Annotated in this window: 230 protein-coding genes, 1 tRNA gene and 6 pseudogenes (1 of these 237 only partly in view); 137 read left to right on the forward strand and 100 right to left on the reverse strand. The window is 70.2% G+C overall.

Translation table 11 applies throughout. The features are described from left to right. Positions 1-168: 168 nt before the first annotated feature. Positions 169-2,820: an ATP-binding protein gene (locus IE140_RS21350; RefSeq protein WP_150197495.1), complete on the forward strand. Its 2,652-nt coding sequence runs from the start codon at positions 169-171 to the stop codon at positions 2,818-2,820. 50 nt (positions 2,821-2,870) lie between these two features. Further along, a tRNA-Pro gene (locus tag IE140_RS21355) sits at positions 2,871-2,944 on the forward strand. Positions 2,945-3,055: 111 nt separating this feature from the next. Here IE140_RS21355 and IE140_RS36090 read toward each other — a convergent pair. The 10 genes and pseudogenes from IE140_RS36090 to IE140_RS21400 form a co-directional block, all read right to left on the reverse strand. After that, positions 3,056-4,171, reverse strand: a complete 1,116-nt coding sequence (locus tag IE140_RS36090; protein WP_229826861.1) for an ATP-binding protein — start codon at positions 4,169-4,171, stop codon at positions 3,056-3,058. Beyond that, a complete protein-coding gene (locus IE140_RS21360) occupies positions 4,084-6,465 on the reverse strand; it encodes an ATP-binding protein (protein WP_229826862.1) in 2,382 nt (793 codons plus the stop codon). The genes IE140_RS36090 and IE140_RS21360 overlap by 88 nt, the downstream gene beginning before the upstream one ends. A 105-nt stretch (positions 6,466-6,570) precedes the next feature. After that, complete coding sequence (locus IE140_RS21365) at positions 6,571-9,462, reverse strand: PQQ-binding-like beta-propeller repeat protein (protein ID WP_150197494.1); 2,892 nt, start codon at positions 9,460-9,462, stop codon at positions 6,571-6,573. Continuing rightward, positions 9,462-12,013 (reverse strand): annotated as a pseudogene (locus IE140_RS21370) (S8 family serine peptidase). Before IE140_RS21370 ends, IE140_RS21365 begins: the two are co-directional and overlap by 1 nt. A 168-nt stretch (positions 12,014-12,181) precedes the next feature. After that, the gene (locus IE140_RS21375) at positions 12,182-12,586 is read right to left on the reverse strand and encodes an SHOCT domain-containing protein (RefSeq protein WP_150197493.1); all 405 of its coding nucleotides are present in this window, start codon (positions 12,584-12,586) and stop codon (positions 12,182-12,184) included. Between the two features lie 34 nt (positions 12,587-12,620). Further along, positions 12,621-13,130 (reverse strand): nucleotide triphosphate diphosphatase NUDT15, encoded by a 510-nt coding sequence (locus IE140_RS21380; RefSeq protein WP_189460628.1) that lies wholly within the window; start codon positions 13,128-13,130, stop codon positions 12,621-12,623. Positions 13,131-13,227: 97 nt separating this feature from the next. After that, positions 13,228-14,127, reverse strand: coding sequence for an NAD(+)/NADH kinase (locus IE140_RS21385; protein WP_150196821.1), 900 nt, complete (start codon positions 14,125-14,127; stop codon positions 13,228-13,230). Continuing rightward, positions 14,124-15,137 (reverse strand): SPFH domain-containing protein, encoded by a 1,014-nt coding sequence (locus tag IE140_RS21390; RefSeq protein ID WP_150196822.1) that lies wholly within the window; start codon positions 15,135-15,137, stop codon positions 14,124-14,126. The genes IE140_RS21385 and IE140_RS21390 overlap by 4 nt, the downstream gene beginning before the upstream one ends. A gap of 68 nt (positions 15,138-15,205) precedes the next feature. Then, positions 15,206-15,988 (reverse strand): SDR family oxidoreductase, encoded by a 783-nt coding sequence (locus IE140_RS21395; RefSeq protein ID WP_150196823.1) that lies wholly within the window; start codon positions 15,986-15,988, stop codon positions 15,206-15,208. A 189-nt stretch (positions 15,989-16,177) separates the two neighbouring features. Further along, positions 16,178-16,807: a TetR/AcrR family transcriptional regulator gene (locus tag IE140_RS21400; RefSeq protein WP_093437343.1), complete on the reverse strand. Its 630-nt coding sequence runs from the start codon at positions 16,805-16,807 to the stop codon at positions 16,178-16,180. Positions 16,808-16,969: 162 nt separating this feature from the next. On the opposite strand from IE140_RS21400, the gene IE140_RS21405 reads away from it, so the two are divergent. Both IE140_RS21405 and IE140_RS21410 read left to right on the forward strand, forming a co-directional pair. Beyond that, on the forward strand, positions 16,970-17,857 hold the full coding sequence (locus IE140_RS21405; RefSeq protein ID WP_150196824.1) for a phosphatase PAP2 family protein: 888 nt from the start codon (positions 16,970-16,972) through the stop codon (positions 17,855-17,857). Further along, complete coding sequence (locus tag IE140_RS21410) at positions 17,854-18,831, forward strand: DMT family protein (RefSeq protein ID WP_150196825.1); 978 nt, start codon at positions 17,854-17,856, stop codon at positions 18,829-18,831. The genes IE140_RS21405 and IE140_RS21410 overlap by 4 nt, the downstream gene beginning before the upstream one ends. Before the next feature lie 71 nt (positions 18,832-18,902). Here the strand turns inward: IE140_RS21410 and IE140_RS21415 are convergent, their stop codons facing one another. Beyond that, complete coding sequence (locus tag IE140_RS21415; protein WP_093437337.1) at positions 18,903-19,436, reverse strand: PadR family transcriptional regulator; 534 nt, start codon at positions 19,434-19,436, stop codon at positions 18,903-18,905. Positions 19,437-19,483: 47 nt separating this feature from the next. Further along, positions 19,484-21,499, reverse strand: coding sequence for an NADPH-dependent 2,4-dienoyl-CoA reductase (locus IE140_RS21420; RefSeq protein WP_150196826.1), 2,016 nt, complete (start codon positions 21,497-21,499; stop codon positions 19,484-19,486). Positions 21,500-21,725: 226 nt separating this feature from the next. On the opposite strand from IE140_RS21420, the gene IE140_RS21425 reads away from it, so the two are divergent. Further along, positions 21,726-22,253: a DoxX family protein gene (locus IE140_RS21425; RefSeq protein WP_032762552.1), complete on the forward strand. Its 528-nt coding sequence runs from the start codon at positions 21,726-21,728 to the stop codon at positions 22,251-22,253. Next, on the forward strand, positions 22,253-22,864 hold the full coding sequence (locus IE140_RS36530; protein ID WP_189460630.1) for a DUF7144 family membrane protein: 612 nt from the start codon (positions 22,253-22,255) through the stop codon (positions 22,862-22,864). The genes IE140_RS21425 and IE140_RS36530 overlap by 1 nt, the downstream gene beginning before the upstream one ends. 17 nt (positions 22,865-22,881) lie before the next feature. On the opposite strand, the gene IE140_RS21435 is transcribed toward IE140_RS36530, so the two are convergent. The 3 genes from IE140_RS21435 to IE140_RS21445 all read right to left on the reverse strand — a co-directional run bounded on the left by IE140_RS21435 (position 22,882) and on the right by IE140_RS21445 (position 26,234). Then, positions 22,882-24,969 carry an MMPL family transporter gene (locus IE140_RS21435; RefSeq protein ID WP_150196827.1) on the reverse strand — a complete coding sequence of 696 codons (2,088 nt, stop codon included), beginning with the start codon at positions 24,967-24,969 and terminating at the stop codon, positions 22,882-22,884. A gap of 141 nt (positions 24,970-25,110) precedes the next feature. After that, positions 25,111-25,611 carry a MarR family winged helix-turn-helix transcriptional regulator gene (locus IE140_RS21440; RefSeq protein ID WP_032762547.1) on the reverse strand — a complete coding sequence of 167 codons (501 nt, stop codon included), beginning with the start codon at positions 25,609-25,611 and terminating at the stop codon, positions 25,111-25,113. 44 nt (positions 25,612-25,655) lie between these two features. Further along, positions 25,656-26,234, reverse strand: a complete 579-nt coding sequence (locus IE140_RS21445) for a fasciclin domain-containing protein (protein ID WP_032762546.1) — start codon at positions 26,232-26,234, stop codon at positions 25,656-25,658. 250 nt (positions 26,235-26,484) lie between these two features. Between IE140_RS21445 and IE140_RS21450 the strand changes: the two genes are divergently transcribed. Next, the gene (locus tag IE140_RS21450) at positions 26,485-27,327 is read left to right on the forward strand and encodes a DUF1206 domain-containing protein (RefSeq protein ID WP_150196828.1); all 843 of its coding nucleotides are present in this window, start codon (positions 26,485-26,487) and stop codon (positions 27,325-27,327) included. Here IE140_RS21450 and IE140_RS21455 read toward each other — a convergent pair. Continuing rightward, on the reverse strand, positions 27,312-27,854 hold the full coding sequence (locus IE140_RS21455) for a DUF4383 domain-containing protein (protein ID WP_093437329.1): 543 nt from the start codon (positions 27,852-27,854) through the stop codon (positions 27,312-27,314). The two genes, IE140_RS21450 and IE140_RS21455, sit on opposite strands and share 16 nt — an antisense overlap. Before the next feature lie 142 nt (positions 27,855-27,996). Between IE140_RS21455 and IE140_RS21460 the strand changes: the two genes are divergently transcribed. After that, complete coding sequence (locus IE140_RS21460; protein ID WP_150196829.1) at positions 27,997-28,950, forward strand: MerR family transcriptional regulator; 954 nt, start codon at positions 27,997-27,999, stop codon at positions 28,948-28,950. Positions 28,951-28,988: 38 nt separating this feature from the next. On the opposite strand, the pseudogene IE140_RS21465 reads toward IE140_RS21460, so the two are convergent. Further along, positions 28,989-29,183 (reverse strand): annotated as a pseudogene (locus tag IE140_RS21465) (cysteine desulfurase-like protein); the annotation flags it as partial. Between the two features lie 442 nt (positions 29,184-29,625). Here IE140_RS21465 and IE140_RS21470 point away from each other — a divergent pair. The 6 genes from IE140_RS21470 (at position 29,626) to IE140_RS21495 (ending at position 45,756) form a co-directional block, all read left to right on the forward strand. Then, positions 29,626-30,567, forward strand: coding sequence for a sterol desaturase family protein (locus IE140_RS21470; RefSeq protein WP_150196830.1), 942 nt, complete (start codon positions 29,626-29,628; stop codon positions 30,565-30,567). A 59-nt stretch (positions 30,568-30,626) separates the two neighbouring features. Then, on the forward strand, positions 30,627-40,031 hold the full coding sequence (locus tag IE140_RS21475; RefSeq protein ID WP_189460633.1) for a non-ribosomal peptide synthetase/type I polyketide synthase: 9,405 nt from the start codon (positions 30,627-30,629) through the stop codon (positions 40,029-40,031). Beyond that, positions 40,021-41,736 (forward strand): phytoene desaturase family protein, encoded by a 1,716-nt coding sequence (locus IE140_RS21480; RefSeq protein ID WP_150193116.1) that lies wholly within the window; start codon positions 40,021-40,023, stop codon positions 41,734-41,736. Before IE140_RS21475 ends, IE140_RS21480 begins: the two co-directional genes overlap by 11 nt. Further along, a complete protein-coding gene (locus IE140_RS21485) occupies positions 41,733-43,454 on the forward strand; it encodes a phytoene desaturase family protein (protein WP_150193115.1) in 1,722 nt (573 codons plus the stop codon). Before IE140_RS21480 ends, IE140_RS21485 begins: the two co-directional genes overlap by 4 nt. Further along, entirely contained in the window at positions 43,451-44,506 is a 1,056-nt protein-coding gene (locus tag IE140_RS21490; protein WP_150193114.1) for an MDR family NADP-dependent oxidoreductase, read from the forward strand. The genes IE140_RS21485 and IE140_RS21490 overlap by 4 nt, the downstream gene beginning before the upstream one ends. Positions 44,507-44,604: 98 nt before the next feature. Then, entirely contained in the window at positions 44,605-45,756 is a 1,152-nt protein-coding gene (locus tag IE140_RS21495) for a cytochrome P450 (protein ID WP_373296189.1), read from the forward strand. A 23-nt stretch (positions 45,757-45,779) separates the two neighbouring features. On the opposite strand, the gene manD is transcribed toward IE140_RS21495, so the two are convergent. The 5 genes and pseudogenes from manD to IE140_RS21520 all read right to left on the reverse strand — a co-directional run bounded on the left by manD (position 45,780) and on the right by IE140_RS21520 (position 50,475). Further along, positions 45,780-46,994, reverse strand: a complete 1,215-nt coding sequence (gene manD / locus IE140_RS21500) for a D-mannonate dehydratase ManD (RefSeq protein ID WP_150193112.1) — start codon at positions 46,992-46,994, stop codon at positions 45,780-45,782. 36 nt (positions 46,995-47,030) lie between these two features. Next, a pseudogene (locus IE140_RS21505) lies at positions 47,031-47,144 on the reverse strand (carbohydrate ABC transporter permease); the annotation flags it as partial. Between the two features lie 240 nt (positions 47,145-47,384). Continuing rightward, the gene (locus IE140_RS21510) at positions 47,385-48,179 is read right to left on the reverse strand and encodes a FadR/GntR family transcriptional regulator (RefSeq protein WP_150193111.1); all 795 of its coding nucleotides are present in this window, start codon (positions 48,177-48,179) and stop codon (positions 47,385-47,387) included. Between the two features lie 86 nt (positions 48,180-48,265). Continuing rightward, complete coding sequence (locus IE140_RS21515) at positions 48,266-49,450, reverse strand: spore photoproduct lyase family protein (protein ID WP_150193110.1); 1,185 nt, start codon at positions 49,448-49,450, stop codon at positions 48,266-48,268. A gap of 152 nt (positions 49,451-49,602) precedes the next feature. After that, positions 49,603-50,475 (reverse strand): glycoside hydrolase family 19 protein, encoded by an 873-nt coding sequence (locus IE140_RS21520; RefSeq protein WP_088573627.1) that lies wholly within the window; start codon positions 50,473-50,475, stop codon positions 49,603-49,605. Positions 50,476-50,727: 252 nt separating this feature from the next. Between IE140_RS21520 and IE140_RS21525 the strand changes: the two genes are divergently transcribed. Further along, complete coding sequence (locus tag IE140_RS21525) at positions 50,728-51,192, forward strand: DUF6389 family protein (RefSeq protein ID WP_229826865.1); 465 nt, start codon at positions 50,728-50,730, stop codon at positions 51,190-51,192. Between the two features lie 184 nt (positions 51,193-51,376). On the opposite strand, the gene IE140_RS21530 is transcribed toward IE140_RS21525, so the two are convergent. After that, the gene (locus IE140_RS21530) at positions 51,377-52,129 is read right to left on the reverse strand and encodes a DUF899 domain-containing protein (protein ID WP_150193108.1); all 753 of its coding nucleotides are present in this window, start codon (positions 52,127-52,129) and stop codon (positions 51,377-51,379) included. A gap of 656 nt (positions 52,130-52,785) precedes the next feature. On the opposite strand from IE140_RS21530, the gene IE140_RS21535 reads away from it, so the two are divergent. Together IE140_RS21535 and IE140_RS21540 are read left to right on the forward strand one after the other, a co-directional pair. Continuing rightward, complete coding sequence (locus IE140_RS21535; RefSeq protein ID WP_107403323.1) at positions 52,786-53,898, forward strand: tyrosine-type recombinase/integrase; 1,113 nt, start codon at positions 52,786-52,788, stop codon at positions 53,896-53,898. Between the two features lie 493 nt (positions 53,899-54,391). Further along, positions 54,392-54,694: a hypothetical protein gene (locus tag IE140_RS21540; RefSeq protein WP_032786015.1), complete on the forward strand. Its 303-nt coding sequence runs from the start codon at positions 54,392-54,394 to the stop codon at positions 54,692-54,694. 37 nt (positions 54,695-54,731) lie between these two features. On the opposite strand, the gene IE140_RS21545 is transcribed toward IE140_RS21540, so the two are convergent. The 5 genes from IE140_RS21545 to IE140_RS21560 form a co-directional block, all read right to left on the reverse strand. Further along, a complete protein-coding gene (locus IE140_RS21545) occupies positions 54,732-56,474 on the reverse strand; it encodes an ABC-three component system protein (RefSeq protein WP_225681980.1) in 1,743 nt (580 codons plus the stop codon). Next, the gene (locus tag IE140_RS36635; protein ID WP_351451198.1) at positions 56,464-56,757 is read right to left on the reverse strand and encodes an ABC-three component system middle component 6; all 294 of its coding nucleotides are present in this window, start codon (positions 56,755-56,757) and stop codon (positions 56,464-56,466) included. Before IE140_RS36635 ends, IE140_RS21545 begins: the two co-directional genes overlap by 11 nt. Beyond that, on the reverse strand, positions 56,727-57,662 hold the full coding sequence (locus IE140_RS21550; protein ID WP_050513191.1) for an ABC-three component system protein: 936 nt from the start codon (positions 57,660-57,662) through the stop codon (positions 56,727-56,729). Before IE140_RS21550 ends, IE140_RS36635 begins: the two co-directional genes overlap by 31 nt. A 224-nt stretch (positions 57,663-57,886) precedes the next feature. Continuing rightward, entirely contained in the window at positions 57,887-58,531 is a 645-nt protein-coding gene (locus IE140_RS21555; protein ID WP_032786018.1) for a methyltransferase family protein, read from the reverse strand. 260 nt (positions 58,532-58,791) lie between these two features. Next, a complete protein-coding gene (locus tag IE140_RS21560) occupies positions 58,792-59,127 on the reverse strand; it encodes an ArsR/SmtB family transcription factor (protein WP_032786019.1) in 336 nt (111 codons plus the stop codon). Positions 59,128-59,758: 631 nt separating this feature from the next. On the opposite strand from IE140_RS21560, the gene IE140_RS21565 reads away from it, so the two are divergent. Continuing rightward, positions 59,759-60,406 (forward strand): thioredoxin-like domain-containing protein, encoded by a 648-nt coding sequence (locus IE140_RS21565; protein ID WP_032786022.1) that lies wholly within the window; start codon positions 59,759-59,761, stop codon positions 60,404-60,406. Further along, positions 60,403-61,041 (forward strand): DUF305 domain-containing protein, encoded by a 639-nt coding sequence (locus IE140_RS21570; RefSeq protein ID WP_032786023.1) that lies wholly within the window; start codon positions 60,403-60,405, stop codon positions 61,039-61,041. Before IE140_RS21565 ends, IE140_RS21570 begins: the two co-directional genes overlap by 4 nt. 65 nt (positions 61,042-61,106) lie before the next feature. Here the strand turns inward: IE140_RS21570 and IE140_RS21575 are convergent, their stop codons facing one another. Next, positions 61,107-62,015, reverse strand: coding sequence for a cation diffusion facilitator family transporter (locus IE140_RS21575; protein WP_032786024.1), 909 nt, complete (start codon positions 62,013-62,015; stop codon positions 61,107-61,109). Between the two features lie 521 nt (positions 62,016-62,536). Here IE140_RS21575 and IE140_RS21580 point away from each other — a divergent pair. From IE140_RS21580 to IE140_RS21610, 7 genes are all read left to right on the forward strand, one after another. Then, positions 62,537-63,199 (forward strand): hypothetical protein, encoded by a 663-nt coding sequence (locus IE140_RS21580; protein WP_032786025.1) that lies wholly within the window; start codon positions 62,537-62,539, stop codon positions 63,197-63,199. Between the two features lie 92 nt (positions 63,200-63,291). Then, positions 63,292-63,894, forward strand: a complete 603-nt coding sequence (locus IE140_RS21585) for a copper resistance CopC family protein (protein WP_050513192.1) — start codon at positions 63,292-63,294, stop codon at positions 63,892-63,894. Continuing rightward, positions 63,884-65,929, forward strand: coding sequence for a bifunctional copper resistance protein CopD/cytochrome c oxidase assembly protein (locus IE140_RS21590; protein WP_032786027.1), 2,046 nt, complete (start codon positions 63,884-63,886; stop codon positions 65,927-65,929). Before IE140_RS21585 ends, IE140_RS21590 begins: the two co-directional genes overlap by 11 nt. Beyond that, positions 65,926-66,594: a DsbA family protein gene (locus IE140_RS21595; protein ID WP_070202056.1), complete on the forward strand. Its 669-nt coding sequence runs from the start codon at positions 65,926-65,928 to the stop codon at positions 66,592-66,594. The genes IE140_RS21590 and IE140_RS21595 overlap by 4 nt, the downstream gene beginning before the upstream one ends. Positions 66,595-66,607: 13 nt before the next feature. Continuing rightward, complete coding sequence (locus tag IE140_RS21600) at positions 66,608-67,132, forward strand: carbonic anhydrase (RefSeq protein WP_032786030.1); 525 nt, start codon at positions 66,608-66,610, stop codon at positions 67,130-67,132. A 41-nt stretch (positions 67,133-67,173) separates the two neighbouring features. Beyond that, complete coding sequence (locus IE140_RS21605) at positions 67,174-67,656, forward strand: DUF3093 domain-containing protein (RefSeq protein WP_032786548.1); 483 nt, start codon at positions 67,174-67,176, stop codon at positions 67,654-67,656. Between the two features lie 145 nt (positions 67,657-67,801). After that, positions 67,802-68,521 (forward strand): DUF1775 domain-containing protein, encoded by a 720-nt coding sequence (locus tag IE140_RS21610; protein ID WP_032786032.1) that lies wholly within the window; start codon positions 67,802-67,804, stop codon positions 68,519-68,521. A gap of 87 nt (positions 68,522-68,608) precedes the next feature. Here the strand turns inward: IE140_RS21610 and IE140_RS21615 are convergent, their stop codons facing one another. The 4 genes from IE140_RS21615 to IE140_RS21630 form a co-directional block, all read right to left on the reverse strand. After that, positions 68,609-70,084, reverse strand: coding sequence for a SulP family inorganic anion transporter (locus IE140_RS21615; protein ID WP_032786033.1), 1,476 nt, complete (start codon positions 70,082-70,084; stop codon positions 68,609-68,611). A 77-nt stretch (positions 70,085-70,161) separates the two neighbouring features. Then, complete coding sequence (locus IE140_RS21620; RefSeq protein WP_032786034.1) at positions 70,162-70,770, reverse strand: carbonic anhydrase; 609 nt, start codon at positions 70,768-70,770, stop codon at positions 70,162-70,164. 153 nt (positions 70,771-70,923) lie between these two features. Further along, complete coding sequence (locus IE140_RS21625) at positions 70,924-71,301, reverse strand: hypothetical protein (protein ID WP_141760795.1); 378 nt, start codon at positions 71,299-71,301, stop codon at positions 70,924-70,926. A gap of 374 nt (positions 71,302-71,675) precedes the next feature. After that, complete coding sequence (locus IE140_RS21630) at positions 71,676-72,098, reverse strand: hypothetical protein (RefSeq protein WP_032786036.1); 423 nt, start codon at positions 72,096-72,098, stop codon at positions 71,676-71,678. Positions 72,099-72,333: 235 nt separating this feature from the next. Here IE140_RS21630 and IE140_RS21635 point away from each other — a divergent pair, with 235 nt between their 5' ends. The 11 genes from IE140_RS21635 to cutA all read left to right on the forward strand — a co-directional run bounded on the left by IE140_RS21635 (position 72,334) and on the right by cutA (position 85,053). Next, on the forward strand, positions 72,334-72,774 hold the full coding sequence (locus IE140_RS21635) for a hypothetical protein (RefSeq protein ID WP_141760796.1): 441 nt from the start codon (positions 72,334-72,336) through the stop codon (positions 72,772-72,774). A gap of 118 nt (positions 72,775-72,892) precedes the next feature. After that, a complete protein-coding gene (locus IE140_RS21640; protein ID WP_032786038.1) occupies positions 72,893-74,029 on the forward strand; it encodes a PLP-dependent cysteine synthase family protein in 1,137 nt (378 codons plus the stop codon). After that, a complete protein-coding gene (locus IE140_RS21645) occupies positions 74,026-75,282 on the forward strand; it encodes an MDR family MFS transporter (RefSeq protein ID WP_032786040.1) in 1,257 nt (418 codons plus the stop codon). Before IE140_RS21640 ends, IE140_RS21645 begins: the two co-directional genes overlap by 4 nt. A 596-nt stretch (positions 75,283-75,878) precedes the next feature. Next, positions 75,879-76,448 carry a TlpA family protein disulfide reductase gene (locus IE140_RS21650; RefSeq protein WP_225681978.1) on the forward strand — a complete coding sequence of 190 codons (570 nt, stop codon included), beginning with the start codon at positions 75,879-75,881 and terminating at the stop codon, positions 76,446-76,448. 3 nt (positions 76,449-76,451) lie between these two features. Continuing rightward, a complete protein-coding gene (locus IE140_RS21655; protein WP_032786042.1) occupies positions 76,452-77,204 on the forward strand; it encodes a cytochrome c biogenesis CcdA family protein in 753 nt (250 codons plus the stop codon). A 384-nt stretch (positions 77,205-77,588) separates the two neighbouring features. Then, the gene (resB, locus tag IE140_RS21660; protein ID WP_078863024.1) at positions 77,589-79,325 is read left to right on the forward strand and encodes a cytochrome c biogenesis protein ResB; all 1,737 of its coding nucleotides are present in this window, start codon (positions 77,589-77,591) and stop codon (positions 79,323-79,325) included. Further along, positions 79,322-80,416, forward strand: a complete 1,095-nt coding sequence (gene ccsB, locus IE140_RS21665; RefSeq protein ID WP_032786044.1) for a c-type cytochrome biogenesis protein CcsB — start codon at positions 79,322-79,324, stop codon at positions 80,414-80,416. Before resB ends, ccsB begins: the two co-directional genes overlap by 4 nt. 108 nt (positions 80,417-80,524) lie before the next feature. Then, complete coding sequence (locus IE140_RS21670) at positions 80,525-81,001, forward strand: signal peptidase II (protein WP_225681977.1); 477 nt, start codon at positions 80,525-80,527, stop codon at positions 80,999-81,001. A 914-nt stretch (positions 81,002-81,915) separates the two neighbouring features. Continuing rightward, on the forward strand, positions 81,916-82,290 hold the full coding sequence (locus IE140_RS21675) for an ArsR/SmtB family transcription factor (protein ID WP_032786047.1): 375 nt from the start codon (positions 81,916-81,918) through the stop codon (positions 82,288-82,290). A 26-nt stretch (positions 82,291-82,316) separates the two neighbouring features. Continuing rightward, positions 82,317-84,581, forward strand: a complete 2,265-nt coding sequence (locus IE140_RS21680) for a heavy metal translocating P-type ATPase (protein WP_050513194.1) — start codon at positions 82,317-82,319, stop codon at positions 84,579-84,581. Between the two features lie 130 nt (positions 84,582-84,711). Further along, on the forward strand, positions 84,712-85,053 hold the full coding sequence (cutA, locus tag IE140_RS21685) for a divalent-cation tolerance protein CutA (RefSeq protein WP_032786049.1): 342 nt from the start codon (positions 84,712-84,714) through the stop codon (positions 85,051-85,053). 36 nt (positions 85,054-85,089) lie between these two features. Here the strand turns inward: cutA and IE140_RS21690 are convergent, their stop codons facing one another. After that, complete coding sequence (locus tag IE140_RS21690) at positions 85,090-86,337, reverse strand: helix-turn-helix domain-containing protein (RefSeq protein ID WP_032786050.1); 1,248 nt, start codon at positions 86,335-86,337, stop codon at positions 85,090-85,092. A 240-nt stretch (positions 86,338-86,577) separates the two neighbouring features. On the opposite strand from IE140_RS21690, the gene IE140_RS21695 reads away from it, so the two are divergent. From IE140_RS21695 to IE140_RS21780, 17 genes are all read left to right on the forward strand, one after another. Beyond that, positions 86,578-86,985 (forward strand): ATP-binding protein, encoded by a 408-nt coding sequence (locus IE140_RS21695; protein WP_225683538.1) that lies wholly within the window; start codon positions 86,578-86,580, stop codon positions 86,983-86,985. Then, positions 86,943-87,563: a hypothetical protein gene (locus IE140_RS21700; RefSeq protein ID WP_032786052.1), complete on the forward strand. Its 621-nt coding sequence runs from the start codon at positions 86,943-86,945 to the stop codon at positions 87,561-87,563. Before IE140_RS21695 ends, IE140_RS21700 begins: the two co-directional genes overlap by 43 nt. 480 nt (positions 87,564-88,043) lie before the next feature. Then, complete coding sequence (locus IE140_RS21705; protein WP_032786053.1) at positions 88,044-88,526, forward strand: DUF6082 family protein; 483 nt, start codon at positions 88,044-88,046, stop codon at positions 88,524-88,526. A gap of 31 nt (positions 88,527-88,557) precedes the next feature. Then, on the forward strand, positions 88,558-89,250 hold the full coding sequence (locus IE140_RS21710; protein ID WP_032786055.1) for an HAD family hydrolase: 693 nt from the start codon (positions 88,558-88,560) through the stop codon (positions 89,248-89,250). Next, positions 89,247-91,094, forward strand: coding sequence for a CDP-glycerol glycerophosphotransferase family protein (locus tag IE140_RS21715; RefSeq protein WP_032786056.1), 1,848 nt, complete (start codon positions 89,247-89,249; stop codon positions 91,092-91,094). The genes IE140_RS21710 and IE140_RS21715 overlap by 4 nt, the downstream gene beginning before the upstream one ends. Continuing rightward, complete coding sequence (locus IE140_RS21720; protein ID WP_032786058.1) at positions 91,091-92,041, forward strand: thymidylate synthase; 951 nt, start codon at positions 91,091-91,093, stop codon at positions 92,039-92,041. Before IE140_RS21715 ends, IE140_RS21720 begins: the two co-directional genes overlap by 4 nt. Positions 92,042-92,049: 8 nt before the next feature. Continuing rightward, positions 92,050-93,768 carry a carbamoyltransferase family protein gene (locus tag IE140_RS21725; protein WP_032786059.1) on the forward strand — a complete coding sequence of 573 codons (1,719 nt, stop codon included), beginning with the start codon at positions 92,050-92,052 and terminating at the stop codon, positions 93,766-93,768. After that, positions 93,765-94,817, forward strand: coding sequence for a glycosyltransferase family protein (locus IE140_RS21730; RefSeq protein ID WP_189460635.1), 1,053 nt, complete (start codon positions 93,765-93,767; stop codon positions 94,815-94,817). Before IE140_RS21725 ends, IE140_RS21730 begins: the two co-directional genes overlap by 4 nt. Positions 94,818-94,913: 96 nt before the next feature. Further along, on the forward strand, positions 94,914-95,423 hold the full coding sequence (locus IE140_RS21735; protein WP_032786063.1) for a P-loop NTPase family protein: 510 nt from the start codon (positions 94,914-94,916) through the stop codon (positions 95,421-95,423). 31 nt (positions 95,424-95,454) lie between these two features. Next, positions 95,455-96,306, forward strand: a complete 852-nt coding sequence (locus tag IE140_RS21740) for a class I SAM-dependent methyltransferase (protein WP_032786064.1) — start codon at positions 95,455-95,457, stop codon at positions 96,304-96,306. Next, positions 96,303-97,061 (forward strand): phosphotransferase, encoded by a 759-nt coding sequence (locus IE140_RS21745; RefSeq protein ID WP_032786065.1) that lies wholly within the window; start codon positions 96,303-96,305, stop codon positions 97,059-97,061. The genes IE140_RS21740 and IE140_RS21745 overlap by 4 nt, the downstream gene beginning before the upstream one ends. Continuing rightward, positions 97,058-97,714, forward strand: coding sequence for a histidine phosphatase family protein (locus IE140_RS21750; RefSeq protein ID WP_032786066.1), 657 nt, complete (start codon positions 97,058-97,060; stop codon positions 97,712-97,714). The genes IE140_RS21745 and IE140_RS21750 overlap by 4 nt, the downstream gene beginning before the upstream one ends. Further along, positions 97,711-98,547, forward strand: coding sequence for an aminoglycoside phosphotransferase/kinase family protein (locus IE140_RS21755; protein ID WP_032786067.1), 837 nt, complete (start codon positions 97,711-97,713; stop codon positions 98,545-98,547). Before IE140_RS21750 ends, IE140_RS21755 begins: the two co-directional genes overlap by 4 nt. A 35-nt stretch (positions 98,548-98,582) precedes the next feature. Beyond that, complete coding sequence (locus IE140_RS21760; protein WP_225681974.1) at positions 98,583-99,581, forward strand: NAD-dependent epimerase/dehydratase family protein; 999 nt, start codon at positions 98,583-98,585, stop codon at positions 99,579-99,581. 31 nt (positions 99,582-99,612) lie between these two features. Next, positions 99,613-100,734 carry an adenosylhomocysteinase gene (locus IE140_RS21765; RefSeq protein WP_032786070.1) on the forward strand — a complete coding sequence of 374 codons (1,122 nt, stop codon included), beginning with the start codon at positions 99,613-99,615 and terminating at the stop codon, positions 100,732-100,734. 5 nt (positions 100,735-100,739) lie between these two features. Continuing rightward, a complete protein-coding gene (gene kdsB / locus IE140_RS36105; RefSeq protein ID WP_225681973.1) occupies positions 100,740-102,176 on the forward strand; it encodes a 3-deoxy-manno-octulosonate cytidylyltransferase in 1,437 nt (478 codons plus the stop codon). A gap of 600 nt (positions 102,177-102,776) precedes the next feature. Further along, entirely contained in the window at positions 102,777-105,956 is a 3,180-nt protein-coding gene (locus IE140_RS21780; RefSeq protein WP_050513195.1) for a Tn3 family transposase, read from the forward strand. A gap of 14 nt (positions 105,957-105,970) precedes the next feature. Here IE140_RS21780 and IE140_RS21785 read toward each other — a convergent pair whose 3' ends face one another. Both IE140_RS21785 and IE140_RS21790 read right to left on the reverse strand, forming a co-directional pair. Then, positions 105,971-106,567 (reverse strand): methyltransferase family protein, encoded by a 597-nt coding sequence (locus tag IE140_RS21785; protein WP_189460637.1) that lies wholly within the window; start codon positions 106,565-106,567, stop codon positions 105,971-105,973. A 5-nt stretch (positions 106,568-106,572) separates the two neighbouring features. Then, a complete protein-coding gene (locus tag IE140_RS21790) occupies positions 106,573-107,244 on the reverse strand; it encodes a class I SAM-dependent methyltransferase (protein WP_225681972.1) in 672 nt (223 codons plus the stop codon). A 6-nt stretch (positions 107,245-107,250) separates the two neighbouring features. Between IE140_RS21790 and IE140_RS21795 the strand changes: the two genes are divergently transcribed. Genes IE140_RS21795 through IE140_RS21805 form a run of 3 tightly spaced genes read left to right on the forward strand, consistent with a single transcriptional unit; the run spans position 107,251 to position 108,847 of the window. After that, positions 107,251-107,646, forward strand: coding sequence for an ArsR/SmtB family transcription factor (locus IE140_RS21795; RefSeq protein WP_032786071.1), 396 nt, complete (start codon positions 107,251-107,253; stop codon positions 107,644-107,646). Next, complete coding sequence (locus IE140_RS21800) at positions 107,643-108,347, forward strand: cation diffusion facilitator family transporter (RefSeq protein WP_032786072.1); 705 nt, start codon at positions 107,643-107,645, stop codon at positions 108,345-108,347. Before IE140_RS21795 ends, IE140_RS21800 begins: the two co-directional genes overlap by 4 nt. Continuing rightward, complete coding sequence (locus IE140_RS21805; RefSeq protein WP_050513196.1) at positions 108,344-108,847, forward strand: signal peptidase II; 504 nt, start codon at positions 108,344-108,346, stop codon at positions 108,845-108,847. The genes IE140_RS21800 and IE140_RS21805 overlap by 4 nt, the downstream gene beginning before the upstream one ends. A 19-nt stretch (positions 108,848-108,866) precedes the next feature. On the opposite strand, the gene IE140_RS21810 is transcribed toward IE140_RS21805, so the two are convergent. After that, positions 108,867-109,868, reverse strand: a complete 1,002-nt coding sequence (locus tag IE140_RS21810; protein ID WP_225681971.1) for an alkylmercury lyase family protein — start codon at positions 109,866-109,868, stop codon at positions 108,867-108,869. A gap of 61 nt (positions 109,869-109,929) precedes the next feature. On the opposite strand from IE140_RS21810, the gene IE140_RS21815 reads away from it, so the two are divergent. The 5 genes from IE140_RS21815 (at position 109,930) to IE140_RS21835 (ending at position 115,142) form a co-directional block, all read left to right on the forward strand. Further along, a complete protein-coding gene (locus IE140_RS21815) occupies positions 109,930-110,334 on the forward strand; it encodes a heavy metal-responsive transcriptional regulator (protein WP_032786074.1) in 405 nt (134 codons plus the stop codon). Positions 110,335-110,484: 150 nt separating this feature from the next. Then, positions 110,485-111,570 carry a recombinase family protein gene (locus IE140_RS21820; protein WP_032786075.1) on the forward strand — a complete coding sequence of 362 codons (1,086 nt, stop codon included), beginning with the start codon at positions 110,485-110,487 and terminating at the stop codon, positions 111,568-111,570. A 666-nt stretch (positions 111,571-112,236) separates the two neighbouring features. Further along, on the forward strand, positions 112,237-112,809 hold the full coding sequence (locus tag IE140_RS21825; RefSeq protein WP_032786077.1) for a hypothetical protein: 573 nt from the start codon (positions 112,237-112,239) through the stop codon (positions 112,807-112,809). Between the two features lie 3 nt (positions 112,810-112,812). Beyond that, positions 112,813-113,961, forward strand: coding sequence for an MAB_1171c family putative transporter (locus IE140_RS21830; protein WP_032786078.1), 1,149 nt, complete (start codon positions 112,813-112,815; stop codon positions 113,959-113,961). Then, positions 113,955-115,142, forward strand: coding sequence for an amidohydrolase family protein (locus tag IE140_RS21835; protein WP_032786079.1), 1,188 nt, complete (start codon positions 113,955-113,957; stop codon positions 115,140-115,142). The genes IE140_RS21830 and IE140_RS21835 overlap by 7 nt, the downstream gene beginning before the upstream one ends. A 56-nt stretch (positions 115,143-115,198) precedes the next feature. Here IE140_RS21835 and IE140_RS21840 read toward each other — a convergent pair whose 3' ends face one another. Beyond that, complete coding sequence (locus tag IE140_RS21840) at positions 115,199-116,092, reverse strand: helix-turn-helix transcriptional regulator (RefSeq protein WP_032786080.1); 894 nt, start codon at positions 116,090-116,092, stop codon at positions 115,199-115,201. A gap of 389 nt (positions 116,093-116,481) precedes the next feature. On the opposite strand from IE140_RS21840, the gene IE140_RS21845 reads away from it, so the two are divergent. The 9 genes from IE140_RS21845 to IE140_RS21885 all read left to right on the forward strand — a co-directional run bounded on the left by IE140_RS21845 (position 116,482) and on the right by IE140_RS21885 (position 123,544). Next, on the forward strand, positions 116,482-116,808 hold the full coding sequence (locus IE140_RS21845; protein ID WP_032786081.1) for a hypothetical protein: 327 nt from the start codon (positions 116,482-116,484) through the stop codon (positions 116,806-116,808). Position 116,809: 1 nt separating this feature from the next. Further along, a complete protein-coding gene (locus tag IE140_RS21850; RefSeq protein ID WP_032786082.1) occupies positions 116,810-117,829 on the forward strand; it encodes a hypothetical protein in 1,020 nt (339 codons plus the stop codon). Then, the gene (locus tag IE140_RS21855; protein ID WP_032786083.1) at positions 117,829-118,536 is read left to right on the forward strand and encodes an ATP-binding protein; all 708 of its coding nucleotides are present in this window, start codon (positions 117,829-117,831) and stop codon (positions 118,534-118,536) included. The genes IE140_RS21850 and IE140_RS21855 overlap by 1 nt, the downstream gene beginning before the upstream one ends. Before the next feature lie 119 nt (positions 118,537-118,655). Continuing rightward, entirely contained in the window at positions 118,656-119,222 is a 567-nt protein-coding gene (locus IE140_RS21860; RefSeq protein ID WP_032786084.1) for a WhiB family transcriptional regulator, read from the forward strand. Further along, entirely contained in the window at positions 119,219-120,280 is a 1,062-nt protein-coding gene (locus IE140_RS21865) for a DUF2637 domain-containing protein (protein WP_032786085.1), read from the forward strand. Before IE140_RS21860 ends, IE140_RS21865 begins: the two co-directional genes overlap by 4 nt. Before the next feature lie 106 nt (positions 120,281-120,386). Beyond that, positions 120,387-120,611 (forward strand): hypothetical protein, encoded by a 225-nt coding sequence (locus tag IE140_RS21870; protein ID WP_030804596.1) that lies wholly within the window; start codon positions 120,387-120,389, stop codon positions 120,609-120,611. Next, a complete protein-coding gene (locus tag IE140_RS21875) occupies positions 120,608-121,261 on the forward strand; it encodes a plasmid mobilization protein (RefSeq protein WP_032786087.1) in 654 nt (217 codons plus the stop codon). The genes IE140_RS21870 and IE140_RS21875 overlap by 4 nt, the downstream gene beginning before the upstream one ends. After that, positions 121,261-123,033 carry a relaxase/mobilization nuclease domain-containing protein gene (locus tag IE140_RS21880; RefSeq protein WP_032786088.1) on the forward strand — a complete coding sequence of 591 codons (1,773 nt, stop codon included), beginning with the start codon at positions 121,261-121,263 and terminating at the stop codon, positions 123,031-123,033. The genes IE140_RS21875 and IE140_RS21880 overlap by 1 nt, the downstream gene beginning before the upstream one ends. Before the next feature lie 106 nt (positions 123,034-123,139). Further along, positions 123,140-123,544, forward strand: coding sequence for a hypothetical protein (locus IE140_RS21885; RefSeq protein ID WP_032786090.1), 405 nt, complete (start codon positions 123,140-123,142; stop codon positions 123,542-123,544). Between the two features lie 324 nt (positions 123,545-123,868). Here IE140_RS21885 and IE140_RS21890 read toward each other — a convergent pair whose 3' ends face one another. The 6 genes from IE140_RS21890 to IE140_RS21915 all read right to left on the reverse strand — a co-directional run bounded on the left by IE140_RS21890 (position 123,869) and on the right by IE140_RS21915 (position 126,296). Further along, complete coding sequence (locus IE140_RS21890; protein WP_032786093.1) at positions 123,869-124,192, reverse strand: hypothetical protein; 324 nt, start codon at positions 124,190-124,192, stop codon at positions 123,869-123,871. Positions 124,193-124,435: 243 nt separating this feature from the next. Then, complete coding sequence (locus IE140_RS21895; RefSeq protein ID WP_032786094.1) at positions 124,436-124,765, reverse strand: hypothetical protein; 330 nt, start codon at positions 124,763-124,765, stop codon at positions 124,436-124,438. A gap of 89 nt (positions 124,766-124,854) precedes the next feature. Then, positions 124,855-125,067, reverse strand: a complete 213-nt coding sequence (locus IE140_RS21900; protein ID WP_032786095.1) for a hypothetical protein — start codon at positions 125,065-125,067, stop codon at positions 124,855-124,857. After that, on the reverse strand, positions 125,052-125,339 hold the full coding sequence (locus tag IE140_RS21905; protein ID WP_032786097.1) for a hypothetical protein: 288 nt from the start codon (positions 125,337-125,339) through the stop codon (positions 125,052-125,054). Before IE140_RS21905 ends, IE140_RS21900 begins: the two co-directional genes overlap by 16 nt. A gap of 132 nt (positions 125,340-125,471) precedes the next feature. Then, complete coding sequence (locus IE140_RS21910; RefSeq protein ID WP_225681970.1) at positions 125,472-125,816, reverse strand: winged helix-turn-helix domain-containing protein; 345 nt, start codon at positions 125,814-125,816, stop codon at positions 125,472-125,474. Between the two features lie 132 nt (positions 125,817-125,948). Beyond that, positions 125,949-126,296, reverse strand: a complete 348-nt coding sequence (locus IE140_RS21915; RefSeq protein WP_032786101.1) for an SPDY domain-containing protein — start codon at positions 126,294-126,296, stop codon at positions 125,949-125,951. Between the two features lie 215 nt (positions 126,297-126,511). Here IE140_RS21915 and IE140_RS21920 point away from each other — a divergent pair, with 215 nt between their 5' ends. Further along, complete coding sequence (locus IE140_RS21920; RefSeq protein ID WP_032786103.1) at positions 126,512-126,802, forward strand: hypothetical protein; 291 nt, start codon at positions 126,512-126,514, stop codon at positions 126,800-126,802. Positions 126,803-126,806: 4 nt separating this feature from the next. On the opposite strand, the gene IE140_RS21925 is transcribed toward IE140_RS21920, so the two are convergent. From IE140_RS21925 to IE140_RS22050, 27 genes and pseudogenes are all read right to left on the reverse strand, one after another. Further along, positions 126,807-127,298 carry a hypothetical protein gene (locus IE140_RS21925; protein WP_032786105.1) on the reverse strand — a complete coding sequence of 164 codons (492 nt, stop codon included), beginning with the start codon at positions 127,296-127,298 and terminating at the stop codon, positions 126,807-126,809. A gap of 59 nt (positions 127,299-127,357) precedes the next feature. Next, positions 127,358-128,302: an SPDY domain-containing protein gene (locus IE140_RS21930; protein ID WP_032786107.1), complete on the reverse strand. Its 945-nt coding sequence runs from the start codon at positions 128,300-128,302 to the stop codon at positions 127,358-127,360. A gap of 124 nt (positions 128,303-128,426) precedes the next feature. Further along, complete coding sequence (locus IE140_RS21935) at positions 128,427-129,266, reverse strand: winged helix-turn-helix transcriptional regulator (RefSeq protein WP_050513197.1); 840 nt, start codon at positions 129,264-129,266, stop codon at positions 128,427-128,429. A gap of 23 nt (positions 129,267-129,289) precedes the next feature. Beyond that, the gene (locus IE140_RS21940; RefSeq protein WP_050513198.1) at positions 129,290-130,114 is read right to left on the reverse strand and encodes a hypothetical protein; all 825 of its coding nucleotides are present in this window, start codon (positions 130,112-130,114) and stop codon (positions 129,290-129,292) included. Continuing rightward, on the reverse strand, positions 130,111-130,779 hold the full coding sequence (locus IE140_RS21945) for a hypothetical protein (RefSeq protein WP_032786109.1): 669 nt from the start codon (positions 130,777-130,779) through the stop codon (positions 130,111-130,113). The genes IE140_RS21940 and IE140_RS21945 overlap by 4 nt, the downstream gene beginning before the upstream one ends. Further along, positions 130,776-131,246: a hypothetical protein gene (locus tag IE140_RS21950; protein ID WP_032786111.1), complete on the reverse strand. Its 471-nt coding sequence runs from the start codon at positions 131,244-131,246 to the stop codon at positions 130,776-130,778. Before IE140_RS21950 ends, IE140_RS21945 begins: the two co-directional genes overlap by 4 nt. Then, positions 131,243-132,010: a hypothetical protein gene (locus IE140_RS21955; protein WP_032786113.1), complete on the reverse strand. Its 768-nt coding sequence runs from the start codon at positions 132,008-132,010 to the stop codon at positions 131,243-131,245. Before IE140_RS21955 ends, IE140_RS21950 begins: the two co-directional genes overlap by 4 nt. Further along, positions 132,007-132,606, reverse strand: coding sequence for a DUF4913 domain-containing protein (locus IE140_RS21960; RefSeq protein ID WP_032786572.1), 600 nt, complete (start codon positions 132,604-132,606; stop codon positions 132,007-132,009). The genes IE140_RS21955 and IE140_RS21960 overlap by 4 nt, the downstream gene beginning before the upstream one ends. Positions 132,607-132,699: 93 nt before the next feature. Next, a complete protein-coding gene (locus IE140_RS36110) occupies positions 132,700-132,930 on the reverse strand; it encodes a hypothetical protein (RefSeq protein WP_225683537.1) in 231 nt (76 codons plus the stop codon). 438 nt (positions 132,931-133,368) lie between these two features. After that, positions 133,369-133,596, reverse strand: a pseudogene (locus IE140_RS36115) (DNA cytosine methyltransferase); the annotation flags it as partial. 121 nt (positions 133,597-133,717) lie between these two features. Beyond that, positions 133,718-133,900: pseudogene (locus IE140_RS36120) on the reverse strand (DNA cytosine methyltransferase); the annotation flags it as partial. A 1-nt stretch (position 133,901) separates the two neighbouring features. Beyond that, positions 133,902-134,483 carry a hypothetical protein gene (locus tag IE140_RS21970; RefSeq protein ID WP_032786115.1) on the reverse strand — a complete coding sequence of 194 codons (582 nt, stop codon included), beginning with the start codon at positions 134,481-134,483 and terminating at the stop codon, positions 133,902-133,904. Positions 134,484-134,521: 38 nt separating this feature from the next. Next, positions 134,522-135,691 (reverse strand): DnaB-like helicase N-terminal domain-containing protein, encoded by a 1,170-nt coding sequence (locus IE140_RS21975; RefSeq protein WP_032786117.1) that lies wholly within the window; start codon positions 135,689-135,691, stop codon positions 134,522-134,524. Further along, positions 135,688-135,945 carry a hypothetical protein gene (locus IE140_RS21980; protein ID WP_229826866.1) on the reverse strand — a complete coding sequence of 86 codons (258 nt, stop codon included), beginning with the start codon at positions 135,943-135,945 and terminating at the stop codon, positions 135,688-135,690. Before IE140_RS21980 ends, IE140_RS21975 begins: the two co-directional genes overlap by 4 nt. A gap of 227 nt (positions 135,946-136,172) precedes the next feature. After that, positions 136,173-137,958 (reverse strand): annotated as a pseudogene (locus IE140_RS21985) (type IV secretory system conjugative DNA transfer family protein). A 187-nt stretch (positions 137,959-138,145) separates the two neighbouring features. Beyond that, the gene (locus IE140_RS36125; RefSeq protein ID WP_225681968.1) at positions 138,146-139,417 is read right to left on the reverse strand and encodes a hypothetical protein; all 1,272 of its coding nucleotides are present in this window, start codon (positions 139,415-139,417) and stop codon (positions 138,146-138,148) included. 204 nt (positions 139,418-139,621) lie between these two features. Further along, positions 139,622-140,119, reverse strand: coding sequence for a hypothetical protein (locus IE140_RS21995; RefSeq protein ID WP_032786124.1), 498 nt, complete (start codon positions 140,117-140,119; stop codon positions 139,622-139,624). A gap of 26 nt (positions 140,120-140,145) precedes the next feature. Continuing rightward, complete coding sequence (locus tag IE140_RS22000; RefSeq protein WP_032786125.1) at positions 140,146-140,913, reverse strand: hypothetical protein; 768 nt, start codon at positions 140,911-140,913, stop codon at positions 140,146-140,148. 94 nt (positions 140,914-141,007) lie between these two features. After that, positions 141,008-142,159, reverse strand: a complete 1,152-nt coding sequence (locus tag IE140_RS36130; protein ID WP_225681967.1) for a hypothetical protein — start codon at positions 142,157-142,159, stop codon at positions 141,008-141,010. A gap of 133 nt (positions 142,160-142,292) precedes the next feature. After that, on the reverse strand, positions 142,293-142,925 hold the full coding sequence (locus tag IE140_RS22015) for a hypothetical protein (protein WP_032786127.1): 633 nt from the start codon (positions 142,923-142,925) through the stop codon (positions 142,293-142,295). Positions 142,926-143,263: 338 nt separating this feature from the next. Further along, positions 143,264-144,769 (reverse strand): putative type IV secretion/conjugal transfer ATPase, encoded by a 1,506-nt coding sequence (locus tag IE140_RS22020; RefSeq protein ID WP_032786128.1) that lies wholly within the window; start codon positions 144,767-144,769, stop codon positions 143,264-143,266. A gap of 25 nt (positions 144,770-144,794) precedes the next feature. Next, a complete protein-coding gene (locus IE140_RS22025; protein ID WP_032786129.1) occupies positions 144,795-145,247 on the reverse strand; it encodes a DUF6238 family protein in 453 nt (150 codons plus the stop codon). A gap of 37 nt (positions 145,248-145,284) precedes the next feature. Then, on the reverse strand, positions 145,285-146,757 hold the full coding sequence (locus tag IE140_RS22030) for an SCO6880 family protein (protein ID WP_032786130.1): 1,473 nt from the start codon (positions 146,755-146,757) through the stop codon (positions 145,285-145,287). A 144-nt stretch (positions 146,758-146,901) separates the two neighbouring features. After that, entirely contained in the window at positions 146,902-148,284 is a 1,383-nt protein-coding gene (locus tag IE140_RS22035) for an SCO6881 family protein (protein ID WP_032786131.1), read from the reverse strand. Between the two features lie 27 nt (positions 148,285-148,311). Next, positions 148,312-148,998, reverse strand: a complete 687-nt coding sequence (locus tag IE140_RS22040; RefSeq protein ID WP_050513200.1) for a hypothetical protein — start codon at positions 148,996-148,998, stop codon at positions 148,312-148,314. Then, positions 148,998-149,306 carry a DUF6112 family protein gene (locus tag IE140_RS22045; RefSeq protein ID WP_032786133.1) on the reverse strand — a complete coding sequence of 103 codons (309 nt, stop codon included), beginning with the start codon at positions 149,304-149,306 and terminating at the stop codon, positions 148,998-149,000. Before IE140_RS22045 ends, IE140_RS22040 begins: the two co-directional genes overlap by 1 nt. Positions 149,307-149,396: 90 nt before the next feature. After that, positions 149,397-150,524, reverse strand: a complete 1,128-nt coding sequence (locus IE140_RS22050; protein WP_032786134.1) for a C40 family peptidase — start codon at positions 150,522-150,524, stop codon at positions 149,397-149,399. A gap of 579 nt (positions 150,525-151,103) precedes the next feature. On the opposite strand from IE140_RS22050, the gene IE140_RS22055 reads away from it, so the two are divergent. After that, positions 151,104-151,850: a DNA-methyltransferase gene (locus IE140_RS22055; protein WP_032786135.1), complete on the forward strand. Its 747-nt coding sequence runs from the start codon at positions 151,104-151,106 to the stop codon at positions 151,848-151,850. A gap of 97 nt (positions 151,851-151,947) precedes the next feature. On the opposite strand, the gene IE140_RS22060 is transcribed toward IE140_RS22055, so the two are convergent. Then, positions 151,948-152,883 (reverse strand): DUF5655 domain-containing protein, encoded by a 936-nt coding sequence (locus IE140_RS22060; protein WP_032786577.1) that lies wholly within the window; start codon positions 152,881-152,883, stop codon positions 151,948-151,950. A 372-nt stretch (positions 152,884-153,255) separates the two neighbouring features. Between IE140_RS22060 and IE140_RS22065 the strand changes: the two genes are divergently transcribed. The 5 genes from IE140_RS22065 (at position 153,256) to IE140_RS22085 (ending at position 157,049) form a co-directional block, all read left to right on the forward strand. After that, positions 153,256-153,924: a DsbA family protein gene (locus IE140_RS22065; RefSeq protein WP_032786578.1), complete on the forward strand. Its 669-nt coding sequence runs from the start codon at positions 153,256-153,258 to the stop codon at positions 153,922-153,924. After that, a complete protein-coding gene (locus IE140_RS22070) occupies positions 153,921-154,574 on the forward strand; it encodes a vitamin K epoxide reductase family protein (RefSeq protein ID WP_078863030.1) in 654 nt (217 codons plus the stop codon). Before IE140_RS22065 ends, IE140_RS22070 begins: the two co-directional genes overlap by 4 nt. A gap of 73 nt (positions 154,575-154,647) precedes the next feature. After that, positions 154,648-155,145: a TlpA disulfide reductase family protein gene (locus IE140_RS22075; RefSeq protein ID WP_373296190.1), complete on the forward strand. Its 498-nt coding sequence runs from the start codon at positions 154,648-154,650 to the stop codon at positions 155,143-155,145. 4 nt (positions 155,146-155,149) lie between these two features. Continuing rightward, complete coding sequence (locus IE140_RS22080) at positions 155,150-155,863, forward strand: cytochrome c biogenesis CcdA family protein (protein WP_078863031.1); 714 nt, start codon at positions 155,150-155,152, stop codon at positions 155,861-155,863. A 148-nt stretch (positions 155,864-156,011) separates the two neighbouring features. Next, positions 156,012-157,049, forward strand: coding sequence for a C40 family peptidase (locus IE140_RS22085; RefSeq protein ID WP_032786583.1), 1,038 nt, complete (start codon positions 156,012-156,014; stop codon positions 157,047-157,049). A 72-nt stretch (positions 157,050-157,121) separates the two neighbouring features. On the opposite strand, the gene IE140_RS22090 is transcribed toward IE140_RS22085, so the two are convergent. The 3 genes from IE140_RS22090 to IE140_RS22100 all read right to left on the reverse strand — a co-directional run bounded on the left by IE140_RS22090 (position 157,122) and on the right by IE140_RS22100 (position 159,354). After that, the gene (locus IE140_RS22090) at positions 157,122-158,021 is read right to left on the reverse strand and encodes a M56 family metallopeptidase (protein WP_032786136.1); all 900 of its coding nucleotides are present in this window, start codon (positions 158,019-158,021) and stop codon (positions 157,122-157,124) included. Continuing rightward, positions 158,018-158,383, reverse strand: a complete 366-nt coding sequence (locus IE140_RS22095; RefSeq protein WP_032786585.1) for a BlaI/MecI/CopY family transcriptional regulator — start codon at positions 158,381-158,383, stop codon at positions 158,018-158,020. Before IE140_RS22095 ends, IE140_RS22090 begins: the two co-directional genes overlap by 4 nt. 719 nt (positions 158,384-159,102) lie before the next feature. Beyond that, positions 159,103-159,354, reverse strand: a complete 252-nt coding sequence (locus tag IE140_RS22100) for a helix-turn-helix domain-containing protein (protein WP_032786137.1) — start codon at positions 159,352-159,354, stop codon at positions 159,103-159,105. A gap of 495 nt (positions 159,355-159,849) precedes the next feature. Between IE140_RS22100 and panD the strand changes: the two genes are divergently transcribed. Both panD and IE140_RS22110 read left to right on the forward strand, forming a co-directional pair. Next, complete coding sequence (gene panD, locus IE140_RS22105; RefSeq protein ID WP_150193511.1) at positions 159,850-160,278, forward strand: aspartate 1-decarboxylase; 429 nt, start codon at positions 159,850-159,852, stop codon at positions 160,276-160,278. A 38-nt stretch (positions 160,279-160,316) separates the two neighbouring features. Beyond that, a complete protein-coding gene (locus IE140_RS22110; RefSeq protein ID WP_150193512.1) occupies positions 160,317-160,670 on the forward strand; it encodes a GNAT family N-acetyltransferase in 354 nt (117 codons plus the stop codon). Between the two features lie 52 nt (positions 160,671-160,722). Here IE140_RS22110 and IE140_RS22115 read toward each other — a convergent pair whose 3' ends face one another. From IE140_RS22115 to IE140_RS22140, 6 genes are all read right to left on the reverse strand, one after another. After that, a complete protein-coding gene (locus tag IE140_RS22115; protein ID WP_150193513.1) occupies positions 160,723-161,493 on the reverse strand; it encodes a PIG-L family deacetylase in 771 nt (256 codons plus the stop codon). 527 nt (positions 161,494-162,020) lie between these two features. Then, complete coding sequence (locus tag IE140_RS22120; protein WP_150197461.1) at positions 162,021-163,385, reverse strand: type III PLP-dependent enzyme domain-containing protein; 1,365 nt, start codon at positions 163,383-163,385, stop codon at positions 162,021-162,023. 58 nt (positions 163,386-163,443) lie between these two features. Continuing rightward, on the reverse strand, positions 163,444-164,241 hold the full coding sequence (locus tag IE140_RS22125; RefSeq protein WP_032774535.1) for a family 1 encapsulin nanocompartment shell protein: 798 nt from the start codon (positions 164,239-164,241) through the stop codon (positions 163,444-163,446). Beyond that, positions 164,241-165,341: a Dyp-type peroxidase gene (locus IE140_RS22130; RefSeq protein WP_150197459.1), complete on the reverse strand. Its 1,101-nt coding sequence runs from the start codon at positions 165,339-165,341 to the stop codon at positions 164,241-164,243. The genes IE140_RS22125 and IE140_RS22130 overlap by 1 nt, the downstream gene beginning before the upstream one ends. A gap of 253 nt (positions 165,342-165,594) precedes the next feature. After that, the gene (gnd, locus tag IE140_RS22135) at positions 165,595-167,037 is read right to left on the reverse strand and encodes an NADP-dependent phosphogluconate dehydrogenase (RefSeq protein WP_150197457.1); all 1,443 of its coding nucleotides are present in this window, start codon (positions 167,035-167,037) and stop codon (positions 165,595-165,597) included. Between the two features lie 151 nt (positions 167,038-167,188). Continuing rightward, positions 167,189-167,731 (reverse strand): DUF5709 domain-containing protein, encoded by a 543-nt coding sequence (locus tag IE140_RS22140; protein ID WP_150197455.1) that lies wholly within the window; start codon positions 167,729-167,731, stop codon positions 167,189-167,191. 231 nt (positions 167,732-167,962) lie between these two features. Between IE140_RS22140 and IE140_RS22145 the strand changes: the two genes are divergently transcribed. Then, complete coding sequence (locus IE140_RS22145) at positions 167,963-168,949, forward strand: DUF8017 domain-containing protein (RefSeq protein WP_093437286.1); 987 nt, start codon at positions 167,963-167,965, stop codon at positions 168,947-168,949. A gap of 45 nt (positions 168,950-168,994) precedes the next feature. Then, positions 168,995-170,587, forward strand: a complete 1,593-nt coding sequence (locus IE140_RS22150; protein WP_150197453.1) for a carboxylesterase/lipase family protein — start codon at positions 168,995-168,997, stop codon at positions 170,585-170,587. A gap of 26 nt (positions 170,588-170,613) precedes the next feature. Here the strand turns inward: IE140_RS22150 and IE140_RS22155 are convergent, their stop codons facing one another. Then, positions 170,614-171,432, reverse strand: a complete 819-nt coding sequence (locus IE140_RS22155; protein WP_150197450.1) for an ABC transporter ATP-binding protein — start codon at positions 171,430-171,432, stop codon at positions 170,614-170,616. A gap of 146 nt (positions 171,433-171,578) precedes the next feature. Further along, on the reverse strand, positions 171,579-171,962 hold the full coding sequence (locus IE140_RS22160; protein ID WP_150197448.1) for a hypothetical protein: 384 nt from the start codon (positions 171,960-171,962) through the stop codon (positions 171,579-171,581). A 94-nt stretch (positions 171,963-172,056) separates the two neighbouring features. Between IE140_RS22160 and sigJ the strand changes: the two genes are divergently transcribed. Then, positions 172,057-173,004: an RNA polymerase sigma factor SigJ gene (sigJ, locus tag IE140_RS22165; RefSeq protein ID WP_150197446.1), complete on the forward strand. Its 948-nt coding sequence runs from the start codon at positions 172,057-172,059 to the stop codon at positions 173,002-173,004. 27 nt (positions 173,005-173,031) lie between these two features. Here the strand turns inward: sigJ and IE140_RS22170 are convergent, their stop codons facing one another. Together IE140_RS22170 and IE140_RS22175 are read right to left on the reverse strand one after the other, a co-directional pair. Further along, positions 173,032-173,691, reverse strand: a complete 660-nt coding sequence (locus IE140_RS22170; protein ID WP_150197444.1) for an MSMEG_1061 family FMN-dependent PPOX-type flavoprotein — start codon at positions 173,689-173,691, stop codon at positions 173,032-173,034. A gap of 69 nt (positions 173,692-173,760) precedes the next feature. Further along, positions 173,761-174,801 (reverse strand): SCO7460 family lipoprotein, encoded by a 1,041-nt coding sequence (locus IE140_RS22175; protein WP_150197442.1) that lies wholly within the window; start codon positions 174,799-174,801, stop codon positions 173,761-173,763. A 300-nt stretch (positions 174,802-175,101) separates the two neighbouring features. Between IE140_RS22175 and IE140_RS22180 the strand changes: the two genes are divergently transcribed. From IE140_RS22180 to IE140_RS22200, 5 genes are all read left to right on the forward strand, one after another. Further along, entirely contained in the window at positions 175,102-176,244 is a 1,143-nt protein-coding gene (locus tag IE140_RS22180) for a S1 family peptidase (protein ID WP_189460640.1), read from the forward strand. Positions 176,245-176,570: 326 nt separating this feature from the next. Further along, on the forward strand, positions 176,571-177,692 hold the full coding sequence (locus tag IE140_RS22185) for a DUF1996 domain-containing protein (protein ID WP_150198694.1): 1,122 nt from the start codon (positions 176,571-176,573) through the stop codon (positions 177,690-177,692). Between the two features lie 122 nt (positions 177,693-177,814). Beyond that, complete coding sequence (locus tag IE140_RS22190; RefSeq protein WP_150198391.1) at positions 177,815-179,581, forward strand: discoidin domain-containing protein; 1,767 nt, start codon at positions 177,815-177,817, stop codon at positions 179,579-179,581. 138 nt (positions 179,582-179,719) lie between these two features. Then, positions 179,720-180,481, forward strand: coding sequence for an isocitrate lyase/PEP mutase family protein (locus IE140_RS22195; protein WP_150198389.1), 762 nt, complete (start codon positions 179,720-179,722; stop codon positions 180,479-180,481). 147 nt (positions 180,482-180,628) lie between these two features. Beyond that, positions 180,629-181,084 (forward strand): hypothetical protein, encoded by a 456-nt coding sequence (locus IE140_RS22200; RefSeq protein ID WP_150198387.1) that lies wholly within the window; start codon positions 180,629-180,631, stop codon positions 181,082-181,084. 56 nt (positions 181,085-181,140) lie between these two features. Here the strand turns inward: IE140_RS22200 and IE140_RS22205 are convergent, their stop codons facing one another. The 5 genes from IE140_RS22205 to IE140_RS22225 form a co-directional block, all read right to left on the reverse strand. Then, positions 181,141-182,028 (reverse strand): hypothetical protein, encoded by an 888-nt coding sequence (locus IE140_RS22205; protein ID WP_229826867.1) that lies wholly within the window; start codon positions 182,026-182,028, stop codon positions 181,141-181,143. A 177-nt stretch (positions 182,029-182,205) separates the two neighbouring features. Then, complete coding sequence (locus tag IE140_RS22210; RefSeq protein ID WP_373296185.1) at positions 182,206-182,715, reverse strand: family 1 glycosylhydrolase; 510 nt, start codon at positions 182,713-182,715, stop codon at positions 182,206-182,208. A 26-nt stretch (positions 182,716-182,741) separates the two neighbouring features. Then, positions 182,742-184,136: a tyrosine-type recombinase/integrase gene (locus IE140_RS22215; protein WP_150193252.1), complete on the reverse strand. Its 1,395-nt coding sequence runs from the start codon at positions 184,134-184,136 to the stop codon at positions 182,742-182,744. 20 nt (positions 184,137-184,156) lie between these two features. Next, a complete protein-coding gene (locus IE140_RS22220) occupies positions 184,157-184,600 on the reverse strand; it encodes a hypothetical protein (protein ID WP_150193251.1) in 444 nt (147 codons plus the stop codon). A gap of 156 nt (positions 184,601-184,756) precedes the next feature. Beyond that, positions 184,757-185,185, reverse strand: coding sequence for a hypothetical protein (locus tag IE140_RS22225; RefSeq protein ID WP_150193250.1), 429 nt, complete (start codon positions 185,183-185,185; stop codon positions 184,757-184,759). Positions 185,186-185,722: 537 nt separating this feature from the next. Between IE140_RS22225 and IE140_RS22230 the strand changes: the two genes are divergently transcribed. The 20 genes from IE140_RS22230 to IE140_RS22325 all read left to right on the forward strand — a co-directional run bounded on the left by IE140_RS22230 (position 185,723) and on the right by IE140_RS22325 (position 196,055). Next, positions 185,723-186,037, forward strand: coding sequence for a helix-turn-helix transcriptional regulator (locus IE140_RS22230; protein ID WP_167533427.1), 315 nt, complete (start codon positions 185,723-185,725; stop codon positions 186,035-186,037). 87 nt (positions 186,038-186,124) lie between these two features. Next, complete coding sequence (locus IE140_RS22235; protein ID WP_150193248.1) at positions 186,125-186,577, forward strand: hypothetical protein; 453 nt, start codon at positions 186,125-186,127, stop codon at positions 186,575-186,577. Beyond that, positions 186,574-187,119: a hypothetical protein gene (locus IE140_RS22240; RefSeq protein ID WP_150193247.1), complete on the forward strand. Its 546-nt coding sequence runs from the start codon at positions 186,574-186,576 to the stop codon at positions 187,117-187,119. The genes IE140_RS22235 and IE140_RS22240 overlap by 4 nt, the downstream gene beginning before the upstream one ends. Continuing rightward, the gene (locus IE140_RS22245) at positions 187,116-187,361 is read left to right on the forward strand and encodes a hypothetical protein (protein WP_150193246.1); all 246 of its coding nucleotides are present in this window, start codon (positions 187,116-187,118) and stop codon (positions 187,359-187,361) included. Before IE140_RS22240 ends, IE140_RS22245 begins: the two co-directional genes overlap by 4 nt. A 17-nt stretch (positions 187,362-187,378) precedes the next feature. After that, on the forward strand, positions 187,379-187,657 hold the full coding sequence (locus IE140_RS22250; protein WP_150193245.1) for a hypothetical protein: 279 nt from the start codon (positions 187,379-187,381) through the stop codon (positions 187,655-187,657). Further along, on the forward strand, positions 187,654-188,058 hold the full coding sequence (locus IE140_RS22255; RefSeq protein WP_150193244.1) for a phiSA1p31-related protein: 405 nt from the start codon (positions 187,654-187,656) through the stop codon (positions 188,056-188,058). Before IE140_RS22250 ends, IE140_RS22255 begins: the two co-directional genes overlap by 4 nt. After that, on the forward strand, positions 188,051-188,524 hold the full coding sequence (locus IE140_RS22260) for a coiled-coil domain-containing protein (protein WP_150193243.1): 474 nt from the start codon (positions 188,051-188,053) through the stop codon (positions 188,522-188,524). Before IE140_RS22255 ends, IE140_RS22260 begins: the two co-directional genes overlap by 8 nt. Positions 188,525-188,535: 11 nt before the next feature. Then, positions 188,536-188,811 carry a hypothetical protein gene (locus tag IE140_RS22265; RefSeq protein ID WP_150193242.1) on the forward strand — a complete coding sequence of 92 codons (276 nt, stop codon included), beginning with the start codon at positions 188,536-188,538 and terminating at the stop codon, positions 188,809-188,811. Between the two features lie 79 nt (positions 188,812-188,890). Beyond that, a complete protein-coding gene (locus IE140_RS22270) occupies positions 188,891-189,361 on the forward strand; it encodes a hypothetical protein (RefSeq protein WP_150193241.1) in 471 nt (156 codons plus the stop codon). Between the two features lie 107 nt (positions 189,362-189,468). Continuing rightward, positions 189,469-189,825, forward strand: a complete 357-nt coding sequence (locus tag IE140_RS22275) for a hypothetical protein (RefSeq protein WP_150193240.1) — start codon at positions 189,469-189,471, stop codon at positions 189,823-189,825. Positions 189,826-189,923: 98 nt separating this feature from the next. Next, positions 189,924-190,202 (forward strand): hypothetical protein, encoded by a 279-nt coding sequence (locus tag IE140_RS22280; RefSeq protein WP_167533426.1) that lies wholly within the window; start codon positions 189,924-189,926, stop codon positions 190,200-190,202. Then, positions 190,199-191,068, forward strand: a complete 870-nt coding sequence (locus IE140_RS22285) for a PD-(D/E)XK nuclease-like domain-containing protein (protein ID WP_167533425.1) — start codon at positions 190,199-190,201, stop codon at positions 191,066-191,068. The genes IE140_RS22280 and IE140_RS22285 overlap by 4 nt, the downstream gene beginning before the upstream one ends. Then, on the forward strand, positions 191,065-191,868 hold the full coding sequence (locus tag IE140_RS22290) for a hypothetical protein (protein WP_150193238.1): 804 nt from the start codon (positions 191,065-191,067) through the stop codon (positions 191,866-191,868). The genes IE140_RS22285 and IE140_RS22290 overlap by 4 nt, the downstream gene beginning before the upstream one ends. 69 nt (positions 191,869-191,937) lie before the next feature. Further along, a complete protein-coding gene (locus IE140_RS22295) occupies positions 191,938-192,579 on the forward strand; it encodes a hypothetical protein (protein WP_150193237.1) in 642 nt (213 codons plus the stop codon). 70 nt (positions 192,580-192,649) lie between these two features. Continuing rightward, positions 192,650-193,045, forward strand: a complete 396-nt coding sequence (locus tag IE140_RS22300) for an ASCH domain-containing protein (RefSeq protein WP_150193236.1) — start codon at positions 192,650-192,652, stop codon at positions 193,043-193,045. Next, positions 193,042-193,746, forward strand: a complete 705-nt coding sequence (locus IE140_RS22305) for an exonuclease domain-containing protein (protein ID WP_150193235.1) — start codon at positions 193,042-193,044, stop codon at positions 193,744-193,746. Before IE140_RS22300 ends, IE140_RS22305 begins: the two co-directional genes overlap by 4 nt. Then, entirely contained in the window at positions 193,743-194,069 is a 327-nt protein-coding gene (locus tag IE140_RS22310; protein WP_150193234.1) for a hypothetical protein, read from the forward strand. The genes IE140_RS22305 and IE140_RS22310 overlap by 4 nt, the downstream gene beginning before the upstream one ends. Then, positions 194,066-194,404 (forward strand): hypothetical protein, encoded by a 339-nt coding sequence (locus tag IE140_RS22315; RefSeq protein ID WP_150193233.1) that lies wholly within the window; start codon positions 194,066-194,068, stop codon positions 194,402-194,404. The genes IE140_RS22310 and IE140_RS22315 overlap by 4 nt, the downstream gene beginning before the upstream one ends. Then, positions 194,401-195,261: a hypothetical protein gene (locus IE140_RS22320; protein ID WP_150193232.1), complete on the forward strand. Its 861-nt coding sequence runs from the start codon at positions 194,401-194,403 to the stop codon at positions 195,259-195,261. The genes IE140_RS22315 and IE140_RS22320 overlap by 4 nt, the downstream gene beginning before the upstream one ends. Next, on the forward strand, positions 195,258-196,055 hold the full coding sequence (locus tag IE140_RS22325) for a hypothetical protein (protein WP_150193231.1): 798 nt from the start codon (positions 195,258-195,260) through the stop codon (positions 196,053-196,055). Before IE140_RS22320 ends, IE140_RS22325 begins: the two co-directional genes overlap by 4 nt. An 80-nt stretch (positions 196,056-196,135) precedes the next feature. Here the strand turns inward: IE140_RS22325 and IE140_RS22330 are convergent, their stop codons facing one another. Then, positions 196,136-196,516, reverse strand: a complete 381-nt coding sequence (locus IE140_RS22330; RefSeq protein ID WP_150193230.1) for a hypothetical protein — start codon at positions 196,514-196,516, stop codon at positions 196,136-196,138. A 185-nt stretch (positions 196,517-196,701) separates the two neighbouring features. Between IE140_RS22330 and IE140_RS22335 the strand changes: the two genes are divergently transcribed. The 9 genes from IE140_RS22335 (at position 196,702) to IE140_RS22375 (ending at position 204,518) form a co-directional block, all read left to right on the forward strand. Further along, positions 196,702-199,413 carry a DNA cytosine methyltransferase gene (locus tag IE140_RS22335; protein ID WP_229826868.1) on the forward strand — a complete coding sequence of 904 codons (2,712 nt, stop codon included), beginning with the start codon at positions 196,702-196,704 and terminating at the stop codon, positions 199,411-199,413. A 100-nt stretch (positions 199,414-199,513) separates the two neighbouring features. After that, on the forward strand, positions 199,514-200,371 hold the full coding sequence (locus tag IE140_RS22340; protein ID WP_150196520.1) for a hypothetical protein: 858 nt from the start codon (positions 199,514-199,516) through the stop codon (positions 200,369-200,371). Positions 200,372-200,373: 2 nt separating this feature from the next. Continuing rightward, complete coding sequence (locus IE140_RS22345; RefSeq protein ID WP_150196519.1) at positions 200,374-201,093, forward strand: ATP-binding protein; 720 nt, start codon at positions 200,374-200,376, stop codon at positions 201,091-201,093. Further along, complete coding sequence (locus IE140_RS22350; protein ID WP_150196518.1) at positions 201,090-201,383, forward strand: hypothetical protein; 294 nt, start codon at positions 201,090-201,092, stop codon at positions 201,381-201,383. Before IE140_RS22345 ends, IE140_RS22350 begins: the two co-directional genes overlap by 4 nt. After that, entirely contained in the window at positions 201,380-201,718 is a 339-nt protein-coding gene (locus IE140_RS22355) for a hypothetical protein (RefSeq protein WP_150196517.1), read from the forward strand. The genes IE140_RS22350 and IE140_RS22355 overlap by 4 nt, the downstream gene beginning before the upstream one ends. Then, positions 201,715-202,035, forward strand: a complete 321-nt coding sequence (locus IE140_RS22360) for a zinc finger domain-containing protein (protein WP_229826869.1) — start codon at positions 201,715-201,717, stop codon at positions 202,033-202,035. Before IE140_RS22355 ends, IE140_RS22360 begins: the two co-directional genes overlap by 4 nt. Continuing rightward, the gene (locus IE140_RS22365; RefSeq protein ID WP_167533533.1) at positions 202,032-202,352 is read left to right on the forward strand and encodes a leucine zipper domain-containing protein; all 321 of its coding nucleotides are present in this window, start codon (positions 202,032-202,034) and stop codon (positions 202,350-202,352) included. The genes IE140_RS22360 and IE140_RS22365 overlap by 4 nt, the downstream gene beginning before the upstream one ends. A 418-nt stretch (positions 202,353-202,770) precedes the next feature. Further along, entirely contained in the window at positions 202,771-203,577 is an 807-nt protein-coding gene (locus tag IE140_RS22370) for a DNA-methyltransferase (RefSeq protein WP_167533532.1), read from the forward strand. 77 nt (positions 203,578-203,654) lie between these two features. Then, entirely contained in the window at positions 203,655-204,518 is an 864-nt protein-coding gene (locus tag IE140_RS22375) for a hypothetical protein (RefSeq protein ID WP_150196513.1), read from the forward strand. A gap of 2 nt (positions 204,519-204,520) precedes the next feature. Here the strand turns inward: IE140_RS22375 and IE140_RS22380 are convergent, their stop codons facing one another. Next, positions 204,521-204,685, reverse strand: coding sequence for a toxin-antitoxin system HicB family antitoxin (locus IE140_RS22380; RefSeq protein ID WP_167533531.1), 165 nt, complete (start codon positions 204,683-204,685; stop codon positions 204,521-204,523). 45 nt (positions 204,686-204,730) lie between these two features. Here IE140_RS22380 and IE140_RS22385 point away from each other — a divergent pair, with 45 nt between their 5' ends. The 9 genes from IE140_RS22385 to IE140_RS22425 all read left to right on the forward strand — a co-directional run bounded on the left by IE140_RS22385 (position 204,731) and on the right by IE140_RS22425 (position 208,654). Further along, positions 204,731-205,888 (forward strand): RNA-guided endonuclease InsQ/TnpB family protein, encoded by a 1,158-nt coding sequence (locus IE140_RS22385; RefSeq protein WP_150196512.1) that lies wholly within the window; start codon positions 204,731-204,733, stop codon positions 205,886-205,888. A 121-nt stretch (positions 205,889-206,009) separates the two neighbouring features. Then, the gene (locus IE140_RS22390) at positions 206,010-206,219 is read left to right on the forward strand and encodes a hypothetical protein (protein WP_150196511.1); all 210 of its coding nucleotides are present in this window, start codon (positions 206,010-206,012) and stop codon (positions 206,217-206,219) included. A 26-nt stretch (positions 206,220-206,245) separates the two neighbouring features. Then, complete coding sequence (locus IE140_RS22395) at positions 206,246-206,500, forward strand: DUF6197 family protein (RefSeq protein WP_150196510.1); 255 nt, start codon at positions 206,246-206,248, stop codon at positions 206,498-206,500. A 62-nt stretch (positions 206,501-206,562) separates the two neighbouring features. After that, entirely contained in the window at positions 206,563-206,718 is a 156-nt protein-coding gene (locus IE140_RS22400) for a hypothetical protein (RefSeq protein WP_167533530.1), read from the forward strand. Beyond that, a complete protein-coding gene (locus tag IE140_RS22405) occupies positions 206,715-207,029 on the forward strand; it encodes a hypothetical protein (RefSeq protein ID WP_150196509.1) in 315 nt (104 codons plus the stop codon). The genes IE140_RS22400 and IE140_RS22405 overlap by 4 nt, the downstream gene beginning before the upstream one ends. Further along, positions 207,026-207,502: a hypothetical protein gene (locus IE140_RS22410; protein ID WP_150196508.1), complete on the forward strand. Its 477-nt coding sequence runs from the start codon at positions 207,026-207,028 to the stop codon at positions 207,500-207,502. The genes IE140_RS22405 and IE140_RS22410 overlap by 4 nt, the downstream gene beginning before the upstream one ends. Positions 207,503-207,651: 149 nt before the next feature. Next, the gene (locus IE140_RS22415; protein WP_167533529.1) at positions 207,652-207,816 is read left to right on the forward strand and encodes a hypothetical protein; all 165 of its coding nucleotides are present in this window, start codon (positions 207,652-207,654) and stop codon (positions 207,814-207,816) included. Beyond that, complete coding sequence (locus IE140_RS22420; protein ID WP_150196507.1) at positions 207,813-208,145, forward strand: LuxR C-terminal-related transcriptional regulator; 333 nt, start codon at positions 207,813-207,815, stop codon at positions 208,143-208,145. The genes IE140_RS22415 and IE140_RS22420 overlap by 4 nt, the downstream gene beginning before the upstream one ends. Then, entirely contained in the window at positions 208,142-208,654 is a 513-nt protein-coding gene (locus tag IE140_RS22425; RefSeq protein ID WP_150196506.1) for a hypothetical protein, read from the forward strand. Before IE140_RS22420 ends, IE140_RS22425 begins: the two co-directional genes overlap by 4 nt. Before the next feature lie 257 nt (positions 208,655-208,911). On the opposite strand, the gene IE140_RS36135 is transcribed toward IE140_RS22425, so the two are convergent. Both IE140_RS36135 and IE140_RS22435 read right to left on the reverse strand, forming a co-directional pair. Then, positions 208,912-209,625, reverse strand: coding sequence for a hypothetical protein (locus tag IE140_RS36135; protein WP_229826870.1), 714 nt, complete (start codon positions 209,623-209,625; stop codon positions 208,912-208,914). A gap of 27 nt (positions 209,626-209,652) precedes the next feature. Beyond that, a complete protein-coding gene (locus tag IE140_RS22435; protein WP_150196505.1) occupies positions 209,653-210,186 on the reverse strand; it encodes a helix-turn-helix domain-containing protein in 534 nt (177 codons plus the stop codon). Positions 210,187-210,342: 156 nt separating this feature from the next. Between IE140_RS22435 and IE140_RS22440 the strand changes: the two genes are divergently transcribed. Beyond that, positions 210,343-210,597: a hypothetical protein gene (locus tag IE140_RS22440; RefSeq protein ID WP_150196504.1), complete on the forward strand. Its 255-nt coding sequence runs from the start codon at positions 210,343-210,345 to the stop codon at positions 210,595-210,597. A 54-nt stretch (positions 210,598-210,651) separates the two neighbouring features. Here the strand turns inward: IE140_RS22440 and IE140_RS22445 are convergent, their stop codons facing one another. Both IE140_RS22445 and IE140_RS36640 read right to left on the reverse strand, forming a co-directional pair. After that, on the reverse strand, positions 210,652-211,821 hold the full coding sequence (locus tag IE140_RS22445) for a hypothetical protein (RefSeq protein ID WP_150196503.1): 1,170 nt from the start codon (positions 211,819-211,821) through the stop codon (positions 210,652-210,654). Between the two features lie 144 nt (positions 211,822-211,965). Next, complete coding sequence (locus IE140_RS36640) at positions 211,966-212,358, reverse strand: DUF6907 domain-containing protein (protein ID WP_373296186.1); 393 nt, start codon at positions 212,356-212,358, stop codon at positions 211,966-211,968. A 205-nt stretch (positions 212,359-212,563) separates the two neighbouring features. On the opposite strand from IE140_RS36640, the gene IE140_RS22455 reads away from it, so the two are divergent. Continuing rightward, positions 212,564-212,941 carry a helix-turn-helix transcriptional regulator gene (locus IE140_RS22455; RefSeq protein ID WP_150196501.1) on the forward strand — a complete coding sequence of 126 codons (378 nt, stop codon included), beginning with the start codon at positions 212,564-212,566 and terminating at the stop codon, positions 212,939-212,941. Positions 212,942-212,989: 48 nt separating this feature from the next. Here the strand turns inward: IE140_RS22455 and IE140_RS22460 are convergent, their stop codons facing one another. From IE140_RS22460 to IE140_RS22475, 4 genes are all read right to left on the reverse strand, one after another. After that, the gene (locus IE140_RS22460) at positions 212,990-213,544 is read right to left on the reverse strand and encodes a hypothetical protein (RefSeq protein WP_150196500.1); all 555 of its coding nucleotides are present in this window, start codon (positions 213,542-213,544) and stop codon (positions 212,990-212,992) included. 6 nt (positions 213,545-213,550) lie between these two features. After that, positions 213,551-213,961, reverse strand: a complete 411-nt coding sequence (locus IE140_RS22465) for an NUDIX hydrolase (protein ID WP_150196499.1) — start codon at positions 213,959-213,961, stop codon at positions 213,551-213,553. Next, a complete protein-coding gene (locus IE140_RS22470) occupies positions 213,958-214,539 on the reverse strand; it encodes an NUDIX hydrolase (protein WP_150196522.1) in 582 nt (193 codons plus the stop codon). Before IE140_RS22470 ends, IE140_RS22465 begins: the two co-directional genes overlap by 4 nt. 209 nt (positions 214,540-214,748) lie before the next feature. Then, on the reverse strand, positions 214,749-214,991 hold the full coding sequence (locus IE140_RS22475; RefSeq protein WP_150196498.1) for a hypothetical protein: 243 nt from the start codon (positions 214,989-214,991) through the stop codon (positions 214,749-214,751). Between the two features lie 236 nt (positions 214,992-215,227). Here IE140_RS22475 and IE140_RS22480 point away from each other — a divergent pair, with 236 nt between their 5' ends. The 9 genes from IE140_RS22480 to IE140_RS22520 form a co-directional block, all read left to right on the forward strand. Further along, positions 215,228-215,407 (forward strand): hypothetical protein, encoded by a 180-nt coding sequence (locus IE140_RS22480; RefSeq protein WP_150196497.1) that lies wholly within the window; start codon positions 215,228-215,230, stop codon positions 215,405-215,407. Further along, on the forward strand, positions 215,407-215,601 hold the full coding sequence (locus IE140_RS22485) for a hypothetical protein (RefSeq protein ID WP_150196496.1): 195 nt from the start codon (positions 215,407-215,409) through the stop codon (positions 215,599-215,601). Before IE140_RS22480 ends, IE140_RS22485 begins: the two co-directional genes overlap by 1 nt. 187 nt (positions 215,602-215,788) lie before the next feature. Beyond that, positions 215,789-216,100 (forward strand): hypothetical protein, encoded by a 312-nt coding sequence (locus IE140_RS22490; protein ID WP_150196495.1) that lies wholly within the window; start codon positions 215,789-215,791, stop codon positions 216,098-216,100. A 94-nt stretch (positions 216,101-216,194) separates the two neighbouring features. Further along, the gene (locus tag IE140_RS22495; RefSeq protein ID WP_229826871.1) at positions 216,195-216,443 is read left to right on the forward strand and encodes a hypothetical protein; all 249 of its coding nucleotides are present in this window, start codon (positions 216,195-216,197) and stop codon (positions 216,441-216,443) included. A 100-nt stretch (positions 216,444-216,543) separates the two neighbouring features. Then, positions 216,544-216,738: a hypothetical protein gene (locus IE140_RS22500; protein WP_150196494.1), complete on the forward strand. Its 195-nt coding sequence runs from the start codon at positions 216,544-216,546 to the stop codon at positions 216,736-216,738. 18 nt (positions 216,739-216,756) lie between these two features. Further along, on the forward strand, positions 216,757-217,068 hold the full coding sequence (locus IE140_RS22505; RefSeq protein WP_150196493.1) for a hypothetical protein: 312 nt from the start codon (positions 216,757-216,759) through the stop codon (positions 217,066-217,068). 33 nt (positions 217,069-217,101) lie between these two features. After that, positions 217,102-217,323, forward strand: a complete 222-nt coding sequence (locus IE140_RS22510) for a hypothetical protein (protein ID WP_150196492.1) — start codon at positions 217,102-217,104, stop codon at positions 217,321-217,323. Positions 217,324-217,367: 44 nt separating this feature from the next. Further along, complete coding sequence (locus tag IE140_RS22515) at positions 217,368-218,756, forward strand: hypothetical protein (RefSeq protein ID WP_150196491.1); 1,389 nt, start codon at positions 217,368-217,370, stop codon at positions 218,754-218,756. Beyond that, positions 218,753-220,449 carry the 5' portion of an FtsK/SpoIIIE domain-containing protein gene (locus tag IE140_RS22520; RefSeq protein WP_150196490.1) on the forward strand. Its footprint extends 514 nt past the window's final position, so the window shows 1,697 of its 2,211 coding nt (coding positions 1-1,697); its start codon is at positions 218,753-218,755; the stop codon falls past the right edge of the window. Before IE140_RS22515 ends, IE140_RS22520 begins: the two co-directional genes overlap by 4 nt.

Raw genomic sequence — 220,449 nt, forward strand, 5'->3', positions numbered from 1 at the left:
TCACCGGCAGGAACGGCCGGAGCCGTTCCCACTCCGCGTCTGACAGATCCCCGCGTTCACCCCGCCCCATGTTCGCAACAACGAGCGGATCAAACGACGGTCACATGATCGGCCGGACGGCTCCTAGGCTCGAACGTCGAGAAGACTGCCTCTGTGGGAAGGGTGGGCATGAAGCCGTCCCGGCCGTTGTACGAACGTGAACCGGAACTCGCCGCCGCTGCCGAGGCGGTGGACGCCCTGTGCGGGGCGCAGGCCGTCGGCGGGCTCCTGGTCTTCAGCGGAGAGGCAGGGCTCGGCAAGACGGCGCTGCTCGCCGAGATCCAGGCGATGGCCGCCGACCGCTGCACCGTGTGGTCCGCCCGTGGAGGCGAGACCGTCACCTCCGTGCCGTTCCATGTGGTGCGGCAGTTGCTGCAGCCCGCCCTCGACCGGTTCCCGCCCGACGAGACCCGGGCCCTGTTCGGCGACTGGTACGAGATCACCGCCCCGGCCCTGGGGCTTGCCGAGCCGAGCGGTCCGCAGCCCGATCCGCAGGGTGTGCGCGACGGTCTCGACTTCGTCGTCGGCCGGCTCGCATCCCGGCTCAGCCACCGGCCGTTGCTCCTCATCGTGGACGACGCCCACTGGGCGGACGGCGAATCCCTCGCCTGGCTGGCCTCGTTCACCGCCCGCCTCGGCGAACTGCCGGTCCTGGTCGTGCAGGCCCACCGCCCGCAGGAGCTGGCCGAACGCGACGCCAACTACATCGCCGACCGGGAGGCCGAACGAGGGGGCAGCCAGGGCACGGTGACCCGGGTCGCCCTGCGGGCCCTTACCCCGGACGCCACCGCCGTCCTGGTCCGCGCGGGCCTCGGCGACCACGCCGACGACCCGTTCTGCCGCGAGGTGTGGGCCGTCACCGGAGGCAATCCGTACGAGGCGGTCGAGCTCGTCGCCAAGGTCCAGGACCGCGAACTGCCGCCGGTGGAGGAATCGGCGGGCGAACTGCGCGAACTCGGCGCGTCCGCACGGGGCAGCGGGCTCGTCGCCCGGCTGGAGCGGCTCGGCACGAACGCCAACCGGTTCGCCTGGGCCGCCGCTGTCCTCGGCACCGACATCTCCCAGGAACTGGCCGCCACCCTCGCCGGAATGAGCTCGGCGGAGGCCGCCGACTGCACGGCCCGGCTGCGCGACGCCCGTATCGTCAGCGGCTTCGACCCGCTGGAGTTCGTCCACCCGCTGATCGCGACCGCCGTCTACCGCTCGATCCCGCCGGCCACCCGCACCGCCATGCACGGGCGGGCCGCCTGGGCGATCACCCGGGCCGGTCTCGGCGCCGCCGCGGCCTCCCGGCACCTGCTGGAGGTTCACCCGGACGACGACCAGGAACTCGTCGCGCAACTGCGGGAAGCCGCCGGCCAGCATCTCGCCGTCGGTGCGCCCGAAGCGGCCCGACGCTGTCTGGAGCGGGCCCTGGAGGAGCCGCCCCGCCCCAAGGACCGGGCCGTCCTCCTCTACGAACTGGGCTGCGCGACACTGCTGAGCTCCCCGCCCACCACGGTCCAGCACCTGCGCGCCGCCCTCGACATGCCGGGGCTCGACGACGGGCTGCGGGTCGACGCCACCTTCCGGCTCGCCGCCGCGCTCGCCCACAACAACCAGCTCAAGGACGCCCCGTTGTCGCTGGCCGCCGAGGCCGCGCGCACCGCGCCCGGCCCCGGGCTGATGCGCCTGCAGGCGGCGCACTTCATGTGGGAGGGCATGCAGGCCACCGAGGACGACGGGCCGGCCCGCTCCCGGCGCCTCACCCGCAACGCCGACCACCTCAAGGGCCGTGACAACTCCGAACGGGCCCTGCTCACCCTGCGGGCCTTCGACGCCATGCTGCGCGGTGAGAACGCCCAGCTCATCGTCGACCTCTGCGAACGCGCCCTGGTCGACGGCAGCCCCGCCCGGGGCCTCGGCTGGACCGATTCCGAGTGGGGCTTCGAGCTCCCCACGATGGTCGGCATCACCTACACCTTCGTCGACCAGCTGGACCGTGCCGAGAGTCTCTTCGGCGAAGCGGTCCGGGCCTTCGAGATCTCCGGCTGGAGCGGTGCGCACCTGGCGTTCGCCCACACGCTGCTCGGCATGGTCCACCGGCGTCGCGGCCGTCTCGCCGAGGCCGAGGGCTTCCTGCGCGAGGGCCTCCGGCTCGCCGACCGTGTCGGCTCCGGACTTCCCGTGCACTGGGACGCGGCCTGCCTGCTCATCGACACCCTGCTGGCCCGGGGCCGTACCGACGAGGCCCGCAGGATCGCCGACCGGTACGACTTCGGCCCGCCCTACCCCAGCGCCATGGTGCTGCCCGACGGACCGTGTGTGCGGGGCCGCCTGCTGCTGGCCGAGGGCCGGAAGAAGGAGGCGATCGCCGAGCTCGAAGCGGCGGGCGCCGCCCTGGAGCCGCGCGAACGGTTCAACGGCATCTGGGCTCCCTGGGCCGGTGACCTGGCACGCGCCCTGGCCGAGGACGACCCGGCCCGCGCGGCGCACCTCGCCGCCCGCAACCGGGTCCACGCCGAACGCTTCGGCACGCCCACCGCCCTCGGTGAGGCCCTGCGCTGCGTCGCCCTCTTCGCACCCCCGGAGCGCTCCGCGCAACTGCTCGCCGAGGCGGTGGGCCACCTGGAGAAGTCCTCCTCCGCCTACGAGCACGCCCTCGCCCGGGTCGACTACGGCATCGCGATCGGATCGCACCGGGAGCTGGCCCGCGCCCAGAAGCAGGCCATGGCCTGCGGAGCCGAAGGGCTCGCCGCCCGCGCCCAACAGGCACGCGCGTCGATACGGTCCTCGGAGTGAGGTAATGTTTGTCCTGCGCGGCCACCCGGGACAACCGGGAGGAAACGCGGCGGGACGTGGCGCAGCTTGGTAGCGCACTTGACTGGGGGTCAAGGGGTCGCAGGTTCAAATCCTGTCGTCCCGACTGGAGACAGTCGCAGGTCAGAGGCCGTTCCGGAGAAATCCGGAACGGCCTCTGACCGTTGTGCGTCCGGCGGCCTGCCCGGCCTCCGGAAGCGGTCCGGCTGACCGTGCGTCAGCCGCTGCTCGTTGCCGCCGCCTCGTCCATGAGACGCCGTGCCGTGGCCGCATAGCGCAGGCCCGCCGGATAGGGCAGCGCCCGGGCCAGTTCCTCGGCGCGGGCCAGGGACTCCCGCGCGGCCCCGCCCGCCGCCTCGTCTTCCGGAAGCCGGGACAGGGCCACGGCGAGGGCGAGGCCCGCCTCCGCCTCGGTGATGCGCTCGCCCGTACGCCCGGCCCGTACCGCCTCCGCATACGCCAGATCCCGTGCCGGTCCGGCGCTCCCCGTCAGGATCTCCGCCCACGCCACCAGCACCGGGGCTTCGTCCGCGCGGCCCTCGACGACCCGGAGCACCTCGTGCGGACGGCCGGTGCGCAGGGCCAGTTCGGCGCGGGCGGTGCGTATCTCGTGGCCCGCCTGCCGGTCCACGAGCCCGGCGACGGAACTCTCGGCACGGTCGAGGAGGAGCCCCGCCTCGGAGGGCCTCCCGGTGCGCATCCGCACCGTGGCGAGCGCCGCCAGGGTGTACGGCAGACACCAGACGTCGTCCTGCTCGGCGCCCGTCACCGCCGCCTCGGCGAGTGTGCGGGCCTCGTCGAACTCTTCGAGCAGCAGGTGCAGCTCGGCCAGGTTCGACCGTTCGAAGGCGGCGGCGGTCGGAGCGCCGGACCGCTCGGCGAGGTCGAGGGCCCGCCGCCCGATGGCGACGGCCTCCCGCAGCTGTCCACCGCGCCGCGCGTTCTCCCGCAACGTCGACAGCACCGAGCCCAGCAGGGTCGGGTCCCCGTACGCCTCGGCCGGGGCGAGGGCCAGGTCGGCCGCCCGCCGCGCCTCGTCCAGCCGGCCGCTCAGGCCCAGGTTGGCGGCCTGCAGACCGTAGGAGCGGGCCAGCAGACCCTGCCCCGGCTTTCCCGGCACGCGCCCCGCGGCGGCCATCGCCTGCCGGGCGGCCACGTGCCCCTCCTCGTACCTCCCCTGGACCCGGCAGATCACGGACAGCGCAAGGAAGTGGCCGGCGGCCGGCTCCGGTGCGGTGTCCGCGGTCACCGGATGCTCGCGCAGCACCCGGCGCCCGGCTTCCGGGCCGCCCGTACGCCCCAGGGTGTCGGCCAGGGCCGAAGCGGCGAGCACGATGTGCTCGTGGTCGTCGCGGCGGACGAACTCCTCCAGGGCGAGCCGCAGGACCTCGGCCGCCCGGCCGAAGTCCCCATGCGGCGCAGCACCTCACTGTGCGCGACGCGTGCCCGGGCCGCGTCCACGTCGAGCCGCGCCACCAGATCCCGGTAGTAGCGGTCGGCGGTGTCGTTGGCGTAGAGAGCCGCGGCCCGGGCCGCGGCCCTGCGCAGATAGTCGGCGGCGCGCGGATCGTCGGCACGGGTGAAGTGCGAGGCGAGGGTGTCGACGGCGTCCGGGCGGCGGCGCAGCACCGCCTGGGCGAAGGCACCGTGCAACTGCCTGCGACGGAGCACGGAGAGCTGTCCGTAACAGGTCACACGGACCAGGGGATGGCGGAAGATCAGCCCCGGCTCGTGCCGCCCTGCCACGACGATCTCCCGCTCCTCGATGAGCGAGGCGCCGATGGCCCGCTCCAGCGCGTCGGTCGCGGCACCGTCCGGGACCGGCGGGTGCAGCCCGTGCGCGGCCACGTCGAGCAGTTCGGACAGTGCCGTCTCGGGCCCGGCCACCGACAGTGCCTCGACGACGCGCCGCGTGTCCCGGTCCAGGCGGCCCAGCCGCTCCGCCACCAGCTGCCGGACCCCGTCCGGCGCCACCGCACCGCGATCGCCGTCGGCCAGACCGTGGGCGAGCTCGACGGCGAACAGCGGGTTGCCGAGGGAGAGTTCCCAGACGCGGTTCAGCCGCTCGTCGCGGCCGGCCCCGGAGAAGGCTCCTCCGGGCGCTCCCGGCACGGGTGAGCCGGCCGACAGGTCCACCGTGTCGCGCACCACCGCCAGGCAGGCCTCCTGGCCCAGGCGCCGCACCTCCTCCCGCGAGGCGAGTCCCTGGCGCAGCAGCGACCGGAGCCCGCTCCGCCGGGGGTCGCCGTCGGGCAGCTCCTCTTCGCGGTACGTCAGCAGGAACCTCGGCCCGCCCGTCTGCGCCGCCCTCCGGGCCAGGTGACTCAACAGCTGGAACGATCCCTCGTCCGCCGCGTGCAGATCGTCCAGGACGATCAGCACGGGCCGCGCCGAGGCCAGTCCGTCCAGCAGACCGGCCGTGGCGCGGAACAACCGGTCCCGCTCCTCCTCGGGGCTCCGCTCCGCGTCGGCACGCACCCGGCCCAGCGCGGGAAGGAACGCTGCCAGCTCCGGGTACTCGCTCCCCACCCGCGCCCGCTGTGCCGTGTCGTGTTCGGCCAGCCACCCGTCTAGCGCCTCCGCGAACACCCCGTACGGCGTGTGCCCCTCGGCGTCGTGCCCCGCCCCCCACAGCACGGCCGTACCGGCGGAGGCGGCCCGCCGCGCCACCTCGCCCACCAGCCGGGTCTTGCCCACCCCGGCCTCGCCGGTCAGCAGTCTGACCGCGGGCCCGTCCGCCGTGAGCAGCCGGTCGAGCAGCTCCTCGCGACCCCGCAGCGGCGTCGCGGCCGGGATGCGCAGCGGGGCCGGCAGCGACGGTACGTACGGGGCGGGTGCGGGCGCCGCCGCCAGCGCCGCGCGGTGCAGGCGCTCCGTCTCCGGGCCCGGCCGCACCCCCAGTTCCGCCTCCAGCGCCGCCCGGCACAGGTGGTACTGCCGCACCGCGCGCCGCCGCAGCCCCTGCCGGGTGTACACGTCGATGAGGAGGCGGTGTGCCGCCTCCTCGGCGGGACCGGTCCCGAGGACCTGCTCGGCGAAGGCCGCTGCCTCCGGGAGCCTGTCCGCCCCCAGGTTTGCCGCAGCGAGCCCCAGCAGCAGTTTCTCCTTCAGCGCGGCGAGCTGTGCCCGCCGCGTCTCCGCCCAGCTCGCATACCGGTCCTCCGGCAGCAGCTCACCGGTGAACCGCGCGAGGGCGTCCGCCATCTCCCGCTCGCCGCCGTGCTCCAGGGCGGCCCGTGCCGCATCCTCCGCTTCGTCCGCGTCGATCCACACGGCCGCCGGGTCGAGGAACAACAGGGCGCCGTCCGCGATCAGATAGGACGACGCGGCGCGCGGCGCGAGTTCGGGCTCCAGCGCCCTCCGTGCGGCGTGCAGCGCTACGCGCAGACTGCCCTGGGCGGCCTGCGGCCCGGCGTCGGGCCAGCAGAGGTCCATGACCTGTTCCCGGTGGAGCCGGTGTCCGGGGACGACGGCGAGCAGCCGCACCAGGGTCTGCGCGGTCAGCCGGGACCACCGGTGGGGGAGCGCGGGCCCGCTGTCACGGGTCGCCCGGAAACCGCCGAGAAGGTGCAGACGCAGACGCGGGGCGGTCGTGCCCGGGCTGTGTGTCGTGTGCCGCGCGTTCATGGGAGCGTCACTGTATCCGAGCGCGCGGACGGCCTCCCGGGCGCTTGCCCAGGAGGCCGTCCTGCCGTCCGTCAGACCTTCTCGCTGGTCAGGACATGTCTGTCGTCAGGCCTTGTCGATGCTCAGCGTGATCGCCGCGCGGATCGCCGTGTAGGGATTCGACACCTCCGTGCCGATCAGCTCGGCGGTGAGGTCGGCCCCGTAGTCGTCGAAGGCGAGCAGGACGATCTCGTCCTTCCCGTCCCCGTCGAGGTCGGCGACCAGATGCTCGCGCGCACCGTTCGCGCCGAAGCCGGTGTCGGCGCTCGGGTAGTCCACCCCGCTCGTCAGCACCGCCGGGTCGTAGAGGTTCACGAACTGGGTGCCGCTGCGGACCAGGACGCGGGCACCGTCCGGGCCCGTGGCGAACGAGCCGCTACGGACCTCGGCCAGCGCGCGAGGCGTGCGGTTCACGCCGTCGGAGGCGTAGGTACGCAGCGAGGCGAGGCTGTTCTCCACCAGTCCCTCGGGTCCGGTAGTCCAGTTCGCGAGCGTCGCGAAGCCGCCCGCCTTGGCCTCGTGCAGCAGCTTGCCGGTGCGGCCGTCGCGGATCTGGACCATGTTGGTCAGCTGGTTCGGCGGCAGCTGCTCGGAGTTGCCGCGCACGACGTAGGTGAAGACCACCGCGTGCCCGTCGGCGTAGGGGATGCCGGGCGAGGCGAAGGTGCCGGCCCGCATCGGGATCCCGAGCACGGAACCCTGGCTGGTCTCGGGCGCCTTCGGCGTGAACGACCAGACGGCCGATCCGTTCTTGCCCTTCAGCGCGACCGCGCCGACGACGGCGGACGCGTTCACGTCGGCGCCGCGGGTCTGGTACTGCGCGTAGACCTTGCCGTCGGCCGCGGACAGATCGGCGAACGCCGGGGTGCCGGTCTCCTCCGGGACCGCGTACTGCCACTTCAGGGAGCCGTCGCCCTCGTACGCGCGGACCTTGTCGGTCGCCAGGGCCACCTCCGCGACCCCGTCGCCGTCGAGGTCGGACGCGACGACGTTACGTACGTACTCGCCGGGGCCGCCGTCGATGACGGTGAGCACCGTGCCGGTGCGGGCGTCCACGATCGCGGCGGCCGTGCTCGCGGCCACGATCAGTTCGTCGCGCCCGTCGCCTGTGGTGTCGGCCGTGATGACCTGGACCACCCGGCCGGGCAGCGTCGCCGACCACAGCCGCTTGGGCTTGCCCGCCACCATCGACGGACCGTCGTAGGCGAACAGACCGTTGGAGGCGCCGCCGAGGACGACGTCGTTCTTCTTGTCGCCGTTGACGTCGGTGGCCGCGGCGGTGAACGGGGCGCCCTCCAGCGGCTGGACGCTCTTCTGCTTGCCGTTGCCGAGGTCGTAGACGCGTACGTTCTGGGCGGTGTCGACCGTGCGCACGCGCCAGGCCCCGCCCTTCTGGAAGGGCTCCACGTCCATCATCGAGCCGACGATGCCGCGCTTCTCCCACTTCACGGCGCCCTTGGCACCGGACAGCACCGCGAGCCGGGCGTAGTGCTTCGACGCCCTGTTCCCAGCGGTGCCGGAGCCCGCGGTGTCCATGTAGGAGGCGACGATCCTGCCGTTCACCGCTCGCAGACCCCAGGCGGCGCCGACATCGCCGCTGTCCCCGGTCCGCTTGACGGTACGGGTCCACAGCGGACTCGCGTCGTCGCCGTCCAGCGCACGGACGCTGTTGCTGTTCATCCCGAAGGTGTCGTCGAGCGTGGACTCGCTGACCGTGTACTCCGGCTTCGCGTCGCCCTGGATGTCGCCGATCTCCAGCGCCAGCGGGAGCGCGTTGATCCGCTCGGTGAGGCCGGTGCGGGCGCCCTTGGCCGGGGTGTACGAGGCGATCTCGTACTTCACGCCCTCGGCGGCGTCCGACTGCTCCAGCGCCACGATCCGGCCACGTGCGGCGTCCAGGCTCAGCTGGCGTACGTAGAGGCGGCCGGACTTCGCCCATGTGACGCTGCCGTCCTTGGTGTCGATCACCAGGGTGTGGCCGCTGGGCGTCAGATCGGCGCTCTCCCGGCGCTCCTGGTTCCAGGAGGCGGCGAGCAGCCCGCCGCCGATCGGTTCGAGCGAGCCCCACTGGACCCCGGTGTACACGCCGGGGTCGTACGTCCATGTCTTCGCCGGCGTCAGCTTGCCTTCGGCGTAGCGGAAGCGGATGCCGTTCAGCGTGGTCCTGGAGCCGGCCGGGGAGTTCATGTTGTAGTACGCCGAGTCGGCGACGACGAGGGTCTTGCCGAGCAGTTTGATGTTGTACGCGGCGGCGTACAGCTTCGACCACAGCGTCTTTCCGGTGGCCCCGTCGAGGACCGTGACGAAGGTGCCGTTGGGCAGCGGTGAGCCGGGCGAGGTGAAGGGCCGGTAGGGGAGGACGCCGACCCTGGCGGTGAAGACGATGTCGTCGACACCGTCGCCGGTCAGATCGCCGGTGGTGACACCGTCGTCGGTGCTCGGGCCGAACGGGCTGACCGCGTTGAAGCCCATGGCGACGGCGGGGGGATACGGTTCCGCGCCGCCCCGGGTCGGCGTGATCTGCCAGTCCTTGTCGAGGGACGTCGAGTCGCGGGCCCACCGCTGCTTGCCATTGGCGCCGATGCGCTGGATGGGACTGAGCGCGTTGACGGAGAAGTAGTCGCCACTGGTGCCGCCGACCGGGAAGGTGGCGGCCATGCCCTGGGCGCTCTCGACACCGGACTTCCGGGTCAGCTTCCAGGCGGGGCCGGCGGCGGTGGCCTCGACCGACTGCCGCGCGTCGGGGCCTTTCCTGTCTTGGCTCCCGTCCCCGGCCGCGCCCCCGTCGCCGTGGACGTCGGGCATGATCCGGCGGGCCATCGCGTCCGCCTGGCTGTCGGTGAGGGTCAGCGGTCCGTCGGCGTCGTCGGCGTGGACCGCCGGGGAGGCGCTCATCGCGAGACCGGAGGCGATCAGTACGGAGGCCAGGCGCAGGCCCCGGCGTCGGATGTCTCTCATCAGGCGTCCTTCGGGGTGAAGTGGAGGGCGGTTGTGTCGCTCAGGACGGCCTCGTCGAAGGAGTGGCCGAGACCGTCGGTGCCGGCCTGGTTCTCGATGCCGGTGGTCGCCGAGCCGCCGCGCTGGAGCACGCTGCTGCCGGCGCCGCGGTACTGCAGGGTGATCGCACCGGTGGCCTCGTCGAAGACGGCCTGGAAGGAGATCCGCACCGAGGGCTCGGCGGCGAAGGACGCCTTGTCCCAGACGATCGCGAACTTCCGGGATCCGGCCTTGCCGGTGACGGCGGTCCTGACGCTGGAGCGCTTGTCGAGGACCAGGTCGTCCCAGAAGGCGGCGACGACGCCGTTGGGCCGGGCGTCGGCGGGCAGCGCGGTGTTGGCGTAGTCGCCCAGGCGTGGCTGGACGAAGTTGATCAGGCCGTTGGTGGTGACGGAGGCGCTGGTGTAGGTCACGCCGTAGAAGCGCACGGGGAACGGCAGGTAGACGGTCGTGGCGTCCTCGTCGCCGGTCAGGCCGGTGCCCGTGGAGCCCTTGATCCAGGAAGAGGTGACGGGAGCGCAGGAGTACGTGCCGCCCGCGTCGGTGCGGTTCGGTAGCTTCACCTCCGTGGCCTCCGCGCCGTCCACGTCCAGCGTGCCGCTGTACTTTCCGTTGCACAGGACCGGTGCGGCGGGGGTGACGCGCAGCGTGTACGCGCCTTCGGCGACCTTCGGCAGGGAGAACCTGCCCTTCGCGTCCGTGGTGGCTCCCTCGACCGGGGTGCCGGGCAGGGAGACGGCGGCCTTCGCGAGCGGCTTCCCGGTGACGTCGAGGACGGTGCCGGTCACCGCGTGTGCGGCGACGGGGGTCAGGGCGACATCCTGCGTCACGGGCTCGCCCGTGATCAGCTCGACGCCGGAGACCGTGCCGGTCCCGTAGCCGTAGCCGCTGAGGGAGAAGGTGTACGTTCCCGGGGGCAGCGACAGCCGGTAGGAGCCGTCGGCGCCCGTGGTCACCGCGCGGGTCGCGGCGCCGGTCGTGGCCCGGACCGTGACACCCGGCAGCGCGGCGCCCGTCGCCTCGTCGGTGACCTTGCCGGACACGTCGACCGCGGTGTGCGGGGCCTTGCCGAGGGAGGCGAGGATGTCGAGCTTGCCCTCGCCCCACACGTTGTTCCGTCCGGGTGTGCCGCCGCAGTGGGTGTCGTCGACGTCGGTCGCGCCCTCGTCGAGCAGGGCGCGGGTACCGGCTATGTCACCGATGAGCGAGGGGGCGGCCGACCACAGCAGGGCCACGGCGCCGGCTACGTGCGGGGTCGCCATCGACGTGCCGTTGAGCGCCTTGTACGCCGAACCGGGCCAGGTGGGGCGGACGTCGACGCCCGGCGCCGAGATGTTCGGCTTCGCCGAGCCGTCGACCGGGGAGGGTCCGAACCCGGAGAACCCGGCGATCCGGCCGTCGGCGTCGTACGCGCCGACGCCGTAGGCGGGCGCCTGTGCGCCGGGGGCCTCGGTGGTGCCGCAGGTCCTGCCGTCCCCCTTGTTGCCGGCCGCGAACGCCTCGAAGATGCCCGCGGAGTTCCACGCTTCGACGATGTCCTGGTAGAACGTCGTCGCGCCGCCGCCCCAGGAGTTGTTGACGATGTTCGGCGCCAGGTCAGGACGCGGGTTCCGGCCGGCGCGGTCGGTCGGCGCGAGGATCCACTGACCGGCCTTGAGCAGGGACTCGTCCGAGCACGAGGACGTCTCGCAGCCCTTGGCGGTGATCCAGGTGGCGTTCGGGGCGACACCGACGCCGCCCCGGCCCGCCATGGTGCCCATCGTGTGGGTGCCGTGGCCGTTGTTGTCGCAGGGGGTGCCGCCCGTACCGCACTGGCCGGTCGGGTCGTACCAGTTGTAGTCGTGCGTGAAGCCGCCGTCGCCGTTGTTGCCGCGGTAGTTCGTGACGAGGTCCGGGTGGTCGTACTGGACGCCGGAGTCGATGTTGGCGATGACGACGCCCTCACCGCGGTCGTCGTAGTCCTTCCAGACCTGGTCGGCCTTGATGTCCTTGATGCCCCACTCGGGGGTGGCGTCGGCGTCGGTCCCCTCGGCAGTGGCGGCTTCGGCGGGCAGGGCCTCCACGTCGTCGAGCGTGTAGTGCTGCTCCTTGACGATCCGGGCGACGTCGGAGCGCCCGGCGAGCTCCTCGACGAGGGCTCGTCGCCGGTCACCTTCACGGCGTTGGCGATCCAGAAGTTCTGGTGGCCCACCTTCCTCCTGTCGAGGAAGGAGTTCAGGGCACGCTGGCTGCTGTCCGCCTCGGCCCGCAGCTCCGTGAACGCCGACTTCGTCCTGGCCGCGTGCGCGCGCTTGCCCCGGGCGGCGGACAGATCGGCCCTGTCCTTGAGGACGACGAAGAAGGAGGCCTCGCCGCCCCCGTCCACGGCGTCCAGCAGAGCGGCGTCGACACGGACCGAGGGGCCCGTGCCGGCAGCGGCGGGCGGTGGACCGATCAGCAGGCCCGCGGCGGTGAGCGCTGCGGCCGCCGCCCATGCGGCGGCTCTGCGCCGGGGCGATCGAGACAGGTGCATCGGGATGCTCCTCCAGAGACGTACGGGGGAGTCCGGACGCTAGGAGGGCACCGTTACTCGGGCATTACAAGCCCAAGAAAGGGGGCCGGGGGTGTCGGCGACGTGCGCCGACACCCCCGGCCTTGTGTCGCAGGGGAAGAGGAGGGGAGGGGAGGCCGGAGCCCGGCCTCAGGCGAGCAGCTTCGCCTTCGCCCGCTCGTACTCCTCGGGGCTGAGTGCGCCCTTGTCCTTGAGCTCGGCCAGTTTCGCCAGGTCCTTCACGTGGTCGCTGCCGCCCGAGCCGCCCTCCGTGCCGGCGGCCCGGCGGACGTAGTCACGGAACGCGGCCTCGGAGTCCTTCGCCAACTTCTCGTCGCGCTCGTGCATGCTGCGTCCGCGGACGATGAGGTAGATCAGTACGCCCACATAGGGCAGCAGGATGACGAGGACCAGCCAGCCCGCCTTGGCCCAGCCGTTCAGCGAGTGGTCCCGGAAGAGGTCCGTGATGACCTTGAACAGCAGGAAGAACCACATGACCCACAGGAACAGGTACAGCATGGTCAGGAAGAGGTTCAGCAGCGGGTAATCGTCCATGGGGCCTACTCCGATCGCACGGATGGTCCCTTATTCATACAGTTGGTCCGATTGGTCCGCATCCGGTGATCCGCAGCATGTGTGCGGGCGGGTGAGTGATACCCAGCTCCGGTCGCCAGGCCGCCAGGATCTGCGCCGACGGATCGAACAGCGGGGCGGGAAGCTCCTCGGGCGCGGTCCACCGCCAGGCGCTGATCAGATGCGGCTCGGTCACCTCGGGATCACCGGAGGTGAGCCGCACGACGGCCGCCATGCTGATGCGGTTGATCCCGCCGATCACGTCGTGGACCATCGCGATGATCTCCACGGACGCCTCGTCGACCACCAGGCCCGTCTCCTCGCGCAGCTCCCGGACGGCCGCCGCGGGGATCGACTCGTGCGTCGCGTCGACCTTCCCGCCCGGCAGCTCCCACGTACCGCTGTGATGCCGGCCCAGCAGAATGCGCCCCTGGCCGTCCTCGACGATCACCCCGACTCCGAGGGCCGCCTGGGCCGTGGGCGGGCGGGTGTTGCGGGCGGGCGCGGTGACGGGGTCGGCCGACATGGTGCTGGTTCTCCGCTCTCCGGTGCGTGTTCGTGTGCGGTACGCGTACGGGGGACGCGTGCGGACCACCGTAGCGAAGCCGCCGCGGCGGGCACGCTCAGATCACCAGGCGCAGCGATCTCTCCGCGATGCCCAGCCGTACGCTCTGACCCCAGGTCAGCTCCAGCGCGTCGGACTCCATCCCGTCGCCGAAGACCACGATCCGGTCCGACTCCACGGTGAGGCGCAGCCCCTGCCCCCGCCCCAGTTCGCCCGCCACCCGCGACGTCCCGGTCGCCGGGGACGGCCAGGCCTCGCGGACGAACCACAGGAGGCGCGCGTCGCACGGTGCGGGCAGCGGCAGCGCGCTGCCGCGCTCCAGCCACAGCGAGCGGAGCCAGCCGGTGGCGCCCGTGCCGGTGCCGACCAGCACCCCGGAGGATGCCTGGGCCTCGCCGGGGGCGCTCTCGCCGTCGGCGCCCAGGCGGTAGCGGGCCGTCTGGTGGCCGGGCGGCCCGAGGTAGATCTCGTTGAGGGCGAGGAGGCGCTGCGTGTCGTCGGCGACGGCCTCGACCATGGTCAGCTCCTCCGCCTTGCCGGCGGAGGCGGTCGCGGCGCGCAGCAGGGCCGCCGTGTCGGCATGGCGGTGGCGGACCAGGACGCCCGGGTTGTGCCCGGGGGCGGTGTCGATGCCCACCACCGGCTGACCGGACAGATACTTCGCGGTGTTGGCGACCAGACCGTCCTGGCCGACCACGACCACCACGTCCTCCGGGGCGAACAGGAAGCGGTCCAGGTCCGCCCGCTCCACCCGGGAGCTGCGCCAGGTGAGCGGCACCGCCGCCGCCACCTCGCGCAGCGCCTGCCGGGTGTCCTCGTGGCGGCGGGCCACCTCGTCGATCGAGCGGCCCCGGCTGGACAGGAAGAACGCGGCCTGCCCGTGCGTCCCGTGCCGCGCGAGCAGCTCCTCGTACTCCGTCCGCCGGTGGACGATCACCGCCCGGGGCGCCAGGCTCACGCTCCCGCCCCGCCTTCCGGACGGCCGAGCCTGGCGAGCAGCCCGGTGAGGACGTCGGGGGAGAGGGTGAGGCTCTCGATGCGCGGCAGGTTCTCCGCGAGCCGGGTCGCCGCGAGGGCGTGCAGTATGGCCGGGTCGACCTCGCCGTGCACCCGCAGCCAGGCGGCCTGCGCCTCGGCCCGGGCCCCGCCCGTCTCGCGGGCCGCCTCGGCCTCCGCCCGGGCCAGGCGCACCTTGCGGGCCGCCTCCGCCTCGGTCCGTACGCCGTCGGCGGCGGCCTTCTCCTCGGCCTCGCGGCGGGCGTTCGTGCCGCGCTGGTCGACCAACTCCTCCTCGCGCCGGGCCAGTTCGATCTGGCTGGCCAGCTCGTTCTCGGCGATGGCGCGTTCGCGCTCGACGGCCACGGCCCGCCGTTCGTAGGTGGCCCGGTCCGCCTCCTGCTGGATCTGCTCGCGGGCCGGGGTGCGCAGGGCGCGCTCGACCTCGGCCTCGGGGCGGATCGCGACGACGCGCACGGCCACCACGTCGATGCCGGTGGCCGGGAGGCGGGGCTCGGCGGCGAGGCCGGTGGCGACCCGTTCGCGTACGGAGGCGACGCCGTCGACCAGGGTTGCGGCCAGTGGAGTGCGGGCCAGGACGTCCAGGGTGTGCTGCTGCGCGGTCTCGGTGAGGAGGGTGGCGATCTGCTCCAGGGGCGCGCCGCGCCAGCTGCCGGTGTCCGGGTCGACGGAGAAGTCGAGCCGGTTCGCCGCCTCGGCCGGATCGCTGATCCGGTAGGTGACGGTGGCCTGCACGGTGACGTCCTGGAAGTCGGCCGTACGGGCGTGGAACGCCATGGCCAGCTCCCGGTCGTCGACCGGCACTTCGGAGAGCGCCGCCGACAGCGACCGGTACCAGAAGCTGAGCCCCTGGCCGTCGTGGGCGAGCTTGCCGCGCTTGTGGTGGCGGATGTGGGCGGTGGGCGCGGAGCGCAGGTGGCGCCAGCCGAAGCGCCGGGTGATGTCGGCCATGATGGGGACCCCCTTGATTTCGTCATAACGACGATAAGGGGTGGATGTTATTAGAGTCAAGATGACTATTAAGGGGATCCGGGGTGGCGGGCGACCGTGTACCTGGCCGGGATCTCGCCGCCCCCGTGTACGGCGAGGTCTGCGCCGTTGACGTACCTGGAGAGGTCGCACGCCAGCCAGAGGCAGGCCCGTGCCACATCGTCCGGCTCCGCCAGTCGCCCCATCGGGACGACGCCCGCCACCGCGTCCCCGCCGTCCTCTCCGTACAGTGCGGCCGCGTTCTCGGTCCGGACGAGGCCCGCAGTGATGTGGTTGACCCTGACCCGTGGTGCCCATTCCAGGGCCAGCGCCCGGGTCAGCCCGAGCAGGCCCGCCTTGGCGGCGGAGTAGGCGGCGGTGCCCGGCTGCGGAGCGTGGGCGGAGACGCTGCCGATGTTGATCACGCTTCCGCCGCCCGGCTGCTCCCGCATCGCCAGGTTCGCCGCCTGAGCCGTGTAGAAGGGGGCGAGGAGGTTGAGCGCGACCACCTTCTCCACGAAGCGCGGCGAGACCGTCGCTGCCTCCGCGTCCGGGGAGCCGCCGGCGTTGTTCACCAGCACGTCGAGCCGCCCGAACCGCTCGGCGGTCGCCTCGACGACATCCGTCGCCGCCTCCGGGTCCCGCAGGTCCGCCGCCCGGAACGCGACCTCGCGCCCGCCCGTCGACGGCAGGTCGGCCGGTGTCGAGCGCCCGCAGACCATGACGTCCGCACCGCTCGCCAGGAAGGCTCTCGCGATCGCGGCCCCCAGGCCCCTGGTGCCGCCGGTGACGAGTACGGCCCGGCCGGTGAAGTGGAGCTGGTCGTCGTCCATGGTCGGCCTCCCTGAGCGGAATCTACCAAGCGCTTGTTAGGTGCGATAGAGGGGGTGTGGGTGCGTATACACGGGCGGCCGGTGACCTCCGAGAGGTCACCGGCCGGCCGGGCGGTGCGCCGCCCCCGTCCCCACGGTGCGGCGCGGGTGGACCGTCCCCATCCGCAGGGACGGGCGGTCCACGTCTTGTCAGGACTCCGGCGCTCCCGCCCTGAGTCCGAGGCCCGGGAGGATCGCCCGCTCCACGAACCGGGTCAGATACGCGGCGTCGGCGTAACGCCCTTCCAGCAGCGGCCGGGCGCGCAGTACGCCGAGCAGCTGGGCCGCCACGAAGTCGGCCGCCGGGAGGTCCGCCGCGATCTCGCCGCGCTCCTGACCCCGCCGGACCATCGCGTCGATCGCCGCGACCTCCGGCAGGATCAGCGCCTCACGCAGCGCGCACAGCAGCTCCGGGCTCTGCAGCGCGGCATGGCTGAGGGCGTGCATCAGTGGGGTGTCGCTCCCCGAGGCCTCGCCGATCGCCCGCGCGGCCTCCAGCAGATCCCCGGCCAGCGTCCCGGTGTCGATCTTCGGGAGTCGCATCCGCCGGGTGCCGTGCAGCGCGGCCACCACCAGCTCCGGCTTGGAACCCCACTGCCGGTAGAGCGTCGACTTCCCGCACCGGGTGCGCGAGGCGACACCCTCCATCGTCAGCGACTCGTAACCGCTCTCCCGCAACAGTTCCAGCACCGCCGCGTACAGCTCCTGCGCTCGCTCCGGTGTGATCTTCGACCGGGGCGAGGAGAGGGCTGACTCCGGTACGGAATCGGGCGACGGCATGGGCTCTACCTCCAGCGGCGGTGCGGTGAGGCTCTCGATACGCCAGTGTACCGATACGCGCGTGTACCGATACGCCAACGTATCGGTACACTGGCGTATCGATACGGCGTGGATCGATGGAACCGGGCCGTCCGCTACCGCTTCGCATCCAAGGGGGCACGGGTGAGACTCGCCCGCACCGAGCCCACGGACCAGGAGCCGGACATACGTGCCCGACCGCCCCTCGTCCGCGAGTTCCTTCTCGTGGCCGGACTCTTCCTGGCCTACAAATTCGGCCGTCAGGCCGCCAACGGCCATGTCGAGGAGGCGTTCCGCAACGCGGGGAGCGTCTGGGACCTCGAACGTGCCCTGCACCTCCCCGGCGAGGGCGCCGTCCAGGGGCTCCTGCTGCACAGCCAGCCCCTGATCCACGCGGCGAACACCTACTACGCCGCCGTGCACTTCCCGGCCGCGGCCCTCTTCCTGGTCTGGCTCTACTGGCGGCGCCCCGCCCACTACGTCCGGTCGCGCCGCGTGCTCGCAGCGCTCACCGCCGCCGCCCTGGGGCTGCACCTGCTGTTCCCACTGGCGCCGCCCCGGATGCTCCCGGCCGCCGGACTCGTCGACACCGGTCAGGTCTACGGGCCGACGGTGTACGGGCAGACGCCCGCGACCGACACGATGGCCAACCAGTTCGCCGCGATGCCCTCGCTGCACGTCGGCTGGGCCGTGATGGTCGCCGTCGGACTGATCGCCGCCACCCGCTCCCGGTGGCGGCGGCTGTGGCTGCTGCACCCGGCGATCACCCTGTTCGTCGTCGTGGGCACGGCGAACCACTACTGGCTCGACGCGATCGTCGTCGTGGCGCTGCTCGCCGTCGCGCTCGCCGCGTTCCGGCTGCCGCTGTCCGCCCGGACCGTTCCTGCGCGGCTGCCGGGTGGGCCCGTCCCGGCCTCGCCGCCGAACCCCGTGCCCGCTGGGGCGACCGACGTACGGTCCGTCGCGCAGGGCACCCCGGAGGGCACCCGGGAACCCGCCCCGGAGCTCACCCCGAGCGGGGTCGGCCGATGAACGCCACCCTGCTCGCCGTCGCGCTCTCCCTCGTCTCCGCCGGCGCCTACGCTGCCGCCGCAGTCGCCCAGTCCCGGCTCGCCGGTCGTACCGACCCCGGCACCGGGGTCCTGCGCATGCTGGGCCGGGGCGCCTGGTGGTCGGCGGTCGGCCTCAACGCCACGGGCGCGCTGCTGCACGTGGCCGCGCTCAACTACGGCCCGCTCACCCTGGTCCAGCCCCTGGGGGCGCTCACCCTCGTCGTCGCCGTCCCGCTCGGGGCGCGCGCCGCCGGCCGCCGGGTCGGCCGCGTCGAGTGGCGGGGCACCGCGCTGACCCTGCTCGGCCTCGGCGCGCTGCTCGGAGCCGCCGGCGGCTCCGCCCCGCACGAGACGCTCACCCTCCCCGAGGCCCTCGGTGTGGGTGCGGCCACCATGGCGGTTGTCGCCGGGCTCAGCAGGCCCGGGGCCCGCCCCGGACTGCGGCACGCGGCGGCGTCCGGGATCACCTCCGGGGTTGCCTCGGCGCTCACCCAGACCCTCACGGTCGCCGTCACCGACCACTCCGGCGGCCCGCTGTTCAGCTGGCGGCTGCTGACGGTGGCGCTGCTCGTCTCCGCCTTCGCGATGGGCGGCCTGCTGCTGTCCCAGACCGCGTACCGGGGCGGGCTCGGCGCACCGCTCGCCGTGGTCACCCTCGCCAACCCGGTCGCCGCCGCCGCGATCGGCCTGGCCCTGCTCGGTGAGCGCCTCCAGGGCGGGCCGGTCAGCCTGGTGCTCGCCCTGCTCGGTACGGCGGCTGCCGTGCGCGGCGTGATCCTCCTCAGCCGGGCCCAGGCGCGGAACGCGGACCCGGGTGGCGTGGCCGAGGGGGCCGTGCTCGTGGATCGGGTGCCTGTGGATCCGGTGCCCTCGCGGGTCGTGATCGGGAGCCCTCGCCCCGCGGTCGTCCCGGAACCCGTGGCCGTACGGGCGGGCGGCGCGCCGCACCCGTGACGCCGGGCGTCACCCGTAACACCGGGCCGTACGTGTGACGCTGTGCGCCGCACCCGTGACGCTCCCTGCGGTCAGGCGGTGTCCAGGTCCGCGATCGCCCGGGTCAGCCAGCCGATCCAGAACGTCTCCAGGTCGATGCCGCCCCGCAGCACCAGATGCCGCAGCCGCCCCTCGTCCGTCGTCGGCGGCGGGGTGAAGTCCCGCCCCTCGATCTCCTCGTACTCCGCCAACTGGTTTTCGTGCAGCGCGAGGTGGCGGCGCAGCTCCGCGCCCATGCCCCTCGTGCCGACGACCGCGGCCGCCCGCATCCGCAGCAGCAGCGGATCGCGGACGGGGCGCGGGTCCTCGGGGAGCGCCACCCAGGCCGCCAGCTCCTCGCGGCCCGCGGGCAGCACCTCGTACTCCTTCTTCTGCCCGCGGGCCGGCACCGCCGTGGGCAGCGCCCTGATCCGTCCGGCCTGCTCCAGTCTGCCCAGCTCGCGATAGATCTGCTGGTGGGTCGACGACCAGAAGTAGCCGATCGACCGGTCGAACCTGCGGGTCAGTTCCAGACCCGAGGACGGCTTCTCCAGCAGGGCGGTGAGAATCGCGTGCGGCAGTGACATGACGTGCATCCTAAGGACGAGGGCTCGCAGGGCCGCAGGGCGAGCGCTCACAGCGCCGCGGCCAGCTCCGTGCCCTGGCGGATGGCCCGCTTCGCGTCCAGCTCGGCCGCCACGTCCGCGCCGCCGATCAGATGCACCGGGACGGCGCCCGCGCTCAGCTCCTCGTACAGCTCGCGGCGCGGCTCCTGCCCCGCGCACAGCACGACCGTGTCGACCGGCAGCACCCGCCGCTCACCGTCGACAGTGAGGTGGAGGCCCTCGTCGTCGATGAGGTCGTAGGAGGCTCCCGCGATCATCTCGACGCCCCGGTGGCGCAGTTCGGTGCGGTGGATCCAGCCGGTCGTCTTGCCCAGGCCCGCACCCACCTTGGTCGTCCTGCGCTGGACCAGGTGGACCGTGCGCGGCGACTCGGGGCGCTCGGGGGCGCGCAGCCCGCCCCGGTCCTCGTACGCCGTATCCACGCCCCACTGCCGGAAGAAGGTGTCGGCGTCCAGGCTCGCCGCGGCGCCGCCGTCGGTCAGGAACTCCGCGACGTCGAAGCCGATGCCGCCCGCGCCGACGATCGCGACCCGGTCGCCGACCGGCGCCCCGTCGCGCAGCACGTCGAGGTAGCTCACGACGTTGGGGTGGTCCGTGCCGGGGATCGCGGGCGTACGCGGCTCGACGCCGGTGGCGAGGACGATCTCGTCGAAGCCGTCCAGGCTCCCGGTGTCGGCCCGGGTGGACAACCGCACCTCGACGTCCAGCTCCGCCAGCCGGGTACGGAAGTAGCGCAGCGTCTCGTTGAACTCCTCCTTGCCCGGCACCTGGCGGGCCACGTTGAGCTGGCCGCCGATCTCGTCGGCCGTGTCGAACAGCGTGACCCTGTGTCCCCGCTCGGCCGCCGTCACCGAGCAGGCGAGTCCCGCCGGACCGGCGCCGACCACGGCGACGCGTTTACGGGTCCGGGTCGGGCTGAGCACCAGCTCCGTCTCGTGGCAGGCGCGCGGGTTGACCAGGCAGGAGGTGATCTTGAGGCTGAAGATGTGGTCCAGGCAGGCCTGGTTGCAGCCGATGCACGTGTTGATCGCGTCCGCCCGCCCGGCCGCCGCCTTCGCGACGAACTCCGGGTCGGCCAGGAACGGCCGGGCCATCGAGACCATGTCCGCGCGGCCGGAGGCGAGGATCTCCTCGGCGACCTCGGGGGTGTTGATGCGGTTGCTCGTCACCAGCGGTACGGAGACCGCGCCGCGCACCTTCTCGGTCACCCAGCTGAACGCGCCGCGGGGAACGGAGGTGGCGATGGTCGGGATGCGCGCCTCGTGCCAGCCGATGCCGGTGTTGATGATCGTGGCGCCCGCCGCCTCGATGGCCTTCGCGAGCGTCACGACCTCGTCCAGCGTCGAGCCGCCCGGCACCAGGTCCAGCATGGAGAGCCGGTAGATCAGGATGAAGTCGTCGCCGACCCGCTCACGGACCCGGCGCACGATCTCGACGGGCAGGCGCATGCGGTTCTCGTAGCTGCCGCCCCAGCGGTCGGTACGGTGATTCGTCGCGGAGACGATGAACTCGTTGATCAGATAGCCCTCGGAGCCCATGATCTCGACGCCGTCGTACCCGGCGAACCGTGCCAGCTCCGCCGCCCGGACGAACTCCTCGATGGTCTCCTCGACCTGCTCGTCGGTGAGGGCGTTCGGGACGAACCCGCTGATCGGGGCCTGGATCGCGCTCGGGGCCACGAGGTCGGGGTGGTGCGCGTACCGGCCGAAGTGCAGGATCTGCATCGCGATCCGGCCACCCGCCGCGTGCACCGCCGAGGTGATCTCCCGGTGCTGCTCCGCCTCCGCCTCGTCTGTCATCTTGGCCCCGCCGGGGAAGGAGCAGGCCCGCTCGCTGGGGGCGATGCCGCCGGTGACCATCAGGCCGACGCCGCCCCGGGCGCGCTCGGCGTAGAAGGCCGCCATCCGCTCGAAACCGCGCTCGGCCTCTTCCAGGCCGATGTGCATCGATCCCATCAGCACCCGGTTGGGAAGGGTGGTGAACCCGAGGTCCAGCGGGCTCAGCAGGGTCCGGTAGGGGCTCATCGGGATCTCCTCCGCAGGGGGCGTCGCGTCAGTTGTAGACCACCTCGAACCGGTTATGCAACAAGTTGCATAATGATCTGTGTCGCAGGAGGCGCCGTGCGGCGTCCGGCCCGCGCCCCGTTCGGCGTAGTCGGCCGCGCCCGCCGAACACCCGCCGACGAGAGTGGGATCCGTACCGGAACCCCCTCGTCAACCCCATCGCCAACCCCTCGCCCCGGGAGTCCTCATGGTCTGCTTCAACCGGCGTGATCTCGGTCTGCTCGCCCTGCGCGTCGGCACCGGCGCGGTGCTCGCCGCCCACGGCAGCCAGAAGCTGGCCGGCTGGTTCGGCGGCGGAGGCATCCAGGGCACCACGGCGGCGATGGAGGCGATGGGGTTCCATCCGCCCAAGCACAGCGCCGTGGCCGCCGGACTCGGCGAGGCGGGCGGCGGTGTGCTGCTGGCGCTGGGCCTCGCCACTCCGGCGGCGGGCGCGGCGGCGGCCGGGGCGATGGCCGGTGCGGTGGCCGTGCACGCACCGGCCGGCTTCTTCGCCCAGGGCGGTGGCTACGAGTACCCGGCGTTCCTCGGGTTCACCGCCGCGGCCATCGGTCTGGCCGGCCCCGGGCGCTACTCCGTGGACCACGCCACCTGCCATGTCTTCGACCGCCCCTGGATGGTCGCGCTGGCCTTCGCCGGCAGCGCGGCCGCGGCCGCCGCGGTGGTCGGCAGGCGGGCGAAGGGGCAGGCGGATCAGCAGCAGGAGACGTCCTGATGAGCAGCGAGGACCCGTCCCGGGCCCCTGGCCCGTCCCGGGCCCCTGGCCCGTCCCGGGCCCATGACCCGTCCCGGGCCGCGGACCCCACCGACCCCACCGACCCGGCCGGCTTCGGGCAGGGGCCCCGGCCGGGGCCAGGTCAGGGCGAGACGCCGTGGCAGCGCGGCGACGGTCCGGCCGGGCGCGCTCCCGCGCCCGACCCGGACAGCCTCTGGGTGACCGGCGGCGTGCTCTTCGCCGGGATCCTGATGCTCTGCCAGGGCGTCGTCGCGGCCCTGGAGGGCATCGCGGCCCTGGCCGACGGGGACGTCTACGGCGATGTCGGCGAGTATGCCTACCGGATCAGCCTCACCGGCTGGGGGTGGATCCACCTGGTGCTCGGCGCCTGTGTCGCCGTCGCCGGGGCGGGAGTGCTCAAGGGGGCGAGCTGGGCACGGGTGACCGGCATCGTCTTCGCCTCCCTGAACCTCTTCGCGCACTTCCTCTTCCTGCCGTACGCGCCCCTCTGGTCGGTGATCGTCATCGCCCTGGACATCTTCGTGATCTGGGCGCTCGCCGCCTACCGGGACCCGGGCTGGGTGCCCGGGGACGCACTGCGGCGCCCTTGAGACCCCTTCTCGGGTTCTCAGGACCTCTCGCGGCTCAGCGCCCCCGGCCACCACGCCTTCGGCCCGATGTCCCGCACCAGCGCCGGGACGAGGAGCGACCGGACGACCAGCGTGTCCAGCAGGACACCGAAGGCCACGATGAACGCGATCTGGAGCAGGAACGCCAGCGGGATCACCCCCAGCGCCGCGAAGGTGGCCGCCAGGACGACGCCCGCCGAGGTGATGACCCCGCCGGTCGTGGTCAGCCCGCGCAGAACGCCCTCCCGGGTGCCGTGGCGCAGCGACTCCTCCCGGACCCGGGACATGAGGAAGATGTTGTAGTCGACGCCGAGGGCGACCAGGAACACGAATCCGTACAGCGGAACCGACGAATCCGTACCGCTGAAGCCGAACACATGGGTGAAGACCAGCGAGGAGATGCCCAGCGTGGCCAGGAAGTTCAGCGCCACCGTCGCCACGAGCAGCACCGGCATCAGCAGCGACCGCAGCAGGAAGACCAGGATCACCAGGATGATCGCCAGTACCACCGGCACGATCAGCGTGCGGTCGTCCTCGGCCGTCCGCTGGGTGTCGTACTGCTGCGCGGTGTAGCCGCCGACCAGGGCGTCCGATCCGGGCACCGCGTGGACCGCGGTGCGCAGCGCGGCCACCGCCTCCTTGGCCCCGTCGCTGTCCGCCGCGTCCTCGAGGGTCGCGTCGATACGGACCTTGCCGTCGACGACGAGGGGTTCGCCGCCCGGCCGGCCGCTCGCGCTCACCGGTGCGGCGGAGGCGACCCCGTCGGTGCGCTCGGCGGCCTCGGTCACCTCGGACAGACGGTCCGAAGAGGCGATGATCACCGCCGGATTGCCCGAGCCGCCGGGGAAGTGCTCGCTCAGTGTCTGCTGGGCCGCCACGGACGGCGCGTCGTTGACGAAGATCTCGTCCAGCGGCACGCCCTTGGAGGTGAGTGTCGGGGCGAACGCGGCACAGGCGATCAGGGCCGCCAGGGTGATCGCCCAGACCTTGCGGGGCGCCCGGTCGACGAGCGCCGCGACCTTGTGCCAGATTCCGTGGCCGCCGGTCACCTTGTCGTCGGCGGGCTTCGGCTTCGCCGGCCAGTAGGCGGTCCGGCCCAGGAGGACCAGTGCGGCGGGCAGGAAGGTGAGCGCGCTCAGGACCGAGCAGACGATACCGATCGCACCCACGGGGCCGAGGGCCCGGTTGTTGGTGAGGTCGCTCAGCAGCAGCGCGAGCAGACCGGCCGCGACGGTCGCGGCGCTCGCCGTGATCGGACCGAAGGACTCGCGCAGCGCGACGCGCATCGCGGCGAACCGGTCGCCGTGGACGGCGAGTTCCTCCCGGAACCGGGCGGTGAGCAGCAGCGCGTAGTCCGTCGCCGCGCCGATCACCAGGATCGACAGGATGCCCTGCACCTGACCGTCCACCCGCACGATGTCGTGGTCGGCGAGGACGTAGACGATCGCACAGGACAGGCCCAGGGCGAAGACCGCGCCGAGGATGATGACGAAGGGCAGCAGCACACTGCGGTAGACCAGCAGCAGGATGACCAGCACCGTGATCAGGGCGACCCCGAGCAGCAGCCCGTCGATGCCCGCGAAGGCGTCGGACAGATCCGCCTGGCTGGCGGCCGGCCCCGCCAGCCGGACCGTCGTACCGGACACCGACGCGCCGGCCTTGTCGACCTCCTCCAGCACCGCCGGCAGCTCGTCCCCGAGGTCCGGGCTCAGCTGCACGATGCCCTGGAGCGCGAGGCCGTCCTTCGAGGGCAGCGCGGGGGAGGGCGTTCCGACGACCCCGTCGCTCCCGGCGAGCGAGGCGAGGGCTCCGGTGGCGGCCTCGCGCTGTCCGTCGTCGACCGGGGCGTCCTTCTCCGCCGAGGTCCAGACGAGGATCACCGGCAGGGTCTCGTTCTGCTGGAACGCCTTCTGGGCGTCGATGACTTGCGTGGACTCGGCGTTCTGGGGCAGGAAGGCGGCCTGGTCGTTGGTGGCGACCTCGCCGAGCTTTCCGGCGTACGGTCCGAGCCCGCCGCCGATGCCGAGCCAGGCGATCAGCAGGACGACGGGGACCAGCCAGCGGACCGACCGTGCAGGGGTGGGCATGTCTCTCCCGAGGGGTGGAGATATCTCGTCGATGAACAATCTCAATCGTTGAAATACATTACGGGACTCGTCCCGGTGATCCGTACGGGGGTGGCCTTCGGCCGGCCCCTCCCCGCGGGACGGACCGGGCTCGGGGCAAGCTCAGCGACGCGTCGGGGGTACCTCGGCCAGTTCCTCGTTCATCGCGGCGAGGAAATGCAGCACGGTCGTCAGTTCGTCCTCGCTGAAGCGCGCCCTGGCCCGTGCCGTGGCCTCGGCGAGCGGCATGAAGTAGTCACGGGCGACGGTCCGGGCGCTCGGCTCGTAGTACACGTGCACCACCCGGCGGTCGGCGCTCTCCCGCGCCCTGCGGATGTGCCCGGCCCGCTCCAGCCGGTCCAGGCAGGCGGTGACCGCACCGGAGGTGAGCCCCAGATGCTCCCGCAGCGCCCCCGGCGTCAGGGGCGAGGGGGCGTCGAGGATGGCACCGAGCGCGCTCACGTCCGTGGGGTGCAGTTGCTGGTTCACCGCGAAGCCGTGGGTCATCCGGTTGATCTCGCCGTTCATCCGGCGCAGCTCGACCGCGAAGGCCTGAAGGTCTGCGAGCGGCGCCTCGGATTCCGAGGCGCCGCTCCGGGTCGGTCGGTCGTCGGCGTGTCTCACGCCCTCAGCGTATAGAACCCCCGCTCAGGGGCCACGCGGTGTTCCTAGGACGGCGGCATCAGCACCGTGTCGACGAGGTTCACCGTGGCGTTGGCCGTCGGCACGTCGCCACAGACGATCTTCGAGGAGTCGTTCACCGTGAACTCGGTGCCGGAGCCCTTCGTGGTGAGGTCGCTCCCCTCCAGCGTCTTGAAGGTGCCGTCCTCCATCTGCTGCGTGGTGACCTTCTCGCCCACCACGTGGTACGTCAGCACCTTGGTGAGCTGGTCCTTGTCGTTGAGGAGCGCCTCCAGATCGGCCTGCGGGATCTTCTCGAACGCGGCGTTGGTCGGCGCGAACACCGTGATGTTCTCCGCGTTGTTCAGGGTGTCGACCAGGTCGGCCTGCTTCACCGCGTCGACGAGAGTGGAGAGTTCGGGGTTGTTGGACGCGGCGGTGGCCACCGGGTCCTTCGCCATGCCTTCCAGGCTGCCCGCGCCCTCCTTCGGTACGGAGGCGCAGGCGGGGCCGTACGGGTCGGCGGGGGCCTCGGCCTGGGCCTGCGGGGCGAAGAACGCCAGAGAGGCGGGAAAGGCGAGGGCCGCGGCGGCCGCCGCGGTGCGCTGCAGACGGGTGGTCGTCATGATGTCTCCTCCGGCGATCGAGGGGGCTTCTCCATCGCCCCACGGGTCTTCTCCGTCATCCCACGCTGACGCGCTTCCGTCCGCTCCGCCTGCCGCATCGATTCTGCGTCGAAACGGACGGTGAATCTGCGTCGAATCGGACTCCCGGGTCTCACCGGATCGGCCGGGGATCGTCACGTCGTCGGTCCAAGACCTTCACCGTGTCGGACCTGCACTGCATTGATCCGCCGCACGGGGGCAACCGGGTGACATGAATAGCCGTTCAGTATCAGCGCAGGGACGTGGCCAGGCACGGCGTGCCGCGAACAGCGACGCCATGGAAGCGGCGGGCCGCGCCGGTTTCGTCGCCCGCGGAGTGATCTACGTTCTCGTGGGCTTCCTCGCCCTGCGGATCGCGTTCCCCGGAGGCGACAAGAAGCAGGCCGACCGGGGCGGCGCGGTCGCGGAGATAGCCGAGAAGCCTTTCGGGACGGTTCTGCTGTGGGTACTGGGCACAGCCGTGGCGGGCATGGCGCTGTGGCGCCTGTCCGAAGCGCTGTTCGGCGGCGCCGGACCCGACGAGCACAGGCCGGGCAAGCGGGCCATGGCGGCGGGCCGTGCGGTCTTCTACGCCTTCGTCGCCTACTCCGTGCTGTCCTTCGCCGCCGGGGACTCCGGCAGTGGCGGCGGTTCGTCCGACCAGCAGTCGCAGGACATCACCGCCAAGGCACTCGGCTGGCCGGGCGGTCAGTGGATCGTCGGGATCGGCGGCGCCGTGGTGGCCGGTGCGGGCCTCTGGATCGCGGTCCGGGCCCTCCTGCGCAAGTACCACAAGCACCTGAAGCTGTCGCAGATGTCCCGCCGGGTCCGCCGGGCCGTGGACGTCACGGGGGTGTTCGGCGGAGCGGCGCGCGGCAGCGTCTTCGCCGCGGCGGGGGCGTTCGCCATCGCCGCCGCCATCGAGCACGAGCCCGACAAGTCCAAGGGGATGGACGACACCCTGCGCTCTTTCGCCGACACCCCGGCCGGCCCGTGGCTGCTGGTGCTCATCGCCCTCGGACTGGTCGCCTTCGGCGTGTTCTCCTGGTTCAACGCCCGCTACCGCAAGGTCTGAGCGGATCCGTCCCGCAGCGGGCCGCCCGCCGTCGCCCTTCTGCGGGCGGCGGCTTCGGCCGCCGCCTGCTCGGGGTGGCGGCGACGCCAGTACGGGTTGTCGTGCGGCAGGCCGCCGGTCACCCGCCCGTACATCCCGAACGTGAGGATCAGCAGCCCCATCAGGAAGCTGAAGATGACGTTCGCCATGCTGAAGTCCAGGATGTTCGCGGACCGGTCGAGGATGAACAGGTGGACGAAGCCGCTGAGCAGGAAGAGTGAGCCGACGGTCATGTTCACCGTGGAGGCGACATTGCCGCCCACCGCCGCCCCGGTGATCAGGACCGCACCCACGAGCAGCGAGATCAGACTGAGGAGCCCGTTGGACGAGAGTCCGGCGATGCTGCTGCCGTCGGTGTCGAAGAAGCTCAGCTGATTCGCGAAGCCGAGAGACCCGAACACCACGAGGATCACCCCGCAGAGGCCCGCACCGATCCGGTACACCGACGCCAGCCGGTGATCGACGGGGAGTTCGTCGCTCAGTTTCATGACCGTCTCCTGTGTCTCGTGTCGCTTCCCGTGCCGCTCTTCTTCTCGCTCCTGTCCCGGTCGCTCCTGTCCCCGGGTCTCAGCGAACCGCCCGAGGGCCCGCCGGACAACATGCGTCGTTTTTGCGTCGTATGGTGGATTTATGGACCTCACAGGCGACCTGCTTGCGGAAGCCCCGGCCGACGGAGGTCTGACCACCGGTGCGGTGGCCCGCCTCCTGGGCGTCGCACCGACGACGCTGCGCTCGTGGGACCGCCGCTACGGCATCGGCCCGGCCGCACGGCAGGACGGCCGGCACCGCCGCTGGACCGGGGCGGACATCGCCGCTCTGCGGCACATGTGCGCCCTGACGAGTTCGGGCCTGCCACCGGCCGAGGCGGCCCGCACCGTCCTGGCCGGGGCGGCCGGCTCCCCGGAAACACCCCGGCCGGCGCACGCTTCCCGGGCTTCCGGGCCGCTTCCGGTCGGCCGGGCCCGCCAGGAGTGCCGCGGTCTGGCCCGGGCCGCCGTCCGGCTGGACGCGCCGGCCCTGGACGAGCTGCTCACGGCGGTGCTCGACCGCTACGGACTCCCGGCCGCCTGGGACGAGGTGATGATGCCGGTGCTGCACGCGGTGGGCCGTAAGTGGGAGACGGAGGGGGAGCGGTACATCGAGGTCGAGCACCTGTTGTCGTGGCACGTCTCCGGCGCACTGCGCGGGGTCGCGGCCGGACGGGCCCCCGCTCCCGGAGCGGGCCTCGCCCTGCTGGCCTGCGCGCCCGGCGAGACCCATACGCTCGCCCTGGAGGCGCTCGCCGCGACCCTCGCCCAACAGGGCCTGCCGGTACGCATGTTCGGCGCCGCCGTGCCCGCCGGGGCCCTGGAGGACGCGGTCCGGCGCACCGGCCCCGCCGCGGTCGTGCTCTGGGCGCAGTCCCGGAGGACGGCGAGCCCCGCGCTCGTGGCCCGGCTGGACGCGATCGAGTGGGGCGTACGGGGTGCGCGCAGACGTCCCGTCGTCTGCGTGGCCGGACCGGGCTGGGCGGGGCGACAGCCGCCGGGGGCCCGGCATTTGTCCGGGCTGGGCGACGCGGTGGACACCTTGGGGACGCTCTGACGGCTGTCGGTAGCCCAGGAAGTCCGCCGGCCCCGTCACAGGGGCCGCTCCACATCGTCCGCGTCGTTGTGCGCGGACAGCCCGACGCGCAGGCCGCCGCTCTCGCCGAGCCCCAGGCGCCGGGAGGCCTCCAGGGCGTGGAACGATCCGCCGGGCGCGTGCACCCCGGAGCGGGCGAGGGGGCGGTGGGCGTCCGCCGCGCCCCGGCCCTCGAAGGTCAGCAGCAGGGCGGGGAGCACGCGGAGAGGCCGCTCGCGCGCGGGCGCACGGCTCCCGGCTCCGATGCACGCCCGGGCGTGGGAATTCTCCCCCCAGTGCATCGGAATGCGCCGTCGCCCGGCATCGCGATGATCCTACGAAGTAATTTCTCCGAAACGTGAGCTCGCTCGGTTGTGCGATCCTTTCCGTATCGTATTCCGTGTAAAAGGTGTCGGTCGATTTCTCCGGGTCGGGCGTGATTAAAGCCGCGGGATCGGGAAATAGATGATCTGGGCTGATGGGGTCGGGGGCATCAGTTCACGCCACGGCCGAATTCCATCGGAGCCGGGTGTCTGAAAGACATCAGCGCGGGGCCCTGGTCGCCCCGGAGTTCATCGAGACTCTCAGTACGGTCTGGCCTGCGCTGATGCGGAAAATTGGTCTCTCCCGGTTGCGTTCCCTTGTGGGGGGTCACGTATGGACGAGCGCGAGCGCGCCGCCGATGGCGAAATTCATTCGGCCGACTATTCGGTTCCCGGGAAGGGGACGACAGGAAATTCGGTATCCCGCATTCTCTGTGTCGTCGCCTACCCCGTTCTCCTCCTCGCGGTCGTGTGCGTCGCGGCGTTCGCATTGCGCCTGCGATGGGATCCGGCGTGGGTCAGTCCGATTTTCCTGATCGGGGTGATCGCCTACTTGGCTCTCCTGGAACGGCTGATTCCTTACGACCGGAACTGGCACCCCGAAAAGGCCGAATGGCGCTGGTACGGCATCTACTTCCTGCTCACCATGGCCGGAAGCGGACTGGCGCAACTGCTGGTCGCCCTGGCCGTCGGGCTGGTCTCGCCCGAGGATCCGGCCCACCACCTCTGGGCCGAGATCCCGGGCGCCATCCTCACCGGATCGCTGGTGAGCTACGCGGTGCACCGGCTGGGCCACCGGAACGCTCTGCTCTGGCGACTGCACGGCGTGCACCACGTGCCGGAGAAGGTCAACGTCGCCAACAACGGTGTGAACCATGTGCTGGACATCGTCCTGGCGCAGGGTCTCGTCCAACTGGCCCTGGCCGTCGTCGGCTTCTCCCGCCCCGCCGTGCTGGTGGCCGGACTTTTCGTCGCCGCGCAGGGCTACTTCGTCCACGCCAACATCGACGTACGCATCGGTCCGCTCAACCATCTGCTGGCCGGCCCCGAGCAGCACCGTCTGCACCACAGCACCGATCTGTCCGAAGCCGGTCACTACGGCTCCGACCTGTCGTGCTGGGACCACCTCTTCGGCAGTTTCACCTGGCGCCCCGGCCGCGAACCCACCGCCGTCGGCCTCCAGGATCCCGCCTCCTTCCCCGCGACCGGCGAGATCCTCGCCGCCCTCCTGCACCCCTGGCGGCGCAGACCCGCACCGCGCCCCGGCCCGGAGTGACCGGCACCGCTGCCCCGTGCTTCACCACGACTCACCGCACCACGACTTGAGGAGTTCGAATGGCCGACGCGAACAGCCGGGCGTTACGCGACAAGGTGGCGATCATCGGGATGGGCTGCCGCCTGCCCGGGGGCGCCTCGGACCACCGCACGTTCTGGCGGAACCTGGTGGCGGGCAAGGACTGCATCACCCCCACCCCGCCCGACCGGTACGACGTCCGCACCCTCGGCAGCCGGTTCCGCGACAAACCCGGGCGCCTCGTCGGCGGCCGCGGCGGATACATCGACGGCTTCGACGAGTTCGACCCCGCGTTCTTCGGTATCAGCCCCCGCGAGGCCGACCACATGGACCCGCAGCAGCGCAAGCTGCTCGAAGTGGCCTGGGAGGCACTGGAGGACGGCGGTCAGCGCCCCGCCGACCTCGCGGGAAGCGACGTCGCCGTGTACGTCGGCGCGTTCACCCTGGACTACAAGATCCTGCAATTCGCCGACCTGGGCTTCACCTCGCTGGCCGCCCACACCGCGACCGGGACCATGATGACGATGGTCTCCAACCGCATCTCGTACTGCTTCGACTTCCGCGGCCCGAGCCTGTCCGTCGACACCGCGTGCAGCTCCTCCCTGGTCGCCGTCCACCTCGCGTGCCAGGCGCTGCACAACGGTGAGACCGACCTCGCGCTGGCCGGCGGCACCCTGCTGCACATGGCCCCGCAGTACACCGTCGCCGAGACGAAGGGCGGGTTCCTGTCGCCCGGAGGCCGCTCCCGTACGTTCGACGCCGCCGCCGACGGCTACGTACGGGCCGAAGGCGTCGGGCTGGTCGCCCTGAAACGGCTGGACGACGCCGTACGGGACGGGGACCGGATCCACGCGGTGATCCTGGCCAGCGGCGTCAACCAGGACGGCCACACCAACGGCATCACCGTGCCCAACCCCGACGCCCAGGTCGACCTCATCCGCCGGGTCTGCGCCGAGGCGGGCATCACCCCCGGCGACCTCCAGTACATGGAGGCGCACGGCACCTCGACCCCCGTCGGCGACCCGATCGAGGCGAACGCCCTGGCCCGCGCGCTCGCCGTCGGACGGGCCCCGGGCGCCCGCGCCTACGTCGGCTCGGTCAAGACGAACATCGGCCACACCGAATCCGCCGCCGGAATCGCCGGGCTGATCAAGACCGTGCTGAGCATCGAGCACCGCACCATCCCGCCCCACATCAACCTGGAGAACCTCAACCCCGCCATCGACCCGGCGACCCTGCCGTACGAGATCCCCACCCGGCCCACCGACTGGCCCGCCCACGAAGGGCCCGCCCGCGCCGGGGTGAACTCCTTCGGCTTCGGCGGCACCAACGCCCATGTCGTCCTGGAGGAGGCGCCGCCGCCGACTCCGCCGGACCGGCCGAACGACGTTGCCGCCGGGCGGCGCTGGAGCATCCTCCCGCTCAGCGCCCGCCGCCCGGACGCCCTGGCGGAGATGGCCGCCGGGATCCGGGCCGAGCTGGCGGGCGACAACGGCCCGGCCGTGGCCCTCGACGACCTCGGCCACACCCTGGCCCACCGCCGCCAGCACCTGCCCGAGCGGCTGGCCGTCGTCCACTCCTCCCGCGCCTCCCTGGACGAGGCCCTGGCCGCCCACGAGCGCGGCGAGCCGCACCCCCGGGTCGTCCACGGCCGCGCCCGGGACGCCGCCGACCGCCGACTGGTCTGGGTCTTCACCGGCATGGGCCCCCAGTGGTGGGGCATGGGCCGCCAACTCCTCGAAGAGGAACCGGTTTTCCGGGACGCCGTCACCGCATGCGACCGCGCGCTGCGGGAGTTCGCCGACTGGTCCCTCGTCGAGGAGCTCACCGCCGGGGAATCCGTCTCCCGGATGAACGATACCTGGCTCGCCCAGCCCGCGAACTTCGCCGTGCAGGTCGGGCTGGCCGCCCTGTGGCGGTCCCACGGGGTGCGCCCCGACGCCGTGGTCGGCCACAGCACCGGCGAGATCGCCGCATTCCACGCGGCGGGCGTCTACTCCCTGCGGGACGCGGCCAGGATCGCCGTCCACCGCAGCCGTCTCCAGCAGACCCTGGCCGGCACGGGCACCATGCTCGCCGTCAGCCTCTCCGAGGACGAGGCCGAGCGCCGGGTGCGCCCCTACAGCGACCGGGTGTCCGTCGCCGCCGTCAACAGCCCCACCGCGATCACCCTCGCCGGGGACGAGGCGGCGCTCACCCTGCTGGCCGAAGAGCTGCGGGCCGAGCAGCAGTTCGCCAAGTTCCTCACCGTCGAAGTGCCGTACCACAGCGTCGGTATGGAACGCATCAAGGACGAACTGCTCGCTGAACTCGCACCGTTGGAGCCACGCGCGGCCCAGGTGCCGCTGTATCTCACGGGTGTCGAAGGAACCGCCCGCGGCGAGGAACTCGACGCCGCCTACTGGTGGAAGAACGTCCGCGACCGGGTCCGCTTCCGGTCGGCGATCGACCGCGTCGCCGACGACGGCCACCGCGTCTTCCTGGAGATCGGCCCGCACCCCGTCCTCGGCCACGCGATCCGCGAATGCCTCGACGCGGGCGGGAGGTCCGCGCTCACCCTCCCCTCGATCCGCCGCAAGGAGGACGAGACCGAGCGCTTCGCCGCCTCTCTCGGCACGCTCCACACCCTCGGCGTTCCCATCGACTGGGACCTGCTCCAGCCCACCGGCCGCCCCGTCACCCTGCCCCGCCACCCCTTCCGCCGCGACCGCCACTGGACCGAGCCCCGCCCGGTCGCCCAGGTCCGGCTCGGCCACCGTGACCACCCGCTCCTCGGCCGCCGCACCGACGCCACCGAACCCACTTGGCAGGCCCGCCTGGACACCGAGAACCTGCCCTACCTCGCCGGCCACCGCATCCAGGACACCGTGGTCTTCCCCGCCGCCGGCTACCTGGAGATGGCCGCCCAGGCCGTCCTGCGCCTCACCGGCTCCACGACCGCCGTCCTCGCCGACATCGATCTGCGCAAGGCGCTCTTCCTGCCCGACGGCGAGGACCGCACCGTGGAGGTGTCGCTCTCCCTGGAGGACGCCGCCTTCACCATCGCCTCCCCGACCGGGGATGACGGCGAACGGGCCGTCCACGCGAGCGGCATCGTCCGCACCGGCCAGCGCCGCCGCACCGCCGCACCGCTCGACGCCGCCGCGATCCGGGCCCGAGCCCGCCGCCACCTCGCGGGACCCGACTGCTACACCGCGCTGGCCGCCCTCGGCTACCACTACGGCCCCGCGTTCCAGGCCGTCGAGGAGGTCTGGATCGGCGCCGACGAGGTCCTCGCCCGGATCCGTCCGCCCCGGGCGCTCGACGACGACGCCGCCGGCCACCACCTCCACCCCGTCCTGCTCGACGCCTGCTTCCAGACTCTCCCGCTGATCCCGGCGAACCCCGAGGCCCCCGCCCCGGCCGGCGGGATCAGGCTGCCGCTCTCCCTGGACGAGGTCGCCCTCGAACCCGTCGGCGACCAGCCGTTCTGGGCCCACGCGACCCTGTTGCCCGCCGACTCGGACACCACCCTCGGCAACATCGCCCTGTACGCCGACGACGGCACCCCCCTCGGCCGTATCGAAGGGTTCCGCGCCGCCGACGTCGAGAAGGCCGCCACCGCCGTCGCCCGCACCACGATCGACTCCTGGCTCGCCGAACCCGTCTGGACCGACTGCCCACCGCTGCCGGCCGAGGACATCGGAACCCCGCCCCGGGACGTGAGCTGGCTGCTCCTCGCCGACACCGGAGGCCTCGCTGACGCCTTCGCGGCCCTGGCCGAGACCCGGGGCGAACGCTGCCGCCTGGTGCGCCGGGACACCGCCTACACCGCCTCCGCCGACGGCCGCACCTACACCGTCGACCCCGCATCCGACGCCGACCTACGACGCCTGTTCGCCGACCTCGACCGCGACGGCGGCCCCTTCCGGGGAACCGTCCTGCACCTGTGGAACCTCGACACCCCCGCCCTCGCCGCCTGCGACCGGACCGCTCTCCGTGACCACACCGGCGCGGGCGCGTACTCCCTGATCGTGCTGGCCCGGCTGCTGTCCGCCCGGGGCGGGGGAGGCCGCCTGCACATCGTCACCCGGGGCGCCCAGCCCGCCCTGCCCGGCGAAGCCCCGGAACCCCTCGGGGCACCCGCCTGGGGCATCGGACGCGTCCTGCGCCACCAGGAGCTGACCGACCACCCCGGCAAACTCATCGACCTCGATCCTCGCCGACACCCCGGCCCCGACGGCGACCGGGCCGAGGCCGAGGCACTCCTGGCCGAAGCGCTCAGCGACGACGAAGCGGAGATCGCCCTGCGCGACGGTGGCCGCCGCACCGGCCGCCTCCGCCCCGCCGAGAGCCTCACCCGGCCCCTGCCGCCGCGCCTGCGGGCCGACGGCAGCTACCTGGTCACCGGCGCGTTCGGCGCGCTCGGCCGACTGCTGTGCCGCACCCTCGTACGCCGGGGAGCCCGCCGGATCGTGCTGGTCGGGCGCACCCCCGTACCGCCCCGGGAGAAGTGGGCCGGAACCGACCCCGCCACCGCCGAGGGCCGGGCCGTGGCCCTGCTCCGCGAGCTGGAGACGCTCGGCGCGCACCCGGTCCCGGCGACGTTCGACATCACCGACGAGGACGCCCTGACCGGCTGGCTCGACGCCCACCGGCGCAGCGGAGCACCGCCCGTACGCGGGGTGTTCCATCTCGCCGGCCAGGTCCGTGACACGCTCGTCGCCGATCTCGACCGGGCCGCCTTCGACGCCGTCCATGACCCCAAGACCGTCGGCGCCCACCTCCTGCACCGGCACCTGAGGGACGAACCCCTCGAACACTTCGTGCTGTTCGCCTCGATCGCCTCCCTGCTGACCACGGCGGGCCAGACCAACTACGCAGCGGGGAACGCCTTCCTGGACGCCCTCGCCCACCACCGCCGCGCCCAGGGCCTGCCCGCGCTCAGCCTGGACTGGGGTCCGTGGGCCACCGGAATGATCGAGGAACTCGGCCTGGCGGAGCACTACTTGCACAGCCGCGGCATGAGCTCGCTCTCCCCGGAAGCGGGCATGGCCGTTCTGGAGCGCGTCATCGGCCAGGACCACGCCCAGCTCGTCGTCGCCACCGTCGTCGACTGGCCCGTCTTCCTCGCCTGGTACCCATCTCCACCGCCGCTGGTCGCCGACCTCGCGGCAGCCGCCGCCCCACCCACGGACACCTCCGGCAACGGGTTCCTCGACACCTTCCGTACCGCCGGGGAGGATGCCCGACGCGCGCTGGTCACCGAGCGGTTCGCCGTCCTGGCCGCCACCGTGCTGCGCACCGGCGCCGACCGCATCGACCCCGCCACCGGCCTCGGCGAACTCGGCCTCGACTCGCTCCTCGCCATGGAGCTACGGGCCCGGATCCACGCCGAACTCGGCGTCGCCCTACCGGTGGTCGCCCTGCTCAGCGGCGCCCCGGCCGGGGAGCTCGCCGACCGGCTCCACGACGGACTCACGGCTCTGGCTTCTGCGGCGGACCCTGAACGGGCGGATGGCGCGGTCCGGCTCCACACCGACGAACGGCGGTACCCGCTGACCCAGAACCAGAAGGCGCTCTGGTTCCTCAAGCACCTCAACCCCGACGGTTACGCGTACAACATCGGCGGGGCCGTCGAGGTGAACGTCGCCCTCGAACCCGACCTGATGTTCGAGGCCGTACGCCGGCTCATCGCCCGCCACCCCGCGCTGCGCACCAACTTCCTTCTGGTGGACGGGCAGGCCGTGCAGCAGGTCTCCGAGGACGCCAGGACCGACCTCGCCCTCTTCGACGTCCGGGGCGAGGACTGGGAGACCATCCACGCCACGATCGTCGAGGAGTACCGCAAGCCCTACGACCTCGCCCACGATCCGCTGATCCGCTTCCGCCTCTTCAAGCGAGGGCCGGACCGCTGGATCATCATGAAGGCCGTCCACCACATCGTCTCCGATGCCATCTCCACCTTCACGTTCATCGAGGAACTCCTCGCCGTCTACGAGGCGTTGCGCCGCAACCAGGAGCACCGGCTCCCGCCGGTCGAGGCCCGCTACCTCGACTTCCTCAACCAGCAGAACGCCTTCCTGGCCGGGCCCGACGCCGCGGGCATGCTCGACTACTGGCGGTCCCATCTGCCGGCCGAGGTCCCGCTCCTGGACCTCCCCGTCGACAAACCCCGCCCGGCGGTCCAGACCCACAACGGGGCCTCGGAGTTCTTCGTCCTGGACGACGCGCTCAGCGCTCGCGTCCACGCCCTGGCCCGGACGCACGGTGTCACCCCGTTCATGGTGCTGCTCAGCGCCTACTACCTCCTGCTGCACCGCTACTCCGGGCAGGACCACATCGTCGTCGGCAGCCCGGTGACCGGCCGCACCCGGCAGGACTTCGCGTCCGTCTACGGCTACTTCGTCAACCCGCTGCCCCTGCACGCCGACCTGTCCGACGACCCGACCGTCGCCGAACTGCTGCAACAGGTCCGCCGCACCGTGCTCGGCGGCCTGGACAACCAGGAGTACCCCTTCGTCCTCCTCGTCGAGGAGCTGGGCCTCCAGCACGACCCCAGCCGCTCCGCCGTCTTCCAGGCGATGTTCATCCTCCTCACCCACAAGGTGGCCACCGAGCAGTACGGATACCGCCTGGAGTACATCGAACTACCGGAGGAGGAGGGGCAGTTCGACATAACGCTGTCCGCCTACGAGGACGAGGCGGAGGGCCGGTTCCACTGCGTCTTCAAATACAACACCGACCTCTTCCTCCCCGAGACCATGCGCCGTATGGCCGCCCACTACACCCGCCTCCTCGACCGGATGACCCGCGCCCCGGGCGACCGGCCCGCCTCCCGGCTGGCGATGCTCGGCGACCGGGAGCGGGAGCGGCTCGTGGGGGAGTGGAGCCGCCCGGCCCTGCCGTACGCCGGCCACCGCGACGACGACCCGTTCACTCCGGTCCACGTGCTGATCGCCCGCACCGCCGCCGAACACCCCGAGGCCGTCGCCGTCTCCACGCCCTCCCCGCACGGTGGGGCACACCGGCTGACCTACGCGGAGCTGGAGCGGCGTGCCGCCGACACCGCGGCCCGGCTGCGTACGCTCGGGATCGGCGAAGGCTCGGCGGTCGTGCTGTGCCTGGACAAGTCGCCCGAGCTGATCGTCGCCCTGCTCGCCGTGCTCAAGGCCGGCGCCGCCTACCTTCCGATCCGGCCCGACCAGCCCGCCGACCGGCTCGCCCACCTCGTGTCGGCCACCGGAGCGGAGCTCGTCCTCGTCGCCGACGACGCCGGGCCCGGGGCCACCGGTACGACCGGCGCGACCGCGACCGACGCGGCGCTGACCGTCCCGACGCTCACCCTCGCCGCCCTCGCACGCACCGAACCGCACCCGGACGGGCCGGCGGCCCAGGTCGCCCCGGACTCGCCCGCGTACGTCATCACCACCTCCGGCTCGACCGGCCGCCCCAAGGCCGTCCGCGTCAGCCACCGCAACCTCGCCTCCGCCCACGCCGCATGGCGGCAGGCGTACCGGCTGGACACCGACGTGACGACCCACCTCCAGATGGCCGAACCGTCCTTCGACGTGTTCACCGGCGACCTGGTCCGCGCGCTGTGCTCGGGCGGCACGCTCGTCCTGGCCGACCGCGACCTCCTCTTCGACACCACCCGCCTCTACCGCACGATGCGCCAGGAGCGCGTCGACTGCGCCGAGTTCGTCCCCGCCGTCATCCGCGGACTGATGGACCACTGCGCGCGGGAAGGGCTGCGGCTGGACTTCCTGCGGCTGCTGGTGGTCGGCTCGGACGCCTGGAGCGTCGGGGAGTACCGCAGACTGGCCGAGCTGTGCGGACCCGGCACCCGCCTCGTCAACTCCTACGGCCTGACCGAAGCCACCATCGACAGCGCGTACTTCGAAGGGCCCGTCGACGACCTGGAACCCGGCGCGATGGTCCCGATCGGCCGCCCCCTCCCCAACAGCACGCTCCACATCCTCGACGCCCACGGCGAACCCGTCCCGCCCGGCGTGCCCGGCGAACTCTGGATCGGCGGCCAGGGCGTCGCCCTCGGCTACGCCGGAGACCCCGAGCAGACCGGTGAACGCTTCGTCACCCGGACGCTCTCCGGGGCCGGCGACGCTCGCCCCGAACGGCTCTACCGAACCGGCGACATCGCCCGCTGGGACGCGCACGGACGGGTCCATCTGCTCGGCCGGACCGACGGACAGATCAAACTGCGCGGCCACCGCATCGAGATCGGCGAGATCGAGGCCCACCTTGCCCAGTGGCCCCCGCTCGCCCGGGCCGTCGTCGCCGTACGCACCGACACCGGGGGAGACGCGGCCCTGTGCGCCTACTGCGTACCGGAGGCAGGAGCGGCCCTGGACGTCCGGGCCCTGCGCCGCCATCTCGCCCGCTCGCTGCCCTCGTACATGATCCCGTCCCACTTCACCGAGCTGCCCGCCCTGCCGCTCACCGCCAACGGCAAGGTCGACACGGCCGCCCTGCCCGCCCCGCGGGCCGAGGCCGGCGACCGGCCGTACGAGGAGCCGGTGACGCTGTACGAGGTGAGCGTCGCCCGGCACTGGAAGACGCTCCTGGGGCGCGAACAGATCGGCCTGGGCGACGACTTCTTCGAACTCGGTGGCAGCTCGATCAAGCTCATCGAACTCCTCCACCATCTGCGCACCGAGTTCGGCGTCGGCGTCCCCGTCAGCAGGCTCTATCAGGTGACCACGCTCCACGGGATGGCCGCCACGGTGCAGGACGTCCTGCTCGGGGCGAGCGCCGACGAGCTGCCCAGCCTGACCTTCAACGCCGGACAGCACCCCGCCCTCTTCTGCTTCCCGCCCGCAGGCGGCCACGGGCTGGTCTACCGGGGCCTGGCCGCCCAGCTCCCCGACCACCGCGTCATCGGCTTCAACTACCTCCCCGGCGACGACAAGGTCGCCCGGTACGCCGACCTGATCGAGGCCGACCGCCCCGAAGCGCCCTACGTCCTCCTCGGCTACTCCCTCGGCGGCAACCTCGCCTTCGAGACCGCCAAGGAGCTGGAGCGGCGCGGCCGACGCGTCGACCACGTCGTCATCCTCGACTCCCGCCGCATCCTCACCGCCTATGAACCGGACGCATCCGGAATCGCCGCGTTCGAGGCCGAACTCGCGGACCACGTACGCAAACACACCGGATCCGACGCCGTCACCCGTGAAACCCTCGCCCACGCCGCCGAGTACCTCGCGTTCTGCGGTCGCACACCCAACACCGGCACGGTCGCCGCGACGGTCACCGTCATCACCGACGAGGAGAAGGCCGCCCTCTACGCCGCCGGGGAGCACGGGACCTGGCACGGCAGCTCCACCGGTGCCACCGCAGTCCTGCGCGGCTCCGGGGTCCACGCCGACATGCTCGACGCCAAACACCTGGCCCGCAACGCCCGGATGGTGCGCTCGGTCATCGCCGGGGAGGCGCCCCATGACCGATGACGACACGGCAGAGGCCGCCGAATCCGCCCCGGCCGACCTCTCCGACTGGACCACCAGGGAACGCACCCCCGGCACCCCGCCCCGCGTCATCGTCGTCGGCGCTGGCGTGGCCGGCCTCTCCACCGGATGCTACGCGCAGATGAGCGGCGCCAGGACCCGCGTCTTCGAGAAGCACGTGCTGCCCGGCGGCTGCTGCACCGCCTGGTCGCGGGACGGCTACCTCTTCGACTACTGCATCGAATGGCTCATCGGCACCGCCCCGGGCAACGACGCGCACCGGGTATGGGCCGAACTCGGGGCGCTGGACGGAAAGTCCGTCACCAACTTCGAGCTGTTCAACAAGGTCGAGGACGAGCACGGCCGGTCGGTGACGTTCTACAACGACCCCGACCGGCTCGAGGCCCATCTCCTGGACGTCTCACCCGCCGACGCCCCGCTCATCCGGGCCTTCACCCGGGATCTGCGCCGGTTCGTCGACATCGAGCTGTACCCGTTCCTGACCGCGCCCGCCCTGCGGACCGTACGGGAACGGGCACAGACCCTGCGCACCGTGCTCCCGGCCTTCCGGCTGTTCTGGCGGAACGCGGCGACCCCGATGCACGTGTTCGCCGACCGGTTCCAGGACCCGCTGCTCCGCAAGGCGTTCCGCAACATCTTCTTCCAGGACCCGGGAGGCTTTCCGCTGCTGCCGTACCTCTTCAACATGGCCGCCGCCCACCACGGCAACGCGGGCTTCCCCCAAGGAGGGTCGCTCGGCCTCGCCCGCTCGATCGAGGAGCGCTACCGGAACCTCGGCGGCACGATCACCTACCGGGCCCGCACCGAACGGATCCTGGTCGAGAACGACCGGGCGATCGGCATCGAACTACGCGGCGGAAGGCGGTACTTCGCCGAGCACGTGGTCTCCGCCTGCGACGGACACACCACCGTCTACGGGCTGCTGGGCGGCCGGTACACCGGCCCCCGCATCGACAAGCTCTACACCGACCTCCTCCACCGGCCCGGCACGCTCTTCCCCGCCGTCGTCTCCGCCTTCGTCGGCCTGCGCGGCGACCTGGACCCCGACGAGGCGCACAGCACCACCCACCTCCTCGGCCCGGACGACGCGGGCCACCTCCCCGGCGCGCTGCAGGACAGCCTCGTCGTCCAGGCCCGCTCCCGCTACTCGGGCGGCTTCGCACCCCCCGGCTGCTCCGTCCTGCACTGCACCTACTTCAGCGACTACGCCCACTGGAAGGACCTGCGCACCAGGAACCGCAAGGAATACCGCCGCCGCAAACGCGAAGTCGCCGACTTCGTACGGGACTTCCTGGAGCGCCGCACCCCCGGAATCGCCGACCGCATCGAGATCGTCGAGGTCGCCACCCCCGCCACGACCCACCGCTACACCGGCAACCTGGGCGGCTCCATCCTCGCCTGGAAAGCGTTCTCCGACGCCGACGACGTCGCCGCGCGGCTCGTCGGCAAGGACCGGATGCGGCTGCCCGGACTCAGCGGCTTCTCCATGGCCGGCCAGTGGGTCGGCATGGGCGGCCTGATCCGCGCAGCCTCCACAGGCCGCTTCGCCGTCCAGTACCTCTGCCGCGAACTGGGCCTGGAATTCCGGGCCTGGGAGAGCAAGGGCGACGAACCCTGGCACCCCGGAAAGCTGGGACACCTGCCCCAGCTCGACCGGTGGTCGGCACGGGAGAGCGAGGGCTCATGAACGCAACCCGCAAGCAGACCCGGCCGGCCACCACGCGCCCCCGCGAGACGATGATCATCATCGGGGCCGGGCTCGGCGGCCTCTCCACCGGCTGCTACGCCCAGATGAACGGCTACCGCACCCGCGTCCTGGAGATGCACGAGATCCCCGGTGGCTGCTGCACCGCCTGGGAGCGCGGCGGCTTCACCCTGGATGCCTGCGTCAGCTGGCTCCTCGGCAGCGGCCCCGGCAACGAGATGCACCGGATCTGGCTGGAGCTCGGCGCCCTCCAGGGCAAGGAGATCCGCCACTTCGACGTCTTCAACATCGTGCGCGGCACCGACGGGAGGGCCGTCCACTTCTACTCCGACCCGGACCGCCTCGAAGCCCACCTCATCGCCCTCTCACCGGCCGACGCCCGCCTCGTACGGAAGTTCTGCGGTCAACTCCGCAGCTTCCGCAAGGCGTTGGCCGTCTACCCCTTCCTCAAGCCCGTCGGCTTGATGGGGCGGCGGGAGCGCTGGCGGATGCTCGCCTCGTTCCTGCCGTACTTCAACGCCGTACGCACCACGATCACCGTCCTGATGACCGACTTCTCCGCGAAGTTCAAGGACCCCCTCCTGCGGGAGGCCTTCAACTTCATCCTGTACGAGAAGCACCCGGCCTTCCCCGTCCTCCCGTTCCACTTCCAGCTCGCCTCGCACGCCAACCTCTCCGCCGGCGTCCCCGAAGGCGGCTCCCTCGGTCTCGCCGAGTCGATCGAGGCCCGCTACCGACGGCTCGGCGGCGAGGTCTCGTACAACACGAAGGTCGACTCCGTGATCGTCGAGGACGACCGTGCGGTCGGCGTCCGGCTCAGCGACGGCGGCGAACTCCGCGCCGACATCGTCGTCTCGGCCTGCGACGGCTACACCACCACGATGAAGTTCCTGAAGGGCGCCTACCTGGGCGAGGACTACCGCAAGCTCTACACCGAGACCATCCACGAACCCGGCATGGTCTTCCCCGGCTACTTCACCCTCTTCCTCGGCCTCTCCCGCCCCTTCCCCGACGGCGACCCCTGCACGACGCACCTGATCGACGAGACCCTGGCGGCCGAGCTGACCGGCATCCGGCACCCCAGCATCAACGTCCAGTTCCGCAGCCGCCATTACCCCGAACTGTCCCCGGACGGCACCACCGTCGTCTACGCCACCTACTTCTGCGACATCGCCCCCTGGCGCGCCCTGGACGAGGGGCCCGAACAGGTCACCCGCACCCGCGGCGGCCAGGAACTGCACACCCTGCCCGTCCGCCACGGGCGCGGCTACTACGCGGCGAAACGGCGGGCCCGCGAGGCACTCGTCGGCTTCCTGGAACAGCGCCACCCCGGCCTGCGGGACGCGATCGTCGTCCGGGACGTCTCCAGCCCCCTCACCCAGGTCCGCTACACCGGCAACTACGACGGGACCGTGCTCGGCTGGCAGCCGTTCGTGGAGAGCGGGGAGAAGCTCGAAGAGCTGGTCAAGAAGCACGGCCCCGGCCTCCCCGGGCTGCGCGACTTCTACCAGTCCGGGGTCTGGGCCACCACCGGCGGCCTCATCCGGGCCGCCGCCGCCGGACGCCACGTCATGCAGTTCGTCTGCCGCGACGACGGCAAGCCCTTCACCGCGTCGGTCGACCTCACCGCACCCCCACCGACCCACCGGGTCATCCCCGTGCACGTCCGCCCCACCGCACCGACGGAGAGGAAGTCATGAAGATCGCGAAATGGGTGGTCCGCGAGCACATGGAGGGCGTCCCCGACGTGGACCGCGTCTACGCCAAGGTCGTGGAGAACATCGACGTCGCACTGGCCCCCGACGAGATGCTGTTGCGCACCCTGTACGTGTCCGTCGACCCCTACCTCCAGGGCATCACCCTCGACACCCCCATCGGCCGGCACATGGGGGCCGACTCGATCATGGAGGTGGTGGAGGCAGGACCGCGCGCCGCCCACCGCGTCGGCGATCTCGTCCAGGGCTTCGGCGGCTGGCGTACGCATGTGATCTCGACCGGCGTCCCCGAACTCTGGCAGACCGGCACGTTCCCCATGGTCTTCCCGGCGTACCGGAGACTCGACCCCCGGTGGTACGACGACGCCCTGCCGCTGTCGACCGCCCTCAGCGTGATGGGCGGCCCGGGCATGACCGCGTGGGGGACCCTCTCCAAGTACATGACGATCAGCCCCGGCGAGACGCTCGTGGTCAGCGGCGCCTCCGGTGCGGTGGGCGCCCTCGTCGGCCAGCTCGCCGCGCTCGCCGGAGCCCGGGTGATCGGCACCACCTCGTCCCCGGAGAAGGCGGACTACCTCACCGGGCTCGGGTTCGACGCGGTGATCGTCTACCGCCACGGGGACGGCGCGGACACCGTGCGCGAGGCGCTGGCCCGGGCGGCCCCCGACGGCGTCGACCGGTACTTCGACAACCTCGGGGGCACGGTCACCGACGCGGTGTTCCCCATGCTCAACATCGGCAGCCAGGTGGCGGTGTGCTGGCAGTGGGCTACCCAGGTCGGCAACGAGGACACCGGCCCCCGGCTCCTGCCCCACCTGATGTTCCCGCGCGCCACCGTCCGCGGGATCTTCTCCCTGGAGTGGTTCACCGAACGCAACTGGCAGGACCTCCACACCGAGCTGGGCGGCCGGGTCCGGCGCGGCGAGGTCTTCTGCGACCACACCCTGCACCACGGCTTCGACTCCATCCCCGGCGCCTACGCCAGCCTCTACAGCGACCGGGCTGCCAACCGCGGCAAGGTCCTCGTCGAACTCTGAGCGCATGGCCCCCTTCTCGCCAACGGCTCCAACGCCCCGTCCCAGGAGGCACATTGCCCACCAGCGACCCCGCGGTGCCGGCCCCGTCACCGGAGCCGATGCACCGCCTGCGCTTCGAGGAACCCGGGCCGCCCTGTCCCACCGAGCTTCCGGGCGGCACGCCCGCGTGGCGGGTCAGCCGGTACGCGGACGTCCGCCAGGTGCTGTCCGACCCGCGTTTCGGCCGGGCGCAGCTGTACGCCCCCGACGCCCCGGCCCTCTCCGACGTGCCGGACCTCGTCAACGACCCCGACCTGATGTTCAACCAGGACGGCCCGGACCATCTTCGGCTGCGCCGCACCCTGCGGCGGGCGTTCACCCCGAGGGCGGTCGCCCGCTGGCGGCCCTGGATCGCCGCGATCGTCGAGGAACTCCTCGACCGGCTGGAGGCGAAGCCGCAACCGGCGGACGTGGTGGCGGAGTTCGCCGTCCCGCTGCCGGTGGCGGTGATCAGCCGGCTGATGGGGCTCGACGAGTCCGCGTGGGACCGGCTGCGGCACTGGAGCGAACACGCATTCTCCGACGGCACCCACGAGAGCGGACAAGTGGTGGCGGCCCGCGAGGAGTTCAGCGCGTTCGGCGCAGACCTCCTGATGGAGCGGCGCCGGGCCCCGGGCGAGGACCTGGTCAGTGGTCTCGTCGCGGCGGCCGACGAGGAAGAGGGCATCCCCGAGGCACAGTTGGTGACGCTGGTGTGCGGGCTGGTCGTCGGCGGCCACGACAGCACGATGACCATGCTCGGCAACGCGCTGCTCTACCTCTTGGGGGAACGCCGTGACACCTGGCCCCGTCTCGGGGCCGACGAGGAGGCCGCGGGACGTCTGGCGGACCGGCTCGTCCACCTCGTCCCGCTGGGCGACGACCGGGGCAGCACCCGGCACGCCGCCACGGACATCGAGGTCGGCGGGGTGACGATCCCGGCCGGGGCGATCGTGCTCGCCGACTGCGGCACGGCCAACCGCGACCCGGAGGTCTTCCCGCCCGCCACGCTCCACGACCTGTTCGCCCCGCTGGAGGCCCCCACGCTCTCCTTCGGCGCCGGCCCCCACTACTGCCTCGGCGCCTGGCTGGCCCGCACGGAACTCCAGCTCGCCCTGCACCGCCTGGCCGCCCGTTTCCCGGATCTGCGCCTGGCCGCCCCGGCGGACACGATCGTGTGGCGGACCGGGACGACCTCGCGCAGCCCCCGGTCCCTGCGTGTCAGGTGGTAGGCGCGCCCGTGGCGCAGGGGGCGTCACCAGTCGTGCACGGTCCCGTCGTGGAGCCGGTTCACCGGCAGATACGCGGCCGCGTACGGGTGGGCGGCGGCCAGTTCCTCGTCCAGTTCCACCCCGATGCCGGGCGCGTCGCCCGGGTGCAGGTGGCCGTCGGAGAAGGTGTAGGCGTGCCGGAACACATCGTCGGTCAGCGCGGTGTGGCCGGAGTACTCCTGGATGCCGAAGTTGTGCACGGCCAGGTCGAGATGGACGGCTGCGGCCATCCCGACCGGAGAGATGTCCTCCGGGCCGTGGATCGCGCTCTTGATCTGGTACTGCGCCGCGAAGTCGAAGAGCTTGCGCAGCGGGGTGACGCCGCCGAAGTGGGTCACCGCCGAGCGGACGTAGTCGATCAACTGCTCGGTGACCAGGGTCTGGTAGTCGTACACCGTGTTGAAGACCTCGCCCACGGCCAGCGGCGTCGTCGTGGACCGGCGGACCAGGCGCAGCGCCTCCTGGTTCTCGGCCGGGGTGCAGTCCTCCAGCCAGAACGGCCGGTAGGGCTCAAGGTCCTTGCCGAGCCGGGCGGCCTGGACCGGGGTGAGCCGGTGGTGGGAGTCGTGCAGCAGCGGCAGCTCGGCCCCGAACTCCGCGCGTACCGCCTCGAACACGGTCGGCACATGGCGCAGGTACGCCGCCGTGTCCCAGTCCTCAACCAGGGGGCGGGCCTGCTGGTGGAGGACCGGCGCACCGGTGTCGTCGGTGTCCGAGACCCCGTACACGGCCTTGAGCCCGGGGACGCCGGACTGGATGCGGACGGCCGGATAGCCCTCGGCGAGCCGGGCCCGTACGGAGTCGAGCAGCTCGGGTATGTCCCGCCCGTTGGCGTGACCGTACGTCCCGATGCGCTCCCGGCTCGCGCCGCCCAGCAGTTGGTACAGCGGCAGCCCGGCGGCCTTCGCCTTGATGTCCCACAGCGCCACGTCGACGGCGGCGATGGCGGCCATGGTCACCGGGCCGCGCCGCCAGTACGCACCCCGGTACAGCGACTGCCAGGTGTCCTCGACGCGATGCGGGTCGAGCCCGATGAGCAGCGGGGTGACATGGTCGGTGAGGTAGCTGACGACGGCCAGTTCCCGCCCGTTGAGGGTCGCGTCGCCGAGACCGGTGAGCCCTTCGTCGGTCGTCAGCTTCAGGGTGACGAAGTTGCGGCCGGGGCTGGTGACGACGACCTCGGCGTCGACGATCTTCATGCGTGTGCTCTTTCCGCAGGTGGGGGAGTGAAGGTTTCAGCCCTTGGAGGCGCCGGACGTCAGTCCGGCCACCAGGTACTTCCGCCCGAGGAGGGCGGCCAGGACCACGGGCACGGTGATGAGGGCCGCGGCGGCCATCAGACCGCCCCAGCCGCAACGGCGCGCCGGCTCAGGAGCCGGCTGCTCGTGGACATCCTCGTCCTCGTTTCTCTGCGTACGTGTCACATGCCGACCCATGGGGAAACCGGGCTGCTCCGACCTGGTCCAACTGGTAGGACCAGTTGGACTGTGCGGGACCGTAACAGCAGGGAGACCTCCCCGACCAGACCCTGAGGTCAAGTTCCCATGGACCGGACGGGAGGATTCCGTCCTCGGCCGATGAGACGGGGGCTACCGGCCCGAGGAGGCCCGGTGGCTCTCGGTCTGCCCCAGCAGCGTCTCGATGTGGTTGCGCGCCATGGTGTCGACCTGTACGTCGAGATCGGCCCCGTACGTCCGCAGGCCGAGCATCAGGTGCTCCCGCATGCGCGCGCACGCGAGGTCCACGTCCCGCGCCTCGATCGCCTCGAAGATCTCCGGGTGGTGCGGTACGCCCGGCTCCCCGATCGACGGGTCGGAGTTCGAGCGGAGCATCATCTCGAACATCATCCCGCCGATCGACGACAGCATGATCCTCAGCACCGGATTCTTGCCGGCCACCGCGATGGCGTCGTGGAACTCCATGTCCGCCTGGGCCTTGACCACGACGTCGGTCGCCGACTCCAGTCCGTCCCGGGCGGCGCGCATCGCCGCGATGTCCTCGTCCGTGGCCCGCTCGGTCGCCAGCCGGACCATCTCGACCTCCAGCGGGATCCGCGCCTCGATCAGCTGCCGGACGGTGGGCCGCCCCGCCCGGTACAGCGCGTCGTACCCCCGGGCCTGCCCCGAGGACTGCTCGCGGACGAAGGAGCCGCGGCCGGGAGCCACCTCGATCAGGTGCTGGGCCTCCAGTCGCCGCAGCACCTCGCGCACGACGTTCCTGCTGGCGCCGAACTGGGAGGCGAGCTCCCGCTCGGAGGGGAGCTTCGTCCCGACGGCGATCTCGCCGGAACGGATGTCGTGCTCCAGCTCACGGGCGATGCGCTCGGTCAGGAGCCCGCGCCGGGCGGACCCCGACGGGGAGGAGGAGGGGACGGACGGCTGCATGACCGCAGCGTACAGGCCGGGTCGGAGGCGGAGCGCGAACGGAAGGCCGTCCTGCCCGCCCCTCCCCGGAGACAGGGTGACGGTGATCAGAACGCGTATCTGATGCGGATCCAAGGAGCGTGAGACGCGATCAGCTCACGGAGCCTGCCGATGGCCCGCTGCTTGACCTGGAGCTCGTAGCGGACGTTGATCGCACCGTTCTGCGAGCGTTTGGTCTCCTGCGCGTCGGGCTGCCACAGGACGTCCTCGGCCCGGGGGTGCCAGCCCAGATTGACCTCGTGGAGTTGCTCGTTGTGGGTCAGCAGAATGACTTCGGCGGCAGCCTGCTCCTTCACCCGGGCCGGCACCACGTCGTCGAGATGGGTGAGCAGCTCCGCCCAGTCCCGCTGCCAGCCCGGCCGCAGCACCACGGGGGAGAGGTTGAAGTGAACCTCGTAGCCCGCGTCCAGGAAGTCGGCGGCGGCCGCGATGCGCCGGGCCACGGGGCTGGTGCGGATGTCCAGCAGTCGGGAGTCGTCCTGCGGCATCAAGGAGAATCGCACCCGTGTGCGGCCCCCCGGATCCAGACCGAGCAGGTCGGGATTGACGAACTTCGTCGCGAACGATGCTTTCGCGGTGGGCAGCGCACGGAACGCCGCGATCAGATCCGCGGTGTTGTCGCAGATCAGGGCGTCGACAGAGCAGTCGCCGTTCTCGCCGACGTCGTACACCCAGGCGTCCCGGTCGCACTGGTTGGGCTCCTGTTTGGCCCCCTGGGCCCGGACATGCCGCTGGATGTGGGCGATGATCGCCTCGATGTTGGTGAACAGGGTGATCGGGTTGGCGTAACCCTTGCGGCGCGGCACATAGCAGTACGCGCAGGCCATCGCGCAGCCGTTGGACGCACCGGGGGCGATGAAGTCGGCTGACCTCCCGTTGGGACGGGTGGTGAGACTCTGCCGGACGCCGAGGACCAGCGTCTCGCGCTTGATCCGGGTCCAGCGGGCGACACTGCCGGCGTTCCCGTGGAGGGAGGGAATGCGCCAGTGGCCCGCCACCTCGGTGACGGGCACTCCTGGCAGCCGTGCCAGGATCTGCTGCCCGCGAGGGGACGCGAGCGCGGCCGGCTCTCCGTACACCTCCCGGATGTCCAGCATGCGCCGGGCCGTCGCGCTCTTCCGGAAGGCCCCATCGCCCTCCGGGGGAGCGGTGGGGGCGGTGTCGGCCCAGCCGAAGAGGGCCTGCTGTTCCGGCTCTCCGTCGAAAGGGTCTCCACCTGAGGTCGGCTGCACGGCGCTGCTCCTGATCCGGGGTTCCGGCCCTGCTGGGTCCGGGCCGCCCCCGACCGTACGCGGAGACGCCCCCGCTGGCGCCGCGACGCGGCCGTGCCGGGGGATGGCGGGCCGGAGGCGTCGGCCCCGGCCCGCGATCGCCGTGAAGCGCGTCAGCAGCTCAGGTTGGAACCGGGTGTGGTGCCCAGGATCTGGGTGAACTGCTGGAACTTGTTGATGCGGCTCTGCACCTGGGCGGGATTGCCGCCGTTGCACTCGATGCTGCCGTTGATGGCGCGGATCGTGTGACCGAAGCCCTGGTTGTTGACGATCGCGTTGTGCGCGGTCATCCACCCCGGGCCGTTCTGGGTGTTCCAGTACCAGAGGGCGGTCTTCCAGGAGACGGAGGCGTTGTTCTGGACGAGCCAGGGATTGTTCAGCAGGTCGATGCCGAGTGCGTCGCCCGCGGCTTTGTAGTTGAAGTTCCAGGAGAGCTGGATGGGTCCCTTGCCGTAGTACGCGGCCTGTCCGGCCGGGCAACCGTAGGGCTGGCTCCAGTCGCAGTAGTGCGGGTAGTTGGCGGTGTTCTGCTCCACGATGTGGACGAGGCCGCCGGTCTCGTGGCTGACGTTGGCGAGGAAGGCCGCCGCCTCGCGACGCTTGACCTCGGTGCTGCCCGTGTTGGCGAACGCCGGGTACGCGCTCAGCGCGGAGACGAGTCCGCTGTAGGTGTAGAAGGAGTTCCTGTTCGGGAACATCTGGTCGAACTGTGCCTGGCTGACCGGGAAGCCGGTGGTCGGTGGGTTGCCGCCGCCGCAGGTGTAGGGGTCCCAGTACCAGGTGCTGATGGTCGGATCGTAGGCCGGGTTGTCGTGCTCGGCGATGTAGTAGGCCCCGTTGAAACGGACGACGGTCCCCGCCGTGTACCAGGAACCCGCCTGCCAGTTGGGTGCCGTGTCACACAGACTGGCGGCGGCTTTGAGGGGGGCCGCCGAGGCGGCGGGGGCGAACGCCGCCGCGAGCCCGGTCACCAGCAGCAGGGTCATGAGCGTTCTCGCGATGCGATGTCTGAGCACTCGATCACTCCTTTACGCATGACGGCCGCCCGGACCGGGGTGCGCGGCGTCCGGTCACGACCGTGAAGGGGGTGTGAACACACTCAAGCGTCTTGACATGATCCAGTCAAGGTATAGACCAATGGCCGATTGAGGGAAAATGCCGCCGCCCGGGTCGGCTCCTCGGGGTGGGCGTCGCCTGAGTGGGCGGAAAGCCTCCGTGCGCCCCGCTATCTTGTGACCGTGCGACGCGACGAACACCAGGATGCGTACACCGCCACGTACCGTTCCGGACTCCGGCGCGTGCTCGATGCGGCCTCGCCGTCGGTGGTGCGCCGGCTGGAGAGGGTGCGAGACGCGGCAACGGTGCGGACGGACGGTGTGACCATCGACGTGTTCCCGGACCAGGAGGGCGACGGCACATTCGCCGTCTGGGCGCGGTTCAGGGGAGCGGACTCCTTCGCCCTCGACCGGCTGGTCGGCGACGATCGTCAGCTTTTCACGGTCGTCTGGGCCGAGCACGGCTGGGAACCGGCCGTTCCTGAACGGCCCGGAGCCTGGTCCACCACGCGGTTCGAGGACGTGCTCTTCGCCACCGTCGTCGAGTGGATCGACCCGCTCATCCCGCGCGATGCCGTTCATCTGCGGTGGGAAGTGACCGGACCCGACGGTACGCAGGACTGTCACCCGGTGGGGCCGGGCCGCTGAGCGGAGCTGGAGCATCTCCGAGCTCACTTCGCCGGTGACGCGGTCATGGTCGCTCAGAACGGCGACATCCAACTGACCCACCGGCCGACCTCGTTCGGCGAGCGAACGGTCAGCTCCCGCGGTCGCGCTCGGGCCGATGGCCGGCGGGGCGCAGGACGGTGAGTCCCTCGGCCGCCCGGTGGCGTCAGGAGTCGTGGTGGCGGCAGCCGTCCTCGGTGGTCCGGTCGCCGTAGTCGTCGTGGTGACGGACCCAGTTCATGATCCCGGCCTCTTCCTGGCGCCCGAGGGGAGTCAGGTCGAGGTAGTTGAAGGTGCCGTTGAGCAGGTCGGTGCCGCGTGAGTACGTCGAGTAGGTGTGGAAGACGCGGTCGTCCTGGCGGAGAAAGACGCTCAGGCCGTGCTGCTCCCCGGTCAGGGCCCAGGAACCGATTCCGGCGTCCCGCAATTCTTCCTTCGTACGGAAGTTGAAGAGAACGGGAGTCACGGATTCATCCATGGTGACGTGGAAATCGTAGTTGAAAGACGTTCCGTGAGAGGAGAACCAGGGGAAATTCCACTCCATGCGCTCGCGAAACTTCGTGATGGTCGCAAGAGGCGCGCGGGAGACGGCGGCGAAGGATGTCCCGGCCGCGTGCAGATGCGCCAAGTGGCCGATGTTGTCGGCGAGGAGGGAACACCCGGTGCAGCCGGCGTCCCACTCGGGTGCCAGCATGAAGTGGTAGACGATCAGTTGGGGGCGGCCGTCGAACAGATCGATGAGCGAGGCCGCGCCGTTCGGGCCCTCGAAGGTGTACGGCTCGGTGATCTCGACCATCGGCAGGGCGCGGCGTCGCTCGCTGAGCGCGTCCCGTTCCCGGTCGAACTTCTTCTCCCGTGCCAGCAGTTCCTTCCGGGCCGCTAACCATTCTTCCCGCGACACAATCTCCGGGCCGTTCACGCTCGGGCCGCGCTTTCTGCACGCCTCGTCAGCGCCACGAACCCTACCGGACGGGCAGCGACCGCAGCACTCGACGGCCCAAGGGGGAACGGCGCGCATGCGTGTGCCCGACCGCTCTTCGCAACCGCCCTCCGCGAGCCGGCGCGCGGTCCCCCGACCTCCACCGTCCGGGACGGTTTCCCGCGCGGCTCCGAGAGCGTGACGGTGATCACGGCGGCTCCTGAGCGCGTGCTGCGTAGGCTTGCGGGGCCGTCGCGGTGCAGCCGGGAGAGCGAGCGGAGCTCTCGGTACGGCCCGACGACCCGCCGGAGAGTCGGCGAGGGGTGAGCGTGAGTCCCGGAAAGCCTCGGGAACGCTGCCCGGGCACGCGACTCGCAGTAGAGTGTCGGAACAGCCTTTGACCTGCAAAAACGCAGGCAGGGAGCCTACGTCCAGGAGTACCTCGATGATGCGCACCATGTTCAAGTCCAAGATCTAGCTATTTGGCGTTGCCGCAGGTCAGGGGCATCATGTGCCCCCCTCAGGTCAGCAAATGGTCAGCATGCGTCCCGGACGTGTCCCCGCTTGCTGACCTGCGACCTGCAGTGCGGCGCCTGAGCATGATTCTTGGGCCGGAACGGATGGTGTGTCACATGGCCCGACAGCTCGCCCGCGGTATGGGGTCCTTCTTCAAGGAGTGTGGCTGCGCGAAGCCCACCCGCTGCCCCCACTTGTACTCGATTCGCTTTCGGGACGCGCTCGGCAAGCAGCGTGAGGAGTCCGGTTACGGCACGCAGGACGATGCGATCGAGCGTCTTAGCCAGCTTTACGCCGAGAAGAAGACGACGGCGCCGTCGGTGGCGGCGGCCCGTCGTGAACTGGGGCAGCAGACGGTCGGGGAGTACGCGAAGAAGTGGCGGCCTCGGCAGCGAAAAATGACGGAGTATTCCACGGGGGAGCACGTCGACAGCTCGATCAACGTGCACATTGTCCCGCGTCTGGGGTCGCGGAAGCTGAACTCGGTCACACCGATCGTGGTCGAGCGATTCCTGGACGAGATGGAGGACGACGGGGTCGGCCGCGGAAATCAGGTGAACATCTTCCGTGTCCTCAAGACCATCCTGCGGGACGCGTATGCCAAGGGGGCCATGGCGGACGACCCGGTGAAGGGAGTCCAGGAACCGGAGTACGTGCGCGAGCAGGTCGCTATCCCGTCCCTCGCCTACGTGAAGCAGGCGCTGGTCGTCGCCGACGAGGAGCTCGCGCTCGAGATCGTCGTGATGGCTGGGTGTGGTTTGCGAAACGGGGAGGCGCGGGCAGTGAACGTCAACAATGTTGTGGCGCAGGATGTATACCGGGTGCGGGAGCAGATCCACTCCAACACGTTGAAGCCGGCGAAGCTGAAGCATCGCAAAGTGGGCGAGTTCCGTGAAGTGCCGCTGCCGCGATCGGTGCGGGAGGCGATCGAGCGCTATGAAGAGAAGCACGGCACCACGGAGGACGGCTACCTGCTGCGCGGTCCGGGCGGATACTTCACCGAAGGCATGGAGCGGCGCCGCGTGAAGAGGCTTTTCGCGAACCTACCGCCAGAGGAAGACGTTGGGATGTATGGCTTCCGGCACTACTTCGCTTCGAACGCCCTTGGAAACGGAATTCCTATCACCGACGTCGCGGAATGGATGGGCCACAAGTCCATTGAAGAGACATATCGCACCTACCGGCACCTGATGCCGGGCAGCATTACCAAGGCCGCCCGGATCCTCGACGCCGGCCTCTGGGAAGCAGCCTGATTTCCGGATGTGAGGGAACAGCGTTCATCGTCTGTTGGTGGTACATGCCTGACCGCTCCCTCCACGTGCCGCTGGTCCCCAGACTTCGACGGGGCATAGCCACAGACCTCGTTCGGTCCAGTAGTGGGCCTCCGGGCGTCGTCGGCGGCCGAAAAGCGTTGAGGAAGTGCACCGTCGAGCAGCGGACTCATAATCCGTCGGCCGTGGGTTCGACTCCCACCCGCCCCACTCTTCGGATCTCGTAGAGAACCGTTTCTACCTGCGGAAACGTGAAACGGGGGCCGCCACTCCAGAGTGGCGGCCCCCGTTCATTCGTTCAGACCAAGATCCAGTGGACACACAGTGGACGCGGGGGCAGATCAGTGGACAGCAGTGCCCTCACGCCACCTTCTGTCGCCTGTTCGGAGTCCGGCGTGCGGTCCGAGTAGCCGCTGGGGGCAGGCCCGTGGGCAGCGCCCATCCCGCCGAGTCCGGGGACTCGGTTCGGGTAACCGTGAAGCGTACGAGAGAGACGTCGCGGGCCGCGTACAAGATCGGGAACAGCGCGACGGCGCTCGGAGTGATCCTCGCGGTACTCGAGCGACACCTGTCGGAGCTGGCCGAGGGCTGGTTCGACGCGGAGACCGGGGAGCCGACGAGGGCGGGGACGGCGCCGCTGGAGTCGGTGTTCGGGGTGCGAGATCTGCCGGTGGAGACCGCGGCCGTGGTCCGGGCGGCGGTCGACCGGATGGTGCAGGACGGAACCGTGCCCGCCGACGAACCATGGAGGGTGCTGGAACTCCTCACGGAACCCTAGAGGGCCGACTACTGCCGGAGGATCGGTGCTCTTCGGGTCAGAAGCGGAACCCGAAGAGGCCGCCATCGTCGAGTCGGTCGGTCAGGTGTGGCTCGCGCACGTAGGGGGCAGCATTGAAGCCCTGACGGGCGGCCTTGTCGAGGTCGTCGCTGTTGAACGTGGCGATGTACTGCATGTTCTCCTCCTCGGTGACGTCGGCTGCGAGCTGGAGGGCGGCTGCCAGCTGACGGTCGTCGACGCCGTCGAAGAGGTGGCTGTCGTGAATCAGGAAGTCAGGCCCGCGGTGATGCCGGTGCGCGAGGACGGCCACGGTGAGGTCGAAGCAGAAGATGACCATGCTGCTGATGCCGCGGCTGTCATCACTGTGGATGTGGGGTCTGATCTGCAGGCTGTTCGGGCCGGCTTCGATGGCGAGGTAGGCCTCGCGTCCCTGGCCGTAGAGGCGTTGGGCGTACTGGGAAAACAGCAGGGTTGCTTCGCTTGTGTGCTCGAAGCGTTCGTCGAGGTCGGTGGAGACTGCCTGCTGGAGTTGGAGGCGTTGCGTGGTGATCTGCCGGCCGCTGGCCTCAAGGGTCTGCGCGGCGTCGTAGCGATGACGTAGTGCTTCAAGGGTGGCTTGCTCGCGGGCCATGGCCTGCTGGAGAGCGGTGAGTGCTTCCAGCGCGCCGCCGTCGTTCAGGACACGGAGGAGGCGCGCTTGCTCCTCGCCGAGGTGGCTGCGCTCGGTTCGTCGGGCCTCAAGGCGTTCGGTGATTTCTGCGATCTCCGCGTCCAGGAACCGGCGGCGGTTGCGGACGACAGAGCGGTGAAAGTCCTTCACCTCTTCGAAACGTCGGCGTACCTGCTCGTTGAGCACGACTCCCAGCTCCTCGTACACCGGCTCCAGGTAGGTGGTGTCGACGTCGCTGGTTTCGGTGATGGCTTGCTGGAGCTCTTCCAGGTTGTCGCGGTCGATCACATCGTCCTGGGACAGTTGCTTGATGCGACGGGCGACGGCGTCTGCCTGTTCTTTGACGCGTTCGTACTCCGGAACGACTTGGAAGTCAGCGATCTGGGTGCGCAGCCTGTCCACCTGGCCCTGCGCGAGAGCGATCTGTCCGCGCAGGTCGGCGATGCTGCCGACGATGCGGCCCCAGACCGGATCGTTGACTGCCTTGCGGAGCTGGGTGCGGGTTGCCTTGCGCGCGGCGAGTTCGCGGTAGCCGTTGGCGAGCTGCCAGTCCAGGCCGAGGAGGTAGGCGAGGTTGGTGGTGGCGTCGGCCTCCGCCTGGCGCGCGAAGGTACGGGTCGCCTCATTGAAACCGTGGGAGGAGGCGCGCCGAGCGAGGAAGGAGAGCAGAGTGCGTCCACTGACGCCGTCGTGCTCTGCCCCGAGGTGGAACAGGTCGCGCTCGATCAGCCGGTTCCACGTCTCCACGGGGATCTCGGCAAGGTCGTCACCAAGGTCGAGGACCATGGGCTCACGGCTGTCGGCGTCGGCGATGTCGGGCGAGATGCGTACGACGTTGGGACGGCCGCCGGTGCGCCACACCCTGAGGGAGTCCACATTCGGCCAGGACATCTCCAGACTGAACGTGATCTCGCGCAGCGGCTTTCGCGCTACGAGGGACGTCTTTGTGACGCGGCTGCCGAGTAGGAAGTGGATGAGTTCGATCAGGCTCGATTTCCCGGCGCTGTTGCGGCTGTCGGTGGTGGCGGAACCGCGCAGGCGATCGGCAACCACGAGGTTGAGCCCGGGGGTGAACACCGCGCCCTTGAAACGTGGGTCGTCAGCGTCCAAGCGCCGCAGCATCGACACTCCTTGCGACTAGGACGTCCCTGCGCAGCTCGACTGCGCCCAGGCTGTACAGGACGTCTAGGGCCAGTACGAACCAGGCGAACGATACCGGTGCGTGATGGCCGTGATCCGTCCGCCACTTCCTCAACCGGGCCCAGGCCTGACTGACCGATCGGGGCTCGTCGAGTTGCAGGAGGATCTGCGCTCCCACGGCCAGGAGGGCCCGGTCGGGAGCGATGCCCTTTGTTGGGGTGATCATGCCGGGATCCCCAGCGGCCCAGACCATCCGGGAGGGGGCGCGTCGAAGATGTCGCACCGCTCGAAGAAGTGCGCGAGAACCACCCAGGCCGCGCGCTGCGTGCGCGGAGGAACGCTGCCGTTGCCCAGGACGTACATCTCCAGCTGCCACAGCACGTCTTCGGGATCAGGGAAGTCGCGGCGGACCTGCTCGTAGTACACGCGAAAGCCCTGGGCGACCTCATCGTGCTCCACGGCCCGCAGCGTGCCGGCGTAGAAAGCCTCGACCAGATGGCTTTGCCGCATGCCGCGAAGCAGATCCTCGCGGGCCTCTTCCTGGATCCCGTTGAAGTCGAGTTTGCGCGGATCCACCTCGGCCAGCGGCATCAGCGGATCCGCCGCCCTGCGCTGGTCACGCAGATGCTTGAGAAGTGGCGCAAGGTCTTCCATGCCGATGCCGTGTACGACCGGCTGGATCGGTATCTGGCAGCCGAGCACATCCTCGGCCAGGGCGACGTCCAGCTGCATGCACTCGTGCCACAGCTTGCGCGAGCCCATCTGCTGGAACTGCAGATCCGGGTGGGCACGCTGCTGATCGGACAGCTCCGTCGCGATCTCGGGGTGCATGCCGCGGCGGTCGTTGTGAACGAACACGAACGTGTTGAACTGATCGGCCCGCTTCTCCAAGGCCTTGGCGAGGTCGGACCTGATCTTCTGCCGGATCTCGGTCGCGCTCACGGTCTGGGGTGCATAGGAGGCGTACAGCTTGGACTCATGCAGCATGAGCCCGTCGGAGCCCTGGTCTCCGAGATTGCCGTGCGTCCTGACATCCAGGAACTCGGGATAGCGGGCGCACATCAAACGGTGAAAGAACGCCTCGAACGTCGTCTCGTTCAGTTCGGCCATCAGTTCAAGGAACTTGAGCCGGGCGTACATTCTCTGTTCGTACTGCATATTCCCCCCGAGCGTTCCCGTGCAGAGTAGCGGTGACTGATCGCTACCGGTAGTCGCTTGAGTCACTTCGGTATGACATTGGGAGGTCGCGTGTTCCGGGCGACGACAGAACAAGCCTTAACCCGCAGGGCATTCGGCGGGCAGTAGATGTGCGGACCACCGCGCCGACCAGCATCCCGCGACAGCCGGGTCGGGCCTATCTCCGCAGGGCGACACCTGCGTGTTCACCTAGGCGGATCTTCCGCCTCGCAGTCGTTCTTGGAAGACAGCCGGCCTATCCCTGGGACGAAACGGCCGACCTTCTTGCTGTAAGCGCGATAGGCCGCCCCGTGTGTGGCTTCGAGGTACGGCTCCTCCGAGACGCGCACTTGGAGTTCAATGGCGACGATCAAGGCGAGCAGGGAGCTGACCGCGATGGCGTTGGGTACCACCAGCGTCAGTCCGATGCTGGTGACGATGGTCGCCGTGAAGATCGGATTGCGTACGAGTGAGAAGACTCCCGACGTGACGAGATCGGTGCGTTCATCGGGGTCGACCCCGACTCGCCACGCGGACCCCATCCCGCCCTGGGCGGCCAGAGTTCCTGCGAAACCGGCGACGAACAGGGTTGCGCCCGCAATGTGCAGTCCCACAGGACCGTCCAGCAGCGCCGGCAGGCCGCCCAAGGCCGCTGCGGGAGCCGCGATACCGCCGAGGATCGCCACCACGAAGAGGACGCCTGCCCCCCACGACGCCGATCCCGGTGGCCCCGACAGCCCTCGGAACCCCGAGTCGCCCGTCCGGCGAACCTGCAATGCCGTACGCAGACCGAACGCGGTGAGAAGCCAAACCGCGAACATCGACAGTGCTGTCCAGGCCCAACCATTCATCGGCCATGTCCCTTCTCAGTCGTAGCACAACGTGTGGAGTCCGGGCTGCGGTCATGGACTTGCTGCCGCTGGTGCAACCACGGTGCAGCGGTGCGGCACCCCCTCCTTGCCGGAGGTCGCGTCCTCGTCAGGGGGGCGGCATCGCTGGGCTGAGCTTCCTGCCGAGCAAGTTCCGTGCACTCACCGGAAGCCTCGGGCGCGCAGGGCGGCATTCTTCCGGCGTGAAGGAGCTGGCGCTCCCACAGGTCTGGACGCTTGCGTCAGCAGCAGCCAGTCGTTTCGGCGTCCGGGCAGGTGAGGTCGGTCTCGACAGCGATCACTGCAGTACGCAGGTCGTCGAGGGCGTGGCCGAGACGAGGGTCGGAGAGTTCATAGCGGGTGCGGCGGCCTTCGGGCACCGCTACGACCAGCCCGCAGTCGCGCAGACATGCGAGATGGTTCGACAGCCGGGTCCGCGAGATGCCGAGAGCGTCGGAGAGATCGGCCGGGTAGGCCGGGGCTTCGCCCAGGGCGAGCAGCACGCGGCAGCGGATCGGATCGGCGAGCGCGCGGCCGAACCGGGCGAGTCCGTCGACATCGGTGGTGATGGTCAACATGCAGCGAGCGTACAAGAAATCCTGAATTCAGAGAAGGCTGAATGATGTATTGCTGATCCTTGCCGGCTTGCGTTTGGCTACGATCAGCGGCGATGGCAAACCGATGCGACGGTTCGGCGAGGCTCCGGGGGTGGGACGTCCCCCGGTTCGTGGTGCGCTGCGTGGCGCTCATGGTCGTGCTGCTGTCGCTGATCCCGGTGTGCGCGGACTCCGCGGGTGAAGCGTTCCCGTCGTCCGGCGGCATGGCCTCGGCTGCCGCGCACGTCCCGCAGCAGGGCTGGGGCGGTGGGTCGGTGGCTGGGCACCTGTGTCCTGCCACCGGTCACGTTCAGTGCCGTCGGGGAGAGTCCGTCGCCGCGAGCGTCCCATCCCCGCAGGTGGCCGACCGTGAGCGCAGAGTGGCCGTGGATACGACATGGGTGCCTCTTGCGCCGGTGTTGTGCCAGGTTGCGGATCCGTGCAAGCGGGCGCGAAGCATCGAGGAGTTGCAGGTCCAACGGACGTAGGCCGGTAGAGCGCGGTTCTCCGAGCCGTGCTTCCGCTCCTGCCCGTGCCCTGCCGAGGGCGCGGGACCTACAACCTCTCGATTGCGCCGCCGACGTTGGATGCCGCGGCGGGGATAGGACATGCCATGGGTTCTGCCGGAGCCAAAGCGCAGCGCGCCGCCCGTAAGGCGAAGATAGAGGAGATGCGCCGGGCCGAAGCTGCCCGCGAACGCCGGAACCGGATCATCACCTGGACGCTGAGCGGCGTCATCGTCACCGCAGTGGTCAGCGGCGGCTGGTACGCCGTCCAGGAGACCCGGGATCGGGCCGAGGCCAAGAAGCAGGCCGTCGCCGCACCGGTCAAGGGCGAGAAGACCTTCAAGGACCTCGGCCGCAACCACGTCACCACTCCGGTCTCCTACAAGATGTCACCGGCTGCGGGCGGCGACCACGACCCGGCGTGGATGAACTGCAACGGTGACGTCTACGGCGAGGAAGTCAGCGAGACCAGCGCCGTGCACTCGCTGGAACACGGGGCCGTGTGGGTCACCTACACCGACAAGGCCACGTCTAAGGACGTCAAAGCCCTGAATGAGAAGGTGAAGAGCACCCCGTACACACTGATGAGTCCTTACGCCAAGCAGTCTTCGCCCATCAGCGTGTCGGCGTGGGGTAAGCAGCTGAATGTGGACTCCAGCTCCGACCCGCGACTCCAGCGGTTCTTGGACAAGTACGTACAGGGGAAGCAGACGCCTGAGCCCGGTGCCACGTGCAGCGGAGGCAAAGCGGCATGAGGGTCACCCGATTGCACCGCATCTTGGCGGGCCTCGCCTTGGGTGCTGTCCTTGCTGCGGGTGCCGTGTTCGCGTTCTGGGGACAGGACGACGACCCGGTCGGCGACGTCGCTGCCCCGGGAGGTGCGTCCGTGGAGGCGGGGTTCTCCCGGGACATGGCCGTGCACCATCAGCAGGCCGTGGAAATGTCCCTCATCGTCCGCGACAGGACGAGGAACGAGGAGGTACGCACCCTTGCGTACGACATCATCAACACCCAGGCCGCCCAGCGAGGGATGATGCTGGGCTGGCTGGAGATGTGGGGGCTGGACAAGAGCACGAATCAGGCGCCCATGGCCTGGATGGGGCACAGTTCCGCCTTCCAGGCCAAGGACGGTTCCCTCATGCCCGGGATGGCCACCAATACCCAGATCGACCAGCTGAACAAGGCCCGGGGCGAGGAAGCTGAGATCCTCTACCTGCAGTTGATGACGGCCCACCACAAGGCTGGTGTCGACATGGCTCGCGCCGCAGAAAAGGCTGCGAAGGACAGCGACGTCAAACGCCTCGCCCAGAGCATGGTCAACGGCCAACAGGCCGAGATGGATCTGATGGCCACCATGCTCACTCAGCGCGGGGCGGCAGCGGCCCGGTGACATCGAGTCCGCCCCGGGGTCTCCCGGGGCGGACAGGGCCTGGCGCGAGCAGGGCCGGCGATGTACTACCAGCCGACGCGGTCACAACCGGTGTGACTGGCCGGTTCCACTTGCAGGGTCGCATGGGCGACGCCGTACCGGTCGCGGAGCAGGTCGCGTGCTTCGTCCAGGACGCTGTGGCCGTCGGCCTGGTCGGCGGTGACCAGGTGGGCGGTGGCGACGTTCATGCCCGACGTCAGCGTCCACAGGTGCAGGTCGTGCACCTGGTCCACGCCGTCGAGGTCCGCCAGGTCCCCGGACACGGCCACGGGGTCCATTCCCGACGGAGCGTGCTGTCCGAGGACCGCGAAGACCTCCCGGCCCAGCGCGATGGCGCGGACCGCGACGAACAGCCCGATGGCAAGTGCGATCACGGTGTCCCAGACCGCTTGCCCGGTCGCGGCCACCAGCCATCCGGCCGCGATCACACCGACGGAGCCGGCGGTGTCGGCGACCACTTCGAGGTAGGCGCCCTTCACGTTCAGGCTCTCCGCCGCTCCGGCGCGGAGCAGGAGCAGCGCCACCACGTTGACGGCCAGGCCGATTGCCCCGACCACGAGCATCGGCCCGGAGGACACCTCGGCCGTTGCCCCGATCCTGCGTACCGCCTCGAAGACGACGTAGACCGCGACGCCCATCATCAGCAGCACCGACAGCAGGGAAGCGAAGACCTCCGCCCGGTAGGAGCCGTAGGTGCGGCGACCGGTGGTGTCCGGGCGGGTGGCGATCCTGGTGGCCACGAGGGCCGCGCCCAGCGCCACGACATCCGCGGCCATGTGACCGGCGTCGGAGAGCAACGCCAGGGATCCGGAGATCAGCCCGTAGGCCAGCTCGACGAAGAAGAAGGAGCCGACGAGCGCGAACGACACGGCGAGCCGCCAACGGTGCCGGCCTCCCGCGTTCGGTCCCACGCTGTGGCTGTGGTTGTGACCCATGACAGTCCCCCTTGAGTCCGTGCCGATATCCGCAGGAGAACACGGGTGTGACCTGGCGTGCAAAGCCTGCATCGGTGTCCGTTGTCATCTCCGATAAAAAGCCTCTGACCTGCATGTTTTATTTCTCCCTTACCTCGGATGCATCGGGTGGAAGAAGCGCATGGGATCAGGCAATGTGAGGGCGGAGACTCGTCATGCTGGTATCGGTGTCCTCACGGTGAACGTCTTCCGGGCCGGTGGCGCGCTGACTCACCTCCTGCCTCCCAGCCGGACGTTCTGTGCTGTCAAGGGCGCATGGGGCCGTTGGCTGCCGACCTGATGGAGCAAGGGCTCGTGCCGCCCGTCGGCGGGTTTCGAAGCGGTGTACGCCGAACCGGAGATCCACCGCCCTCCACGCGCCGCTGGCCGACGCCGACCAGGATCGACACGAGAACACCCGAAAGGGGGCAGGCACCTCGCTACGGGTAGCCTTCTTCTCGCCAGAGTTGTCTCTCACCTTCCTGACGTTCGGAACTCCGCTCATGCGACCGCTGCTGTTCCCCCGTACCGCCTCGCCGGCTTCCGGCGTGCTGCGCGGTGCGCGAGCTGCGGTTCTCGCGATGTTGTGTGTCCTGCTGCCCATGGCCGGACATGTACTGACCCTGGGGCACGCGCCGCAGTGGGTCGTCGTGGCGATGGTGGGGCTCGTGGCCGTGCCGGGGGCAGTATTCCTGACCCGGCGCAGGCTCACCGACGGGCAACTGCTCGTGGTGTTGGTCGCGGCGCAGGTCGCCCACCACGCGACGTACGCGTTGCCCGGGATGTGCCGGGCGGCGGCCGGCGTGGACGGCACCTCGAACCTCCCGTCGTGGGTGGAGCACGGCGCAACCCTGCAACTGCCTGCGGGTTCCATGATCTCCGGCCACGTGATCACTTTGCTGGTGGCCGCCCGGGTGCTGGGCGTGACTGAGCAGATGTTGTGGCGGAGCAGGCCGCTGCTGGACGTGGTGCTGCGCCTGCTGGCCTTCGTCTGGCCCCTCCTCGTCGTTCGCGGCAACGGCCCGCAGGACGAGCTTCGGGCGACCGAGACACCAGTTAAACCGGCCGTCCTGGTACGGCTGCGCTCCGGCCGGGCACCTCCGCGTGCAGGTGGTCTTCTCGTCCGTTCCCGGCTGATGCCGGTCGGTCGCCCTGTCGTGTGCTGACAGACGTACCCATGCAGGGGACGACCGGCGTGCCGGTCCGCGCGTATTCCCGCGGCTGAGCCCGCAGGCTGCACAGAAAGTCCCCTCCACCCATGCACTACACCCATGGGCGTGCCCGCTTTGCGGCACGCACCCTCGTCGTACCCGCCGCCCTGGGCACCCTCCTCATGGGCGCTCCCCTGGCCGCGGCACACACCGATCTCGACAGCAGCACCCCCGTGGCCGAGGCGTCGCTCGCCGAAGTGCCGGAGAGCGTCACGCTGACCTTCAGCGACCCGATGGACCAGAAGTACGCCAAGGTCGCCGTGACCAGCCCGGACAAGCAGGTCGTCAGCCAGGGAACGCCTCAGGTCGACGGCAAGCGCGTCACGATCGCTCTCGACCCGCGGGCATCCGCAGGCGAGTACAGCGTCGGCTACCGGGTCGTGTCCGCCGACGGTCACCCCGTCTCCGGCTCCTACACCTTCACCGTTCAGACGCAGAAGGCGTCCCCGAGCCCGACGGCCTCGGCGTCCGAAGCGCCGACCGACCCATCGAAGCCGCCGGCTCCGGCCGCGGGGGCCCCGGCGGCCGCAGCCAGCGACGGCTCGCCAGGTCTCAGCACCGCTGCCGTCACCACGGCCGGAGTGCTGCTGGCGGCCGGGGCAACCGGCTACATCCTGTTCCGGCGCAAGCGGGTCAGCCGTGACGACTGACGGCGCGGTGACCAAGCCGAGGTTCCTCCCGCGGCTGCCACTCCTGCTCACCGTCGCTGCGGCCGGTGCGGTGATCACCACGGTGGCCACCGTATGGGCGGGCGGCGGAACCGAGTCGTCCGTGCCGGGGATCGAAGGCCCCGGAGCGGTGACCACCTGGGGTCTGCCGGTGGTGCGTACGCTCGCGGACGCCGCCGCCGTGGCCACCATCGGAGCCCTGCTCATGGTGGTGGTTCTCCTGCCGGGCGGCCGACGGCTGGGGGAGGACCAGCTGCGCTTCCTGAACTGGGCTGCCGCATCGGCCGCAGTGTGGACGGCGGCGTCGGCGGCCACCGTGGTCTTCACCCTCTCCGACCTCTTCGCACAGCCGCTGGGAGCAGTCCTCGCCCCCGATGTGGTGGCGGACTACGTCCTCACCGACCCGCAGGGCCGCTCCTTCGCGCTGTCCTCGGCGGCTGCCGGAATGATCGCCACCGTGTGCCTGGGGCTGGGCACCGCCCGCTGGGCACGGGTCGCGCTCCTGCTCGCGGTCGCCGGGCTCCTCCCGCCCGCGTTCACCGGACACTCCTCGGCCGCGAGTAACCACGACGCAGCCGTGCTCAGCCTGGCCCTGCATCTGGCCGGCGTCGCCGTCTGGGTCGGCGGTCTGCTCTTCGTCCTGGTGGCGGCCTTCCGGAGAGAGGAACAGACGCAGGCCGCAGTGCGGCGCTTCAGCCCGCTGGCAGCATGGTCGCTGCTCGCGGTCGGGGCCAGCGGCATCGTCAACGCCGCCGTACGACTGCCCTCACCCGGCGACGTGTTCACCAGCCGGTACGGGCTGCTCCTCCTGGCCAAGACCGCGGCCCTCCTGCTCCTGGGAGCGGCCGGATGGTGGCACCGCAAGCGGACCATGCCGCTGCTGGCGGCGGGGCGGCGGCGGGGTTTCGTCCGCCTCGCCACTGGTGAACTGCTGATCATGGCCGCGGCGATGGGGCTCGCGGTCGGGCTGTCCCGTACCCCCGCTCCCGGTACGCAGGACGCGGCGCTCTCCCCGGCGGAGGAGCTGCTGGGCTTCGCCATGCCTCCGGCGCTGGGGGACTTCCCCTGGACGCCACTGTTCACCCAGTGGGACTTCGACCCGCTGTTCGCCTTCGGTACGGCGACCGCCGCGCTGCTGTACGTGGCGGGTGTCCGCAAGCTGCACGCGCGGGGGGACCGCTGGCCGGTCGGGCGGACCGTCGCCTGGTTCGCGGGCCTGGCCGTGACCGTGCTCGCGACGATGAGCGGGCTGGCGGTGTACGGCAAGGTGCTGTTCAGCGTCCACATGGGCCAGCACATGATCCTCGCGATGAGCGTGCCGATCCTCCTCGTGCTGGGCGCCCCCGCCACCCTCGCGCTCCGTGCGCTGCCCGCCGCGCCCAAGGGCTCCCCGGCCGGGCCGCGCGAGATGCTGATCGCCTTGCTCCACAGCCGTTACGTACGCGTCATCTCGAACCCGGTGGTGGCGAGCGTGCTGTTCATCGGCAGCGCCTTCGCCGTGTACTACACCTCGTTGTTCGAGACCCTCATGAGCACCCACCTCGGGCACATGGTCATGCTGGTGCACTTCCTCGTGGTGGGCCTGCTGTTCTTCTGGGTGATCATCGGCATCGATCCCGGACCACGCCGCCCGCCGCATCTGGGCCGTCTGTTCACGCTCATCCTCACCATGCCGTTCCACTCCTGGTTCAGCATCTCCCTGATGAGCTCCACGACCCTCATCGGCGCGGGCTGGTGGTCCCGGCTCGACCGCCCCTGGGTCGCCGACGCGCTGGAGGACCAGTACGACGCCGGAGCCATCGCCTGGGCCACCGGCGACATCCCCGTCCTCATCACCACGATCATCCTGGCGATCCAGTGGGTCCGCTCCGACCGCCGAGAAGCCCGGCGCGTCGACCGGCAGATTGACCGCGGCGACGCTGGAGATCCCCTGGCTGCCTACAACGCCTACCTCGCCGGTCTCCACGCCCGCGACCGGCGCCCCGTCCCCCGCGAAACCACCAAGAGGCAATCATGACGAAACTGACCAAGAATCTGATCATCGCCGCCGTCCTGGTCGCCTGTTTCGCGGCAGCCCTGGGCTCCTACCTCCTGCTGCGTCCCGACACCCCGTCCGACAGCGCCACGAACGTGCAGCCCGCCGCGCAGGCCCTGCCCGTACGGGACACCAGCCACCGCCTCAGCGAGCCCGAACGCAGCGAGCTGACCGTCGTCGAGTTCCTGGACTTCGAGTGCGAAGCCTGCGGCGCGTACTACCCGGCCGTCGAGAAGCTCCGCGAGGAGTACGGCGACCGGGTCACCTTCGTCGCCCGGTACTTCCCCATGCCAGGCCACCGCAACGGCGAGCTCGCCGCCCGCGTCGCCGAAGCCGCGGCCCGGCAGGGCAAGTTCGAGCAGATGTACAGCAAGCTCTTCACCACGCAGAAGGAATGGGGCGAGGCGCAGGAGAGCAAGGAGAGCGTCTTCCGCGGCTACGCGAAGCAGCTCGGCCTCGACATGGGCAAGTTCGACACGGATCTCGCCGATCCCGCCACCGCCGAACGCGTCAAGATCGACCAGCGCGACGGCCTCGGCCTCGGCGTGCAGGGAACCCCGACCTTCGTCATCGACGGCACCAAGATCCAGAACCCGGCCTCGTACGACGAGTTCAAGAAGCTCATCGACGACCGCCTCGCAGACTGACCCGGAGGCCAGCATGCAACCTCTCATAGACGAAGCCCGTACCTTCCCCGCCCGCGCCGCCGCACACGGCGTGAACCTCGGCCCGCACACCACCAGCGCCACACCCCAGGCCATGTTCATCGCCTGCTCGGATGCCCATGTGGTGCCCGCCCTGATCACCGGAAGCCGCCCCGGCGACCTGTACGAACTGCGCACCTACGGCGGGAGAATCTCCCCCTACACGGAACACGAGCCGACCAGCGAGGCCCAGACCATCGAGCACGCGGTCGACGTCCTGTGCGTCACCGACATCATCGTGTGCGGCCACTCCCGCTGCGGGGTCATCGACGCTCTTCACCCCGACTCCGAAGCAGCACCCTTCCACCTGGCCGCAGGACACTGGCACACCCTCATGCAGTTCGACGCACTCAGCGCGTACCCGTGTGTCCAAGCCCGGCTGAGCGACCGGACCTTGCGTCTGCACGCCTGGTTCTACGACATCGACGCGGGCACCACCGCCCGCTACGACCCGCGCGCCAGCACGTTCCTGCCGCTGTGAACGCCCCCCGTACCCCCGCCGTATACGACAAGGTGACCCCCGTGGCTACGGACAACGCACTCGCTTACGACGAACGCCTCACGGTCCCCCGCACCTGGTGGGTCATCGTCTTCGCCTTCGGCCTGGCCATGGCCATGGTCTTCTTCCCGTACGGGCTGATCGCCGCACTCATCGCCTTCGCGGCCGGCGGCGGCCTCGCCACGAGCTTCGCCTCGTCCCAGGGATCGATGCGTATCCGGGTCACCCCGACGCTCCTCGTCGTGGGTGACGCCCGTCTTCCACTGAACGCCCTGGGCGAACCCGAGGCCCTGGTGGGGGAGGAGGCCCGCGCCTGGCGTACCTACAAGGCCGACACCCGGGCCTTCCTCGTCATGCGCAGCTACATCAGCGGCGCAGTCCGGGTCGATGTCCTCGACCCGGACGATCCCACTCCCTACCTCTACATCTCCACCCGGTCCCCCGAGCGGCTCGCAGCGGCAATCCGGGGAGCTGCCCGGACCGAGGAGAAGGGGGATGAGAAGTGACAGACGCACAGCTGCTGTAACGCATCTCCTGGCACGCACAAGGCCCCTGGAGCGGAACTCCGAGCGGGCCCAGGTACCTCCATCGCACCGATCACCGTCACCACGTCATCCCTCTTCGTCCTTCTCTCCCACGGAGGAGCCCAGCATGTTCACGTCCCCCTGCACCGCTCGCCGGATCAGTGCCGCGGGCGCTCTCGCGCTGACGGCCCTGTTCGTCTCGGCGGCGCCCGCTCTCGCGCACGTAGAGGTCAAGTCCGACACTCCGCAGGCACTCGCCCAGAACGTGAGCCTCACCTTCGAGGCTGAGGCCGAGTCGGACAGCGCCGGCATCACTGAGATGCGCGTCGTCCTTCCCGAAGGCATCGACCCCGCCGGCGTCACCCTGCAAGGACAGCCCAAGGGGTGGAAGCTCAAGGCCGGGGCCGACGGCTTCACGGTCGGCGGACCAGCGGTCGCCGTCGGTATGAACGCTGTCTTCACCGTGAAGGTGCCCCAACTTCCCGACGCCGACGAGTTGGCCTTCAAGACGATCGAGACGTACAGCGACGGCAAGATCTCCCGATGGATCGAGATCCCCAAGGGAGACGAAAAGCCGCAACAGCCCGCGCCTGTAATGGAGTTGAAGGCAGCGGCCCCCGGCGCTAGCCCCCTCGCTCCCAGCCCGAGCGCCAGCGACACCCCTGCCCCCGCTCCGGCCACCACTTCGGCGGCCCCGGCCGCTCCGGCGCCCGAGGCCGCCGACAAGGACGAAGAGAGCGGGGGAAATACGGGACTGCTCGTCGGCGGAGTCGTCATCGCTCTGCTGGCAGCGGCGGGTGTCGCGTGGTGGGCGCTGAAGCGCCGGTCGGGGACTCCGCAGAACTGACTCCGGCTCCTGCCCGGTGACTCCGGACAGTATGAACGGACAGCCCTGTGGGGGCGGCTGCGACGGCCGCCCCCACAGGGCCCGGCCCTACGCGCGCGAGCTCAGACGATCGAGTCCTACGGTGCGGAGGTCGTTGTGCTGATCGGACCAGTTCTGCAGGGCGCTCATGCAGGCGTGGTCGAGATGTCGCAGCCCGCCGAGGTCGAGCCGGACGGGACGGTGGGCCGGCAACTGCTCCAGGGCATCGAGAATGCGGGGCAGTCGCAGGAAGGTGGCGTTGCCGGTGAGTTGGACGCGGATGGGACTTTCGTTCTGGTCGTGGATCTCGATGTGGACGTGTGAGGTGTCCCACGCCGTCTTGGCCACCGCCAGCAGAAGGCCGATCACCACGCCCTCGAACATGTTGGTCACCAGGATCGCTGCGGCGGTGACGACCAGCACCACGGCTTCGCCGCGGTGATCGCGCCACATGGGCACCAGCTCCTTGACCGGCAGGAGCTTGCAGCCCGCGTGGATGAGAACACCCGCGAGCGCGGCGGTCGGAATCAGGCCGAGAGCCCCGGGGAGAAGCGCGGCGAACAGCAGCAGCCACACCCCGTGCAGGACCCGGGACGCTTTGGTGCGCGCCCCGGCCTGGACGTTGGCCGCGCTGCGCACGATCACCGCAGTCATCGGCAGAGCGCCGAGCAGCCCGCACACGGTGTTGCCGGCCCCCTGGGCCATCAGCTCCTTGTCGTAGTCGGTCTTGGGCCCGTCGTGCAGCCGGTCCACCGCTGCCGCGCTGAACAGGGACTCAGCGGAAGCGATCAGCGTGAACGCGACGATGGTGATCGCGAAGCCGACGGTGGCCAGCTGCCCGGCATCGGAGAATTGCGGAGGCTGCACAGCCTGGAGCAGGCCACTGACCTCGACCCGGTCGACGGGCAGGCCCAGCATCACGGTGGTGAGCGTTGCGGCGGCCACGGCGACCAGCGGGCCGGGCAGCAGCTGCGCATGGGCGGGGAGCCTCTTCCACGCAACCATGACAAGGACCGTGCCCACGCCGATACCGGCCGCGGTGAGAGACGGCCCGGAGGCGAGAGCGTCGGCCGCGAGCCGGGGAAGCCCCGCCACGTTGGCCATGCCGCTGCCGGGGGCTTTCCGATCGGCCAGGGTGTAGAGCTGTCCGGCGATCAGGACCAGGCCGATGCCGGCGAGCATGCCGTGGACCACGGACAAGGAGATCGCGCGGAACAGGCGTCCGAGCCGCAGAGCGCCGAGCCCGAGCTGGAGCAGGCCGGTGGTCAGGACGATTACGCCGAGCGCGGGCAGCCCGTAGTCCGCTACGGCGGTGAACACCAGGACGGTCAGGCCGGCGGCCGGGCCGCTGACCTGGAGACTGCTGCCAGGCAGCAGCCCGGTGACGATTCCGCCGACGATGCCGGTGATGAGACCGAGTTCGGCCGGCACGCCGGAAGCGACGGCGACGCCCACGCACAGGGGCAGGGCGACGAGGAAGACCACGAGGGAGGACGTGAGGTCCGTGCGCAGCACGCGCCGGATCAGCAAGGATGGTGAGGTCATGGCGTTCTTTCGTGTGGGGGGAGGCAACGTCGGGTGCGGGCCGCTGCCTGCGGTGCGCCGGCCGTGACGTGTGGGGATCACAGCGGCTTGAAGACCGAGGTTCCCGGCACCCGCGCCAAGACCTCACCGGTCTCTACGGTGTAGAACCAGGCGTGGAGCCGCAGCCGCCCGGAGGTGACCCGGCGGGCCACGGACGGGTAGCTCTTGAGGTGCTCCAGCTGAGTGAGAACGTGGCGCTGCGTGACCTGGCCCGGGTCTTCGCCCAGGCCCTGCAACTGCCACGGAGTCTGTGAACCGCGCTGGTATCCGGCACCGTTGAGCCAGCGCCGCAGCAGCGGAAGGTTCCGCGGCGACGGGGCCCGCATGAGCGCCTGGACGGCTCCGCAGTGCGAGTGCCCGCACACGACGATGTCAGGTACCTGGAGTACCTGGAGGGCGAATTCGAGAGATCCGGCGACGCCGCAGGCGGCCTGTGGACGGTGGCGGGGAACGATGTTCCCGGCGGTACGGAGCTCGAACAGGTCCCCGGGGCGGGCGCCGGTGAACAGCGCGGGCACCACGCGGGAGTCGGAGCAGGAAATGAACAGCGCCTGGGGCCGTTGGCCCTGCGCCAGGAGTGCGAACTCCTCTTTCTGGTCATGGATCCGCGACGGGAATGTTCGGGCATGCTCGATGAGCGACTTCATGGTCGACCTCGTGCTCGGCAGGAAAGGGCAGGGGCGATGAGGCGGTGGGCGCGACCGCGTCCCCGTTCGGCCGCACCAGTCCGGCGCACGGCGCAGCACAGCGGCGAGTGCGTTGGGACGGGCGGAGGACAGGGCGCGCGGGTGCGCAGCCCCTCAGCAGCGGAAGGTCTGCAGGCTGCTCGGCGAAGGCGTGATGCCAACGCTGGGATTGCAGGCATCTCTGGCGGTGGCCCACTGGACCTGTCCCGGCACGGCGGGCCCGGAGGCAGGGAGGTTCTCGATGTCCCTGAACTCGGCGGGATCGGCGACCGTCTGCGCTGCGCGCGGCAGAAGCGCCGGAAGGTCGGCACTCTCCCCCTGGTGCTCGGAACCGGTCTGCGCGAGGGGCACCGACGGCGTCAGACCGTGTGTCTGGCGGGGGTCGGACTCCACGGCAGGGACAGCTCCCGCGGCGGTAAGGGCCGGAGTGTGGTGCGGCAGGGCGACGTGGACCAGCAGGGCCGCCGCAAGCAGCGCGACGGCTGCAATCATGCGCGGTATCGCCACTGAACCACTCCCGGACGAATGAATGCTCCGACGCGAAAACGCTACCCGCCTCAGTCGCCCGTTCACGCTGAACTTCCCCACCGGCAGCGTGACATGGCCAACACCGCCCAGGGCTCTGACCAGGTAATCACCCCAGTTCGACGAGGCTCTCCCGATGTAAGAGGCGGGTGAGGGGACGACTTGGGCAGGGTGGTCGGCGGATGGGGTCCGGGCGGGCTCGGCGCGTACGAGCGCGCTGACGACGGCGTAGTTGTCCCTGGGCACGGCGGGGCTCCGGCACTGTTGATGAAGCGAGGGAGATGGCAGGGCGACAGACCACCCGAGCCCGCGCTCCGGGGCTCGTGGCGGCTGGGGACCTGTCAGCAGCGCAGGACGGTCGATCTGGCCGCAGCAGCCCCGTTGTCCGGCGGAGTGCCACGCCCGACGGCCGGGTGGGCGCACTCCGGCATCCCGTGGTCCGCTGCGGTGCACGCGGTCGCGGGCGCGACGCCGTCCCGGACGCTCTGCGGCGTCGCGTACCCCGGTGCGTCGCAGGACTGCGAACCCTCGCCGTCCTGGTGGTGCGATTCCTTCTCACCGGCCGCCAGTGTCAGCGGGGCGGGTGCGCACGTCCGTTCCTGGGTAGCGGTCGTGCGCTGACGGCAGTCGTCCGCTCCGGGCTGGGATGCGTGCGCCGGTCCGAAGATGCAGGCGGCGTGCAGCACGGCCAGTACGGCCAGCAGCACGGCGGCGCTCAGGCCGCAGGCTGCCGCCGGTGTACCGCTGGCTGGCGTCTGCCGCATCGCGAACTCCTCGGGCTGTTGCACCGTAAGAAAACCGGCTGAAGCGTCGGTGCGCATGGCGAAGGGGGCATTCTCCGCCCTGGTTCACTCGATCTGGGGAAGCAGGCCGGGGAAGATTTCACGCCACTCAGCTCCGCACAGAGGCCCGTGAACCTGCCCGGTGGCCGGATCGGCAGGGTTACCGCCCACCTCCATACACGCACTTTATGTGCTTGATCGACTACATTCCGTGCTCATGAGGATGGGGGCTGGGCATCGCGGCAGCCGCCTCGGGGTGTGGCCCGAGGCGGTCCTCGTCGTGCTGCTCGCCATCCTGGTCCATTTGCTGGCCTGCGCCCACGGCCCCGTCCTCGTCGGCGCAGAGCGGGCCGACAGCATCGCCGCGCTTTCCACCCCGTCGTGCGACGACCCTCCGCCGCCGCTGACGTATCCCGCCGGGCAGGCGCCGGAGCCTGAAGAGGGCGGGGACCGGCCGTGTGTGGGCGGGGACGAGCCGAGCGTGCAGGTATCGCGCGCCGTGCAGCAGGCCGACGCGGCCGTGTGCGACGTACTGCTGCCCGGAGTGCCGTCGGGCAGCAGTACCGACTGCGCATGGCATCGACCGCAGCCCCCCACCTGCTCTGGGGGGCTGCCCGCTCAGCAGAAGCGTGCCTGTCTGGGGGTATGGCGGACGTGACCGGTCTGTGAGCCGCCGCGGTGCGGGCTTTTGCCTGCCGCGGTGCCACGGTCTCCCGTCCCGTACCCCTGCACAGCGGCCGACCGCCTACCGGCGCCGGCTGCAGGAGAAGCACGCCATGAACCAGAGCACCCGCACCTCACCGCTCGCTGCGCCGGCCGGACTCCTCGCCGACACCAAGCGCCCGATGCACACCCCGGCCGGACTGGTCGGCGACACCCCCGTCCTGTGGATCGGGGACCCCTTCACTGCACCCGGCCGCGGCTTCTGGGCCAAGCTGGAGGGCCACAACCCCGGCGGCATCAAGGACCGCACCGCCCTGCACATGGTGCTGGCAGCCCAGCAGCGCGGGCAACTGCTGCCCGGAGCGAGGATCATCGAGTCCACCTCCGGCACCCTCGGCCTGGGGCTGGCCCTCGCAGGAGCCGCATACGGACACCCGGTCACCGTCGTCACGGACCCCGGGATGGAGCCGTTCATGACGGGGATGCTCACCACCTTCGGCGCCGAGGTGGAGCGCGTCGACACACCGCACCCGGTCGGAGGCTGGCAGGAAGCCCGCCGCCAACGCGTCGAGGAACTCCTGGCCGCGCAGCCCGGCGCCTGGTGCCCCGACCAGTACAACAACCCCGACAACGTCGCCGCGTACGCTCCCCTCGCCCACGAACTCGTCGCCCAGCTTGGCCGGATCGACACCCTGGTGGTCTCCGTCGGCACCGGCGGCCATTCCGCCGGAATCGCCTCCGTGCTGCGCGGCTACTTCCCGCAATTGCGGGTGGTGGGCGTCGACACCACCGGCTCCACCATCTTCGGGCAGCCCGCCGCGACGCGGCTGATGCGCGGTCTGGGCAGCAGCATCTACCCCCGTAACGTCGACTACGGCCTGTTCGACGAGGTCCACTGGGTGGCTGCCCCCGAGGCGGTCTGGGCGGCACGGCGGCTGGCCCGCGACCACTACGCCACCGGTGGCTGGAGCGTCGGCGCGGTCGCACTCGTCTCCCGCTGGCTGGCCCGCACCCTGCCGCCGGAGAACCGGATCCTGACCGTGTTCCCCGACGGGCCGCAGCGGTACATCGGCACCGTCTTCGACGACATGTACTGCCGCGAGCACGGCCTCCTGGACCACCTGCCCGCCGAGGACCCCGACGAGATCGACCGGTCCGAGGACCGGGTCGTCACCCGCTGGACCCGGTGCACGCACGTCACCGACCCCCTCGCACTCGATGCGCGGCTGCTCGCCGAGGCCGCGCGGTGAAGGCCGTGTGGGAGCAGACCCGCTCCTTCTCCGCCCCCACCCGGCTGCTGATGGCCAACCAGTTCGCCATCAACCTCGCCTTCTACATGCTCATGCCCTACCTGGCCGCCCACCTCGCCGGTCCCCTCGGGCTGGCCGCCTGGGCCGTCGGGCTGGTCCTCGGGGTACGCAACTTCTCCCAGCAGGGCATGTTCCTCATCGGCGGGACCATCGCCGACCGGTACGGCTACAAGGCCCCGATCATGGCCGGCTGCCTGCTGCGCACCGCCGGGTTCGGGCTCCTCGGCTGGGTCGACAACCTGCCCGCGCTGATCGCCGCATCCGCCGCCACCGGCTTCGCCGGCGCGCTGTTCAACCCGGCCGTACGCGCCTATCTCGCCGCCGAGGCGGGAGAGCGCAGGGTGGACGCCTTCGCCACCTTCAACGTCTACTACCAGGCGGGCATGTTCCTGGGCCCCCTCGTCGGCCTCGCCCTGCTCGCAGCCGACTTCCAGGCCGTGTGTACCGTCGCCGCCGCCATCTTCGCCGTACTCACCGTGCTGCAGTGGCGCGCCCTGCCCGACCGGCGCGCTACGAGCGCGGACGACACCTCGACACCGGCCGAGAGCGTCCTGCGGCAGTGGCGATCGGTCCTGGCGAACCGCCCGTTCCTGCTGTTCTCCGGTGCCATGATCGGCTCCTACGTGCTGACCTTCCAGGTCTACCTCGCCCTCCCCCTGGCGGCGGCGGACTCCCTGGGGGCGGACGCCACCAAGGCCACCAGCGGCCTGTTCGTCATCTCCGCCGCGGTGGCCGTGGCCGGACAACTGCGCCTGACGTCGTGGGCGAAGAGCCGCTGGAGGCCGCATCAAGCCCTGGCCGTCGGTCTGTCCTGCATGGGCCTGGCCTTCGTCCCGCTCGCCTTCACCCCGGGGGGCTTTGCCGCGATGACGCTGGTCGCGCTCGTGAGTGCGGTGGTGCTTCTCGCCGTTGGTGGAGCGATCGTCTATCCGTTCGAGATGGACACCGTCGTCGCCCTCTGCGACAACCGGCTGGTCGCTACTCACTACGGGCTGTACAACACCGTCTCCGGCCTGGGCATCACCCTGGGCAACCTGGCGATCGGGGCCATGTGGGGCTTCGCGCAGAGCCGCCAGATGCTCTGGCTGACGTGGGGGGCGCTGGTCGCGACGGGCTTCGCCTGCGCGGTGTCGGTCATCGCGCTGGCCCGCAGCGGACGACTCGCACCCCGGATTGTCCAGACCGCCAGCTGACCCCCCGGTCGAGAACAACCTCTCGGCCCCTGGCCGTCACTTGACGTAGCCAAGCCTGTCGCGTCGCACCCTCAAGGTGCGACGCGACAGGACACCCACTGCGAACAGGGGCACTAAGAAACTGAGTTGGGCGACGACCTCGGCGTCGGAGGCGTGTTCTCATGCAAGCCGCCAGGAACCCGGCGTAAATCCCCGTCCGTCCTTCGGGCCTGGTCGAGCATCGGTGGCTGACCCCAACAGCCGACGGGTCTCACACCGGCAGACCCCAAGCGCCGCGCACCCTTGCGTCTTGCATTCCCCGACCACCAGGGCGCCACGACGAGAAACGTGCTGGGGATACCGCTGGCTGGGTGTGCCAGTCCTGGTGTTTTGAACGGCCGCGGTGGGCCGCCGCCTGGCCGATCGGCGGCCGGCGCCCGGGGGCCATGAGGCGGAGCGCGTTCCATCCACCCCCACAGTTCGACCCCATTCCAACGTCCGTTAGTGTGTCGATGGGTTGTCCGAGGCGTAAACCATTGCGGCAGCCCGCGACACGCGTGCCGTGTTCCTGCCACCTCAAATGGTTGAGGCTCATGACAAAGAATCTGACGCGGACCATGCGCCGCACCGCTTTCCTGACCGTTCCTCTTGTCGTCCTGGCGTCCATCGGATGCGCTCCGCAGAGCAAGGATGCCTCCTCCGGCACGGTCGGCAAGGCGTCGGACCAACTGCTGTTGCGGATCCCGGCAACCGACCGGGAACCCGCCCCCGACGTGCGGGGCGAGACCCTGACCGGTGAGAAGGCGGCGCTGGCAGATCATCGCGGCAAGGTCGTCGTGATCAACGTGTGGGGGTCGTGGTGCGCGCCGTGTCGGGCTGAGGCTCCGTATCTGCGGAAGGTCTACGAGGACACCCGCAAGCAGGGGGTGGAGTTCCTCGGGATCAACACGCGTGACGCGTCGAAGTCCAATGCGTACAGCTTCGAGAAGGAATACGGCATCACCTACCCCAGCCTGTGGGATCCGGCGGGGCGGCAGCTGCTGAAGTTCAAGGGCACTCTGTCGCCCTCCGCCATCCCCAGCACCGTCGTCATCGACCGCAAGGGGCGGATTGCCGCCCGGGCGCTCAAGGCCCTGAACGAAGAAGAGCTGCGTGCCCTGATCGATCCGGCGCTGAGGGAGGACTGAGCCGTGCTGATCGCGGCCGGAGTGGACGCCACCATACTGAGCGGCTCACTACTGCTGGCCCTCCCGATCGCCGCACTGGCAGGAGCGGTCTCCTTCTTCTCTCCGTGCGTGCTACCGCTGGTTCCCGGATACCTCTCCTACGTCACCGGGGTCAGCGGCGCAGACCTGGCCGACGTCCGGCGTGGGCGAATTCTGGGCGGAACGCTACTGTTCCTTGCCGGGTTCACCGCGGTGTTCGTGTCCTTCGGTGCCGCGTTCGGCTACGCGGGCAACACGCTGCTCGAGTACCAGGATCCGCTCATCCGCGTCCTCGGTGCGGTGACGATCCTCATGGGCCTGTCGTTCATGGGCGTCCTGCCGGGGATGAACCGCGAGTGGCGCTGGCACCGCCGCCCCTCGGTCGGCCTCGCCGGCGCCCCCATGCTCGGCGTGCTCTTCGGCATCGGCTGGACACCATGCATCGGCCCCACCCTGGCCGCCGTACAGGCGCTCGCCTTCAGCGAGGCCAGCGCCGGACGCGGCGCGGTCCTCACCGTCGCCTACTGCGCCGGGCTGGGGCTGCCCTTCCTCGTGGCGGGGCTCACCTTCCGCAAGGCGCTCGGAGTCTTCGCCTGGGTCAAGTCCCACTACCAGTGGGTGATGCGGATCGGCGGCGGAATGATGATCGCCACCGGTCTGCTGATGGTCACCGGGGTGTGGAGCTATCTGATCAGCCAGATGCAGTCCTGGTCCGCCGGTTTCACCGTCGGCATCTGAGTACCCCCGATACGAGAACGGACTCCTTGCGATGACGCGCTCCCTGCGCCGGGCCGGTCGGTTGCGAGGACTGATACGACCGGTCCTCGCTGTGCTGTCCGGCGTCCTGTCCGACGGCACTCTCACCCAACGCACAGAGCAACGCACCGCTGATGCGCCGCTCGCCCAGGTCCCACGACGTTTCTCACTCACTCCCGCAACGCGCCGGGTCTCCTTGCCCGAGGCAGCCCTGGGTGTCCTGGCTGCGGCGTCCGCCGTCGCTGCGGCCGCCCGTCCCCGGAGCCGCCGCCGCGCCACCACCTCCGCCTCGCGCTCACACCCCCGGATGCGGGAAATCCGCCAATACGGATCTCAAAGCGCCGCGTCCACGTTGGGATCCCGTCGATGACCAAACGCACCGCACCGTCCCGCAGCACGGCGCTCGACTCCCCGTACGGCTTGACGGCCGGTGTGGCCGAAGAGTCCGGTGCGGGATCTGCAGACCAGTTGTCCACCGCACCGGCTGACGACAACGGCGCACCCGCCTTCGGGGTGATCAGCTGGCTGCGCTGGTTCTGGCGGCAGCTCACCTCGATGCGCATCGCGCTGATCCTGCTCTTCCTGCTCGCGCTCGCCTCGGTCCCCGGATCCCTGCTGCCCCAGCGCGGCACCGACCCCGCCAAGGTCGACCAGTACAAGAGCAACAACGAAACGTTCGGACCGGTCGCAGAGGCGCTCGGCCTTTTCAACGTCTACAGCTCGATCTGGTTTTCCGCGATCTACCTTCTGCTGTTCATCTCTCTGATCGGCTGCATCCTGCCGCGCAGCTGGCAGTTCATCGGACAGCTCCGTGCCCGCCCGCCGGCAGCGCCCCGACGTCTCCAACGTCTTCCCGCCTACGCGACATGGCGCACCGACGCTGAGCCCGAACAGGTCCGCGAGGCCGCCCGCGTACTCCTCAAGCAGCAGCACTACCGGGTCCACACTCATGACGAGGCGGTGGCCTGTGAGAAGGGTTACCTCCGCGAGGCCGGAAACCTCGTCTTCCACGTCGCGCTGATCGTCATGCTCGTCGCCTTCGCCACCGGCCAGCTGTGGCGGTCCGAAGGCGGCAAACTGGTTGTCGAGGGGGATGGCTTCTCCAACACCCGGACGCAGTATGACGACTTCAAGTCCGGAACCCTCTTCGACCCCGACAGCCTGCCGCCCTTCGGATTCACCCTGAACGAGTTCGAGGGAACGTACGAACGCACCGGACCGCAGAAGGGCACCCCGCGTACCTTCGAGGCGCGCGTCTCGTACTGGGAAGGCGCGGACGGTGCACCGCGCCGCACCACCATCACGGTCAACAACCCGCTGGAGGTCAGCGGATCGAAGGTCTACCTCCTCGGGCATGGCTACGCCCCCATCGTCACGGTCAGGGACGGCAAGGGCGACATCGCCTTCCAAGGGCCGGTGCCCTTCCTTCCGAAGGACAGCAACGTCACCTCGGCCGGCGTGATCAAAGTGCCCTCCTACCGGGACCGCAACGGCAAAGAGAGCGACCTGGGCTTCCAGGGACTCTTCGTGCCGACGTTCGCAGGGACCGGCTCGGGATCGATGTTCTCGCAGTTCCCCGCACTGGACTATCCCGTGATGGCCTTGACCGCCTACCGCGGCGACCTGGGCCTGGACTCCGGGCTGCCCCAGAGCGTCTACCAGCTCAACAGCAAAAACATGAAGCAGTTCACGAACCCAGACGGCGGGAAATTCCGGCAGATGATCCGGCCGGGCGAAACGCTCACCCTGCCCGACGGGGCCGGCTCGCTGACATTCGACGGCATCAAGGAATGGGCCACGTTTCAAGTCTCCAGCAAGCCTGGCAACGGAACCGTACTCGTCGGCGCCGTTGCCGCCCTTCTCGGCCTGTCGGCCTCGCTGTTCATCCAGCGCCGGCGGATCTGGGTGCGGGCCACACCAGATACCGATGGTTCCACCGTCGTCGAGCTCGGCGGGCTGGGCCGTAACGAATGGCCCCGCCTGCCGGAAGAACTCGCCGGTCTGGCCACTGCCCTCCGGCCCCAGGCTCCGCCGCGACCCATGCCCCCGCAGGACACCAACCATCCCGCCGATGCCGACACCGCTGAAGGAGCACGTGCGTGAACATCGCAGCCGCAGCCAACGAGGACATGGCCTACATCAGCAACGTGCTCATCTATTCGGCGATGGCGGTCTACACCCTGGCCTTCGCCGCACACTCCGCAGAATGGGTGCTCGGTAGCCGCAGCAAGGTCGGACGGACCGCCGCCGCACTGACCCACCACTCCTCCACAGCTCCCGCTCCGGCGGCCACCATGACCAAGCGAAAGTCCAGCGGCACCACCGTGCTGGAGCACACCGAGGTGATTACCCGCCAACCCGCGCCCGGCAGCCGCGACTTCCCCGACGGACCCGGAGCCGCAGCCGGCAGCAGGAAAGGTGAGTTGTACGGGCGCATCGCACTGTCCCTGACAGTGCTCGCCTTCCTGATCCACCTCGGCGGCGTGGTCGCCCGTACCTGGTCGGTGCAACGGGCCCCCTGGGCCAACATGTACGAGTTCTCGACCACCTTCTCCATGGTCGCCGTGAGTGCGTACCTCCTCTTCCTCGCCCGCGGCAAGAACGTGCGCTGGATCGGCCTGCCCCTGGTCACCACCGTCCTCCTCGACCTCGGCCTGGCCGTCAGCGTCCTGTACACCGAAAGTGACCAGCTGGTTCCCGCGCTGCACTCCTACTGGCTGTGGATCCACGTCTCCTGCGCGATCATCTCCGGCGCCATGTTCTACCTCGGTGCGCTCGCCACGGTGCTCTACCTTTTCCGCGACCGCTACGAAAGCAAGCTCACCGACCCACAAGGCAAGCAGCCCGGTGCTCTCGCCGCCTCCGTGCTGGAGCGGCTGCCGGCAGCCGCAAGCCTCGACAGGTTCGCGTACCGCGTCAACGCGGTGATCTTCCCTCTGTGGACCTTCACCATCATCGCCGGCGCGATCTGGGCCGAAGCAGCCTGGGGACGCTACTGGGGATGGGATCCCAAGGAGACCTGGTCCTTCATCACTTGGGTGGCCTACGCCTGCTACCTGCACGCCCGCGCCACCGCAGGCTGGAAGGGCCGCAAAGCCGCCTACCTCGCACTGATCGGCTTCGCGTGCTTCATCTTCAACTACTACGGCGTCAACATGTTCATCAACGGCCTGCACTCCTACGCCGGAGTCTGACCCCCGGCCACATCCTCGCTGCCACGGCGCGAGCCACCAGGTCACTTCGTACCGCTCGGGAGCCCCGGAATGCTTGTCCCCCGCACCACCCCCTCGACAACGCCCTCCGTGCAACGCCGTTTCCGCGGGCACGCGCGCGCCGCCGCTCTCCTGGTTCTCGCCGCCGTCTTCGCGGTGGCAGATCTGGCCATCAAAGCCTGGGCACAGCGCACTCTTCCCGACGCTCCGATCGAGGGTGACGTCCTTGATCTGCGCCTTGCGTTCAACTCGGGCGTGGCGTTCTCCTTCGCCTCCGATGCCCCGACCTGGTTGGTGCTCACCGTCACCGGGCTGATCACCACCGCGATAGCAGTGGCACTCTGGCGGACGGCTCACACAGAACGCCTCCTCTGGGGGCTGTGCCTCGCTGCGATCCTGGGCGGCGCAGCGGCGAACCTCACCGACCGGGCAGCCGACGGCCTCGTCACCGACTACCTCCATTCGGGCTGGTGGCCCACCTTCAATCTCGCCGATGTCTTCATCGTGCTCGGTGGTATCGCCTGCGTCGCACTGTCCTTCGGACGCAGCGATCAAGCCGACGCGTGAGAGTTCGGCGCTGCTGGTCCGGCCACCGCACACCCCCACCTGACACAGATCGGCTCATGGGCGGACCAAGCTCCGCCTGAGCGCGCACGGCCGCTGCCGCCCGCTGCCCCTGATTGTCACTCCGGGACAGTGGGCGGACTGCACGCAGTTCGAGCTCGTGCTGGAGAAGATTCCATCGTCGAACGGGCCATCAACCGGCCAAGCACGCCAGAGCGATATCCACCCGCTACGACGAACGCCCCCTGGGGACCGCGACCGCCGCAACCCTCGTTATTCAGCTCCGCGCATGACCGACCAGAAGTATCGCAACATTCCGAGCCCATGCGACTCCATCGGGTTACGGTTCCAGCTATTCGTCACCGGAAGCCCTGATCGGCGTCCGGGGCTACCCATAGCCCCCGAGGCGCGTTCCGCGGCATCGGCGTTCCGTCGCCACAGGGCGACTAGTCCGTTTCCCGGATCGACGACCGACGAGGCTGTACCGGCGGCTACCCGCCGGAGCCAGCCTGCTTGGCCGAAACGCCGTTCATCAGAGCGACTGTCATCGCGGTGCGCGCACATGTCCCGCGGCCTGACCCCCTCTCCGGGTTGCCCCCAAGTCCGGGCTCTTAGCCCGAACGAGCACCGAGCCATTACGGCCCATCCGGCTGCTCCTGCATCCACCACTGCACTATGGAAATCATCTTCAAGTAAGTTGGTGAGGTGAAAATCAGTTCCAGGTCCGTTCTCGCTCGCTGTCGGACCTCACCTCCTGTGCGCCGGCGCGTGGTGCGCCCATGCCGGTCGCCCGTTGGGCCGCCCGTGCTCTGCGGATGACATTGGCAGAGGGGTCCACCCAGCCGCAGGAGCAGCTGGCTCAGGTTCGGCGGGGGAGCCCCCTGGCGGCACATATCAATGAACGTTAGGATGTTAGTGTGACCGAGGAACGTGCCGATTCCTGCGAATTGCTCTGCCTCGACCTGCCGCACGCGGAAGAGATCCGCGAGCAGTTGCCGGTGCTGGGCGCTCTGGAACCTGCGGCATCGGCAGCCAAGGGTCTGGCCGACCCGACCAGGCTGAAGGTGGCGGCAGCACTGGCAGCCGGTGACGAGCTCTGTGTCTGTGATCTTGCATGGATCGTCGGGCAGGCCCAGAACCTGGTCTCCCACCACGTGCGCCAGCTGCGCAGCGCGGGGCTGGCCACCTCACGCCGGGATGGGCGACTGGTGATGTACACGCTCACCGCGCACGGACGGGCGCTGATGGGAGTGCTCCTCGGTGGCGACATCGATGTCGCCATAGAGATGTAGTTCGGGGACAGGGAAAGGGGATCTCGATGGGTGCGGAGTGCTGCGCGCCAGCCGAGTCGGACAACACCGCCGGGCCTGAGGAGCGTGAACAAGGGCCAGAGCGGCTATGGCAGGTTCGTGAGCTGCAGTTCGCGGTTCTGGCCGGTGCACTCCTGCTCGCGGCCTGGCTGACGGGCCGTGCCGGGGCCGAGGCCCCTCGGACCGTACTGGACTTGTCCGCGGTGGCGGTTGGGGCCTCGACCTTCGTGCCCGCAGCCGTACGCAACTTGTTCAGACATCGGCATATCGGCGTGGGCACACTGATGACCATCGCGGCGATCGGTGCGTTGGCGCTCGGCCAGTTCTTCGAGGCCGCCATGCTCGGCATGCTGTTCTCGATCGCAGAAGGGCTTGAGCACTACGCGGTCGTCCGTACGCGAAGGGGCCTGCGCGCGCTGCTCGATCTCGTTCCCGATACCGCCTCCGTGCTGCGCGACGGGCGCGAGATGCAGCTTTCCCCGGACAACCTGGTCTTGGGCGATGTGATGCTGCTGCGTCCGGGGCAGCGGGCCGCCACCGACGGGGTTATCAGCACGGGCCGCACCAGCCTGGACCTGTCCGCGGTGACCGGTGAATCGATGCCGGTGGAGGCTGGGCCGGGCGAAGCGGTGTACGCGGGCGCGATCAACGGCGGCGGGGCGATCGAGGTCCGGGTCACCGCTCTGGCCAAGGACAGCTCTTTGGCCCGCATCGTGCACATCGTGGAAGAGGCCCAAGAACGCAAAGGTGCGGGTCAGCGGCTGGCCGACCGGCTCGCGAAGCCGCTGGTGCCGGGCATCGTGATCCTGTCCGCGCTGATCGCCGGACTCGGCGCGGTCCTGGGCGATCCGCTGCTGTGGCTGGAGCGGGCGCTCGTTGTGCTGGTAGCGGCCTCACCCTGCGCGCTGGCCATCGCCGTGCCACTGACCGTGGTGTCCGCCATCGGTGCCGCCAGCCGCACCGGAGCCTTGGTCAAGGGCGGCCTGGCCCTGGAACAACTGGGCACTGTACACACCGTGGCGCTGGACAAGACCGGCACGATGACACGCAATGAACCGCGCGTCATCGGTACCCTGACCGCGCACGGGGCGACCGAAGTCCAGGTACTGCGGCTGGCCGCCGCCCTGGAGGTCCGCAGCGAGCACCCCCTGGCAGCCGCGATCATCGCCGCCGCCGGCACCGACGTTGCCAAAGCCACCAACGTCTCGGCGGTGGTGGGTCACGGCCTGCGCGGCGACGTCGATGGCTCTCAGGTTCGCCTGGGGCGGCCCGGTTTCATCGAGCCCGCCCACCTCACAGAGGAGGTGGAGCGGCTGCAGGGCCGGGGTGCGACCGTCGTGCTCGTCGAGCGCGACGACGTACTGCTCGGAGCCATCGCAGTCCGCGACGAACTACGTGCCGAAGCGGCGGACACTGTCCGCGAACTGCGCCGCCTGGGCGTCAAGGTGGCCATGCTCACCGGTGACAACACCCGCACCGCCCGCGCACTCGCGGAGGCTGCTGGGATCGACGACGTCCGAGCCGACCTGCGGCCCGAAGACAAGGCTGCTCTCATCACCGAGCTCCGCGCCCGGGTCGGTCGAGGCGGCGTGGCCATGGTCGGCGACGGAATCAACGACGCTCCCGCCCTGGCCACCGCTGACGTCGGCATCGCGATGGGCGCCATGGGCACCGACGTCGCAATCGAAACCGCTGACGCCGCACTGATGGGCGAGGACCTACGGCACCTGCCCCAACTGCTGCGCCACGCACGCCGTTCCCGCCGCATCATGCTGCAGAACATCGGCATGTCCCTGGCCATCATCGCCGCCCTGATCCCGCTGGCCGCCTTCGGTGTCCTGGGTCTGGCCACGGTGGTGTTCATCCACGAGCTCGCCGAAGTCCTGATCATCGCCAACGCCATCCGCGCAGCTAAAGCCACCCCGCTGCCAGACGCCACCGCCTTCGCCCCGGCCGTGCGCCAGGCAACGCCCGGTTCACCCGCGTCGAATGAAGCCGTCATGGCAGCGGCAGGCGGCGGGGCCAGTGAAAGTGACGAGGGGTGCTGCGACCGGTGCTCGGCCGATTCCGGTGCCACCAGCACCACGCCTAAGGGGGATCTGCTACTGATCACCGCACGCGTCGAGACCGCCCCTCTGCCCTCCTCAAAGTCGCTGGCGGCTCCGGGATCCGGGGCTGGATGCTGCCCGGGCTGCGCCACTGATCAGGCGTTCGAAGTCAAGCAGGGCACGCTGGTCCCGATCCAGCCCAGCTCTGACACGAGGAACTCATGAACTCCGGGCGCTGCGGGCGTCTTGACAGGTTGTGAAGGTGGGTTCGCCCGGTCTCGCGGCAACGACCACCCGCCAGCCTGTGCCGAACATCTGGGTAGGGTCGCTGTACCCGAGCTGGAAAGGTAGCCGCATGGACCACGAGATCGTGATCGCGCAGACGACCAGTGACGACGAGGAACTGGCGAAGACGCTCGCCAGAGGCGCTGTTGAGAGCAATCTGGCAGCGGGTGTTCACATCGATGCGCCCATCACCGCCTTCTACTGGTGGCAGGGGAAGATCGAAGCGGCTCAAGAGTGGCGGATCTCCTATATGACATCGTCGGACCGCCTTCCCGCGCTGGAGGCTTGGCTGCACGATCGGCACCCGTATGACGTCCCCCAGTGGGTCACGCTACCCGTGACCGGAGGGTCGGACGCGTACTTGACTTGGGTCGTCGATGAGACACGCCCCCAGCAAGGGCACGCCGTCTAGCACATCGCTCTTGCCGTGCCTAGGTGCTGCAAACGTTCACACCGTCGCGAACGTCAGCAGGTGGCTGGCCAGATCATGCTCCGTGTCGGGGAGTCCGGCAGCGATGGCCTGCGCCCGCTGACGGCCCATGGTGTTGGGCTTGGACTCCGCTGCCGCTGCGAACTGGTGCGCGACGTAGGTCCCGCGGTCTACGTCGCCACCGCGCAGAAGTGCCGACGCCAGGTCCCCGAGGACGACCACTCCGGAGTCGGGTAGTTCTCCACCGAGGCGCTCGACTGCGGAGTCCGCCGTTGCCGTCAGTTCCTGCCGTTTGAGTTCGCCGTACACCGAGAGCGTCAGAGAGTCCATCCGGTACGGCGTCACGAAACGGACCCACGCTTGCTCGCTCGTAGGGTCGGCGAAGTCGTATGCGAACCTAGCCTGTTCCAGGGCCCGGAGTGCGCCAACGTCATCGCCTGACTGAGCGGCCTCCTCCGCGTACCGGCCAAGGGCCCACGCTGCGGCGGTTGCATTGCCACGTCCGCGTACGTCCTGAGCTGCCTGCGAAAGCATCTCTAGCGCCTTCGAAGGGGTGGGGGCACCGTAGCTTGCGTAGCCCAGTGCCAGGGCGCGCAGAGGGGGGTGCCCAGCCTTCTTCGCGCACTCCGCGGTCACCCCGTAGTAGGACGTGGCCTTATCGTGCTCGCCGAGGTCCCAGGCAACCCATCCGGCAAGAGCTGCGGTCTCTCCCGCCGCGATGGTGAGCGCTCGTTCGTGGGTTCCGGCGCGGGGGAGGGCTGCGGTGATCGCGTCCAGGTGTGCCTCGACCCGAGCCTGCAGATTGAGCGCGCTCTCGCTCAGCTCGTCTATGTGCAATCGGGCTGCATGATCAATGAGTACGCCCGCCGACATTGGGTCGATCTTGGAACCCTTGCTGAGTGCGTAGGCCAGCCGGCCCCACGGCTCGGCAGCCGCAGCCGCACCGATGACTGCGCCTCCCAGCAGCGTTCGGCGCTTCACGTCGTCCAGGTCCTCCGCTTCGGCCTTGTTTTTCTCTCGTCGCCTGGCGCGGGCGGCCTTCGCCTCGCGCAGCAGTGGCTCCAGCGGGACGCCGCAGGCCAAAGCGATGCTCCCCAGGGTGTGGTCCGTCGGAACGTTGGCACCGTTCTCATACCGATTGACCTCTCGGCGGGTCATCGTTGCCCGGCCGGAAGCAGCGTTGATCGCACCGGCCTGCTCGTCCTGCGTCCGATTCGCGCTACGTCGCAGGTGACGGAGCAGCTCGGCAAATGGATCCACTGCCATGAGTCTGACCCCTATCCGTGGGAGAAATCCAATCCTCCCCTCAACTCCCCCTGAGTTTCCCCCCTTGACAAAGATTTCCCCCTCCGGTTTCCCCTGTTCCGGATCGCGCAGCCACGGTGCGATGTGCACATGAACACGCACCGGACAGCAACGCCACCCCGACCTGGACGCGACGACCGTGGCGCCCACGTCGTCGGCGCCGCAACCACTCGGCATCCGCTGGCCTCTCACGTCTTCGAGATGGCCGTGGAGCCGGTGGGTGTGCACGTTGTTCAAGCACGACGAACCACGGCCACCGTACTCAAGCAGTGGTCGTTGCCGGACGCCCTGGCAGAGGATGCCCGACTCATCGTCTCGGAGTTGGTGTCCAACGCGATCATCCACGGCTCTGGGGACGTCCGACTGCGACTGCGACACGACGACCACGAGCTTCAGATCCGAGTGACCGACGACAGCACCACACCGGCCAGGCGACGACGTGCGGGTGCCGATGGCCTTGGTGGTCGAGGGCTGCACCTCGTTGCCTGCCTGTCGATTCGGTGGGGCGTTGCGGACGGCGGCCGGACTACTTACGCGGTCATCCCCACTCTTACGGAGGGATCCCCATGTCGCCGCACCACGCAGTCAAGCTCGGACCCGACGTGTTGAGCCTCGTTGCTTTCGGCCGGGGTCGTAAGAAGCACATGGGCGGTGGGTCGCCGATTGCTGGCGATGACCACACGAGATGGCCCCGCACCCCTCCCCGGGTGGAGCGCCACTCCCGAGCTGGCCAACTCCGAAGTGTCCGCAAGCACTTCCTCCGGCAGGTAGTCGACACGAAGGATCTCGGGAGGGACGATCAGCCGCTGCGCGTGCTTGGGTACAGCTTGGTACCGAGTCCGAGGGCCCGGCCTGACGAGGACTGGGGGACGCTACAGGCTGAGGCCGAGCAGTGCGGTTACGCGATCGCCGCCCGGCTCCACGATGTGGCCGTCCCGGTGACCACGACGTACTTCCCGGCATCCAGTGCGAGCCAGGGCGTCTACACGCCGCCTTGGGATCGACCTGGTTGGCGGGAAGCCGAGCGGCAGCTCCGAGAGGGCTTGGCCGACGGCGTGATCGTTCTCGACCGGCACAACATCAGCTCTGATGACGACGAGTACCACGCCGTGATCAAACATCTGGGCGAGCACTGCCGGGCGTTTCTCCACCTCGTGATCTCCGAGGAGCCCGTCGCGCCGACTTGAAGGCGTCCGCTGCGCTGGATGGACAGGAAGGGCTGGGGCTGGCGGCAGATCAGCGCCCAGATCGCCCTGATCGCCACCGTGAGCGTCGTGCTCGTCTTCACCTTCAAATACACCTGACCGAGGGCTGACCTCGACTTTCGAGGGACACACCGATCGTGCGCCGCGTCTCCTGCCGCACCGCGAGCAGGGCGAAGCGCTCCTCGCCATCCGGGAGGCCGCCCCGTCGGCGCCCAGCGAAGAGGGCATCGACCTCTTCGCCGTGCCTGCCGGTGAGGTTCAGGGGCGTGGCTTCGACCTCTCGCGCTTTCACCGGCTCTCGCGCCTTCCGGCCGAGCCGAGCGGATCGGTCTCGCCATCGGCTGACGGCCCGCCGGACGCGGCCTGACTCTCCTCAAGCGAGCACGACGGCGACCACCGCTGCCCGGATGCCTTCGCCGGTTGCCCTACACCGTCCCATCCATTCCTGAGTAAAGGTCGCAGATGAACCGTCCCGTTCTCGCTCTGGCCACCACCATCGCGCTCGCGTCCGCGGTGCATATCGCCCAGCGTCACCTGCAGCACCGCCAGTCCCTGGAGTTGGCGGTGCACCAGGCCCACGGCCGCATGCTCGAAGTCGCCACCACACACCCGGACTTGGATCCGATCTGGGTTCGCAACCATCCCGATCACGTCAAGGACGACGAATCGGGTCCGCTTCTGATGTGCCAGTGGTGGCTTGAGTTCTGGCGCACCGGCCTCAATCTCAGGGTGTTCACCCCCGCCATCCTGCGGCAGAACGCGCGGAACTTCATGCAGGACCCGACGGCCCTCAAGGCGTGGGCCCTGACCCGCCACGGGCGTGCTCTGCAGTCCCGAGGGCGATGGGACCGCTTGCACGTGGCGCTGCTCGACGCGGCGTTCGAGGAGGCCGGCGGTCCGGCCCAGTACCCCGAGCTGGAACTTGCCCCGGCTTCGGCCCTCTGAGGCACGACGACACCCTGACGAGAGGACGATCATGACCGTTCCCGCTTGCGGATCGCCATCCGCTCCGGCCGAGCCGAGCGACCACGGGTCGCGCGCACTTCTCCTCGACCTCGACGGGGTCCTCCTCGACACGCGTCCCGTGATGCGGAGGGCGTGGCAGAGGGTCCGGGAGGTCCATGGCATCGCGCTCCCGTTCCGTGACTACGAGCGCCACGTGGGTCGCGAGTTCGGGGACATCATGGAGCGCCTGGGCGTGACCGATACCGAGGCGGTCCGTAGGACCTACGAGGCGGAGTCCGTGGCCACCGCGCACCTCGCGGAGGAGTTCGCCGGCATCGTCGAGACGCTCCACGCCTTCGTGGCCGCCGACTGGCGGCTGGGCGTCGTGACGTCCAAGCACGTCGACCGGGCGGCCCCGCTCCTCGCGCGCCTCGGGTGTCCCTTCGCGACCATCCGCACGCCCGCCGGCGCGGGCCGGACGAAGCCGGCCCCGGACCCGCTCCTCCTGGCGCTGGTCGACCTGGGAGTCGACCCCGCCTCCGCCGTCTACGTGGGTGACATGGCGGTCGACCAGCAGTCGGCCGCACGCGCTGGCGTCCCTTATGTGCACGCTGGGTGGGGCTACGGGCGGCCGACGGCTCCCGCCCCGGAGACGGTCTCGTCCCCCAGGGAACTGCTGAGCCTCCTCCCCGCCAAGCAGCTCGTCGAGGGGAGCACGGTGTGAGCCCCCGCACCACTGGTGGCCTCGGCCTGGTCCGCTCCTCCAACGTCGGGAAGCCGACGTGGACTCTCGTCGGAACCGGCGTTCTGGCGCACGCGCGAACCGACCACATCCACACGACGGACCTTGATGCGACGACCGTCGACAAGCAGTTACTGCGCTCCGGCGTCGAAGACGTCGTGGAGGCCGTCGACCGCTACAGCGCCAAGTGGGCCGCCACCCCGGGCGGAGCCGACTGGCTCCACGTTCAGCACGTCCCCGTGCGACGCTTCGTCGCCGAGATCGTGCGCAAGCTCCTGACCCTGAACTCCTGGGCACCGTTCGCCTCCGCCCCAGGGCCCTTGACCCTGGCCCCCTACGAAGGACTCGTGGGACTGCGTTCGAGCAGCTCGCGTGAGTACCTCGCCTATACCGTGACATGGTCCGGCGTCGCGTACGTGCTCGGTGCTGCGGCACCGCACAACCCGACCCGCTCCGCCCAGCTCCGGAACCGCGCCCGGACGAGTACGGCGAACACGGAGCCGAGTCCGCTCCCCACGGATCTCGGACGGCAGGACGTTCTGGCGCTGTCGTGGACCTCCCGCCATGCCGCCACGCTGACCCCTGTTCTCGCCGAGCTGGCGCGAGGCGGGCAGAGGAGCCTCCTGCTCGATCTCGCCACTGATGCCGCCGAGCGATGCAGCGCGGGACCGGCAATGGGTTTCGAGCTGCGCGCGGCTCCAAGCGACCTGTTCACCGTCTCCGGCACCGCCGAGGGCCTCCACCGCCCCGACGACGAGCAAGTCGTCCAAGTGGAAGGCCACAGCATCCAACTTGCCCGGCTCGTAAGGCTCTTGTCCGTTCTCTTGGAGACCAGCGGGGGCTGCACCCAACCGTCGTGGCGCACGGTGGTGCGGGCGGAGAGCTGGCTCGACGACATCCTGTCGACCACCCGGCCGCACACCGTCCTGCTGAGCAACGACACCAGCCCACTGGGCGTGCTGGCCGCGCACGCCGCCGAGCGGCACGGAGCGAACTCGGTGCACGTCCAGCACGGGGCGTGGACGCCGGAATCGGTCGCCTGGCCGGCCCTGCACAGCCGCGACATCATCGTCATGGGCGAGCGGGACCTTGCCCTGGGCCGAGGGTGGGCGCGCCACCCCGAGGCCGAGGTGCACGTCCTCGGGCAGCCCCGCTTCGACGTCCTCACCAGCCTGAGCCGCCAGACACAACGGCGGTACCTGGAGAACCTGCTCGCTCCGGGGGGCCGACGCGCGCCGACCCGGATCGCGGTGTGGGCCTGCCAGCCCTTCAACCCCGATCACCTCGAGTCCCACGCGGACCTCCTCCTAGACGGGCTCGCCGAGGCGGGCGGCGACTGGGGGCTCGTCATCGCTCCACACCCGGCGCAGGGAGCCGACGCCTTCACCGCTCTGGTGAAGCGGGACGCCGGACCGCCCATCGCGGTGGCCGATCCCCGAGTCGGAGCCCGAGGCTGCCTCGCCGGCGCGGACGTCCTGGCGAGCGCGTACTCGACGTGCGGGATCGAAGCCGCGCTGCTCGGCATCCCGGTCCTCGAAATCGGCCCGCCGGGCGAACGCACCCTGGGCCTGACCAGTCACGGACTGGCGACCCGGTGCGAAGCCGCCGGTGAGGTCGCCGAAGCACTCTCCGGCTTGCGCGCGGGCCCTGCGCCGATTCCGCGGGCGGCCCTGGACGCGGTCTGCCGGTGGCGCGGCGACAGCGCCACTCGGATCGCCCAGCTCATCACCGACCGCGCCACCTCCGGCCCGAGGGCCGACGACTCCACCCACCACCACCCGGGCGCCGCTGCGTCGCCCAAGGACGAAGGAGCATCCATCCGATGACATCCCTCACGGCCGACAGCATCGCCGAGCTGTTCTCCGGCGCCGTCACGCTGGCCAAGTCCGGCGAGAAGATCAGCCCCCGGGGCATGGCCACCCACGAAGTCCGCGATGTGCACCTGCTGCTCACCCAGCCGCGTGCCCGCCTGCTCTACGCCCCGCCCGCCCGCATCGTGAATCCGGCCTTCGCCGTCGCCGAGACGGTTTGGCACCTGTCCGGCTCCGACGCCCCGTGGATCTTCGACTACAACAACCGGCTGCGGCAGTTCGCCGACGAAGGCGTCCTCCTGGGGGCGTACGGCCCCAGGATGCGGAACTGGGCAGGCAAGGTCGACCAGCTCGCCCGCGTCGTCGAGATCCTCCAAGCCGACCCCGACTCCCGGCGAGCCCTAATCCAGCTCTACGACCCGGCCCAGGACGCCGCAGGGCACAAGGACGTGCCGTGCACCCTTGGGTTCCGGTTCCACCTGCGCGCCGGCCGCCTGCACATGGCGACCATGATGCGCGGCCAAGACGTATGGATCGGCATGCCGTACGACGTGTTCTTCTACACCGTGCTGCACGAGCTGGTCGCCGGATGGCTCGACGCCGAACTCGGCGAGTTTCACCTGCACATCGGCTCGTTGCACATCTACGACGAGCACATCGAGCAGGCCGACATGCTCACCTCGCTCCCGGCGAGCGCGATCATGCCCGACCTGCGAACACCCTGGAACAGTTTCGGCGGCCTGCTCGACCAGGTCGAGGCCCGTGACGTGACCGGCCACCCCGGCTGGGACGCGATGGCCGAGACGCTGCGCAGCTACCGGCTGTGGAAGGACGGCAAGCGCGAGCAGGCGGGGCGGGCGGCCGACACGATCGACGGGCCCCTCGGCCAAGCCCTCACCGCCTGGTACGGAGAGCTGGAGCGGCGCTCGACCAATCGCGCCGCGACGGCCGGGGCAAGGTGACCGCCGCCATGAAGCGCACCCCCTCCGTCGTCCTCGGCCTGTGCTCGTACACTCACGACTCCTCGGCCGCCCTTCTCGTCGACGGTGAACTCGTCGGCTTCGTCGAGGAGGAACGCCTCTCCGAGCAGAAGCACACCAAGCTCTACCCGGCTCGCGCCGTGGGCTGGCTCCTCGACCAGGCCAAGCTGAGCGCCAGCGACGTGGACGCCGTCGCTTACAACTTCCAGCCCGCCCGCTACCTCGCCGAGTCGCCCGTCGCCCTGCGCATGGCGTTCTCGTCGGCCACGCGCGACCGCAGCCTGGCTCGCGCCCACGGGTTCGCCAAGGTCGCCCTGCGCGCCCGGCGGCGGCTGCGCGTCCTCGGCAGCCAGTTCCCCTCGGCCCGCGTCACATCGGTCCTGCACCACCGAGCCCACCAGCTCACGGCCTACGCCGCCTCCGGCTGGGACGAAGCGGCCGTACTCGTCGTCGACAGCCTCGGCGAGCGGCAGACCACCACGATTGCCCACGGCCACGGCGTTCAGCACCCCCGCGTCCACACCCTGGAAGCGATCAACGACCCGGCCTCCCTCGGCTACGTGTACGGCGCCGTCACCGAGCACCTGGGCTGGCGGCGGGGCGACGAGGAGGGCACCGTCATGGCGCTGGCCGCCCTCGGCGACCCAGCCCGCTTCCGGCACCTGTTCAGCACGGCCGTCCGCACGACGGCCACGGGCTTTCGCATCCACCCCGGCTACTTCCCGACGCGCACCCTCACCTCGGGATACCCGAGAACATCCCGGCGGTTCGTCGCCGAGACCTGCCCCGAGCGGCATCCGAGCGAGCCGCTCACCGACGTCCACCGAGACCTGGCGGCTGCCCTTCAGGAGCGGACCGAGCAGGTGATGGTTCACCTTGCCCGCCGCGCCCGTGTGCTCACCGGCTCCCGGCGCCTGTGCGTGGGCGGCGGCGTCGCCACGAACTGCGTGAGCATCGGGAAGATCATCGAAGCCGGCATCTTCGACGAGGTATTCGTCCCGCCGGCACCGGGCGACGCCGGAACCGCGATCGGGGCCGCGCTCGCCGTCCACGTCGACGCGCGCACGCCTCGCCCGGTCGCCGGCATCGCCCGCCACTGTTACCTGGGCCCCTCCTACGAGGACCAGCCCCTCGACCTGACCCCCTGGCCCGGCCTCCACCAGAAGACCCTCGGCATCGAGACCGCCGAGTTCCTCGCCGACCAGCTCGCCCACGGCGTGATCGCCGGACTCTTCCAGGGAGGGGTCGAAGCCGGGCCGCGTGCCCTGGGCAACCGCTCGATCCTCGCCTCCCCGCTGGAGCCCGGCGTCGTCGAGCGGCTCAACGCCACCGTGAAGTTCCGCGAGCCGTTCCGGCCCTTCGCCCCCATGGTCCCCGCCGAGCGCGCCGCCGAGTTCTTCACCCTCGGCCAGCCGGCCCCATACATGTCCATGGCCTCCGGGGTGACAGACCTGACGCGCGAGCGGGTGCCGGCCATCGTGCACGCCAACGGCACCTCCCGCCTGCAGACCGTCACCCGGTCGCAGAACCCGTTCATGCACGCGGTGCTGACCGCCTTCGGCCGCCGAACCGGCATCCCCGTGCTGATCAACACCTCCCTCAACGTCAAGGGGAAACCGATCTGCGGAACGCCCGAGATGGCCCTGGACTGCCTGGCCAACTCCGGCCTCGACGCCCTGCTCCTTGAAGGGCGGTGGATCACCAAATGAAGATCGGGTACAGCTTCTGGGGCTTCCTCGGCAACGGCGTCACCGACACCCCTGACGGAGGCCGCAGCCACCGCCGCCCCTTCATCGACGCCCTCCTTGCCCGCGGTCACGAGATCGTCTTCCTCCAGCCCGACCGCGACCGCCTCGAAGCCGGTGACGACCTCGGCGGCCCGTACACCTTCGACGACGGCTTGCCCGGCATCGACGCCCTGTTCCTGGAGTGGCGCTGGGCCATCCCCGGCCGCAACACCACCGTGTGCGGCAGCGAGGGACACACCTGCGACCTCCACCGGCAGGCACAGCTCATCAACCACTACACGGCCCGGTCCCAGACGCCCACCGTCATCTGGGACAAGGACCGCACCCTGCGCGCCGAGAGCGTGTGGCGCCGTACGGCCCACACCCGCGTCTGCGAGGCCGCGCTCGCCCCGACGCTCGGCGCGCACTCGCTGCTCTTCCCCGTCGCCGAGGACCTCCTCGCCCAGGCTGATCCCCTCACCCTGGCGGCGCGGCCCCGGGATCTCACGCTCGGCTACGTGGGCAACCAGTACGACCGCGATGAGCCCTTCGACCGCTTCTTCGCCCCGGCAGCCGCCCGCGTCGAGCACCTGGTCGCCGGGAAGTGGGCGAAGACCGGCCGCTGGCCGCACGTCCGCTTCGCGGGCCGGATCCCGTTCGAGGACGCCGCCGGCGTCTACGGCCGGTCCCTGGCCACGGTGCTCATGCTGCCCGAGCGGTACGCCGCCGTCGGGCAGATGACCCAGCGCATCTTCGAGGCCGTGCTCGCTGGCTGCCTGCCGCTGGCCCCGGCGGACATCCGCTTCGCCGACCGGTTCGTCCCGAAGGAACTGGTCGTGCGCTCCGGCAACGACGTCCTCGAACGCCTCTCCTACCTGCGCGAGATCGCCGGCACCGAGCAGCACGCCGCCCTGATCGCCGCGTGCGTGGACCGGCTGCGTCTATTCGGCCTGTGCCGGCAGGTCAACACCCTGGAGTCCGTCCTGCACGGCCTCCTCCAGACCACGGCGACCGAGCGGGGAGCTGCCTGATGCAGACCGCTCGATCGACCACGGCGCGCGGACCCTCCGGGCCTCTCCCGGAGGATGGGTCCGCCGGACACCCGAACCTCTCTACGCTGGAGCACCATGAAGAAGGTCGCCATCGTCGGCTGCGGAGGCAGCGGCAAATCCCACGTGGCCCGCGAACTGGGCAGGATCCTCGACGCCCCGGTGACGCACCTGGACGCCGCGTTCTACGACGACGAGTGGAACGCGTTGCCCATGGACAAGTTCACCGACGTCCAGCGCGAGCTGGTCGCGCAGCCGCGGTGGGTGATCGACGGCAACTACAACTCGACGCTTCAGGTACGGCTCGAAGCCTGCGACACGGTGGTCCTGATGGACGTGTCGACCGTGGCAGCGCTGTACGGGATCTTCTCCCGGCAGATCCGGCACGGGGCCGGGCACAAGGGCAACGGGGTGCACAACCGCATCCACTGGGGCGTGATCAAGTACGTCGCCACGTACCGGCGCAAGATGCGACCCCGCGTGATGGCGAAGATCGAGGAGTTCGGCTCCGGTGCCGATGTGGTGCTGCTGGCCAGTCGGCGTCAGACGCGCCGCTGGCTGCGGAAGGTAGCCGCCGAGCAGTCCTGACCGGCCCGCGCCCCCGGCCAGGGGGTGCGGCATGAACGAGCCCAACCCGTTCCTGGACCCCGCCCGACAGTCGGAGCTGTACGGACACGCCTCTCGGCTGGCCGGGCGCACCAGCGCCCTGATGCGCGCCAAGACCGCCGGCCACCCGGTGCCCGAGACGATCGTCAGCCTGGTGCAGACCCATCACGCCCGGCCCGACCGGCTCGGCGTGGTGCTCGACATCGGCTGCGGTCGTGGCACGAGCAGCCGCGTCATCGCCGAGCAGCTCCGGCCCGAGCGCCTAGTGGGGCTGGACGCCGCCCCCTCCCTGCTCGCCCAGGCCCGCGAGCGCGCCAAGGGCCTGCCCGACAGCACGGTGGACTTCGTCGAAGGCGACTTCCACGACCTCCCTCTGCCCGACGGGTCGAGCGACATCGTCGTCGCGGCGTTCTGCCTCTACCACTCGCCGCGCCCCCAGGACGTCGTCGGACAGATCGCCAGGGTCCTCGCCCCCGGTGGTGTGGCCGTGCTCGTCACCAAGGGCCTCGACAGCTACCGAGAGATGGACCAGCTGGTCGCCTCCGCCGGCCTCGATCCGCGTGCCGCCCAGCACGAGAGCCTCTACACCGCAGCCCACAGCGGCAACCTCGCCGACGTGGCCGCCTCCTCTCTCGACGTGATCGCCGTCCTGGACGAGGAACACGTCTTCACCTTCGACGGCCACGACCACACGGCGCAGTACCTGGCCACCAACCCCAAGTACGACCTGGCGCCCGGCCTGTACGGCAACCCCGGTGCCCTGGCGGCGACACTGCACGAGTTCCTTCCCGACCAGCCGCTGACCACCCGGTCCCGGATCACCTTCGTCGTCGCCCAGCCGAAGGAAGGAGGAGAGCCGGCATGAGCCCCGCCTCGTTCACCAAGCACTACGCGGAACCGGAACGCGCGGCGGGGGCGGTGCGCCACTACCGGTGGCTCACCGCGCACGCCAAGCCGCTGCGGCAGCCGGCCCTCCACACTGCCGGACCGCGGTTCCTGACGTTCGAACGGATCGCGGGCCGCCCCGTACGTCCCGAGGACCTCCCTCGCGTGGCGGAACTGCTCGGCCACGCCCACGGTGCCGCCTGGGCCAGCGACCTGCACTCCGCGTCGCTGGACACCCCGCACCACTTCGAGGACGGCACGCAGTTCGACGACTACCTCGGGCCCCGGAAGATCGCTCTACGGCGACGCCACGAGCAGGGCTACCTGCCCAACAAGACGGCCCTACACGCGATGCTCGGCCTGCTACAGGCGACCGCCGAGGGCCCGTGCGCCTTCTACAAGGACAGCAACCCGCGGAACTTCATCATCACCGCACAAGACATCGTCGCCGTCGACACCGACGACCTGTCCCTCGCCCCGCTGGGCTACGACCTCGCCAAGCTCATCGCGACGCTCCACCTGACCTACGGGCCGCTCTCGGACCAAGCCGTCACTACCGCCCTGCTCGCGTACAACGCGGCAGCCCGACGCTACGACGCCCGGCTGGGCACGACGGACCGAGGCCAGCTCGACAGCTTCCTGGGCCTGCACGCCGTGCTCACCGCACCGTACGTCGGCCGCAACGGCTACCACTACAGCCTGCCCCTCCGCTTCACGCACCGAGGAGCCTCATGATCACCACCGAACTCGTCTTCGTCCGGCACGGCCAGGCCCAGTGCAACGCCGACGGCCTCGTCGGGGGCCCGCGCACCTGCACCGGCCTGACCAACCTCGGGTACGCCCAAGCCGAACAGGCCGCACGCCGCCTGGCCACCGAGCACCTGAAGAAGCCCTTCGACGTCATCTACACCGGCCCGCGGATCCGCCTCGTCCAGACCGGCGAGATCATCGCCCAGACGCTCCAGATCCCCGTGCTCCACGACGAGCGACTCGACGGCCCGGTCCACGGCGACGCCGACGGCCAGCCCTGGGACGCGGTGAAGACGGCCGCCGACGGCGGGCCGCACGCCCACCCCGACAGGCCCTGGGCCAACGGCTCCGACACCTGGAACGGGTTCCTGAAGCGCGCCAGCAGGAACCTGAGCCAGCTCATCAAGGAGAACCACGGCAAGCGCGTCGTCTTCGCCGCCCACGGGGAGACGGTGATCACCGCACACACCCTGCTGCTGGGCATCCCGATCGGCTCGCCCGCCGGATTCACCCACAACCACGCCTCGATCACCCGCTGGCAGCACCACCGCAACCGCCTGGGCCAGACCCGCTGGATGCTCGACCGGCACAACGACACCGAGCACCTCAGCCTCCTCACGCCGGAGCCGACCCCGTGATCGCGACCTCGCGCGACCCCCGGATACAACTGGCGCACCTCCGCCTCGGCACAGTCGACATCGCTGCGGACCCCGCGCTCCCGCCCCGCGTCGTACGCCTGGTGGCCGGTGACGGGCGTCAGTACATCGCGAAGCAGCACGCGGAGCGAGACCGGTACGCCGGAGAACTCCACGCCTACGGGGCGTGGGTCACCCATCTGACCGGCCATGCACCGGTGTTGGTCGGCCGGGATGATGCCACCCGCACCCTGCTGCTCACCGCACTCGCAGGTGACCGGGCGGACGCCTTCGCTCCGGGCTCGCCGGAGGAGGAGCTGGCCCACCACGAGGCCGGGCACGTGCTGGGCAAGCTGCACAGAGCCACGGCCATGCCCCAGGGCGGTGCCGTCGGCGCCTCACTCGCCGAGCGGTTCCAGGGGTGGATCGACCGGGCCGTCCACGCCGATCTGCTCGACGCGGTCGAGGAGAACCTGTTGAAGCACCACGCGGTCATCCTGGGCACCAGCCACATGGACAGCGCGATCTGCCACCTCGACTACCAGCCGCGCAACTGGCTTCTCGGCGACACCTTCGGCATCTACGACTTCGAGCACATGCGACGCGACGCCAGGGTCCGCGACTTCGCCCGGCTCGAATTCCGACGCTGGCAGGCCGCCCCCCACCTCCGCACCGCCTTCTTCGACGGCTACGGACGCTCACCCAACGACCTCGAACGACGCCTCCTGGAGTCCTTCGGCGCCATCGAGGCGGCCACAGCCCTGGTCAAGGGCCACCAGGAGAACGACGCCGCGCTCAGCGCGCACGGCAGAACCGTCCTGTCGCGGCTCGCCTGACCAGCCCCTTAGACGACACCACTCTGGAGATCTCCGTGCCACAGCACGAGCAGCCCCCGACCAACGCTTCCCCCCGACGGGCCGTGGTGACCGGCTCCGCCGGCTTCATCGGCTCCCACCTCGCCCACGCCCTCGTCCAGGCCGGCACCACCGTGATCGGCGTGGACCGCCGAGACCCGTCTACCGACCCGACGGCCGCCGCCAACCTCGCCGCGCTGCGGGGTCGCCCGGGATACCACCACGTCACGGCCGACCTCCTCCACTGCGCGATCGACCCGATCCTGATCGACGCCGACACCGTCTTCCACCTCGCCGGCATCCCCGGCGTACGGCCCTCGTGGGGACCGCAGTTCGGCGACTACCTCGCGTCCAACGTGCTGGCCACCCACCGCGTCCTCGAAGCCTCCACCCGGATCGGCGTATCCCGGCTAGTCGTAGCCTCCTCCTCCAGCGTCTACGGCCCGACCGACGGCGACGCGAGTCGCGAGACCGACCGCCCCAACCCCGCCTCCCCGTACGCCGTGACCAAGCTGGCCGAGGAGCAGCTCTGTCTCGCCTACGCCGAGCGCCCCGTCGGCCCCAGCGTGGTCGCCCTGCGGTACTTCACCGTCTACGGCCCCCGGCAGCGTGCCGACATGTTCACCCACCGCGCCCTGTACGCCGCCCTGACCGGACAACCCCTGCGCCTTTACGGAGACGGCCACCAGCGCCGCGACTTCACCTACATCGACGACGTGGTCGCCGCCACGATCGCCGCCGGCACCGTCCCGAACGCGCACGGCACCATCAACGTCGGCGGTGGCTCGAACGCGTCCCTGCTGGACGTGATCAACATCGCCAACAGCCTCACCGGCCGCGAGATCCAGCTCCACCAGGACCACGTGCGCAACGGGGACGTCCTGCTCACGCGTGCCGACCCCGGCCGTGCGGGAGAGGTCCTCGGCTGGCAGCCGCGCGTCGACCTCCACAGCGGATTGCGCGCTCACATGCAGGCGCTGGCCTCCCCGGTGCCGGACTACAGCCATGCCGCCTAGGCGCACCAGTCGGATCACGAGAGGAGTGCTCATGGAGGCCCCCGAGCGAGCGCGGCTGGACGCCTTCTTCCGAAGGATCACCGCGCAGTTCCCCGCTGGCCAGCCGATCACGACGTTGGTCATCACGCACCTGCTCCAGGAACGACCTGCGTTCTTGCGCGCGATGACCGCGGTGTCCACGATCGGCGCTGTTCTCCCCAAGCCCCGGTCGATCCACCAGCCGACCCTCGACACCGTCCGCCGCACCCTGCCGGTCCACGACCTGAGCCGCGAGCGGTTCACCGACGAGACTCAGGCCCTGCACTACCTGGAGGACACGGCCGGCGGCCAGGACGTCGTCCTGGTCGACATCGGCGGGTATTTCGCAGCCAGCCTCGACACCCTCGTGGACAAGTTCTCCGGCCGCATCCTCGGCGTCGTCGAAGACACTGAGAACGGACACCAGCGGTACGCCGCCCTCGGCTCGCTCCCGTGCCCGGTCTTGTCCGTGGCCCGCTCACCGCTCAAGGACTGCGAGGACCACCTCGTCGGCCGGTCCATCGTGTTCTCTACCGACGCCCTCGTCCGCGCCCGCGGGGACATCCTCACGAGCCGCAGCGCCTGCGTCATTGGCTTCGGCAAGATCGGTCGCTCGATTGCGCAGACCCTGCGTGCCCAGGACCTGCGCGTCACCGTGTACGACAACGACGCGGTCAAGCGGGTACAGGCGCACGCCCTCGGCTTCCACACCAGCGCCTCCACCACCGAGGCCGTTCACGACGCGGATCTCGTCCTGTGTGCCACCGGCAATCTCGCCCTCCGGCACGAGGATTTCGCCGCCCTGCGCAACGGCGCGTACCTCGGATCGGTGACTTCCTCCGAGGACGAACTCGAACTGGGCAGCCTCGACGACCTCTACGAACGTCAGCCCGTCGGACCCCAGTTGACCCGGTACGAGGTCACCGGCCACTACTTTTACGTTCTCGCCGACGGCGGTGCCGTCAACTTCGTGCACGGCGCCGCCGTCGGCACCTACATCCACCTCGTCCAGGCCGAGATACTCGCCGCCACCGCCGCACTCAGCCACGCGCGGCTCCAGCCCGGACTGCACGAGATGCCGGCGGCCGACCGCGACACCATCGCCAGGACCTGGCTCCGCCACTTCGAAAGGTGACCTCGTTGCCACCCTCCACCGGACACGTCCGCACCGTCACCGAGGCGTACCTCGCCCGCCACCCTGACGAGCGCGCCTCCCTGACGATGCTCTTCGACGTACTCGCGGGCACGGACGATCCCACCAGCCGCAAGACCCTCCCCGCACACGTGACCTGCAGCGCCATCGTCATCAACGGTGAACGGGACGTGCTTCACATCCTGCACAAGGCGTCCGGGAAACTTCTGGCGCCCGGCGGGCACAACGAACCGTCCGACCAGCGCCTGCGCGACGCCGCCCTGCGCGAACTGCACGAGGAGGCCGGCATCCCGCCGAGCGCCGTGGTCCCCCTCGTCGGCCACGAGGACATCCCCCTCGACATCGACGTGCACGCGATCGACGCGAACCCGTCGAAGAACGAGCCGGCCCACCATCACGTGGACTTCCGCTGGGCCTTCCAACTCGTGACCGATCAGGCGGTGACGCTGCAGGAGGAGGAGGTCGACGGCTACCAGTGGCGGCCGTTCGCGACCACTTCCTCACCCACCGTCCGCGCCAAGCTCGCCCAGCTCACCTCAAGCCTGCCCCAACCCGACCACCAGGAGGACGCCGTGGCCGCCACCACAGCCCGCCAGACCGCCGCCCAACGGCGCCGGCACATCGCCGTCATACCGTGCCGCTGGGGTGCCTCCCGCTTCCCCGGCAAACCACTGGCCCTCCTCGGCGACAAGCCGCTGCTCTGGCACGTCCACCAGCGTTGCCTGGAAGCCAAACGCCTTGACGGGGCCATCGTCGCCACGGACGACGAGCGCATCGAAGCGGCGTGCCGCGAACTCGGCATCGACTGCATCCGCACCGGGGAGCACCTCACCGGCACCGACCGCGTCGCGGAGGTCGCTGAACGCCTGCCAGCCGACGGGTACATCAACGTCCAGGGCGACGAGCCGTTCATATCGCCGACCGCGATCGATGACGTCTCGGAGGCCCTGTTGTACACGCCACCGGGCACGCTGGCCGTGAACGCCTACACCGAGTTGGTCAACGTCGGCGCCGTCCTGGACCACAACGTCGTGAAGGTCGTCGTCACTGCCGGCGGCGAGGCCATGATGTTCTCGCGTCAGCCCATTCCCTACCCGAAGGGCGACCGCCCGAAGTATCTGCGCCAGCTGGGTCTCTACGGCTTCGCTGGTGAGGCTCTCCAACGCTTCCGTCAACTCCAGCAGGGGCCCCTGGAGAGAGCCGAGGGGGTGGAGATGCTGCGCTTCGTAGAACACGGCCACGCCGTGCAGATGGTTCCTGTCGTGGACGACGGCGTGGCCGTAGACACCCCTGAGGATCTGGCGCGAGTCGAACGCCTCTTCGATCAGTACGGCCGATCGGCCCGTACGCGGGGGACGGATCGGGGAATCACGTCATCTGGCACTCGTGCCCGATCTCCGGAGAGCTCCCGTTACCCCTTCTAGCGAAGCAGGTCCGGGGCTTGCCTACTCGCACCCGGGACGACCTACTAATCCAGAGACAGCGAAGTCCCCAACCCTGCACGTTGAAAAGCCGGTTCACATTCCCGAGCTCCACGCCTGCGGCGTATCCGCGACTGCCAGACCCTCCGCGTCACGCTGCTCGGGGCCCGGGAAGAACTCACCGGCGGCCAGGGCCCGAGGCGGCCGAAGTCCTGGCGGAGGTGCTCCGGCTAAGGCCGATAGGGCTACCGTCCGTCTGCAAGAAGCGTGAGCCTGCGCGACCCCTCCGCCAGCCGGAACCATTGGGGCGACTGCCGCGCACTCTACGCTCCCGAGTTTCCGCTCGGCGAAGTTTGCGACTGGCAATGGAGCAAGCGAGGGCTGTTTGCCGCTACGTGGCGAGGTCGACAAGCCGGGTCGCGGGCAGGGTGGTGGCTGGATTGCTCCAGTCCGTAACCGGGCTTGGGGAACATCGGTACAGCGGTTGGCGCTGAGAACGATCATGAGCAGTGAGCGGTGAACTTCTAGCACGGGTGGTCTGCTTCCTGGGGCCCTTCGGCCAAAGATCCACGTTCTGTAGCGGCGGATGGTTGGCTCCGCCGCATGCCGGTGGAATTTCTGACGGATGACCAGGCCGAGGCGTACGGGAAGTTCGTCGAGGAGCCGACGCGCCCGGAGTTGGAGCGCTTCTTCTTCCTGGACGACGTAGACCGCGATCTGATCGCGCTGCGGCGTACGCAGTACCACCAACTGGGCTTCGCGCTACAGATGTGCACAGTGCGCTACATCGGCAGGTTCCTTCCGGACGATCCGCTGAGTGTGCCGTGGCCGGTGCTGGAACACCTGGCGGAGCAGCTCGGCATCGAGGATGTCGCGGTCGTGAAGCGGTACACCGAGCGGCCGAAGACCGCGTACGAGCACGCGTGGGAGATCCGGGACGCGTATGAGTATCACGAGTACGACGATCCGGAGTGGGGGCGGAAGTTCCGGACGTTCCTGCACGGGCGGGCGTGGACCGCGCATGCGGAGGGGCCGAAGGCTCTGTTCGACTATGCGGTGGGCTGGCTGCGTAAGCACCGGGTGCTGCTGCCTGGTGTTTCCGTGCTGGCGCGGCAGGTGTCCGAGGTCCGCGAGATCGCGGACAAGCGCCTGCACACCACGGTCGCCAGGGCGGCCTGGCGGGCGGACCCCTCGCTGCCCGCCGACCTGGTGGCGCTGCTGGAGACTCCCGAAGGGCGTCGGTACTCGTACCTGGAGACCTTCCGCCGGCCGCCGACGAAGACGACGGGGACGGCGATGAAGCGGGCGCTGGAGCGGGTGGACGAGATCGCGGTGTACCGGCTGGGGCGGGTGAAGCTGGACAAGCTCCCGCCGAACCGGCTCGCCGCGCTGGCCCGGTACGGGCTGGGGTCGAAGGCGACGAGCCTGGAGCGGGCCCCGGAGCCGAAGCGGACCGCGATGCTGACCGCGGTGATGCGGCATCTGGAGGCCAAGGCGATCGACGACGCGCTGGAGCTGTTCACGGTGCTGATGTCGACCAAGCTGCTCAGCACCGCGAAGCGGCTCACGAACAAGGACCGGCTCTCCACGCTGCCGCAGCTGGAGAAGGCGTCGCGCATCACGGCCCGCATCTCGAAGGTGTTCATGGAGGAGCTGGAGCACATCGAGGAGAGCGGCAAGGCGGTGGACGCGGCCGCGATGTGGAAGGTGCTGGAGGAGGTCGCGCCGAGGGCCCAGCTGTGGAGCGCGGCCACCACGGTGGCGAGCCTGGTCCCGGAGGACGACGACTCCGCCGAGATCGCGATCCGCGAGGCGCTGGCCAACCGCTACAACACGGTGCGCCCGTTCCTGTCGCTGCTCGGCGACACCAGGATGCTCGGCGCGGCCCCGGCCGGGGAGCGGGTCCTGGCCGCGGTCAAGGGCCTGCCCGCGCTCAGCCGCCGCCAGGTGACGAAGAAGCCGCTGCTGAAGCGGGAGGTCGACGACAAGGTCGTGCCGCCGTACTGGCGCAAGGCGGTGTACGCGAACAAGGACCTGCCGCAGGGCTCGGTGGACCGCGACGCGTATGTGGTGTGCGTGCTGGAGCAGCTGTACAGGGCGCTGGTCAGCCGCGCCGTCTTCGCTTCCCCTTCGCACCGCTTCTCCAACCCGCGCGCCCGCCTGCTGGACGGCAAGCCGTGGCTGGCGGTGCGCGAGGACGTACTGGCCGGCCTGAGTCTGGAGGCTCCCGTCGAGGAGCATCTGGCGGAGCTGGTGCGGGTGCTGGACGCGGCGTGGAAGCAGATGGTCGAACGCCTCGAAGAGGCCGGCGCGGACGCGAAGGTGAGCATCGAGGTGCAGCCCAATGGGCGGGCCAAGCTGAATGTGGACGCGCTCGGGGCGCTCGGGGTGCCCAAGTCGCTGGCCTGGCTGCGCAAGCGGGTCGAGAAGATGCTCCCTAAGATCGACCTGCCGGACCTGCTGTTCGAGGTCCATTCCTGGACCGGGTTCCTGGACGCCTTCGTGCACCTGGGCGACGGCAAGACCCGCATGAAGGACCTCACCACATCGGTCGTCGCGCTCCTGGTGAGCGAGGCGTGCAACATCGGCATGACCCCGGTTACCAACCCCGGCCACGAGGCGCTGACCCGCTCCCGGCTGGTCCACGTCGACCAGTACTACCTGCGCGGCGACGCCATCGCCGCGGCCAACGCCGCCCTGATCGAGGCCCAGGCGAAGGTGCCGATCGTGGCGCACTGGGGCAACGGGCTGCTCGCCTCCGTCGACGGCCTGCGCTTCGTCGTCCCGGTGAGGTCCATCAGCACCGCCCCGAACCCGAAGTACTTCGGGTTCAAGCGCGGCATCACCTGGCTGAACGCAGTAAATGACCAGGTCTTCGGGATCGGGCAGATGGTGGTGCCCGGCACGCCGCGGGACTCCCTGCACATCCTGGACGCCCTGCTGAACCTCGACGGCGGGGTGAAGCCGGAGATGGTCGCCACCGACAACGCCTCGTACAGCGACATGGTGTTCGGCCTGTTCAAGATCCTGGGCTACAACTTCTCCCCGCGGTTCAAGGACCTGGACGACCAAAGGTTCTGGCGGGCGGAGATGGACGGGATCGAGACCGGCGGCTACGGGCTGCTCACGGACCTGGCCCGCACGAACAAGGTGAACCTGACGAAGGTGACCACACAGTGGGAGGACATGCTGAAGGTGGCCGGCTCGCTGGTCACCAACCAGGTGAGGGCCTATGACCTGCTGCGGATGTTCGGCAACCATGGACGGCCCACGCCGCTGGGGCAGGCGTTCGCCGAGTACGGACGCATCGCCAAGACCCTGCACCTGCTCCAGGTCGTCGACCCGGTCGATGACACCTACCGGCGGCAGATGGGCAAGCAGCTCAGCGTCCAGGAGTCCCGCCACACCCTCGCCCGGGACATCTGCCACGGCAAGCGCGGCACCATCCACCAGGCGTACCGGGACGGAATGGAAGATCAACTAGGGTCGCTGGGACTGGTGTTGAACGCCGTGGTGCTCTGGACGACGAAGTACATCGACGCCGCGGTCGCCCAGCTGCGCGCCGAGGGCCACGAGATCAGCGATGAGGATGTCGCCCGCCTGTCCCCGCTGAAGTTCAAGAACCTCAACGTCCTGGGCCGCTACAGCTTCACCCCCTCCACCCCGCCCCAGGGCCTGCGCCCGCTGCGTGACCCCGACGCCCCCGAGCTCGACGACGACGAGGACGAGTGGACAGCCCCGGAAGCCAGATCGGCCCCGGCACTGCCCCACAGGGAGACCTGACCGCCCGGCGCCGGTCAGCGCAGGCGGCCGAGGCCGGGCAGGAAGCGGCCGGTGCGGGCGGCGTACTGGTGCCAAGCCGCTTGGTGGATGCGGTCCAGGTAGGGCTCTTCGATCCGGCGGACCTGGAGCTCGTTGCCGATGACCATGGCCGCCAGGCCCGCCATGGCGACGATGTTGGGGACGGCGAGCGCCAGCCCGGCGGTCATTGCGGTCAGCGCGGTGTAGATGGGGTTGCGCACCAGGTGGAACGGGCCGGTGGTGACCAGTGCCGGGCGCTCGGCGGGGTCGACCGTGGTGCGCCAGGAGGCGCCCATGGCGAGCTGGCAGACGAAGACCGCAACGATGCCCAGCCCGGCCAGCACCGCCCCGATCACACGCAGGGTCGGCCGGTCCGGCGCGGACAGCGGGTCCAGCCCGGCAAGCTCTGCGATCGGGGCCGCGACGCCGGCGGCGAGACCGCCGAGCGCGCTCGCCAGCCGCGCGCACCAGTGGAAGGCCCCCACCGGGCGCCGCACCCCGCTCTCCCCGGTACGGCGCCGCTGAACCGCGATCCGCACGCCGCCGTCCAGCAGCAGGAACAGCGCGAACAGGCCCAGGGCCAGGAGTGCCATGGTGATCAGCCCCTGTCCGGGTCCTGCTTGACCGCCACGCCGAGCAGGTAGTCGCCCTGGATTTTCGTGAATGCGCCCCGCACGGCCAGGCCGTGATGGGGGAGTTCGGCGAGGAACTCCTGCGCGCTGAAGCGGTCGCGGGTGGGGTGGACGAACAGCTTCTGGTAGGAGGGCCGGGCCAGGGCGTGTGAGGTGACCTCGTCGAAGACGAACATCCCGCCCGGCTTGAGGACGCGGGCGATCTCGGCGACCGCCGAGCGCCAGTCGGGGATGTGGTGGATGATCGCGAAGTCGAACGCCGCGTCATAGCTGCCGTCCTCGGCGCCGAACGCGGACTTGAGGTCGGTGGCGTCGCCCGCGGCCAGGCGGACCCGGCCCGGCCGGTCCGCCAGTCGGTAACGGGCCTTGGCGACCATCGTCTCATCCAGGTCGATGGCGTCGACCCGGGCGGCGCGGAAGCGGTCGAGGATCATCCGCGTGCCGTACCCGGAGCCGCAGCCGATCTCCACCGCCCGGGACCCCGGCGGGAGCGGGCCGCCCGCCAGGCCGAGCAGGGCCGGAACCTCGTAGAAGCGTTGCAGGGCCCGGCGGACGGGGTTGTTGACCGCCGCCTTCTCGATCCGGTTCATCAGCATGACGCGACCCCCATAGATGACATCGGTGACTGTAGCTATCATCGCTCCATGACGATGAATAGCACGGAGGCCGCACCGTCGGCCACCACTTCGTGCGGGGCACCCTCGGCGGCTGTCGCCCTGTTCCGCTCGCTGGGCGACCCGGCCCGCCTGGCGATCCTGCGGCGCCTGGCCGAGGGCGAGGCGCGGGTGACCGACCTGGTCGCCTGCGTGGGCCTGGCGCAGTCCACGGTCTCGGCGCACCTCGCGTGCCTGCGCGACTGCGGGCTGATCACCTCCCGGCCGCAGGGCCGGGCCACCCTGCACGCGCTGGCCCGCCCCGAGCTGTTGGACCTGCTGGCCGCCGCCGAGCAGCTGCTCGCCGCGACCGGCGAGGCCGTCGACCTGTGCCCCGCCTACGGAACCACCATCCCCGCCCCCGCCGCCGAGGAGTCCGCCCGATGAGCACCACCCCGACCGCCGCCACGCCTGATGTGACCGGGCCGGCCGCGCACCGCGCCGTGCGGTACGCGAAGTTCACCATCGGCTACAACGTCATCGAGGGCATCATCGCCATCTCGGCCGGCGCGGTCGCCGGAGCGGTGTCGCTGATCGGGTTCGGCATCGACTCCGGCATCGAGGTCGCCGCCGCGGTGGTGGTCCTGATCCGGCTGCTGGCGGAGATCAAGGGCGGCGAGCCGGACGAGGCCAAGGAACGCCGGGCGCTGAAGTTCATCGCCATCACCTTCTTCGCGCTCGCCGCGTACGTCACCGTCGAGGGCGTCCGCGACCTGTTCAGCGGCGAGAAGCCCGATACCTCCCTGGTCGGCATCGTCCTGACCGGCGTGTCCATCGTGATCATGCCGTGGCTGGCGCGCGCCAAGCGCAAGGCCGGACTGGAGATGAACTCCCGCCTGGTCGTCGCGGATGCCGCCGAGACCAAGCTGTGCGCCTGGCTGTCCGTCTCGACGTTCGCGGGCCTGCTGGCGTTCGCCCTCTTCGGCTGGACCTGGCTGGACCCGGTCGCCGGATTCGTGATCGCCGCCTTCGCCGTCATGGAGGGCAAGGAGGCCTGGGAAGGCGAACTGGTCTGCGACGACGGCTGCGAGGACGACAAGCCCGTCGCGTCCGGTGAGGCGTCCTCCTGCTCGGACGGCTGCAAGTGACCGCCCCCACCACCGAGGCCGCAGCCCGGCCCGGCGCCATCAAGCGCCGGGCCGGGCTGCTGGCCCTGGCCGCCGTCCTCGCCGCCGCCGATCTCGGCCTCAAGGCGTGGGCACAGCAGGCCCTGCTCGACGGGCCCATGGAAGGCGGGCCCCTCGACCTCCGGCTGGCCTTCAACTCCGGGGTCGCGTTCTCCTTCGCCGCCGAGGCACCCGCCTGGACGGTCATCGCCGTCACCGGGCTGATCACTCTGGTGGTGGCGGCCGCGCTGTGGCGCACCGCCCCGACGGCCTCCCGGCTGTGGGGCGGGGCGCTGGCCGCCGTCCTCGGCGGGGCCGCGGCCAACCTGATCGACCGCGCGCCGGACGGCACGGTCACCGACTACCTGCACACCGGCTGGTGGCCCACCTTCAACCTCGCCGACGTCTTCATCGTCTGCGGCGGCCTGCTGCTCGTGGCCCTGTCCTGGCGCGCCGACCGGTCCCGGCCCGCACAGTCGTAGCCGGGCCCGGCAGTCGTGGTCAGGGAGCCAGCAGAGGTCCGAAGGTCTGTGCCGCGATCTGTTCGGCCCGTGCCGGGGGGACGGCACGGCCAGGGATATCCGGGTGTTCGGCGGCCCAGGCGCGGGCGGAAGCGTCGGAGGTGAAGAAGTTCAGCGCGTCGCAGCAGGCCGTGGCCGCGGACCCTCCGCCGGGTCGCTGCCCGACGAACACCACCGCACTCTTCGGCTCCCACGTGGCTGCCCCGTCCCGGGTGGCGACGGTGACCGCCTCGCCGGTCACCGGGTCCGTGGAGGAGATCACCACGTCCCGGCCGAGCATCGCCGGGATACCGAGCGCGTCGATCGCGCACATCGACCACACCTCCACGTCGTCGGCGATCCGCACGCGGTGGCGGGTGGGAGCGGCGGAGAAGGGATACGCAGCACGAATCCGCCCCGACTCGTCCAGGGTCAGGAAGTCCTCGGCGGCCAACTCGGCAAGCACCTGCCCGGCGGTGCGGCCCGCTCCCGCGGCGACCGGTTCCAGCTCCTCGCACCAAGGAGCCGTACCGGTGTCGGCGAAGTGCCGCAGCACCGCCTGGTGCACCGCCCGCAGGCCCCGCTCGGCGGGCGCACGCCGACCCCGCCCGCCCCGACCGACCGCGTCGAGCGCCTCGTCCGTCGGGCAGCAGTCACCCGCCGCGGCCGTCTCCTGCCCACCGGTGGCGCCGCCGAGTGCCTCGCGCAGCGCGGCCACGCTCGGCGCCCCGGCCACCGCGCCGCCCGCCTCCCGGTACAGCCGGCACGACACACTCGGCACCGCCCCGTCCGGCGCGAAGGGGTCCACACCGTCCAGCAGGATCGTCGGCGAGCCGGTCATCCCGCGCCCGGCGGCCTGCGCCTGGTCGTGAACCTCGACCAGCTCCACCCGCGCCGCCCGGCCCGCCAGCGCGGCGGCGACCCGCTCCAGGGCCAGCGGGGCGTTGGGGCACCCCGGAACCGTCAGCACCGTGATCCGCACCATGCCGTCCTCCCAGCTCATCGTCCTGCCCCGCACGCTAGACCTTCCAGTGCACTGGAAGGTCAAGGCGTAGCCTGACGGTATGCGCATCGGCGACCTCGCGACGGCCAGCGGGCTGACCACCAAGACCATCCGCTTCTACGAGCAGACCGGCCTGCTGCCCGCTCCGCCGCGCACCCCCGGCGGCTACCGCGACTACCCCGAGCAGACCACCGCCCGGCTCGCCTTCATCCGCGACGCCCAGCGCGCCGGCCTCACCCTGACCGAGATCCGCTCCGTCCTGGCGCTCCGCGACACAGGCCAGTCGCCCTGCCGGCACGTCACTGCACTGATCGACCAACACCTCGCCGACATCGAACTCCGCCTGGCCGAACTCGCCAAGACCCGCGACGCCCTGCACGGCCTCGCCCGCCGTGCCGCCACCACCGACCCGGCCACCTGCACCGAGGCGGACATCTGCACCATCCTCGTCCCCGGTGACGCGTGAGCCGACTCTCACAAACGGTCCTTTGCCCGAGTAAGATCAAATAGAGTCGTACGGAGATCGCAAAGTACCGGTTCGGTTCGCAGAACTCGTTCTCACTCAAAGGTGGGTTCGGGGTACTTCTGAGAATCGTTTGTGACAGCATCCGGGGGCATGACGGTCCCTCAAGAGGCTTCCCCGAGCGACGCCGACGACGTCGAGCGCCACCCCTGCCCGCGCTGCAAGGCCGACCCCGGCTCGCCGTGCCGCTCGCGCTCCGGCGCGGTCGCCGGCACCTACCACACCGGCCGCTTCACCAAGGTGCCCAGGCTCGCCAAGCCCCTGCGCGTGCCCACCCCCGCCGACCGCGGGCCCGGCCAGCCGTGGCGCCCCGGCACCCCGGTCCCACTCGCCCTCGCGCCGGACACCCCGACCGCCGACATCCGCATCGGGTACGCCCGCTGCTCGACGCTCACCCAGGAACTCCAGTCGCAGCTCGACGCCCTCGCCAAGCACGGCATCGAGCGCGACAAGGTGTTCTCCGAGAAGATCAGCACCCGCGTCCGCGTCCGTCCGCAGTTCGAGGCCGCGCTCGCGCTGGCCCGCCAGATCAAGGCCCACGCCCCGCACTGCCGGGTCATCTTCACGGTGTACGAGATGAAGCGCCTCGGCCGCGACGCCGCCGAACTCGCCGCGCTCGCCGACCACCTCACCGCCCACGGCCTGGTCCTGGAAATGCTCGCCGGGCCCCTGCCCGGGATGTACGACCCCAGCGGCCCCGGCCGCCTGCTGTTCGCCTTCTTCGCGGCGATGGCGGAGACCGAGCGGGAGAACATTCGTGAGTCGACCCTCGAAGGACTCGACGCTGCGGCCCGCAAGGGCAAGCACGGCGGCCGCCCGCCCGTCATCACCGAGGACATGCTGCACACCGTGCTCCGACGCCGTGCGAACGGCGAGTCGGTCGAGCAGATCCAGCCCGACCTGATCATCCCGACCGGCAAGCGCAAAGGTCGGGCCCCCAGCGTCGCGAGCATCTACCGCGCGCTCGCCGAGCACGAGAAGCAGGAGGCGTACCCCGAGGCCGTCACCCAGGCGCACGCCGACTTCGTCGACCTCCAGGACGTCGACGACATCCCGCGTCCCCGCCGGGTCCGTATCCGACGCCCCGGCGACCCGGTCACGCCGGAGGAAGCCGACCTCCGCCAGCGACTCCAGACCCAGCCTCACCCGAACTCGGAGACCGCCACCCAGGAACCATGATCGTTCTCAGCGCCAACCGCTGTACCGATGTTCCCCAAGCCCGGTAACGGGGCCGCTGACCCCTTCAAGCTGTTGGCGATATCAGCTGAATGTTATTTTTGTCGCATTTGTGGAATTAATAACCGACCGAACGTCGGGTTTTGGGTGTGAGGTATCTCGGATTGACAACGAGCCAGGTGCGCGGGGCGGCGAAATGTGGCATGCGCAACGATTTGCGAAACCGCATGTCAAAGCCTTGATCGATCTGCCAGTGGGGACTTTTGCGTAGTTTATTCCTAAGTGTGGAAGCCCCCGCTATACGGACCGCTAGTCAGTTTTCGGTCAAGATCCGCTCGGGGTTTCGCGTACTGTCCAATAGGTTGCCGAAGCCTCGGTGCAGCGCATGGTGAGAACGTTGCTCATTCGCTACAGCGACACATAGGCGTCGATGTGTCGCCGGTCCTGTTGTGCGTTGTCGCGGTGTCGTGCTCGATGGAGCCGAAGGGCGGCGCCGCGCGCCGGGCCAACGTGGAGGGAACCGAGAGGCAGCGGCGCGGTTGCGCCAGCTCGGGGGGAGCTAACTGGTAGAAGGGATTTGTCATGTGGTCTGAAAAGACCCTTCGTGCTGAGCTCACGGGATCGACCCAGGGCGGAGAGACCCGAAGAGGACTGGGCCGCCGTCGGGCGGTGGAGAAGGACCTGCATCGCTTCCTCCGTCGGGAGTTGCGAGATCTCGGTATTCATCCGCCGCTGGACGTGGAGCAGCTGTGCTCGGCGCTCAGCAGTCGGCGCGGGCGACCCCTCTATCTGAGGGAGGCGCCGCTGCCGAAGCCAGGACCGACGGGGATGTGGGTCGAGTACGACGACTATGACGTGATCTTGTACCAGCAGGAGACGACCCGCCTGCATCAAGATCACATCAAGCTCCACGAGATAGGACACATCCTCGTGGCGGAGGCCGAGGACGCCGAGCAGGCGCCGGCCGAAGCGGCGGAGCAGACCCCCGCGCTCGATCCCGAAGAAGAGTCGGCCGTCCTCGTGGAGGGCTGGGCCGCCATGCTCCCGGTATTCGACCCCAAGACGATCAAGCGCGTCGCGCGTCGTTGCTCGTACGACGACGGCGAGGAGTGCTCGGTCGAACTCGCGGCGACGATCGTCCTGGAGTGGGCGTCATTGCTGGACGACTCGACGCCCCTCTCGGAGGACCCGTCTCTGCGGCGTGTGCAGTCGGCCCTCGGAGACCGGCGAGGATGGCTGTAACCCGTGGAACTGCTACTCCTGGGGCTCGTGGGTGCCCTTGCCTGGAAGCTCTACAAGCTGTGGCGGACCCCCCACGACGCGCCGTTGCGGTCGGTGACTCTCTGCCTCCTCTGCGCCACTCTTTCCTACCCCATCGCTATGCCGGGAGGCGCGACCGGCGTCGACACGGTGGCGGGGCACGGGGCGGCGAAGTTGGTCCAGAACGTGCTGCTGATCGTCTCGATGTACTTCCTGATGTGCTTCTACCTCTACTCTGCGGCTGACGAGGAGGCGAGCCGTCGCAGGGCGAACAAGGAGGCGGTCGCCGTCGTGGCCGTCGTGGTGGTCGTCACCTTGGCTGCCGTATCGGTGCCGCACGAGGTCTTCGCCGGCAGTTTCAGCACCGCGGACATGACGATCCCGCAGATCGCCGTCTTTTACGGCGGAGCCGGGTGTTACCTGACGTACGTCCTGGGCCTCGCCGCCAGGTGGACCCGCACCTACGCCCGAATGTCCCGGCGCCCCCACGCAACAGGACTGTGGATGGCGGCTGTTGGGCTCGGCGCGATGGCCGTGGCCTGCGCGATCAGGGCTGTCATCGTGGCCGTCCGCTGGGCGGACATCGAGGTACCCCAGCGTCTCATGGCTGCGGTCGCGTTCCTGTTGGTCGCATCCATCCTTCTGTTCACGGCCGGGATCACCTACTCGGGGGTCCGCGCCCGAGTATCTTCTTCGAAACTCTGGCTCCAGCACCGACGTGATTACCGCCGCCTCGCCGCCCTCTGGGAGTTGCTAGCCGAGGCGTTCCCCGACAACGTTCTGCCGCCGGCATCCTCGTCCGCCCACGACCGACGACGCGCTCGGGGAGTCCACCGCCGCTACCACCGCCGCATCGTGGAGATCCGAGACGGCCTGGTCGCCATCAGCCCGTACCTCCTGGTAGACGACACCGGCATCACAGCGCCCGACGCCGACTCGGATGAGCTGGCAGCTCGGCTACGGCGCGCTTCTGCCCGGATCGTGGAAGGAGCCCCCGTGCCCCGCCGGGCGGTCCCCCTCGCCATGACGCTGGGGAGCGATCGAGCGGCAGATGTGAAACAACTGATTGCGGTGTCCGACGCGCTGGTGACAGACCACGCAACCCCCCTCACGATCAAGGAGGCACCATGCTGATTAGCGGACGACGTGTGCTCGTCGACACGGGCACGTATCTGGACGACGGCGCCGTCCTGATCGAGGGCGACTCGATCGTGGCTGTGGGGCCGCGCAAGGAGATCGAGGAGCAGACCGCCGCCGACGTGCCGCGGTCGGTGTTCGACGGCACGCTTCTGCCCGGCTTGATCGACGCCCACGTACACCTCGTCTTCGACGGGGGCCCCGACCCGGTATCCGCTCTCCAGACCTCGACCGATGAGGCCCTGCTCGCGGACATGCGCCGCCGCGCGGAGGAACTGCTGCTCAGCGGCGTCACCACGGCCCGTGACCTCGGAGACCGGAACGGACTGGCACTTCGCCTGGATGCGGAGATCGCCGACCAGCGCACGACAGGACCGAGGATCGTCTCCGCAGGCACGCCCCTGACCACCCCCGGCGGGCACTGCCATTTCCTCGGGGGTGAGGTGTCGGGCGAAGCCGAGATCCGCGCTCTCATCCGTCTCAACCTCGAACGAGGTGCTGGGGTCATCAAGTGCATGGTCACTGGCGGCGGCCTCACCCGGGGCGGGCCCGCAAGTCACCAATCCCAGTTCTCCGCAACGGAACTGCGCCTTCTCGTAGATGTGGCTCACGCGGCAGGCGTCCCCGTCGCGGCCCACGCACACGGAGCCGACGGCATCGCCGCAGCCGTGGAGGCCGGAGTGGACACCATCGAGCACTGCACGTGGATGACCGGCGACGGCCTCGACTTCCGCCGGGACGTGGTGCAGCAGATCATCGACCGCGACATCACCGTCTGCCCAGCGGTAAGCCCTCACTGGCGGATGCTCCCCGCGATCTTCGGCGAGGAGCGCGCCGCCGGGATGTTCGACCTGGTACGTCAGATGGCAGACGCGGGTGTGAAGCTGGTCGCCGGCACGGACGCCGGAGTGCAGCGTGCCACCTTCAACGGCCTGGTGCCGGCCCTCTCGTTCTACGCCCACCTCGGCCTGGCGAACGCCGAGATCATCAACATGGCGACAACCGCCGCAGCCACGGCCCTCGGGCTCGGCTCCACAACCGGCCGTATCGCTCCGGGCTACCGCGCGGATCTCATCGCTGTCGGGGGAGACCCGCTCTCGGATCTCGACGCCCTCAAGAACGTCACGGCCGTATTCGCCTCCGGTCGGCGGCACGATCCGAAGGCACCAGTCGAGTAGTCGGGGCTGACCGAGCCCTGCCCTCTGGAGCCTCCGGAGGCCCGGAGGGCAGGGCCCTACTCGTCGTCCGTGGAGCCGACCTGTTTCTCGAACTCGGCCTGCAGGTCCGTCAGGAGCGAGAGAACCTCGGGCGACAGACCCTCCGGGCCGAGGCCACGAGCCCGAACCCGTCCGATCGTCCCGTTCCGGGATGCGAGCAACACACGAATCCCCTGGTACACCTGACGGGCGACGGCCTCGTCCGGCTCGAAGTACATGCGCTCGACGCCGAAGAACTCGGCAAGGCCCTCCAAGACAACGGGGTCCGGGCCGTCGGCGTCACCGGCGCCTGTTCGGAGGGCCTCGACCTCCTTGGACGTGACAACCTCCGCCCCTGCATGCCGGTTCACCGCCTCTGCGATTTCTCCATCTCCCGGAACTGCGCCCGCCGGGTAGGAGTGTTCCAGTAGGAAGCTGATCTTCTCCCCGAGAGCACGGGGATGCTCGTCGGCCTCGGCCGCAGCGACGCTCTCGTCCCCGTCCTCTTCGACGACGTTTCCGAACGAGCGCTCCTGAGCTTGCTCCAGCGCCTTCTCCGATACGCCGTACGCCGCTGCCAGCTTCGGCACGTACTTCTCCTTGAGCCGCCGTACGCCGTTTTCCGCCGCAGCCACCGGGCCGTCGCTCTTCGTGCCGATGAACCTCGCCACCTCGTACCGGTAGAGGCCCGCGTCGCACCGCAGGTCGATCAGGTCGGGCGCGCCTTTACGGGGGAACAGCTCATCCAACGGTTTCCGGAGTACACGCGCGATGCCCGGCAGCTTCTCCTGGTCCGGGACGCTTGAGCCCAACTCCCACCCCGCCACGGTTGAGTCCGCAGCGTCGACGGCATCCCCCACCTCGGCCTGCGGGATCTCTGCAGCTCGCCGTACGGCGCGCACCACTGTTCTGTCGAAGTGGCGAGCTGACATCGAGACCTCTTTTTCGTGCGAGTCGAAGAACTATCGGCTCGTTGACCTTTCGCGCGAACCGGGATAGCTTCAGACTACCGAAAAACGGGGTGCCGTGCATCCCTCCCGGCCAGGCTGCGTGCCTGCCGAGGGCGTGAGGCTGAGGAGGAGAACACCTCCTTCAGCGTGCCCGGCAAGAGGGGGTGCCGACCGAACGCGGGTCAGGGAGGGGCAGGGGATGCACGCCAAGGGCCCGTAACGCGACGAAGCAACGAAGAACCGGCGCCCGGGAGTTACCAGCTCCCAAGCGCCGGGCCGGCACCCCGAAGGGCGCCGATTCACATCTCGCGGGCGGCGGGGCTTTGCACGAGAACCACCGCACCGCGCTCCTACAAACCACGGAGTATCGCATGCCTGCCATGCCGAGCGGAATCCCAGCCTGCCCGGACACCAGCCGCCGACACCGCCTCGCCGCCCAACTCGCCGACATGATCCCGGGCGCAGTCACCATCCGGGTCAGCCTCACCGACCCGGCGCAGGCGTGGCCCCACCCGCACACGATCGTGCAGGACGAGGCCGGTCGGTCGATGGAGCTGGGCCGGACGACATCCAGGGTCGCCGCCCGCTGGATCCTGAGGGTCTGGCCGGACGAGGACTGGACCTGCCCGCACACCTTCCGCCTCGCCGACGCCACCCTCACCCGCAGCGACTCGATCGCCGCCGAGCGGGGCCGCTGACATGCCCAGGATCCGAACCATCAAGCCGGAGGCGTTCACCTCCGAGTCACTCGCCGAAGTGACCGTGACGGCCGAGCGGACCTTCTTCGGCATGCTCACCCAGGCCGACGACCACGGTCGCCACCGGGACAACGCCGCGATCATCGCAGGGCTCCTCTGGCCCTTGCGCGCCGAGCACACCTCGGTCCACGTCGAAGACGACCTTCACCAGCTCGCGAACGCCGGACTGATCTGCCGGTACACCGGATGCGACGGCCGCCGCTACCTCCACATCGTGACCTGGTCCGAGCACCAGAAGATCGACAAGCCGAGCCAGTCGCGCCTGCCCTCGTGCCCGCAGCACCAGGCTGCCGACCGGTGCGCACCGTGCAAGGGCTCCTGCACCCGGCGGACCGAGGGCTCGCACACGGCTCCCGGAGGACTCTCCGAGACCTCCGGGAGGTCTCCCCGAACCCTCGATCTGCCTGCCGCACCCGCCTCCCAGACGCCGGGCCACGCAGACGAGTCCGTCGCCGACCGGGAGGAGGCTGCCGACGGCGCGATCGGCACAGCGGGGCGAGCTGATGCTAAGAGTGCAGGTCAGACGGGATTCTCCGAGGACTCCCCGAACCTTCCCCGAAGCCTCTCCGAAGGCTCGGCGCCTGGATCTAGGATCTTGGATCCTGGATCTCTTGTCCCTACGGGGCGCACAGCGCCCGCACCCAGCGTCTCCGCCAAGGACCTCGTCGGCGAGTACGTCGCCGGGTGCGACCAGCGCCCCCCGAACGACGTGATCGGACACCTCGGGCGGATCACCAAGAAGCTCCTGGACGAGGGCATCGCTCCGGCGCACATCCGGGCCGGGCTGGCGAACTTCGCGGCCAACCCCAAGCACCCGAGCGTGCTGACCAGCATGGTCAACGAGGCAATGAACGCTCGCCCCGGCGGCTTGGCGCGGCCGGAAATCCGGCCTAACGTGCCCGCTCACCAGGCGTGGACCAACCCGGCCAACGCTTCCGCCGCCTACGCCGAGGAGCTGTGATGCACACCCATCACCGCGAACCCCAGCTCCTCGGCCACGAAGGCACCCTGGAGCGCATGGCCCGGATCCTGGCCGCCCGCAACATCGACCCGGCCGACGCCGCCGCGCTCCCCGACGACCCCGAGCCGTTCTCCCCGCTCGACGCCCTCCTGGCCGGGATGCCCCCGCGCTACCAGTCGGCTGCCGCCGACCACCCGATGGTCCTGCACTGGGTCCAGATGGTCACCGAGGCGGCCGTCGCCCCCAGCCGGGGAGCCCGGCGGCAAGTCACCACCGGGCCCAGCCTCCTGATGGCCGGAGTCGTCGGCGCGGGCAAGACGCACCAGGCGTACGGCGCGATCCGAGCGCTGGTGCAGAACGGGGTCGGCGTGCGCTGGCGCGCGACCACCGCCGCCGACCTGTACGCCGATCTCCGCCCCCGGCCCGGGGCCGACAGCGAGCGGGAGCTGGCGGCCGTCAGCCGGTGCCCGCTGCTGATCATCGACGACCTCGGCGCGGCCAAGGCCAGCGAGTGGGTCGAGGAGATCACGTACAGGCTGATCAACCGCCGGTACAACCTCATGCTCCCGACCTTGATCACCACCAACCTGGCGATCAAGGAGCTCCGTTCCTACCTCGGCGACCGCGTCGCCTCCCGACTCGCGGAGATGACCACCCGGGTCGAGTTCGAGCCGCTCGACCGCAGACGCTACCGAGCAGCAGCCTGACCTGCCGCAGGTCACCACGTCCGGGCCGCGCCCCTCTGCGCGCCGCCACGAGCCACTTCACGACCAGCGCACCTCTCCGCCGACGCCCCTGCGCGCGGAGAGCGATCGGAGCAACCTGCATGACCAGCACGACGAACAGCCCTGTCCACCACCGCCAGCTCGGCGACCAGACCTGGCAGGCCGACGCCGTCTGCCAGAGCACCGAGTACAACCCGGTGGACCCCGAAATCTTCTTCCCCGACCCCGACGAGACCGCCAAGATCGCCACGGCCAAGGCCCTGTGCGGCCAGTGCCCGGTCCGCCGAACCTGCCTGGACGCCGCTCTAGAAGGAGGTGACACCGACGGGATCCGAGGCGGCCTGACGGAGGAGGAGCGCGGGCCGCTGCACGAGAAGCTCCCCAGCCGCCTCGACTACAGCCGCGTCAACGCCACCATCGCCGGGCGCGACGTGCACCTCACCCATACCGAGCGCCGCGCGGTCGAGCACGCTGCCTACCGCCACGGGGTGAGCGAGCAGCGCCTGGCCTGGCTTCTGAAGGTCACCGAGGAGCACGCCAAGAAGCGATACCGCGAGATCCGCCGGGCCGAGCGCAACCGAACCCTGAACCAGCCCAAGGAGACCGCCCTGCCACCCGCGGTCGACGGTGAGCACCCGGTCCGCGACGACTTCGGGACGGCGGCATGACCACTACGAGCACACCGAAGACGGCGCACATTTCCGCCTGGGACCGCGCGGTGGTCATCGCCCTGGGCGGCGCGGGGTGCGCGCTGTCGTACGACGCCCTCCAGCAGATGGCCGTCGCCATACATGTCCGGGGCCTGTTGACCTTCGTCTTCCCGTTGGTGATCGACGGGTTCATCGCCTACGGCGTCCGCGCGCTCCTGGTCCTGCGCGATGCCCCGCTGCGCGCCCGGCTCTACGTCTGGACGCTCGTCGGAACGGCCACCGCCGCCAGCATCTGGGCCAACGCGCTCCACGCGGTGCGGATCAACCAGGACGCGGTCGCCGGCACCGGCCTCCGGCTCGGGGACACCGTGGTCGCGGTGCTGTCCACCATCGCCCCGCTGGCCCTGGCCGGAGCCGTCCACCTCTACATCCTCATCGCCCGGGGGCCGGTCAAGGACAGTGATCGCGAGGACCTCGGTCAGGCCGGTCACCTCGGTCAGGCCAACCGGAGCGACGGCGCAGAGGTCACCCGGACCGACCGGGTCGGTCAGCAGCCGGAGGCCGGTCGGCCGGTCTCCGCCCGGACCGACCGGCAGCCGCTCTCCCTGGACAAGCCGGTCTCCGCCCCCCGGTCGCTGAGCGGGGGCAGGGCTCCGGCGGACAGCAGCGCCCCGGTCACCGGTGACCGGAGTCAGCGGCACGAGGCCGCTGACCTGCCCGGACAGCCGGACACCGCGCGCCCGGTCACTGACCGCCCCGACGACACCACCTCGGCGACCGGCGACGAGGACAGCCGGGGGTCGGCCACCGCCCTGCCGGTCACTCCGTCGGTCACCGCCCCGTCGGTCACTGACCGGCAGGCCCGGACAGCCGGTGACCGGCGATCCGACCAGGACACCGAGGAGCTACTGAAGATCGCTCGGTCAGCGGTCAGGGCCGAGGGCAAACTGACCCGCAAGGTGGTCGGCCAGGCAATCCGAGACCAGCAGATGACGCTCTCCAGCGACACCCTGACCACCCTGATGGCCCAGCTCCGCAAGCAGAACGGACAGCCGGTCAGGTCCGCCCGAACCTGATCGGACACCACGGAGCGGGTGACCGAGCTGGTCACCTCGGCCGGTCACCCGCTCCGCACACCCGCCCCACCTTCCCCCTCCCCAGAGCAAAAGCGGAGTACACCCGATGCGCACTCACCCGGCCACCCCCGCCGAAGTCGACTCCTGGCTGACCGTCCTGCACCAGCGCGGCCACCTCCACCGCGCCCAGTCCGGACCCGACACCACCTGGATCGTGCAACGCGAGCAGCACGACCGCCCGTGGACCCTGCACCACCCGGTCCTGGCCATGGACTGGATCGCGGACCTCGTCCACGAAATCCAGCAGCAGGACCCGGAGACGAGCCGGTGACCTCCGACGACCCGGCGGTGGTCACGGCTGGGCAGCAGCGTGACCCCACCACGGCTCCTGGCGGAGCAAGCTATCGCGTACGACGGTCCTACGGCCCGTCGTACGCACTTGCCCCCGCCCAGGAGAGCGGGGGAAGCCCGGCTGGTCCCCGAGCGAGGGCGCACGGGGACCAGCCGGGCGACCGGCACCAGGGGGCGCCGGTCACCGGAGGAGAAGCCAACTGCGCGCCGCAGAGCGCGAGCACGCCCCCCTTCCCCGACCGTAAACCGCGCCGTCGCACCCGCAATCCCAGCGAGCGCACCCGTAAGACGACGACCCGCCTCTCCGACACCGAGAAAGCCGAGATCGCCGCCGCTGCCACGCAGCGCGGCATCACCGTCGCCCGCTTCCTCGCTGGTGCCGGCCTCGCCGCCGCCCGCGGTTCGACCGCCCTGCACACCAACGAACACTTCGACACGGCTATCGACGAACTCGCTTCCCTACGAACGGCCTTGGCCCGAATCGGCAACAACATCAACCAGATCGCCTACGTCCTCAATGCTGGCGGGCGGCCCCGCCCCGGCGAACTCGACCATGCACTGAGCGTGCTGCTAAGGCTCCTCGCCTCCCTCGATGACGCGGCGAACAACCTGGTGAACAGGCGGCTGTGATGGTTCCCGACATCGGACGCGGCTCCCGGACCCACGGCCTGCTCGTCTACCTGTACGGCCCCGGGCGACGGGAGGAGCACACCGACGCCCACCTCGTCGGCTCGTGGGACGGCTTCGCCCCGGATCCCGGCCGCGACACCAGCCCCGATCCCGATCCGAAGATCACCCTCGCCCGGCTCACCGCCGCCCTGGACCTGCGGGTCAAGCAGGCCGGAGACCGAGGGCCCGCCAAGCACGTCTGGCACTGCTCGGTCCGCACGGCCCCCGGGGACCGGCGGTTCTCCGACGAGGAGTGGAACGCCGTCGCCCAGCGCATCGTCCACGCCACCGGCATCGCACCGGACGGGGATCCCGACGGCTGCCGGTGGATCGCCGTACGCCACGCGGCAGACCACATCCACATCGTCGCCACCCTCGTCCGAGGAGACCTGCGCAACCCACGCCTGAACTACGACTTCAACAAGGCCCAGGCCGAATGCCGCCGCATCGAAAAAGAGATGGGCCTGCGCCGCCTCGACGCCGGAGACGGCACCGCAGCGAAGAACCCCACTAGCGCCGAGAAGTTCAAAGCCGAACGCACCGGCCGCCCCGAAACCCCCCGGGAGACGCTCCGCGAAGCCGTACGCCGGGCCCTCGCCGGAGCTGAAGACGAGAAGGAGTTCTTCACCCGGCTCCACGAGGCCGGCCTGCGGGTGAAAGTGCGCCACGCCCCGTCCGGTGATGCGCTCGGCTATAACGTCGCCCTACCCGGCGACCGCAACCGCGACGGCGAACCGGTCTGGTATCCCGGCTCCAAACTTTCCCCCGACCTGTCCCTTCCCAAGATCCGCCGCAGGCTGGCCGACGGCACCGTCGAACGCACTGCGACCCCGGCCTCCGGGGGACGGGCGGACTCGTCCCCGCCTGCCCGAGAACGCCGCAGCGCTACCGCCATCGCCGAACGTGCCGCAGTCCTCCTCGACAGCGGCGGCGACGGAGAGGCCGCCGCCCAGCTCGTCGGCGTCGGAGAACTCCTCGACGCCGTCGCGCAGACCTCACCGGCCGCGACCCGCACCGAGCTGGCTGCCGCCGCCCGAACCTTCGAACGGGCGACCCGCAGCCACGTCCAGGCGGAACGCGCCGACACCCGAGCACTCCGCTCCGCCGCACGAGGAATCATCCGGGCCGGCGGCGCGCTCGGCCGGGGCGAGGACGGCGGCACCACCGCCATGCTCCTCTCCACCCTGGTCCTGGTCACCCTCGCCGCCGCCCACTGGCACTCCGCCCGGGGACATGCCCAGCAGGCCCACGCCTCCCGGCAGACCGCCGAGCACCTGCGCACCGCCTACCGCCAGGCCGCCACCACCCCGATGCGAACGCTGCACGAGCAAGGCCGCGCCCTTCCCGACGCCCAACGGCGGGCGTACGAGACGACCATCCGCGCCGCCCTACCGAACCATGGCGTACGAGAGGACGGCGTACCGGCGAAGACCGACGCTCTGGTCGCCACCCTCGCCCAGGCCGAGAAGGCAGGCCACGACCCCGAAGCTCTCCTTCGTCAGGCCATCGACATGCGCGAACTCGACACCGCCACAGACGTCAATGACGTCCTGGTCTGGCGCCTGCGCCGCATCGCCCAGCTCCCCGCCCACCCGGGCGCAACTCCCCGCCGCCCGAAGGACAGCACCAGCAACCCGAAATCCTCGGCCAACCGCACCAGCAACCGAACGACACCAGCGACCGGAGTTCGCCCCGTCGCCCCCACTCCACGAAACCGCCCACCACGCCGCTGACGAAGATCCGGCGGGCTGGCCATCGGCCCGCCGGACTCCGAGAAGTCCCTGGACAACCGGTTCCACCGGCTGTTACGGATGGAAACAGAAGGACCTCGACCGGGAGATGACGCTCGTGCTCAGAACCACCGACCGGCCCGCGGGGTCGACACCCGCGCAGCCGGTCCTCCCCGCCGGCACCGATCCCCTGCTGCAACTCGCATACGAGGCGCAGCCGCCCAGCGGCCCCGGCGCGACGCGTTGCCTCAGCCACCCTCGCGAACTCGCCCTTGGCGGGATCCCGGTGACGTGCACTGCCTGCCGCGCCCGGCGCGACTGGCTGCTCATCAACCACGGGCGCAACGTCTGGGTCTGCTGCCGCTGCAGCAACCAGTGGCTCGAACCCGAGATCAGCCGCGCCGACTTCGACGCCCTGATCGCGATCCCGGACGGAACGATCTACCCCAGCGTCGAGCAGGGCCTGGCCGCCTTGGGGTTCGACGGGGCCTTCGCCGGCACGTACCTCGACTAGGCGAGCGCGAGTGCAGAACGAGAAGGGGCGACACCGACGGGTGTCGCCCCTTCTCGTCATAACTGGTCAGCTGTCGATTCCGTCTCTCGGTAGCTGACCCCGGAAGCTGCAGCCAGGGCACTCGTCCTCGCCCTCAATATGGCCCTCGTACCATCCGTGGACAGCGGCGTGCAGAATCGCCTCCTCCACCGAGGCTTCACCGCTTCTGACCGACGCGATGGCGTTGCCGACGACCAGTCGGAGCACGGCGCTGTCCAGTGAGGGGAAGGGGGGCGATGGCATGGGTGAGGCGGTCATGCCCTGAGCCTAGAGGCCCAACCTGCCCTATTCAGAGGAACCGGCGTTCGAGCGAAGCTCGCCGGAACTGGTCAAACGGTAGATGCTGAGCCGAACTGCAGCAGGGCGAAGCCCCAGTTCGCTCGCGAGAACGTCGACGGGCTGGTGGGGAGACGCTCGTAGCCGGTGGAGGACGGCGCGGTCGTTCGCGGCATCCTGGTACCGGCTGACGACGTAGGCACCGATGCCACCGGACGCTACGGCGAACAGAGCGACGCTGCAGACGGCGTAGTTGTCCTGGACAGCGGCGACGATGGCGGTGACCGCCCCGGCAGCGCTGAGCAGTGCCGAGCCTATGAACAGCCTGGTCATGAGATCCCTCGTGCGAGAGACGGTGTTGAGCCAGAGGGAGACAGGCTGCCCAGGCTGTTCCGGTTCCGGGCGGTGCGGACGCTGATGCCCCGGTGGGCAGCGCCGCCTCGATATCCCCAGAGCCGCATTTCGTCGGACATCGGATCCTCCATGTCGGTCAGGACGAGAGTACGCATCAGGTGGCTGGGCGTACGGCAAGGCCGCCCCTGCCTGATCGGCGTGGGGCGGCCTTCTGCGGTTCGGTCAGACGTGGGCGAGGCGGTGCGAGAGGTCGAGGGCGGCGGTCGCGACCGAGAGGGCGGCGCAGAGGCCGAGCACCTCGTGGAGGGTGGGGCGGACCAGGTGCGGCCAGTCGTCCGGGGCGGCGGGCCAGGAAGCGAGGTGCACCTCGGTGGTGGCCAGGCCCAGGTGGGCGGTGACGTCCCAACCTGTGTGGGAGGCGGGCTCCCAGTGCAGGCGCACGCGGCCCTGAGGGAGTCTCGGGGTACCAGCGGCGAGCCAGGAGATGTCGAGTGGCCCGTCGGGCAGGCCGGAGACGCGTTGGACGAGCGCACCGCGCACGTCGTCTGGCATCGGGCGTACGGCAAGGCGGTGCAGCGGAAGGGTCTGCGGTGAGCGGGATCGCGACGGGATATGAGCCTCCGAGGTGGTTCGTGTAACGGTCAGGCCCAGGCCAGGGCATCGCTGACGGAGGGCGGGAGGTAGTCCTCTTGGCCGTCGTCGGCGATGAACGCTTTGCCGTCCCGGACGACGATCTCGGCTCCCAGGTAGTGGGTGAAGGGAAAGTCGGGGTTGATGGCGAGGCGGATCGGCAGGCCGGGGTCCAGGTCTTGGAGCTGGCGAAGCAGGTGTCCGACGGTCAGGTAGTGGGGCAAGAGGACCTCCGAGAGCGGTACGGGATGAGGGGTCGGGATGCCGAGGGGGCGTTCTGCCCCTCGGCGTGGCTGGCGAGGTGCCGCTTGCGGCACTCGTTGACGTAGCCCTTGCCGGACTCCTCCTTCTTCCAGCCGCAGGAGCAGACGGCACGGGTGTACGCGCGGCCGGGGCAGTCGGTGTGGAGCGGCTTGCCGGAGCTGGTGTGCTTGTGGTCCGCCGGGCAGAGAGTCCCGTCGGCGTGATGGTTGGTGAGCGGGGCGCGGAAGGTCATGGTGAGGCGGCTCCTCGTGGGAGGGGTAGACGGGCATCCGGAGCGACAGGTGTGGGAAGCGTGCCGTCATGCGAAGGCGTCGCGCCGCCGCTGGCGTGCCACGGCGCGACGGGCGGCCCGGTGACGGAGGAGTCAGTGGGCCAGCCGGTAGAGCCGGGCCGGAGCGGAGGGTCCGGTCTCCGCTATGACCAGGCCGTCGGTGATCAGGCGCTGAAGCGAGCTGGCGACGCGATCGTGGTTCAGCCCAGTAGCGGAACTGATCTTGGAGAGGGGTGCGTTGGGGTTCTCGGACAGGCAGGCGACGACACGGGTGTCGCGGCGGCGGAGATAGTCCTGGAAGATCCCGGCGGTGTACAGCAGCAACACCCCGCAGCAGACCTGAGGGATACCGCGCGAGGCCGTGCCGGAGCCCGCGATGGCGTCGTACGCCGCGAGGACGGCGGTGCCGGAGCCGACGATGTGGCTCGCGATTCTCACGAGGTCATCGGAGTAGAACGTCATTTCAACGCCTTTCGGTCAGGAACAAGAGAGGTTCGGCGGGTCTGCCGGGGTGGGCGGTGCGGGTGCCGGTGGGCGGGTCGTTGTCGGCTTGCTCTGGTTGTTCGGCGGTCAGTGCGAGGAGTGGGCGACGAGGGCGGCGAGGAATCCGGCGACGGCTTCGGAGGGGGTGTGGATGCCGAACTCCTGAACCCACGGAGCGCCGTCGGCGGGCAGCACCTGGACGCGCCAGACGATGTCGCGCTTCCATGCGGCGGGGTCTTCGGGGAGCCAGCCGACGTAGACGTGACCGTCTGGGCTGGTTGCGTGGACGTTGGCCTCCGGGGTGTCGACGACGGCCCAGCCGAGGCTGTCGAGGAGGTCGAGAACAGGACCGGCGCAGTGGTCGGAGGAGAACCAGCAGCGGTCTTCCGGGGCCGGGCGGACGACGGCGGGCAGGAGGGTGGCGGAGGTGGTCACGGTTGAACGATCCCTTCGTTGACCTGCGGTTTTCCCAACACCCGTACGTTGACATGGGGTGTGGCGGAGTACGTAGTCGATTCCCAGGAAGTGGCGTCTGCCGTGGGCGAACTGGCCGACGCCATCAGGGCCGTGCGCCGGGAATGGAACGGCGAATGGAGTTGTCGTACTGGGGTTGCGGCAAAGGGCCGCACGGGGCCGAAGGGGGAGCAGGGATGGCGAAGCCGAGCAGACACGAGGTCGGGACCGGACTGGAGCACAAGGTCCGTGCCGCCGGGCGGCCGTGGACGGTGGGCGACATGGTGATGGTCGCCGACGGCCAGTGGGCTGTCGGCGTCCAGACCGAGGCGCGGTGGGACGACGGCGAGGTGGTCCTGGACCGCAGCGCTGACGGACATCGCGTCGAGTTGACGGTGGAGGAGCTGGCCCGCGCGGTGGGCTCCGGCATCTGGATGCGCACGGAGGGCCAGAGCGATCCCGCCCACCGCGACGAGGACCACGACTGATCGATCAGCGACCTGGCCCCGGGCCAGGCGCCAGCGGCCCGACGACGGCCGGAGGAGCGGCCTGGTCCGGTACCTGGCCGAGGACGTGTTGATCGCGCCCGGAGCGGGCAACAGCGGCCTGCGCCAACCGGGTTGCTGGGGCACGGTCCGCCGTCGCGGCGGTTTCACGCGCCTGGACCACATGGCTGATCGCCTGAAGGGCCGTACTGCTTTCGGCTTGGGCGACGCGAAGGTCGGCTGCGGAGCTGGTGATCCGTTGCAGGTCGTAGAAGGCCGGTGCGTGGCCGGGACGGGTGAGGGCGTGCAGGCGCTCCTGGTGCACGGCCACGGAGCTGTCGGCGGTGACCAGGAGGGCCGAGCGGATGTGCATGGCCGAGCGTAGGAGAGGGTCGTCGGTCGGGCGGCGGAAGGCGATCGACTCCAGAGCTTCGATCGGACCGCCCCAGGCTTCCTCGATCATGGCCGTGGCCTGGTCGAGTGCGGTGGCGTCGGGCATGGGGGAACTCCCGGAATTCGAAGGGGGGTGGATGCGGTGCTCCGGAAGAGGAGCAGGGGTCAGCGGCTGCGGCGCGGGGTCGACGCGCTGGCCGACGGCCGGGCCGCGAGAGCAGGCGCGGGACTCCCGGACGGGTTCAGGGCCGAAGCCGACGTGCGGCTTCGGGCGGCCATGACCCGGAGGTCGGCGGCCGTCCGGGGGAATCGCGCGGCGCGTTGGACGGCCTGCGTGACAGCCGTGCGGCGTACGTCGAGGGGAGTGGGAGCCCGGGGAACCTGGGGTGTGCTCGGAGTGACAGCGGTGAGCGAGACCAGGTGTGCCACCTCACGGTGGATCTGGTGGCGCTCGCGTACCACCGGGGCTGGATCGGCCATGACGGCTGCCGTCGCGGCGATCAAGTGGGTGGGCGTACGGGCCGAGAAGATGGCCTCCGCACGGGTGCCCCAACCGGGTGGACCCGACCAGAGGGTGACGGCTTCGTCATCATGACGGGAGAGACGGTTGTCGATGAGGACGCCTGCTTGTCCGTCCGGGGCGATGATCTCGACGGTGCCGAGTTCGGCCCCGCCGTGGCGGGGCCAGCCGGCATCGGTCAGCGGTTGGACGGCGTCGGCCCAGCGGTATGACGGGCTCGCCAGAAAGCGCCCGTTGCCCTCGTACGCATCGGCTTCGGCGTAGTCGTGAGCGAGAGCGGTGGTCAGGCTGGCGACGATCTCGGCCGGGGTGACATGGTTGAAGGTCGCTGTCCAGCGGGGTGAGGAGACGGCTTCCTCGGATGCGGCGATCTTCCACAGCTCGAAGTCGTCGCCGAACCAGCCGATGCGGATCCTCTGGTCGGGCGACGTGACGAGGAGCTGGCAGGGACCATCATCGAGGTAGTGGTGCGGCCAGTGAGCGACAGGGGCGAAGCCGGCGTCTCCGGCTCCGTTGGAACCGGCCAGGTACATCGGGCTGACCAGTACCTCCTGGTACAGATAGTTGTCGGTGGGCTGCTGGACGCTCATGGTCGAGACTCCGGGCACGTAGGAGGGGAACGCGCCCGCGTGCGCGGGAGGGTGAAGTGCTGGGGCGCACGCGGACGCGGTAGCAGCGGCGAGCCGGCACTGGTTCTCAGCACCGCCACCCGGCTCACCGCCCCCGGCCCGGGGCCGACCGGGCGGTGACAGCCGCCGACACCCGGGGCTGGGGCTGCGTCGCGTGGCTGAACAGGTCATTCGGCGCGGCACTCCGGCGCAGGGCTGCTGCGGTCCGGGCACCGTCCCCCGTCAGCGGGACATTCGTATGGGTCCGCGTTGCCGCCGCGACGCGAGCGGGGCTCGACGAGGTTTTGAGCGCGGTGAAGGGTTCGCTCCAGTGCTCGATGGTTGCGTAGACGGCCCCCAGCGACTGGCCGGCATCGGTCAGGACGTAGGGGGCGCCGTGGTGCGAACCGGCGCGTCCGACCAGGCCGTCGGCCTGCATCCGCAGAAGCCGGTGCCGGGCGGAGGGGCGGTCCACGCCGATCTCCTCGGCGATGTGACTGAACCGCAGAGGGCCGTTAGTGCCGAGGGCCTGGATAACGCCGGTCGTGTGCCGAAGGTTTAGACGGCCCAGAGCGTCCTCGACGCGTTCGGCTTCGGCCATCGTCTGGAGCGGCAGGTGGGCCCGGGACCAGTCCGACAAGGTGCGGTGCACGGGGGCGAGCGACTCGCCGAGCGCGCTGAGCTGGTAGGTGCCCCTACGACGGACATCGGAACGGGTGATCAAGCCGTCGGCCTGCATGTACATCAGCCGCTGGCTTACTGACTGCTCGCCGACGAAGGGGAGCTGGGCGGAGATCTCGCGCACCCGCATGGGGCGGTTTTCCTGGGCGAGGATCATCGTGGACCAGGTGGTCCACTTCGGCCCGATCCGGGCAATCGCGTGGTCGATGCGCTGAGGGTCGACCGAGTCGAAGCAGAAGGCGGGGGGCTGCGTGGGGCTGGGCATGAGTGCGCTCTCTCCGGTAGGGGTCATCGGGAGCGGGGGTGGGAAGCCGTGCTGGAGATACCGGCGGAGGGGGCTGCATCTGGGTGGACAGGGCGGCCAAGGTTCGCCGGGGCACCGCTGCGGCCGAGGGCAGCGGCCACACGCGACGTCGCCGTACGAGCCGCACCAAGGGCGGCCTCGCCGCGGGACGTGAGCGAGAGGAGTTGCCCCAGCCGGTACGGGCTCTCGCTGGTGTCCTGGTGCAGTAGCCCGTCGGCGAACTTCCGCCGGACGGTCGAGGGCAGCACCTGGGGACGTCGGCCCGTCCCGCCAGAGAGGAAGGGCTCCTTGCCGAGCGCGGTCCGGCACAGGCGTAGATCGCCAAGTTCGACCACTTCGAGAGCCCTGAGCTGGCGCTTCACATCTATCGCCCAGTCGTCGTCCCGGCCGGCACGCTGTTCCCGGTTCTCCTCGTGGGTCTTCGTCGCCGAGGGCTCGGTATCCGGATCGGGGAGAAGGCGCTGGTACGCGGAGACGGCCTCGATGAGCTGGTCGTAGGCCCGATCCTGCTTGGTGAGGAGTTCTCCGAGCTTCGGGATCGATGTCCGCAGGAACGCGTACGAAGTGCGGGCCCTGCCGAGTTCGCCGCGCCCGATGGATTCGAGGAGCCGGAAGGCATCCCTGGCAGCAACCGTCACCCGGTCGTGCTGCTCGTTCAGCTTGTACGCGGACGTGATCACCCGAGTCGAGACTCGGTACAGCGGATCGGCAGGACGATACGTGGTGTTGAGCATGTTGACGTTCGAGATACCGAGCGCGTCGGCGACGAAGTGCGTACCGGGCTCGGTGTTCGGGTCGTAGGGGTTCACTTGGCCGTCTCCATCCGGGCGAGCAGGGAGCGGACCAGGGTGGGAAGGCTGTCGGGACCGTCGCCGAGCCGGACGTGGTCAGTCACCTCGTCGAGGACGTACGTGGCGTCTTCGAGAAGACCGCCGGAGATTTCCATGCAGGCGTCGGTGATCCGGGAGGCAGCGAGCAAGGACTCGGAGAGCACCTCGACGTAGTCGTCCGGCGCGAGACCGGCGGCGTCGGCCGCAGTACGGATCGCCTCCAACTCCAGCGCGCTGAAACTGAAGTCGAAGTCATGGCCCTGCTTCATGCTGGCCGGGGCGGAGAAGGCGGAGACCGGTGGTTCCGTGGGTATGCCGACGCGTGTGCAGATCCGGTCGACCGAAGCGGTCAGCTCGGCCAGGGACTCGGTGAGCCATCCCAGGGCGGAGGCGTAGGAGGCCAGGGTGAAGAGACCTGCCGGTGTCGCGGGGAGCGGATCGTCGGCCACGAACTCTTCGAGCCGGTCGTTCAGCTCGCAGATCACCTGGGGCCCGGCGGACAGAGCACCGAGTACGGGATGCAGGTAGGAGCGGCTGGCGGCCGTCGGATAGTCGGCGGTGAGGATCCCGGAGACGCGGTGCGCAGCATCGGTGAGCAGGCTCGCCAGTTCGGCACGCGTGAGCGGGGCGTGATCGGGGGTCATCGCTGGGGAGCCTTTCGAGAGGCAGCGGCCGGAGACTGGACTGCTGCTGGAGAGGTCGACGGAGCAGCCGCCGACTGGTTCGCAAGGGGCGAGCGGGCGCGGGCGGCCTGCACCCGGGCCGCCGTACGGGAGTCCGCCTCGGTACCTCGCTCAGGGCCGGTACGGAGGTGAGCGGAGCGGTAGACCGCGTAGTCCTTCCGGCTTCCGGCGGCAACGAGGTAGACCTCGCGCTTGTGGTTCGAGTCGGGCGGGGCCGGGCGGAACTGGATGACCATCCGGTAGGCGACGGACGGATCCACGTACACCTTGTGGTATCCGGCGAGACGCCCCTTCAGGGGTAGGCAGTCGTCGCTTCCGTGGACCAGGTTCTGTAGCTCCAGCAGCGCCAGATCACGGATGCGATCGGGGAGGTTCCGCAGATCCTCAATGGCGTCGGGATGCGCCGCGAAGGCGAAGCGTGCGCTCACAGCAGCCTCCCCTGTACCGAACGCTGTACCGGTACGGCTGCCGCGGACTGGTGGGCTCCAGGGGCGGTCTTCGGTATCTCGGAGCTGCCGGCCGAGCGGGCGAGGGCGGCACGGGTCCGGAGGGCGGCAGTTTCACCGAGGTGGTCCGGTGGCTGCGGCAGCGGGGTGCTGCGGTCGTCCAGCCAGCGGAGAGCGGTCTCCTCATCGGGGAAGGTGCCCTCGCGCAGCGTGTACGTGTGGGCGTTGGAGTCCCCCTCTTCGAGGAAGAGGCGAACAGGTGCCTGAGCGGCCTGACTGTCACGGGTCAACGTCCATGCTTCGCACGGGTCGTAGTCCGAGGTCTGGCTCTCGATGACCTCGTACCGCGTGCCTGACTCCCGGATCTGTGCCTCGATACGAACGGTGAGATCGTCGGCGGGAGTGGAGAATCCGGCACCTACTTCGGTTATCTGCTCGGGTGGGCAGCCGTGCTCGATCAACCAGTTCTGGGCGAAGGGGACCGTGGCGTGGTAGGCCGTCTCCATGGTGAACGTGTTGAGGCTGAGATCCCGCGCCACCTTGATCGCGGCTACCTGCGGCTCGCCGGGGACACCCCACGTGACCGACCCGTCGTGAGCGACGACGTAGGAGTGTGAGCCGTGAGGAGCGGTGTGGTGCTCGGTCAGGACCGTCAGGTCACCGGACCAGAACTGCTGCTCCGCGTACTCCGAGTCAGCGTCGGCGGGTGCAAGATCGTCGAGGTGAAAGTCGAGTTCCGTGCTCATTCCGTCGCTCCCGACTGTTCGGGCGCCGGGGTGACCAGCACTCGGTGGTTCGGCCGGGTCGGGCTCGTCGTACACGCGGCGAAGGGGCCGTCGGGGGCCCGGAGGTGGACCAGCGCCTGGTCCAGGTGGTCGCGGTGCCAGGTCGAAGGACCTGACAGGCCGGCCTCGGTATCAGTGAGCTGCTGCCACGCGAGCCAGAGCGCGTGCAGCCGGGCGACGGCCTCCGGGTGTTCGTCCCACCGCGCGCACCACGGACGGGAGGAGCTGATCTCTCGGCCGTAGACGGGGAGGAAGAGGTAGTTCACCCAGTCGCTGAGTGCGGTGAGTTCGGCGGCGTACGCTTCCCCGCCCAGGGCGAGGATGAACACCGAGGCGGGGCCCTCCCCCTGCGCGGCGTCGGCCGCCTCGGCTTCCGGAACGTCATCCGTGTGCTGGCTGGCAACGGGTACGGGGTCGGAGCCGAGGCGGTCGAGGAGGGCGCCGTGCTGCCTGACCTCGGCCATGGTCTTGGCGAGGGTGCTGGCAAGGTCGTCGAGATCCCCGTCGGGGATGCGGAACGGCTCGGGGTTGGGGGTGGTCGGGCTGGTGTCGGACATCGGGGCGTGCTCCATCTGTGAGACGGCGACATGCCCGAGAGGATCCGGAGAATCCGCGGTTTGGCGCGGCCGGAAAAGTCCGGTAGTGGGGCGCTACCCGCCCGCGCAGCGAGGACAACGAGGGAAGGGCGGTGCCAGCAACTGCAAGGCACGGGCGGCTTGTTGAGGGACGACGCCGTTGCCGAGCGCGGTGAGCTGCGCCGGTCGTCCGAGTCCCGGCGTGGCGGTGACCCAGCCGTCGTCGAGGCCCTGCATCCATTCCACGAAGTCGGCGCGGAGTCGTCCGGCCGCGTCGGTGGGCTCGGGGACGGGACGGGTGAGCATCTCCCATCGGGTGATCGCTGCTGCGTACGGCCCCCATCGCCGGTCCGCTCCGCGGACTCCGTCGACTCCTCCGTCCAGAGCGGCAGGACCACCGCCGACAGGGGAGGACGCCACCCCTTCCCCGGGCGGCGGCCCGGAGTCCCCGTGTCGCTGGCCCTCGGCGTGGGCAGCAGCGACGCTGCCGCACTGGGCAGGGTCATGTCCCCGTTGCCGTGACGCTGGTTCGGCGAGCCCTTGATCCCGTCCGACGCCTTCGGGGTCGGCAGCAGCAGCCACTCGACCTCGTCGGCCAGGTTCGGACCGTGCCCCCCGCTCTTCCTCTTCGACGGATGCTGCGAGCCGCCGTTCTTGCCGATGTTGCTGGTCGGCGTCTTCAGCAGGGTCTCCGGTGGGCCAGGCGGCGAGGAAGGTCCGTTCGCGGCGGTGCGGGGCCCCGACGTCGGAGGCACGAAGCACGAGCCATGTCGCGTCGTACCCGAGGTCGGCCAGGGATCCGAGTACGGCACCGAGTGCCCGCAGAGCAGGCTGACCTGTGGTGTCTCCCAGACACCACGGGCAGAATTCCACGTCGCCAGGGGAACCGGCGGGGGAGGTGAGGAGGCCGCGCACATTCTCGATCACAACCAGGCAGGGTCGGAGGGCATCGACCGCACGGGCGACGTGCAGCCAGAGCCCGGAGCGGGTCTGGGCGTTGAGACCGGCCCGGCGGCCAGCAACGGAGACGTCTTTGACAGGGGAAGCCGGCCGTCAGGACACACACCCGGGGAACGAGGGACCAGTTGACGGCTGTGATGTCGCCCAGATTCGGGATGCCCGGCCAGTGGCGGGCCAGGATGCGCGAGGCGTTCGGATCAACCTCGGCGTGCCAGGCCAGCGTCCCGCCAAGGGCGGACTGCACGCCCAGGTCCAGCCCCCCGTACCCCGAGCAGAGCGAGCCGATGAGCGGAGGGCGCACGATGGTGGTCCGCATGTCACCGCCCCCGTGTGGTCCGGCTCGGGGCAACAGCAGCCGGTGGAACGGTGGAGGGCGCTGCGGCGGGAAGCGGGGCTGCGGTTGTGGACCGGCTGAGGGCGGCCCGGAGCTGCCGGGGCGGAGGCGGCGCCGCTGCTGCCGCAGCGTAAAGGGAGTAGGAGGCGTCCCGGAGGGATGCGTCCGCCAGACCGAGCGCGTCACCTATCACCAGCGTGGCCGCTTCGCGCGCATCCATCGCGTCGGGCTGGTCGCGCATGTGCTCGGTTCGCTCCAGGAAGGAAAGCTGGTGGGCCACCGAGCCGAGCGCGGAGGCCACCTCCCCGGCAGGTTCTACAGCGGCGGCGAAGTCGCTGATGACCCTGGCCGTGTGGGCGTCCAGATCCGGAGACACGGTGCGGATGAGGATCTCGTCGCCCAGGGCGGTGATCCTCTTGCCGAGTTCCGAGATCTGCTTGGCGACCGTCACGCTGTCCGGTCCGCGGTGAGGATCTCCGGGGATCGGGAGCTTGCCGCGTAGGGCGTCGAAGTTCTCGGCTGCGGTGCGCAGGGCTCGGGCGTCGGATACGGGGGTGGTGTTCATGGTGAGTCCAGTGGAGAGGGAGTGGCGTGGGGGAGGCTTCAGCTGGGGCCGAGGGACCGTGGTCGTACGGCGGCTGACCTGGGCGCACCTCGGGATAGTGCCGAGGGTGGCGAGGGGAGGCTCGGTGAGCTGCGGGCGAGGGCCGCCTGCACCTGGGCGGGGCGGGGCACGTTGCCCGAAGAAGCTGGGGTCTTCGGCGCCGGAGGCGGGTCGCCGGTCGCCAACTGCCAGCGGGTGCGCACCTCGTCGAGCGGACCGAGTACGTAGAGCGCGTGGTTGATCAGTGGCCCGGGGCCCAGGGCCTCGTCCTGGGCCAAGGCTCGGACGGCGCGCGCGGAAGCGGCTGCGGTGCGGGTCACGGAGGACCGCATGACCCGTTCACCCAGCCATTCCGCGCTGCCGGGGCCTACGCCGTCGCAGATCGCGGTGAGCTGCTCGCCCGACAGCGTGCCGTCCGCCAGGAGGCCCCGCCGCTGGGCTTCCCAGAGCAGCGTGACCCGGTCGATGGGCTCGCCCCGGTGGTGCAGGGCACCGAGACACCGGTAGAGCCGCCCATGGCCCGGGTCGGCGAAGTCCCCCGGCCGCAACCAGCCCACCACCTCCTCCATGCCCTTCGGCTGCTCCGCGAGGACGGCGAGCAGGAAACGCTCGTCCTCGGCAACCTGGTCGGCCTGAACCGTCGGCGTGGTCGGAACGGTGGTCGGCGGGGCTGGCGGCGCGACCGGACGCGGTTCGGTACCCCAGCGCCGCGCGAGATCGGTGAGCACCCCGGCCAGGACATCCGCCGACCGCAGCGCACCCTCGACCTCTCCCCGCAGGGCGTCGGTCCGAGCCGCCTGGTGAAGACGGATCGCGTGCTCGGCAACGGTCCGGTGGATCGCCCCCTCCAGCACCATGCGGCCGTACACCGGAGCATGCTCGGGACGCGGGCAGGCCGAGACCAGAGTGTGGGCGTACACCGCGGTCAGCCCTCGGACGTGACGGTCGGCCTCGACGACGGAGTCGGTCACCCACGACAGAGGCACCGGACCATCAGCCGCTGCCGCCGGGTGACCGTCGTGTCGGAGCTTCCGCAGCGCGGTGAACAAGGCCCGGTGAACCGGACGGTCGAAGTGATCGGGCGCGAGCCAGTCCAGGTGCGCGAGCTGGTTCGGGTCGAGCAGTACCGAGCCGAGGACTGCCTGCTCCGCCCGCAACAGCGGGTTCATCGTCGCCCTCGGCTACGAGAAGCCAGCGGATCGCCCTGCGCGGTGCGCAGAACGGCGACCGACTGGTCGGCGGCGGCCATCAACGCCGCGAAGCGGTCCAGCTCGCCGGTGAAGGCCGGATCGGTAGCGATGACCGAACCCGAACCGACGACTAGGCACCACTTGCCGTCACGCCGTACGGCCGGCGACCCGGCGAGCCGTCCGGAGCGAGGCACGGAGAAGGGCACGGAGGAGGAGTTACTGCGCGGGGACACGATGGGACTCCTGAACGCGGAGAGGTGGGGGCGCCCGACTGCCTGGACGAGGGCGCCGGATCGGCAGGGAACAGCGGTCCGGCTTGCCGTTCTCCGGGGTGGCGTCCGCGACGGCGTCGAAGACGTCGACCGTCGCCCCGACCGCTCGTGGACGGTGCCCCGGTCGATCGGTGCCTGATCCAGAGGCCGCCGGCTGCGATGCAGAAGCGCCTCGGGGGCGGGGGCGATCATGCCGACAGCTCGAAGTCGTCGTGGCCGATGGTCTTGGCGAGGGCTCGCTCGGTGATCGCCTTCGTGGCACGGGCGGAGGCCGGCCCGACGACCTTGGCGGAGGGCTCCTTGTACCAGGGCTTGAGGTTGAGCATGGCGACCCGGATCCCGGTGGCCAGCAGCAGCACCTTGCCCTTCGGGAGGGCGCGGATCGCGTCGGGCGGCAGGATCCGCTCGGTACGCATGCTCACCGAGGTGGACTTGCCACCCTCGCTGGTCGACACCGAGGTGGTCTGGACGTCGTGGTCACCGACCTGCCGACTGAGACGGTCGGCGAAGTCGGCGTCATCAATGCCCGAACCGATGATCTTGACGGTGGCGGCGGAGTACAGGGCGTCCATCCCGGCCTCGCCCCAGCACCGCTGGCCCTGCCGATAACTCTGCAAGATCGTCATCGGGATCACGCCCCGGCTGCCCAAGTGGCTGTAGAGATCGGGGAGATCGGATATGCGGCAGACGTTCGCGGCCTCGTCGAGCACGCACAGAGCAGGCGGGTCGAGTCGCCCGCCGGAGCGCTCGGCGACGATGACCGCCGCGCGCATGACGGCGTCGGCCGCCGCCGCGATGATCGCGCTCGCGCTGCCGCCGCCGTCCTTGCTGAGGAGGTACAGCGTGTCGCGAGACGTGGCGAAGGCGAAGGGCTTGAACTCGGGGAGGTCCTCGTTCGGGGTGACCCAGGCGGCGACGTCGGGGTCGAGCAGGCAGCTCGCGTACTGCCTCGCGGTCTCAAAGATGCCATCGCGGGTTTCGGTTGCGCCGGAGACGGTGCCCTGGAGCTGGGCGGCGACCGCGTCGTGGCCGGCGTCGGTGAGCAGGTCCACCGGGGTGCGGTCGGCCGGGGTGGCGAGCCAGGCCAGGACGTCGGTGATCGGCCGCCGGTGGCTGGCGGCGGCCAGGAACAGCGCGCCGAGGGTGTTGCTCGCGGCGGTGGACCAGAAGTCGGAGCCCGACGACTCGTCCACGCTCGCGGAGACGAAGTGCCCGGCCAAGCGTTTCGCCCCAGCCAGGTCGCGGGCGTCGGCCAGGATGTCCCACCACATCTCTCGCGGATGGTGAGCGATCTGCTGCGGATCGAGGACCCAGAGCGTGCCGACCTCGGCGCGGGCGTCCACCGTCGCGGTGAAGGCGTCGTTCGCGGCCTTGTTACTGGTGAGCAGGACCGGGCCGGGAGCCGAGAGAATCGCGGGGATCGCCAGTCCGGACGTCTTCCCGCTGCGCGGGGCCATGATCGCGACGATCACGTCCTCCCAGGAGGCCCGGACCTCGGCGCGACCGGGGTCGAGGGTGCCGAGCAGGATGCCGCGGTCGGCGGGCGCGACCTCTTTTACGCTCCCGGTCGCTGAGGGAGGGCCGGAGACTCTTCGCCTTCGTGGTGCTCTCCTTGTCCAGCAGCGGTGCCAGCTCGCCCTTCCGGGCGAGGCCGGTCCTGGAGCCGGAGCGCCAGCGCATCCACAGCACGAGGCCGGTGGTGGCCAGGGCCAGAGTGATCAGGCCGGGGACGAAGCGCACGCCGACCAGCAGCGCTGTGGTGCTCAGGGTCGGCCACAGCATCTCGGGGTGCAGTAGGGCGTCCGTCGCGCGGAACGGGATCCACGGTCCGCTGCCGACAAGGGAGTTGGTGACGTTGCCGGTCAGCCAGGCGAGGGAGCCGAAGGATATGGCGGCGCCGAGGACGCCGAAGAGGAGGTAGAGGAGCGCGTCCGACCCGGTGGTGGTCGAGGGCGCACTGGTACGTGGGGGCACGGCGGTTCCTTGAGGGTGAGAGCGGGCGACGGCGGGGCGCGCTCGGCTCTCGTGTCGTTCACGGGTCTGCTCCTTGACGGCCGGAGGGGAACGTTTCAGCGCTCGTGGCTGGCAGGCCGGGCCATGGGCGGGGGCGGCGTGGCGGGCGCCGGAGCACTGATCTCGACGCCGGCCAGGACGACCTGAGTCACAGTCGAGGGCCTGGCGCGCGCGGCGGGATGCTGGCCGCGCTGGGCTGCGTCGATCGAGCGTCGGGAGACGCGGAGACCTGAGCCTTGGCCGCTGCAGGTGAAGCGGCGACGGCGGCGCCTCGGAATTGGGGGAGCCATCGAGAGCGCGTCTGCGCCTGGTCCGAGGGCTGTTGTGGACGGCCGACACCGAGCAACTCGTCGTCTGAATCAACGAGTTCCGACATGGCCGAGTGGACGAAGTCCTCGGCGAAGCCGAACCGGTCGGCGAGCTGGAACGCCCCATCGTCGAGATCGGTGATCTGCTCCCCTGCCGCCTCCAGCGCCTCCCGGATGCGCTCCAGCGCGCCGTGCTCGGGATCAAGGAGGTGGTCGAGAGCCTGCTTCAGGTCGGCGCCGGTCTCGGCAGACCTGATCTGTTCGGTGAGCCGGAGGAGTTCCGCCCCGGCGGCGTAGGGCCCGAGCGGATTCGCAGAGGTGAACGCCTTGGTGGTGTCCAGGGCAGGGTCGAGGTCGACACCGTAGCGAGCGGCGCGGAGCATCTCGGCAGCGTGGGTGGCGATGGCCGCCCGGTCATCGGTCGGGGTAGTGGTGGGGAGGCGGTGACGTCGGCCGTACCAGTCGTCGATCTGCTGGAAGCCGGCGTGCTTGAGGAGCGTGGCGGACAGGTCGTCGCTGGCGCCCTTGGCCGAGACGCTGCCGCTGGGCTCGGCGGTGATGGTGATGGAGGGAGAAGGCATGCGGGTCTCCTGGGTGCGGGGCGTCGATTGCGGAGCGATGGGCAGGTGGCCCAGCTCGGCGAGAAGATGGCACTCGGATTGCAGACGGAAGGCGTCGCGATAGCCGTTGTGCAGGCTTCCATCCTCGCGAGCGATGGTGGCCACGACGTGCACCTGCCGTGGCCGGTTACGTACGACGATCCACCGACAGGCATCCGGATCACCTTCCGGAGCGATCCCGGTGACGTCCACCAAACGCCGGGCGACAGCGGCCCACTGCGCGTCGGTGAGGTCCGGCTGCCGAGGATCGGAGCGAACCGAGCAGATCCACGTCGGCTGCGCGGGTACACGAGTACCGAGCCGTTCGACGGGTGCGTCGAGGGCGTGCGCCAAGTAGGGCAGCGAGCCGGGCTCGGCAAGCAGTTCGATCGGGGCTCCGTGACCTTCGCCCGCGATCAGCCGAGGGCTGACGTGGTCGCCACGTTCGCCGGGACCGTACAGGTACGAGAGCAGCCCCATGGTGTTGCTGGCACGCTGCAGGTGAGCGATCACGGCGTCTACCTCGAAGGAGTAGTGGACACGAGCCGGGCGTTCGGGCCGTCAGACGGAGAGGATCCGCAGAATCCGCGATTTGGACCGGCCGGAGTTCGCTGGTAAATGCCGCCGTCTATCCCGAGGCATCGGGGCCACGTAAGGCGACACGTTCGAGTGCGCCCGGCTTCCGCTGGTACGTGGCGAGGAGCGGTGGCGGGGCCGTCAGAAGTGAGGGTTCTCCGTTGGCCGGTCGGCCTCGCTGGCGGCCTGGAGCAGCTCGGCGAGGTCTCCGGGCTCGGAGGAGCGCTGGTCGATCCACCAACCGGCGCGAGTGACGAAGCGCGCGGCCTCCTCGATCGCCTCCCACTCCCTCTCATCGGTTTCCCCTTCGAGTACCAGGGCGGTGTAGGCAGCGGCGAGGACCTGGTGACGACAGCGCACGCCCCAGGCGACGGCCCGCTCGGTCCCCTCCAGCGGAGGCATCCGGTACTGCTCCGACCAGGCTTCCGACTCGGCCTGCTCTTCGGCTCGCTTGGTCTCCAGCCAGGCCGCCTTGTCCTGCTCGTCCCCCTCCTTGGCGGCCCGCCAGCAGTCCGTGCACTCCTGCTTGGCGAGCCATTCGGCGAAGCCCGCGCGGCGATCGGCTGCCCGGCCGGACAGGTCGCGCTCGGTGTGGTGGCCGCACGAGTGGGTGATGGGCCAGATGGTCTTCACAGCCATGAGAACTGCTCCTTATGGAAGGTGAGTTAGCGATTTCGGGAGAACGCGATGCGCGGGTCGACGGGGCGACCCGAAGCCCCGGAGGCAGCGGCGGCGGGAGTCGGCGCCTTGTCCCGGAGGCCCGAGCGCGCTGGGCTCGCTGCGAGCGCGGCGGCGTTGCGAGATTTGTTGGGCGTGGCGCCCTGAACGGGGAGGAGGCGCTCGGCGCTCGTGGGCGCGGGAGCGCGGCGCAGCGCCGCGTCGTGGGCGAGGCGGGGATGAACAGCGACCTGGAGACCGGACCGCTGCATCGCCACCGTGGCGCTGGCGACCTTCTGCACGGACTCGGTGCGGTCGGCGGTGACGGGCAGCGTGTAAATGTCCAGATTCGGGTCCAGCCGCCAGCCGTGCTCCTCCAGGATGAGCTGGCCGCCGAGCGCCGAGGATTGGTCGCTGGTGGCCGCAACGATGCCGAGCTGCGGATGCTCGGCGAACGCCACCTCGGGATCTGTGCGCGGGGCCCGGTCACGGGTGGAATTCGCACGGGAGGCCAGCGAGGGGTCGTACGCGGCGTCCACGTCGACCTGGTAGCTGGCCTCGCGCAGCAGCGCGACTGCCCGGGAGGTACGCCCCGGTCCGTCACGCTGCTGATCAGCCAGTGCGTACAGCGTCGGCTGGTCCGGTACGGGGTGGAAGTCGAGCCGAGCCAACATCCACGCGGTGGAGACGAGTTGCTTCGGGTTCGCGGCGACGATGCCGTGGTCAGGGTGGTGACCGAAGGCGACATCGGGAAGTGATTGGTAATGGGTGGGCATGGCTGATCCATCCGGTGTGGGCGTGCAGGGCAGGGGCCAGGTCCGGGATGGTTCTGGTGGTACGAGGCACGGAGGACTCCGAGAAGGGGGGCGGTCAGCGACCGGGGGCGGACGAGGGGCGGGCCGGAGGTACGGGACGAACGCCCGCCGCTGTGGCAGGGAGCGCCGGGGAAGCACAACGCTGCGCAGCCGTCGGCGAGGGGGCGAGAGCAGCACGTACCCGTGGTGGCGCAGGCGTCGACGCAGCGACCTGGTTCTCGCGGACCCGGTTCTTCCTGGGGTGCACGGCATGGCGGTCGGCCAGATCGCCGCGTATCGCGCGCAGCTCGATCGCGTAGGAGTCGAGGCTCTCAGCGATGGTACGCAGACGCTGTGCGTAGCGGTGATCGGCTGGTTCGCCGAACCCTTCCCACCACTCGGCCGTCGTGTCGAGGATCTCCACGACCCGCTGAAGAACGCCGTCGCCCGGGGCGGTCACTTCGCTCAGGTTGGCGACCATGTCGCGCGTATGCGTCGACGCCTGGATGTGTTTGGCCAGAAACCCGAGGCGGTCGCCGAGGCTCGTCTCCGGGATCCAGGGGGGAGGCATGTCGTGTTCCAGCAGGTCAGGGTCGCACGAGACATCGAAGCCGTCGGCCCGCAGCATGTCGAAGGCCCGGGTCACCACCAGCCGCTGCTCCTCCGGGTCGGTCATGGCCGAGGGCAGCCGGTGGTAGTGCTCACCGCCGAACTCGACGGCGGGGACAAAGCCCGTGCGGTGGAGAACCGCGTCGGCGGCGACGTCGTGAGCGAACCGTTTCGGCTCCGGTCGTGGAGGTACGCCGAGCTGATCCAGACGGGTGTCGACGGCGGCCAGCAACCTTGTGACGTCGCCGCGGTGCTGGGCGTGCGGGCCGTCCGGCTCCGAGTCGTAGATCACTTCGTAGGCTGCCGGCTCATCGCTGCGGTGGCGGGTGACGAGCCAGCTCTCGGGATACCCGGGTGGGTGCTCGCTGGACGGTTCCTGCGGCGGCGAGATGATCACGTCGCTGCCGTCTGGAAGCGAGGCATGGACGAAGTAGTCGCTGAGGCCGTACTCGACGGTGCAGACCAGGCCGCGTTGCCGAAGGGGGGAGGTGAGGTGCCCGTACCCGCGTTCGTGCTCCGGATCGCTGTCCGGCGCCCGTGAGGCAGCGGCCCCGCTTGCACGCGCGGTGATACGCGCGCCCTCCCGTTGGAGGGTAACCAGGGGCTGATCGGGGGGCATTGGTGGTCTCCGTGGTCGAGCGCCCCATGGTCGACGACACGGGTCAACGTGAGGGGCGCGTGTATGGGTACCGGTGTTATGAGGATCCGGAGATCGGCAGGTTTGGCCGAGCCGGAATGCGGTGGTAGTGGCGTCAGCGGGACCGATGGGGCGGCGTCGGCGACGCCGGAGGTACAGGGGGCGGGGTTGGTGGAGCTGTGCTGGTGCCGGAGGCGGATCGCTTGAGAGCCACTCGCGCCCGCTCGGTCTGCGAGGGCTGCTCGGATTCGGGCCGGTTGGTCACGTATTCAGCGGCCCGTACCAGCGCCGGACCGTGGAGCGACAGCTCGTGCGCGTCGTGCCAGCCCTCGGCGTTGCGGATTTCCTGGGCCCGGCTCTCGTAGAGCGCCCGGGTGCCGGGGAGGGAGCCGTCCATGATCGTCATGACGTCATCCCACTCGCGCTGGATCTGTCCGGCTCGTTTCAGGGCGGCATCGATGCTGCTCAGGCGCCGGAGATCCTCGCTGATCGGCCCCCCGAGGTAATCGGCACCGGTGGCTGCGGCGCGGACCCCGGCCAATACGTCGGGGCCGTGAGCGAGGAAGACCTCGACGTGTTTCCACGCCTGGGCGTCGCGTACGACCTTGCCGTCCGCGTAGCCCTTCTCGTCCACCGGCCAACCGTCGTGGTCGCAGAAGTAGTCCGAGACGGCGTCCCAGGCGTCTTCTGCCTGCCTGATGCCGGCAGAAGCGGAGGCCAGTGCCGGGACGTGTTGCCGCCACGCCATGTGGTCGTTGCCTGCCGGTGACTGATCTTCGTTGGGTGAGGGAGAGCTGGACGAAGTGGGCACGTTAAGTCCTTGGTTCCGGTGGCGGCGCCACCGCGAAGGCGGCAGCGAAGGGGGTTGGCGGCGGGTGGACGCCGACGGGTTCCTCTGCGGGCCGGCGGAACCGCGTCCGAACGCGAGCTTCGGCACGGCGGCCCGGAGGTGAGCTGGGATGGGCCGCCCTTTCCAGTTGTCCGGCGGTTCGCCGACCCTGAGAATCGCCGCAGGGGTGCAGCCCGCCTCGGGAAGGGGGCGATCCGTGGAGGTCAGCAACTCCACTGCGGCCAGCAGCGGTTGATCTATCCCGTCATGCGTGCGTCAGTGTCGAAGAGTTCGCGTTCGGAAGGGTGGAGGAGGTGTTGGGTGACGAAGCTTCGTCCGGCGACCTTCCACAGGCCCCTGCCCTTGGTAAGGGAGGAGACGGCCTGGGTCTCCACTCCGGTCAGCCCCAGCAGCGATGCCGCTGCCGCCAGTTGATCGCTCTCCTGCCGGTAGATGATGCGTGTGCTGCAGTCCGCGAGGAGCCCCTCGGCCAGTACCCGGCCGCGCGATCCGGCGTCGCCCGCGCTGAGCAGGTCGGAAAGCCTGTGGATGACCAGCAAGTTCGCGATGCCGAGCCCTCGGCTGAGCTTCCACTGGCTCTGCATCCGTTCCAGCAGCGCGATGTGCTTCAGGACGCGCCATCCTTCGTCGTAGATCACCCAGCGTCGTCCGCCGGCAGGGTCTGCGAGAGCGGACTCCATCCATGCGCTGGCGCAGGTCATCGCCAGCACCAGGCCGGTGTCGTCGCCTGAGTTACCGAGCCGGGAGAGGTCGATCGAGAGCATCGGCGTCGTCGGGTCGAAGGCGACGGTCGAGGGGGCGTCGAACATCCCGCTGAGGTCGCCGTGCACGAGCCGACGCAGGGCGTGGGCAAGGTCCTGAGCTGCGTGACCCATCCCGCCGGCGGGGCTGCCGAAGCCGCGGTCGAGGCGGTCCGGCGAGCCCATGACATCGGCGATGTCGCCGAGGAGCGGCACCGTGCCGCGGACCTTGGCCTCGGCGACGACCAGGTCCAGGCCGAGGTCGAGAGCCGTGTGCTCCATCGGCAGCAGATCGCGGTTCAGCACGGTGCGGGCAAGACTGGCCAGCAGCGCGAGACGCCGTTTGCGTACTTCGACGGACCAGTCCTCTTCGGTCACCGACGCGGGCCGCGCCGGGGCATCCAGAGGATTAAGACGTCCGGGGAGCCCCGGTCCCAGGGCGATGGTGTGGCCGCCGAGAGCCTGCGCCACGTTCGACCATTCACCCTTCGGGTCGCTGGGCACATAGATCTTGTACCCGTGGGCGACGGCCCGCGTCGCGATCGACTTCGCCAGCGCCGACTTTCCCATGCCGATGATTCCCGCGAGCACGGCGTTGGGGTTGGTGAAGCCCTCGATCCGCCCGCTGGTGTACAGGGCGAAAGGGTCGTAGCAGAAGGCGGCCTCCGCGTGCACGTCCCTGCCGATGAAGATCCCGGACGAGCCGAGACCACCCTCGGCAAGGAACGGATAGGCCCCGCTGACCGTGGCGGTCGTCATCCGGTGAGCGGGTAGCCGCAGCTTGCTGCCGCGCGCCGAGGCAGGTCCGGGGCGTCCGGACGCCGGGTAGACCGGTCGCAGCTCCGGGTCGAGGGCGGCCTCCTTGCGGTGCTTGGGCGGTGCCCCGGCCAGTTGTGCCTGGCGGCGGGCGGCGGCGAACCCGGCGCGGGCTGCGCGCTGTTGGGCGCGGGATGCCTTGCGGGGGACGAACAGGTGGGAGGCGCTGGCGCGGGTCCTAGGCATGAACGTTTCTCCAGAGGGTGAGTGGTCAGTGGCGGATCAGGCCGGTGAACGGCGCGCGCAGGTCAGCGGGGGTGGAGTGGCGCCGTACCAGGCGGGCGGTGCGCTGGTGGCGTTGGCAGATGGTGAGTTCCGGAGCGCCTTCGGGCAGGCCGGGGCGGCACGCTTCCCGGGTGGGAAGGTCGCCGGAGCCGGGCCGGGGGGAAGCGTGGTAGGCGCGGTGGATTTGGTCGGCGGCCTGCCAGATTCGGGTGCGCGCACCGTGGAGGTGATCGCCTTCGACCTGTACGAGGGGACCGGTGCGTGAGGTGTGCGCGTCGAGCAGCCCGTGCAGGGAGACGAGGTGGGCGTGCAGGGCGTCCAACTCCTCCCGGGACGCGACGAGCGGGCCGGCGGGGAGGTTGAGCGCTCGGTGGAAGTCGAGCGCGGCGGTCGCGAAGGGAACGAAGTCCTGCGCGGACGGGGAAGTGGTGCGGGACATGTGGGTGCTCTTTCCGGACGCGGTGAAGGTGCGGGCGTCAGGCCGCGAGCGCGAGCGGCATCGCAGCAGCGGTGAAGGCGCTGGCCTGCTGCCAGGTGAGCGGACGCAGGTCGAGTCCGGCACCGACCGCCGCGGTTTCCACCACCGCGCAGTCGGTACGCAGCTCCTCTTCGGAGTCGGCGGATACGGTCAGCAGACCCGTCAGAGCCACATCCGCATGACCGGCGATGAGCTGACGCTCACGCGCCTGGATGTCCTGGTACTCGATCGCGTCCGCCTCGGATTCCACCTGGCCACGCCGCGCGCGCTCGGCGGCGTCCGCGACCACGCTCGCCTTCTTGCGCTGGATATCGCGCAGGGCAGCGTCCACGCTCACCGGCTCGTAGGCGAGCGAGAGAGTGCGGCGCACGCCTGCCGTGAACAGGAGCTGGTGGAGGAATCCGGCTCCGACTGTGGTGCGGGGCCAGTTCTCCACCCAGTAGGTGGAGTGGAACGCGGAGTCGGAGACGATGTGGTTGCCCTTCTCCACGACCACGACGGGGCCGGCGGCAGCGGGCTCGGCCTCGGGCCGGCCGGAGGCGGACCAGCGGTCCAGCGCGGGCAGGGCCTTGGGGTCGTACGCCGTGCGCACGACGGCCGCTATCTCGCGAGCAGTGAGCCAGCCGGTGGGGTTGAGCCCGGCGGTCCGCGCGGCCTGCTCGAAGGTCGACGTCAGTTGGGCCAGAACGCTGAAGCTGCCGGTGAGGCCGCCGCCCGCCCGGTTGATCAGCCGCTGCGCGGCCTTGGCGTCCAGGCTGATGGCGACGTACGCCTCGTGCGGCGCGGCGGCGGGGCCCGCGCTCTGGATCAGCTCCGTGTAGATCGCGCCCGCGAGAGGGGTGTCGGGCCGGCCGTGCTCCTCCCAGTACCGGCGAAGGGCGTCCCCGCTGTCGGGGACCGTACGCTCGACGACCTGGATGCGGGCGACGTGCCCGGTACGGGCCAGCGCGGCGAGCGCCCGGCCCCACCCGGCGACGTTCGCGCTCTGCGTGCCCGGGTCCAGGAGCGCGTAGGCGCGGGAGGAGACCTTGACGACGGCGGTCAGCGAACCGGTGTGGGGGTCGTGCACGGCACCGTACCGCCGGTCGGGCGCGGTGACTACACGCAGGCTGGCGGAGGTGCCCGGCAGATTGAGGTGCCCTTCGCGTACGGGACGTCGGGACGGGCGGGCGAGCCAGATCAACTGGCCCCGCATCCGGCGCAGCGCGTACCGGAGGACGATCGGCGTCCAGTCGGCCAGGGACCGACCGCGCTTGCGGACGAACACGAGCAGGGCGATGGCGCTCCACAGCGGGATGAGCTGGAGCGCGCCGACGACGCCACGGGTCATGATCACGGCGAGTAGCAGCAGCCCGGTGAGCCCGGTGACGATGAGCTGGGGGACGGTCAGGCCGAGCAGTACGCCTCGGCGACTGCGGTGCGGGAACTTGACGGTGGCCGTGGCGGTTTCGGCCTGGGATCGGGCAGACATGGCGGGTCCAGACGGTGGGTGCGAGTGCGGCGGGGCGGAGGGCGCGGCGCTCTTCTGGAGGACATGGCAGGGCTCCTTCGCTGGTGATCGGGGGAGGCGGGGGCGGACTGCTGGGTGGCAGCCCGCCCCCGTACTTGTGGCGGGTCAGGATCCGGACGGTGGACGGGTCGGGAAGACCCAGTTCGTGTCGGACCCGGTGGGCGATGGACCGGCGCCGGTCGGAGGCGGAGACCCGGGGCCGCCCGGGGACGCCGAGCCGACGCGTGGCATGCTCCCGCCCGGAATTGACACCGCAGCGGGCTGGGCTGCGGAGCCGTCCTCGCCTTCGGCGGCTTCGGTGCCGCCGGGCCGGTTGATCAGCGGTGGGATGCCGGGCCGCTGGATGAGGGCTCGTCCCTTGTCACCGGTGGCGTCCGGGTCTTCGCCGTACCGGAAGTTCGTCCGTGCCTTCGGCGGTCCGGAGTCGATGCCCTCCTTGCTCAGGTTCCCGCCGGTGGGGTTGATGCCGGAGGTGACACCGTCGCTCCCCGCGCCGGGAAGCTCGCTGGGCCCCTGCGGGGCGGGGGTGCCGGTGCCGGCCTGCATCGCGAGGGTGCTGGCCGTCTTCGCGGCGCCTGCGGCAACCGCCACTCCGGCGACGCCGGTGCGGTGCAGATCGTCGTTGCCGCCGCCGTCGCTGGCCCAGTGAATGAACTTGTACGTCGCGTAGGGGCAGAGCAGCACCAAGATCATGACGACGAGTCCGGCCAGTGCGTCGGAGAGAGCGGCCATGCCGTCCTGGGAGTCGGCCTTGCCCATCGCCGAGACGCCGATGAGGAAGACCACGGTCATCAGGAGCTTGGAGACGACGAGCGTTGCGGTGGCCTCGATCCAGCCGCGCCGCCAGCGCTTCGCGACCTCCCAGCCGCCGCCCGCCCCGGCGAAGACTGCCAGGGAGACGAGGATGAGCACGCCGACCTTCCGCGCGACCATCACGCACCAGTACATGAACGCGCCGATGGCACAGCCGAAGGCGACCAGGGACGGGACGCCCCAGCCCAGGCCGTACATCGCTCCGAGTTGCTGCACGTTGATGATGCGGCGGATGGCGTCGTCCACCGAGGTGTTCGCGGCTTGGAACAGGCCGTCGGACAGCACGTCGACGACCGTGATCGCGACGGAGGTGAAGGCGACGGCGCAGAAGCTGAACAGGACACCGGTCATCGTGCCGACCGCAGCTTGCGCCAGGGCGCGCTCGTCCCGCCTCCAGGCGGCGGACACCAAGGCGATGCAGAAGAAGCCGACGGTGAGCGCGAGGCCGATCGGAAGCAGCAGCTCGTAGTTGGTCCGGAACCACTGAGCGTTGAGGTCGATCGCGGTGGTCGAGTTCACGGCGTCGGCGGCGAGATCCGCAGCGCTCGCCGCGAGTTCACCCGCGGACTTCGCGATCCACGCCCCGATGCCGTCGGTGACGGCCCCGGCCGGGTTGCTGGCGAAATCGACGGCGCCGCAGACCTTGTCCATCAGCGGAAAGTCGCAGACTCCCATGGCGATACCTCCTTTCTGAGGGTGGGGTCAGGGCGCGACGGCTGGCAGAACACCGGCCAGCGTGCAGGGAGAGGAGGGGCGGCACTGGACCGCGAGGGTGGTGACGCGGCTCTCCGCGCCTCCGGCCGGGGAGCCCTTCCACGCGATCGACTGCTTGCCGGAGACCGTCACGGCGTACAGGTAGGTCTGCGTGATCGCTCCGGGGTCGTCCTGGAGAGCCCGGGTGAACGAGTCGGGGAAGTGCCCTTCGTTCACGACTCCCTTGGCGCGCTGACCGTTGTCCGCCATCTGTTTCCAGAGCGCGGGCGACGGGACGAGCTTGGCGACCGATGCGGTGTCGACGTACTTCTTCTCTCCGGTCATCCACCCGCGCAGCGCGGACAGCAGCGCCTGCTGGGAGTAGGCCCGGGTGTCGTATGACCACAGCGCCGCTGCCGCCGCCTTTCCGTAGGCGATCGGGTCGTGCATCTTCGGCGGGTGGGGCAGAGCCCGGTGATTCTCCTGCGGAGGCGGCGATGCCGACGGCGCCGCGCTGGAAGGAGGCGGTGTCGCCGAACTGCTATGTGGTGCGGGCGTGGAGGGGCCCCTGGCGTCGCGTGTGAGGAAGGCGAGCAGGCCGGCGAGGGCGACGAGCACCACCAGGGCGGCGGTGCCGAGCAGCGCCCGGCGGCGCACGCGAGATGCGCCGCCGGGGTTCGAGGAGTGGGCAGGCATCAGCGGACCTGCGTTCCCAACGTGCTGAAGAAGGCGACGATCCCATTCGCCGCCCCCAACAGGAGGGCCGCTCCAGAGCTGACCAGCACGCCCTTCTTGCCGTTCGCCTCCGCCTGGTGTCCACCGCTGTGATGGCCCCAGGCCCAGACGCCCGCGCTGACGGCGAGGGCGCCGACGATGGCGACGAGGCCGAAGAGGTTGATGGAGCCCATCACCTGCTTGAGGACGGACAGGCCGGGAAGTCCGCCCTCGTTCGGCTTGATGCCGGGGTCGTAGGCGAGCTGGATGACCTTGTCGGCCAGAAACATAGCGAACTCCAGTTCGATTTAGTGCACGCCGAAGCCCGAGAGGTGGAGCGACGACGCGAGAGGAGAAGAAGAGGGGAGGGAGAGGCCGGGTCAGACGACGCGGCGGGCCGCGAGGATCTGCGGCTTCCAGGAGGCGAGGGTCGTGATGCGCACGACGTCACCGGTCTTCGGCGCGTGCACGATCAGCCCGTGACCAATCGCCATGCCGACGTGCTCCGGCGTGGCGGCGGACCCCTCGGTGAACAGGAGATCCCCCGCCCGTACGGAGCCGACCTCTACCGGCTTGCCTTCCTTGACCTGCGAGTAGGTCGTCCGCGTGAGCGAGACCCCGGCGGCCTTGTAGGCGCCCTGCATCAAGGACGAGCAGTCGCACCGGCCCATCGGGTCCTTACCGTGAGAGTCGGCGCAGCTCCCACCCCACTGGTACGGGGTATCGAGCTGGCCCAGAGCCCAGCGGATCGCCGTCTGGACCTTGGCCGGAGCGTCCGCCGGGATCCGGTACTCGTCGGGTACCGACCCGGGCGGGATGGTTCCGAAGTCGGTCCCGTCCGAACCGGTCGTACAGCCCCCCGCAGCAGCCGGAACTCCTCCGGGGCCGGAGGGAGCGGACGACGCGTCGTCGCCTTTCGTGAGCAGCGGCTCGATCGCGCGCTGCAGAGCGGTCGCCAGCGGCTCCCACTTCGCGTACGCCTCGGGGTAACCGCTCAGCTGCACTGCCTGGGCGGCCTGGGTCACGGACAGGGATTCCCAGCCCGAGACCTTCTTGAGCCCCTCGTAGAACTTGGTGCTCGCGTGGACCGGGTCGAGGACCTCGGTCGCCGAGCCCCAGCCCTGGGACGGGCGCTGCTGGAAAAGCCCCAACGAGTCACGGTCGCCGTAGTTCAAGTTCCGCAGGCCGCTCTCCTGCAGAGCGGTGGCCAGGGCAACGACCTGCCCCCGGGGAGGGACGTTCATCGCGACGCCGGTTGCCTGGATGGTCTTGGCGTGGGGGATCTGCTCAGCGGGCGCGTCCAGACCCGGCACGGACACCGAGTCCTTTTCGCCCCCGTCCAGAATCGCCTTCACCTGCTTGGCGACGGCCGCACTGTCCACCGACTGCTCACCACCGACGGGGCAGGTGGCCGCCGAGGCGTTGCTGGCGGCGTAGCCGAGAAGCGGGAGGGCCAGCAGGGATCCGGTAGCGCAGAGACCGGCGACGGCTCCCAGGGCCTTCTTCATCGCGACCGCCGGTCAGCAGCGGGGCGGGGCTCGTCGCACGACGTGGGCGTGGAGGGGTGCGGGCGTATCAGGGCATGCTGCATCGCAGCGGCTCCTCGTGTTCGTAGGAGGCGCGGTGCCGACCTCTCGTGCAAAGCCGTCGGCACCGCGCCGATGTGCGTCCGCCTACCAGGGCGGGCCCGGGTCAAGGGAGTTGGTAGCTCCCGGACACCGGTCTCCGGTCAAGCGCGGCAGCGAGCCGCGCTCGTAATCTCAGGCGGTACACCTGGCCTCCTGACAGCGAGTGGAACGAGGGGGGAAGCGTGCCGCGCCGGGGTGCTCGATAGGACGAGACAACACGGATAAGCACAGTTCAGCAGGGGTGAAGCGAGGCTTCGTCCCGGTGACACGGCGAGACAGTAGACCGGGAATCCGGCCGCACCAAACGCCTCCCGGCCCCGGGGCCGCAGCACGGCACACCTCGTTGGGCCCGGCCGGAGATCACGGCTAACCTCCGGCACAACCCCGCCCGAGATGCACGCTGTTGAGCATGGTCCGGAGCGGGAACAGTCCCGTCATGCCCTGAAAGAGGCCCTCCACATGAGCTACACGCTGCACCGAGGTGACGCCCTCACCGTGATGAAGACCCTCCCGGACGAGAGCGTCGACGCCGTCATCACAGACCCCCCGTACAACAGCGGTGGCCGAACCAGCTCCGAGCGCACCGGTCGTACGGCGCGAGCGAAGTACGTCACCAGCAACTCGGCGCACGACCTCGCCACCTTCCCCGGCGAGAACCGTGACCAGCGCTCGTACCGCTCCTGGCTGACCGAGCTGCTGACCGAGGCATACCGGGCATCGACCGAGCACGCGGTCGCCGTCGTCTTCTCGGACTGGCGCCAGGAACCGACGACGTCCGACGCCCTGCAGATGGCGGGGTGGACCTGGAGCGGAACGATCCCGTGGATCAAGCCCGCCAGCCGGCCCCGCAAGGGCGGGTTCAAGCAGTCCGCCGAATTCATCACCTGGGGAGTCAAGGGCAGTCTCGCCAAGGGCCGGGGCCTGTACCTGCCCGGCCACTTCATCGCGTCCCAGCCGCGCAAGGGCCGGGTACACATCACCCAGAAGCCGGTCGAGGTCATGCAGCAGCTCGTGCAGATCTGCCGCGAAGGTGGAACGGTGCTCGACCCGTTCGCCGGCAGCGGCTCCACGGGCGTCGCGGCCCTGCGCGAAGGCCGCCGCTTCGTGGGCGTCGAACTGTCCTCGCACTACGCCGACGTGGCCGAACAGCGGCTGCGCGCCGAGCTGACGCAGGACGACGTCGCCCTGGCCGGACCGGAGGCATGATCATGAGAGCGAAGAGAGCCCGAGGCCAACGGGCCGCAGACGCCGAAGGGCGGCTGGAGCATCGAGAACCGATGCTCCAGCCGCCCTTCTCGTTACGTCAGGCCGCCAGAAATGCCTTCCGGATCAACGGCGTTGCCTTCTCCAGGTCGTCCGCCGACGCGAGGCGCACCTCCACGTCTCCGGTGCCCAGGTGCCCGATGCCGCGCATGTCCCGGGAGAAGCCCTCCTCCAGCACGACCGAGCCCGGGTCCAGTCTGAGGTAGACCAGGATCGCCTCGTGCCTCGGACGGAACAGCACCGATGCCACGTTCACCAGCCGCCGGTAGGCGATGTAGTGCCGAAGCGGTGCCACCTCGACCTCGCCCCATGCCGTTAGGGCGTCGTCCAGTTCCGCGTACAGGTCCCGCAGGCACTCCGGGACGAAGCCGGCACTTCCCGCCGCTGGACCCGCCGGCACCGTCGGCGCGCTGACGACTGCGGCGTCCCGCTCCCGGTGCCGCCGGGTCGCAGCGGGGTTCGGGGAGCCGGGCGAGGAGTCGACGAGCAGGAGGCTCAGCAGGCCGCCGTCGAAGACGCGGTAGCGCACCAGGTCGATCCGCTCGGGCAGTCGCTGCACGGCCACGCGATCGTGGTGGGAGAACCCGGCCGCGATGCAGACCATCCGCGGTCGACGCCAGTCAATCGACGCGGCGACCTCCGCACCGAGCACCCTCCGGACGAGCGCCTCGAACTCGTGGTGCGCCGAGTCCAGCCAGGACAGGTAGGAGACGGCCTGCGACAGCACTCCGCTGTCGGAGCCCTTCTTGAACTCGATAACCACCGGGGCGCCGTTCTCGTCCAGGCCCAGGGTGTCGATCCGCCCTCGGTGCCACGGACCGGTCGGGTACTCCGACGCCAGGAACCGGATGCCGAGCATCTGCTCCAGACCGGCCTCGACCCGCCGCTGCAGCTCCACCTCCAGCGCCACCGTCGAACCGGTCAGCTCGACATCCTGCCCGCCCGCGTCTCGCCGGAACAACATCAGCTCCGCCACCAGCGCCCCTCCCATGATCTCCGCAAAGAGGCCAATCGAACGCACGCGCTGGATATTCCGCGTTTGGGTAGCCTGCCCGATTAGCTAGGCGGCGCTAGAGGGATGGATGTATGCGGATGGGGGCGTCTTCACAAAAGCGCACCGCAGCCACTGACCTGGCGGGCTGCGCATGGCGCCAGCCCTCGTCTACCCACCGGCTCGCGCGAGGCGTGCAGACCGGAAACGAGGCGACTGCGCGGGCGGCGGGACGTGGTGGGGTGGAGCCCGTGTCTATCCCATATCAACGTCCGTTATTTTGTTGAGATGGCTTTGCGTCCCGTGCGGGGGCCGGGGGCTGTCCGCTGCCTGTTTCCTCTTGATCGCCGGATGGACATGACGAAGAACCTGAAGATTTCTCTGGGGCTGGTCGCGATTGTGCTGGCCGTGGTCGCCGCGCTACTGGCGGCCAACCGTGCGCCGGACGCGTCGCCGGCGGAGGACGGGGCGGATGCCTCGGGGTCCGCACCCTCCTCGGCGCTGGTGCGTGAGGACAGTCACCGGCTGTCGACGGCCAAGGACGGCAAGGTCACTGTGGTGGAGTTCCTGGACCTGGAGTGCGAGTCGTGCCGGGCGGCGTTCCCGCATGTGGAGCGGCTGCGCAAGGAGTTCGAGGGGCGGGTCACGTTCGTGATCCGCTACTTCCCGATCCCCAGCCACCGCAACGCCGAGCGTGCCGCGACCGCGGTAGAGGCGGCTGCGGCGCAGGGGAAGCTGGAGGAGATGTACACGAAGATGTACGAGACCCAGGAGAGCTGGGGGGACCAGCAGGTCTCGCACGAGGAGACGTTCCGGGGGTTCGCCCAGGAGCTGGGGCTGGACATGCCGAAGTTCGAGAAGGCGTGGAAGGACCCGGCGACCGCTGAGCGGGTGCAGAAGGACCGCACGGACGGGATCAGCCTCGGTGTCCAGGGCACGCCGACGTTCTTCATCAACGGCAAGCGCCCGCAGATCACCGATTACGACAGCTTCAAGGCCGCGATCGAGGCGGAGCTGAACAAGTGACCGCGACCGCACAGCGCCCCGCACCAGATCCGGGTGGTGCGGCCGGTCCTGCCGGTGCGGGGGGAGGGCCGGGAGTCCGGCTGCTCGCCCTGGTCCTCACCGTCGGCGGGGCTATCGGCTTGATCGCGGCGTTCGCGCTGACGGTCGAGAAGATCGCGCTGCTGAAGGACCCCTCCTACAAGCCGTCGTGCAGCATCAACCCGGTGCTGTCGTGCGGGTCGGTGATGACCACCGAGCAGGCGGAAGCCTTCGGCTTCCCCAATCCGCTGCTGGGGATCGCCGGGTTCGCCGTGGTCACCGCCCTGGGGGTCGTGCTGCTGACCGGGGCGCTGCTGCCCCGGTGGATGTGGCTGTCCATGCAGGCCGGGGTCACCTTCGGCGTGGTGTTCGTGCACTGGCTGATCTTCCAGAGCCTGTACCGGATCGACGCCCTGTGCCCGTACTGCATGGCCGTGTGGGCGGTCATGATCCCGATCTTCTGGTACACGACGCTGCACGGTCTGAGCCGCGGTCTGCTGCCGGTACCCGAGCAACTGCGCGGCGGGGTGCGGGCCGTTGCCTCCCTGCACGGGGTGGTGCCCACGGCCTGGTACCTGCTGATCGGGGTCCTGATCCTTCAGCGGTTCTGGCTGTACTGGACCAGTCTGTGAGCCCGCACGTGCGCGGGGCCCGCCCGGCAGCGGTGGCCGTCACCGTGCTGGCGGTGGCGCTCGGCGCTGCGGGCTGCGGCTCGGACGCAGAGCCGCAGCCCGCAGCGGCGAAGGCCGCCGCGCAGACGATCGTGCGGATACCGGTGGCCGACCGGGAGCAGGCGCCCGATCTGGAGGGCGAGAGCCTGAACGGGAAGCCGCTGCGGCTGGCCGACCACCGGGGCAAGGTGGGGTCCTCAACGTCTGGGGATCGTGGTGCGCGCCGTGCCGGGCCGAGGCCCCGAACCTGCAGAAGGTGTACGAGGACACCCGCGAGCAAGGGGTGGCCTTCCTCGGGATCAACACCCGCGACGCCACCCAGTCCAACGCGCTCGCCTTCGAGGGGACGTATCCCAGCTTCTGGGACCGGGCGGGCAAGCTGCTGCTGAAGTTCCGGGGCACCATCTCGCCCTCGGCGATCCCGAGCACCCTGGTCATCGACCGGCAGGGCCGTATCGCGGCCAGCGTCATGAAGGCCCTCTCCGAGCGGGAACTGCGCTCGATGGTCGACCCCGTGCTCAAGGAGGGCTGAGAAGGTGGTCCTCGCCGCCGAGTTCGACACGACCGTGCTGACCGGGTCGGTCCTGCTCGCCATCCCCGTCGCCGCGCTCGCAGGGCTGGTGTCCTTCTTCTCCCCGTGCGTGCTGCCCCTGGTGCCCGGATACCTCTCCTACGTCACCGGGGTAAGCGGCGCGGACCTGGCCTATGTCCGCCGAGGCCGCATCGTCGCGGGCACGCTGCTGTTCCTCGCCGGATTCACAGCCGTGTTCGTCTCCTTCGGCGCCGCGTTCGGCTACGCGGGCAACACGCTGCTGGCCCACCAGGACCTGCTGATCAGGGTGCTGGGGGCGCTAACCATCGTGATGGGCCTGTCGTTCATGGGCGTGCTGCCCGGTGTGCAGCGGGAGTGGCGCCTGCACCGGCGGCCCGCCGCCGGGCTGGCCGGGGCCCCGATGCTCGGGGTGCTGTTCGGCCTGGGCTGGACGCCGTGCATCGGGCCGACCCTCGCCGCGGTCCAGGCGTTCGCATTCAGCGAGGCCAGCGCCGGGCGCGGGGCGCTGCTGACCGTGGCCTACTGCCTCGGCCTGGGCATCCGGCACAGAAAAACCGGCCCACCGGGGCCCCTGCGCCTCGAACTGCGCGGCCAGCACAAGCCCGGGCGGGCATGTCACGAGGTGCGCCCGCACCGAGCCCCTCGGACGCGCGGCGACGGCCAGCTGGTGGGCCAGGGCTTGGCCCTAAGTCACTAAGTTGATTAGTATGAGTGTCCAGTCTCCGCACGGTCGATCACCCGCCCGGGGTGTCGGTGGAGGTGTCGCTGAACTCGCCGCACGCCTGCGGAACTTGACGGTCGACTTCGCCGTCGGGCAGCGGCCGAGGAAGAAGGAGCTCGCCTCAGTGGCGTCCCACCGTCGTCCCAAGCAGCCGAATCACGCGTACACCTCCGTACTGACCGCGACCGCGGCGGTCACGGTCGCGATGTCCGCGCAGTCAGCCTCGGCGGACCCGCTGCCTGACCCGAACAAGAAGGGCGTGCAGGCCCAGATCGACCGCCTGTACGAGGAAGCCACTCAGGCCACGGAGAAGTACAACGGAGCGAAGGAATCGGCCGACAAGCTTCAGGAGGAGGCCGACAACCTGCAAGAAGCGGTCGCCCGCAAGCAGAGCGCCCTCAACGAACTGCGCCAGCAGCTCGGCTCCGTGGCCACCGCCCAGTACCGCAGCGGCGGCCTCGACCCCTCCCTTCAACTCCTTCTTTCGGCCGACCCCGACGCTTACCTGGAGAAGGCGTCCGGCCTCGACCGCCTCAGCGCGCGCCAGTCCGACACCCTCCAACGCTTCCTCTCCCAGCAGCGCGCCCTGCAACAGCAGCGCACCCAGGCCGGCGAGAAGCTCACCAACCTCCAGGACACCCGGAAGGAACTGGGCAGCAAGAAGAAGGAGATCCAGGGCAAGCTAGCCCAGGCACAGAAGCTCCTCAACACGCTGACCGCGAAGGAGCGGGCCGCGATCGCCGAGAAGGAGGAGCGTGCCAATCGCTCCAGCGAACGGGTCGACCTCGGCAACGAAACCAGCGCGTCCGGAATCACGGCTGCGGCCTTCAACGCCGCCAAGAGCCGGGTCGGTATGCCCTACGTGTGGGGAGCGGCCGGCCCCGGCTCCTTCGACTGCTCCGGCCTGACCTCCTGGGCGTTCCGGCAGGCCGGCGTGTCCCTGCCTCGTACCTCCCAGGCCCAGGCCAACGCGGGCACCCGGATCAACTCTCTGAGCGCGCTGAGGCCCGGCGACCTCATCATCATGCGCACCGACCTGAGCCACGTCGGCTTCTACGCCGGAAACGGGCAGATCCTCCACTCGCCCAAGCCCGGAGCCCAGGTCCGCTACGAGTCGATCGCCCGCAGCGGCATGCCCTTCATGTGGGGCGTACGCATCTGACAGGCCCGCACTACGCAGTTGGCTGGTTCAGCTGGGACGGACGGCGGCCCCGAGGTGTGGCCTGGTCGGGGACTATCCCAGGCCGGCAGGGCATGCCAGCAGCACCGGCAGGAGCGGCGCCACAAGGGCGCCCACACCGACACAGCAGCGCAGCATCGGATGCGCGGCGCGCGCCGGCCCCAGAACCCTTTTGAGGCGGACCAGTACCGTCTGCCCTCCGGCCGCCAGAGCGCCCTGGGGTGCTTCGCCCGAGGCCATGGTGAACATCGCCGTGGCCAGCGTGGTGCGCGGAAAGCGCCGCAGCGCGTGGTCGTCGGCGACCATTTCGAGCAGGAGCGGGGCCTGCTTCCGTAGCTGGCGGGCCAGCGGCAACCCCGGGAAGGCCCAGCTCAGGGCATGCGCCAGCGACAGAACCAGATGATGGCGGCCCAGGACGTGGGCCCGCTCGTGCTCGACGACAGCTTCGAGCTCGGCACCGGTCAGGAGATCCACTGCACCCGTGCTCAGGACGATCCGGGGACGGTGGCCCGGGAGGCAGTACGCCGCAGGGACCGCATGGTCCACCACGGTAGCGTCCAGGTCGGCCGAGCGGCGGCCGACCTTGTCCAGCACCTCGCGGTGCTCGCGCCGAGCGGCACGGGCCTGTACGGCGTGGAAGGCGAAGCTGCCCAGCTGAGCGACGACCAGGGCCACGGCGAACGCGACTCCCGCACGGGCGAGAGTATCGTCCGCAGAGGGACCAAGCCCCAGTGCCGCCCGACACGAGTAGACCAGCCCATGCAAATGCGCACCGGGCTCGGCGAGATTCAGCGCACCCAGCGACAGGCTGAGCGAGAAGGTCACCGCGAGAGCGAACCAGACCCCAATCGCCAGCGAGGGCGAACGCTGCGTCCATCGACTGCGGACCAGCACCCCCGGCGCCAACGTACCCACCACGGCCGCGTACCCGAACAGGGCAGGAGCGGCGTTCACAGCTCACCACGGCCAGTGGACCGCAGCGCCTCGCGCAACGCGGCGACCTCATCGTCCGTCATCCGCTCAACGAAGTGGACCAGCGCCGCGGAGCGGTCCTGACTCGCACCCAGCGCGTCCTCCATCAGGGCCGCCGAATACGCCGCGCGGCTGCGCACCGGGGTGTAGAGCCACGCTTGCCCCCGCTTCTCCCGGGTCAGCCAGCCCTTGTTGTAGAGGATCGTGGCCACCGTCATCACGGTCGTGTACGCCACCGGACGACGGTGGTTGATGTCGTCGACCACCTCACGGACCGTCGCGGGCCTGCCCCACTTCCACAAGCAGTCCATGATCTCGGCTTCGAGCTCCCCGAGCCGCCGCATGCCCGACCCCTTCACACTCGCACCCAAGCCCACATCATAGGTCGATGCGGAAGCCGTTGGAGCCTCCCGAAGGTGCATGGGCCATACCTGGAACCGTCCACGAAGTTCGGGGGAGCACCTCCGTGAGACTGACGCGATCGGTACGTGGCGGTTGTGAGACTCCGACTGCCGCTCCAGCCGCGCAAGCAGGCGGTCACTGCGACCTGCGAGGAAATGTACTCCGGTGGACAGCCGGTGGACAGACGCCTTGGGGCGAGCCAGTACGAGGCTACATAAGGGAAACTGCCGCACATGGCCTGTTCGGAGATAACGTCACCGGGAAGCGCCACGCCGCACCATCCGAAATGAACTCCCTCGGTCTCGTAATGCATAGGTCTCGTGACATGGCTGCGTGCCCCGCGACGAGTCGGCACTGCAATTCGGAGGCGACGGCGCAAAGCATCTCAAGACCGAAGCGCGGCGGGGACATCTCAGGGACTTTGCGCCGAATAAGCAGGGAGGCCTGACAGCACTGAAAGGTGCGAATGCGCTGTTCCGCGCTCGTCCGCCTAGTACTCGATGATGTTCACCGCGAGCCCCCCCCGGGGCCGTCTCCTTCTTCTCAGGTGGGGTCGAATTTTCGTACGGGTAATACGACTCCGATGTGTAGTGCGCACGAAGAAAGTCTGGCGCCAATCTCATTGGAGGGGTATTGGCGAGCGCTGAGCACGGCGAAGGCGTTAGTGAATTTTCTGCTGCTCCAGCCATTTGAAGACCTCGGCCTTCTTGTACAGCACCTTGGCATTCCTGCCTCGGCCGAGTTTGTAGCCCTTCAGGCCCAGTTTTGACGCCTCCCTGTACACCCAGCTTGTGGACATGCTGAGCATTGTGGCGACTTCGGCGGTGTCTACGAGGACAGGCTCGACGGACTGGTGCCTGCGCGACAGGCTGTTGTCGGTGCAGCTTCCGTTGGAGTGCGACTGCGGTTCCATGGGCACAATGGCTCCTTGAGGCTGGGTCGAGGCTGACCGCTGTATCAGGTCGCATTCGGGTCCAGCCGGATCTCGAAGGTTCATGGCGCCCGCTCCGTGCTGCTCCAGAGAGTTGTCGGGCGGGTGGTGGCCATGGTCCTCAGGGTCGGCGGCTTTGCTGGCCCGGCGTTCGCTGCTAGGTTGCCCCGCCGCATAGTGCTCCCGTGTGCTCGCAAGTCCCTGCCAGGGGGCGTGGAGGCGTGCAACCACTCTCGACTGATCGGAGTGATGGTGATCACGGATACATGCGGGGGAGGGGTCGCGGTGGAGCTCGCGAGGGTGAGTGGTCCTCCCCCGATCTCATCTGATGAACCGTCAGAAAAGTCAGCAAGTGGTCAGCATGAGTCCTGAAAAACCTGGGGAACGCCGCCCGAACATGCGACTCGTTGTAGAGTGAGGAAACAGCCCTTGACCTGCAAATACACAGGCAGGGAGCCTATGACCAGGAGTACCTCGATGATGCGTACAATATTCAAGTCCAAGATCCACCGGGCCACCGTCACCCAGGCCGACCTGCACTACGTCGGATCCGTGACGATCGACGCCGCTCTGATGGAGGCCGCCGACCTGCTGCCCGGCGAGCTGGTCCATATCGTTGACATCGACAACGGCGCCCGCCTGGAGACGTACGTCATCGAGGGCGAGCGCGGCTCCGGCGTCATCGGGATCAACGGCGCCGCCGCTCACCTCGTGCACCCCGGTGACCTGGTCATCCTGATCAGTTACGCACAGGTCGACGATGCGGAGGCCCGTGCTCTCGTGCCGCGGGTCGTGCACGTGGACGCGGACAACCGGATCGTGGAGCTCGGCACCGACGCCTCGGCGCCGGTCCCCGGGAGCGGTACGGAGCGGAGCCCGCAGGCCGTCGTCGCGGGCGGCCGATAGCGCCGTCCGGGTCCAGGACCAGGAGAGGGCGGAAGCCGATGGCGGAGAACGCTGCTGTGGAGATCAGGGACGACCGGGAGCACGGCAACCTCGTGGCGTACGAGGGCGGTGAGTCGGCCGGGATCATCGCGTACTTCGTCACGGCCCCGGCTCCCGGCGCGCTCGTGGCCGTCCACACCGTCGTCCGGCCCGAGCACGAGGGCAAGGGCATCGCGGGCGCGCTCGTGCGGGAGTTCTACGCGATGGCCGCCCGTGAGGGCGTGCCCGTCGTCCCGCTGTGCCCGTACGCGGCGAAGTGGGCGAAGCGTCACCCCGACGAGGCATCCGAGACGTCGGCCGAGCTCGTCCGGGAGGCGGAGCGGCAGCTCGGGCATCACCCCGAGCTGTTCTGACCGTCCCGGGCGGAGCGCCCGGCGGCAGCCCGGGACGGCGGCCCGGGGCGGATCACGCGCTCAGTTCCGTGGCCGATCCGCCCCGGCGCCCCAGGTCCTCCCGGATGTACCACTCGGTGCCCAGCACCTCGCGCTGAACGGCCGGCGGCAGAGCGGCGATCCGGCCGGGTACCGCCCCTCGTTCCACCTCGCTGCGGTGCGCGAGGATCGCGGCCAGCTTCTGCGGCAACCAGGGGCGGACGTCGACGGTCGTCGTGATCCAGGCGTCCTCCGAGCAGTACAGCGCCTCGGCCGGGGTGCCCGACCTGGCCAGCCGTCGGCCCAGCGCGACGGCCGCCGAGCGGGGGTGCGTGGCCAGGTGAAGGGCGCTCGGCTGCCAGGGGCTGCCCGCGCCCGGACAGAACCCGGGTAGTCCGGCGGACCGCACCGCCAGCGCGGTGACCCGGTGGGCGTGGACGTGGTCCGGGTGGCCGGTCATGCCCCCGTAGGCGTCCGTCGTGATCACGATCTCCGGGCGTACGTCCCGGATGTGGCCGACCAGGGCCGCCACGGCTTCGTCCAGCGGCGCGTCCAGGAATCGGGCCCGGCCCGGGGCCGACTCCGGTACGCGGGCGTCCGCGTAGCCGAGCAGCCGCGGTGGGCCCGCGCCCAGGACGTCCAGGGCCCGGGCGAGCTCGGCGGCCCTGTGCGTGCCCTTGGCCCAGGTCGCGGTGACCACCGCCGTACGGGCCCCGGACGCCGCGTGCTGGGCCAGGACACCGCCGCAGAACAGGGCCTCGTCGTCCGGATGGGCGTGGACGGCGAGAACACTCGGCAGGGGCATGGCGGAACCTTTCGCGGCAGTGGCGACGGTCCCGGATCCGGGCGGGCCCGGGTGTCGTGCCCGGAGCCTGCCCACTCCGGACCGCCTCGCACCTGGGCCCGTACGTGCCGTGGTCACCGGGCGCATGTGTGGACTCGGCAGGCGCGGGCAGCCGCACCGGGAGACGGTGGAGGAAAGCTCCATCTGTCCTTTTCGTGCCGTTGTGGAGGATCGCGATGACCCACCCGTACCCCGACCCCGTACCGCCCTCGCCGACCCCTCCGCCCGTGCCGGGACCGCCCACGCCGGTGCCCAGCCCGCCTCCCGTGCCGCCGGGGCCCGGTCCGATGCCGCCCGGTCCGGCACCGGACCCGATCCCGCAGCCGCCGGGGCCCAGCCCCGACCCCGTACCGGATCCGGAACCGGAGCCTCAGCCGGCCGGGACCTGAGGATCAGGAACCGGAGCCTCAGTCGGCCGGGACGTGACCGGGGAGCCCTCGGGCGGCGATGAGCGTCGTCCGGGGGCTCCTCGGCGTCGGACGAGGGCCTCAGCCGTCCCGCTCGATCAGGGCGTCCACGTGCGCCAGCCCGCTCTCCGCCGCGATCGAGTCCAGCGACTGCGGCTCCCGTACCGTCGCGAACGTCACCGCCCCCGTGGGCCCCGCCACCCGGAATCCGTACACCGCCGGGCGGGGCAGGCTGTTGTAGGCCCACGGGGTGGAGAAGTAGTACGCCCCCGTGTCGTACAGCACGACCACGTCGTCCTCGGCCAGCTCCGGCAGCTCCCTCCCGTACGCCACCACGTCCCCCGCGAAGCAGCACGGACCCGCGATGTCCTGCGCCAGCACCGGGCCGCCCTTGGGGACGCCGTCCGGGCCGAACGCACCGATCCGCAGCGGCCAGGCGTCCGGCATCAGGGCGGTACGGGTGGCGGTCTGCGCCCCCGCGTGGGTGAGGGCGATCCGGCGGCCTCCGGCGTCCTTCGTGTACTCCACCCGGGCCCCGATGAACCCGTTCTTCGCCAGTAGCGACCGGCCGAACTCCGTGACCAGCGCGTAGTGCCCGGAGAAGAGGCCGGGGGCGGCCGCCGTCAGGGCCGCCACGTAGTCCGCGTAGGTGGGGCGCACGGTCTCGTCCGCGAAGTTGACCGGGAGCCCGCCGCCGATGTCCAGGCTCGTGATCTGCCGGACGCCCAGCGTGCCGTTGATCTCCTCGGCCAGCTCGTACGTTTGGGCCACCCCGGCCGCGATCAGCTCCAACGGGCAGCCCTGGGAACCCACATGGGCGTGCAGCCGGGTCAGCCACGGCCGCTCCCGGAAGGCCTCCACGATCGCCTCGCGGGCCCCCGGGTCGCGCAGGGCCACCCCGAACTTCGACGTGTCCGTCGCCGTGCTCATCGGCCCGATCGAGCCACCGCCCACCTGAGGGTTGATCCGCAGCCCGAGCACGGAGGTCGTGCTCGGGTTCCGCAACGCGTCGATGCGGCGCAGTTCAGCGAGGCTGTCGGCGTTGACGGCCACGCCGAGGGCGAGCGCCAGCCGGATCTCCTCGCGGGTCTTGGCGGGGGAGTCCAGGACGATGCGGGACGCGGGGAACCCGGCATCCAGGGCGAGGCGCAGCTCACCGGGGCTCGCCACCTCGCACCCCATGCCGGAGTCGGCCAGCAGCCTCAGCACCGGGATGAGGGAGCAGGCCTTGGCCGCGAAGGTGTGCAGCACCCCGGGCGTGGCGGCGAAGGCGTCGTGCAGAGCCCCGACGGAGGCGCGTACCCCCTCCGTGTCGATGAACCCGGCGACCGGATCGCCCTCGTCCAGCAGCCCTTGCTGGACGGCCGCTTCGACGACGGCGTCGAAGCGGGCGGCGGGCGGTGCAGTGCCGTGCTCGTGATGTGGTGCGGAAGTCGTCTGCGTCATACGGCCAGAGTCCCTGATGGCTGCCCCCAGGTCTTCGGCTCGGCCCGACCGGAAGCGGTCAGGCGATCAGGCCGACGACGGCCTCCGGTGTCAGCATCCGGAAGGTGAACGCCTGATGGAAGTAGAGATGGATGCTGGTGGCGTCGTGGTCCGCGTAACCGATCGACAGGTCCTGCCCCAGGCAGAGTTCGAAGTCGCCGCCCCGCGTCGACAGCAGCACCCCGCCCTTGACCGCGGGCGCCCACAGGATCTCGTCGTCCACCAGCCGGCTCAGATGCGTCTTGACCGGATACCCGTGGTCCGAGGTCTCGGCCGCCTCGGTGAAAGCGTCCGCGCCGAGCAGCAGCCGGTACGGTCCGTCGACACCGGCCAGCCGCAGGCGCGTCACTGCCTGGCTGACCGCCACCGGATAGTCCCGCGCGTCGGCGGGCAGCGGCAGCGGTTCGTGCGAGGAGCCGTCCCGCAGCCCGGTGATCCCGGCCGCCCCGTACCCGTCGATGATCGCCATGTCCTCGGCGAAGGCACAGGTGCGTGCCGCGTCCTTGACCGGCTGCCAGTCGCTGTCGGCGGAGCCGCGCTCCACGTCGTCCACGGCCTGGCGGCTCACCGTGAACGGAACCCGCCACTCGACGACCGGCATCGACGTGCGGGCCCGGGCCAGCACGTCAGGGGTGGGCGGATCGATGTCGCGCAGATGGCCGTCGCCCACGGCGGCCAGCGTCGGACCGTCCGGATCGGACACGTCGACGACCCGGCGGCCGGCCACATGCCGGCGGAAGGTGCGCCGGGCCTCCTCCTCGATCTCGTCCCATGCGGACGGGGTGACCGGTGCGAGTTCGCGGTGCAGATTGTTCATCACTGGGCACTTTCTTGCAGGCTGCCGATGCGCAGCGAACCGTGGTCGGATGCGGCCGGGACCGGCTCCTGCCGGATGGGGTCAGGCGCCGGTTCCGGGCTGACCGGTGCGGCGACCGGTTCCGGCCGGTTCCCGGAGCGGGCCAGGGAGGGCAGGGGCGGCGGGGCGTCCAGGAAGTCGGCGCGCGGAGCGAAGAAGAGGGAGCCGGTGACCGCCGTGGAGAAGTCGAGGATGCGGTCGTGTGTCCCGGGGGGATCGCCGAGGAACATGTTGCGGAGCATGCGCTCGGTGACGTCGGGATCGGCGGCGTACCCGATGAAGTACGTACCGAACTCGCCCTTCCCGAAGCTCCCGAACGGCATGTTCGCCCGCAGGATGTCGCGTTCGGTGCCGCCCGGGTCGGTGATGGTGTTGAGGGCGAGGTGGGAGTCGGCGGGCTTGTCCTCGTCGGGGAACTCCACGTCGTCGAGCTTGGTGCGGCCGATGACGCGTTCCTGCTCCTCGACGGTGAGAGCGTTCCAGGACGTCAGGTCGTGCAGATACTTCTGTACGACGACGTAGCTGCCGCCCTCGAAGTCCGGGTCGTCGTCCGCGCCGACCAGCGCCGCCGCACGGGCGTCGTCGCCGACCGGGTTCTCCGTACCGTCCACGAAACCGAGCAGGTCCCGGTGGTCGAGGTAGCGGAAGCCGTGCGTCTCGTCCACGATCCGCAGGGCTCCGCCGAGCTTGTCGAGCAGCTGGGCCGCCCACGCGTAGCAGACGTCCATCCGCTCGGCCCGGATGTGCAGCAGGACGTCGCCCGGCGTCGCGGGCGCGTGGTGGAGCGGCCCCCGCAACTCCGGGAACGGGTGCAGGTGTGCGGGGCGGGGCCCGGTGAACAGGCGGTCCCAGGCGCTGGAGCCGAACCCCGCCACACAGGCGAGATTGGCATCCGGGAAGCGGAAGCCGAGCGACCGGGCCACGGCCGCGAGATCCGGCAGCACATCCCGTACCGCGCTCTCGCCGCCCGGCTCGATCGTGCCGACCAGGATCAGCGCCGCGTTCGTCAACGGCGCCACGACGGGCTGTACGGCGACGGGATCGGGGACGGCGTCGGACACGCGCGCACTCCAGGACGAAGGTGACAGGAGAACAGGACTCGCAGCCACTAAGCCACGTCCCACAGCCCCCCGCACCCGCAGTGGTCCGGCCGGGTCAGCCCGGATGGCCCCGCCCCCGCCCGCACGCCGGGAGCGCCCTGCCGGGTCAGCCCGCCTCGGGCCGCACACCGGTCGTGTCGGGGCAGCCCGCCTCGATCCCCGGACCGGTCGTGTCGGGGCAGCCCGCCTCGACCCCCGGACCGGTCGTTCCGGGTCAGCTCGCCCCGACCTCGGACCGGTCGCCGCCCCAGAGCGTGTGGAACGAACCCTCCCGGTCCGTACGCCGGTACGTGTGTGCCCCGAAGAAGTCCCGCTGGCCCTGCGTGAGCGCCGCGGGCAGCCGTTCCGCGCGCAACCCGTCGTAGTACGCGAGCGCGGCGGCGAAGCCCGGCGTCGGCACTCCCTGGCGCACGGCCTCGGCCACCACCGCCCGCCAGTCCTCCTGCGCCGCGCCGATCTCCTGCCCGAACTCCTTGTCGGAGAGCAGACTGACCAGGTCGGGCCGGCTGTCGTAAGCGGCGCGGATACGGTCGAGGAACGCCGCCCGGATGATGCACCCCGCCCGCCAGATCGCCGCCACGGACCCGAGGTCGATGTCCCAGTCGTAGGCTTCGCTGCCCGCCCTGATCTGGTGGAAGCCCTGCGTGTAGGAGACGATCTTGGAGGCGTACAGGGCCTGCTCCACCTTGTCCGCGAAGGCCGCCGCTCCCGCCTCGTCGAGCGGCTCGGGTGTGGGCCCCGGCAGGCCGCACGCCGCCTCCCGCAGATCGGCGTGGCCCGAGAGCGACCGGGCGAAGACCGCCTCGGCGATCCCCGACACCGGGACCCCGAGATCGAGCGCGATCTGTACGGTCCAGCGCCCGGTGCCCTTCTGCTCGGCCCGGTCCTGCACGATGTCGACGAACGGCTTCCCGGTCGCCGCGTCCGTGTGGGCGAGGACCTCCGCCGTGATCTCGATCAGGTACGAGTCGAGCCGGCCGGTGTTCCACGTACGGAAGACGTCGGCGATCTGTGCGGGGGAGTACCCGGCGACGGAGCGCAGCAGGTCGTACGCCTCGGCGATCAGCTGCATGTCCGCGTACTCGATGCCGTTGTGGACCATCTTCACGAAGTGACCCGCGCCGTCCGGGCCGATGTGCGCGGTGCACGGCGTGCCGTCCTTCGCCTGCGCGGCGATCCTCTCCAGCATCGGGCCCAGCGACGCGTAGGACTCCGTCGAACCGCCCGGCATGATGCTGGGCCCGTTCAGCGCGCCCTCCTCGCCGCCGGAGATCCCCACCCCGACGAAATGGATCCCGCGCTCGCGCAACTCCCTCTCGCGGCGGCGGGTGTCCTCGAAGTGGGCGTTGCCGCCGTCGATGATGACGTCGCCCTCCTCCAGCAGCGGCGCGAACTCCTGGATCACCGCGTCGGTGGGTTCCCCCGCCTTCACCATGATCACCAGACGCCGGGGGCGTTCCAGCGCGGCGACGAACTCCTCGGGCGTGTGCGCGGCGACGAACGTGCCCTCGTCGCCGAACTGCTCGACCAGGGCGTCGGTGCGGGACGCGGTGCGGTTGTGCAGGGCGACGGTGAAGCCGTTGCGGGCGAAGTTCCGGGCGAGGTTGCGGCCCATGACCGCGAGTCCGGTGACGCCGATCCGAGCAGTGCCGCTCATGTGTGTGCTCCTGGGGATGCGAGTGCGTGGGGTGCGGTGGGCGCCGCTCTTCGGGGGCTGTGGTGCGGCCGCAGGAGTACGGGTCCGGGGACAGCCGTGTTCAGGTGCGGGCGCTCACGGCGGCCCGCTCAGGGGCCCAGGCGCGGCCCGCTCAGGGCGAGGGCGGGGCGGTCGTGCCACCGGTGGCGGTATCGGACCCGGGAGTGCCCGGGACCGGCGAGGGCTCCAGGAGCGCGTCGTCGTCCCCCGGCTCGGGGATCACGTGCATCGCGGCCTCCTCGGCCGACGCCGCCGCTCCGTCGATGCCCACGTCGCTGGCGGTGAGGGTGGCCGGGACCGTCCCGTCCGCCTGCTGGGTCAGCCGCCCGGCACGGGCGACGCCCACCTCGTCGTCCCAGGGCTCGCCGTCGCCGTCCACGAGATCGCCCACACCGTCGCCGAGCGAGCCGTCCGGCTCGGGAACCTCCCTCGTGAGGCGGGTTTCGAGGGACTCGCCGGTGTGTCGCTCGTTGGCCGTGGTGCCGAGTCCCTCGACCACCCACGGGCGGTCCGGGGGCGCGTAGCCCTCGTCCAGCGGATCGCCGGTGCCGGAGGGGTCCATGAGCGTGTCCTCCGCCCCGAGCTGCTCGGCGGGGTCGGAAGCCTCGGGTTCCTGGGGCTGGTAGACGTCGTCCCCCCAGTCGCTGTCGCTCATGGCGCGTCCTTTCCTCCGGGGATCTCCGGGAGTACCGAATTCCACTGTCCCCTGTACGCAATTCCACTCCGGTCCTGCTCCGGCCGCAAAGGGAAGATCGGATTCGGGTGCCCCGCACGGGTGGCGTGAAACGGTCCGTACGCAGGTCGCGCCCGGTTCCCCGGCGCACGGAGACTCCTGGGACGCCGGGCCTTTCGAATCGTCGAACAGCTCGGCATAGGGTGGCCCTCCATGGGGTACGGACAGCAGTCGCCCGGGGGCGATCACCACCAGCAGGGACCATGGCCGCCGCACACGGGACAGCCGCCGGCTCCCGGGGGCGCGCCGACCGGCCCCTGGAACGCGCCCACCGAGCCGGCCGGGCGGTCCGTCGGGGCCTCCGGCCCCTGGAGCGGGCACACCGGCCCGCCCCCTTCCCCGTCCGGCGGCGGCCGTCGCCGCAGCTCGGTCATCGCCGTCGTCGCGGCCACCGCAGTCGTGCTGGCCGCCGGAATCACCGGATTCCTGGTGCTCGGCGACGACGGGGACGACGGGAAGCCCGACGCGGGACCCACCGGAGCGGACGTCGTCCCGCCGTCCGCGTCCCCGGGGGAGCCCCGGGGCGGAGCCGGGGACGGCACGGCGCCCCTCGTGCCCGGCTGGAAGACGGTGATCAACCCCAAGCGCGGCATCGCCTTCGACGTACCGGTGGACTGGGCGGTGAAGTCGTCCGGATGGGTGACGTACGTCGCGGAGAACGGCGACCCCGACGAGACCCCGCTCGTCGGGTTCGCCGCCCCGGCGATCCTCAAGGAGAAGTGGTGCCGGTCCGACGACGACGGCAACGGCACCCAGGAGGACACCCCGCTGGCCTCCGTGGGCTCCCGGGCCGAGCCCGACGCCCGCGACACCACCGAAGCGGCCCGGGAGAACGCCCGCCTCTGGGTCTACGGCAGCTACGCCCAGCCGGCGAAGGAGAAGGTCACCACCGGGGCCGCGAAGCCGTTCACCACGAAGTCCGGCCTCACCGGGAAGGTGGCGACGGCCACCTCGACCGGAGTCGACGGGACGGGCCGCTGCGCCCACGACGGCAAGGCGACCGCTTTCGCCTTCGAGAACCCGGCGGGGGAGACCCTCTCCTGGACGTTCGTCGGTGTCCGCGGCGTCGACGACGAGGTGCCCGAGCCGACCGTGCGGAAGATCCTGGGTACGGTCCGGCTCGTCGACAGCACCCCCTGACCGCAACCAAGATCAACTCACTGGCGGCGGCACCGGTGACCTGCGATGCTGACCCGGCCGCGCCGAACGCCGGACGGGGCAGGAGCGGGGGAACCGGTGGCTGAGGACGTCTTCACGACGAAGTCCGGCACGGTACGGGGGCGGCGCGCCGCCCGGGACCACGGCATCGTCGTCGTACGCGGACTCCCGTACGCGGCCCCGCCGTTCGGTGCCCTCCGGTTCCGGGAGCCGCAGCCGCCGGACCCCTGGGACGGCGTGCGCGACTGCGCCGCATTCGGCCCGGTGGCCCCGCAGTCGGCCGAACTGCCGGGCGCGCCGGTCTGGTCACCCGGTGATGAGGACATCCTCACGCTGAACATCTGGACGCCCGCCGACGGACCGGGCGATCTGCCCGTGCTGGTCTGGATCCATGGCGGCGCGTACGTCTTCGGCTCCTCGGCCCAGCCCGACTTCGACGGCACCGCGCTGGCGGGCGAAGGGCTCGTCGTCGTCACGCTCAACAGCCGTCTCGGCTTCGAGGGATTCGGCCATGTGCCCGACGGCTGCGACCGTGCGGTCTTTCCCGACAACCGGGGGCTTCTCGACCAGATCGCCGCCCTGCGATGGGTCCGCGACAACATCGCCGCGTTCGGCGGTTCGCCCGACCGGGTCACCCTGGCCGGGCAGTCGTCGGGTGCGACCTCCGTGGCCTGCCTGGCGGTGGCCGACCGGGCGCGTGGCCTGTTCCGGCGCGCCGTGCTGCACAGCGCCGTCAACGCCTTCGCCACGCAGGAGCAGGCGGCCCGCACCACGGCCGAGGTCGCGGCGGAGGCCGGGGTGCCCGCCACCCGCGCCGGGCTGCTCGCCACCCCGCCCGAGGCCCTCGTGGCCGCCACGGACCGGGTGTGCGCGCGGTACGCCCAGGACCCCGCAGCCGGGCAGCGCCACTACGACCCGGCGATCTACGGCCCGGTCGCCGACGGCGTCCTCCTGACCGCCGATCCGCTGGAGGCGCTGGCGGTCGGCGCGGGGGGCGCGGTGGAGCTGTTGGTCTGTCACACCACCGAGGAGTACTGGCTCCTGGACGCGGTCGGCAGCAGCGCGAAGATCACGACAGAGGAACAACTGGCCGTATTCGCCGCCGACTTCGGGCTCCCGGTTTCGCTGGTCGAAGGTCACCGCGAACGCCTGCCGGACGCCCCGGTGCCCGACGTCCACCTGGCTCTCCATTCCGGCCTTCTCTTCGCCGAGTACAGCGCCCGCCTCGCCGAGGCCCACGCCCGGGCGGGCGGCCGGGCCTTCCTCGCCCGCTTCGACCGCCGCCGGGACCGGACGGGACGACGGGTCCGCGCCTGGCACTGCGCGGACATCCCGTTCGCCTTCGGCAACCTGCATGAGGAGAGCGTCCAGTTCCTCGTCGGCGGCCCGCCCGGCGAGGCCGACGAGGAGCTTTCCCGGCGTATGACCGGTGCGTGGGCCGAGTTCGCCGCCCACGGGGACCCGGGCTGGGAGCCGCTCGACGGATCTGCCCGGAGCGGAGGGGCGGTACGGGTCTGGCGCACGGCGGCGGAAGGACCGGCCGGGGGCGCCGCCTCCGGGGTGCGGGACGGCTTCCGTGATCTGTGGCGTACCGCGGGACTGCCGCTGCTGGCTCCCTGAGCCGGACGACCGCGCTCGGGCCCTGCCTACGCGTTGCCGTCGGCGCGCGCCAGCCAGCGGCCGGCGTGCCGGGTCACCTCGATGGGGCGGCCGAAGCAGGCGGTCATGAGCTCGGCCGTGATGACGCCCTTGATCGCGCCGCGGGCCAGAACGCGCCCCTCACGCAGGAGCAGAGCGTGGCCGATCGCCGGAGAGAGCTCCTCCAGGTGGTGCGTGACGGTCACCGTCGACAACTCGGGCCGGGCCGAGGCGAGATGGTGCATGGTGTCGATGAGGTCCTCGCGCGAGGGCAGGTCGAGCGCGTTGAACGGCTCGTCGAGCAGCAGGAGCGCCGGGTCCGCCATGAGGGCGCGGGCGATGAGGATCCGGGCGCGCTGGCCACCCGAGCAGACGCCGTACTCACGGTCGGCGAGGTCCTTGATCCGGAGTTCCGCGAGCAGCGCGTGGGCCCGCTCGCGCACCTCGTCGTCGTACTTCCGCCACAGCGGCTGGACCGTGCCGGTGTGGCCGGTGAGGACGACGGCGTGGCCGGTCAGGTCGCCCGGGACACGCTGGGAGGTCGAGACGTGGCCGATGAGGGCGCGCAGGTCCCGCACGTCGACGTGGCCGAGCCGGTGGCCGAGAACATCGACCGTGCCGGTCGTCGGGAAGGCGGTGGCGCCGACGAGACGCAGAACGCTGGTCTTTCCCGCCCCGTTGGGTCCGAGCAGTGCCCAGTGCTCGCCCGCCCGGACGGTCCAGTCGACGGCGTCGAGGATGAACCGGCCGCCGGCGTGGCGGCGCATGCTCACGCCGTCGAGGGCAGCCACCACACGCCCGTGGCCGGTGCCGGTGTTCCCGTCCATGGAGCAGGCCATCCCCTTCGCATCGGTCAGTGCCGCACGAAGGGTAGCTGTAGAGGGCATTTACCCGCGTGGGTGACCGCATCGCGGAATCGGGACAGCCGGCGACGCGGCACGGCGAACACACCCCGGACGCGGCACCGCGCGCGTCAGCGCCGCGCCAGCGCGAGCACGCTCAGTCCGAACATCAGGACGCCCAGGGGGAGATGGACCGACGGTATGTGCGCGATGCCGACCGCCACCTGGATCGAGGCGAGGACCAGGAAGCCGACGGCGTGCCCGACGGGCCGGGGCGAGCCGCCGCCCGGCTTCCACGCCAGCACCGCGGCGAGCACGTACAGCATCGACGCCCCGTACATCACGCGCGCCCCGACGCTGTGCAGGATCTCTCCGTAGGCCGAGGTCATCAGCAGTCCGGAGGAGACCGCCTGGAGGAAGATGGTCAGGGTCTGCAGGGCGATCGCGATCCGCAGGAACGAGAAGCCGCTCTGCTGTGCCGTCCGCGCCGCTTGCGTCGTCACTCGGGTGGTCATGCCGGGCCCCATTTCCCGCCCGTGGGCGGTAGATCGATAAGGTCTCACCAGCCCGACGACGCGGGCCTGCGAAAGGTAAGGCGAGGGGGTGGCCGTGAGCGGGGGGACAGCCGGGGCGAGTGCCGACCGGACAGCCGGTGACGACCGGACAGCCGGTGAGCGGCGCCAACTGATGAATGTCGCCTACCGGTTGCTCGGCTCGGTCGCCGAGTCCGAGGACGCCGTGCAGGAGGCCTACACGCGCTGGTACGCGCTGCCGCCCGGCCGGCAGGACGAGATCGCGTCCCCCGGCGCCTGGCTGACGACCGTCACCGGCCGTATCTGCCTGGACGTGCTCGGCTCGGCGCGGGCCCGGCGGGAACGCTACGTCGGTGCGTGGCTGCCCGATCCGCTGCCCGACCACTCCGAGTGGCGCCACGGCCCGGGCGCGGACCTCGCCGACCCCGCCGACCAGATGGTCCAGGACGAGTCGGTGACCATGGCCTTCCTCGTCGTCCTGGAATCGATGACCCCCGCCGAGCGCGTCGCCTTCGTCCTGCACGACGTCTTCCGCTACCCCTTCGCCGAGATCGCCGCCGTCCTCGGCCGTACCTCCGCGGCCTGCAAACAACTGGCCGCGTCCGCCCGTCGGCGGGTCCGCGCCGCACGGGCTCCGGTGTCGGTGGCGGCGGCCGGGCGGGCCGACGCGGTGCGGCGGGTCAAAGAGGCGTGGGAGAGCCAGGACATTGCCGCCCTCGTCGGCCTCCTCGACCCGGCGGCGGTGATGACCGCCGACGGCGGCGGCCTGGCCGGAGCCGCCCTGCGGCCGATCGAGGGCGGCGCGCGCATCGCCCAGTACATGGTCGCCATCGCCGACAAGGCTCCGGGACTCGAACTCCTGGAGCGGTCGGTCAACGGCACGCCGGGCCTGGTGGCCCGGCGCGACGGCGTCGTCATGACCGTGGCGTCGTTCGACATCGCCGACGGCCGCGTCACCCGGATCTGGGCGGTCCGCAACCCGGAGAAGCTACGGCCGTGGGCCCGGCATGACGACACCCCCTAGCTGTGTTGTTCGGTGAGGGAAGGCTCCTTACTCGTACCGGTACTTCAGCGATTCCGCCTCGCGCTGCTCGATGTCGGCGATCGTCAGCTCCGGCATCCGCAGCTGCGCCAGGGTCACCTCGGCCGAGGTCGGCTGGGCGTCCACCGGCAACCACTGCTCCGGCTTCCAGGCCCCGCTGCGCAGCAGCGACTTCGGGCAGTGCGGGTAGACCTCCTCGATCCCGATCACCAGGGCGCTGGCCGGCGGCTTGCCCACGGCGGTGAGCTGCGCCAGCAGCTCCGGACGAGTGGAGACACACGCCCGGCCGTTCACCCGGAGCGTCGTGGTGCGCCCCGGTACGAAGAACAGCAGCCCGGCCCGTCCGGTGGCGATGACGTTCTGCAGGGTGTCCAGCCGCTTGTTGCCGGTCGCGTCCGGTATGGCCACCGTCCGTGCGTCCAGGACGGAGACGAATCCGGCCGGGCCGCCACGCGGCGAGACGTCGCAGTTGCCCTCGGCGTCCGCGCTGGCGACCAGGACCAGTGACGAGCATCCGATCAACCGCTGTGTCTGCTCGGTGAGTTCGGTCATCTGCTTGCGGATGGCCGCGGCTCCGGGCAGTTCGTAGGCCCGGCGCAGCGCCTCCTGGTCGGTCACGGCGTCGAGGCGGAGCGAGTCGAAAGCGCTGCCTGCAAGGGGTGTCGTCATGCCTGTGACCCTAGCGAGCCGGTCCGGTGCCGATCCCGACCGGTGTGGGGGAGGGGCACGGCCGGTCCGTCAGTACGGTGGCAGCCGCAGCGCCCCCGTGCCCTCGCGGACGTCGTGGACGAGGCGGATCTTCCCCACCGGATTGCCGCGCCCGTCCGTGGTCACCAGGGCCGCGTCGTCGGGGTTGACGCACTGCCCGCGCGCCCCCGGCTCGGGGCAGAACAGGACGTAGCCGGTCTGCCGGTCCACGCGACCCGGCTCCAGCTGCCAGATCCACTGGAAGGTGGTCATGACCACCCGGGGGTAGGTGGCCCGCAGTTGCTCCTTCACCGCGTTCTGCACCGTTTCGCCGAACTTCTCGCGCTCCCGGAACGGGCGGACCACCCGGGCGCGGCCCGTCGTGTCGACCCGGCCCGCCTCGATCTCGTAACTCGTCGAGACGTAGGCGTGCTTGTTGAGTGAGGCCAGCAGGTCCGACCGGGTCAGCCGCATCACCGTGGGCCAGGAGTCCTTCCCCCGGTCGCGGCGGTCCGCGACCGACGGGGTGACCACGTTCACGTGCGAGGCCTGAGCCTTCGCCAACGCGCTGCCGGCCCCGCTCGCCGTGACCCACCGCTGGACGCACTCCCCGATCTCGCCGAGCACGTTCGTCACGGTGGCGTTCGTCAGCTCGGCGACCACGTAGGGCGAAGTGCCGGTGGTGCCCAGGGCGACGACCTCGTAGCCGCAGGCGTCGAAGGCGCCCCGGAGCGTACGGAACTCCTTGGCCTGCTGCCGCCCGCGCTGCACGGCCTCGGCCAGCACGCCCGCGCATTCCTTCCGGTCGCACATGGGCCCGTCCGCGGCGTCCGTGTCGATGCGGAGCCGGACCACGGCGTCGCGGTCGTCGGTCACCGCGAACGTGACCTCCGAGCCGCCGGAACCCGGGAAGAGCGTGCGCGCCTCGACCGCCTTGAGCTGCCCGGGGAAGTGCTTCTCGGCCAGCTCCTCCGCAGCCCTGCGGTCGTCCTTCGTGTCCACGACGCCGCACGCGCCCAGCGCCACGACCAGCGAACCCGCCAGCGCGCCGGTGAGCGCGGCTCTCCACCGTCTACGGCGTGATCCGGCCATGATCTGCTCCTCCACCTGGTCCTGCCATCCGGTCCTGCCACCTGCTTCTGCCCGTGTTCCTGTGACCGTAGGACCAGTCTCGGCGGGCCGGATGAGTACGCCTACTCAACCCCGGTGCGCACAGCGCCCCGAACACCTCCGACGCACCTACCGTCATTGGCATGGACCTGACTCTGCAACTCCGCTACAGTCCGGGAACGGCACATCTGAGAGCGCTCTCAATCGGCACGATCGGATCGCGCTCCCGGACGCCTCCCGTTCCACCCCCACGTCGTTGGAACAACAGGAAGGGTCACTCCCTTGAGACACGCAACCCTGCTGCGGACCGGTCTGTCCGCGCTCCTGGTAGTCGGAGCCTGGACCGCCGCCGGTCCGGTGTCCGCCTCCGCCGCGCCCGCCCCCGCCGAACCCGCCGCCTCCGCCGCCCTGCTCTCCGCGATGCAGCGCGACCTCGGCCTCACCGAGAAGCAGGCCCTCACCCGGCTCGCCGACGAGAAGGACGCCACCGCCCTGGAGGAGAAGGCGCAGCGCGCCGCCGGCTCCGCCTTCGGGGGCTCCTGGCTCGACGCGAAGACCGGCAAGCTCACCATCGCGGTCACCACCGCCGAGAAGGCCGAAGCCGTACGGGCGACCGGTGCCGACACCCGGCTCGTCGAGCACTCGGCCAAGAGCCTCGACGCGGCCAAGGCGCGGATCGACAGCCTGAAAGCCCCGTCCGGCGTGAGCAGCTGGCACGTCGACCCGGCCACCAGCCGCGTCGTCGTGAACGTCGTCGCAGCAGAGCAGACTGACAACGATGTCCGCGCCTTCGTCGCCAAGGCTCGCAAGGCCGGTCCCGTCACGGTGAAGACCACCGCCCAGGCTCCGCAGACCTTCGCAGCCGGAACGGTCGGCGGCGACCCGTACTACACGGGCAACGTCCGCTGCTCCATCGGCTTCTCCGTGCACGGCGGCTTCGTGACCGCCGGGCACTGCGGCGGCACCGGCCAGCAGGTCCGCGGCTGGGACAACTCCTACATCGGCAACTTCCAGGGCTCGTCCTTCCCCGGTGACGACTACGCCTGGGTGAACGTCGGCAGCGGCTGGTGGACCGTCCCGGTCGTGCTCGGCTGGGGCACCGTCCCGGACCAGCTCGTCCGTGGCTCGAACGAGGCCCCGATCGGCGCCTCGATCTGCCGCTCCGGCTCCACCACGCGCTGGCACTGCGGCCGCGTCCTCGCCAAGAACGAGACCGTCAACTACAGCCAGGGCGCCGTGCACCAGATGACCAAGACGAGCGTCTGCGCCCAGGGCGGCGACTCCGGTGGCTCGTTCATCAGCGGCGACCAGGCCCAGGGTGTCACCTCCGGCGGCTGGGGCAACTGCACCAGCGGCGGCGAGACCTGGTATCAGCCGATCAACGAGATCCTCAACCGGTACGGACTGAGGCTGCACACCGCCTGATCCGGGGGAGCCGTCCCGCCGTCCTCCCCGGCGGAGCGGCTCCCGGCAGTGCGACGCAAGACCATTGAGCGGCCCCGCCGGTGTGCGGGGCCGCTTCGTTGTCCCAACAGCCTTTGGGCAGCGCATCGTTCACAAGCTATTGACACCCTCTCAGCCTCGGCGCAACACTGACACCGCTTTGGAGAGCGCTCTCCCGGAGGGATCCCGCGGTCCGCCGGCCTCGTGACGCGCAGGGTGGAGTCTCTTCCCGGCTGCACCGTCCAGTTCACCCTTTCCCCCCACCGTGCACCCGAAGTGCAGGGATGAAGAGCGGCATGGAGGTCCCTATGGTGACAAGACTCAACCGATCAACCCTGGTGTCCGCGCTCGTCGTGGCCACCGCCCTGGCGCTGGTCGCGCTCGGGCTGTCCGTGATCGCGAACGCCGGACCGGCCGCCGCAGGTGCGGCCCCGAAGGCGGCCGGCGAGCCCGCCGCGGCCTCGCACGCCATGCAGGGGCACAAGATGGCGCCGGCCAAACCCGTGGCCTTCGGGGACGACCCCGACGGTGACGGCTACATACCCGCTGACCCGCCGGTCACGGGCGTGGAGCCGTCCGACGAGATCCCGCCGCACCGCTACTTCCACGAGTTCCAGGCCAACTGCTCGGTCAACCACACCGCTCCGGACGACCCGATCGTCTATCCGGGGCAGGCCGGGGCCTCACACGACCACACGTTCATGGGCAACGACACCACGGACGCGAACAGCACCACCGCATCCCTGAGCGCGGGCGGCACGAAGTGCCTGGCACCCGGCGACCTGTCCGCGTACTGGATGCCGACCCTCTACGACGGCGACGAGGAGGTCCGCCCGATCGGTCCCCAGACCACCTACTACAAGGCCGGAGTCACGGACTACCGCACCGTCCGGCCCTTCCCCAAGGGGCTGCGGTTCGTCGTCGGCAGCCCCACGCAGACCGCCGAGGAGTTCCGCGACCACCCCGGCATGGTCGAGGGGTACGAGTGCGGCGAGAGCTACCACAACTACGACTTCCCGGCCGTCTGCCCGACCAGCCAGGACACCCAGCTCAACCTGCGTATGCAGGCGCCCAGTTGCTGGGACGGCAAGTATCTGGACACCCCCGACCACAAGGCCCACATGGCCTACCCGGTCGTGATGGGGGCCAACCAGGACGTCTGCCCGCCGAGCCACCCGGTCGCCCTGCCGATGATCGAGTTCAAGATGGCGTGGCCGGTCAACGGTGACATGTCGCAGGTGAGGCTGGCCAGCGGCACCGGCCACTCCTTCCACTACGACTTCTTCAACGCCTGGGACAACGCAACGCTCGACGCCCTGGTCGACCACTGCATCGTCGGTGCTCTCCAGTGCAACGCCCGTGGCTACGACGAGAACAACCCGGGCGAGGGCGCGGCCCTGGACGAGAACTACGAACTGCCCCGGCCCTGACCCCTCCCCGTCGCGTCTCCCTCATGGACGCACCGCGCCCATGAGGGAGAGCGCTCTCCAAGTTTTCCCGTACCTCGGCACCCCCACCCGCACCCCGACTCCCGTGAGGAGCTTCTCCCCCCATGATCACGTCCCGTTCTCGACGACCGGCCCGCCCCCGTGGCCGTACCACCGCACGCCTCGCCGTCGCCGGGCTCCTGGCCGCCACGGCCGCCGCCCTTCCGGTCCCGACCGCCCAGGCCGCCGGAAGTGTGGTCAAAGTGACCGGCTCCCAGGGCGCCTGGCAGCTGACCGTGGACGGCGCCCCGTACACCGTGAAGGGCCTGACCTGGGGTCCGTCCGTCGCGGACGCCGGGCAGTACATGCCCGACGTGAAGTCTATGGGCGTCAACACGATCCGTACGTGGGGCACCGACGCCACCACGAAGCCCCTGCTGGACAGCGCGGCCGAGAACGGCATCAAGGTGATCGCCGGGTTCTGGCTCCAGCCGGGCGGCGGTCCCGGCAGCGGCGGCTGTGTGAACTACCTGACGGACACCGCGTACAAGAACGACATGCTCGCCGAGTTCCCGAAGTGGGTGGAGGCCTACAAGGACCATGAGGGCGTCCTCATGTGGAACGTCGGCAACGAGTCGGTGCTCGGTCTGCAGAACTGCTACAGCGGCGACGAGCTGGAGCGGCAGCGCGACGCGTACACCAACTTCGTCAACGAGATCGCCAAGAAGATCCACGCGGTCGACCCGAACCACCCGGTCACCTCGACCGACGCCTGGACCGGTGCCTGGCCGTACTACAAGAAGAACGCGCCCGACCTCGACCTGTACGCCGTCAACTCCTACGACGCCGTCTGCGACATCCGCGCCACCTGGGAGAGCGGCGGCTACGACAAGCCCTACATCGTCACCGAGGGCGGGCCCGCCGGCGAGTGGGAGGTCCCGGACGACGCCAACGGCATCCCGGACGAACCCACGGACGTGGCAAAGGCGGAGGGCTACCAGCGGGCCTGGGACTGCGTCAACGGGCATCAGGGGGTGTCGCTCGGGGCCACGTTGTTCCACTACGGCACCGAGTACGACTTCGGCGGCGTCTGGTTCAACCTGCTTCCGGCGGGCCAGAAGCGGCTCTCGTACTACGCGGTGAAGGAGGCGTACGGGGCGGACACCTCCGGCGACAACACTCCGCCGGTCATCAGCGGCATGACCGTCGACAACGCCTCCGCCGTCGAGGCGGGCAAGCCGTTCACGTTCAGGGCGTCCGTCTCCGACCCAGACGGCGACGCGCTCACCCACCAGGTGCTGGTCAACTCCAAGTACATCGACGACAGCGGCCAGTTGACGGACGCCGACTTCACCGACCGCGGTGACGGCACCTTCGAGGTCACCGCGCCGGACAAGCTCGGCGTCTGGAAGGTCTACCTCAAGTCGACCGACGGGAAGGGCAACGTCGGCATCGAGACGAAGTCCTTCACGGTGGTTCCGCCGAAGGTCGACGGGGTGAACCTGGCCTCCGGCAAGCCCGCCGAGGCCTCGTCCTTCCAGCCGGACAGCGTCGGCTGCCCCTGCCCGCCGGCCGGCGCCGTCGACGGCTCCTTCGACACGCGCTGGGCCAGCGAGTGGGCCGACCAGCAGTGGATCCAGGTCGACCTGGGCGCGACCACCTCCTTCGACCACGTCCAACTGGCCTGGGAGGCGGCCTACGCCAAGGCGTACACCGTCCAGACCTCGGACAACGGGCAGGACTGGAACACCGTCCACACCGAGACGGCGGGCAACGGCGGCATCGACGACATCCAGGTCACCGGCAATGCGCGCTACGTCCGCGTGAGCGCCTCCGAGCGCGGCACCCCGTGGGGCTACTCGCTCTACGAGTTCGGCGTCTACCGGCGTTGATCCGGCGGGGCCCGCAAGCCCTCCGCGCCGTCCCATCCCCGCTGTCGGCGCGGCGGGAGCCCGCGGCGGCCACGGGCATCCGTGGCCGCCGCGGGCTTGCCACGTCGTTCAGGGGCGATGCGAGGTAGCGTCGTCGGCATGGACTCTCGAACCACCGTTGAGCGCGCCCAGCGCCTCAAGCAACTGCACGCCGACCACAAGCCGCTCGTGCTGCCCACCGTATGGGACGTCTGGTCCGCGCGGACCGCGGTCGCCGCGGGCTTCCCCGCGCTGACCATCGGCAGCCACCCCCTCGCCGACTCCCGGGGGGCCGCCGACCAGGAGGGCCAGACCTTCGAGGAGGTGCTCGCCGCCGTCAGGCCGATCATCGCGGCGGTCGACGTCCCCGTCTCCGTGGACCTGGAGTCCGGCTACGGCCAGAAGCCCGCGGATCTCGTCGCCGGTCTGATCGAGGCCGGCGGTGTCGGTCTCAACATCGAGGACACCGTCCACTCGGAGGGCGGACGCGTGCGCAGCACGCAGGAGCACGCGAGCTATGTCGCGGGTCTGCGCGCTGCGGCCGACGACGCGGGCGTCCCGGTCTGGGTCAACGGGCGCACCGACCTCTTCGCGCACGCGGAGAACCCCTCCGGCGTCCTCGACGAGGTGATCGAGCGACTGCGCGCCCTGGAACAGGCCGGCGCCGACAGCGTCTACCCGGTGAAGATCCAGGACGACGACGAGCTGCTCGCGGCGGTGACCGCGGCCGTCGCCGTTCCGGTGAACACCACGGCCCACCCGGTGAAGCACGACCTGGAGCGCTTCCGCCGCCTCGGCGTCGGCCGGATCACCTACGGTCCGCTGCTGCAGTTCGCGCTGACGGACGCGATGAAGGACATGCTGAAGCCGTGGGCGCCGTAGGCGTGTCCGCGATGTGACCTGCGAGCCGGTGGCCGATCGGCCACCGGCTCGCCGCGCGAGGCGAAGGCGTTCCCCCCGGCGGGGCGTCGGTACATCGGCCCTGGAATCCCGTTGCCCCGGCGTCCGTCGAACGGGCACGCTTCCGGCATGCGATTCCCCGCCGAAGCGCGCCGCGACGTCCACGTCCGCTACACCCGGCCAAGCTGTATGGGCGGGTTCGCCTGGTTCACCGTGGATTTCGAGCCGCTCCCGGACGGGCGCCTCGGCTTCGATTTCGTCAATCCGCTCGGCCCGGAGGACATCGACGCCGAGTGCGCGCAGGCGGTGAGCGACGGGATACTGCTGTGGCTGGTCGGAGCAGGACGCCGGAACGTCAACTTCGATCGCCCGCCCCTCCCCACGGCGAAGGAGCTCGCGGCGGGAGTGCCCGTCCGCCCGGACGCCGGGCCGGGGTTCATCGCCCTGCGCGCCGTGCTCCGGCACTCGCGCCTGCACCCCGTCGACTCCCTGCCGTGGACCCATGCGCGCGCGGGGTGGCGGGCCGCGGACAAGAGCTGGCGGGGCGGGGAAGCGGCCGACGACCCGATGGACCGTGCGCCGTAGAGACGTGTGGTCGCCGGGAGACGACCGGCGCGGACCGGTCTTTCCCTTGCCCGCTGTCAGCTGCTGAGGTCGAAGACGCCCCAATCGATGAAAGGTTCGGCCTGGACGTAGATCCTGCTGCCCCGGCCGACGACCCGTCGTCGGCCGACGACGGATCCGTCGGGCATGGTGAGCAGGCCGACGTCGGTCTGCTCGACGGATGTCCCGACAATTTCCCCATGGGCGAGTCGGTCCTGCTCTTCGCCGTAGCCGCCGTAGAAGGCCACTCGATCACCGTGGACGGCCACCGCCTTTGCTCCCCGCACCTGGTTCTCCCACACTCGCACGGGCCGTTCACGACGGTCGGGACGTATCTCGACGAGGGGGAAGTCCGTGTACGGGCAAGCCCAGGCGGCGGTGCCCGACACGTTCAGGGCGTAGCAGTCGAAGAGACCGGGGATGTGGGCGTCGTCCGACATCCAGGTGGGCCGGCCCGCGGCGCTCCAGCGGCGGATTCCGATCGGGTTCTCGTCGAAGTGCCCCACCCAGATCTGGCCGGCCTCGTCCACGAGCAGATGCTCGATGGCGTCACCGACGGAGAAGGACAAGATCTCGCGGCCGTGCGCGCCGAAGACCTGGACCTGGTTCGCGTCCTCGTATCGCCGGGCGCGAGGCGCGGCGACGACGAACCCGCCGTCGGGCAGGCGGTCCAGGTGCGGCCGGCGGGCCCGCACGGCGCTCAGCTCGGTGCGTTCGATGCTGCCACCCGGGTGGACGGAGGCGACAAGGGCGTCGAAGGGCGGGACATCGCCGCCGGGCTGAGGAGCGTGTTCGCCGAGCAGCCAGTGGGTCGCGCCGAAGACATCGACGGTACTGGTCAGGACGTGGAGGCTGTGGTGCGCTCGGGGGAGGCGGGCGTAGGGCATGAGGGCGGCCCGGACGCCATGGCTCTTTCTTGTCGTCACGGGGTGGATCCTCCCCGACGTCCGAAACGGGCGACAACCCGTTTCGGTGCGCCCCGTGCGGCGGCGACCCACCGTACGCCCCCGTGCGTTCGGTGCGGGATCAGTCAGCGGTACGCATCCGGCCGCGGCGGGGGATTCGCCGCGGCCGGATGGGCCGGCAGTGCTGGTGGGGGAGGATCAGGCGGCCGACCGGCCGGCGCGCCGCGCCGCGTGTTCCCGGATCAGCTCCGCGTACCGGAGCCCGCTGCTCTTGACCGTACGGCGCTGGGTCGCGTAGTCCACGTGGACCAGGCCGAACCGCTTGTCGTAGCCGTACGCCCACTCGAAGTTGTCCATCAGGGACCAGGCGAAGTACCCGGCCAGGGGAGCGCCCCCGGCGACCGCGCGGGCGCAGGCGGCCAGGTGCTCCTCCAGATAGCGGACGCGCTCCGGGTCGTGCACCGAGCCGTCCGCCGCGACGACGTCCTCGTACGCCGAACCGCTCTCGGTGACGTAGATCCGCTGCACGCCGTACTCCTCGGTCAGCCGCAGCAGCAGCTGCTCCAGGCCCTCCGCGTGGACCTCCCAGTCCATGTGGGTGAGCCGGGCGCCGGGGACGGAGACCTGCCGGGCGTGCGGTGCGGTTCCATCCGGGTCCGCGGTGACGATCTGCCGGAAGTAGTAGTTGAGTAACCCCACACGGTCCACACCTGCTCTGACCTGCTAAGGAAGAGTCAAGCGGCCTGTCCGTCAGGCCCCTGGGGAGAATCTGGGGAGAACGCCAGAGGGCCGGTTTCGGAGTCCACACGAGCCGCGCTCACAGGCGCAACGCCCTCCATCGCAGTATGCAGCAGACGCCCCAGAGCCGCCACGGCCCGCTTCCCGGAACGCGGCATGAAGTGCACGTAGGTCCGCAGCGTGAACGCCGGATCCGCATGCCCAAGCCACTCGGCGAGACGCCCCACTGTCTCCCCCTCGTGCAGCACCACGCTCGCGAACGTATGCCGCAGCACGTGGAAGCCGTCCTCGCGGCCCATCTCCCACTTCGTGCGACGCCACGGACGATCGGTCTTCCCGGCGACGAGCTCCACCACCGGCTGCGGGATCAGGCCCGCATCGGCCAGTGCCGGCTTCCAGAAGAAGTCGTTGAACGTGTCCCGCTTGAGGGCCTTCTTTGAGTGCGAGGTTGCCACGTAGAGCCTGACCGTCCTCAGGGGCCGCTCCTCCCAGGCCAGGTTCGGCCTGTCGGGGTCGATCCACGGGAGCGTGACCTCAACGGGCGGGAACTGCTTCTCGTGCTGCTGCAGTGCCCGTCCCAGTTCGGGTGGGCATGGCGCTTCACGGGTCTTGTTCCCCTTGGGTGGGGCGAAGGCCAGCCCCTGGTTGAGCTTCACGATCTGCCTCTGGACCTGGATCACATCGTCCTCGGAGCCGGTGATCTCCACGTCGTCCGGGGACAGGGCGAAAGCCTCACCCTGACGGAGCCCGGCGCAGAAGGCCACATCCAGGAGGATGCGGTAGCGGGCGTCGAGGTGTTTGCGGACCAGGGCTACGGTCTCTACCGGCCAGGCCTTGGCGCGGGACTTCGGCTGGACCGGAGCTTTCAAGTCCTGGTCGCGGAAGGGGTTTTCGGGGATGCGTTTGGCCTTGTGGGCTGCCTGGAGGATTGTGGAGAAGTGGGCCCACGTCGCCCGCATGGTGGTGGGATCCAGCCCCTTCTTCTCCGCGAGGGTGACCCAGTGCTTGATCTCGTCGTGGCCGATCCTGTTGAGCGGCATGGAGCCCATGAACGGCAGGATGTGGTTGAAGACCCTGCGCTGCATCGCCTCTTTGGTGCTCGGTGACCGGCGAAGGTTCGGCCACCAGTGCTCGCGCACGTACTGATCGAGGGTGATCTCCCCGTTGCGGGGGTCGTAGAAGGCGCCGCGGGTGGTGTCGGTGGCGGCTTCCTTGAGCCAGGCCTTGGCCCCGCCGGGTCCTTCGAGGTTCTTGAACGACCTGTCGCGGACGCCGGGTACCCCTGCGACGCGCCATCGCTTGCCCTGCCCGTGGCGGGCCGTCTCGCGCCGTTTGCCGGTCGCAGGGTCGGGCCGCTTGGTGTACCAGCGGTCCTCGATGTATCCCGGCATCCTGTGGCCTCCTGGGCCGTCTAGGCGAACGCCACCTCGCTGGCGGTCGCGGTGATGATCTCTCCCTGCCAGAGCTGGAACCACTGGCCGCCGGCGAGGAGTTCCTCCAGTGCGGGGTTGAGGGCGTGGGCGAACTCATCGGCTGTCGCCGTGCGGGAGACGTGGACGGTGACGAGGCCCTTGCGCTCGCGTATCTGAACCAGGGGGGCCGGGTCGAACTCGGAGACCTCGAAGGTGACGCGCAGGGGGCTGGCAGGGGAGGCGACGGAGATGATCTCGCCTCTCCACACCTGGTACCAGTGCGCATGGCTGAGGATGTTCGCGAGGGTGTCGTTGAGTGATCGCGTGAACTGGTGGGGTGTGGAGTGGCGGGCGACGCTGATCTGCAGGAGACCGCGGTCTTCGCGCCAGGTGGAGATGACCCCGGTGTTGAGGTCGGCAGCTTCGTATACAGCGCGCAGCATAGAGCGCCCTCCCGTTGGTCGGTGCACATGTGACGGGTTAGTCGGATGCGCACGTTGTGGAAGGGTACGACTAGTTACGGGTGGTCGACAATAAGTTCAGAAAAGGTCTACTTGTTGCGCCATTCGATCTGCTGCGGACCGGCGGGTGCGGGTGTGCTAGGAGTCCTCGCGCTTGGTGCGTTCGTCGGCCTCGATCATCGCTCGCCAACGGCGTTGCTCCTGGGGGGACATGCCGCCCAGGTGGCCGAGGATGATGCGGACTTCGTCGCCGTAGCCGGCGAGTTCGGTGGCCTGGTATCCGAGCCACTGTTCGGCGGCTGCCTCGGCGATGCGCCGGAGGGGTAGTCCTGTGCCGTTGGCGATGGCGCGCAGCTGTGGCGGGAGCGGCGGGTTTACGGGGGGTGTCTTGACGAGCTTCTGGAGGGCTTGCTTGACCAGGCGGGTGTCGGTTTCGGGGTCCACGGCTTTGTTCGCCATCTCCTGGTAGGAGACGCCGCTCTCCTGGACTTCTTGGATGAGCCGCGACAGTGCGCCCATGGGTGGAGCCTCGGTGGGGCGGGTCTCCTCGGCGGTTGTTGCGGGCATCGTGTCGTTTTCCTTTCGTGTCATGTCAGGCACCAACTGTCTCTCCAGGTTGCGTGGGGCTCCGAGAAAATTGCAGGTCAGTCAGCACAACCATCCTGGATCTGGGACGGATCGTCCATAGATCAATGCTATCCAGCCACGCGCGAGGCTGATAGTCGGGGCTAGGGTGTCCCTGAAATGTTGACGAATCGTCCCTGAGACGCTTAACTCAAGGGCAGTGAAGGGCACCGCCGTAACACTGGAGATCCATTGAGCGTGCGCTACGAACTCAGAGACCTTGCAGTCCTCAAATGGGTCATGGAACACCCTGGTCGCGGGGCTCCGTACTCCGTGCGAACCCTCGCCGAAGCCAGTGACGTATCCCGATCCCAGGTGGGCCGCCTCGTTAGTGGGGAGCTGCCTGACCTGCCCGTCCATGAAGCGCACCGCATATCGGAGGCCCTCGGGGTCGCCGTGCTGGTTCTCTTCATGCCCCCGTCGTCCCCGAACTAGGGACGATTCGTCAATGAGGTAACCCTTATCGGAAGGAGAAATCGAGTGCCCAGGTCCAGCCCTACCCCACAGGACGCGCCGCCCGGATGCGTCTGGATCGCGGAGGCGTCCCGGCTCACCGGGCTGAGCGTGAAGACGCTCTACAACTACCGGCACCAGGACAAGGGGCCGAAGTCCTTCGAGATCGGCCGCAAGATCGCCTACGAGCTGGACGTCGTCAACGCCTGGGTGGCCGCGCAGCGGAACCCGGCCCCCGACGCGACCGCTGAACACGACAGCCGGCCTCCGGAGCCCCGCAAGCTGCCCCGCGCCTCGACGAGGGCGCACGGCCGGCGCGAGCTCGACCCCGCCGCTGCCTGACGGCAGCAAGTGAGGCCGCCCCGAAACGCCAGCCCCGAGGCGACCTCTGAGACCCACCCTCACCGTTCATGACGAAAGGCGGGCCCTGTGCCCCAGAATCCCACACCTGCTGCTGCGGGTGACACGAACCCCACGACGAACCTGACACCGGAGATCGGCCCCCTGGAGCACCTCGCGTTCATGTCGCCGGATGAGCGCTTCAGTACGGCCTGGGTTTGGGCCAAGTACGCCGAGTCGGCGGTGAACTTCACCCCTGCTGACTCGTTCAAGGGCACGCTCGTGCACCTTCAGTGGGCTGTCGCGGAGATCGAGCGCCTCCGCGCCGAGCTCGACAAGGTGGCCGCGTTCGCCGCCCAGCGCGCCGAGTACGTGACCAGCATCCTGAACTGCCACCCGGACAACAAGCACGACTACTACCGGTGGCAGGGGCACGCGGAGTCCCGTCGGCAGCTGTCTGAACGCCTCGGTCTGCCGGTCGCGTGGCCCGCCGAGACGGAGCCGCGTACCGCCCCGTCGCAGCGTGAGGCAGGTGCCCTGTGAGCGCCGCCGCCCGCATCGACCGGGAGACCGCCGAACACCTGGCCGCGCTGGCCGCCGCCCCGTACATCCCCGAGCTCCACGCCGACGGCTGCGACGACAAGACCTGTGTTCGCTGCTGGGTCCTGACCCCGTCGAATCTGTACAGCGTCGACACGTGGCTCGACAACGCTGGTGTCTTCGCCAAGCAGTTCTGGGAGTACGTCGACGGCGAGAACATCGTCACCGGCCTCCGGATCGGTCAGGACGCGAGTCGGGTTGTCGCGAAGTTCGGCAACACGATCGTCCGCCACTTCGGCGGCAAGCACTCCGTCCGTCCCACGCAGGAGCCGACGGGTGAGCTGACGGCCGCCGAGTGGAACGCCAAGTACCCGGCTGGTACGCGGGTGACCGCGTACCCAGGAGTGCACGGCGAGGACGGGTTCACGACGTGGACGACGAGCCGGGCGTGGACGGTCCACGGCCACACCCCTGTCGCCCGGGTCGAGAACGAATCCAGCTACATCAAGCTCACGCACCTGGACCCGATCGAGGTGACGTCGTGACTGCCGCCGACTTGTCCCGCCTGGACGTCCCGCTCGCCGACGTGGAACTCCAGATCGTGTGCGAGACGACCCGCAAGGCCATGGCGAGGACGAGCTCCCCGTCGGACCGGATCGCCTACGCCCACGACCTGTTCCTGCTGACCCACCGCGGACTGTGCTCCACCGGAGCCGACTACCCCGGCTTCGACGCCTGGATCGCCCAGCAGCAGAACCTCAACACCGCAGCCCGGAGGAACCGATGAGCCGCGTAACTGGAGTCGTGGCCGTCAGCATTGACGCCGACGACGAGATCGAAACCGCGTACCGCACCGGCTACCGGGGCCGCCAGTTCGCCACCCTCCGGGTCGGGAACGCCCTCGGTATCGACGTGGTCGACGCGTCCCCGGAGGTCCTGCGGAAGCTCGCGGCTGGGTTCGAAGAGCTCGCCGAGTGGGCCGAGGCCCGCGACGCCTCCGCCGACGTCGCCGACGAGGTCGCGGCCGAGGACGGGGTCCGCAGCATTGGCGTCCCCTTCAAGCGTGGGCCGGTGGCGGCATGAGCACCTACCTGCACGACGGCATCGAGTTCGACCTGACTCGCTCGTTCGTCGACGTGGTCGGCGTCGAGTGGGAATGGCGCGGCCAGCGGAACGTGGCCGGTGAGCCGCTCCTCGTCTCCCCGGGCCTGCCCGACTCCCCGGTGCCGCTCCCGGACGTGTACCGGGACCACGGGCCGCTCATCCCGATCAGCCCCCGCCCCACGGCCGCCCAGTACCGGGCCGCGGTCGACGTCGACTACGCGGCGACCGTGGCTGCCGGGTACGTCGAGACGCCGGCCGAGTTCGGGGCTCGCATCACCCCGGCCCCGGCGCTGACCGCCCACCACCTGAACCCCAGCCCCATGGAACAGACCGGGTTCCGAGGGTTCCTCAACACCATCAAGGGAGCCCGCCGTGGCTGACACCGACAACGTCGCCGAGCTCCGTAGCCAGCTGGAGCAGGCCCGCCGGATCGCGGTGACGCTGGAGCAGGAGAACGCCGAGCTGGAAGCCCAGCTGGAGAAGTACGTGGGCAAGGAGCCGACGGTCCGCGACGAGATGGCTTACCTCCAGCGGTGCCTGAACTCGGTGCTGGAGGTGTGCGACCAGGCCGCCTCCCAGGCAATCCTCCGGAAGAACCCGCGGCCGGTCCCGGAGTGGGCCGTCGCAGTTCGCGAGGCGGCGACGGGCGAGCGCCCGGACAGCCCGGCCGACAAGCGGCGCCGGATCTACATCGACGGCCAGGGCAACGGCTGGCTGGACCAGTCCACCGGGTACGGCAACGTCCGCTGGGTCGCACCGTTGGCCATCTTCCCTGGCGACGCGGAGCCGTCGAGCACGGTCCGCGACCGCACTGGCGAACTGCACGAGATCGGCCGGTGCTGGTGATGGCTGACCTGATGGTGCAAATCGACGGCGAGACGGTCCCGCTCGCGGACTGCAACTGGTCCATGTGGGCCGAGTGCGGGTGCATGGTCGCGATCACCATGGCCGTCATCGACAGCCTCGTCCTCGCGACCGCCGAGCAGGCGCACAAGGACCACAGCCCCCGGAAGCGAGACCGCGACCGCGAGGCGCGGCTCGGCTACCGCTGGGAGCTGATCACAACGGACCGGTACCGCCGGGAGTTGGCCAGCAACTGGAAGTGCGAGCAGCACCGCACACCCGCCCCGTGAACGTCACCGCCACTGTCATCGGCGTCATCTTCTGCGCGATGGCGGTGGCCCCCAGCCTCTGGACCCGGAAGGGCAAGCCATGAGCCGCATCCCCGGCATATCCCGCAGCAAGCCGAAGCACGCAATGAGCACCGAGAACAAGCTCCGCGCCGACGTCACCCGCCTCATGAACCGGCAGGCTGCGGCCGACGACTACTTCGCCGTTCTCCTCGCCGACCGGGCCGACGTGTACGAGGCGTGGCAGAACGCCGAAGCGAAGGCGGCCCGCGCCGAAGACACCGTGGTGTGGCAGGACCACCGTCTCTGCAAGCAGGAAGCCGAGCTTGGCCGGCTCCGCGCCCAGCTCGCCCCGTACCTCGCGGCAGACGCCAACGCGAACGCCATCACCGTCCCGCCCTCGGAGCGCGACAGCAGCCGGTTCGAGGACCAGGCGACCGCCCCGATCGACGTCCGCGAACTCCGCAACCGGTTCGCCGCAGGCCCGGTTGTGTCGCTGCACCACTCCCCGCAGGCCGCAGACCCGACGCACATCCCGGCACCGGCCGCCTGAAACCCGCCGGGCCGGCGGATGCCACCGGCCCCCGGCCCGGCGAACCAGAACACCCCGCGAGGAGAAGTCGCGGGGCGTCCACCACCAGCATCCCAGAGAAGGACGCCATGGAATCCACCGCGCAGAAAGTCGTGACCCACGAGGTCATCGCCCGCCAGCACGCCACACCCGTCCTCGTCCAGGCCATCGAGCCCCAGCCCGGCCTGTTCGTGTACCGGCAGCCCGACGAGCTCCTCAAGCAGGGCGACCGGTACGTGTGGCGGCTCGGCCACCACTCCGGCTACCAGATCGCGAAGTTCGAGTACCCCGGCGACGCCGACGACGCCGCGTGGGCGATCCGCGACATCACCGACTGGACCCGCCCAGTCGACGACATCCGTGCCGACACCGACGGCGGGATCGTCCGCGACGCCCTGGTCCAGTCGCCCGGCATCTTCCTCAACGCCCACCCCGACGCCACCTGACCCACCGACCGGCAGGCGTGTGAGCCCGGCTCCGTCTGCCCGCTGCGGGCCGCCAACCCCACTGGCGGCCCGCAGCAACCCCGAACCAGGAGAACCACATGAGCCCCATTACCTGCACTAAGTGCGGCGACACCGACGGCCCGTTCGTGCCCGGCAAACTGCCGGTCTGCGAGAACTGTGCGTCGTTCGCGGACGCCGAAGTAGCTCTGCGCAGCGCCCTCGAAGACGGCGGATGGCTCGACGACAACGCCCGCCGACTCATGAACGCCTACGCGGCCACCGTCCTCGGCCGGGCCGCCAACACGCTCCGCACGGTCCCCGGCTGCGAGAGCTCCGCCCGCATCGTCAACAACATCGCGCGAGGGCTGGCGTCATGACGACCCTCATCGAACCGCCGGTCACCGCCCCCGTCGTCATCGACGGCATGACCGCAGAGGACTACCACGCCGATCGGAACAGCATCTCGTCCACGGGCCTCCGGAAGATCCTCGCCCCCGGCTGCCCCGCCCAGCTCCGCTACGACCTCGACCACCCCCAGGCCCCGAAGCGCGAGTTCGACCTCGGGCACGCCGCGCACCTCATGGTGCTCGGGGAAGGCCCGGAGCTCGACGTCCTGGACTTCGACAACTACCTCACCAAGGCCGCCAAGACGGCCCGCGACGAAGCCCGCCACATGGGAGCCGTCCCGCTCCTCCGCCACGAGTACGAGCAGATCGAAGCCATGGCCGCGGCGATCCGCCAGCACCCGCTCGCCGGCCCGCTGTTCACCCCCGGGACGGGCGTCGCCGAACAGTCGATCTTCTGGACCGACCCGGCGACCGGCGTCCGCTGCCGGATCCGCCCCGACTGGCTGAAGCAACTGCCTGGCCTGACCCTGTGCGTCGACTACAAGACGATCAAGTCGGCCGACCCGGACACCGTGTCCAAAGCCATCCGGGACCACGCGTACCACCAACAGGACGCCCTCTACACCGACGGCATCTGGGCCGCACTCCAACCCGAAGACGTCCGCTTCATCTTCGTGTTTCAGAGCAAGACCGCGCCCTACCTGATCACCGTCCGCGAACTCGCCGACCAAGACCGGGACATCGGCAGGGCCCGCAACGAACGCGCCCTCCGCACCTACGCCGACTGCATGGCCACCGGCGTGTGGCCCGACTGGACCGGGCCCGTCACCGACATCCCCACCATCTCGATGCCCACATGGGCGGTCCTCAACGAAACCTCGGAGTACATGTCATGAGCACCAACGAGATCGCCACTCGCGACGAGCAGCACACCGTCGCTACCCAGCAGCCCAACACCCTCCCCGCCCCGGCACCGACCGAGGGCACCACCGCCCTCATGGCCTGGGCACAGGAAGCCAGCCTCGCCTACGACATGGCACAGAAGCTCGCCGCCACCTCGTTCGTCCCCCAGTCCCTGCGGGGCAAGCCCGGCGACATCGCCGCGGCGATCCTCGCCGGCTCCGAGCTCGGCATGAAGCCGATGGCCACCCTCAAGTCGATCGACATCATCCAGGGCACCCCGGCCCTCCGAGCCCACGCCATGCGAGCCGTCGTCCAGCGGCAGGGACACGAGATCGAACTCGTCGAGTCCACCGACACCCACTGCATCATGCGGGGCCGCCGTAAGGGCTCGGAGACCTGGCAGACCATCGAGTGGACCATCGACCGGGCCCGGCTGATGGGGCTCCTCGGCAAGGACCAGTGGAAGAAGAACCCCAAGGGCATGCTCGTCGCCCGCACCACGGGCGAACTGAGCCGCCTCATCGCCTCCGACGCCCTGCACGGCATGGCCTACGTGTCCGAGGAACTGGAAGGCACGGTCCACGGCGAGATCGCCCAGCCCCGCGCCCCGCTCAGCGTCGCCGCCCTCACCGCCCCAGCGGCCCCCGCCTCCACACCTGAGCCGGCCGCTGCCGAGGAGACCCACCAGGTCGCCCGCGACGACCAGCCCCCGGCCGACGGGATCTGGGACGCGGAGGCCGCCGAGGACTCCGTCGACTGGCCCGAGACCGCCCAGCCCGGATCCGCCGCCTAGCTCACCCGTACACCGGGGTCCCGCCCGCCGCTAACGGGCGGGCCCCGGCCACCCAAGGAGACCACGACCATGACCGTCAACCACCGGGCCGAAGCCGAGAAGCACCTCGACACCGCGGCCCGCCACCTCACCGAGCACCCCGGCGACATGCGGATCGCGGAAGTGGCCGCTGCAATCGGTCAGGGGCACGCCGCGCTCGCCCACAGAGAGGAGACCACCGCGACGGCCGCCGACATGAACGAGGCACTGCTGTCGCTCCGGCGCCGCTTCAACGACACCCTCAACCTCGTCTCCACCCACATCGCCCAGGGCCTCGCCAGCAGGCAGGGCGAACGCTGGAACGCCGCCCGCAACCTGTCCAAGGCCCTCGACGAAGCCCACTGCAACGTCGACCAGCTGGTCGACAGTTGGCTCGAAGAGAACGGCTGGGACCCGCGGTCCGCGTACAAGACCCCGGCAAGCCTCACCCCGCACGCCGAGCCGTGGGCATCCAAGCCAGACATCACCGCCGACGTTCCGGAACCGGTCCGCCGGGTGCTCGCCGGGCACCTCGCCGAAATGCTCCTCGACCCGAAGGCGGACGACGTCCAGAAATGGGCGCGCGGCATCACGTTCGAGCTGAAGCGCGAGGGCTTCGACCTCGGCGACGCGATCAAGAAACGGATCACCGACCTGACCCTCGGCTCCGACCCGTCGGACCCGCCGTTCTAGCCCACCCGCACTTCGGGGCAGCCCCGTACCCGACATACGGGGCTGCCCCACCCCAACAGGAGACCATGCCATGCGAGCACTGACCATCCGCCAGCCCTGGGCCGACGCGATCGTCCACCAGACGAAGCACGTTGAGAACCGCACCTGGAAGCTCCCTGCCGCCCACCATGGGACCCGCATCCTCATCCACGCCGGAGCCCAACCCGACAAGACCGCCGAAGTCGAAGGACCGAACCTCGACGTGTACTCGGCGATCGTCGGCGTCGCCACGATCACCGACTGCCACTGGGCCGACGAGTGGGTCTGCTGCGGCCCCTGGGCGTTCAACCAGACGTACCACTGGACCCTCGCTGACGTCGTCGCGCTCCCCGAGCCGGTCCCCGCGAAGGGTGCCCTCGGGTTCTGGACGCCCGCCGAGGAGACCATCAACGCCGCCCTCCGGCAGGACACGGCGGTGGCCTGGTGAGCTGGCACCTCGGCCGCATGGCCGGCTTCGACCTCGAAACCACCGGCCCCGATCCACTGACCGCCCGCATCGTCACCGCCTGCATCGTCCAGGTCGGCGCCAAGCAGCCCACCACCGCGGCGAACTGGCTGACCGACGTCGACGGCGAAGAGATCCCCGCCGGGGCCGCCGCGGTCCACGGCATCAGCACCGAAAAGGCCCACGCTGAGGGTGTCGACCTGCGGCTCGCCGTCGAGGAAATCCTTGGCGCCCTCACCCAGGTCATCCTCTCCGGGATCCCGGTCGTCGCTATGAACGCCCGCTACGACCTGACTCTCCTGGACCGGGAAGCGCAGCGGTACGGCTTCCAGCCCCTCGCCGACGCCGTGGGCATCGACCCGTTCGTCATCGACAAGCAGGTCGACCGCTACCGGTCCGGGAAGCGCACCCTGACCGCCCTGTGCCAGCACTACGACGTGCGCCTCGACGCCGCCCACAGCGCCGACGCGGACGCGGTCGCCGCATGCCGGGTCGCATGGCGGCAGGCCACCCGGTACCCGCAACTCGCCGCCATGACCCTCGACGAACTCCACAACGCACAGGTCGCGTGGGCCGCCGAACAGGCCGCATCGCTTCAGGACCACTTCCGCAAGACCCGGCCCGACGCCGCCGTCGAAGGCGCCTGGCCACTCATCCCCAGGCAGAGGGAGAACGTCTCATGACCTCCACCGTGCAACCCACCCTCGACGGCAACGTCCCTCCCGAGCCTGTCGACTACGAGACGTGGCTGGCCGCCGTGTGGCCCGTCTTCATAGCCGCCGCGGCAACCGGCAAGACCTTCACCTGCTACTCGGTGGCCGACGCCAACAAGCTCCCCAACCCGCCGAACCCGCAGGCGCACTGGGGCAGGTTGATCACCCTCCTCCGCGACGAGGGCTACATCCGCACCGCCGGATGGGCCTGCTCCGACCGGCCCACCACCCACCACAGCGGCGTCAGGACGTGGAAGGGCACCGCCGCGGCACGGCGGGAGGCATCCGCGTGAGCATCGACACGATCCTCGCCGCCGGCCAGGCGCTCGCCGCGGTCCACACCGCGGTCGGCCAGGTCATCAACGCCGCCCTCTACTACGGCCCCGGCGCCCTGGCTCTCACCGCCACCATCGCCGCGTTCCGGGTGTGCGCGTGGGCCGCCGACCGGTACCACCAGGCGGCCCAGGACCGGGCCGACCGGCGGACCTACACCGCCCGCGCGTTCCGGCTCTGCCGCGTCGCCGACAGTGCCGACGCCGTCATGACCATCCCCGCCGACGACCTCAACCGCTACCTCGACAACAAGCTCGCAGCCACCCCGAACCTCGCCCCGGAGGAGGGCCGATGACCACCACCCGCACCCCGAACCGGCAGACACCCCCGCACGGAACACCCGCCCGCTACCAGGGGCCCCGACGCCACGACGACTGGACGCCCTGCCGCTGCACCGACTGCCGAACCGCAGTCCGCCGAGCCGAAAAGATCCGAGACCTCCGGCGTCGCCGCGGCCACAACAGCTTCCTCAGCAGGCACATCGTCGCCGCACACCTGCGGACCCTCCTCGACAACGGGTGGACCGGAAAGATGGTCGCCGACGCGGCCGGCATCAACCGCAAAACCGTGTGGAACATCCTCAACTCCGACGTCACCACAGTTCGCCACGACACCGCCCGCGCCGTTCTCGCCCTCACTCCGACCCGCCGCCCCGACGGAACCGTCCCCTCCGTCGGCACAAGGCGCCGGGTGCATGCTCTTGCCGCCATGGGCTGGCCCCTCTCGTGGATCGCGGAACAAGCAGGCCTGTCCTTCACCGGGCTGCGTGACCTCTCCGCAGGCCGCACCAAGTCTGTGAAGGGCACCTACCGCGACGCGATCGATGCCCTGTACCGCACGCACTCCATGCGCCCCGGCCCATCGCAGGCTGCCCGCCGGACCGCTCTCGGCAAGGGTTGGGTGACTGCCGCAGCCTGGGACGGTGCGGTCATCGATGACCCGTCCGCCGAGCCTGAACTGAGCCCGGAGACTTCCCTCAACCGCGACGAACTCGCAGCCATCCGCAGGGCGGATGTCGAGCACCTCGACAAGTTCGGTGTCTCCCCGGACGAGATCGCCCACCGGCTCGGCATGGCCGAGTCCACGGTCAAGGGCATCGTCAAGGAGCTCCGAGCCGGAGAGCGCCGCGACCGGTCGAAGGCGGCGGCATGAGCACCCGCGAGCACGGCACCTACGTCAAGTACAAGGTCGACGGCTGCCGCTGCCAGCCCTGCCGCGACGGCGAAACCCGATACCGGGCCAACCGGTCCCGCGCGATCGCCTACGGCACCTGGCAGCCCTACGTCGACGCCGAACCCGTCCGCCAGCACATCGTCGCCCTGAACGAGTTCGGGATCGGGTGGATGCGCCTCGCCCAGCTGGCCGGTGTGCCCCGCGGCACGGTTTCCAAGCTGCTGTACGGCGACCCGAAGCGAAACATGGGTCCGTCGAAGCGCCTCCTGCCGAAGAACGCCAACGCGCTCCTCGCCATCGAGCCCACCCTCGACAACCTCGCCGACCGGGCCTACACCGACGGCACCGGCACCCGGCGCCGCCTCCAAGCCCTCGTCGCCGCCGGCTGGCCGCAGATCCGGATCGCCGAACGCATCGGGATCCAGAACTTCAACACCACCATCCGCGGCGACAAGCCCGTCCTGGCCAGCACCGCCCGGGCCGCGATCGCCCTGTACGACGAGCTGTGGCGGGCTAACCCGCGGGACCACGGTGTCCGCGACTACGTCGTCGCACGCACCCGGCGGATCGCCGCGGAACACAGGTGGGCCCCGGTCGGGGCTTGGGACGACGACACCATCGACGACCCCGCGGCCTTCCCGGACTGGACCGGGCACTGCGGAACCCCGGAGGGCTACCGAGCCCACTACCCGACCGGTGTCCCTCTCTGCGACCCCTGCCGCCAGGCCTACCGAAAGCACCGCGCTGTCCTCAAGACAGTCACAGCCGCATGACAAGGGCGGGCCACCACACGTGGCCCGCCCACACGCACAACAACCCCGCCGGGGCGGGGGAGGGAGGAGGGGAAGTGACGTCAGTCCTCGGCGGCCGGCTTCTTGCGGACGATCCGGATCTTGGGCTTCTTGGGCTCGCTCGCCTCGTCGGCTCGTCGCTCGGCGCTGCTCAGGGCTTCGCCGATGATGCGTGCCTGCGACTTGTCCGACGGCTTGTCTCCTGCGCCGAGGTCTGCGAGGTGCTTGCGCAGCTCTTGGAGTACGGCTGCGTCACGGGCTGCCGTCTCGTAGAAGTCGGGCGTCACGACATAGGCCTGTCGGGCCCCGCGCTCGGTGAATGCGCCCACCTCTCCGCCGTAGCGCACCTCGCGAATGAGGCTGGTGAGGAGTGCGCGCGCGTCGGTCATACCGACCGTGGCGACGCCGTCCTCCGCGAACTCGATGCCCTTCCCAGTAGCCATGGCCAGAGTGTAAGCCATCTCCAACACTTCCTTCCTGTTCATCCTGGCCAACCTTTAAAGAAGTGTGGCAGAGTAGACCCCAGGAACGCCAGACATTGCCGACGGCGAATCACGAAAACCGCGGCCCGACAGGGCCTGGTTCCGTGCGCCCGGATTCGGCAGATACAGCCCACGGGAGGGCTCTGATGTACCGAAGCGACGGCAACGCACTCACCGTCATGGACTGGTTCTGTGCCGACACGGAGACCGAGATCCTCACCGCGCGCGGGTGGCGCCGCTACGACCAGGTCGCGGTCGGCGACACGGTCGCCAGCCTCAACACGGCGGAAGGCATCGCCCGCTGGGTGCCCATCCAGCGGATGAACACCTTCAACCTGACCGACGAAAAGGTGCTCAGCATTGATGGCAAGGCCATCTCCGCGCTGGTCACGCCTGGGCACCGCTGGCCCGTCCAGCAGCGCGTCAACACCCCGACAGGCCGCCGAATGGAGTGGCAGGTTCGCACCTCGGACCAGCTCACCCTTGAGTCATCGGTCGTCCGCAGCGCCCGCTTCGAACACCCCGCAGCCAGTGATCACGATGACGCGCTGGTGGAACTGGTCGGGTGGGCATGGACAGAGGGCAGCTACCGATCCAACGGCGGTCTGCACCTGTCTCAGTCCCCCTCGGTGAACCCTGCGAAGTGCGAACGCATCGATCAAGCGCTGCGAGCGCTCTACGGGCCGCCGATGGGGCGGGCTGGCCGCCAGGTCGGCGTCCCGGCCTGGAATGTCGCCGACTACGAGGGCACCCGCTACTGGCGGCTGAACGTCGCTGCGGCTAGCGCAATCATCGCCGCAGCCCCGGACCACGTCCTGGACCAGGCGTGGCTGCTCACCCTCACCGGCGACCAGCTCAACCTCCTGGTCGAGGTGTCAATGCTTGCGGACGGCACGACCCGCGTCCGCAACGGTGCCCGGGACTCGTCCCTGTCACAGAACCGGAAGGACCGCGCGGAAGCGTTTCAATTCGCCGCCATCCTGGCCGGGCGGGCCACGTCCATCCACCGCTGGGAGATGCAGCACAGGGGAGCCGCCTACCCGATGTGGCGCGTTTCGATCCTGGAACGGGTCACCGCGAAGCCGCTGCGCCAGGCGACCGCCGAGTGGACCACGTACACCGGCACCGTGTGGTGCCCGACGGTGGAGCACGGCACTTGGCTGTGCCGCCGCAATGGGCTCGTGCACTGGACCGGCAACTGCGGCGCAGGCGGCTCCAGCCAGGGCGCCCACTCCGTCCCCGGTGTCAAGGTGACCAGAGCTGCGAACCACTGGGCCAAAGCCATCGACTCCCACGAGGCGAACTTCCCCGAGGCCAGCCACTACCGCGGCGACATCCGTACCGCCCCCGTCTGGGACTGGCCTGTCACCGACATCTTCTGGGCCTCCCCGGAGTGCACCAACTGGTCCGTGGCCAAGGGGAAGCGCCGCAACTTCGACACCGCCATGCAGGGCAGCCTCCTCGACCTGCTCATCGAGCAGACGGAGGAGGAGCCGGCCGACGCCGAGGAGGAGTCCCGGGCGCTCATGGAGGAGGTGCCGCTGTACCTCCGCGGCGTCCAGGAGCGCGGCGGCCTCGTCAAGGCCGGAGTCGTCGAGAACGTCACCGACGTCCGGGCCTGGGACCAGTGGGACCGGTGGATCGGCGAGCTCCACAAGATGGGCTACCGCACCCGCATCATCGCCCTCAACTCCATGCACGCAAACCCGCGGTCCGTGCACGCCGCACCCCAGTCCCGCGACCGCCTCTACGTCGGCTACTGGCACAAGTCGCTGGGCCGCACCCCCGACTGGGACAAGTGGCTGCGCCCCCGCGCCTGGTGCACAGGGTGCGACGCCTGGGTGCAGGCCATGCAAGTCTTCAAGACCCCGGGCCGGGACATGGGCCGCTACCGCACCCAGTACGTCTACCGCTGCCCCTCCACCACCTGCCGCAACCAGATCGTCGAACCCGAAGCCCTCCCCGCCGCCGCAGCGATCGACTGGTCCATCCCCGGACAGCGCATCGGCGACCGGGCCAAGCCCCTCGCCGACAAGACCCTCGCCCGCATCCAGGCCGGGCTCAAGAAGTTCTCCCAGCCCGTCCCGATGATGGTCCCAGCCGGAGGCACCTGGAGGAACACGGCGGTCAGCGTCGGCGAACCCATGGGCGCCCGCACCACCCGGGAGAACGACGGGCTCATGGTCCCGCCGCTCCTCATCCCCGTCGAAGGCCGCGACGGCAAGGAAGCCCGCTCCGTCAACGACCCGCTGCGCACCATGACGACCCGCAACGAGACCGGGCTCGCCTGGCTGCCGTTCATCGCCGAACTCCGCGGCGGCGGATCCGTCGCCCGGTCCGTCACTGACGCCCTCGCCACCGTCACCGCCTCCGGCAACCACCACGGGCTCGTCACGCCCGAACTGCCCGCCATGGTCATGCGGAACAACTCAGTGCGCGGCGACGCCGGATACCTCAGCACCCCGGTCACCGAACCCGTCCGGGCCCTCACCACGGCCGGCCACCAGTCGCTCGTCACGTGGAACGACATCCTCGTCCCCTACTACTCCAACGGCACAGCCCGCACCGTCCGCGAACCCATCGGCGCCCTCTCCACCCGCGACCGGTACGCCCTCGTCCGCGGCGACGTCGACATCAACGACGTGCGCTTCCGGATGCTCGAACCCCACGAGATCGGCCGCGCAATGTCCTTCGCGGACGACTACATCGTCCTCGGCTCCAAGCGCGACAAGGTCCGCCAGTACGGCAACGCCGTCACCCCCAACGCCGCCGAGGTCATCCTCTGTGCCCTCGTCGAAGCCGTCACCGGCGAGGAGCTGGAGCGGTACGCCGAGCCCCAGTTGGCAGCCGCAGCGTGACGCCCCGCCCGGACCCCGCCCCCACCTGACCCGACCGCGGGCCCCACACCGCAGACAGCCCGAACCTATCCGCACCCGCACGTCGTAGAGAAGAGATTCCATGGGTTACGAGCTTCGTCGCCAGTTGCGCGAAGCGCTGGGGCCTGCCGTCACTGGCCTACAGCGCGCTGTCGCCCTGGAGATCGCCGACGACGCGAACGACGCCACCAGGGAGAGCTATGTCGAGCTCCCGGACCTTGCCCGCTGGACGGGTGCGGGCAGTGTCGACGTGGTCCGGAACGCTCTCAAGCGGCTCTCTGCGGCGGGCTGGGAGTTCCGCGTCCCGATCGGCAAGGGCAAGGACGGTCGGATCATGTACGCGGTGCCCGGCCGGCGGATGACTTTCCTCGTTCCGCCCTTTGAAGGGGTAGCGGGGGCTCACTCAGAAGAAGCCACGGCTACCCCTAAGGGAGAGCAGGGGCTACCCCAAGGGGGAGCGGGGGCTCCTTCGGAAGGAGCCGGGGCTCGTTCTGAAGGAGCCGGGGCTCCCCCCTTCTCCTCAGCCCCTCAGTCCCCTCAAGAAGAAGTAGCTACTACCGGCCTAGGGGTAGCAGCGGCTCCCCCTTCTGGTGCGGGTCGCGAAATCACCGACGAAGAGAAGGCCGAGTTCGGCCGCTTCTGGCTCCTGCATCCCAAGAGCTGCGACATGGGCAAGACGCGCGAAGCCTGGATCGCCGCAGTCCTCAGCGGCGTCGACCCGCAGAAGATCACCACCGCAGCCGAGGCATACGCCCGCCAGATGGCGGGCCAGGACTTCCAGTTCATCAAGCAGTCCGCCGGCTGGATCCGCGACCGCCGCTACGAAGACAAATTTCCGCCCGCCCCGAACGGCAAGCCCGACCTCAAAGCCGTCGGAGGCAAGAACCACACGCCCTACCGGCAACAGACCGCACCCTCCGCCTACGCGAACGGATTCTGACCATGCCCGACCCCCAGCGCCTCGGCGGTGAACACCTCACCCGCCGCATCCAGGCCCAGCTCGAAGCCCGCGGTCTCGCACCAGTCACCCCGGGCCCGGTCGACAACACCCCCGACCCCGACGAGCCCGGCCACCCCGAGTTCCACCGCCAGCGTCGGGCCGAATGGGCCCTCCGTCGGTGGACAACCGCCACCCCTTACCGGTACCAGGAGGCCGTCGCCTCCCAGCCCGACGTCATCGCCTGGGCCGACCAGGTCGCAGCCGACCCGCGCAAGGCCGGATTTCTCTTCCTCACCGGAACGTTCGGCACCGGCAAGACGCACGAGGCCTACGGTGCCCTCCGCCGGATTGCCGACGCCGGACCCGAGAAGTACGAAGTTCTCGCACTCACCGCGCCCGACATGTACGCCCTCATGCGGCCCGGCGGCAGCGACAACGGCCCCGAGCACGAAGTGAAGCGGCTCATGCGTATCCCGCTGCTCCTCATCGACGACCTCGGTACCGAGAAGATCAGCGAGTTCACCGAGGAGGCCACCTATCGCCTCCTGAACTACCGGTACAACGAATGCCGCCCGCTGATCATCACGAGCAACCTTCCGGCGTCCGACCCCAACGGCCCGGACCTCGTCGACAAGCTCGGCGAACGCATCACCTCGCGACTCTCCCAGATGACAAAGATCGTCGACATGGTCGGTGCCGACCGTCGGCGAGGTGCCGCATGAAGGCCGACGACCCCCGCATGGCCAACGTCGACTGCGCCATCGCCCGCATCGGCTACCTGTACGGCCAGACCGGCATCCAGATCGCCGAACAGTGGGTCGTCTCCCACATCGAAGCGCTCCTCGCCGTCACCGAAGGCCGTTCCCACAACCCGGCGGCCTTCCCCGGCTTCGGTGAGGGAACCGCAGACGAGACGGCCCGGCGCATCATCGCCCGGCTGCTCGACGCCGGCTGGCGCCCGCCCGACGCCGACTGCCTTGACCTTCCGGCAACACCGAACGAGGCGTCGTGACGGACTTCGATGCCGCCGACATTGCGGCGATGCGCAAGGAGGGCGACCTCCGGAGCTTCATGCGCGACCAGCTGCGGGTCGGCCGGGCGAAGCGCACCACCCAGCCCGCCGCGGTGCCGCCGCCGAAGCCGCCCGGCTACCGGGCCGGGGCCTGGCCCGCCGGAACCCGGCCGCCCGACCCGCCACCGCAGCACCACCCGCCCGCCGCCTGGACGACGGCCCTCGACGAGTACCGGGACTGGTTCACCGCCGCCGACCACGTCGAGCTCACCAACCCGACTGCCAGCCGCCAAACGTGCGGATGCCCCGCCTGCACCCCGAGGAGAAACCTGTGACTCGTACCCGCTACGGCCAGCCCGCCCCGATGCCCGACAGCATCCGCCACTTCATGCGCACCGGCCAGCACCCGGCCCGGTCCATCCCGTGCCCTCGCTGTGGGGCTGCCGCCCACCGGCCGTGCCGGATTCCGTCCCGGGGTGTGCCGCTTGCCCAGGTCCACCAGCAGCGCATCGACGCCCGCGCCCAACTGGTGGCGTGCTGCCCCACCTGCCAGGTCACCCCGACCGTTCCGTGCCACAGCGCGGGGAGGGCCCTCGACAACGGGGCCGTCCACCCCGCTCGGCACACCGAGGCAGACCGGAGTGCCGCATGAACCGCCAGTGCAGCGTTGACGGTTGCACCCGGCAGGCCCGCCCGCAGCGGCGCCTGTGCCACGGCCACCGGGCCAGGGTTGCCCGGTACGGGGACCCGCACTTCACCCAGTGGGGCACCGCCGACCCGGTCGACGTCGAGCTCATCGTCACCGAGCAGCGGCCGGCCGAAGGGCTCACCCGGCTCGAACGAGTCCTCGTCGCCCGCGGCCTGACCGAACGGCAGGTGCCCGCGGCGGAGGTGGCCCGGATCGTCGGGGTCGACAAGCGGACCGTCGAGCGGTGGCGGTCCCGTGACCGGCAGAAGCAGGCGGCGTGAAGGCCGGCCCGCGGGGGACCGGTCGGCGGCCGGGGCGCGGGCGTGAGGCCCCGTCGCGGCCCAAAACCCGCCCTCTCGCGCCCGAACAGGCCGCCGAGGCTCCGGAGTCCGTGCGACCCCGGGAACGCCCCACAGGGGCCCGCACAGCCGATCCGGCCCCGGGTGTCGAGCAGATCCCCGGTCAAACCGCCCTAGAACTCCGGCCCATGCAGCCGACCTTGTGGTCGCTGTGACCGCCGGCCTCAAAGCAGTACCGGCTGCCCCCGTCGCTATCGGGGGCAGCCGGCCCGCCCACCGTACCTGCACTCACCTGGAGCTCTTGATGATGTACCGCTGTACCCCTTGTGACGCCACGATGCACGCCCCGACGGACACGCCGGCTGTGTTGTGCCCGGGGTGTGATGGGTGGGCGGTCCGGGTGGACAAGCCCACCTCACCCGCCCCCGCCTCGGCTGAGCTCGTGCCGTACTACGCCGCCCCTGACAACGACGTGACCCTGTATGTGGGGGACTGCCGCGAGATCCTGCCCCGTCTCCCCGAGCAGCCCGTCTCGTGCGTCACCGACCCGCCCTATGGGGAGACCGCCGCCGCGTGGGACCGGTGGCCCACCGGCTGGGTCCAGGCCGTCGCCGAGGCTCTCCCCCCGGCCGCATCCCTGTGGTGCTTCGGCTCGGCCCGCATGTTCCTGGAGCAGCGCGACGAGTTCGCCGGGTGGCGGTTCGCCCAGGAGGCCCTGTGGGTCAAGCGGAACGGATCCGGTCCCGGGAGCCGGGACCGTCTCGTCAAGGTCCACGAGTGGGCCTACCACTGGTACCGCGGCGCCTGGGGCGACCTGTACCACGAGTGGGAGCGCGAGCGGACCACCGCGAACAAGGGCACCGTCCGCAAGGCGTCCCGGTCCGCCGAACACCAGCGCGACGGGCGCGCCACGTCGTGGCAGGACGACGGTACCCGTCAGCCCCGTTCCGTGTCGTTCCTGATCGAGGCTCCGTCCGTGCGCTACCGCAAGCGCCACCAGGACGAGAAACCTCTGGCCACCGTTGAGCCGCTGATCCGCGAGTGCACCCCGCCGGGTGGTCTCGTCCTGGACCCGATGGCCGGGAGCGGCACCGTCGCGGAGGCCGCCGTGATGTGCGGCCGCCGGGCGGTCCTGATCGAGCAGTCCGAGGAGTCGGCGGCCGTGATCGTGCAGCGGCTGCAGCAACTCGCGCTCCCCGCCGCATGACCAGCAGTACGCCCGCCCCGGCTGCTACCCGGGGCGGGCGCCCACCGCACATCGTACCGACCACCAGGAGGCCCCTGATGCCCGACACCACCCCCGCCGACCGCCCCGCCGACCGCCCCGCCGACCTGCTGCGCGCCGCCGCTGACCGTGCCCCTGACCCGGCGTTGGCCGGTCTGCTGACGACGCTGGCCGACGCGTCCGACCACCACACCACCGGGGAGTACGGGGCGGTCGCCACCGTGGTGCACCCGGCTCTGGCGGTGGCCCGGCAGCTCCTCGGCACCACCTCCTGCGGTTGCCCGCACCCGGCCGACGAGCACAGCGTCTACGGGTGCGCCGAGGACTGCGCCTGCGAGTGGATGCCGCCGAAGCGCCCCGCCGCCGCGCCCGCGCCTGCCGACCGGGCCGGAGCCCTCCGTGACCGGATTGCTGACGCACTCGCTGCCGCCGATGGCTGGGAGTGGGGTCCGGGCCACGACAGTCTCACGAGCAGCGTCATCGGGCGGTACCTCCGCCGCGCCGACGCGGTCCTCGCCGCCCTGGCCGCTGACGCTGCCGCCGGGGTGCAGCCGCCCACCACGACCGAGGCGGACACCGCCCTCGCCGCCGCAATCCCCGAATGGGAAGCCGTCTACGAGCCGGGCAACGTGTCCGACTACCTCATCGGCTACGCCAACACCGAGGCTGCCGCGAAGGGCGCAGCGATCGCCTGGGTCCTGTCCCAGTCGGACAAGACCGCCGACCGCCTGGAGTGGACCCCCACCCCGCACGGCGACAACTACGACGAGCACTTCGAGCTGAGCGAGCGGCACGACGACGGGGTCGACACCGGGGTCGGTGTCACCGTCCGCCACCGGCTCCATCCGTACACGGCCGCCGACTTCGCGCCCGAGGTAGACGAGGAGCCCGCTGCCCCTGCCGCGCCCGAGGAGCCCCAGTGACCTCAGGTCGGATCGTCGTCGAGGCGGTCCGGTGCACCGGAGGATTCAGTGGCACGTCGCACTACGGAGATCAGCCATGAGTTCAGGGAACGATCGTCGGAGGCGGCGGCAGCCACGGCCTTCTCGTGTACGTCGTCGGGAAGTCGGAGATTCACGTGCTTCGTCATGGTCCCATTCTGGCACTGGTCTCATGTTGGAGCTAGAATGGGACCATGCAGCTTCGGTACAACTTCCGCGTCTACCCGACGTCCGGCCAGCGAGCAGCGCTCGCCCGGACGTTCGGGTGCGCGCGGGTGGTGTACAACGACGCTCTGCGCATTCGGAAGGATGCGCACGCCGCGAAGATGCCCTTCCCCAGGTCGGGCGAGCTGTCCAAGACACTCATCACCCAGGCAAAGCGCACCCCCGAACGAGCGTGGCTGGTCAACGCTCCCGTCGGTGTCATGCAGCAAGCCCTGCGCGACCTCGACGCGGCGTACCGGAACTTCTTCGACTCCATGTCGGGGAAGCGGAAAGGACCCAAGGTTGGCGAGCCCCGCTTCAGGTCGAAGCGGGACAACCGGCAAGTAGCCCGGTACACCAAGTCGGACTGCTTCCGGGTACTGCCGAACGGGAAGCTTCGTCTGCCGAAGGTCGGCGACGTCTCGGTGCGCTGGTCCAGGCAGTTGCCGTCCACCCCCTCGTCAGTGACCGTGATCAAGGATGCGGCCGGACGCTACTTCGTCTCGTTCGTTGTCCAGACCAACCCGTCCGAGGTGCTATCGGAAGCGGGCGGCGAGGTGGGGATCGACCTGGGTCTCACGCACTTCGCGGTCCTCTCCGACGGTCGGAAAGTGGCTGCTCCGAAGCTGTTCCGGCGGGCAGAGAAGCGCCTCCGCAAGGCGCAGCAGAACCTTTCCCGGAAGGCGAAGGGAAGCAGCAACCGCAAGAAGGCCGTGGTCAAGGTTGCACGGGCGCACGCCCGAACAACGGATGCCCGCCGGGACTTTCACCACAAGCTGTCGACCGCGATCATCCGCGAGAACCAAGCGGTGCACGTGGAAAACCTTGCAGTGAGCGGCCTCGGACGGACCCGTCTCGCGAAGTCTGTGCACGACGCCGGATGGTCCACCTTCGTTGGAATGCTGGAGTACAAGGCAACGCGCTACGGCCGCACCTTCGCACGGGTGGACCGGTTCTTTCCCTCCTCGCAGCTCTGTTCGGCTTGCGGGTTCAAGGACGGCCCGAAGCCCCTCAAGGTCCGGACGTGGACTTGCCTCAACTGTGGGGCTGTGCACGACCGCGACGTCAACGCCGCACGCAACATCAAGACCGAAGGACGCAAGGTCGCCGCCGGACGGGCGGAGACCGTAAACGCCTGCGGAGGCTGAGTAACACCTCCGCTCGCGGAGGCATCGGCCGATGAAACAGGAACCCAGCTCAAGGCGCTCCGCCACAACGAGCGCCAGTGAGGGAATCCCCGCCCCCAAAGGGCTGGGAGGACGTCAAACGATGACCACGCCCGAGGCGTTCGGCCACGAGCCCATAGAGGTCGGCGGCGACTGGCCCAACCGGGCCGTCGTATGCGCCCGCTGCCGCTGGAGCTACCCCCAGATAGGGAACCGGCCCGCGCATCGCCGCTACGTCCCCTGGCCCTGCACCTCCGCCGTCGTGCTCGGCCTCGCGCTGCGCACCACCGCCCCCGCCCCTGCTGCAGGGTGATCCCGGCCCACCCAAGGAGACACCGCATGACCCAGCTCGCTGCCGCACTGCACCGTGCCGCCGACCTCGCCGAGACCCACTGGACGCCGGACCCCAACGGCCCTGGCATCTGCTCCCTGCTCAACCAGGCAGCACCCCGCGACGGAAGCCGCCCCGACGAGACCGACCTCTGGGACGCCGTCGTCACCCACCTCAACGAGGAGATGACCGTCGCCTGGGAACGGCAGCCCGGAAGGACCCGAGCCGACGTCGCGGCGCTGCTCCGCGCTGCCACCGCCTGACTGCCCCTGCTGTGTGGCCGCCCCACCACAGGCGGCCACACCCGAACCCCGGAAGGACCACCATGCCCCGACGCCCCGCCCGCTACCGGTCCATCTACGTCAACGGCTGCCCCGTCTGGGAGTGCGGCAGGTGCGGTGACCGCCAACCCCCGGGCACCCGCGAAGCCGACCTGCGCCGCCACGAGAACGCGTGCGGCCAGAGCGAGGAGGCCCGATGAGTATCTACGCGTCCATCCCCGGCATCGACCCCGAGGCCCCCTGCGGCCCGCCGTGGATCTACCAGGGGTCACACATCCTCCCCGATGAGGAAGACCCCCGTGGTGGCGAGATCGGCCTCGCCCTGATCCCCAGCCACATCACCCGCGACGGGCGTGACGACCAGCCCGACGACATGAAGCCGTGGCCCTGGCTGCGCATCCACATCACCATGACCGGCGACCCGACCGCGATCATCAACCCGGCCCAGGCCCGGCGCCTGGCCGCACAACTCATCGACTGGGCAGACCAAGCAGACCAGGAGACCCGGTGACCACCCAGCCCGAGCGTCTCCACCACCTCCTCGACCGGGCCCGGCGCGGCGTCATCCTCCCCGCCGAAGGCGAACAGCTGGCAGGGATCGTCGGCGAGATGGAGGCCGACCTGCACAGCTACGAGGAGGTGGTGGTCGGCGACCTCAACGAGGCCAACACCGGGCTCCAGCGGCAGGCTGCCCGCGCCGAGGCCACCGTGGCCCGTGTCCGGCAGGCCGTCGACGCCGGGCCGGTCGGGCCCTGCTGCGCCCACCTCATCCACGCCGCACTCAACCCGCCGACTGGCCTCACCGCCGAAGAGCGGGAAGCCGCCGACGCCTACGCCGCCAAGCTCAACACCCCACCCAGCGCGGCCACCCTCGCGGCCATCGCGGAACGCATAGCCGACGGCACCGCACCCCGCCGGAAGGTACGGCGGCGGGCCGCCATTGATAGCCCCAGTGATACGGCGCAACAGCACGAGGCCACGTGAACGGCCGACCGCCCTGCGCCTACGGGCACCCCTGCCTCTACGACGACGAGGCAGGGGCCTGCCCCTGCGAAGACCCGCCACCGCCGCCCGTCGATCGGGACACCGAAACCGTCCCCGTCGGCGACTACCTCTGACCGAAGGAGCCCCGCATGATCCGCCAACTCACCGTCCTCCTCACCCCGGAGACGTCCCGCCTGCTGCGCCTGTACCGCGGCCAGTCGCCGGCCACCGTCCTGGCTCGGGCGGTGCGGCTACTCGCGACCGCCGACGGGCACCTCGACGCGGCAGGCAACGTCAAGCCGAGGCGGCCATGAACGCCCTGTCACCGCGGCAGCGAACCATCCTCTGGCACCGAGCCCAAGGTCTCACCGGCCCGCAGATCGCCCACACCATGCACCTTGCGGTAGCCACGATCAGCTACCACGAACGGATCATCTGCCACACCCTGCGGGCCACGAACATCACCCACGCCGTCCACCTCGGCCACCTTCAGCACCTCATCGGTAGCCGGCCCGACTGCGGTGACCGGGCCGCCTACCTCCGGCACCTCCGCCGCGACGAGCGTGCCTGCGCGGCCTGCAAAGCCGCCAACGCCGAACACGCCGTCGCCCAACGCGCCGGCCGACTGAAAGAGGCAGCATGACCGACACGATCACCGCCCCGTGGAGCAGCGAACAGGTCGCCGCCCTCGAACAGTTCCAGACCGCCAGCGGCATGCACCCGTTCACCTGCGGCGCCGACCAGCACACCCAGTCGCCGAGCCTGGTTCCGTCCCACTCTGGGTGGTACTGCCCTGACCCGGCCTGCGACTACCGGCAGGACTGGGCGCACGCGTTCATGGTCGACCCGGCTGCCTGGCCGAGACCGTTCGGGGACCGGCATGGGCCGACACCGGAAGAGGTTCGGGGCATCAAGACCCTCGGGCCATTCCCGGTCTCGGCAGACACCCTCGCAGACGTTCAAGCCCGGCAGGCGTGGGAAGCCCAGGCCGTCGCCGACCATGCGGCCATGACCCGCCGCCGCGCCCTGGCGTTCAACGCCGTCCAACCCGTCCTCGCCAAGCACGACCGGCACCTGCCGCTCAGCGTTCGCCAAGAGATCGCCGACGCTGTGCTCGCGGCCATCGACAATGACGCCGAGGCGACCGCATGATCCCCCGTCTTGCTGGCCGTCTCGCCACGGCCCTCACCCGGTTCGCGCACCGGCACGGCACCCACCATTACCTGTCCACGGGCTGCCTGCACGGGGAGCACGGGTACTGCCAGGGGAAGACCGGGAAGGCCGGGGCAAAGAAGCCGGCGGCTTGCAAATTCTGTGGGGCCAGCTGCCAGTGCCGCTGCCACCACAACTGACCCCGGACACGCCGCGGCCCCCACCCAGACGGGTAGGGGCCGCTTTGTCGTGCTGGGTTAGCCGCCCTGGGGTCCCGCGAACCGACCGCCGTCACGGGCCGCGCCATGCCGCCCTCGGCCCGGCCGGGCAGCGTGCTTCGCCTGCACCTCGTCAGCCGAGTACTGGGACTCTCCGCGCCGGCCCGGCTCCCGGCCCTGCGACTCGATACCCCACCGCGACAGCTGCTTGCGGGCGCTGCCGTTCGCGGACGGGCCAGTGAAGCCCAGGAACTTCGCGACCATGCTCACCGTCCACAGCTCCACAGGGCGGCCGTAGCCGAGCAGCTCCAGCTCGGGAATGTCCTGCACCCGTGCCGCGGTCCGGGCGGCGGGCAGCCACTCGTTGACTCGATGCCAGGCAGCCGATGAACCGCCACCGAGCGGCCCGGACGACGACAGCAGCCCCTTCAGCTCGGCCAGTGCCGCACTGTCGCCCCCATCAGCCACCAGCCGCATGAGAGGACGAGCGATGCGGATGGCGTAGTGCCCCACGGCCTCGGTCTCATCCAGGTCGTCCGCGTTCAGCGTCAGCTGAACCAGCGGCTGGTGCAAGACCGCGCCGGGTGCGAACACGGAAGCCACCGCATCACCGCGGCGGGGCCGGCGCGTCGCCTCACACCACCACTGGGCAGCCACGTCAACACCGTGGTGCTCAGGGCCGTAGTTGGCGGAGAAGGAACTCTCGACGAGGACGGGCACGTCGACCGGGACGGGGGGCAACTGTACGGGCATGATCGGGCCTCTCGGATCGCAAACTGGTTACTTGGCGAGCTGGTCGCGGAGCTGCTCGGCGAGGTCGAGGACGGTTTCGACCGGCAGGTCGCGGGTTCCGGCGTAGCTGGTGGAGATGCGCCCGTTGTCGCGGGAGTAGACCCCGTTGGAACCGAAGTCGCCCTCCAGGTTGGACAGGGCGATGGAGGCGTTCATGAGGACGGTAAGGGTGTGGAGGCGGTCGCCGAGGTCGGTGATGGAGTCGATGCGGTCGGCGAGGAGCGGGGCCAGGCCGCGGATGACGGTGATGGTCTCGTCGCCGCGCTGCCGGGTGCGGACCTTCGGGGTGATCGTGGCGCCGGCGTGGGGGCCTGCGGTGATGGCGTAGGTGGCGGTGAGGTCGATCATGTTGACCTGCTTCCGGGTGCGGCGGTTGCCGATGGCGATGCGGCGGGCGAGGGAGGCGGCGTCGATGATCCAGCGGCCGGCGGTCTTGGTGGCGGCGATGATGCCGCGGCGGGCCCAGGTGCGGATGGTGGCGGGGGTGACGTGGGCCTGGAGTGCGGCGGCGGTGGTGTTCATCGGGTCTCCCTCGGTGGCGATGACTCCATAATGCCTCACGGTGAGGCGTTATGGGAAGGGGTGTCACCCAGAAGAGTGAGAACCCATCAGAAACCCCAGCTCACAGCCACCAACCTGCCAAGCTCACCACGCCCACACCACAACCAGGAGAACCCCATGACCCCCTACGCCGAACTCGCCCAGCACCTCAACACCGTCCTCGCCAACGACCCCACCCCACAAGCCGCCGCACACCGCACCGCCATCACCACCTGCACCGAGCTCCTCGACATGGGCCACCCCCTCGACGACCCCATCGTCACCAAGCTCCGGGAAGGCATCCTCGAAGGCGTCCTCACGCCCATCGCCAACCTCTACGCCGACACCCCCGGCTTCCCCACCGCCTGGCGCAACGTCGACCCCTGGCGCTGACCCGCTACAGGTCGAGCACCGCCCAAACGCAGGCAGGGGCGTAGGCCGCGGGCGTTAGAACTTCATGGCGGGGTGGCACTTCGGGCACGGCACCGAGGCAAGCAACCCGTCCCAGCCGGCCTCGTCTCGCCGCCGGGTGACCTCGTCACACTCGGGTTCCCCGCAGTGCTTCCATTTCTCCCACCCCTGCGGCCGTGCCCCGTTCCGCCCCTCCTCTTCCAGGCGCCGCCACGAGTCCTGGTACGGCCTGTGCGGGCCCGAACGCCCGGCGAGCTGCATCCACCCGTCCACGACTGCGTCCGTGCCCTCCAGGGGGCGTCTCGCAGCCTCGCGGAACGTGACTGAGTCCGGGAGCTCGTCCGCGCCCAGCCGGTGCGCGTACACCGCGGCAGCAGAGTTCACCGCCGCACCACCCAGATCCAGGTAGGTCTTCAAGTCCTGCTCCGCCCAGCCGGCGTCCAGGGCGGCAGCGATAAGGGCGACCAGCCGGCCACGTTGCATCGACCCCGGCGGGCGGCCCCGGAAGTCCAGGGCGGCCACGAACGGCTCGGCCAGTGGGTGCAGCTCGGCCGAAGGGGGAGCCACCGCTACCCCTTGCCCGACGGAAGGCCCAGTCGTGGCTGGCCCTTCGAAGAAGGAATCGCCACCGCCGCCTCCCTCGGTGGCCGACTCCCGGGCTGCAGGCAACGACTCCGCCGCAGGGGAGGAGGAGGTGTTAGAGGGGGTCTTAAAAGAGGAGACAGGAGGAGTAGGGGTCACCTGAGAGATGACCCTTTCCGCACCTGTCAGGTGACCCTTTCGCTCAAGAGGGTCACCTGAGGAGTGACCCTGAGGGTCATCTGAGAGGTGACCCTTCTCCGGGCCGTCCTCCGAAAGGGTCACCTCCGGGGTGACCCTCTCTGGCCGGGTGCAGTGTCCTCTCCAGCCATCATGCGGAGCCTCCGGGCACAGCTGCGCGAGCCGGTACACCGCGACCTGGCCGACATGCCCCTGCGCGTGCTGAACCAGGACGCCCTTCTTGATCAGCTTGCCGATCGAGTTCTTCCACCCCGCCGCCGACTTGTTCGCCCGATGCAGCACGTACTCCGCATGCACCGGACCCCACGTCAGCCGGCTCTGGTCGTTCGCGTTCTCGGCAAGCAGCAGCAGGTCGCTCCGCTCGCCCGCGGTCAACCCGGCGTCCTGCCAGTGATCCAACACCTCAACGATCAGACGCACACCCACAACCGGCCCCCTCTCGCCAGGCCTGGCACGGCAACAGACAGCACAAACACAGCACTCCTACGGGGACAACGCGGGACCCGCCCGCCGATCTGGAAACGGCCGGGCAGCACCAGCTGCCCGGCCGTGAGAAACCGCAGGGGCTGATCAGCCCATCTGGCGGTGCAACACCCGCACGTTGTCCGTGAACGCGATCAGGCTGGCCACGAACATCTCCACATCAAGACCTGACGAGCCCTGCTCCTCCTCGCCCTGCACGTACAGGACCGTCTCGCCGATGTCGTCCAGCTCATCCAGGCGGAACAGTTCCGCCCGGACCAACGTCACCGTGTCGGTCTCACCCGACAGCTTCAGCTCGAGAGCGCGCGACCGGTGGGCGGTGTCCCGCGGCGACGAGTTGTGACCCGCCGGGAAGTTCCGGTCCTTGCACCACGACGGGCACGCCGTCGGATGCGCGGTCGGAGCGGACGGAGCCGGCGGCGGAGGGGGAACCGGAGCCGACAGGACCGGGAGGGACGAGGTGCTGTGCGCTACAGTCATGGTGAACCTTTCACAGTGGGTTCTCTGATCAGCGAGGGGCAAACTCGCTGTTCAATCAGGCCGGACGGGTCCAACCGTCCGGCCTTCTGCATGCGTGGCCACCGGCTTCCGCCGACGTTCACTCACGGTTCCACGTTAGACATTCGTTGGACATTGCGCAACGACTTCCTAGACCGAATGTCCATCCGTGAGGCAGGATGGCTACATGGACATGGACTGGAAGGGGCTGGGGAAAGAGGTCCGGCGCGAGCGCGAGCGCGATGGGCTCAGCCAAGAGGCGCTCGCCGAGAAGGCGCAGATCTCCAGGATGACGCTGCACAGCATCGAAAGCGGCATGCAGCGCAAGCGAATCCCGCCCTCACTTCCCAAGATCGAAGAAGCTCTAGGCTGGCCCGCCGGGCACGGAATCTCGGTACTCCGAGGTGAGGCCGCCATGTTCGTGTCATCAGAGGACCGGGACGAAGCCGTTCGCCACGCTGTGCAACAGGCAGCCCTCGCGGTCAGTGACCACCTGACGTCGGCAGAGATCAACGCCATGGCCCAGCGGACGCTTGACACCCTCAAGGGGCGGGGTCTGATCTAGGCCGCCGCCACCCGCCTTCGAGCCGACATGGCGGGTGGCGGCAAAGGGCTAGGCGGGTGGAGCTAGCCAGCCGCTTTCTGCTGCCCAGCAAGCCGGCAGAAAGTTGGCGAGCAGCGACTGCCTTGCGGCCCCGGCCGTAAGCCTCTGACCGTATGGGCGAAACTCCGCCATGGCGGGCATCAGGACTTCGTCCTTGAGTGCGTACACGCCTACGTAGTGACGGTTGTCCTGTGCCAGTACGTCGGTCCAGAGCAGGCCGCTCATGTCCACGCGAACTTCGCCCACTTCAGCGTTGCCCGCTACGCGAAGCATCGTTACGGGCTCATCGAAGAGAACCAGGCCGTGCGGGAAGGGTGATGTGAGGCTCCCTTCGTAGGACACTGCTTGTAGCTCTGCCAACTGACATTCATCCGGCGTCATCCGGCGCATGGAAGCCAGTGAGAGTCCTCGTAGGAAGACCTGCCTCAGGACCGGGCCCGGGCGACCAGCCTTCTCGTGTTGGATGGTGCTGTTGGCCAAGTAGGTCCACAGGTTGTCGAGTCGCGGGTCGGATAACAGCTCCATGGTGGTGGAGCGCAGCTCCTGCAAATCGTCCTGGTGCATGCGTTGTTAGCTCCCATTCAAAGCGGCGTCGAGGTAGTCCTGCACGGGCCCGAACAGCCCCCACGGCACGTACTCCGGAATCTCCCCGTGCGTGATCCACGCCACCGCGGCGATCTCCTCCGCGTCCCCGACGATCGCATCACCGGAGATCAGCTCGCACGCCACATACGTCATCGGCACCCCCGTCTGAGGGTGCACCCGATCACCGAGAACCCGCACGGCCTTGACCTCCAGGCCAACCTCCTCCGCCGTCTCCCGCACCGCGGCCTGCTCCGGAGTCTCCCCGGCCTCGATGCCGCCGCCGGGGAACGCCCACAGCAACTTCCCCTCCCGCTGCCGGCGCCGGATCATCAGCACCTTCCCGCCGTCGACGATGATCGCCGTGGAGACGGGGGGCTGCACACTCTGCTCGGTCACGCTGCCTCCAAGGCACTCAAGATCGGCGGGTAGATGTTCTCGGCAGGGATGAAACGGGTCAGGGCGGCGAGTGGCACCCAGGCGACGTCCATGTTCTCGACCGCGTCCAGATTGCTGGCCTCGCCGGCGAGATAGTCGCAGAGCACGTAGCTGGCCAGCACCCTGGTTTTCGGGTGGACCCGGGTGCCGAGCTCCTCGCGGACCGCCACATGGACCCCGGTCTCAGCGTGGGTCTCCTGCACCGCCACCGTCGTGGCCGCGGCGCCGGGCTTGCACATGCCCGCCGGAAACTGCCAGCTAAGCGCGTCGTCGCCGCGGCGGCACACCAGGAGTACCTCGGTGCCACGCAACACCACGGCGATCGCGACCCGCAGCGCCTGCGTCTCGGCCTCGGCGGGCTCCTCGGGCGGGCGGGACAGAACGGAGAAGCGACGTCTCACGTGCTCGTTGGCCCTCTCGTAGGTGGTGTCGAGGGCCTGCTGCATCTCGGTGCGCGGGACGATCTCCGGGTTCCTGTGCCAGCCGGCGACCGTGCGAACCGCGACACCGAGCCTGGCGGCGAAGCTCTCGTTCGTCATGCGGAGCGCGGCCTGCAAGGCGCAGGCGGTGCGGCCGGTCCACGTGGTGACGTTCACTATCCGGCTCCCCGGGTCGTGGCGCTGCGGTTCTGCATCACTGCTGCACTGCTACTGCACTAGGGGCCGATCCGGTGCACTGCCACCGCACTGGCGGTTCATGTTCCGGTAAGCCGGCCGCCGGTTGACTTGAGGGCATGACAGACACTCGGCTACTCGCCTTGGCCGTACTGGAAGGCTCGCTGGTAGGAGACGCCGCCCATGATCTCGGCGACCTCTTTCCACTTCTTCCCTTCGGCGCGCAGCCCTTGGGCGACCTCTTGGAGGTGGGTGCGCTTGAGGGATTCGAAGAGTTCCTCGGCTTCCCGGATGGTCCTGTAGCGCTCGCTGAGATCGCCGATGGCTCTGAGGTGGGCGTTCAGCGGGGCGAAGGAGGTGTCCAGGGAGTCGGTCATGTCCTGAGAGTAGAGGTGTTCCGACACTCTCTCAAGATGCGTCTTGACTGGATGTGTCGAGCCGCCTACTGTCTACCTCGTAACCACTTCTCAAGCCTCGACTTGAGAGGAGGTGCTGTTCACTCCTACCGGATTCGTCCGCGAGCAGCACACAACAAAAAACGGGCCGGACGCCTGCGACTCCTACATCGCGCAGCATCCGACCCTCACCGCCAAGGTCTATGAAGGAGACCCCGATGGCTGTGCAGAACTCTACCGTCGAGCGCCCCGCGCTCAGCGACCTGTCCCCGGCCGACATCGCCGCCCACGAGGCCGGCTCGTATGTCCGCCGCCCGGCCCAGGTCACTCAGGACTCCCCGACTCCGCCCGCGGACCCGGCTGCTCGCCGCCGGTTTATTGCGCAGCGGGGGTGGTGATGGTGCTGGCTCCGGCGTTCGCGTTCGATGAGCAGTACCGGGCTGAGGGCCTCGCAGTCCGCGCCGAGGAGATCGCGACCACCCCCGACCACCCGTCGGCCGGCTCCCTGTACCTGTATCAGGAGTCTGCTCGGGCCGCGTTCGAGACGGCCGCCGCGCACACGGTTCAGCCCGATGAGGGTTGGCGGTTGTGACCGCCGCCGAGTACGAGGCGCTGCGCCGGAAGGTCGCCGAGGCGAACGAGCGCAGCCGAAACAACAGCGGCAAGTAACACCCCACTGACCGCCGTGCTGGCGGGGACGATCCGTTCCCCCGCGGCCTCCGCCAGCACGGCTCTCCACCCATCTTGCTCACCCCACCACCTCACAGATAGGCACCCCCATGTCTCCGTACCTGATGACCGCGTCTGCTCTCGCTGCTCTTTCCGATGGCGACGACGCCGCTACGGACGAGCTCGCCGCCCGCCGTCGGGCCAATACGACTGTCGCCCAGGCCCAGTTGGCCGCCGTGGTCGCCGATCCGGACCGCCTGAGCGTGAACCTGCTGACCGAGTTCCGTGCCGCCTGGTCCACCGGCGACCACGACCAGATGTCGGCGGTGATGCTCGCGGCGATCGACCTGGACCGGTCGGCCCCGGGGGCCCCGCGGCTGATGGACGAGATCCGCGGCCTGTCGACGCCGGCTGCCGCCTGACCCCCGGCCTGCCCTGTCGCCCCCAACCCCCGGGTTGGTGGCGGCGGAGTGGCCCGGGAACCACCCGGACCCAACACCTGAGGAGGAGGCTTGCATGGGGCTGTTCAGCCGGATCACCGACACTGCGACCGAGGTCAGTGGCCACGCCGCACTCAGCAAGGACATCCGTAAGGCCGTCGAGGGCGGCGACCAGGAGGCTGCGGCCACGTTCCGGACCGGCACCCTCGCGGCTGCGCTGACCACCAAGGGCTGCAGTGCCCGCGGCCAGGAGGTCGCGGACTACGTCGAGAAGGTCGTCGCCAAGGAAGGCGACAGTCGGCGCGCCGGCTGGCTGAACCGCTGACCCATCGCCCCGGATTACGGCGTGAGGCTGCCGGTTCGAATCCGGCCCGGGGCGCCACCGACCGACCTCACTCACCACCGAGCCCAGGAAGGGCCGAACCGTGAAGAAGCTGATGCTGATCGCCGCAGCCCTGGCGCTGCTGATTCTGTTCCCCGGCCTCGCCCAGGCGACCGCCGCCGTGCTGGCCGCGACCGTGCAGTTCGTTGCCGCCCAGCCGGTGCTGCTCGGCTTCGGGCTTGGTGTCGCCACCATCGCCCACCTGCGCGGCAAGAACCCCGCCACCGTCCGCACCTGACCCGGAAGGCCCACCGCCATGACCACGCAGACCGAGACCGCCTGGCCCGAGAACGTCATCGCCCGCTACCTCACCGTCGGCGGCGCCACCGTCGACATGTTCGAAGAGTCCGGCTACTACATCCCGACCCCGCCAACCCAGACCCGCGCGCACTGCAACGGCTGCGGCGAGGAGCAGATCGAGGAGTGGGGCTTCAGCATCAGCGCCCACGAGTACGGCCGGGAGCAGCCTGCCGACTTCGACGCAAACGGCCAGTGGGTTACGCCCCGGGTTCACCAGTGGGCGCAGTCCCACGCCGAGACCTGCCGCGCCATCCCCAAGCCCGCCTGACCGCCCCCCCCACGCACCCGAAAGGACCCCGCCGTGACCACGCAGGCCGAGACCCCCGAGCCCGTCACCTACCACTGGATCGCCACCATCCAGACCGCCCGAGGTCAGATCGCGACCGACGACGGCCCGGTTACCGCAGTCCCTGGGGTTCACACCCACACCACCATCTACCAGAACATCCAGGCCTACCTCGAAGAGAAGTACGGGGCGAACTTCGTGGTTCTGTTCTTCTCCCTCACGCCCGACCAGCTCTGATCCGGCCCACCCGCAACGTCTGAACCGAAAGGACACCGACCGTCGTGACGACCAGCCCGCCCCAGGTGAACGGCCACCGCCGCCGCATCCCCGTGATCACGGAGTGGCAGACGCTTCTGGCGCCTGCCGAGGAGCCGGCCGTCGCCACCGTCCCCGAGCCCCAGCCCGAGTCGGCTGAACCTGCTGTCGATCTCGTTGCCGAGGCCAAGGCTGACGCGATCCGCACCAAGGCCTACGCCGACGCCGAGGAGCAGCGCGCCCGGGCAGAAGCAGAGGCTGAGGCCCTGCGCATCAAGGCCGAGGGTGACGCCAAGGCTGCCGAGATCAAGGCTGCTGAGGAAGCCCGGAAGCTGAAGATCGCCAACGACAAAGCGCAGGCGCGGGCCATCGAAGAGCAGGCCGCACGGGACGCTCGAATCGCCAAGTCCAACCGCGAGCGTGCCGAAGCCGAGCGCGGTCAGCAGGAAGACGAGCGCGCCCACCAGGAGCAGAAGCAGAACGAGGCAGCTGCCGAAGCTGACGTCGCCAAGGCCACGAAGACGTGGCGCAGGTACGCGATCTTCTTCTACGCCGTGTGTGCGGTCGTCGCCCTGCCGGTGCAGATCGCCGCGTTCTGGGACCGCGACGCATGGTGGTTGGTGATCGCCCCGCTCATGCTCGAAGGGGCTGCGCTCGTCGTCACCAAGGGCGCTGCCGCAGCTGTCGCTGCGAACCGGCCGCACTGGCACTACCGCACTGTCTCCTGGCTGTTTGCGTTCATCGCCGCCGGGATCAACCTCAAGCACGGGTTGGACGCGTTCGACCCTGCCACCGCCTTCGGCACCGCGTTCGCATCCCTCGCCGGCCCCGGGGTCTGGGACCTCCACGAGCACGGGCGCATCCGGCGACGTGACGGTGTGCTCACCCGGCGGGAGCGGCGCGCGGCGAAGAAGACGGCGAAGCGGGCGGCCGAAGAGAAGGCCGCAGCGGAGCTGTTCGAGGCCGAGCGTCAGGCTCACCTGGAGAACGCCGCGCGTGACACCGCCGACAAGCTGGACGCGGACCGCAAGCAGATGTTCCCCCGCGTCCACGCGCACGCCCTGAAGCTCGCCGCAGACCTCGGCGAAACGGCCATCACTCCGGCGATTTGGAAGCAGGCGAAGCTCGACGTCGACGGCGCTCCGCCGGGAGAGTCCGACGAGATTCTCCGCATGCGAAACAGGGCGGCCGAGAAGGTCGAAGCGGCCCGCCTCAACAAGCCCGTCAGCACCCTCGGTGACAAGGCATCGTCGCAGCGTGCATCGCAAATCCCGGCGGGCAAGACGCCCCGCGTCTACAACCCCCCTGCGCGCCCCGGCCGGCGCCGCCCCGGCGACACCCCGAAGTACGTCCAGGCCGCCCGCAAGCAGGCCTCCATCGCCGCCAAGAACGCCTCGACCGAGGAGCAGAAGTGAGCATCGAGACCACCCCCGCCAGCTCGCCCGACCCGGAGTTCGAACGGCTCGTCGCCGGCCTCTCCGACACGGCCGACAGCCCGCTCCTCCAGAAGACCGCCGACACCGTCAACCGCCCAGACCTCCTCGGCGACACCCCTCTCACCCCGGAGTGGGTGCGAACCTCCGCCGGGTGGCGCACCCGGGCCGCCGTCGGGAAGGTCAACTCCACCCGGGCGTTCCGCCGGTGGGTGCGCCGGCAGTCCACCGAGCACGGGCACACCGCCCAGCTGTTCCGGGGCGTGCGGCGCACGTTCCTGTGGATTCAGGGCACCGAAGGTGTCCAGGTCGCCACCGCCCGGCGCGAAGTCCAGCAGGCCCAGGCCGACTACAAGACGGCGAAGTGGGGGCACGACAAGCGGCTCATCCCCGGCAAGGAGAAGGAGAAGCGGCGCGTCGCCATGGAGAAGGCGTTCGCCGGATCCGTCACCGCCATGGGCAAGTACAAGACGGCCCAGAAGGACGCCCGAACCAAGCGCGGAGTGCGCGGCGCACTCGCCGCCGCCGCGATCGTGGTCCCCGAGGGGGCTGGGATCTACCTGATCGGCGGCACCGGCGGTGTCATTGCCACCGGATCCGCCCTCCTCGCCTTCGCGTTGATCGGACGGCGCACCATGGGCGGCGAGGTCTACAACGACCGCGACGCGAAGATCGGGAACGGCGACCGCATGACCGACGACATGATCGACCGGGCATTCCGCGACGCCGGCATCATCCGCGGCGACCAGGCCGTCATCTTCCGCTCCCCGGTCATCCAGGACGGGAAGGCTTGGCTTGCCCACATCGAGGTCACCGGCGGCGTCGAAGTCGCCGGCGTCCAGAAGAAGACCGGGCCCCTCGCATCCGCGCTTGGCATCCCCCGGCACCAGATGGACATCCGCCACGAAGGCCGCGAGGACCACCTCAGCCTGTGGGTGTCCATGACCGACCCGTTTGGCCGGACCATCACCAACCCGCTCATCGGGACCACCGACAAGGTGAACGCCTGGCGCGACGGGCTCCCGTTGGGCTTCGACAAGCGGGGCAGCATCATCCTCGCCACCATCTCCGACTACTCGCTGCTCGTTGGCGGCACCACCCGTTCCGGGAAGGGCATGGCCGTCGCGAACATTCTCGTCGGCGCCATGCTCGACCCCCGCATCCGTGTCCGCCTCTTCGACGGCAAAGGCACCGGCGAGTACGTCGGGATCGCCCCCGCCCTCGACACGTTCGTCCGCCGCAACCCCGAACGGCTCCGCGACTTCCTCAAGGTTCTCGTTGCCGAACTGGAGCGTCGCACGGAGATCCTCGTCGACCTGGGGGTGTCCAAGGCCACCGAGGAACTCCTGGAGGAGCTCGGCGGCATCGAGCTGCTCATCGTCGACGAGCTCGCCACCTACACCGTCAAGGGCGGCCTCAACGGCCAGTACGCCGAAGAGATCGTCGAACTCCTCGCCCAGACCGCCGCGGTCGGTGCCGCAGTCGGCATCATCCTCGTCCTCGCCACCCAGCACCCCAAGGTCGACGTCATCCCGTCCCGGCTCCGCGGCAACTGCAACGGCCGGTGGTCGATGCGCGTCGAGTCCGCGACCGCGTCCAACACCATCCTCGGCGACGGTGTCGCCGGCGACGGGTACGACGCCAGCGACATCGAGAACAGCAAGTCGACCCGGGG

This window comes from Streptomyces parvus (assembly GCF_014648875.1).
GTDB lineage: Bacteria > Actinomycetota > Actinomycetes > Streptomycetales > Streptomycetaceae > Streptomyces > Streptomyces parvus.

What these genes read in the sequence shown, in the direction of transcription:
- IE140_RS21350 (WP_150197495.1), top strand. Translation starts at nt 169, where the DNA reads ATGAAGCCGTCCCGGCCGTTGTACGAACGTGAACCGGAACTCGCCGCC.
- IE140_RS21360 (WP_229826862.1), bottom strand. Translation starts at nt 6,465, where the DNA reads ATGAACGCGCGGCACACGACACACAGCCCGGGCACGACCGCCCCGCGT.
- IE140_RS21365 (WP_150197494.1), bottom strand. Translation starts at nt 9,462, where the DNA reads ATGAGAGACATCCGACGCCGGGGCCTGCGCCTGGCCTCCGTACTGATC.
- IE140_RS21375 (WP_150197493.1), bottom strand. Translation starts at nt 12,586, where the DNA reads ATGGACGATTACCCGCTGCTGAACCTCTTCCTGACCATGCTGTACCTG.
- IE140_RS21380 (WP_189460628.1), bottom strand. Translation starts at nt 13,130, where the DNA reads ATGTCGGCCGACCCCGTCACCGCGCCCGCCCGCAACACCCGCCCGCCC.
- IE140_RS21390 (WP_150196822.1), bottom strand. Translation starts at nt 15,137, where the DNA reads ATGGCCGACATCACCCGGCGCTTCGGCTGGCGCCACCTGCGCTCCGCG.
- IE140_RS21395 (WP_150196823.1), bottom strand. Translation starts at nt 15,988, where the DNA reads ATGGACGACGACCAGCTCCACTTCACCGGCCGGGCCGTACTCGTCACC.
- IE140_RS21400 (WP_093437343.1), bottom strand. Translation starts at nt 16,807, where the DNA reads ATGCCGTCGCCCGATTCCGTACCGGAGTCAGCCCTCTCCTCGCCCCGG.
- IE140_RS21410 (WP_150196825.1), top strand. Translation starts at nt 17,854, where the DNA reads ATGAACGCCACCCTGCTCGCCGTCGCGCTCTCCCTCGTCTCCGCCGGC.
- IE140_RS21415 (WP_093437337.1), bottom strand. Translation starts at nt 19,436, where the DNA reads ATGTCACTGCCGCACGCGATTCTCACCGCCCTGCTGGAGAAGCCGTCC.
- IE140_RS21420 (WP_150196826.1), bottom strand. Translation starts at nt 21,499, where the DNA reads ATGAGCCCCTACCGGACCCTGCTGAGCCCGCTGGACCTCGGGTTCACC.
- IE140_RS21425 (WP_032762552.1), top strand. Translation starts at nt 21,726, where the DNA reads ATGGTCTGCTTCAACCGGCGTGATCTCGGTCTGCTCGCCCTGCGCGTC.
- IE140_RS36530 (WP_189460630.1), top strand. Translation starts at nt 22,253, where the DNA reads ATGAGCAGCGAGGACCCGTCCCGGGCCCCTGGCCCGTCCCGGGCCCCT.
- IE140_RS21435 (WP_150196827.1), bottom strand. Translation starts at nt 24,969, where the DNA reads ATGCCCACCCCTGCACGGTCGGTCCGCTGGCTGGTCCCCGTCGTCCTG.
- IE140_RS21445 (WP_032762546.1), bottom strand. Translation starts at nt 26,234, where the DNA reads ATGACGACCACCCGTCTGCAGCGCACCGCGGCGGCCGCCGCGGCCCTC.
- IE140_RS21450 (WP_150196828.1), top strand. Translation starts at nt 26,485, where the DNA reads ATGAATAGCCGTTCAGTATCAGCGCAGGGACGTGGCCAGGCACGGCGT.
- IE140_RS21455 (WP_093437329.1), bottom strand. Translation starts at nt 27,854, where the DNA reads ATGAAACTGAGCGACGAACTCCCCGTCGATCACCGGCTGGCGTCGGTG.
- IE140_RS21460 (WP_150196829.1), top strand. Translation starts at nt 27,997, where the DNA reads ATGGACCTCACAGGCGACCTGCTTGCGGAAGCCCCGGCCGACGGAGGT.
- IE140_RS21470 (WP_150196830.1), top strand. Translation starts at nt 29,626, where the DNA reads ATGGACGAGCGCGAGCGCGCCGCCGATGGCGAAATTCATTCGGCCGAC.
- IE140_RS21475 (WP_189460633.1), top strand. Translation starts at nt 30,627, where the DNA reads ATGGCCGACGCGAACAGCCGGGCGTTACGCGACAAGGTGGCGATCATC.
- IE140_RS21480 (WP_150193116.1), top strand. Translation starts at nt 40,021, where the DNA reads ATGACCGATGACGACACGGCAGAGGCCGCCGAATCCGCCCCGGCCGAC.
- IE140_RS21485 (WP_150193115.1), top strand. Translation starts at nt 41,733, where the DNA reads ATGAACGCAACCCGCAAGCAGACCCGGCCGGCCACCACGCGCCCCCGC.
- IE140_RS21490 (WP_150193114.1), top strand. Translation starts at nt 43,451, where the DNA reads ATGAAGATCGCGAAATGGGTGGTCCGCGAGCACATGGAGGGCGTCCCC.
- IE140_RS21495 (WP_373296189.1), top strand. Translation starts at nt 44,605, where the DNA reads ATGCACCGCCTGCGCTTCGAGGAACCCGGGCCGCCCTGTCCCACCGAG.
- manD (WP_150193112.1), bottom strand. Translation starts at nt 46,994, where the DNA reads ATGAAGATCGTCGACGCCGAGGTCGTCGTCACCAGCCCCGGCCGCAAC.
- IE140_RS21510 (WP_150193111.1), bottom strand. Translation starts at nt 48,179, where the DNA reads ATGCAGCCGTCCGTCCCCTCCTCCTCCCCGTCGGGGTCCGCCCGGCGC.
- IE140_RS21520 (WP_088573627.1), bottom strand. Translation starts at nt 50,475, where the DNA reads ATGACCCTGCTGCTGGTGACCGGGCTCGCGGCGGCGTTCGCCCCCGCC.
- IE140_RS21535 (WP_107403323.1), top strand. Translation starts at nt 52,786, where the DNA reads ATGGGGTCCTTCTTCAAGGAGTGTGGCTGCGCGAAGCCCACCCGCTGC.
- IE140_RS36635 (WP_351451198.1), bottom strand. Translation starts at nt 56,757, where the DNA reads ATGGTCTGGGCCGCTGGGGATCCCGGCATGATCACCCCAACAAAGGGC.
- IE140_RS21550 (WP_050513191.1), bottom strand. Translation starts at nt 57,662, where the DNA reads ATGCAGTACGAACAGAGAATGTACGCCCGGCTCAAGTTCCTTGAACTG.
- IE140_RS21555 (WP_032786018.1), bottom strand. Translation starts at nt 58,531, where the DNA reads ATGAATGGTTGGGCCTGGACAGCACTGTCGATGTTCGCGGTTTGGCTT.
- IE140_RS21560 (WP_032786019.1), bottom strand. Translation starts at nt 59,127, where the DNA reads ATGTTGACCATCACCACCGATGTCGACGGACTCGCCCGGTTCGGCCGC.
- IE140_RS21565 (WP_032786022.1), top strand. Translation starts at nt 59,759, where the DNA reads ATGGGTTCTGCCGGAGCCAAAGCGCAGCGCGCCGCCCGTAAGGCGAAG.
- IE140_RS21570 (WP_032786023.1), top strand. Translation starts at nt 60,403, where the DNA reads ATGAGGGTCACCCGATTGCACCGCATCTTGGCGGGCCTCGCCTTGGGT.
- IE140_RS21575 (WP_032786024.1), bottom strand. Translation starts at nt 62,015, where the DNA reads ATGGGTCACAACCACAGCCACAGCGTGGGACCGAACGCGGGAGGCCGG.
- IE140_RS21580 (WP_032786025.1), top strand. Translation starts at nt 62,537, where the DNA reads ATGCGACCGCTGCTGTTCCCCCGTACCGCCTCGCCGGCTTCCGGCGTG.
- IE140_RS21585 (WP_050513192.1), top strand. Translation starts at nt 63,292, where the DNA reads ATGCACTACACCCATGGGCGTGCCCGCTTTGCGGCACGCACCCTCGTC.
- IE140_RS21595 (WP_070202056.1), top strand. Translation starts at nt 65,926, where the DNA reads ATGACGAAACTGACCAAGAATCTGATCATCGCCGCCGTCCTGGTCGCC.
- IE140_RS21600 (WP_032786030.1), top strand. Translation starts at nt 66,608, where the DNA reads ATGCAACCTCTCATAGACGAAGCCCGTACCTTCCCCGCCCGCGCCGCC.
- IE140_RS21610 (WP_032786032.1), top strand. Translation starts at nt 67,802, where the DNA reads ATGTTCACGTCCCCCTGCACCGCTCGCCGGATCAGTGCCGCGGGCGCT.
- IE140_RS21615 (WP_032786033.1), bottom strand. Translation starts at nt 70,084, where the DNA reads ATGACCTCACCATCCTTGCTGATCCGGCGCGTGCTGCGCACGGACCTC.
- IE140_RS21620 (WP_032786034.1), bottom strand. Translation starts at nt 70,770, where the DNA reads ATGAAGTCGCTCATCGAGCATGCCCGAACATTCCCGTCGCGGATCCAT.
- IE140_RS21625 (WP_141760795.1), bottom strand. Translation starts at nt 71,301, where the DNA reads ATGATTGCAGCCGTCGCGCTGCTTGCGGCGGCCCTGCTGGTCCACGTC.
- IE140_RS21630 (WP_032786036.1), bottom strand. Translation starts at nt 72,098, where the DNA reads ATGCGGCAGACGCCAGCCAGCGGTACACCGGCGGCAGCCTGCGGCCTG.
- IE140_RS21635 (WP_141760796.1), top strand. Translation starts at nt 72,334, where the DNA reads ATGAGGATGGGGGCTGGGCATCGCGGCAGCCGCCTCGGGGTGTGGCCC.
- IE140_RS21640 (WP_032786038.1), top strand. Translation starts at nt 72,893, where the DNA reads ATGAACCAGAGCACCCGCACCTCACCGCTCGCTGCGCCGGCCGGACTC.
- IE140_RS21650 (WP_225681978.1), top strand. Translation starts at nt 75,879, where the DNA reads ATGCGCCGCACCGCTTTCCTGACCGTTCCTCTTGTCGTCCTGGCGTCC.
- resB (WP_078863024.1), top strand. Translation starts at nt 77,589, where the DNA reads ATGACCAAACGCACCGCACCGTCCCGCAGCACGGCGCTCGACTCCCCG.
- IE140_RS21680 (WP_050513194.1), top strand. Translation starts at nt 82,317, where the DNA reads ATGGGTGCGGAGTGCTGCGCGCCAGCCGAGTCGGACAACACCGCCGGG.
- cutA (WP_032786049.1), top strand. Translation starts at nt 84,712, where the DNA reads ATGGACCACGAGATCGTGATCGCGCAGACGACCAGTGACGACGAGGAA.
- IE140_RS21690 (WP_032786050.1), bottom strand. Translation starts at nt 86,337, where the DNA reads ATGGCAGTGGATCCATTTGCCGAGCTGCTCCGTCACCTGCGACGTAGC.
- IE140_RS21695 (WP_225683538.1), top strand. Translation starts at nt 86,578, where the DNA reads ATGGCCGTGGAGCCGGTGGGTGTGCACGTTGTTCAAGCACGACGAACC.
- IE140_RS21700 (WP_032786052.1), top strand. Translation starts at nt 86,943, where the DNA reads ATGTCGCCGCACCACGCAGTCAAGCTCGGACCCGACGTGTTGAGCCTC.
- IE140_RS21705 (WP_032786053.1), top strand. Translation starts at nt 88,044, where the DNA reads ATGAACCGTCCCGTTCTCGCTCTGGCCACCACCATCGCGCTCGCGTCC.
- IE140_RS21710 (WP_032786055.1), top strand. Translation starts at nt 88,558, where the DNA reads ATGACCGTTCCCGCTTGCGGATCGCCATCCGCTCCGGCCGAGCCGAGC.
- IE140_RS21720 (WP_032786058.1), top strand. Translation starts at nt 91,091, where the DNA reads ATGACATCCCTCACGGCCGACAGCATCGCCGAGCTGTTCTCCGGCGCC.
- IE140_RS21725 (WP_032786059.1), top strand. Translation starts at nt 92,050, where the DNA reads ATGAAGCGCACCCCCTCCGTCGTCCTCGGCCTGTGCTCGTACACTCAC.
- IE140_RS21730 (WP_189460635.1), top strand. Translation starts at nt 93,765, where the DNA reads ATGAAGATCGGGTACAGCTTCTGGGGCTTCCTCGGCAACGGCGTCACC.
- IE140_RS21735 (WP_032786063.1), top strand. Translation starts at nt 94,914, where the DNA reads ATGAAGAAGGTCGCCATCGTCGGCTGCGGAGGCAGCGGCAAATCCCAC.
- IE140_RS21740 (WP_032786064.1), top strand. Translation starts at nt 95,455, where the DNA reads ATGAACGAGCCCAACCCGTTCCTGGACCCCGCCCGACAGTCGGAGCTG.
- IE140_RS21745 (WP_032786065.1), top strand. Translation starts at nt 96,303, where the DNA reads ATGAGCCCCGCCTCGTTCACCAAGCACTACGCGGAACCGGAACGCGCG.
- IE140_RS21750 (WP_032786066.1), top strand. Translation starts at nt 97,058, where the DNA reads ATGATCACCACCGAACTCGTCTTCGTCCGGCACGGCCAGGCCCAGTGC.
- IE140_RS21765 (WP_032786070.1), top strand. Translation starts at nt 99,613, where the DNA reads ATGGAGGCCCCCGAGCGAGCGCGGCTGGACGCCTTCTTCCGAAGGATC.
- IE140_RS21780 (WP_050513195.1), top strand. Translation starts at nt 102,777, where the DNA reads ATGCCGGTGGAATTTCTGACGGATGACCAGGCCGAGGCGTACGGGAAG.
- IE140_RS21785 (WP_189460637.1), bottom strand. Translation starts at nt 106,567, where the DNA reads ATGGCACTCCTGGCCCTGGGCCTGTTCGCGCTGTTCCTGCTGCTGGAC.
- IE140_RS21790 (WP_225681972.1), bottom strand. Translation starts at nt 107,244, where the DNA reads ATGATAGCTACAGTCACCGATGTCATCTATGGGGGTCGCGTCATGCTG.
- IE140_RS21795 (WP_032786071.1), top strand. Translation starts at nt 107,251, where the DNA reads ATGACGATGAATAGCACGGAGGCCGCACCGTCGGCCACCACTTCGTGC.
- IE140_RS21800 (WP_032786072.1), top strand. Translation starts at nt 107,643, where the DNA reads ATGAGCACCACCCCGACCGCCGCCACGCCTGATGTGACCGGGCCGGCC.
- IE140_RS21810 (WP_225681971.1), bottom strand. Translation starts at nt 109,868, where the DNA reads ATGAGCTGGGAGGACGGCATGGTGCGGATCACGGTGCTGACGGTTCCG.
- IE140_RS21815 (WP_032786074.1), top strand. Translation starts at nt 109,930, where the DNA reads ATGCGCATCGGCGACCTCGCGACGGCCAGCGGGCTGACCACCAAGACC.
- IE140_RS21820 (WP_032786075.1), top strand. Translation starts at nt 110,485, where the DNA reads ATGACGGTCCCTCAAGAGGCTTCCCCGAGCGACGCCGACGACGTCGAG.
- IE140_RS21835 (WP_032786079.1), top strand. Translation starts at nt 113,955, where the DNA reads ATGCTGATTAGCGGACGACGTGTGCTCGTCGACACGGGCACGTATCTG.
- IE140_RS21840 (WP_032786080.1), bottom strand. Translation starts at nt 116,092, where the DNA reads ATGTCAGCTCGCCACTTCGACAGAACAGTGGTGCGCGCCGTACGGCGA.
- IE140_RS21845 (WP_032786081.1), top strand. Translation starts at nt 116,482, where the DNA reads ATGCCTGCCATGCCGAGCGGAATCCCAGCCTGCCCGGACACCAGCCGC.
- IE140_RS21850 (WP_032786082.1), top strand. Translation starts at nt 116,810, where the DNA reads ATGCCCAGGATCCGAACCATCAAGCCGGAGGCGTTCACCTCCGAGTCA.
- IE140_RS21855 (WP_032786083.1), top strand. Translation starts at nt 117,829, where the DNA reads ATGCACACCCATCACCGCGAACCCCAGCTCCTCGGCCACGAAGGCACC.
- IE140_RS21860 (WP_032786084.1), top strand. Translation starts at nt 118,656, where the DNA reads ATGACCAGCACGACGAACAGCCCTGTCCACCACCGCCAGCTCGGCGAC.
- IE140_RS21865 (WP_032786085.1), top strand. Translation starts at nt 119,219, where the DNA reads ATGACCACTACGAGCACACCGAAGACGGCGCACATTTCCGCCTGGGAC.
- IE140_RS21870 (WP_030804596.1), top strand. Translation starts at nt 120,387, where the DNA reads ATGCGCACTCACCCGGCCACCCCCGCCGAAGTCGACTCCTGGCTGACC.
- IE140_RS21880 (WP_032786088.1), top strand. Translation starts at nt 121,261, where the DNA reads ATGGTTCCCGACATCGGACGCGGCTCCCGGACCCACGGCCTGCTCGTC.
- IE140_RS21885 (WP_032786090.1), top strand. Translation starts at nt 123,140, where the DNA reads ATGACGCTCGTGCTCAGAACCACCGACCGGCCCGCGGGGTCGACACCC.
- IE140_RS21890 (WP_032786093.1), bottom strand. Translation starts at nt 124,192, where the DNA reads ATGACCAGGCTGTTCATAGGCTCGGCACTGCTCAGCGCTGCCGGGGCG.
- IE140_RS21895 (WP_032786094.1), bottom strand. Translation starts at nt 124,765, where the DNA reads ATGCCAGACGACGTGCGCGGTGCGCTCGTCCAACGCGTCTCCGGCCTG.
- IE140_RS21905 (WP_032786097.1), bottom strand. Translation starts at nt 125,339, where the DNA reads ATGACCTTCCGCGCCCCGCTCACCAACCATCACGCCGACGGGACTCTC.
- IE140_RS21920 (WP_032786103.1), top strand. Translation starts at nt 126,512, where the DNA reads ATGGCGAAGCCGAGCAGACACGAGGTCGGGACCGGACTGGAGCACAAG.
- IE140_RS21925 (WP_032786105.1), bottom strand. Translation starts at nt 127,298, where the DNA reads ATGCCCGACGCCACCGCACTCGACCAGGCCACGGCCATGATCGAGGAA.
- IE140_RS21930 (WP_032786107.1), bottom strand. Translation starts at nt 128,302, where the DNA reads ATGAGCGTCCAGCAGCCCACCGACAACTATCTGTACCAGGAGGTACTG.
- IE140_RS21935 (WP_050513197.1), bottom strand. Translation starts at nt 129,266, where the DNA reads ATGCCCAGCCCCACGCAGCCCCCCGCCTTCTGCTTCGACTCGGTCGAC.
- IE140_RS21945 (WP_032786109.1), bottom strand. Translation starts at nt 130,779, where the DNA reads ATGACCCCCGATCACGCCCCGCTCACGCGTGCCGAACTGGCGAGCCTG.
- IE140_RS21955 (WP_032786113.1), bottom strand. Translation starts at nt 132,010, where the DNA reads ATGAGCACGGAACTCGACTTTCACCTCGACGATCTTGCACCCGCCGAC.
- IE140_RS21960 (WP_032786572.1), bottom strand. Translation starts at nt 132,606, where the DNA reads ATGTCCGACACCAGCCCGACCACCCCCAACCCCGAGCCGTTCCGCATC.
- IE140_RS36110 (WP_225683537.1), bottom strand. Translation starts at nt 132,930, where the DNA reads ATGCTCACCCGTCCCGTCCCCGAGCCCACCGACGCGGCCGGACGACTC.
- IE140_RS21970 (WP_032786115.1), bottom strand. Translation starts at nt 134,483, where the DNA reads ATGAACACCACCCCCGTATCCGACGCCCGAGCCCTGCGCACCGCAGCC.
- IE140_RS21975 (WP_032786117.1), bottom strand. Translation starts at nt 135,691, where the DNA reads ATGAACCCGCTGTTGCGGGCGGAGCAGGCAGTCCTCGGCTCGGTACTG.
- IE140_RS21995 (WP_032786124.1), bottom strand. Translation starts at nt 140,119, where the DNA reads ATGGCTGTGAAGACCATCTGGCCCATCACCCACTCGTGCGGCCACCAC.
- IE140_RS22000 (WP_032786125.1), bottom strand. Translation starts at nt 140,913, where the DNA reads ATGCCCACCCATTACCAATCACTTCCCGATGTCGCCTTCGGTCACCAC.
- IE140_RS36130 (WP_225681967.1), bottom strand. Translation starts at nt 142,159, where the DNA reads ATGCCCCCCGATCAGCCCCTGGTTACCCTCCAACGGGAGGGCGCGCGT.
- IE140_RS22015 (WP_032786127.1), bottom strand. Translation starts at nt 142,925, where the DNA reads ATGGCGTGGCGGCAACACGTCCCGGCACTGGCCTCCGCTTCTGCCGGC.
- IE140_RS22020 (WP_032786128.1), bottom strand. Translation starts at nt 144,769, where the DNA reads ATGCCTAGGACCCGCGCCAGCGCCTCCCACCTGTTCGTCCCCCGCAAG.
- IE140_RS22025 (WP_032786129.1), bottom strand. Translation starts at nt 145,247, where the DNA reads ATGTCCCGCACCACTTCCCCGTCCGCGCAGGACTTCGTTCCCTTCGCG.
- IE140_RS22030 (WP_032786130.1), bottom strand. Translation starts at nt 146,757, where the DNA reads ATGTCTGCCCGATCCCAGGCCGAAACCGCCACGGCCACCGTCAAGTTC.
- IE140_RS22035 (WP_032786131.1), bottom strand. Translation starts at nt 148,284, where the DNA reads ATGGGAGTCTGCGACTTTCCGCTGATGGACAAGGTCTGCGGCGCCGTC.
- IE140_RS22040 (WP_050513200.1), bottom strand. Translation starts at nt 148,998, where the DNA reads ATGCCTGCCCACTCCTCGAACCCCGGCGGCGCATCTCGCGTGCGCCGC.
- IE140_RS22045 (WP_032786133.1), bottom strand. Translation starts at nt 149,306, where the DNA reads ATGTTTCTGGCCGACAAGGTCATCCAGCTCGCCTACGACCCCGGCATC.
- IE140_RS22050 (WP_032786134.1), bottom strand. Translation starts at nt 150,524, where the DNA reads ATGAAGAAGGCCCTGGGAGCCGTCGCCGGTCTCTGCGCTACCGGATCC.
- IE140_RS22055 (WP_032786135.1), top strand. Translation starts at nt 151,104, where the DNA reads ATGAGCTACACGCTGCACCGAGGTGACGCCCTCACCGTGATGAAGACC.
- IE140_RS22065 (WP_032786578.1), top strand. Translation starts at nt 153,256, where the DNA reads ATGACGAAGAACCTGAAGATTTCTCTGGGGCTGGTCGCGATTGTGCTG.
- IE140_RS22095 (WP_032786585.1), bottom strand. Translation starts at nt 158,383, where the DNA reads ATGCGGCGGCTCGGGGAGCTCGAAGCCGAGATCATGGACTGCTTGTGG.
- IE140_RS22100 (WP_032786137.1), bottom strand. Translation starts at nt 159,354, where the DNA reads ATGGAACCGCAGTCGCACTCCAACGGAAGCTGCACCGACAACAGCCTG.
- panD (WP_150193511.1), top strand. Translation starts at nt 159,850, where the DNA reads ATGATGCGTACAATATTCAAGTCCAAGATCCACCGGGCCACCGTCACC.
- IE140_RS22110 (WP_150193512.1), top strand. Translation starts at nt 160,317, where the DNA reads ATGGCGGAGAACGCTGCTGTGGAGATCAGGGACGACCGGGAGCACGGC.
- IE140_RS22115 (WP_150193513.1), bottom strand. Translation starts at nt 161,493, where the DNA reads ATGCCCCTGCCGAGTGTTCTCGCCGTCCACGCCCATCCGGACGACGAG.
- IE140_RS22120 (WP_150197461.1), bottom strand. Translation starts at nt 163,385, where the DNA reads ATGACGCAGACGACTTCCGCACCACATCACGAGCACGGCACTGCACCG.
- IE140_RS22125 (WP_032774535.1), bottom strand. Translation starts at nt 164,241, where the DNA reads ATGAACAATCTGCACCGCGAACTCGCACCGGTCACCCCGTCCGCATGG.
- gnd (WP_150197457.1), bottom strand. Translation starts at nt 167,037, where the DNA reads ATGAGCGGCACTGCTCGGATCGGCGTCACCGGACTCGCGGTCATGGGC.
- IE140_RS22140 (WP_150197455.1), bottom strand. Translation starts at nt 167,731, where the DNA reads ATGAGCGACAGCGACTGGGGGGACGACGTCTACCAGCCCCAGGAACCC.
- IE140_RS22145 (WP_093437286.1), top strand. Translation starts at nt 167,963, where the DNA reads ATGGGGTACGGACAGCAGTCGCCCGGGGGCGATCACCACCAGCAGGGA.
- IE140_RS22150 (WP_150197453.1), top strand. Translation starts at nt 168,995, where the DNA reads ATGCTGACCCGGCCGCGCCGAACGCCGGACGGGGCAGGAGCGGGGGAA.
- IE140_RS22155 (WP_150197450.1), bottom strand. Translation starts at nt 171,432, where the DNA reads ATGGACGGGAACACCGGCACCGGCCACGGGCGTGTGGTGGCTGCCCTC.
- IE140_RS22160 (WP_150197448.1), bottom strand. Translation starts at nt 171,962, where the DNA reads ATGACCACCCGAGTGACGACGCAAGCGGCGCGGACGGCACAGCAGAGC.
- IE140_RS22170 (WP_150197444.1), bottom strand. Translation starts at nt 173,691, where the DNA reads ATGACGACACCCCTTGCAGGCAGCGCTTTCGACTCGCTCCGCCTCGAC.
- IE140_RS22175 (WP_150197442.1), bottom strand. Translation starts at nt 174,801, where the DNA reads ATGGCCGGATCACGCCGTAGACGGTGGAGAGCCGCGCTCACCGGCGCG.
- IE140_RS22185 (WP_150198694.1), top strand. Translation starts at nt 176,571, where the DNA reads ATGGTGACAAGACTCAACCGATCAACCCTGGTGTCCGCGCTCGTCGTG.
- IE140_RS22190 (WP_150198391.1), top strand. Translation starts at nt 177,815, where the DNA reads ATGATCACGTCCCGTTCTCGACGACCGGCCCGCCCCCGTGGCCGTACC.
- IE140_RS22195 (WP_150198389.1), top strand. Translation starts at nt 179,720, where the DNA reads ATGGACTCTCGAACCACCGTTGAGCGCGCCCAGCGCCTCAAGCAACTG.
- IE140_RS22200 (WP_150198387.1), top strand. Translation starts at nt 180,629, where the DNA reads ATGCGATTCCCCGCCGAAGCGCGCCGCGACGTCCACGTCCGCTACACC.
- IE140_RS22215 (WP_150193252.1), bottom strand. Translation starts at nt 184,136, where the DNA reads ATGCCGGGATACATCGAGGACCGCTGGTACACCAAGCGGCCCGACCCT.
- IE140_RS22220 (WP_150193251.1), bottom strand. Translation starts at nt 184,600, where the DNA reads ATGCTGCGCGCTGTATACGAAGCTGCCGACCTCAACACCGGGGTCATC.
- IE140_RS22225 (WP_150193250.1), bottom strand. Translation starts at nt 185,185, where the DNA reads ATGCCCGCAACAACCGCCGAGGAGACCCGCCCCACCGAGGCTCCACCC.
- IE140_RS22255 (WP_150193244.1), top strand. Translation starts at nt 187,654, where the DNA reads ATGAGCACCTACCTGCACGACGGCATCGAGTTCGACCTGACTCGCTCG.
- IE140_RS22265 (WP_150193242.1), top strand. Translation starts at nt 188,536, where the DNA reads ATGGTGCAAATCGACGGCGAGACGGTCCCGCTCGCGGACTGCAACTGG.
- IE140_RS22270 (WP_150193241.1), top strand. Translation starts at nt 188,891, where the DNA reads ATGAGCCGCATCCCCGGCATATCCCGCAGCAAGCCGAAGCACGCAATG.
- IE140_RS22275 (WP_150193240.1), top strand. Translation starts at nt 189,469, where the DNA reads ATGGAATCCACCGCGCAGAAAGTCGTGACCCACGAGGTCATCGCCCGC.
- IE140_RS22280 (WP_167533426.1), top strand. Translation starts at nt 189,924, where the DNA reads ATGAGCCCCATTACCTGCACTAAGTGCGGCGACACCGACGGCCCGTTC.
- IE140_RS22285 (WP_167533425.1), top strand. Translation starts at nt 190,199, where the DNA reads ATGACGACCCTCATCGAACCGCCGGTCACCGCCCCCGTCGTCATCGAC.
- IE140_RS22290 (WP_150193238.1), top strand. Translation starts at nt 191,065, where the DNA reads ATGAGCACCAACGAGATCGCCACTCGCGACGAGCAGCACACCGTCGCT.
- IE140_RS22295 (WP_150193237.1), top strand. Translation starts at nt 191,938, where the DNA reads ATGACCGTCAACCACCGGGCCGAAGCCGAGAAGCACCTCGACACCGCG.
- IE140_RS22300 (WP_150193236.1), top strand. Translation starts at nt 192,650, where the DNA reads ATGCGAGCACTGACCATCCGCCAGCCCTGGGCCGACGCGATCGTCCAC.
- IE140_RS22310 (WP_150193234.1), top strand. Translation starts at nt 193,743, where the DNA reads ATGACCTCCACCGTGCAACCCACCCTCGACGGCAACGTCCCTCCCGAG.
- IE140_RS22320 (WP_150193232.1), top strand. Translation starts at nt 194,401, where the DNA reads ATGACCACCACCCGCACCCCGAACCGGCAGACACCCCCGCACGGAACA.
- IE140_RS22325 (WP_150193231.1), top strand. Translation starts at nt 195,258, where the DNA reads ATGAGCACCCGCGAGCACGGCACCTACGTCAAGTACAAGGTCGACGGC.
- IE140_RS22330 (WP_150193230.1), bottom strand. Translation starts at nt 196,516, where the DNA reads ATGGCTACTGGGAAGGGCATCGAGTTCGCGGAGGACGGCGTCGCCACG.
- IE140_RS22335 (WP_229826868.1), top strand. Translation starts at nt 196,702, where the DNA reads ATGTACCGAAGCGACGGCAACGCACTCACCGTCATGGACTGGTTCTGT.
- IE140_RS22340 (WP_150196520.1), top strand. Translation starts at nt 199,514, where the DNA reads ATGGGTTACGAGCTTCGTCGCCAGTTGCGCGAAGCGCTGGGGCCTGCC.
- IE140_RS22345 (WP_150196519.1), top strand. Translation starts at nt 200,374, where the DNA reads ATGCCCGACCCCCAGCGCCTCGGCGGTGAACACCTCACCCGCCGCATC.
- IE140_RS22350 (WP_150196518.1), top strand. Translation starts at nt 201,090, where the DNA reads ATGAAGGCCGACGACCCCCGCATGGCCAACGTCGACTGCGCCATCGCC.
- IE140_RS22365 (WP_167533533.1), top strand. Translation starts at nt 202,032, where the DNA reads ATGAACCGCCAGTGCAGCGTTGACGGTTGCACCCGGCAGGCCCGCCCG.
- IE140_RS22375 (WP_150196513.1), top strand. Translation starts at nt 203,655, where the DNA reads ATGCCCGACACCACCCCCGCCGACCGCCCCGCCGACCGCCCCGCCGAC.
- IE140_RS22380 (WP_167533531.1), bottom strand. Translation starts at nt 204,685, where the DNA reads ATGACGAAGCACGTGAATCTCCGACTTCCCGACGACGTACACGAGAAG.
- IE140_RS22385 (WP_150196512.1), top strand. Translation starts at nt 204,731, where the DNA reads ATGCAGCTTCGGTACAACTTCCGCGTCTACCCGACGTCCGGCCAGCGA.
- IE140_RS22390 (WP_150196511.1), top strand. Translation starts at nt 206,010, where the DNA reads ATGACCACGCCCGAGGCGTTCGGCCACGAGCCCATAGAGGTCGGCGGC.
- IE140_RS22395 (WP_150196510.1), top strand. Translation starts at nt 206,246, where the DNA reads ATGACCCAGCTCGCTGCCGCACTGCACCGTGCCGCCGACCTCGCCGAG.
- IE140_RS22400 (WP_167533530.1), top strand. Translation starts at nt 206,563, where the DNA reads ATGCCCCGACGCCCCGCCCGCTACCGGTCCATCTACGTCAACGGCTGC.
- IE140_RS22405 (WP_150196509.1), top strand. Translation starts at nt 206,715, where the DNA reads ATGAGTATCTACGCGTCCATCCCCGGCATCGACCCCGAGGCCCCCTGC.
- IE140_RS22415 (WP_167533529.1), top strand. Translation starts at nt 207,652, where the DNA reads ATGATCCGCCAACTCACCGTCCTCCTCACCCCGGAGACGTCCCGCCTG.
- IE140_RS22420 (WP_150196507.1), top strand. Translation starts at nt 207,813, where the DNA reads ATGAACGCCCTGTCACCGCGGCAGCGAACCATCCTCTGGCACCGAGCC.
- IE140_RS22425 (WP_150196506.1), top strand. Translation starts at nt 208,142, where the DNA reads ATGACCGACACGATCACCGCCCCGTGGAGCAGCGAACAGGTCGCCGCC.
- IE140_RS36135 (WP_229826870.1), bottom strand. Translation starts at nt 209,625, where the DNA reads ATGCCCGTACAGTTGCCCCCCGTCCCGGTCGACGTGCCCGTCCTCGTC.
- IE140_RS22435 (WP_150196505.1), bottom strand. Translation starts at nt 210,186, where the DNA reads ATGAACACCACCGCCGCCGCACTCCAGGCCCACGTCACCCCCGCCACC.
- IE140_RS22440 (WP_150196504.1), top strand. Translation starts at nt 210,343, where the DNA reads ATGACCCCCTACGCCGAACTCGCCCAGCACCTCAACACCGTCCTCGCC.
- IE140_RS36640 (WP_373296186.1), bottom strand. Translation starts at nt 212,358, where the DNA reads ATGACTGTAGCGCACAGCACCTCGTCCCTCCCGGTCCTGTCGGCTCCG.
- IE140_RS22455 (WP_150196501.1), top strand. Translation starts at nt 212,564, where the DNA reads ATGGACATGGACTGGAAGGGGCTGGGGAAAGAGGTCCGGCGCGAGCGC.
- IE140_RS22460 (WP_150196500.1), bottom strand. Translation starts at nt 213,544, where the DNA reads ATGCACCAGGACGATTTGCAGGAGCTGCGCTCCACCACCATGGAGCTG.
- IE140_RS22470 (WP_150196522.1), bottom strand. Translation starts at nt 214,539, where the DNA reads ATGACGAACGAGAGCTTCGCCGCCAGGCTCGGTGTCGCGGTTCGCACG.
- IE140_RS22475 (WP_150196498.1), bottom strand. Translation starts at nt 214,991, where the DNA reads ATGACCGACTCCCTGGACACCTCCTTCGCCCCGCTGAACGCCCACCTC.
- IE140_RS22480 (WP_150196497.1), top strand. Translation starts at nt 215,228, where the DNA reads ATGGCTGTGCAGAACTCTACCGTCGAGCGCCCCGCGCTCAGCGACCTG.
- IE140_RS22485 (WP_150196496.1), top strand. Translation starts at nt 215,407, where the DNA reads ATGGTGCTGGCTCCGGCGTTCGCGTTCGATGAGCAGTACCGGGCTGAG.
- IE140_RS22490 (WP_150196495.1), top strand. Translation starts at nt 215,789, where the DNA reads ATGTCTCCGTACCTGATGACCGCGTCTGCTCTCGCTGCTCTTTCCGAT.
- IE140_RS22495 (WP_229826871.1), top strand. Translation starts at nt 216,195, where the DNA reads ATGGGGCTGTTCAGCCGGATCACCGACACTGCGACCGAGGTCAGTGGC.
- IE140_RS22505 (WP_150196493.1), top strand. Translation starts at nt 216,757, where the DNA reads ATGACCACGCAGACCGAGACCGCCTGGCCCGAGAACGTCATCGCCCGC.